Below are 230,686 nucleotides of genomic sequence, written 5' to 3'. Positions count from 1 at the left end.
TTGCGAGAAATTCATGACGCACTCCGGGGTAAAGGGCGCGCCTGACGCGCCCTGACGGAATCGAATGTTGTTTTTGCGGGCCCGCTGGCGCGGATTAGCGCGGCTCAGCTACTGGGGCGGCCCGTCACGGTGCGGTCGACGAGCTCCGTCTTGAACGCGGCCGTGATAGCGCGGTTCTGCTCTTTCAGTGCAGCGAGAGTGTCTGCATCCGCCATGGGCACGGTTTCCGGGGTTACCGGGCTGCCTGGGCGGACGCGCTGGAGCCCGTTCACGACGATGGTTTCGCCCTCGTCGAGGCCGTTGCGAACGATGCGCAGCCCTTCGAGCTTTGGCCCCAGTTCGACGGCGCGGTAGCTGACCTTGCCGTCCTCGCCCAACACCAGGACGAACTTCTTGCCGAGGTCAGTCCCCACCGCGACGTCCTTGATCAACACCGCCTCGTAGGTGGCGCTGCCGACCAGCTTCAGCCTCGCGTAGAGCCCCGGGGTGAAGCTGCCGTCACGGTTGTCGAACACGGCGCGCCCGCGGATGGTGCCGGTACGCGGGTCGACCTGATTGTCGATGAAGTCCATGTGGCCCAAATGAGGATGGCCGTCTTCGTCGGAAAGCCCCAGGTAGACCGGCGTTTCTTCACCACGTGAGCCGTTGCGCGCCAGTTCGCGATACTTCAGGTAGGTGCGCTCGTCCGCTTCGAAATAGGCGTAGACCTTGTCGGTCGAGACCAACGTGGTCAGCAGCGCCTCACCCGCGTTGACCAGGTTACCCGCGGTTATCATCGCGCGGCCGACGCGGCCATTGATTGGCGCGGTGACGCGGGTAAAACTGAGGTCCAGCTTGGCGGCGTCGAGTTGCGCCTGGATCGCGGCCGTGGCGGATTTGGCTTCGCTGGCGGCGCTCACGCGAGCATCGGCCAGTTCTGCCGAAATGGCGTTGTTAGCCCTCAGACGCTCGCCACGCTCCGCCTCGCTAGCGGTACGGCGCTGGGTGGCGAGGGCCTGTTGCAGCTCGGCCTGTAACCGTTTGACCTGCGCTTCGAACGGACGTGGATCGATCTGGAAGAGGAGGTCGCCCTTCTTGACCAGCTCACCTTCCTCGAAAGCGACCTTGTCGATGAAGCCGGATACCCGTGGCCGAATCTCGACGGACTCGGGTGCTTCGAGCCGCCCGGTCAATTCGTCCCATTCGGTGACCTGTTGTTCGATGACCTGGGCGACGCTGACGGCTGGCGGGGGCGCTGCTGCGGCCTCGGTCGCTTCCGGTGCTTTCCCGCACGCGGCCACGAGGGTTGCCGCAAGGGCAACCAGGGGATAACGCAACGCGTTGAGTGAACGTTCCATGCTTGGCTCCGCAATCGTTTTTTATCGATGGTGCGGAGTGTGCGTGGTGGGCTCGCAATGCAGAAATCGAACGAGCCGAAGGTGAATATCATTGGGGATGATGTTGCGGGCGTTTATATCGACCAGCGATGCGGTCGGTGCAGCTACGTCGGGCGCTACAAACTATCCGGATCACCCACGAACATCTGAATCCGCGACCGCAGCCACCGCTCGGCCGGGTCGTTGTCCTGGGCGCCGCGCCACGCCATGGACAGTTCGAAGTCCTGGCTGGTCTCGAAGGGCAGGGGTTCTGCGCGCACGCCGCCGCGCGCGGCCAAGGCTTCGGCCGCATAGTCCGGGACTGTTGCCACCAGGTCAGTTCCGGCGAGCAGGCTGGCCAGGCCGTTGAACTGCGGGACGGCCAGCACGACCTTACGCTTGCAACCGTGCAGGGCCAGTTCCTCATCGATATAACCGTTGAGGTCCCCGGCGAACGACACCATCGCATGCGGCCGTGAACAGTAGTCTTCCATGGTCATTCGCCCGGGAATGCTGTCGGCACGCAGCAGCATCGGTTTGGGCCGGCGCAGCACCTTGCGCTTCGCGTTGGCTGGCAACTCCTCGGTGTAGCAGACACCGACCGAGATTTCCCCCGAGGCCAGCAGCCCAGGCATCAGCAGGTAGTTAGCGCGCCTGACCACGAGCACCACGCCCGGCGCCTCGGCACGGATTCGGCGGAGCATTTGCGGCAGCAGGGCGAACTCCACCTCGTCGGTCAAACCGATGCGGAAAACCAGTTCGCTGGTAGCCGGATCGAAGCTCGCGGCACGGCTCACCGCCGTCGAGATGGAGTCGAGTGCCGGCGACAGCAGCCCGGCGATCTCCTGGGCACGGGCCGTCGGCTCCATGCTGCGCCCGGTCCGGACGAACAGTGGATCGTCGAACAACGTACGCAGGCGAGCCAGGGCTGCGCTGATCGCAGGTTGCCCAAGAAACAGTTTTTCAGCCGCCCGCGTCACGCTGCGCTCGTGCATCAGCGTTTCGAAGACGATCAACAAGTTCAGGTCGACGCGGCGCAGATCGTTGCGATTCATGCCATTCACTTCAAGCTGGGGTCAGAAAGGAATGCAGCTGACCTTTGGGGTGTGCGTCAGCATTCTAGACACAACCCTACGCGCCGGGCATGTCGATTTCCGCTTTGCAAATGCACAAAACTGCAGATCGAGTACGACATTACATACAGCGGATCATCATTCGTGGACATGGCGACTATCGAAAGGAATGCGGTATCGGCGGCTGGAGTTGTGCTGTCGGTGCAGATAGAGTCACTCCCACAGTTGTAATCGAGGGGTCTTTTTCATGTCCCGCATCATTCGTTTTCACCAGTTCGGTCCAGCCGAGGTGCTGCGCTACGAGCAGCGGGAGACCCCGCGGCCCGGGCCCGGTGAGGTACTGGTGGGCGTCAGGGCCATCGGCGTGAGCTGGAACGACGTGCTCTGGCGGCAGAATCTCGCGCCACGCAAGGCGCAGCTGCCGGCTGGGTTGGGTAGCGAGATCGCAGGGGAAGTGCTCGCGGTAGGCGAAGATGTGGACGGCTTTGCCGTCGGCGACCGGGTAGCCAGCTTTCCCGGCCACGATCTGAACCAGTATCCGCTCTATGCCGAGCAGGTCTTGCTGCCGCATACCTCGCTCGTCCACTACCCTGACATGCTCGGCGCAGCCGAGGCTTGCATTCACTACACCCCGGCACTGGTCGCTTATTTCGCGCTGGTCGAACTGGCGCAGCTCGAGCCAGGCCAGCACGTGCTGGTCACCCAGGCCCGGCACTGCACCGGACCGATTGCGGTACAGCTGGCCAAGGCCCTGGGCGGGCGGGTGATCGCAACGTGTGATACCAGCGATGACCGGGATTTCATGCGCGAGCTAGGAGCCGAGACGGTGATCGTCACCGAGGAAGAGGACCTGGTCGGCCGCCTGCAGAAAATTACTGGCGGCGCCGGCGTCGAGGTGGTGCTCGATGGCTGCGGCGGCTCCCAGATGAAGCTGCTGGGCGATGTCATCGCGCCGCGCGGCAAGCTGATCCTCTACGGGCTCAACGGCGGCAACGAAACGGCTTTCCCGGCGTGTGCGGCGTTCCAGAAGAACTTCAAGTTCTTCCTGCATTGCCTGTGTGATTTCACTGGACAGCCGGAACTCGGCATCGAGCAGAATTGCGAGGCGCTCGGCCGCGCGCTTCGGCATATCAACCAACTGACGGCCGACCGGCTGATCACGCCGCAGCTCGACCGTGAGTTCAGCTTCGACGAAGTGGTCGCCGCCCACGAATACGTCGAAAGCGGCGTCCCACGCGGGCGCGTCGCCTTGCGCGTGGAGTGAGCATCGCAGGCGGCTGGCCAAGCCTGCCGCCTGACGCACCCAGCCCCTATTCGTCACTCAACATCAGCTGTTGCCTTTGACCCAGCGAGCATGCCGCCGCGGGCCTCTCATCGCGCCATCGAAACTTTTACCGCAGCCGCTCAGTCCTCCGAAGACAGGTCTCACACCCGTTTCATGGAGGCGATGAATGTCCGATAACCAGACGCTACCCCCGCAGCAACAACCCGAGCCCGGCAAGGAAGGCGAAATGAACCCGCGCCCGCAGTATCGGGGCGAGGACTACAAGGCTGCCGGCAAACTGCAGGGCAAGGTCGCGGTGATCACCGGTGGCGACAGCGGCATCGGCCGCTCGGTGGCCGTACTGTTCGCGAGAGAAGGCGCGGACGTCGTCATCCTCTACCTCGATCAACACCAGGATGCCGAACAGACCCGCAAGGTCGTAGAAGAGCAGGGGCGCCAGTGCCTGACGTTTGCAGGTGACGTCGCCGATCGCGACACCTGCCGCAAAGTAGTCGACGAGACGATTGCCCGCTTCGGCAAGCTCGACATTCTCGTCAACAATGCCGCCGAGCAACACCCACAGAAGGCCTTCGAGGACATCCCTCCTGAGCAATGGGAAAAGACGTTCCGCACCAATGTCTTCGGTATGTTTCAGATGACCCAGGTCGCGCTGCCGCACTTGAAGCAAGGCGCTTCGATCATCAACACCAGCTCGGTTACCGCCTACAAGGGCAACCCGATGTTGATCGACTACAGCTCGACCAAGGGCGCCATCGTGGCCTTCACCCGGGCGTTGTCGATGAGCCTGGCCGAGCGCGGAATCCGGGTCAATTCAGTCGCGCCGGGTCCGATCTGGACGCCGCTTATCCCATCGACCTTCGACGCGGACAAGGTCGCCGAATTCGGCGCCAACGTCCCGCTCAAGCGCCCGGGCCAGCCCGACGAGGTGGCACCAGCGTATGTGTACCTGGCCAGCAGCGACGCCTCGTACGTCAGTGGGCAGGTCATTCACGTCAATGGCGGCACGGTCGTGAACGGCTGATCCAGCCCCCCTCAGGAGATAGCCCATGCCTCGTACGATCTGGAAAGGCGCAGTCAGCTTCGGACTGGTACATATTCCGGTGGCACTGGTGCCGGCCACTACGCGACAAGGCATCGACTTCGATTGGCTCGACAAGCGCAGCATGGACCGCGTTGGCTACAAACGTATCAACAAGACCACCGGCGAAGACATCGACAGCGAAAACATCGTCAAAGGCGTCGAGTATGAAAAGGGGCATTACGTCGTCATCAGCGATGATGAGATCAAGTCCGCTCACCCAAAGGCGACGCAGACCGTTGACATCATTGCCTTCGTCGATGCCAAGGATATTTCCTTCCTGTATATCGACACCCCCTACTACCTCACGCCCGATCGCCGAGGCGAGAAGGTCTACGCTCTGCTGCGCGAAACCCTGTTCCAGACCGGAAAAGTGGGCATCGCCAACGTCGTGCTACGCAACAAGCAGCACCTGGCCGTTGTGATGCCGCTCGGCAAGGCGCTGGTGATGAATACCTTGCGCTGGGCCGACGAGGTGCGCGGTGTCGAATACCTGGAGATGAAGGACGAAGCGCTCAACGCCGACCTCAATCCACGTGAGCTGGACATGGCCAAGCGTCTGGTCGAGGACATGAGCGAAAACTGGGACCCGGCCCAGTACAAAGACACCTTCCAGGACCAGATCATGGACCTGGTCGAAACCAAAGCGCGCGAAGGCAAGCTGGAAGCGGTCGGTGGGCCGGAAGAAGCCGTCGATCGGCGCAGCGCCGATGTCATCGACCTTACCGAGCTACTCAAGCGCAGCCTCGCCGGCAAGTCGGCGAAAAAGCCAGCACCGGAAGAGACCGCCGATGCCGATGAAGGCGATGAGGAAGAGGCCGCCCCGGCGCGGCGTCCGGCGAGCAAGTCGGGCACAGCCAAGAAGGCGCCAGCCAAGGCCACGGCGAGCAAGTCCAGCACCAGCAGCAAAGCGGCAACGAGTAAGGCAACCGGCACGCGCAAGCCCGCCGCGAGCAAATCCAGCAGCAAGAAGGCCAGTTGACGGATCAGGAGGCTGCATGCCCGCGAAGCCCGGCAAGGCCCGCCCCGAGGTGGGCGGCATTGGTATCAGCAACCCCCAGCGCGTCATCGATTCGCACAGCGGCGCCACCAAGCTGCAACTCGCCGAGTATTACCTGGCCGTTGGCGATCGGTTGATGCCGCATCTGGCCGGCCGCCCACTGTCCATCGTCCGCGCTCCGGATGGGGTGGACGGCGAAAGCTTTTTCCAGCGGCATTGCGGCCGGTTGAAGATGCCGCACATGAAGGTACTGCCCAAGTCGCTCGATCCGGAACATGCCCGCCTGATCCAGGCCGACAGCGTGACGGCCATTGTCGAGGCGTCACAAATGGGCACGGTCGAGTTTCACACCTGGAATGCCCATAGCGACCGCATCGATCGGCCGGATCGCCTGGTATTCGATCTCGATCCCGATCCCGAGCTGCCCTGGGCGCGAATGATCGAGGCGACGTGCCTGACGCTGGACTTGCTCGATAGCCTAGGGCTGCGCGCGTTCCTAAAGACCAGTGGTGGGCGTGGCATGCATGTGGTGGTGCCAATCGACCGGCGCAGCAGCTGGGAATGCGCCAGTGAATTCGCCCGCGCCGTGACCGTTCGGCTGACCAAGGAATCCCCCGAGCGGATCGTGGCCAAGATGGGGCCCAAGAACCGGGTCGGCAAGATCTTCGTCGACTACCTGCGCAACCAGCGCGGTGCCAGCACCGTCGCGGCGTATTCCGCGCGCGCGAGGGCTGGCCTGCCGGTGTCGATGCCCGTGCGCCGCGACGAGCTGGAAAGCCTGGGCGCGGCCAACCGCTGGACCATTCTCAACGTCCATGAGCGTTTAGACGCGCTCGAGCGGGACCCCTGGGCCGATTTCGGCTCGATCCGCCAATCACTCTCCAGCCGCCTGCTCGCATCGGTCACCGGTCGCGAGTAGCAGGAGAAAACTTTCCATCGCCAGATCATCGGCTAGCCTTGTGGTAGCGCAGCCGTATGCGCATGCCTTGTCGCGCTGGAGGAACCATCCCAGAGAGGCTGGAGTCGATTGATCCGATGAGGCAGACATAACAAGTAGCAGGAGATACCGATGACCGTGCGAGTATCCCGGCGACAGTTCCTGAAGTTCGGTGCGGCCGGTGTGGGCGCCTCGAGCATGGCAATGATGGGATTTGCGCCTGATGAAGCCGTCGCGTCGATACGTCACTTCAAACTGACCGGCGCCAAAATTACCCGCAACATCTGCACCTACTGCTCGGTGGGTTGCGGCATGTTGCTGTACGCACGTGGGGACGGTGCGGCCAATGTGGTCGACGAGATCTACCATGTCGAAGGCGACCCAGACCACCCGGTCAGCCGCGGCTCGCTCTGCCCACGGGGCGCGGGCGTGCTGGATTTCATCAAGAGCGAATCACGGGTGAAATACCCCGAAGTTCGCGAGCCTTACACCAACGAGTGGAAGCGCATCAGTTGGGAAGAGGCTTACAGCCGCATCGCCCGGCACATGAAGGATGACCGCGATCGTAATTTCGAGACGCACGACGAGCAGGGCAGGTTGGTCAACCGTTGGATGACGACCTCGATGGTGGCGGCCTCGGCCTGCACCAACGAAACGGCCTATCTGACGCAGAAGATCACCCGCGCGCTCGGCATCCTCAAACTGGACAACCAGGCGCGCGTCTGACACGGACCAACGGTGGCAGGTCTTGCCCCAACATTTGGTCGCGGTGCCATGACGAACCACTGGACCGACATTGCCAACGCCAATGTCATCCTGTCCATGGGCGGCAACTCCGCTGAAGCGCACCCTGTCGGTTTCCGCTGGGTAATCAAAGCCAAGGAACGCAGCAATGCGATCCTGATCTCCATCGACCCGCGGTTTAACCGCACCACGGCGGTGGCGGACTATCACGCCTGGCTACGGACAGGGACGGATATCGCCTTTCTCGGCGGTTTCATCAACTACCTGATCGAAACCGACCGCTACGCCCACGAGTACGTGCTCGAGTACACCGATGCGAGCCTCATCGTAGCCGAGGGCTTCGGCTTTCATGAAGGCTTGTTCACCGGCTACAACCCGGACAAGCACAACTACGACCGCAAGACATGGAACTTCGAGCTCGACGAAAACGGCTTCGCCCGTCGCGACGTGAGCTTGCAGAACCCACGCTGCGTCTTCCAGCTGCTACGCCAGCACTACAGCCGCTACACGGTCGACCAGGTCGAGAACATCTGTGGGATGCCGAAGGAGACGGTCCTGCAGCTATGGGACCTGATGGCGCAGACCTCGGCCCCCGACAAAACGATGACCATCCTGTACGCGCTTGGCTGGACGCAGCACACCATCGGGTCGCAGATCATCCGCTGCGGCGCCATGGTTCAGCTACTGCTCGGCAACATGGGTATGCCCGGCGGCGGCGTGAACGCGCTGCGTGGGCATTCCAACATCCAGGGCCTGACCGACATCGGTCTACTGTCGAACCTGTTGCCGGGCTACATGAACCTGCCGTCGGTGAATCTGCAGTCGTATCAGGACTACATGAAGACCCGCGTCAAGCTGCCGTTACTCGAAGGCGAGGTGTCGTACTGGAAGTTCTACGAGCGCTTCTTCGTCAGCCTGATGAAGGACTGGTATGGCGACGTCGCGACCCAGGAAAACAACTGGTGCTACGACTGGCTGCCCAAGCTCTCGGAACCGATCTACGACGTGCTGTATGCCGTAAACGACATGACGCTGGGCAAGATGACGGGCGCCTTCTGCCAAGGCTTCAACATCCTTGCGGCGTTCCCGAACAAGGCGAAGGTGTTCGATGGCCTGTCGAAGCTCAAGTACCTGGTGATCATGGATCCGCTGAAGGTCGAGACAGGCGAGTTCTGGAAGAACTTCGGCGAATACCACGATGTCGACCCGTCGCAGATCGCGACTGAAGTGTTCCGGCTGCCAACGACCTGTTTCGCCGAAGACGATGGCTCGATTACCAACAGCTCTCGTTGGCTTCAATGGCATGAGAAGGCAGCACCTGGGCCAGGCGAGGCGATGACCGACACGGAAATTCTCGCTGAGGTCTTCCTGCGCCTGAGGGAGATGTACAAAGAAGAGGGCGGAGCCTTCCCGGATCCGATCCTGAATCTCACCTGGAATTACAAGGATCCGGATTTCCCGAAAGCCCACGAGCTGGCCATGGAGTACAACGGCCGGGCGCTTGCGGACATTACGGACGACGCTGGCAATGTCATCCGGCGCGAGGGCGAGCAGCTGAAGGATTTCAGCGAGCTGCGCGCGGATGGTTCTACCGCCTGCGGCTGCTGGATCTACTCCGGCGCCTGGCCGCAGGAAGGCAACATGATGGCGCGGCGGGACAATGCCGACCCATACAACACCGGCAACACGCTCGGTTGGGCATGGGCCTGGCCGATGAACCGCCGGTTGCTCTACAACCGCGCCTCCGCTCGGCCCGATGGCACGCCTTGGGCGCCGAACAAGGCGTTCGTCTGGTGGAACGGTGAGCGCTGGACCGGTGCCGATGTGCCGGACTTCCCGATCAACTCGCCACCATCACAGGGCGTACGGCCGTTCATCGTGACGCAGACGGGCGGCGGTCATTTTTTCGCCTGTGAGTGGCTCAACGAAGGCCCGTTCCCTGAACACTACGAGCCGATGGAGAGCCCGATCGATCGCAATCCATTGAACCCGGACAACCCGCTGGCACTGCACAATCCGGCGGTGCGGGTGTTCGAGCAGGACCGTGACTCGTTCGGCAGCAACAAGGAGTTCCCGTACGCGGCGACTACCTACCGCCTCACTGAGCATTTCCATTACTGGACGACCCATGTGCGCCTCAACGCCATCGCCCAGCCGGAGAAATTCATTGAGATGAGCGAGGTGCTGGCTAGCGAGCTGGGCATCGTGGCAGGGGAGCGCGTGCGCGTCACATCCAAGCGCGGCTACATCACGGCGGTTGCCGTGGTGACGAAACGCATGGTGCCGTTGCAGATCGATGGTCGCACCGTGCATCAGATCGGCATTCCCATCCACTGGGGGTTCAAGGGCGTCGCGAAGAAGGCGCACTTGACCAACACCCTGACGCCTTTCGTGGGTGACGGGAATACCCAGACACCAGAGTTCAAGTCGTTCCTGGTGAACGTGGAGAAAATCGGAGGTGCCGTCTGATGCGAGGCGACCAGATCAACCTGCAGAACATCATCGCCCGATCGGCCACGACGACCCCCTCGCCGCAGGTGCGGCACGGGGGCGTCGAGAAGGTCACCAAACTAATCGACGTCTCCGTGTGCATCGGCTGCAAGGCCTGCCAGGTGGCATGTTCGGAATGGAATGACCTGCGTGACGACGTCGGTGAATGCGATGGCACCTACAACAACCCTCAGGACTTATCGCCGGAGTCGTTCGAGGTCATGCGCTTTTCCGAATACGAGGACGAGCAGGGCAACCTCGAGTGGCTGATCCGTAAGGACAACTGCATGCATTGCGCCGAGCCGGGTTGCCTCAAGGCCTGCCCTTCGCCTGGCGCCATCGTGCAGTACGCCAACGGCATCGTGGACTTCAACTCCGAGCACTGTATTGGTTGCGGTTACTGTGTGGCCGGCTGCCCGTTCGATATTCCCCGGATATCGAAAAAAGACAACAAGGCCTACAAATGCACGCTGTGCTCCGACCGCGTTTATCACGGGCTGGAGCCCGCATGCGTCAAGAGCTGCCCGACCTCGGCGATCATGTTCGGCACCAAGGAAGACATGCTCGACTACGGCGCGCACCGGGTCGAACACCTCAAGGGCCGGGGATACGAGAACGCCGGGATTTATGACCCAGCGGGCGTAGGCGGCACCCACGTGGTGTACGTGTTGCAGCACGCCGACAAGCCGGAGATCTACAGCGGCCTGCCGAAAGACCCGCACATCAGCCCGACGGTGGAGCTGTGGAAGGGTGTGACCAAGCCGATCATGTCCGTGGCGCTCGGCATGTCGGTGCTGGCCGGCTTCTTCCACTACGTCATGAAGGGGCCGAAGGAGGAGCCGGAGGATGATCCCGATCCCGAGCTCGCTGCGGCCGATCGCGACCTCGACCGGCGCGGGGAGGACAGGTTATGAGCCATTCGAACGTCAAGCACGGCATCCTGCGGTACGGCTGGTGGACGCGCGTCAACCACTGGCTGATCGCGATCAGCTTCGTGCTGCTCGTGCTCAGCGGGCTGGCTTTGTTCTACCCGGCGTTCTTCGGCCTGACAGCGCTGTTCGGCGGGCCGGAACCTACGCGCATCGTGCACCCCTACATCGGAGTGTTCATGTCGCTGTTCTTCGTCATCCAGGCGGTGCGCTTTTTTCGCGACAACCTAATCCGCCGGCATGATGTTCAGTGGGTAAAGCAGATCCGTGACGTGCTGGGCAACCGTGACGAGCGGCTGCCGCCGGTAGGCAAGAACAACGCCGGGCAGAAGCTCGTCTATTGGATCTTCCTCGCCACGGTACCGGTGCTGCTCGTGACCGGTTTCGTGCTGTGGCGGCCCTGGATCGCCGATGACATGCCGGTTTGGGCACTGCGTTGGGCGGTGACTATCCATGCCTACACGGCCTTCATCGCGATCATCACGCTGGTGATCCATATCTACTCGGCAATCTGGGTGAAGGGCTCGATCAGGGCCATGACGCAGGGTCGGGTAAGCCACGCCTGGGCGCGGCATCATCACGGCCTGTGGTATGACGAAGTGCGCCGCAAGGAAGGCTATGACGATCCGGGTGGTCTGTCGCCGAACCGCGACGTGCCGTCCAAACGAACCTGAGGAGCAGTAGTGAACCACACCTATGGAAGTGCGCCGTCCGGGATCATGGAGGCGCCGTATGTGGTACTTCCGGATGCCAAGTTGTTCAGCAAGCGTGCCACTCGCCTGCGCGAGCTGGTCGAACAGGTGCCACCGCTTGATGAGTTTCTGGCCTTCATGGCGCGTGTCGTACAGGCCCAGCACCAGGTGCTGACCGAGCATGAGCCAGCCTGGCGCCCCCAGGCGGATGCGTTCGACAGGGCGCTCGAACACGGCATGCCGCCGCTGGGCTTCACGGCTTTGCGGCGCGACGTTCGCTGGCAGGACGATCTCAATGCCATGCTCGATGCGATGGAGTTACACATTGGCGAACGCCAGCGGCCTTTTATCGACGCCCTGCGCCACAAAGACAGCGCCGCGCTGGATGCCCTGGCTGAAACGGTATTTGAGGCCAACTCTGGAGACGAGACCACGCGGCCCTTGTTGCCGCTGGTGGCCGCGGCTTTGCAGGTGAGCTGGGCTCGGCTGGCGATAAGCCTGCCACGCCCACCCGAGCGGCCGACGGGCGAAGCCCGCGCCTTGTGCCCGACCTGTGGCTCGGCACCGGTAGCCAGCGTGGTGCATAACGAACGGCATCGCAGCGGTGTGCGGTATCTGCACTGCTCCTTGTGCGCGACAGAATGGCATCTGGAACGCGTCAAGTGCAGTGTCTGCGACAGTGGCGGCAAGCTCCTTTATGTCGAACTGAAGGACGAGCACGGTAAGGCCGTGCTGCCAGTGCAGGCCGAGACCTGCGACGGCTGCCACAGCTACTTGAAGCTGATGCAGCGAGAGATTCATGGCCGCGCAGACCCCATCGCCGATGACTTGGCCAGTCTCGCCCTCGACATGCTCCTGGCCGAGCAGGGCACCTATGCCCGCACTGGCTACAACCCGCTGTTGATTCCTGGCGACTGAAGCAGCATCAGCGAGCGCTGCAGCCGCCCGCTCGCTGACAAGCCTGGCAGCGCCCACCTCTCTGACCATGGCTATTAACAGGCGAAACGGCTCTGCGTCAGGCGGTAGCGGTCGCCTGGGCTGAACTTTTGTCGCGTGTATTGGTTCGGAAGAACAGAGCCCGAGAAAGCCCGTCATCGCGGGTTTTCCCTTCGCACCGATCACGCGTCAGGAGCCCGTTCGATGAGCGATGCACAGCCCCAAGCCCCAATTCATCCCCGACTGGAACAAGCACTGCGCACCCCACGTATCGCCATCGAGGCGATCCAGCCAACGCTCGAAGGCGGGCGTTTTGCGGCCAAGGCAATCATTGGCCACCCAGTAACCGTCACCGCCAAGATTTTTGCCGACGGCCACGACCAGCTCGCCGCCAGCATCTGCTGGCGGATGAAGGGCGAGGACGGCTGGCGGCGCGCACGGCTCAAGCTGCTCGGCAACGACAGTTGGGAAGGGCAGTTCACGCCGACCCAGGTCGCCACGCATGAATTCATGATCGAAGCCTGGTGGGATGTCTACGAGACCTACCGTTACGAACTCTCGAAAAAGCACGCCGCCGGTGTACCCGTGCAGCTTGAACTTCAAGAGGGGCGTCTTCTTCTGGAGCAGGCGATATCGCGGGCGCAAGGCGAAACCCGCGCAACGCTAGAGGATTTGCTACACCGGTTGGACTCGGCACACCTCGACGACGAGCGGGTTTCGGTGATGCTCGCGGGCGAAACGGCTGCCGCCATGGTCGATGCCGACTCACGTTCGCACCTCAGCCAGACCCATAACTTCCCGCTGGAAGTGGAGCGGCCGTTGGCACAGTTCGCGAGCTGGTACGAGCTGTTCCCGCGTTCGGAGACCGACGATCCGAACCGCCACGGCACCTTTCGTGACGTCCACAAGCGGCTTCCCTCGATCCGCGACATGGGGTTCGACGTGCTCTACTTCCCGCCGATCCATCCTATCGGCCGCAAGCATCGCAAGGGACGTAACAACAGCCTGGAGGCCGGGCCGAACGATCCTGGCAGCCCTTACGCCATTGGTAGCGAAGCCGGCGGGCACGATGCGATTCATCCCGAGTTGGGCACGTTGGATGATTTCCGCGAACTGGTCCGTGCGTCGCGCGAACACGGGCTCGAAATCGCGCTCGATTTCGCCATCCAATGTTCGCAAGACCACCCCTGGCTGAACGAACACCCGGGCTGGTTCTCCTGGCGGCCGGACGGCACCATCAAGTACGCCGAGAACCCGCCCAAGAAGTACCAGGACATCGTCAACGTCGACTTCTACGCCGAAGACGCCATGCCCGGCCTCTGGATCGCCCTGCGCGACGTCGTCTGGCATTGGGTGGAGCAGGGCGTGAAGATCTTCCGCGTCGACAACCCGCACACCAAGCCGTTGCCGTTCTGGGAATGGCTGATCGCCGATATCCGCGAACGCGACCCGGACGTGATGTTCCTCTCTGAGGCCTTCACCAAGCCGGCGATGATGGCGCGGCTCGGCAAGGTCGGTTTCAACCAGAGCTACACCTACTTCACCTGGCGAAACAACAAGGCCGAGCTGAGCGAGTACTTCACGGAGCTGAACCAGCACCCGCTGCGCGACTGTTATCGGCCAAACTTCTTCGTCAATACCCCGGATATCAATCCCTTCTTCCTGCATGACTCCGGTCGGCCCGGCTTTCTGATCCGTGCGGCGTTGGCGACCATGGGCTCTGGCCTGTGGGGTATGTATTCCGGCTTTGAGCTGTGCGAGTCCGCGCCGATCCCAGGCAAGGAGGAATACCTCAACTCCGAGAAATACGAGATCCGTCCGCGCGATTATCACGCCCCGGGAAATATCGTCGCCGAGATCGCTCAGCTCAACCGCATCCGCCGCCAGAACCCGGCGCTGCAGACTCATCTCGGCTTCCAGGCCTACACGGCCTACAACGACAACATTCTTTACTTCGGCAAGCGCACCCCGGATCGCAAGAACTTCATCCTGGTCGCCATCAGCCTTGACCCGCACAACGCTCAGGAAGCGCATTTCGAACTTCCGCTCTGGGAGCTGGGCCTGCCAGATCATGCCGAAACTCGCGGCGAAGACCTCATGAACGGGCACCGCTGGACCTGGTACGGCAAGACTCAATGGATGCGCATCGAGCCGTGGCACCTGCCTTTCGGCATCTGGCGGATATCGTCAGATGCGATGAATCCCGACTTAAAGTGATTTATTAAGAAGGAAGAAGAACGCTAACAACTTCAGTGGCATGCGTGGCTTTCTTGATAGCGATTAGAGCCTGCCAGTCGCTGACTGCTTTTCGCCCTTGCAGCTGGCGGGGCGAAGCGGAACAGGGGAATGAGACATGGCGAGAGCACGTAAACCGGCGGCCTTCATCAAAGACCCCCTCTGGTACAAAGACGCGGTGGTGTATCAGGTCCACCTCAAGTCTTTCTTCGACTCCAACAACGATGGCGTCGGTGATTTCGAGGGCTTGATCGATAAGCTCGATTACATCGCTGATCTCGGCGTGAACACGATTTGGCTGTTGCCGTTCTACCCCTCGCCGCGCCGTGACGACGGCTACGACATCGCGGAATACCGTGGCGTGCATTCAGACTACGGCACCATGGCCGATGCCAAGCGTTTCATTGCCGAGGCACACAAGCGCGGGCTGCGCGTCATCACCGAACTGGTGATCAACCACACCTCGGACCAGCATCCCTGGTTCCAGCGCGCGCGCAAGGCCAAGAAGGGGTCGGCGGCACGCAACTTCTACGTCTGGTCCGATACGGACGACAAATACCAAGGCACCCGGATCATCTTCCTCGACACCGAGAAGTCCAACTGGACGTGGGATCCAGTCGCCAAGCAGTACTTCTGGCACCGCTTCTACTCGCATCAGCCGGACCTCAACTTCGACAACCCGCAAGTCATGAAGGCTGTGCTCAGCGTCATGCGCTACTGGCTGGATTTGGGGATCGATGGGCTTCGGCTGGACGCGATTCCGTATCTGGTCGAGCGCGACGGCACCAATAACGAGAACCTGCCCGAGACCCATGCGGTGCTCAAGCAGATCCGCGCCGAAATCGACGCCAACTACCCGGATCGGATGTTGCTCGCCGAGGCCAACCAGTGGCCGGAAGACACCCAACTGTACTTCGGCGGGGAAGACGGTGGGCTCGGCGACGAGTGCCACATGGCGTTCCATTTCCCGTTGATGCCGCGCATGTATATGGCGCTGGCCCAGGAGGACCGTTTTCCGATTACGGACATCCTTCGGCAGACGCCCGATATTCCCGAGAACTGTCAGTGGGCGATCTTCCTGCGCAACCACGATGAGCTGACGCTGGAAATGGTCACCGACCGCGAACGCGACTATCTCTGGAACTACTACGCCAGTGACAAGCGCGCACGCATTAACCTCGGTATCCGCAGGCGCCTGGCGCCGCTGCTCGAACGCGACCGCAGACGCATCGAACTGCTGAACAGCTTGCTGCTTTCGATGCCCGGTACGCCGGTGATCTATTACGGCGACGAGATCGGTATGGGGGACAACATCTTCCTCGGCGACCGCGACGGGGTGCGCACGCCCATGCAATGGTCGCTGGACCGAAACGGAGGCTTCTCCCGCGCGGACCCGCCGAGCCTCGTACTGCCACCGATCATGGACCCGCTGTACGGCTACCAGGCGATCAACGTCGAGGCGCAGCAGCGCGACCCGCATTCGCTGCTTAACTGGACGCGGCGCCTGCTCTCGATCCGCAAGCAGTTCAAGGCCTTCGGGCGCGGCACGCTGAAGATGCTGGCACCCAGCAACCGCAGAATTCTTGCTTACCTGCGCGAATTCACGGGGCCGACCGGCGAAACGGAAGTGATCTTCTGCGTCGCCAACGTTTCGCGTTCGGCCCAGGCGGCAGAACTCGAACTGTCGCATTACGCCGGAATGGTGCCTGTCGAGATGGTTGGGGGCAGCGCATTTCCGCCCATCGGCCAACTGCCGTACCTGCTCACGCTGCCTCCCTATGGCTTTTATTGGTTCCAGCTGGCGACCAGTCACCAAATGCCCAGCTGGCACCAGGAACCGGTGGAAACCATGCCCGACTTCCAGACGTTGGTACTCAAGCGCCTGGATGCGCTCAATACATCGAACAAGCGCATCCTGGAGACCGAGTCACTGCCGGCCTACCTGCCCAAGCGTCGCTGGTTCGCCAGCAAGGACGCGCCGATCGATTCGATCAAGATCTGCTACAGCGTGCCTTTTGGTGATCCGCAACGCCCGGTGCTGCTCAGCGAGATTTCTGTAGAGTCCGGCGGGCGCACCGATCTGTACCAGCTGCCGCTGGGTTTCCTCGACGAAGACGACTTCGACATCGCGCTGCCTCAACAACTGGCGATGGCGCGGGTGCGCCGTGGCCCCCAGGTCGGGTTGCTGACCGACGCCTTTGCGCTCAAACAGTTCGTGCTGGGCGTAATTCAGGCGCTGCGAGAGGAGCGGGTGCTCCCGTGCGGCGACGGCGAGATTCGCTTTCAGCCGATGCCGCAGCTGGCGGACATCGAACTGCCGGAGGACGCCGAAGTGCGCTACCTCACGGCCGAGCAGTCGAACAGTTCGGCCATCATCGACAGCAGCATGATGATCAAGGTGTTGCGCCGGGTTTCGGCGGGCATGCACCCTGAGTTGGAGATGGGCAGTTTCCTTACCGAGCAAGGCTTTACGCACATCTCGGCGATGCTCGGGCAGGTCAGCCGGTTCGACAAGAACGGCGAGCCGCACGCGCTGATGGTCGTGCAGCGTTTTCTCGATAACCAAGGCGACGCATGGGAGTGGACGCTCAATACGCTGGACCGGGCGGTACGTGACCAGATTGCTGGCGGCGTGTCCCTGCACGAAAACCAGTACAGCGCGCTGGAAGAACTGGAGGCCTTCAATCGCCTGCTTGGCCAGCGCCTCGGCGAGATGCACATGGCGCTCGCGGTCAAGACTGACAACCCGGCCTTCGCCGGTGAGCAAACCAAGGCCGCCGATGCGAAGGAATGGACGCAATCCATCTCGGCGCAAGTCGAGCGTGCACTGGACCTGTTGCAGGATCGGCGCGGCGATCTTGACCGCAAGGCCGCCGCTCAGGTTGACCAGCTGCTCGGCCAACGCAAAGCCTTGCTCGGCGAAGTAAAGCGCCTGGCCGACCGAACCCTGGGCGGGTTGCGCACGCGGGTGCACGGCGACCTGCACCTCGGGCAAATCCTTGTCGCGCAGGGCGATGCCTATTTCATCGACTTCGAAGGCGAGCCCGCCCGTTCGCTGGAAGAGCGGCGCGCCAAGCTGAGCCCCTTCAAGGATGTTTCTGGCGTGCTTCGGTCCTTCGAATATGCCACCGCCATGGCACTGCGAAACGCGCAGATAAGCGATAGCTCCGAAGAAGCCAACCAGGCGCGGCGCAACATATCCGACACCTACCGGCAGAGCGCGCGGCGGGTGTTCCTCGAGGCTTACCGCGAAGCGACGGCAAAAATGCCGCATGCCTGGAAGGACGCTGCCGGTGCCGATGCGGCCCTTGCCCTGTTCAGCATCGAAAAGACTGCATATGAAGTGGCGTACGAGGCAGAGAACCGTCCGGCCTGGCTGTCGGTTCCATTGCAGGGATTGGCCGAGCTGGCACAACAGATTTCCGATGGAGGTTCCCAATGAGTGATCGACCGGTCGTGACCATGCCCGGAGAAAACCTGCTGCCAACTGACGCTGACGTTGACGCGCTGGTGCGCGCGGAACATGGCGATCCGTTTTCCATTCTCGGGCCACACCCGGACGGAGACGGCATGATGGTACGGGCTTACTTGCCCAACGCGCTCGGCGCCGAAGTCCTGGACCGCAGCGGAACCCGTGTGCTCGCCGCCATGGAGCAAGGCCAGGCGCCGGGCTTCTTATTCACCCGGCTGGCCAACCAGCAGCCTTATCTGTTGCGGATTCGTTGGGCCGGGGGTGAGCAAGTCACCGAAGACCCGTTCAGCTTCGGCCCGCAGCTGGGCGAGATGGACATGTATCTGTTTTCCGAGGGCAACCACCGGGAGATCGGGCGTGTCTTCGGCGCTCAGCCGATGGAAGTCGACGGGGTGCAAGGCGTGCGGTTTGCCGTCTGGGCGCCAAATGCGCGGCGCGTCTCGGTAGTAGGCGATTTCAACGCCTGGGATGGTCGTCGCCACCCGATGCGCTTGCGCTTCCCGTCTGGCGTCTGGGAAATTTTCATACCTCGCCTACAGCCTGGCGATCGCTATAAGTACGAGATCCTGGGCCAGCACGGCATCCTGCCCTTGAAGGCGGACCCCATCGCGCTTGCGACCGAGATGCCACCGGGCACCGCCTCGGTGATCGCCAGCCCGCTGGATTACGTATGGAAGGACCAGGCCTGGCTGGAGCAACGCCAGGCGCGTCACGCTTACCAGGCGCCCATGAGCATCTACGAGCTGCACGCAGGGTCATGGCGCCGCGAGGGGGGCGACGATGGGCGCCTTTACGACTGGCACGAGCTCGCCGAACGGTTGATTCCCTATGTGGTGGACATGGGTTTCACTCATATCGAACTCATGCCGATCATGGAGCATCCCTTTGGGGGCTCGTGGGGCTACCAGCTGCTCTCGCAGTTTGCGCCGAGCGCGCGCTACGGCACCGCGCATGACTTCGCCGCGTTCGTCGATGCCTGCCACAACGCCGGTATCGGCGTGATCCTGGATTGGGTACCGGCGCATTTTCCAACCGACGCCCATGGCCTCGGCGAATTCGACGGCACCGCGCTGTACGAATACGCGCACCCCTTCGAAGGGTTCCACCAGGATTGGGATACCTACATCTACAACCTGGGACGCACCGAGGTGCACGGCTTCATGCTGGCCTCCGCGCTGCACTGGCTGCGTGAATTTCACGTCGATGCGCTGCGTGTCGATGCGGTTGCGTCGATGCTTTACCGCGACTATTCGCGCAAAGAAGGCGAGTGGATTCCCAACCGTCACGGTGGGCGCGAGAACCTGGAAGCGATCGACTTCCTGCGCCACCTGAACGACGTGGTTGCGACCGAGACGCCCGGCGCTCTGGTGATTGCCGAGGAATCGACGGCCTTTCCCGGCGTGAGCAAGCCTACATCCGAGGGCGGGCTTGGCTTTGCCTACAAGTGGAACATGGGCTGGATGCACGACACCTTGAAGTACATCGAGGAGGACCCGATCCACCGGCAGTACCACCACGACAAGCTGACGTTCGGCATGGTCTACGCCTACTCGGAGCACTTCGTGCTGCCGATTTCCCACGATGAAGTCGTGCACGGCAAGGGTTCGCTGATCGACAAGATGCCGGGTGACCGCTGGCAGAAGTTTGCCAATCTTCGCTCGTACCTGACCTTCATGTGGACTCACCCCGGTAAGAAACTGCTGTTCATGGGCGCGGAGTTCGGTCAGTGGCGCGAATGGAGCCATGATCGCGAGCTGGACTGGCATCTGCTCGACGAGGCCGATCACCGCGGCGCTCAGAACCTGGTGCGCGACCTCAACCGCTTGTACGTGGAAGAGCAGGCGCTCCATGAGCTCGATACCGACCCAGCGGGCTTTCAATGGCTGATCGGCGACGACCGCACCAATAGTGTGTTCGCCTGGTTGCGCAGAAACTCGGCAGGTGAACCGTTGCTGGTGGTCGGTAACTTCACGCCGGTGGTACGCGAGGGGTACCGTGTTGGCGTACCGGTCGACTGCCGTTGGCAGGAGATCTTCAACAGCGACGCCGAATGCTACGGTGGTTCCAATGTGGGTAACGGCGGCAGCATGGCCGCCGAGCCTGTGGAGGCGCACGGCGAGCAAGTCTCGCTGTCACTCACGTTGCCGCCGCTGGGCGTGATCATCCTTCGACCGCAGGGCTGATCCAAGCGGGGTAAAAAAGCCGGGCCATCTTTCGATGGTCCGGCTTTTTCATGCCTCGACCGTATGAATCGGTGAAGTCTGGCCTCAGGTGCGGCGCGGCTGAGGTTCTTCGCTGGGGCGGGATTGGTTCCCGGTGCGCAGCTTTTTAGCACGCGCTTCGAGGACGACGTACACCAGTGTCGCGAACACCAGCGGCACCAGGAAGTAGACGACGCGATAGCCGATCAGCCCGCCGACGATCGCACCCTGGCTCAGCTCGTCCGCCAGCATCGCGACGAACACCGCCTCGATTACGCCGAGGCCCGCTGGAATATGTGCCAGCACACCCGCCATGCTGCTGATCATCAGGATGCCCAGCACCTCGGGGTAGGGTGCTTGCTGCGACAGCATGAAATAGACCACCAGCGCCATTAGCGACCAGTTCGACGCGCCGAGCAGCATCTGGAAGGCGGCCAGCCGGAACGACGGTAGGTGGATCTCATGGTTACGGATCGTCCAGTGGCGACGCTTGGACAGCCCACACGCGAGTAGATACGCCAACGCCGCTAGCAGCAGGACGAAGCCCAGCACACGCAGCGCGGTCTGGCCGATTTCCCAGTCTGCCGGCGGGCTGATCCAGCCCATCGCGAAAATCAGCCCGGCCAGCCAGAGATAGCCCAGCCAGTTGGTCAGGATGCTCAGCGTGAACACGCTGGTGATTTGTGACGCGCGCAGGCCGAGCCGCGAGTACAACCTGTAGCGCAAGGCGATACCGCCGACCCAGGCGCTCAGGTTGAGATTGAAGGCATAGCAGACAAAGGTCACCGGGATAATCTGCCGTACCGGCAGGTCATGCCGGGCGTACCGCTTGCCGAGCACGTCATAGCAGCAATACACCGCATAGCTCGTCAGCGTAGCGGCGCCAGCCAGTAGCAGGGTGGTGCCACTGTAGTTGCGCAGCGTCGCCGCCACTTCGCTCCAGTCCAGGTTGCGCGCGAGGCTCACCAGCAGCCCCACAACGAGGATGAAGAAGGCGTAAGTCAGCAACTTCTTGATGACGGGCCAGGCTCGTTTCCAGCGACTGCGTGGCGGGTCGTGGCGGGCTTCGGTCATTGATGGTCTCGCTGCAGCGGCGCGGGGGCGGGCTCGACCGGTTCCGGGTCCAGCAGCTCGAGCTTCGGCCGGTGAGCCGGAAACAGCCCGACCAACTGCGGAAAGTGCCGCAGGAAGTGGAAAATGATGAAGATCAACGGCGCCCGCCACCAGTAACCCCGCACGATGCGCTCCAGCGGAATGCGCCGGCAATCTTCCTGCAGCAGGCGGTCGAGCTTCTCGTGCAACAGCCGGTTGAAGCTGTGGTCGCGGATAATCAGGTTGGCTTCCAGATTGAGCGATAGGCTCAGCGGGTCGAGGTTGCTCGAGCCGACCGTCGACCATTCGTAGTCAGCCAGCGCGACTTTGCCGTGCAGCGGACGGCGGCAGTATTCGTGGATCTCGACCCCGTCGCTCATCAGGTAGTTGTAGAGCATGCGCGCGCCGAACTTGGCGATCGGCATGTCCGGTTGCCCCTGTAAAATCAGCCGGACCCGCACGCCACGCCGCGCCGCGTTGCGAATTTCGCGGAGCACACGGTAGCCCGGGAAGAAATACGCGTTGGCGATCAGCAGCCGCGAGCGGGCGTCGCGGATGGCCTGTAGGTAGTGCTCTTCGATGTCGTTGCGGTGGCTGGCGTTGTCGCGCGTGACGAACAACGCGCGGGCTTCGCCGCGGCTGGCGCCGGCATAGCCGTTGCTATGGCTGCGATCGCGGCGGTGCCACCAGCGGCGTGGCGTCTGGCCGTGGGCGAGGGCGGCAAGAGAGAAGCGATGGATGTCGTGCACCACCGGTCCCTCGATATGCATGGCGTAGTCCTGCTTGGCAGCAGGGCCAAAATCACCGAGGTGATCGGCCGAGAAATTGATACCCCCAATAAAAGCGAGTTCGCCATCGATCACCACGATCTTGCGGTGCATGCGTCGGAACACGTTGATGCGCTTGCCGAGCAACCGCTTGCCGGGGTCGAACATGTGGATGCGCACGCCGGCACGGGTCATGGCTGCGGCGAACTCGCCATCCAGGTCTGCCGAGCCGTAGCCGTCAACGGTGACGTCGACGCTGACCCCACGCTGCGCCGCGTCGATCAGGACTTTTTGCAGCTCCGAGCCGACCTTGTCTTTAAAGAAAATGAAGGTTTCCAGCAGCACTTCGCTTTTCGCGGCCGCGATGGCCTCGAATACGGCGGGGAAAAATTCCTCTCCGTTTTCCAGCAACTGAAGACGATTCCCGTCTCTCCAGTGAAAATTCATAGGTGTATCTCCACCGCCAAGGGCAGATGATCGGACAAGTGCGTCCAGGGTTTGTTACCGAGAATCCTGGCCTGATGGCTGGTCGCGTTACGCACGTAGATGCGATCGAGCCTGAGCATTGGCCAGCGCGCCGGAAAGGTCTTGGCAACCTTGCCATGAGACACCGCGAACACCTCGTGCATGCCAGCGCAGCGGTCGAGCACCTGTGCACCCTTGAGGCGCCAGTCGTTGAAGTCGCCAGCCACCACGACGGGCGCATCCTTCGGCAGCGAGTCGAGTAGCTCGCACAACAGGCGCAACTGCTGCTGGCGGTGCGATTCGCGTAACCCCAGGTGCACGCAGATCGCATGGAACTCATCGTGCCCGGGCACTTGCAGCACGCTGTGCAACAGGCCGCGGCGCTCGGGGCCGGCAATTGAGATATCGAGATTTTCGTAGCGGGTGATGGGGAATTTCGACAGCAGCGCATTGCCATGGTCGCCGTCGGGGTAGACGGCGTTGCGTCCGTAGGCAAAGTCGGTCCAGATGCTGTCGGCAAGAAACTCGTACTGCGACATTTTCGGCCAATCATGGAAGCGCAAGGCGTGCTTCTCGTGCGTGCCGAGGACCTCCTGCAGAAACACCACGTCAGCCGAGACCGACCGGACGGCTTCGCGCAGCTCTGGCAGGATGAAACGTCTGTTCAGGGCAGTGAAGCCTTTATGCGTGTTGACGGTCAGCACGCGTACCGCGTTAACCGCCGTCGACATATGGGCGTCGAGGTCGCTGCTGTCCAGCGGATGGTTCTTGTCCAGATTCAAGCCGGTACTCCTTCCAATATCCCCGGGGTGGTCTGCAGGCCGTCTTCCAGCCCAAGCCGACGCAGCAGTTGGCGAGCGTCATAGGGCGCTCGGACTTTCACGTCGTTGTCGAAATAGCAGTACACCTCGCGCCGCTTGCGTGCGGGCGGCGGGCGGTCGCTGATCAGGTGTGCGTCGTCGGGCTGCTTGCCCTCGCTCCAGCGCTGGATACGCCGGCACCATGCGTCCAGCGCGTCGTCGGTGTAGCCGCTGGTGTAAAGCTCCTCGGCGCCATGTAGACGGATGTAGACGAAGTCGCTGCACAGGTCTTCGCGGTAGGGCCACTTACCGGCGGTATCGGCGATGACCAGCGCCACGTCATAGCGGCGCAGCAGTTCGATGAAGTGAGGGTCGACAAAGCTTTCGTTGCGTATCTCCACGGCATGGCGCAGCTTGCGCTTGCGGTCGATCTGCAAGTAGCTGCGGCCCTCCATGCGCGGCTCGCAGCCCTTGGCCATCTCCAGCGCCGCCTCGGTGTCATGCGGGAGCAAGGCGAGGAAGGCCTCGAAGCGTTCGGCGTCGAATTTGAATGAAGGCGGGAATTGCCAGAGCATCGGGCCGAGCTTGTCCTTTAGCGCAAGCACCCCCGACGCAAGAAAGTTGGCAATGGGTTTCTCGACCTCGCGCAGCCGCAGGATGTGGGTAATGTAGCGCGGCGCCTTGACGCTGAAGACGAAGCCGTCCGGCGTTTCGTCATACCAGGCGGCGTAGAGCTCCGGTCGCTGCAGCGAGTAGAACGAGCCGTTGATCTCGATGCTGCTGACCGCACGCGAGGCGAACTTCAACTCTTTTTTCTGGACCAGTCCCTTGGGGTAGAAGTCGCCTCGCCAGGGTGCGTAACGCCAGCCTGAAATGCCGATATGGATGGCTGCCATCGCGCGCTCCTTGGCCTATCGCGGGTTCTGCATGCTGGTCGGGTCGCTGGCCGGGAAGGTGTCGGCCACGGCCTTGTCGACCCTCGCCTGCGCCTCGGCCGTCTTGCTCGCCCCGCTGCGCTGCGGCTGCAGTTCAACCTTGATCCAGCCCCGTTCGCGGCGATCGAATGCTTCGAACGCGGCGATCGCATCGGGCATCGGTTCCGTCTGAGTGAGGATGGTTTCCGGCGCGATACGTTTGGCCTGGACCATCTCGATCAAGCGCGGGATGTACTTCCGGTGATGGCAGTTGCCCATGTTGATGGTGATGTTGCGGTTCATCGCCATGCCGATCGGGAAGGTCGTCGCATCCGGCGGGTAGACGCCGATGATCGACAGCGTGCCGGCCTTGGCGAGGCTCTGAACACCCCACTCCAGCGCCTGAGAAGGGGCATCGCCCGGGCGCCACTGGCCGTTTTCCTGGCTGCTGGCACCTTCTGCCGGTTTGCCGGAGCAGCAGCCGTGCTCGGCATCTACACCGACCGCGTCGATGACTCGATCAACACCGATGCCACGGGTGAGCCGCTTGATGGTTTCGACGGGATCTTCACGGTTAAAGTCGATGACTTCCGCGCCCTGGCGGCGGGCCATCTTGAGGCGGTCTTCATACTGGTCGATCGCAAACACACGGCCGGCGCCGAGCAGCTTGGCGCTGGCGATGGCGAACTGGCCAACCGGCCCGCAACCGTATACCGCTACCGTGTCGCCGGCCTCGATCTCGGCCATCTCGGCACCGAAATAGCCGGTCGGGAAGATGTCCGAAAGCAGGATCGCCTGGTCATCGGTGATCTCGGCTGGCAGCTTCACCAAGCCGATGTTGGCGAAGGGAATCCGCGCCTTCTCGGCTTGCAGGCCGTGGAAGGGGCCGGTCGCGGCGGGGCCGCCGAAGAAGGAGGTGCCGGCTTCCTTGCCATTCGGGTTGGCCACGTCGCACTGGGCGAAATAGCCGGCCCGGCAGTACGAGCAGTTCCCGCAAGCGATGGTCGAGGGCACGACGACACGGTCGCCAATCTCAAGGTTGCGCACGTCGTCACCCAGCGCTTCGACGATTCCCACGGCCTCGTGGCCGAGAATGGTACCGGGCTTCATACCGCTGAACGTGCCGCGCACGAAATGCAGATCCGTGCCGCAGATGGCCGAGGCGGTGATGCGCACGATGGCGTCGGTGGGTTCCTGGATGCGTGGCTCGTCGACGTCTTCGAGGCGAATGTCGCCGACACCGTGATAGACAACAGCTTTCATGGTTACTCCGTCTGGATCGGGTAGGCATGCTTGCCCGCGGATGATTGGACCTCCCTCGATGCGCCCGGCACCTGACAGCCGGGTCGCGATACTCCGAAGCGCCGCGCACGGGGCGCTCCAGCCGCATTCCTGCTGAATGGCTTGCTCTGTTCTTGGGACTGACCGCAGCTTTCACGGTTCATCTTTTTTTGCGGCGCAGCGCAACGGCCAGCCAGGAGGAGCGGGTGACCGATCAGTCAGCCTGCCGTTCCCAGGGCAGCACGCCGGAAAACGCCTCGACAAGATGATCGACCATCGCGCGCACCTTGGCAGGCGGGCGCCGGTCGGGTGGGTAGACGGCATACACACCGCCGAGCCGCATCGGCTCCTGGTCGAGTTGCAGGGCGATCAGCGTGCCCCGTGCCAGCGCCGCGGACACGATGAACGTCGGTTGGTAGATCAACCCCATGTCACCTTCGGCCGCGGCTACCAGTGCCGCTCCGTTATTGGCGATCAGGTTGCCGGAAATGGGCACGCGCACCTCGCCGGCGCGCCCGAATGCCCATTCCCTCGGGCCCATGCTGGAGAGGCTGTAACCCAAACAATTGTGCTGGGCCAGCTCACCCGTGCGCCGCGGGGTGCCGTGTTCGGCCAAGTAACCCGGGGACGCACACAGCAGCATCGGGCAGTCGGCGACCAGGCGGCGGGCCTGCAGGGGGCTGTCTTCGAGACGCCCAATACGCACGGCCATGTCCCAGTTGCCATCGATCAAGTCCACATGGCTGTCCGTGAAGCCGAGCTCGATGCTGACCTCCGGGTGCCGGCGACTGAAAGCCGGAAGGAGCGGGGCGATGTAGCGGGTACCGAAGGAAAGCGGCACGTTCATTCTGAGCAGCCCCTTCGCCTCGACCCGCTGGGAGGCTACGCTCGCCTCGGCTTCGTCGATCTCCGGCAGGATGCGCAGGCAGGCCTCCAGGTAGCTGGTGCCCGCTGCGGTCAGGTTGAGCCGGCGTGTACTGCGGTGGAACAGCTTCACACCCAGCCGGCTTTCGAGCGCATCCACGTGTTTGGTCGCCATCGCCGGAGACATGCCGACCAGCCGTGCTGCTGCCGACAGACTGCCGGCCTGGGCGGCGCGGACGAACACTCGCATTCCCGTCACTTGGTCGAGCATCGGATTTCCTACTTTCAGTGAGAACTGTAGTGGTGTTTTGGCGGTTTAACGCCTGCCGAAGTGTAATTCATACTTCCGCCTCATCGCTGACCACGCAGGCTTAACCATGAACGATCGACCGAGCCGTATGCCGACGCTGTTCGTCCCGCATGGCGCTGGCCCTTGCTTCTTCATGGATTGGAATCCGGCCGACGCTTGGGATCGGATGCGCGCCTACCTTGAGAACATCGCTGCCACGTTGCCCGAGCGACCACGCGCCATCGTGGTCGTCTCAGGACACTGGCTCGAGCCGCAGATCCGTGTCACGGCTCATCCGAACCCGGCACTCATCTTCGACTATTACGGTTTTCCCGAGCACACCTACCAGCTTGCCTACCCGGCACCGGGCAGCCCAGCGCTCGCCGACGCCATTGTGAAGCGGCTGTGCGACGCGCACATACCGGCGGCGAGCGATCCGCAGCGCGGCCTCGACCATGGTGTTTTCGTGCCGCTTAAGTTGATGTTTCCCGACGCGGACATTCCTGTCGTGCAGGTTTCCCTTCGCAGCGACCTCGATGCTGAGGCTCACCTGGCACTTGGCCGCGCGTTGGCACCGTTGCGCGACGAAGGCGTGCTGATCGTGGGCAGCGGCATGAGCTTTCACAACATGCGCGGCTATGGTGATCCCGCGTTTACGCCTATTTCAGAACAGTTCGACGACTGGCTGGTCCAGACCGTGTCAGCAACGGGTGCCGCACGCGAAGCTGCTCTTCGCGGCTGGACACAAGCGCCGGTTGCACGACTTTGCCACCCGCCCCGCGCCGAGGAACATCTGCTGCCGCTGCTGGTGGCCGCCGGCGCCGCGGGGGACAGCATCGGCCGCCAAAGCTTCTCCGACACCGTCATGCACACGGCGTTGTCGGGCTTCCAATTCGGCTAACACCTTCAGGAGAGACGACATGCTCGAATCCACCGTACAAATCACCACCGCCGACCCGAGCCGCCTGATCCGCCGGCTCTGTAAGCACTGGAGCCATAAGTTCGACGTCACCTATGACGACCAGCAGGGCAGCATCCCGCTAGGCAGTGGCCATTGCCAACTCACCGCTGGCGAGGGCAGTCTGACCGCCGGCGTCCGCGCCGAAGATGAAGCGCAGCTAGAAAAGCTTGAGCATGTCGTCGCCGATCACCTCCAACGGATGGCCGCGGAAGAGACCTTTACATTCCACTGGAAGCGGCACGGTTAAGACGCCTGCCGCTTTTGATCGCGGGTTGCGGCCCAATCCGCGTTCGAAGGAGCCTGCTTGCTGGCGATCCGAAGCAACGCCGTGACCTCGATCGCGAGCAAGCTCGCTCCTACACGGACCATGACTCATCACCCGTGGGAAGCATCTTCACGCCAATCCGCTTTAGTAGGAGCCAGCTTGCTGGCGATCCGGCGCCACGCCGAGACCTCGATCGCGAGCAAGCTCGCTCCTACACGGACCAGGACCCACCACCCGAGGGAAGCCATCTTCACGCCCAATCCCCTTGCTTTCGTAGGAGCCAGCTTGCTGGCGATCCGGTGCCACGCCGCGATTTAAATCGCGAGCAAGCGCGCGCCTACAGGCGCATTGGCTGAGCACCGATAGAAGCGGGCTGAGACCAGGCGGACTCAGTCATTGCGCGCGAAATTGGGAAGGGCGCTGACGGGGCGGTTGAAGCGGAAGGGGATGGAGACGAGGGAATCGCCGTAGGGCTTCTGCACCACGAAGTGCAAGTGCGGGCCGGTGCTTCGGCCGGTGTTGCCGGAGTGGCCGAGCAAGGTGCCGGTCTTGACCTTCTGCCCGCGGGTGACACTGACCGAGCCGCGTTTGAGGTGCAGGTAGGCGCTGTGGGTGCCGTCAGCATGTTCGACACGCACGTAGTTGCCCGCCGGATTGGGCAGGCGGCCACCCTGGCCGTCATGCACCTCGACCACGATGCCGTCGCGTGCTGCCACGATAGGCGTGCCGACCGGCATGGCGACATCCACGGCATAGCGCCCCTTCGGCGAGTTGTGGCTGAAATCTCCACCGGCGCCCTGGGATATGTGGAAGGGGCCACCTTTCCACGGCAGGGCGTAGGCGTGGCCACCGACCGAACCGGCTTTGCCGGGCTCCGGCGAATAGATCAGCGCATAGCTGAACGACTGCTGGTACATCATTGGGTAGCCGGCCTGGCGTTTGCGCAGGGTGGCGACGCGCAGCCGCGTGCGGGCCGGAACTGTCTTGCGAACCACACCCTTGCCAACGCCGGTGACGTTGACCAGTCGGGTCAGGCGCAGCACCACTTCCACCGGCACGTCGGTTTCATTGTTCACGTCCATCGCTTTGCCGCCGCGGATGGTGTTGACCATCAACCGGACATTGCCCGGTTTGCCGGCAGGCAGCGTGGCATTGGTAATGGCGCCACCCGCTAGCGCAGGTTGAAGGTCGAGCGCGCTGATGATCAGCAGAGCAAGGGCGAAGACGAGGCGGGATGCGGGCATTTGGGTGTGATCCATCACGGAGGGACAACCTGCCTGCGGCTGGCAGGACACATCCGTCGGGTTCATTGGTAGGGCCGCGTTAGGCGTGAGCCACGCAGGACACGCCCGGGTTGGGACTGGTCGCAATGGCCTGGGTTCACTACCGCACGTCGGCGAATGCACTGCGGTAGTGAACCGAGGCCGCCAGCGAAACCGCCGCTGGCGACGTGGCTCCTGGCTATTCTTCTTCCTTGATCAGTTCGAACAGCAACAGCGACCGGCCGGTGATCGCGTATTCATCATCGAAATCGAAGCGCGCCGTACGGGCGTTCGGATCGTTGGTGTCGATCAACCGGTTCCAGAAAATGCCCTGCGGCGACTCCGGTAGTTTGAAATTCACCACGTCGTGATGAGCATTGACCACCAGCAGCAAGGTGGCGTCAGAGCCGGCCTTGCGGATACCGGTCGCCTGAGCGCGGCCGTCGAGCAACATGCCCATGCAGCGGTTGTTGCCGTCTTCCCAGTGCTCGACGGTCATTTCCTCGCCGTGCGGCGCCAGCCAGGTGACGTCCTTGACGCCCAACTCTTCGTTGTACGCGCCTACCAGGAAGCGCCCGCGCCGCAGCATCGGATAACGTTGACGCAGCCGGATTAGCTTGCGCACGAAGCCTTGTAGCACGCGGCTCTGCTCCGGTATTTCCCAGTTGACCCAGCCGATCTCGCTGTCCTGGCAGTAGGCGTTGTTGTTGCCGTGCTGGGTACGGGCGAATTCGTCCCCAGCGACGATCATCGGTGTGCCTTGGGAGAAGAGCAGGGTGGCGAAGAAGTTACGCATCTGGCGGAAGCGCAGTTCGTTGATCTCCGGGTCGTCCGTCGGGCCTTCCACGCCATGGTTCCAGGAGATGTTGTTACTGCTGCCGTCGCGGTTGTCCTCGTCGTTCGCCTCGTTGTGCTTGTCGTTGTACGACACGAGGTCGTTCATGGTGAAACCATCATGCGCAGTGATGAAGTTCACCGAGCTGAACGGGCGCCGGCCACGTTGGTTGTACAAATCGCCGGAGCCGGTCAGGCGCGCGGCGAAGTCAGGAAGCTTGTCTCCATCACCCTTCCAGAACGCGCGGACGGTGTCGCGATACTGGTCGTTCCATTCCGCCCAGCCAGGCGGGAAGCCGCCGACCTGGTAGCCTCCCGGGCCGCAGTCCCAGGGCTCGGCGATGAGCTTGGTCTTGGCGAGTACCGGGTCCTGCCGGCAGGCGACGAGGAAGCCGTGACGTTCGTCGTAACCGTCATGTTCACGCCCGAGGATGGTTGCCAAGTCGAAACGGAAGCCATCGACGTGCATCTCCTCCGCCCAGTAGCGCAGCGAATCGGTGACCATCTGCACGACGCAGGGGTGACTCATGTCCAGCGTGTTGCCTGTGCCCGAGTCATTGATGTAGTAGCGCTTCTGGTCCGGCATCAAGCGGTAGTAGGAGGCGTTGTCGATACCGCGCATGGATAGCGTCGGGCCGAGCTCGTTGCCCTCGGCGGTGTGGTTGTAGACCACATCGAGAATGACCTCGAGATCGGCGTTGTGCAGGTGCGCGACCATTTCCTTGAACTCGCTGATCTTGCCGCTCGCCAGGTACTTTGGGTGCGGTGCGAAGAAGGCGATGCTGTTGTAGCCCCAGTAGTTGCTCATTCCTTTTTCGAGCAGGTGCTGATCCTGGACGAAACCGTGAATCGGCAAAAATTCGATGGACGAGACGCCGAGCTTGCGGACGTAGTCGATCACGTCCGGTGACTTGAAGCCGGCAAAGGTGCCGCGCATGTCTTCAGGAACAGACGGGTGGCGCATGGTGAAACCACGCACATGGGTCTCGTAGATGATCGTCCGATCCCACGGCACCTGCACGGGGCGGTCGTGCCCCCAGGTGAAGGCCGGGTCGATGATCTTGGATTTCGGCACGAAGGGCGCGCTGTCTCGCTCGTCGAAACTGAGGTCGGCATCCTTGTGACCGATGGTGTAACCGAACAGCGCCTCGGACCACTTCAGGCCGCCAACCAATTGTTTGGCGTAAGGGTCGATGAGCAATTTGTTCGGGTTGAAACGGTGGCCGGCGTCCGGCTCGTAGGGGCCGTATACGCGATAGCCGTAAATCTGGCCGGGATGAGCGTCCGGCAGGTAGCCATGCCAGATCTCATCGGTGTATTCGGGCAGTTCGATACGCTCGAGCTCGGTCTCGCCGTCGGTGTCGAACAAGCAAAGTTCGACCTTGGTGGCATTGGCGGAGAAGATCGCGAAGTTGACGCCCAGCCCGTCCCAGGTCGCGCCGAGGGGAAAGGGTAGCCCCTCACGAATCCGCGACGGAATCAGAACGTGGGGCGCAGCAGGTTTTTTCTTGCTCATGACATCTCCAGTGACTACGCGTGACAGAGGCTGCGCCGATCGAGCGGACGCACTGACCCGCCGGCTCCCACAGGAAGCCGGAACGGGTGCCGGACCTCGTGTCGTTCAGGTTTCTTTCTTGGTGCGCGGCGTACGCGCCTTCTTCACGCCTTCCGGGGTGCCTTCGGCGGCATCCGTGCTGGCTTTGGCCTTGGCTTTCTCCGGGCTCTTGGCTGCAGCGGGCGCCTTGGCGGGCTTGGCTTCCTTTGGCTCCTTCGGCTTGGCCGCGCGGGTGGTCTTGGCCGCTGGCGTCGCGTCGGTAGGCTTGGTTGCGGTCTTGCGGGCGCGTGCGGCTGGTTTAGCGCCGGGCTTCGCCTTTTCCGCCTCTACCAGCTTGCGAGCCATTTCCCAGTGACGCGCATCCTGGCCTTCTGGCCGACCCTCCGACACCCAGATGTCATATGCGAATTCGCGGATGCGCTGCTCGTCGTTCGTCATCGTTCTGATTCTCCTGTTGAACTGATTGATAGCTGTAAAACCGCCAGGGGGAGCTGCTGCAGAACCTCATCCAGATTCAGGACTGCTTGTTTGGGTCTGACTGTGTTTGCGTCGAAAAGTCGCTCGAGGGCATGACCGCTCAGCGCCTCGGGCAAGATCAGCCGCGTATCCGTCCAGCGCTCGGCCGGCACCTGAGGCGCCGTTGCATCTCCGAGCAGGGCGCTGGAGAGCCGCGTCGCGACAACGACCGCCCAGTGGCCTTGCCATTCACGGGCGAACGCAATCAGGTGCTCGGCCTGTTCGCCTTCGACTTTCAGCGGCAGATAACGGCCCTCGGTGAAGAGAAGCGGCAGGGTGCGGCGCAGTTTCAAGGTGCGTGCGATCAGCCATTGTTTGATGCGGCCGTCCTTCCAGTGCGCGAGCAGCTCGGCAGGATCGGCCTCAGGGTTGAGTTGCTGGCGGCGCGTGTCGTAATCGACAGGGCGGCGGTTGTCCGGGTCGACGAGGCTGAAGTCCCAACGATCCGCGCCCTGGTACAGGTCCGGGACGCCGGGCGTGGTCATGCGCAGCAGCGTCTGGACCAGGCTGTTGAGCGCGCCGGCGGGTGCCAACTCGGCAGCCGCTGCAGCGATGTCGTTGCGCAGAGTCCTGGCCTGGTCATCGAGCAGCAGTGCCCGGGTATAAGCCTGGCAGGCGCCTTCGTAGTCAGCGTTGGGGTCGGTCCAGGTGGTGCGCAGTTTCGCTTCGCGAAGCGCCTTCTCCTGCCACTTGACGATGCGCTCGCAGTAGCGTTCGAGGCCAGGTGCATCGTCCGGGCTCAGGTCGAGCGGCCAGCTGCCCAGCAGGATCTGGTACAGCAGCATCTCGTCGGCGGGCGAGGGAGGGTGCCGGGCCGTCCGGCAGGGCCTGGCGCAGCCCGTAGGCGAGCTGCCGCCAGTGGCGAACCTTCTCGGCGTACCAGTCGGCGCGCTCGCTGATGACGGTCATACGCGCACGGGTGTCTTCGCCGCGCTTGTGATCATGGGTCGCGGTGGTCAGCAGGTTGCGCGGAAAATGTTCAGCGCGCGCCAGGCATTCATCATGGAAGGCCTCGACCGAGGCGCTGAACGTTTGCGGGTCAAAGCCCACGTCGTTGCGTGACAGCAGTGCGCCGGAACGGTAGCAGGCGGTGTCCTCGACAGCTTTGGCGGCGGCGGGCGAGGTGAGCTGCTGGAAACGGGTGCAGGCGTAACGGCGCAGGCGGCGCGCGGGGCCAGGCGGTAGCGTGCGCAGATTCTGCCCACCAAGCCAGCGGTCGAGGTGATCGAGCAGCGGCCAGTCCGCTTCGCCCAAGGTGGTTCGAGCACCGGCCAGTGCCTGCTGGAAGAAGGGTTCGTCAGCTTCGCGACGGCCGCGTGCCGCGATATAGGTGCGGTACACCGGAAAATGCACGATCAATTCGAGCAATGCACGGCGAATCGCGCCCAGCGTAATGTCGCGGGTCATCACGTCATAACGCGCGACTTGCAGCAGGGCTTGCGCAACGGTCTCGAAATCGCCGGCCAGCGGCCCGGTCAGCACCAGTTGCCGGGCTGCCCGCACCTCCTCCATGAAGTCGGCGGGGCGTTCGGCGGTTTCGCTCCAGAGTTCGCACAGCACGGCTTTGCCGGCCGGATCGTGCTGCAGCAGCGACACCTGGTTCATGAATTCATAGCCGGTGGTGCCGTCCACGCCCCAATCGTCATGCAGGCGCTCGCCCTCGGCGAGGATCTTCTCCACATAGATGGGCACATGGTCCTGCGCGGCCTCATGTGGGCGCGCCGCGTTGAGCCGATCGACGCGGCGGCGCAACGTACGGCAATAACCGCGAGGGTTGGCCAGGCCGTCTACGTGGTCGATACGCAACCCGTCGACGAGCCCTTCGCTGATCAGCTCGAAAATCTTGGCGTGGGTCTCTTCGAATACAACCGGCCGCTCGACGCGCAAGCCGCCCAGTTCGTTGATGTCGAAAAACCGCCGCCAGTTGATGTCGTCACCGGCGGTGCGCCAGCTGGCGAGCCGGTAGTGCTGGCGTTCGAGAAGCCCATGCAGGCGCTTGAAGCCATCCTCGGTGGTGCCATCGTAATGAGCCAAGGCCGCTTCCAGCGTCTGGCGGATGCTGCTGTCCTCCAGCAGACGGGACAGGTCCGCGCGCAATTCGCGGGCGGTCTGGTAGGGTGCCGGAGCTGTCTTGAGCGCGTCGAAGTGTTGCGCCAGGCTGCGCAGCTCAGGCTGGTCCGTCTGCCGCAGGATCTCGCCGTAGCTGGGCGGCGTGATGGGAAACCGGTGCTCGTAGTGCTCGGCGTAGAAGGCGCCGTTGTCGATGTCCAGGCGTAGCACGACGGTGCCTTGCTGGAGCGCCTCGCCATAGTCGCTGCCGAGAAACGGGACCAGCAGTTGGCCTTCGAGCAATGGATCCGGCGAGTTCCACTGGATATCGAAGAACTGCGCGTAGGGGCTGCGACGCCCCCATTCCAGGACGTCCAGCCACCAGGCATTGCCCGAGCCGCCAACGGCCATATGGTTGGAAACGATATCCAGGATCAGCCCCATGTCCCGCCGGCGCAGCGCCTCGACGAAGCGCCGCAGGGCCGGCTCGCCGCCCAGTTCAGGATTGATGCGGGTCGGGTCGATCACATCGTAGCCGTGCATCGAGCCGGGGCGGGCGGTCAGCAGTGGTGAGGCATAAACGTGGCTGATGCCGAGGTCGGCGAAGTAGTCGACGAGCGCGGTCGCGTCGTCAAGCGTGAAGTCACGGTGAAACTGCAATCGCAGTGTGGCGCTGAGGTCTCTCATCGATGATTTCCAGTTGACTGCTTGCGCGCCTTGTCGAGAACGGCCAGGCGTCGCTGGCAGCCGGGTTGGTCGAGCAGCGATGCACTGTCGGTGGGGTAACGGCGGCGCCAGTTCGGGTGGGTGTCGACGATGCCGGGCAGGTTCGGCTGCTCGAGCAGGCAGAGCGCGTCTTCGACGGGGAACAGCACCAGTGGGGCTGGGGTGCGACCGAGGAAAGCCGCGCAGGCGTCGGCTAGCACCTCGGGGTCATCCAGGTCTCCGTCGATTTCCGGTGCGTGCTTGCGGAGCAGGTGCAACAAGCCGTTGCGCTCGCGCTGACGTTCCTCCTGCTGCTGCGGCCGCTCGTGCTCCTGGTTTTGACCGACGCGGATGCGCCAGTCGATGTCGTTTGCCTGCCACCAACCATTGATGGTCGGCAGGTCGTGGGTCGTCGACGTGGCTATCGCGCTGTCGGGCCACTCCTGCGGCTCCTTGAACGTGCCGTTGTGGTCGCGCTCGAAGAACAGAACACGCATGCCAAGCAGCCCTCGGGCAGCGAGCTTTTCGCGCAGGCCAGCGGGAACGGTGCCCAGATCCTCGCCGAGAATCACGGCGCCGCGCCGCCAGGCTTCCAGCGATAGCAGCCGCAGCAAGTCATCGAAGGGGTAGTTGAGGTAGGCGCCGTCCTTCGGGCCGGCACCGGCCGGCGTTACCCAGAGCCGCATCAGGCCCATCACATGGTCGATCCGCATGCCGCCGGCATGGGCGAGGTTGGCGCGGACCATCTCGATGAAGGCGCGGTAGCCGTGCGCCTTGAGGCCCCAGGGCGAAAATGCCGAGATGCCCCAGCTCTGGCCCTGGCGGTTGATGATGTCTGGCGGTGCACCGACGCTGACGGAGGCCAGCACCTCGTCCTGGCGGCTCCAGGCCTGGCTGCCGCCACCGTCGGCACCGACGGCGAGATCGCTGATCAGGCCAATCTTCATCCCAGCGCTGCGTGCGGCGGTTTGGGCACGTTCCAACCCACGGGCAATGAGCCACTGGCAGAAGGCGTAATAGCTGACCTCATGCGCATGCTCGGCGGCAAAACGTTCGATAGCGGGACTTTCCGGCGAACGATATTCCTCCGGCCAGTTGCGCCAGTGCTGCGGATAGCCCTCGGGACCAAGCAGTGCGGCATGTAAGGCTTCAAACCGGCAGTGGTTTTCCAAGGCTTCGCCACCGGCTTCGCGGAAGCTGTCGAAGTCAGCCTGTTGTGCGTTGCCGCCCTTGGAAAAGTCCTCGAACAGCGCCCGAAGCAGGCATTGCCGGGTGCGTGATACGGCGTCCCAATCGATCAGCTCCAACGACTCCAGCCGCTCGAGTTCATCAGCCAAACCGCAGGACTCGACCGCCATACGTAGCGCCTTTTCCCCGAGAATCGTCTCCGGCGAACTGTGCAGCACGTTGAAGAACAACCGGCTGGAAGGGGAGTAAGGGCTGTACTGGCCACTGTTACCTGGAAACATGGCGTGCAACGGGCTGATGCCCAATGCATCGGCACCATGGGCAGCGGCGTTACGGGCGACCGCTTCGAGTGCCTGGGTGTCACCCAGCCCGCCATCACCAGGGCGGCGCAGGCCGTAAACCTGCACCGCCAGCCCCCAGGCGTTCGGGCCGGCGACCTCTTCCACACGAGGGCAGGCCGGCGGCGCGACAGCGATCGCCAGGTGCTGGCCATTCACTTCGAGGCGGTGATAACCCGGCGTTTCGATGGCCGGCAGGCGTGCCTGATTGTCCAGCGTGCCGTCCTGTACCGGCCCGCCTTCGAGTTCGAGGCGGAATCGGGCACCGGGCTCGAAATAGCGGCGCAGGTCGAGCGCGGCGGCGTAATCGACGGTGAGCATGGGTGGCACACCGCTGCTGCCATCGATGGTCGCCAGCTTCTCCAGGCTCTGCTCGACATCGGCATCCGTGTCGGCGGCCAGGCCAAGACCCTTGAGCACGGCCCGCAGGGTATCGGGCGGTACGCGCTGGTCGCGCCCGTCGGCGTCAACCCAATCGATGGACAGGCCCGCCGCCTCGGCGAGGCGGTTCAGTCGTTCATCGCTCATACGGCATCTCCAGCGTCATGCAAGTACATCCGGGCGGTGTGCGCCGGTAGCGTGTGCGCATCGCCTCCATCACGGCTGCTGTGCAGCAATCGGCCTCCGGTAGCCAGCGTTCGCACGTCGCTCTTGCCGAGATTGAGCTCTAGACGCAGCACTGTGCCGTCGCCCATCTGCCAGCGGGCACGCGCAGCAGCCTCGCCAAGTATTTCGGCGCGCAGGAAGCGCGAGCCTTCAAGGCGTGGCACGACCTCCGCGTGGCGGAGCTGCAGGAGCTGCCGGTAGAGGGCGAGCCACGCGGCATGTTCGGCCGTGTCGCGCTTGGCGTAGTCAGGCCGGGACGCCTCGAACGTGCCGACCTCGTTCGGGTCGGGAATGCGCTCGCGGGTGTGTTCGTCAGCAAATTCAGCAAACTCGGCGAACTCACCCCGGCGGCCTTCGCGCACGGCCTCCGCCAGCTCGCCGTGATGGCTGGTGAAGAACAGAAAGGGCTCGCGTGCGCCCCATTCTTCGCCCATGAATAGCAGCGGAATCATTGGCGAGAGCAGCAGCACCGTAGTGGCGGCTTTCAGGGAATCAGGATCGGTGAGGCCAATCAAACGATCGCCGAAGGCTCGGTTGCCGGTCTGATCATGGTTTTGCAGAAACAGCACGAACGCCGTAGGCGAGAGATGCCCGCTGGGTTCTCCTCGGGATTCGCCACGCCGGTTTTGGTGGCCTTGATAGACGAAGCCTTGGCCGAGGAAGCGCACCAGTTTGTCGGTCGCATCGCTGTGATAGTCAGCGTAATAACCCTGGCGCTCATCAGTGAGCAATGTGTGCAGCACATTGTGGCCGTCGTCGTTCCACTGCGCGGTAAATCCCTGGGTGAGCAGGCTGGCGCGGTTATCTTCGTTTTCCAACACGAGGTGGACGTAACGGCCCGGCTCGGTCTCGGCGCGCACGCGCTCGGCCAGCTCCGTCAGAAAACTGCGGTCGGGGATCGCATGCACAGCGTCCATCCGCAGGCCATCGAACCGATACTCCATCAGCCACATCAACGCGTTGTCGATGAAGAAATCCCGCACTTCGCGGCGGCGAAAATCGATGGCATCGCCCCAGGGCGTCTGCTGGTCGTGCCGGAAAAAATGCTTGGCATAGCGGCCCAGATAATTGCCGTCCGGGCCGAAGTGGTTGTAGACCACATCGATGAACACCATCAGGCCCAGCCCGTGGGCCGTATCGATGAGGTGCTTGAGTTCGTCCGGGCTGCCATAGCTGGCCTCGGGCGCGTACAGCAGCACGCCGTCGTAGCCCCAGTTGCGGTCGCCCGGAAACTCGGCCAGCGGCATCAGCTCGATCGCGGTGACGCCGAGATCGACCAAGTCGCCAAGACGGCGCTCGATTTCCGCATACCCGCCGTAGGCGCCGACGTGCAGTTCGTAAAGCACGGTTTCGTGCCACGGCCGGCCTTGCCAGCCTTCGCTCTGCCAGCGGTAGCGCTTGGGGTCGACGACGAGGCTAGGACCGTGCACGTCGTCGGCCTGCGCGCGGGACGCCGGATCGGGCACCTTGAGTTCATCGTCAATGAGAAAGCGGTATGCGGTGCCGGCCGGCGCATCGGTATCGATGCCGTACCAGCCGTGTTCATCGCCTTGCATCGGTAGCGTATCGCCACCTTCGAGTACCAGGCTGACGCTTTGCGCGTCCGGGGCCCAAAGGCTGAACCGGGTACGGGAATTCTCAAGTAGCTCCGGTCCGTGTCGCCCAGTACGGGCAGGCCTGTTTTGCATTGATCGACCTCGTCAGATAGTTGCAGTGACCTCTCGCCGAGTGCCCAGCAATTGCTGATACAACCGGTCATAGGGTTCGATCGCGTGGCTCCAGAAAAATCCCCCACTCATCGCACGGCACCGCATCGCATTGAGCAGTTGCGGATTCCGGTGAACCGCCAGTGCGCGCTCGACCGCTTGGCGGTAGCTTTCGACCGTCGCCTCGCCGAACAGGAAGCCCGTTACGCCATCGTCGATGCTGTCCGCCAGCCCGCCGGTGCGGTGGGCGATAGGCAGCGAGGCAAAGCGCTGCGCGTACATCTGGCTCAAGCCGCAGGGCTCGTAGCGCGACGGCATCAGCAGGAAGTCGCTGCCGCCGAACAGGCGCCGGGCGTCGGTTTCGTTGAAGCCGATGTGCGCACCGACACGGCCCGGGAACCGTTCCGCCAGGCGCCGCACTTCGTCTTCGATATGGGGTTCGCCACGGCCGAGAATGGCCAGTTGGCCGCCGCGCTCGACGATGGTTTCGGCGACTGCGATGGTCAGATCGATGCCTTTCTGGTGCACCAGGCGGGACACGACCGAGAACAGCGGGCCGTCGCCCTGATCGAGCCCGAACAGCTCGCGGACGTGGGCCGCATTGGCGCGCTTGCCCTCCCAGTCATTCGGCCCGAACGCGCTGATCAGGTGCTGGCAGCTTTGGGGCTCCCAGGTTTCGTCGATGCCGTTGAGCAGGCCACTGAGCAGCCCCTGCCGCGCTTTCAGGCTGAGGAAGCCTTCCATGCCGCAACCAAAGGCGGGCGTGGTGATTTCCTCGGCGTAGGTGGCGCTGACGGTCGTCACGCGGTTGGCGTAGGCGATACCCGCCTTGAGCAGGGACAGCGCGCCGTAGAACTCCATCCGCTCCGGGCCGCAGGCTTCCATCGGAATGCCCAGTGCACGGCGCTGGCTCATGTCGATGTTGCCCTGGTAGGCGAGGTTGTGAATGGTGAACACGCTCGGTGTGCTCAGGCCGCGCCAGTGCATATAGGCGGGCGTGAGGCCGGTCGGCCAGTCGTGGGCATGCACGAGGTCGGGCGTCCAGCGGATGCCGGCGGTGCAGGCGGCGATGTCAGCCGCGACCATGCACAGGCGGGCGAAACGCACCGGGTTGTCCGGCCAGTCATTGCCGTGTTCGTCCCCGTAGGGCAGCCCGTCACGCTCGTATAACTCGGGGCAGATCACCACGTAGATGATCAGGCCGTCGGGCATGTCCAGTCGGCCGATTTTGCAGCTCGGTAGGTCGCCATGGGACATGACGCTGCCAACGATGCGAATCGGCTCGCCGCACTGCATTACCTGCGTGTAACCAGGGATCAATACGCGCACGTCATGCCGCGCGCCCAACGCGCGTGGCAGCGCGGCGGACACATCGGCGAGCCCGCCGGTCTTGACCAGGTCGGTCAGCTCGGAGGTGACGAAGAGGATTTTTTTCTTGTCGTCCTGCGTGCTGCGAAGCTGCAGGACGGGACGTTCAGCGAGCGCTCCCGGGTGTTGAAGTGCATTCGGGCGGGCGAGCCGGGTGTTGACAGCAGCGATACTCATAGCACTTCTCCCCAATGACCGGCCCCCTGGCCAGGTCAGTTACGAGCACATTTCTCCCACACAGCGTTCATCTGAGCGCTGCAAAACCATGAGCACGGCAAGGCATGAAAACGTTATTGGAGGCCGCGGGAACCGCGGCGTAGAGCTTCGTCGGCCCTACCTTGAAAGCAGACCGGGGGTCTGTGAATAAGTTCTCACTTTCCGCCGGAAGGGCCGGCGCGGGAACTTTGCAATTTGCGGCCGGTTCCCAAACCTGACCAGACAGATACTTTTTCAGGGCGCCAGCCGGAGCGAAACGAATGCAAGACCTTTCTGAAATCGTGCGGTTTCTGAGTGACAAGCAGATGAAATTGACCACTGCCGAATCCTGCACCTGTGGCCTGATGGCCTCCTTGTTGGGCGACATTCCAGGCTGCGGCCAGGTGCTCGACAGCGGGTTCGTCGTCTATTCGCCCAAGGCGAAGAACCGCCTGCTGCACGTCAGCTTCGAAACCATCGAAACCTTTGGCCTGACCAGCGAGGAAGTCGCCACCGAAATGGCCATCGGCGCACTGAACGCGAGCGTCGCTGACGTTGCCATCGCCAATACGGGTGTCGCCGACGACAGCGAAGAAGACGAGGGCGGCACCCAGTGCTATGCCTTTGCCCTGATGCAAGGTGAACGCCAGGTCAGCATCAGCGAGACCGTGCAGTTCGAAGGGGACCGGGTCGAGATCCGCAAGCAGGCGGCGAGGTACGGGCTAGAGCAGTTGCCGAGTAAATACGAGCTTCTGCTGCGCAAGCTGAACCACGAGAACTGATCGCCGCCGCGCCCAGCCACCGCACCGAAACCCCGCAGAGCGCAAAGCCGCTGCGCCATCTTGCGGCGCAGTCACACCGGCGGCTGACGCTCCGGCTCGACATGGTCGGGCGTCGAACGATCCACCGTCGGCTTCTGCCCGACGCTGAGGTCCGCGCGCAGTTGCGGCAGGCATTGCGGGTACTGGCGCTGGATGAAGCCGATCAGGTTTTCGCGCAGGTGGCAGCGCAGATCCCAATTGCGCGAGGAATCCGGCGAACTTACCAGCACGCGTAGCTGAATGGATTTTTCGCTGGTGTCGGTCACCTGCAGCACGATCACCCGGCCATCCCAGAGCTCGGGGACGTCCTGGCACAGGCGCCGCAACTCTTCACGAAGGGGCTCCAGCGGCAGGGAATAATCCACCCAGAAGAACACCGAGCCGATAATGCTGGAGTTGCGACGCGTCCAGTTCTGGAACGGCTTTTCGATGAAGTACTGCAACGGCACCACGAGGCGGCGATCGTCCCAGATCCGTACGATGACGTAGGTGCCGGTGATTTCTTCGATCCGTCCCCATTCGTTCTCGACGATGACGACATCATCCAGGCGGATGGGCTGGGTAATCGCGATCTGCATACCGGCGATGAGATTGCCCAGTACCGGGCGGGCCGCGAAACCCACCGCCAGACCTGCAAGGCCGGCCGAGGCGAGCAGACTGGCGCCGAATTGCCGCGCGCCGGGGAAGGTCATCAGCATGCCTGCAACGCCGATCAGCAGGATGAAGAAGCTGAGCGTGCGCAACAACACGCGCGATTGCGTCTGGATTTGCCGCGCGCGCAGGTTGTCGGTGACATCCACCGGGTTTTTCAGCCGTATGGCCTGCTCGACACCCCTCAGCAGGCGCATGGCCAACCAGGTGAAACAGCCGATGATCAGCAGCAGCGTCAAGCGCCGCGCAACCGGCACCAGGGCCAGGTCACCACTGGCCGCCGCCAGCACGCCCTGAAGGCCGAGTAGCGGCAGGAGCACCCGGACGGGTTTCTCAAGTTGTTCGGATACGGCCTTGGTGAAGAGGAACCCACGGCCCAGCCGCAGCATGATGGCGGTCAGTACGTGGCTGAACACGCTCAACAGCAGGACCATGACGGTCGCCGCGACCAGCACGCGCAGGCCGGGCCGGGTGATGTAGTTCTCCCACTCCATCAGAAACGCGAAGTGTTCGATAGGACAGCTCCCATCCAGTTTCTAGGTCAGGTCTAGTGCGCAAGTGCGCCGCTTGGCAGGGCAGGGCGGTGCCGTACCGCTTGCGCCAGGCCCTAGGTGATGACTGGACCCACCCTGCAAAGTTCATGGCGCAAACCCCCTGCATGCACTCAGTCGGCCCGTTGGAACTCCCCTCACTGCGCGTTTTCCACCTTACAAGGGGGCCGCGTGGCCCGATTGCTTCAACCACTGGGAGACGAACCATGCAAAGCGCACAAACCGGAAACGACGTCCGTATCGAACGCCTGATCGAATGGCTGCGTGATGCCCACGCAATGGAAGCCCAGGCCGAGACGATGCTCAACAAGCAGGCCAGCCGCATCGAGCACTATCCAGAGCTCAAAGCCCGTATCGAGCAGCATATTCAGGAAACCCAGAACCAGTCCAAGCTGATCGAAAGCTGCCTGCAGCGTTACGACAAGTCCTATTCAGGCTTCAAGGACTTGGGCGGCAAGATGATGGCGATGGGGCAGGCCATGGGCGGAATGATGGTCAACGACGAAATCGTCAAGGGCGCGCAGATGGGCTACGTGTTCGAGAATCTGGAAATCGCCTCGTACGAAATCCTGATCGCTGCGGCCGAAGCGGTGGGTGATACGGAGACCAAGGACATCTGCACCCGGATTCTTGGCGAAGAGGTCGCCATGGCGGAGTGGATGCGTAGCCACCTGGCGCAGCTGACGCAGGCCTACCTGACCCGCGCCGAGACGCCGCACACCGAGGCCAAACGCTGAGGAAAGACGGGGCTAGCCGCCGGCCACCTTCTCTGGCACGGCGGCAGTCATGGCGCTGCGCGTTGCGTGAAGCTCGAAGCGCAGCTCCTGCGCCAACCGGACGAGGTCATCGGCGTTCTGGCATTGCTCATCGGTGATGCCGAAGACGGTCAGTTGTTCGACGTCATCGTGTTCGTCATAGAGCCGGACGGTCACCCGGCTTTCGTCTTGGACCTGGCAATCACAACGGAAGGGATGCAGCTCATCGCGAAGGATGTTCTCGATTGTCAACAAAGGTAGACGTGATGACATGGCTTTTCCTCCCCTGGCTATGAGTGCCGCTGCGCTTGCCATTGCCGCGTTGCGTACCTGGCAAAGATGAACGCTAGCAGGCTCTGTCTCGTTGTAAATACCCCCGGAGTGGGTGTGGCCGGCATGTCTCCTGATGCCGAAGGGTCACCTGTCCGCCAAGTCTTTAGTTTTACAAACCAAATTTGTCCGTCACGCACAGGCCGATTCGATTCCGGCATGGAGAAAATCCAATGAAAAAAACGATCGCAGTCGTCGCGCTCATAGGCTTGTGCAGTTCAGCTTTCGCTCAATGGCCGGCCGGTACGCCTGAATCGGAGCGGGGCGCGCGCCCCAGCCCGATGGGCAATCCCACACCGCAGCAGGAAGTGGAAACACGCCAGGACAGCCAGGGGCGCACGGTGACCGAAGACGGCAAGCCGGTGAAGACGCTCAAGGGCAGCGACGCCGACGTCAATGAGTCCGCGGACGATCCTTCCGTCCAGCCCGGGCGCCATTCCAGCCATGGCGGCCCGACGGACAATGCGTCGGACCCGGGCGAGCTGGAATAGGCATTCGGAGCGCTGGCATGGCTCTCGACGAATACAACCGCAAGCGCGACTTCGCCGCCACACCTGAGCCCGGCGGTGAGGGGCAGCTGAAACGCCGCAAGCGGGGGGCGCTGCAGTACTGCATTCAGAAGCACGACGCTACGCGTCTGCACTATGACTTTCGCCTCGAACTCGACGGCACCTTGAAAAGCTGGGCGGTGCCCAAGGGCCCGTCACTCGACCCCAAGTCCCGGCGCCTGGCGGTGCACGTCGAAGACCACCCGCTGGAGTACGCAACCTTCGAAGGCACGATACCGGCCGGGCATTACGGCGCGGGTGATGTGATCGTCTGGGATCGCGGCGTCTGGACGCCCGAAGGCGATCCGGAGGAGGGCTATCGCAAGGGCAAGCTCAAGTTCAGCCTTGACGGTGAAAAGCTCAGCGGCAGTTGGAACCTGGTCCGCACCCGCATGGATGGGGGCAAGGAGCAGTGGTTCCTCATCAAGTCCAACGACGAGGCCGCGCGCCCTGAAGCCGAATACGACATCGTTCATGAACTACCCGACAGTGTACTCAGCGACCGAACGTTGATCCCGCGTAAGCGCGGCAAGGCCGTCCAACGCGAGGCGCCGAAAGCGGTCAAGAAGCCTGCGCCACGGCGCCGTCAGGAGAGCACTGAAACGGCACTCACCGGTGCCAAGCGGGCTGCATTGCCCGAGCAGCTCAAGCCGCAATTGGCGACGCTCGTCGAGACAGTGCCCGACGGCGACTGGCGCTACGAAATCAAGTTCGACGGCTACCGCATCATGGCTCGCATCGATTCGGGCAAGGTGCAGCTGTTCACCCGTAACGGCCATGACTGGACGGGCAAGATGCCCCAGCAAGCCGAGGCGCTGGCGGGGCTTGGGCTTGAATCGGCCTGGCTCGATGGGGAAGTGGTCGTGCTAGACGATGACGGCGCGCCCGATTTCCAGGCTTTGCAGAATGCGTTCGAGGCTGGCCGCAGCGGGCAAATCGTCTACTACCTGTTCGATGTTCCCTACCTCAACGGCCACGACCTGCGCGACGTACCGCTCGAGGAACGCCGGGCCGCACTTGCCGCACTACTGGAATCGGCTGAAAGCGACCTGCTGCGCTTTTCCGCCGACTTCAGCGAAGACCCGGAAAGCATGCTCGAAAGTGCGTGCCAGATGCGCCTGGAAGGACTGATCGCCAAGCGTGCCGGCAGCGGCTACGTGTCCCGCCGCAGCAGCAGCTGGATCAAGATCAAATGCAAGAATCGACAGGAGTTCGTCATCGTCGGCTATACCGACCCCAAGGGCACGCGCAGTGGGTTCGGTGCGCTGCTGCTCGGCCTGCATGATGATCAGGGCAAACTCCATTACGCCGGCAAGGTCGGCACTGGCTTCAATCAGGCGACGTTGAAAAGCCTGCATGCGAAGCTCGAGCCGCTTGAGATCGACAAGCATCCACTGCACAAGGCCCCGCCCGCCGCTGACGTGCGCGGCGCGCATTGGCTGAAGCCGGAGCTGATGTGCGAAGTGGCCTACGCGGAGATGACGCGCCAGGGCGTGGTCCGGCATTCGGTCTTTCATGGGCTACGCAGCGACAAACCCGCCAAGGCCATCACCCATGAAAAGGCCGCCAAGGCCCCACGCAAAAGCACGTCAGGCAAGACGGCCAATAAGACTACGGGAGCGCTCAGAATCTCGAACCCCGAGCGCGTGATCGACGCCTCGATCGGAGCGACCAAGATGGAGTTGGTGCGCTATTACGCCGAGGTCGCACCCTGGGCGCTGCCGCAGCTGCATCAGCGCCCCTTGGCCCTGGTACGCGCTCCAGAAGGGATCGCCGGTGAGCTGTTCTTCCAGAAGCATGCTGAGAAGCTCAGCATTCCGTACATCAATCAGCTGGACCCTTCGCTCTACCCGGAGCATGCCGCGCTGATGACCATCGAAAGTGCCGAAGCACTGGTAGGCGCAGCGCAGATGGGGACCATCGAACTGCACGTCTGGAACGCCGTGGCACCAGCCCTCGACCACCCGGATCGCTTCGTCCTCGACCTCGACCCGGACCCGTCGCTGCCCTGGAAACGCATGATCGAAGCGACGCAACTCACTCAAACACTGCTCGATGAAATCGGCCTGCAGTCGTTTCTGAAGACCAGCGGCGGCAAGGGGTTGCACGTCGTGGTGCCGCTCGAGCCCGTGCACGGCTGGAGCGAGGTGAAGGCGTTCAGCCAGGCGATTGCGCAATACATGGCCAAGCTCATGCCGCAGCATTTCTCAGCGGTTAGCGGGCCGAAGAACCGCGTCGGGCGCATCTTCATCGACTATCTGCGCAACGGCCAAGGCGCCAGCACGGTTGCGCCGTACTCGGTGCGAGCAAGGGAAGGGCTGGGCGTTTCGGTGCCGATACATCGGGACGAGTTGGCTGACTTAAAGGGTGCCAACCTCTGGACAATCCGCAACCTGATACCGCGCCTGGAAGAGCTGGGCGAGGACGACCCCTGGGCCGCGTTACCCGATGCTCGCCAGCGCATCACCGCGCAGATGCGCGAACAACTCGGGATGAAAAAAAACTAGGAGCTTAGTGATCGTGGCAATCCGGACCTTGGCGCAGGTAGCTGACCTTATGCACTTCGCCCTGAGAATCCAGGTACGTCATGGTAGCCGTCACGATTTCGCAGCCGCCGTGTGGCACATCCATGGAGACCAGCTTGGCGACGTCGAGCTTGTCGCCGTAGTGGTAGGGCTCGACCTGAGGTTCAGCCTGTGCCAGTTGGGCGAGCAGGGACAGTCCGGCAATCCAGAACAGATTTTTCATCGTTGACCTCGACAAGTGAACAAGCGGCACATCGGCGCGCTGGGGAATTAAAACGGGCTGCCGGCAGGCGGCAGCCGAAGGGGACAGGCGCCGTGCCGGAAGGAGCAACCGAGCACGACGATGCAAGTCACGATGTGCAGAGTAGGGGAGCCGCCAGGACGGAAAAACACGTCTCAGCGAGAGGAACCTTTACTTAACGCGCAACAATCATCACGCCCAATGCACGGGGTCTTCGATGGACTCGTGGAAGCCGCGAAGCGCCTTGGGCAATTCATCACGCAGGAAGCCCAGCCAGGTAGCCACCTTGGCATCGAGAAAACGCCGCGATGGGTAGAGCGCATGGATGCTCTTCTCCTGAACGCGGTAACCCGGCAGCAGGCGACGCAACGTGCCGCGTTGCAACGCCGGGGCGGCGACGTAGTCCGGTAGCAGGCAAATGCCCATCCCGGCCTCGGCAGCGCTGCTCATCGCCTCGGCCACATTGACCGTGAACGACTCGCCGGGATGAATGATCTGCTCGCCATCCCCCTGCATGAACGTCCAACTGTCGGCAAATACCGGGTCGGCCAGCCGCAGGCAGCGATGTCGGCCCAGCTCGGCCGGAGTGCGCGGCACCCCCTGTTGCTGCAGATAGCCAGGCGAGGCGCAAACGACATGGTGCACCGTGCCGAGGCGCTGGGCGACGAGATCGGAATCCGGCAACTGGCGTGACAGGGTGATGACGACGTCGAGATTGTCCTCCAGCAGGTCGGGCTGACGCTGGGACAGCATCAACTCGATATGCACATCCGGGTAGATCTGGTTGTAGCGCCCGGCGAAGGTCGCCAGCAGCTGGATTCCGAGGCCAATGGTCGAATGCACGCGCAAGCGGCCACGCGGAACTTTGTGCGCGCCGCTCGCTTCGACGCGCGCCTGCTCGACGTGCTCCAGAATGGCGCGGCAATGAGCCAGGTAGCTATCACCCGCCTGAGTGAGCGCCAGGCGACGTGTGGTCCGCTGAAGCAGCCGGGCCTGTAGTTCGTTCTCAAGCTCGGAGACGAGCCGCGATACCTGCGCCGTCGACGTCTCTGCCAGTCGGGCGGCAGCGGTAAAACTGCCGGCATCGACGACTCGAACGAACATCCGCATCGCATTCAACATGTCCATCGATTGTTACCTAAGCCGTAACCGGCGGACATGATGCGGCAGCCATCGTGGAGCGTCGAGGCGAAAGGCAACCCGAAATGCAGCGGCGAGTATGTCGGCTTATCGCCGCTGCACTGGCCTTCAGCTAGGGTTGGCCGTTGCCACCGGTTGCGCCATATACCTGGCCGGTGACATAGCTGGCTTCGGTCGAGGCAAGCAGTACGTACAAAGGAGCGATCTCGGCGGGCTGTCCGGGCCGGCCCAGAGGGGTGTCCTTACCAAAGGTTTTGAGATTCTCCATCGTCTGACCGCCGCTGACCTGCAGCGGTGTCCAGAACGGCCCTGGAGCGACAGCATTCACGCGAATCCCTTTCTCGATGAGTTGCTTCGCCAATCCTTTGCTGAAATTCACAATGGCTGCCTTGGTCATCGAGTAATCCAACAGGTTGACTGGCGGATCGTAAGTCGTCACCGATGAGGTGTTGATGATCGACGAGCCCGGTGGCATGTGCGGCACCGCAGCCTTGGTGATCCAGAACATGGCGTACAGGTTGGTTTTGACTGTCCAGTCGAATTGCTCGGTGGTGATGTCGAGTATCGACGGATGGCTCTGCTGGCGCGCAGCGTTATTGACGAGGATGTCCAGCCCGCCGAGTTGCTCCACTGCCTTTTCGACCAAGCTGCGGCAGAACGCTTCGTCGCGGATATCACCGGGCAGCGCCACGGCATTGCGGCCGGCTTTGCGAATCAGCTCAACGACGGCCTGCGCATCCGGTTCTTCATCGGGCAAATAGTTGATGGCCACATCCGCACCTTCGCGGGCGAAGGCGATGGCGGCAGCGCGACCAATCCCGGAGTCACCGCCTGTAATGAGCGCCTTGCGCCCGGCCAGACGGTTACTGCCCTGATAACTGTCCTCACCATGATCCGGCCGCGGCTCCATATCGCGAGCAAGCCCGGGCCATGGCTGCTTCTGCGCCTCGAACGGCGGCTGTTTGTAGCGTTCGGTCGGGTCGCGTAGCGGGGCAGGGGTATTCGGCGCGGGCGCTGCACTATTAGAAGACTGGGCGAAAATCGGCGCGGCGACGCCTGCCGCAAGGGTCGCTGCCGCGCCCTGAATGAGTAGTTTCCGGCGAGAGGGAAGATGATCGTCCGATTGCATGAAACCTCCGGTCTGATGATGGCGGTCCGCTCGCCGGAAGTGGTTGCTCCAATAAGTTGTACAGGGCTGACGCCGCTGTCGCACTGGTGTAGAGGTCCGCTGCGTCTCATCGTTCAGCCAGGGTGATGGCCGGGAAGGCGCACGGATCATCGGGTCGCCCGGAACGCTTGGGCCTGCCCAGGTTCGAACCTAGGCACCCCGATGAGAGCCATAGATTGACCAACCCTTATCGAATCGCCTCCTTAGCCGCCTGCGCCGTGTCGCAGCGCCGGGCTGTCTGTGTCTGCCGGTGGAGAGGGCGAGCATGAAACTGACGCGAATCCTGATTGTTTTGACGCTGATCGTCGCGGCGATCTGTTTCTTCTACTTCGACCTGAGCCAGTACCTCACGCTGGAAACAATCCAGTCACGGAGCGGGGCGCTTCGGGACCAAGTCCATGCGCATCCGCTGTGGGCGGCAGGCGTATTCTTCTTCGCCTACGTCGCGCTGACGGTGCTGTCGTTCCCGGGCACCGTGGTACTTACGATCCTCGCGGGCGCGCTGTTCGGGTTAGGCGAGGGCACGCTGCTGGTTTCCTTCGCCAGCAACCTCGGCGCACTGATCGCCATGCTGATCAGCCGTTTTCTCTTGCGTGATTGGGTGCAGCGACGATTCGCCAAGCAGGTCATGAGCATCAATCGCGGGCTTGAGCGCGACGGCGCCTTCTACCTGTTCTCGCTGCGCCTGATTCCGATCGTGCCATTCGTATTGCTCAACCCGGCGTTGGGTCTGACGCGAGTCGGCATCTGGACGTTTTGGTGGACGACGCAGGCCGGGATGCTGCCGGGCAACCTCGTCTACGTGAACGCCGGGCTGCAGTTGTCGCGCATCCGCGAGATCTCCGACATTCTTTCGCCAAGCATGATCGGCACCCTGGTGCTGCTTGCCGTGTTTCCGCTTGCTGCAACGCGCCTGCTCACGCTGTACAAGGCGCGCAAAGCGTTCCGTGGCTGGAGTAAGCCCAAGTCGTTCGACTACAACCTGTTGGTGATTGGCGGCGGCAGTGGCGGGCTGGCCGCGGCACGCAAAGCTGCGTCATTCAAAGCACGGGTGGCGCTGGTCGAGCGCGGCCAGCTCGGCGGCGCGGCGTTGCACAGCGGCAGCGTTCCAGCGCGAGCGCTGATGCGTGCAGCCAACATGACCCACGCGCTGCGCCGGGGCGACACCCTCGGCGCGGGCCAATGCCCGGAGGTGGACTTCGCTAAAGTGATGCAGCAAGTCCGGCAAACCCTTGCCGATGCCCAGGCGCGAGTGACGAAGGACGCTTACGAGAAGATGGGTGTCGAGGTCATCGAAGGCGACGCGCACCTGACCTCGCCCTGGACGGTGGACGTCGGTCAACGCAGCATCAGCGCGCGCGCCATGGTGCTCGCGACCGGCAGCCACGCGTTCCTGCCGCCCATACCGGGCATCGACGAGGTCGAGCCGCTGACATCAGAGAACCTCTGGAATCTGAACGAGCGCCCGGACCGCTTGCTGGTTCTGGGCAGCAACGCCAACGCCTGCGAACTGGCGCAGGCGATGCAGCGCCTGGGCTGCCAGGTGACGATGGTGTTCGATGATGAAGAAGTGCTGGGCAGTTACGAACCCGAGGCCCGCCGGGCCATCGGCGACGCGCTCAGCGCCGACGGCGTTCGCCTGCTGCCAAAACATCGGCCTGAGCGGTTCGAAAGAGCAGGGGAGGCGCACCGGCTCGTCTGCACTGCACCGGATGGCTACTCCGAATCGGCCGAGTTCGACCGCGTGTTGGTCGCGCTCGGGCGCCAGCCCGCCCTGGACCATCTAGGTCTCGAAGCACTCAAGCTCGGCACCCGAGACGATAAAAGCCTCGAGGTTGACGAATATCAGGCCACGCGTTTTCCCAACATCTTCGCGGTCGGAGCCGTCTCGGCGCCGGATACCTCGACGCACGAGGCCGCGCACCGCGCCGGTTACGCTACGACCAATGCCTTGTTTTCCGGGCTGCGTCGCGTGGCGGTCAGCGACAGAGTACTGCCTTGCGCCGCGTATACCTCTCCAGAAGTCGGCATGGTCGGCCTCACCGAGGCGCAAGCGCAAGCTGCCGAGCAGGAATACGAAGTCACGTTGATCCCACTCGAAAGCATGGCCACAGCCCATCTGACGGCGGGCAATCGCGGCTTCGTCAAGGTACTGACCGAACACGGGCGGGACCGCATCCTCGGCGCGACCTTCCTCGGCGATGGCGCCAATGAAGCACTGGCCGTGCTGGTCGTTGCGATGAAGCACAAGCTTGGGCTGAACAAGCTGCATCGGGTGGTCCACATCAACCCGACACTTGCCGAAGCCAGCGTCGCCGTAGCCGAGGCCTGGCGGCAAGCGCACGGAGCGAAGCGGCCGTTGGCCTGGTGCGAACGGCTACAACGCTGGAGACGCGGCGCAGCGCGTCGACAATCCCACACAGAATGCGAACCCGAGGCGAAACAGCCGAAAACGGCGGTCTAGCGCTGCCGAGCGTCACGTATGCTGTGTGACAGCGCGTGCCCACACGCATACCCATTCGCTCAAGAACCCACCGATGCTTGCCATACTCGCCATCACCACGCCCATTTTCATCCTCATCGCCATTGGGTTCCTGTCCAACCGGATGGGGCTGGTGTCCCGAGATCAGGTTGCCGGAATGGGGCGCTTCGTCATCACGCTGGCATTGCCGGCGCTGGTCATCCGAGCGCTGCTTGAGCGGCCACTGGCCGAGGTCATTCACTGGAACTACCTGATCGGCTATGGGCTCGGTTCCCTGGCGATATTCGCGCTGGGCTACGCGTTTGCACGGCTCGTGCGCAAGGATAGCCTCAGCGGCAGCGCACTGATGGGCCTGGGCATGTCCGTGTCGAACAGCGGTTTCGTCGGTTATCCGATCGTGGTGCTGGTGGTCGGGACGCCAGCAGCTGTGGCGTTGGCGCTGGGCATGATGATCGAGAATGCGGTGATGATCCCGCTGGCCTTGACGCTCGCCGAGCTCGGCCGGCAAAACGGCGCCAGCGTGGGCGTCGCCTTGTTGGGCACGTTACGCAATTTGGTTCGCCATCCCGTATTGATCGCAATCGTACTGGCGTTGTCGATGGCGACGCTGGAGGTCCAGCCGCCGCCATTCATCATGCGCGTCATCGAAATGCTGGCCCAGGCGTCGGCCCCAGTTGCGCTGTTCGTGATAGGCGCGAGCCTGAATGGCGTCAAACCCGGCGGCATGGTGCTCGACGTCGGGCAATTGCTGATCGGCAAGCTGATCCTGCATCCGTTGCTGGTCTTGCTGTGCTTCAGCTTGCTGCCCATATCGGACCCCGTGCTGAAGGTCGCCGGCGTCCTGATGGCCGCAGCGCCGATGATGAGCATCTATCCAATCTTCGGTGCACGCTACGGGCTGGAACAACGCTGCGCCGCAGGGCTGGTCGCCGCCACGGTGGTTTCGTTCCTGAGCATCAGTGTTTTCGTATGGTGGGTGGGTTGAACGGAAGTGAGGTTGAAACGGTGAAATCAATCAGATGTCGATTTTAGGTAATCTCAAGAAATCTTAAGCCTTTGTTTTTATTAAATAAATATTTTGCGTAAAGCTAAATTTCATCCAGCCTCTGGATATTTATTGCATTTAATGTGAGTTGTGCTTGATTTACTGTTGTTAACGTAAATCGGCAGAGAGCATTACTGTGTAGATTTTTATGAAAATTTTGAATAAAGGGCAAGGTGTCCTATGGGACGGAAAAATTTGTAAATATGAAGCGTCCTTAGGTCCGGACTTGGTGCAGGTCTACATAGAGGCTGAGAATAGGTATCTGTCCGTGCCTGTCGGTGAGTTAGCAGTGATTTCATCCGTGTCTTATCAAAATGAAAGTGTGCCTGCGGATATTTCTGAAGTTGATGAAAAAAAATGGCGCCTAGCAAAGTTTCGCTTTGAGGCAATAAGAGAGTATCTCAGCGGAGACAGAACGAGTGAGAATATTACTAGGCTGTCTAAAAAATTGAGAGTTAGCTCAAGCAGAGCATATGTATTGATTAGGAAATTCGATGAAAGCATGGGGGCTAGATGTTATTTAAGTGAAAAGTCAGGGAGGCCGGTTGGATGTCGACAGCTTGACCCCCGTGTCGAGTCGATTATCGATAACGTCATATGTGGTGAGTGGACTGGCCCTGGAACACGCGTGGCGAAAGTCTGGAAAGAAGTAAAAAGAGTATGCAGCGCTGCTGGGTATCCTATCCCAGCTTTTATGACCATTAAAGCGCGCGTGCAAGCCACTTCGTCAAACCGTTCGTGCCTTTTGTTTTCCCCGGAAAGCGTTGTATGGGGTTCAACTTCGATGGTGATCCGGGGAGATACGCCTCTGGGGTGGGGCGCTTCTTCGACTCTGCGAGCAAGGTCTACGCAAAGGAAATTGCCCGCCTATCCCATGAACTGATAGGTAAAAGCGACGGTGCTTTGATTCATCGTCTTGAGTGTTTGTACGACGAGATTCTGATCGACGAGGTGCAGGATTTGTCAGGGTACGACTGGAGCATCTTGGAGGCACTATTTGGTACGCGCATAGAGATCCGGCTCGTGGGGGACACACGCCAAGCGGTCTTTTCCACAAACCCACACAGCAGGATGAAGAAGGCTTTTGCCTACTCCAAATCACTTGGTTGGTTCAGAGGGCAGCAGGAGGCAGGTCGCCTAGAGATCACCTACAGCTCCATCACCTGGAGGTGCTGCCAGGCGATCGCCAGATTCTCCGACACTATTTTCGAGCCAACCTGGGAGTTCCCAGAAACAACCTCCGAGAATCACGAGGCCACGGCGCACGACGGGGTCTTTCTAGTGAGGAAGGAGCACGTCAGTCAGTACGTCGATACATTCCAACCTCAGTGCCTTCGCAACAGCATCAGGTCGGGCAGAGAATTCGATCTTGATTACATGAATTTTGGTGTGTCGAAGGGGCGAACCTTCAACCGAGTGCTTATCTATCCCACCGACCCAATTGGCAAATTCATCAGCAAGGGTGAGTACCTCGTACCACTGTCAGCAGCTGACTTCTATGTAGCGGTCACACGAGCCCAGCAGAGCGTGGCGATTATCCTTGATAAGCCTGGCGCGTCGCCGCTTCCCTATTGGTCACCCTCGGACGCTTGAACGTAGGCAGCTGCCTTGATCCGAAAGCAGCAGCATCATTGCCTAAGAGCAGCCTGCTCCGAGCAAGCTACGCAGCCCAAGAGAAAATAGCGCGACTGGCTCCTGGGAGCGCCTGGGGCTGCTGTGATACGCCTTGCCTAGTATCGACCTAGAGTAAAGCGCTGCGACAAGAGACCGACGGTTCGGGGTTTCTTTGCTGATACTCGGCACCGATACAAAGCCGCGATTTAGCGATTGTCTCCCGCCAGCTTCATCACCCGGTAGTCTTGCACAAGCACCAACTGCTCCATCATCTCGAAATCGGGATGTTCACCCATGTACTCTCGCAGTTCCTCGAAAGCATTGGTCGACAGGGCAATCGCGTATTTCCTCGCCTCGCCTTGCGCTAAGTGGGGGATATTGAGCGCAATTGCATCAAAAAGCCCCTGTGCAGCCTCGCGCTCAAGACTCTGTAGACGCTCATCACTTACCGGAGTGAGATCGAGCGTATTTCGAATCATCCCCATCGCCGTCTCATTCAATTCTCGGATCTGAAGCCTTGCCGACGCGGCGAAAGGAACTGCATCGTTCTGCGCGAGATCGGTCAGGCCGCAAACCCGGCTGATTTGCGCATGGATGTCGCCTCTCTCCGTCGAGCCACTTTCGTCCTCGATCAGATACTTAAGCTGATCCAGTTCTTCAGTGATGGCCGCGACGATGGATGCTTCCCAATCTGAAGCCTGCGGGATGAACATTATCTACCTCCAAGTGTGTGGGCGGGAGATAGTACCCGCTGCAGGGGCTTTCGGTGACTCAGGAGCGTCTAGCTTGGGCGCTAAATGGTGCCGCTTTCAAAAGACCGCTTTCGGCCAAAAGCGGCCGTTGGACTGAGGCTAATAAGCCTGTCGCTCAATAGCGTGGCAACTTGTGGCGCAGTGGCATGTCAGCCAGGGCTTCTCTGATCCGACCAAGACCCCGCTGGTCCGCCAGATTCTCAAGGGCATTCGGACACCGCATCCACGCCAACAAAAGCAGGCTGTACCGATACAGTTACGCCAGCTTGAGCAGTGCGTGTTGTCGTTAGAGCGAAACGGGGAGCAAGCCCGTGCCGAGGACGACTGGCCACGGTTTGGGCGCTGTTGGCGCGATCGTGCCCTGATGCTGATCGGCTTCTGGCGGGCGTTTCGCAGCGACGAGCTCCGCATTTCCTGGGCTGAGATGCCCCGTTCGCTGCAGCTCGATGCAGCGAGTGCGCGCACGCTTTGCCTGAACATGCTGGACGCCATGGCCGCTCTGCATCGGCTCGGAACCGGCGTCAGCAGGGCTGGCAAGCGTCGGCAAAGGTCCGGGCTATTGTCAGCGTCAGGTGGACGGCTGGGACCAGCGCTACGAGGCCGCGCGCACCTGGAATGTGCCCAGCTACGAAAGGTCCGTGAATGGCTCAAGCGCAATACCCCAGCCGACCGGGGCAGCTGTGTCATCCATAACGACTGGCGCTTCGACAACCTAATCCTGGATCCGCAGGATCCCACCCGCATCATCGGTGTGCTGGACTGGGAACTGGCGACCGTTAGCGATCCGCTGATGGATCTGGGGAGCATGCTCGCCTACTGGATACAAGCCGATCACAATCGGCTGATGCGTGCGTCACGCCGGCAGCCGAGAATATTCTTGGCATGCTCAGCCGTCAGGAAGCGGTGGCCTACTACCTCAAGCAGGTTGGCCTGTCATGCGACAACTGGGCGTTTACGAGATGTTCGGACTGTTCCGCCTGTCCTGCATTGCTCAGCAGATTTACTACCGCTACCACCACCGCCAAACCCACAATCCGGCGTTCAGGCATTACTGGCTGATGGTGAACTACCTTGACTGGCGATGCCGAGCGATCATCCGCCGTTCCGGCCTCTATTTCACGAGCCGAGTTTTCATCTGATCCGTTATTTGTAAGGCATCTGCAGGCATGAACAACAAGGGACCAGGCCGTAAAAGCATCCTTATCACAGGCGCCAGCTCTGGCCTTGGTGCAGGCATGGCTCGAGGCTTTGCAACACTCGGCTACGATCTTGCCTTGTGCGCGCGGCGTACCGAGCGGCTCGAAACGTTGAGAGACGAACTGGCCGGGCAGCACCGTGTCAGGGTTGAGCTGCGCGCCCTGGACGTGAACGACCATGACGAGGTCTTCTCGGTGTTTGGAGACTTCCAGCGGGTCTTCGGCCAGTTGGACCGAATCATCATCAACGCCGGCGTAGGTGAGGGACGCCGTATAGGGACCGGTCATTTCGAGACAAATCGCAAAACGGCCGAAACTAACTTCATCGCGGCGCTGGCGCAGTGTGAGGCTGCAGTGGAAATCTTCCGCCAGCAGAACGCCGGCCATTTGGTGACCATTTCCTCAATGAGTGCCATTCGCGGCCTGCCCAGGCACCTGACCACCTACGCTGCCAGCAAGGCGGCCCTGGCAAGCCTGACCGAAGGCATCCGTGCTGAATTGCTGGCAACGCCGATCCGCGTTACCACCATTTTCCCCGGCTATATCCGTACCGAACTGAACGCCGGCGCAAAGAAGCTGCCCTTCGAGGTGGATGAGGAAACAGGCTGTCTGGCAATGGTCTGCGCCATTGAGCGTGAGCCGGCGATCGCCTATGTTCCAAGGTGGCCGTGGCGCCTGATGGCGGTGTTGATGCGAATCATGCCGCTGAGTTGGATCGTTAAGCTGAACTGATTGATTTGGCTTTCGGCCAGGCGTCGGCTTGGCCTTGATCGTTGCTCCTGCCCGTAGCACCGGGGCGAGCGAATCGATTGAGAAATAACGTGTTTTTTACGTCGAGTGTGGCCAAGGGGGGCCTTGGTCCGTCCTTGGCGGGCGCACGCTCCGGCGTGCTGGCTAGCGGCCCTCAAGCTCGCCGAACAGCCAGTTCTGGAAGCTGCGAATCTTCGGCAGCTCCGCGCGCGATTTCAGCATGTTGAAGGTGTAACCCTGGATCTTCGGCCCTTTGAGTCCCAGCGGGGCGACCAGGCGCCCGGTATCGAGTTCGCGCTGGGCTAGTAGCAGGCTTTCCAGGCAGACACCGAGGCCATCCACCGCGGCGCTGATCGCCATGAAGGAGCGATCGAAGCGCGGCCCGCGGGAGATATCGAGCGGCACCTTGCGGTGCTGTCGCATCCAGTCGCGCCAACTGACGAGGCATACCTCGCTGTGGATCAGGGTGTGGTGGTGCAAATCCTCCGGCACGCGAATCGGATGCTCGCCGGTGGTCAGCGAGGGTGCACAGAGCGGCACGATGGTTTCGGGCGGGAAGGGGAGCACCATGGTCCCGGCCGGTTGCAGTCGTTTCATGCCGTAGCGGATGTCGATGTCCACCCCTTGAGTCAGCAGGTCGGCCGGCGCCGGGTAGGACGCGTTGAGCCGCACGTCGATATCCGGTTCCAGGGCGCTGAAGCGGGCCAGACGCGGCATCAGCCATTGGGTAGCGAAGCTCGGCGTCGAATGCACGGTGAGGATGTCGCTCTTGGCCGTGCGCCCCAACTCGCGCGTCGCCATCTCGATCTTCGCGAACGCTGCGGAGACCTCCTCCGCATAGAGGCGGCCGGCGTCGGTCAGCACCACCGCACGGTGTACCCGGTGAAACAGGCGCACCCCGAATTGTTCTTCCAGCAGTTTGATCTGGTGGCTCACGGCCGAAGGCGTGACGAAAAGTTCTTCCGCCGCCAGGGCGAACGAAGACAGCCGAGCAGCGGCTTCGAATGCCTGTACTGACTTCAGAGAAACGCGGGTTTGCATGGTGATTTCACATTAGCTCAGTTCATCTATTGGGCATAACTATTCGTTTGAGAAGAGGAAATCAAGGGCATAGGCTTTTTCCTACCCGCCGGACGCGTCGTTCAGAAGGCTACAAACGCCTTCGCCAACATGACCGATGCGCAGCCAGCAAGCCGCTAAGCCGGACCAATAACAAGGAGATATCCGTGCAAAACGATACGTCACCGGCCCTCGCGAGGGTCGCCGTAAGCGCCTACCGTATTCGCCGCTTCGCCCTCCAAATGGGCGAAGTGCAAGGCCAGGGGTATGTGGGCCAGGCACTGGGCTACGCCGAGGTACTGGCAACCGCCTACTGCCATGCCATGAACCTGCGTCCCGAAGACCCAAGCTGGGAAGGTCGCGACCGCTTCCTCCTGTCTCACGGGCATTACGCCATCGCCTTCTACGCCGCGCTGATCGAGGCGAAGATCATCCCCGAGGACGAACTCGACACCTACGGCAGCGATGACAGCCGCCTGCCCATGTCCGGCATGGCGACCTATACGCCAGGCATGGAAATGTCCGGCGGATCGCTCGGTCAAGGCTTGCCGATTGCAGTAGGGATGGCGCTGGGCCTGCGTCTGAAGGGCAACCCGGCGTTCGTCTACAACTCCATGTCCGACGGCGAGCTCGATGAAGGCTCGACCTGGGAAGCGGCAATGAGCGCGGCCCACCACGGGCTGGGTAACCTAATCTGCCTGGTGGACATCAACAACCAGCAGGCCGACGGCCCGTCGAGCAAGGTGATGGCCTTCGAGCCACTTGCCGACAAGTGGGCTGCCTTCGGCTGGCATGTGCAGCGTGTCGATGGCAACGACCTCGCCGCTGTCATCGCCGCCTTCGACACCGCGCGCAACCTCACCGAGGCCAAACCGCGCGTAATCCTCTGCGACACCCTGATGGGCAAGGGCGTGCCGTTCCTTGAGCAGCGCGAGAAGAACCACTTCATTCGCGTCGATCCGACCGAGTGGCAGCAAGCCCTCGACATCCTCGATCAAGCCCAGGGAGCCGCCAAATGAATACCACCGTCAAGAAGCCACGCCTGACCACTTCGGCGATGATCGCGTCAATTGCCTCCGAGGGGCAGCGCGTAACGGCTGCGCCCTTCGGCAAGGCGCTGGTCGAGCTGGCTGCTAATCGTCCCGAGATCGTCGGCCTCACCGCGGATCTCGCCAAGTACACCGATTTGCACCTCTTCGGTCAGGCTTACCCGGAGCGGTTTTTCCAGATGGGCATGGCTGAGCAGTTGCTGATGGCCTCGGCCGGCGGTATGGCGAAAGAAGGTTTCGTACCGTTCGCCACTACCTACGCGGTGTTCGGCACCCGTCGCGCCTTTGACTTCGTGCATCAGGTGATCGCCGAGGAAAACCTCAACGTCAAGATGTGCTGCGCGTTGCCCGGCCTCACGACTGGCTACGGCCCTAGCCACCAGGCCACCGAGGACATCGCGCTGATGCGTGGCATCCCCGGCATGACCATTGTCGACCCCTGCGACGCGCTCGACACCGAGCAGGCCGTACCGCAGATCGCCGCCCACAACGGCCCGGTGTACATGCGCCTGCTGCGCGGCAACGTGCCGCTGGTGCTGGACGAGTACGACTACAGCTTCGAACTGGGTAAAGCCAAGCTACTGCGTGATGGTCGCGACGTGCTGGTGATCTCGTCCGGAATCCTGACCATGCGCGCACTCGAAGTGGCCAAGGCGTTGGGGTCGGACAAGATCGACGTGGGCGTCTTGCACGTGCCGACCATCAAACCGCTCGACGTCGCGACTATTTTGCGCGAAGCGGGCCGCGGCGGCCGCCTGGTGGTTGTGGCGGAGAACCACACCACGGTTGGCGGGCTCGGCGAAGCCGTGGCGACCGCACTGCTGACCGCCGGCGTCACTCCGCAATTCCGCCAGATCGCGCTGCCCGATGCGTTCCTCGATGCCGGCGCGCTGCCAACCCTGCACGACCGCTACGGGATTTCTACCGAGGCGATGTCCGCCACCATCAAGGGTTGGCTCAGCTAAGCGCACTGCGCTCACTCTCAGAACACTGCATTCAGACGCGCCCGCTGGGGCGCCCTATGAAGGAATTACCGTTATGAGCAACGCGCTTCTTCTTGCCGGCAAGGTCGCCATGGTTTCTGGTGCAGCCTCGGCACGCGGCATCGGCCTCGCCACGGCCCGCCTATTCGCCAGCCACGGCGCCAAGGTGGCGATTCTCGACCTCGACGAGGCGGCGGCCGTCGAGGCGGCTGCATCCATCGGCCCCGAGCATCGCGGTTATGCCTGCAACGTGGCGGACAAGGACGCCTGCCTGAAGGCGGCCGAACGTGCGATCGCAGATTTCGGCCGCATCGACATCTTGATCAACAACGCCGGCATCACCCAGCCGGTGAAGACGTTGGAGATCGATCCGGCCAGCTGGGATCGCATCCTCGACGTCAACCTGCGCGGCGTGCTCTACCTGTCGCAGGCGGTCATTCCGCACATGAAAGCGCAGGGCGGCGGCTCGATCGCCTGCATGTCCTCGGTCTCGGCCCAGCGCGGCGGCGGCATCCTCGGTGGCCCGCACTATTCGGCCGCCAAGGCCGGAGTGCTGGGGCTGGCAAAGGCCATGGCGCGTGAATTCGGCCCTGACAACATCCGCGTCAACTGCGTGACCCCGGGCCTTATCCAGACTGACATCAGCTCCGGCAAACTAACCGACCAGCAGAAGGCCGACATCGCCGCCGGCATTCCGCTCAATCGTCTGGGCAAGGCGGAGGAAGTGGCGGGTACCTATCTGTTCCTGGCGTCCGACCTCTCGGCCTACATCACCGGTGCGGTCATCGACGTGAATGGAGGCATGCTCATCCACGGTTGATGAAAAACGGTGCGGGCGCGTGGAGAGCGCTCGCCCCCTTGATGCGCGGCACGTAGAAGTACCAAAAGAACTGCAAACAATATCAATAAGAACGCAAGGTGAAGCTCATGAAAAAGACACTGATCGCGGTCGCTGCGACCTTCGCACTGGCTACTGCTTCCACTGGTTGGGCTCAACAGGTATTGCGCCTTTCCCATAACGCCGCGCCGGGCAATCCGAAGGCGGTGGCGTCGGAAAAATTCGCCGAGCTGGTCGAAGCGAAGACCAACGGCCGGGTCAAGGTCGACGTGGGTGGCAGTGCCCAGTTCGGCGATGACGTCGAGTCGCTGACCAACATGCGCCTGGGCACGCTGGCCTTCAGCACCAACTCCCAGGGCAGCACCGCGGGCGTGGTGCCTGAGTTCAACGTGATCGGCCTGCCGTTCCTGTTTCGCGACCTCGAACACGCCTACCAGGTGGTCGACGGCCCGGTCGGTGCCAAGCTCGACGAGGCGGCCAATGCCAAGGGCCTCGTGCTGCTGGCCCTGTGGGACAACGGCATCCGCCACACGAGCAACAACAAGCGCCCAATCACCAAGCCTGAAGACCTGCAGGGCATCAAGGTGCGCACCCCGCCGGACACCATGACGCTGGACATCTTCAAGGCGCTTGGCGCCAATCCGGCTCCCTTGGCCTTCTCCGAACTGTATATCGCGCTGCAACAGGGCGTGTTCGACGGTCAGGAGAATCCGCTGATGAACATCTATTCCTCCAAGCTCCATGAGGTGCAGAAGTACATCTCCCTTACCGGGCACAAGTACGAGACGACGCCGCTGCTCGCCAGCAAGATGGTGTGGGCGGGCCTCTCCAAGGCGGACCAACAAGCCGTCAAAGAAGCCGCCATCGAAGCCGGCAAGCTCAACCGAGAGCTGTCGCTCGCGGCTGATACCGAGCTTCGTACCAAGCTCGCCGAGGCCGGCGTGCAGATTAACGAGATCGATCAGGTGGCTTTCGCAGCCAAGACTAAGCCGGTCTATGACAAGTGGTCCAAGCAATATCCCGAGCTGGTCGAGCTGATCGTCTCGGAGGCGGGCAAGCAATGATGGCCGCCCAACTCTCAACCAAGGAGACGGCCCGGCCGGGTGGCCTGACGCGGTTGGCGAAGTGGCTGGACAGCGCGATCGTAGCCCTCAGCGTGGTAGCGGCAATCGCGGCGCTGGTCGTCATGTTCGGCTCGCTGATGGCCGAAGTGGTGGTGCGCTACCTCACCAACCAGGGCATGGGCTGGCCGAGCGAGATGCCCAACATCCTGTTTCCCTGGCTGGTCATGGGCGGCATCGTATTAGCCGCTCAACGAGGCCAGCACATCGCGGTCACCGCTATTCAAGGGTGGATCGGCCACGGCGGGAACAGGGTGCTGCTGATCCTTCACCAGGTTCTGATTACCGCTACCTTCTTCTACCTCGCCTGGGTGGGCCTCGGCGTCATCGAGATTACCGGTAGCGAGGTCTATCCCGTCACCGGCATCTCGGCGAAATGGGCCTACATGTCCATGATTGTCGGCTTCGTCGGCCTCGGCCTCACCGCGCTGACGACACTTGTCTACCTACTGCACGCCGGCGACCCACTCGCCGTTCGCGCTCACGACATCGAGGACGACCTATGACCCTCATGATGCTGGCGGTCTTCGCCGTCCTGCTGATACTGGCATTGCCGGTCGGCTACGCGCTGCTGATCAGCTCAGGGCTGGCGGCTATCACGGTTGGCGGCATGCCCAGCGTGGCGGCGATCGTGAAGATCTTCCAACCTACGCAGAGCTTCCCGTTGCTGGCGATTCCGTTCTTCATGCTCTCGGGCAGCCTGATGATGGGCGGCACGCTAGGCAAGCGTCTGATTGCCTTCGCCACCATGCTCGTTGGCCGTTTTCATGGCGGCCTGGGCCAGGTTACGGTGGTCGGCTCGACCGTGTTCGGCGGCGTGTCCGGCTCGGCGGTTGCAGAGGCTTCGGCGCTCGGCTCGATGCTGATCCCGTGGCAAAAGCGAGAGGGCTACCCCGGCGCATTCGCCGCTGCGGCCACGGCTTCGTCGGCCACCATCGCGGGGCTGATTCCACCTTCGATCCCGCTGATCCTCTATGCCGCCGTATCCAACCAATCGATCGCCGCGCTGTTTCTCGCCGGATTGCTGCCGGGCTTGTTGCTGTGTGCCGGATTCATGCTGACCTGCTACCTGTCGGGCCGCCTGCGTGGTTTCAATCGCCTGGCCAGCGAGGTCACGCTCAAGGGTGTGCTGCGCGTGAGCCTTGCTGCGGCGCCCGCATTGGCGATGCCGGCGTTCATCGTCGTGCTGCTGCGCGCCGGAATCGCCACGCCAACCGAAGTCAGTGTGCTGGCGGTGTTCTATGGCCTGATGGTGAGCATGCTGATCTATCGCGACCTGACCTTGCGCCGGCTGTACGATGCGCTGGTGCACACAGCCATCACGACTGGCGTGGTGATGCTAGTGATCGCAGCCTCGAACCTGGTGGGCTACGTTCTGACGGTAGAGTCCGTGCCGACGGCAGTCGCGGAGTGGACGGCGCAAACCCTGCAGTCGCCGTGGATGGTCATCCTGATGTTGAACCTGATTATGGTGACAGTGGGCATGTTCCTTGACCTGCCTGCCGCAATCCTGCTCCTGGGGCCGACCTTTGTCGCCATCGGCAACGCCATCGGTCTCGACCTCACTCAGCTCGGCATCATGATGGTGGTGAACCTCAGCATCGGCCTGTTCACTCCACCGGTAGGCACCACGCTGTTCATCGCCTCGGCCATCTCACGCGAGAAGGTCGGCGCGGTGGTGCGTGAGCTGTGGCCTTTCTACCTGGTGGCGATCACGGTGCTGGGCCTGGTCTCCTTCGTACCTGCCTTCACGTTCTATTGATGGGCGACAGCCCCGCCCATGCGGGGTTGTCGCCAGAGGAACTGCTCATGAGCATCATTGCATTCGCCGGGCTTGGCTCGATGGGCCTGCCAATGGCGAAAAACCTTCTGGCCGCCGGCCACCATGTGCGTGGTATCGACCTCAACCCAACCGCGCTGACCTCGCTCGAAGCAGCCGGCGGCGAATCCGCAGTAAGCGCAGCTGATGCTGCCCGGGGCGCGCAGATACTGATCCTGATGGTGGTCAATGCTGCTCAGGCCGAGCAGGTGTTGTTCGACGAAGGCGCTGTGCAGGCGATGGACGAGGGCGGCATCGTCTGCCTGATGGCGACCTGCCCGCCGGCTGCGGTCGAACGCATCGCTGAGCGGGTGGGCGCAACGGGCCGACGTTTCGTCGATGCGCCGGTGTCAGGCGGAACCGCTGGGGCTCAGGCCGGTTCGCTGACCATCATGGCGGCATGCGAGCGTGCCACCTTCGAGGCGGTGAAGCCAGTGTTCGAGGGCCTTGGCCAGCGCATTTTCCATGTTGGCGAGCGTGCTGGTCAGGGGGCGACCGTCAAAGCGGTCAACCAGTTGCTGTGCGGCGTGCATATTGCGGTGGTCGCCGAAGCCTTCGCGCTCGCCGCCAAGGTCGGTGTCGATCTTGAGGTGCTGTTGGAGATCATGGGCGGCTCGGCGGCCTCGAGCTGGATGCTCAAGGATCGCGGCCCGCGCATGCTCGAGGCCGAGCCGGAAGTCAGCAGCGCAGTAGACATCTTCGTCAAGGATCTGGGCATCGTGCTCGAAGCCGGGCGCGACGCCAAGGCGGCGCTGCCCATCGCGGCGGTCGCGCACCAGCTGTTCCTCGCCACTTCGGGACGCGGCGATGGGCGCGCCGATGACAGTCAGGTCATCCGCAGCTACCACGCCTTGAACGGCCCGCCAGCGAACGGCTGACGCCAGGCAACCACCAAAAAAGGAACCCCCATGCTCGTCCAGATCGTGAGCATCGTTTTCCCTGTGTTCACGGTGATCGCGATCGGCTACCTGTACGGCCGCAAGCATCGTCCGGATATGTTCGCCACTAATCAGCTCAACATGAGCATTTTCGTGCCCGCACTGGTCTTTTCCGCGCTGGCGGGCAAGTCGGTGGATCTTGCCCATGTGCAGGCGATTGCGCTTGGCGGTCTAGTCGTCGTGCTCGGCTCGGGTCTGCTCGGCTGGCCGATCGCGCGACGGCTGGGCTACGACCCCAAAACGCTGCTGCCGCCGATGATGTTCAAGAACGCCGGCAACATGGGTCTGCCATTGCTCTTGTTCGCCTTTGGCGAGCAGGCGCTGCCGGCCGCGGTGGTGCTCTTTCTGGTCGAGAACATTCTGCACTTCGCTGTCGTCACCTGGTGGCTGGGGCACAACGCGAAGCTGTGGCGCTTGCTGCGTGAGCCGGTGATAATCGCCGGTATTGCCGGGGTGACGGTGAGCCTGTCGGGCGTCACGCTGTGGCCGCCGTTCCTCTCGGCAATCAAACTCATCGCGGACGTGTCCACGGGCCTGATGCTGTTCTCGCTTGGCGTGCGGCTGAACACCGCGCCGTTCGCGCAATGGCGCATCGGCGTGGTCGGCGCGGTGGCGACACCGCTCACCGGAATGCTGATCGCCTACCTGTTCTGCCTGGCTTTGGATTTGTCTGCACACGAGACGGACATCCTGCTCGTGTTCGGTGCGCTGCCCCCCGCCGTGCTCAATTTCATGTTTGCCGAACTCTACCGACAGGAGCCGGAAAAGGTGGCCTCGATCGTTATCCTCGGCAACCTGGTCGCGCTATTTTCCATCTCGCTGGCTTTGGCCTTGCGGTTGGCCTGACCGTCCTGATGTTTCGTTCACAGGAGCCTTCGATGTCCTCATCAAACCGTGCCAGCCATGGCAAGCACTTGCTCGACCCGGCCTACCACGCGTTGCTCGACGAGGCGCCACAGGTGTGGAGCCTCGAAACGCTTCCGGTCATCCGCGAACGGGTACATGCGGGCTTTGAACCGGTCAGGCCTTTGCGTTTCAGGGAATATTGTATTGACCGCGCTGAAAATGACGCGCCCCTGCGGCTGTGTGTCTATGCACCGCCTGGCTTGGAGCCTGGCTTGGCCAGGCCTTCTATCTATTACATCCATGGCGGCGGCTTCGTACTCGGCAAGCCGGAAATGGCCGATGACCAATTGGCAGATCTGGCCCAGGTTCTGGGGGCCTGGGTCGTTGCGGTCGATTACCGATTGGCTCCGGAGCATCCATTTCCGGCACCGCTGGAGGATTGCTTCGCAGGGCTTGAATGGCTGATCGAACAGGCTGAGTCGCTCGGTATCGATCCGCAGCGAGTCACGCTGATGGGCCATAGTGCCGGCGGCGGTCTCGCGGCGGCGCTGGCGCTGCTCGCCCGGGACAGCGGCTTGCCGGCCCTGGCCGGCCAGCTATTGGTCTACCCCATGCTCGACTGTCGCACAGGGACGCCAGCAGCTCCCCGTGATAACCCGACAACCGGCGGATTCGCCTGGACGGCTGAGGCCAATCGCTTTTGCTGGCGTTGCCTGCAAGGCCAGCAGGCGCTCGACGAATACACGCTCGGTTATCTATCACCGGCCCTGGCGACAAATCTGGCGGGACTGCCTCCCACTTTCATAGCCGTTGGCGCCCTGGATTTGTTTTTCGAAGAGAACCTCGACTACGCACGGCGCTTGTCAGGTTCTGGCGTTGCAATCGAACTGCACGTCTACCCAAACGTGACGCACATGTTTGACCTGTCGCCCAGCTCTCAAACGACGCGATGCAAGGAGGCGATAAACCAAGCGCTTGTCCGCTGGTGGATAACTGATCATTAAAACTAGTTAGCTGGCGCTCTAGGGTCGGGCCGGGACGCGCGCTTAAGGCGACTGATAATCAGGGAATCGCCATCATTGCGAACAGTCGGGCAGGGCGCCAGCGTTACATCGTCTATATGCGTCCTAAAAAGCAAAAGTTTCTTTCCCTCTTGCCGATACTCCGTGAGAACCGATTAGGTGCCATGTGGGCGCCTCGCGTGGTATCTGGGAGGAAGCAATATGTTGCTGCAGAGAAAAACAATCGCCGCGAAGCTGATTGCTGCATTCGGTTTGTGTGCATGTGTGCATGTGTGACGTTGGCGGTCGGCGGGTTGGGCAAGCTTGAAGTAGCCGGCACACACAAGGCGCTGGAGCAAGTACTGATTGACGATCTTCAATCGATCACTAAGGCAAATGATGTGCGCAGCAACGTCATTGCGCATATTCGTGATGCCTACCGTTTGATTGGGCTGGTCGCGATGCAGGCGAGTGTTGAAGAGCGGAATGATGCGCGGGCCTCGATGCTGGAGAACCAGGGACAGGTAGAAGCTCTATTTGTCGAGTATCAAGCGACGCCGCAATCATTCGACGAGCGCGAACAGGTCGCGGCTTTCGAGGCGGCATGGAAGGGCTATACCGCTGCCATTGCCCGTGCAACCGCTGAGCTGGACATGGGCGATGCGGCGGCGGCCAAGCTGGTGCTGGATCGTGATGCCTTCCCGTCATACCGGGGCGCGACCAATGCAATGAAGGCGATCATCAACGAAAATAAAGAACGCAGCCGCGTCGCGACCGAGGCCGCCGCTGCAGCAAGCGTTCGCTCGAGCTGGATTTTGGGTACGGGTATCGCCGCAGCCTTTCTGGTATCAGTGTTGTTGGGCGTCTGGATCACACGCCTGGTTACCCGGCCAATACGCGATGCAATGGCTGCAGCGGAACGCATAGCCAAGGGCGATCTCACACAGCAGCTTGTCGCGCGTGGCCATGATGAGTCGGCCCAGCTGCTGCGCAGCCTGGCGGCAATGCAGGCGAGCCTGAGGCAAACGGTCGGCGAGATCACCGATGCGTCGGGGCTATTGGCCTCCGCCGCTACACAGTTGCATGCGGTGGCGCTACAGAGTTCGGAGGATCTTCAGACGCAAAACGGCGAAATCCAGCAAGCTGCGACGGCTGTGACAGAGATGAGCGCGGCAGTAGATGAGGTGGCGCGCAACGCTGTAAGCACTTCTGAAGCGTCGAACCAGACCAGCGCTGACGCGGAACGTGGCCGAGAGCAGGTATGTCAGGCCATTGCCGGCATTACTGCGATGGTCAGCGAGATCACCGGCTCGACAGACAAGGTCAGCGTTTTGGCGGGCGAGATCAGCAATGTCGGCGATGTGCTCGAAGTGATCCGCGGTATTGCGGAGCAGACCAACTTGCTGGCACTGAACGCGGCCATCGAAGCAGCGCGCGCTGGTGAGCAGGGTCGCGGCTTCGCCGTGGTCGCTGACGAGGTGAGGGCGCTTGCGCACCGTACGCAAAATTCGACTGGTGAGATTGAAAAGTTGATCGCCGCGGTCCGCGGCCGCGCCGGTGAGGCGGTGGCAGCCATGAGTAAGACCCAGGCGCTTGCGGGAAGCTCACAGGCTCAGGCGCTCGATGCAGGTCAAGCGCTGGAGCGGATCGTTGAGGGGGTCAGCCAGATCAACGAGCGCAACCTGGTGATCGCCAGCGCCTCGGAGGAGCAAGCGCAGGTTGCGAGAGAAGTCGACCGCAATCTAACCACTATTCAAACGCTCTCCACCCGCACGTCCGACAGCGCGTTGCAGTTGACCCAAGCGAGCGAATCCCTGGCGGATTTGTCTGGGCGGCTCAAGAGCGCGGTTGGCGCGTTCCGCTGCTGAAGGGGAGAGCTATGCAGCCCTCCCGATGATGTGCGTCGGGGAGGCTCATTAAATGATTGCTCTATCAGCACATTGACACATTAAAAAGCAATGATATGGTGGCTCGGCCTGGCTGTATTTCTATAGCGCCAGGGCGAGATCGTCGGTTGCCGTGCTGTGTTCATGCAATCGCTAGCTGTCGCCCGGTATCGCGCCTGAAGCCCGGCAAAGCCCAGATAAGTCTAAGAATAAGGAAGCGATATGAAGATCATGCTCAAGGTGGCTACTGGCATCGCCACGACCGTCGCGTTGATATCCGCCGGTACCGCGTACAGCGAAACGCAGAAAGAATCGAAGGGTTTCATCGAAGATTCGAAGCTGTCGCTGCTCAACCGCAACTTCTATTTCAACCGTGATTTCCGCGATGCTGACCCGGATGACCAAAGTTACCGAGAGGAGTGGGCGCACGGCATCATGGCGTTCTACGAATCGGGCTTCACCCAGGGGCCGGTAGGCTTTGGGCTCGACGCCTACGGCCTTCTTGGTTTAAAACTGGACAGTGGGCGGGGGCGCTCCGGCACTGGTCTGCTGCCTATCGACGAGGATGATCGCGCACGCGATGACTATGGCCATGTCGGCGGATCACTCAAGCTGCGGATTGCCTCGACAGTGCTTAAGTACGGTGAGATGCAGACTACTGCTCCGGTTTTTGCTACAGCCGATTCTCGGCTGCTTCCGGAAACCGCAACCGGCGTATTGCTCACGTCCGGTGACATTCCGGGGGCAGTGATCGAGGCAGGCCATTTCACGGCTTATAACTACCGGAACTCGACCAACAGCGACGGCGACCTGCTCGTGGAGACCGGTGAGGCTGATCAACTAGGCGACAGCATCAGTTTCGTTGGCGGGCGATACGATTTTACCGACAGCCTGACCGGGAGCCTCTACGCATCTAGTTTCGAGGACACTTGGCGGCAGTACTATGCAAACCTGAACTACACCCTTGTACTCGGCGAAGATCAGGCGCTGAACCTGGACGCCAACTTCTACCGCACCCGAGACGCGGGCGACGCCCACTTTGGCGAGGTCGACAACCGCACCTATAGCCTGGCCACGGAGTATAGCTTGGGTGCCCACTCGTTCACCTTCGCCTACCAGAAAGCGAATGGTGACACGCCTTTTGACTACGTCGGCGGTGATTCGATCTTTCTGGCTAACGCAGCATCTATCTCTGATTTTGTCGGCGCCAACGAGACCTCGTACCAGCTGCGCTACGACATCAATTTCGCCGCCTATGGCGTACCCGGCCTGAAAATGTCGGCGCGCTACATTCGCGGCGACAACATCGACGGCACCGACGCGGATGCCAGCGGTGCCTATGCCGGCCTTCAGGGCGCCGCCGGCAAGCATTGGGAGCGTGGCTTCGATGTGCGTTACACCGTGCAATCCGGTCCGGCGAAAGACCTAAGCCTGCGCCTGCGCCAAGCCACCCACCGCGCCAACGATGACCAAGCCGAAGGTGACGTCGACGAAGTGCGTTTCATTGTCGAGTATCCGCTGGACCTGATCTGACTCTACGCACCGCTGGTGGTCGGCAGGTGCTGGCTAACCAGCGCAGCGTCGATCGGTCGCCGCCAATATCGCTCGACTGACGGGTCACGCTGCACCAAAAAGCGATTTCAGCCCTGTTGCGTCATGTTTCCGTTCGCAAAAAATAGCGCCACTTAGGCCTTGTTCTAGATTGGAAAATAAACGCTAAGTCTTTGAAAAGAATCATTTATCGGCAGCATTTGCCGCTTTGATTTTTACATCAAAGGAGTGTTTGACGGTTCGATTGAAAAGGGCTAGATTGCATTTTAACCAGCCAATATGCATGTAGGTTGGGCGGTACCGATTGCTCGCTTGAGAGCAAAAGCGATACAACGAAAATAAGGACAATAAGCATGAAACGAATGGCAACCCAGCTGCTTGCGGCCAGCTTTCTCCTCACGTCCACGTTGGCAATGGCAATTGAGCCACCCAAGCGGCCCGCATGCATCGCACCCGCCGGCCCAGGCGGCGGACTCGATTTCATCTGCCGTAGCATCAGCAAGGCCCTTAACCAGCAGGACATCATTCCCGGCAACATTGCCGTGACCAACATGCCAGGCGGTGGTCATGGGGTTGGTTTCGCCCATGTCGTGTCCAAGCGTCAGGGTGACTTCGGCGTCTTCGTCGCGACCAGCACCGGCACCGTGACGCGCCTGGCACAGAACGGTTATCCAAACCTCGATTCGACCATGGTCAATTGGGCTGCCTCGATGGGGGCTGAGCCGGGCGTAATCGCGGTGCGCAAGGATTCCCCCTATCAGTCGCTCACCGATCTCGTGGATGCCATGAAAAAGGCGCCTGGCAGTGTGACCTTTGCTGGCGCGAGTCCCCAAGGTGGTGACGACAATCTGCGGGTTCTGCTGACAGCCAAGCGTGCGGGCGTGTCCGGTCTCAAGGATCTGCGCTATCTCTCCTTTAATAACGGCGGTGACGCCCTAGTTCAGGTCGTCGGCGGGCATGTCGATGTGTTTACCGGCGACCTTTCCGAATCGCTGGGCTTCTTCGAGTCCGGTGACCTGCGCATCCTGGCGGTACTCGCCGATGAACGCGTGGAAGGTAAAGTAGCCGATGTGCCCACGGCTAAAGAGCAGGGCGTTGACGTGACTTGGCTGAACTTCCGCGGTGTGTACGTTGCCCCGGGCATCACCGACGAGCAGTACGACTGGTGGGTGGACTCGCTGCACAAGCTGTACGAGACGCCCGAATGGAAGCAAGTCATGAAGCAGAACGGGCTGATGCCGTTCCACAAGACAGGTGACGAGTTCAAGCAGTACGTAACCGAGCAGATCGCTGAAGTGAACGCTCTGTCGAAAGAACTGGGGATTATCAAATAATGAAAAACGATCGCGGACTCGGCCTGGCGGGCTTGATTCTGGCCATCGCCTACGGGTGGCAGGCTCAGCAACTCCAGGTTGCGTCGGCGGGTGCTGGGGCCATCGGCCCCGGTGCATTCCCGACGCTGCTGGCGATAGGCCTCGCAATTTCAAGCATCTACTTCATGGTCAGGCCAGATGCGGACCAACCCTGGCCATCGCTCAAGGTATTCATTGAGATTCTGGCGGTGTTCGGCGCGCTTGTCGTCTTCGTGCTGACCCTGGAAAGCGTCGGCTTCATCATCGCAGCAGGAGCGGCGATCGCCTTTCTCGCCTGGCGCATGGGTGCGTCGCTCAAACCGGCCGCACTGGTTGGTAGTTGTGCTTCGATCGGCATGTTCGCGCTCTTTAATTACGGACTTGAACTGTCCTTGCCCGCTGGCGCCTTCTGGGGGATGAACTGATGGAACTGTTTGACCACCTCATGCTGGGATTTAGCGTCGCGCTGCAGCCGGAAAACCTTATGTTCGCGCTTATCGGAGCTTTTCTCGGTACTCTGATTGGCTCGCTACCTGGCTTAGGGCCGGCAAATGGCATAGCCATTCTCATCCCGCTTGCGTTCAGCCTCAACCTTGGTGCGGATGCGGCGCTGATCCTGCTCACCTCCGTCTATGCGGGCTGTATGTACGGCGGCCGGATATCCTCGATCCTGCTCAATATTCCGGGTGATGAGCCGGCAATGATGACCTGCCTTGATGGCTACCCGATGGCCAAGAAAGGCCGGGCCGCCGATGCCTTGGCAATCTCCGCTGTCGCTTCCTTCGTTGGCAGCTTCTTAGCCGTGATCGGATTGGTGCTGCTGGCGCCACTGCTGGCCAAGTTCGCACTGCGCTTTGGCCCGGCCGAATATTTCGCTCTGTTCATCCTGGCGTTCGCGACACTGGGCGGCATCACCGGCAAAAACCCGATGAAAACTGTGTTCGCCACCTGTATCGGTCTTATGTTTTCGACCATCGGGATCGATATGACTACCGGTATTGAGCGCTTCACTTTCTCCAACATGCACCTTTATGAGGGCATCGATTTTATCGTGATCATTGTCGGCCTGTTCGCAGTGTCCGAGATGTTCATCTTCCTCGAGTCGCATGCCGGCGAAGGGCGGCCGATGATCAAGGTCGAGAAGATCACCCTGCGCGCGATGGACATCGTCCGGATTCTGCCAACCACCGTGCGTGGCAGCGTTCTTGGCTTCATCGCTGGTGTATTGCCGGGGGCGGGCGCCTCGTTGGGCAGCTTCATCAGCTATACGCTGGAAAAAAAGGTGATCGGCAGCAAGGGCACCTTCGGGGAAGGCGACATCCGCGGCGTCGCGGCGCCGGAATCGGGCAACAACGCAGCCTCCAGTGGTGCGCTTGTACCCATGCTGACCCTGGGCGTGCCTGGCAGCGGCACCACCGCGGTACTGCTGGCGATGCTGATTACGCTCAATATCACGCCAGGCCCGCTGATGTTCCAGCAGCATGCCGATGTGGTGTGGGGCGTCATCGCGGCGCTGTTCGTTGGCAACGTGATGCTGTTGTTCATGAACATCCCGCTCATCGGCGTATTCGTGAAGATCCTCTCGATACCACCGAAGTACTTGATGCCCATTGTCACGTTGATCGCTGTGGTTGGTATCTACTCAATCACAAACTCGACGCTTGATCTCTACATGATGATTGGCTTTGGTGTACTCGGTTACATCTTCCGCAAAGTCGAGATACCGCTTGTGCCTATCGTGCTGGGAACGTTGTTGGGACCGACCATGGAGGTCAACCTGCGTAACGCAATGAACCTGTCGGCCGGAGATACCTCGATCCTCTGGGCGAGCCCGATTGCCATCTCGATCTGGGCCTTCGCGATCATCGGGTTGTTGACGCCCGTGCTAATTGGTCCCTTCCTGCGCAAGCGGATGAAGAAGGCCGCCGAGAACATCGCCTAATGCTCACCGGGGCGGCTCATTGCCCCGGTTCGTTTAGCTCCTCTGCCACCCGTTTGGGTGGCCTTTTTATTGGTGCGGCTTATAGTTCCGAACCAGTCGGGTTGAGATTTTCGATGTTCAAAAAAACGATTTTGACTATAGTTGCCCGAGCGGCGAAAAACATCTAAATAGCCCCGATTTTCCCTGTGAAGTGAACGCAATATGCCTGCAAGCCCGTTAGTGCAACGGATCGTTTTCGATATTAAACGTAAGATCCAAGTCGGCGAATTAAAGATCGGTGCGCACCTGAGCGCGCAGAAGGTCGCGGACGAATTCCACGTCTCACGATCGCCTGCGCGTGAGGCGCTGATGGAGCTGGCCGATATGGGCTGCCTGGAGCAGTTTCCCAACCGCGGCTTCTTTGTTATCGCGCTGCCTCAGGACTCGGCCGAGAACCCGGACGAGGTCATCCCGCTGGAGGAGCCGTCCGAGTACTACAGGCTTTCCGAGGACTGGCTCAATGATGAGATCCCGGCGGAAGTCACCGAAAAGTTCCTACGCGACCGCTACGGCCTGACCAAATTCCAGGTGGTGGACATCCTAAATCGAGCGGCCAAGGTTGGCTGGGCCGAGCCTAAGCCAGGCTACGGCTGGCGCTTCCTCGATGTCGCTAAGACGCCCGAAACCCTTGAGCAGATTTACAAAGTCCGTGCACTCATCGAGCCGGCGGGCCTGCTGGAGCCGGGCTTTACCTGTGACCTTGGCGTTCTGCGCAGGCTGAGGAAAGAGCAACAGGAAATCCTCGCCGGCGGCATCGATACCATGCCGGCCGACGTACTGCTACGTGCGGGCATTCGTTTGCATGAAGAGCTGATCAAGCTATCCGGCAATGCTGTCTTTCACATGATGCTGGTGCAGATGAACAATATGCGCCGGCTGCTCGAGTACCGCTCGATGATCGACCGCAAGCGCCTGGTGCAGCAGTGTACCGAGCACCTTCAGATGATCGAGCTGGTTGAAGCTGGCAACAACCTCGAAGCCGCACACCTGATGAAGAAGCATCTCTCCGGCGCTTTCGCCAGAAAGTCGCCAATCCTTAGATTGCGCGCCTCTAGTAGCGCATCGGGCGCTGTGAGGACGCTGAGCGAGGCGGTGTAGCGGCTATTTCGCTTCCTGCCGTTCACGTCGGCCGGACCAGCGTCTGTACAGTGGCTCTGCCGCGAGCATGACCACCACCAGGCGAGTGATCTGCATCGCCGTGACCAGGCCAACGCCGAGATGCAGGGCTTCGGCAGTCAAGTACATCTCGGTGCTGCTGCCCGGCATCATCCCTAGCGACAGTGTCGGCGCCGGCAACGTGACGAGCCGCGCCACGACCCAGGCGAGGGCGGCGGTGCTGCCGATCATTGCGAGGGTGAACAGCAGCGCACGCAGCAGGAAGGCCGGCGCGCTGTGAAAGAAATTCCGGTCGAAATGCACGCCCAGTGCGCAGCCAATCATCAACTGGCCGTAGTGGCTGAGCGCCTCCGGCAAGGCGAGTTGCAGGTCGAAGCTTGCGGTCAGCGCGGCGCACAGGCCGATCGGCCCGAACATCCACGGATTCGGCAGGCCGATTCGCTTACCCAGCCAGGCCACCAGCACACCGCCGGCCAGCATCGGCGTCAGCCAGCGCCAGTCTATATCCGGCCGGACATGGTTGGTCATCGGCTCCACACCACCGAGCCAGAAGGCGAGCGCCGGCACACAGAGCACGATGACAGTCAAACGGACGCTATGCGCAGCCGCGACCCGGCTGACATCGGCGCCATTGTCTTCGGCCAGGCGCACCATCTCGGCGAAATTCGCCGGCATGAACGCGAAATAGGCGGTGCCCAGATCCATGCCCAGCCGGCGGATCAGGGCGATGCCGGCAACTGCCAGCAGGAAGGTGAGAACAGCGGCGCTCACGATCAGGACAAAGTGGGCGCTGACCTCGGCGAATATTGTCTGGGTGAAGTGCAGGCCGATGGCCGTGGCGATGATGAGCTGGCCTGACATCCGACCATGAGGTACTTCCTGCACCCGCCAGCCGATGCAGCGCACCACGGTAACCGCTAGCAACGAGCCGATGATCCAGGGCAGCGGCCAATGTGCAGCGCTCGCCAGCAATGCACCCAGGGTGCCCACCAGTGGTGTCGCCCACCACTGGTGAAGGCCGCTTGAACGCGCCGTCAAAGGCCACCCCGCATGGGTGGCTGTAGCGCAAGGGCAGCCGAGACGGCAATCAAGGGCATGCTTAGCCTTGGTTCCCGGTCCGTGAGATAGCCTTGCGTACCACGTAGGGCAGGATGCCACCCTGGCGCAGGTAGAGCAGTTCCTGCTGCGAATCGATCGGCAGCACGAGCTGGGCCTGGCGGGTGCGACCGTCGCGGCCGGTCAGCTGCAGCTCGATCGGGTTGCGGCCGACCTCAACCCGGTCGAGGCCGACCAGTGTCACGCGTTCCGAACCGTCGAGCGCCAATTGTTCGAGCGATTCGCCCGGCGCGAACTGAATCGGGAACACGCCCATGCCGATCAGGTTGCTGCGGTGGATGCGTTCAAAACTGCGCGCGATCACGGCTTTCACGCCTAGCGTCGCCTGCGCCTTGGCGGCCCAGTCTCGGCTGGAGCCAGCACCGTAATTGAAGCCGGCGAACACCACCAGCGGCGTGCCGGCGGCCACGTGGCTTAGCGCTGCGTCGTAGACGCGCTGGACCTGGCCGTCGTGGTTGTAGGCCCAGCCACCTTCGCCGGGTTGCGTCTCGAGCAGCAGGTTGCGCACCGCGCGGTTGACGAAGGCGCCGCGCATCATCACCTCGTGGTTGCTGCGGCGCGTCGAGTACTGGTTCAGGTCTTCAGGCGCTTCGCCGTGCTCGATCAGCCATTGCCCGGCCTGGCTGGCGAGCGGGATGGCGCTGGCCGGCGAGATGTGGTCAGTGGTGACGTTGTCGCCCAATGCCAGCAGCACGCGCGCGTTTTCGACGGCGAGTGATTGTGGTGCCTCGGCATTCACGCCTTGCAGGTAGACCGGCCGGCGCAGGTAGGTCGAAGTTGGCGACCAGGGGAAGCGCATGCTGCCGGAGGCGGAAAGCGCCTGCCAGTGGTGCGTGCCGTCCCAGAGTGTCGCGTTGCGCTCGCGGAAAAGCTCGGGGCGCACGGTCTCACCGACCAGTGCACGGATCTCATCTTCATCTGGCATCAGTTCGTGCAGGTAGATGTCGTGCCCATCGGCGTCCTTGCCCAGCGGTTGCTGTTGCAGATCGGTGTCGATAGTGCCGGCGATGGCATAAGCGACCACCAACGCGGGTGAGGCGAGGTAGCCGATCTGCACTTTCGGGTTCACCCGGCCCTCGAAGTTGCGGTTGCCGGACAGAACGACCACCGTCTGCAGCCCCTGGTCGGCGAAGGCTTCCATGTGGGATTCGAGCTGGCCGGAGTTGCCGATGCAGGTCATGCAACCGAAGCCGGCGAGGTCAAAGCCGAGCGCGGCAAACTCTTCGAGCAAGCCAGCTTTGCCTAGGTAGTCTGCGACCACCCGCGAGCCGGGCGAGAGCGAGGTTTTCACCCAAGGTTTGGGCAACAGCCCGCGGCGCCGCGCGTTGCGGGCGAAAAGACCGGCCTGAATCATCTGGCTCGGGTTGGCCGTGTTGGTGCAGCTGGTGATCGCCGCAATAGAGATGGCGCCATGCGTCAGCGGTTGGCCGAACGAGGGTTCCAGGTATTCGTCTGGTGCCTGCGGGGCGCTGGTGGCGATCAGACTGGCGCGCTTGTCGAGCACCTCTTCATGGAAGGATTTTGCCGCCTCGCCCAGTGGGCGCCACTGGTGCGGCTGGTGCGGGCCGGCCACGCTCGGCTCGATCTGCGCGAGGTCGATCGGGATCACTTCGGTGAAGACGGGCTCTGCGGCATCGTCGCGGCGCCACAGCTGTTGCACATCAAGATAGGCCCGCATGCGCGCCAGTTGCTCCTCGGTGCGGCCGGTCAGCTGCATGTATTCGTAGGTGACGTCATCGAAGGGGAAGAACACCACCGTTGCGCCGTATTCCGGCGCCATGTTCGACAGGGTGCCGCGCGCTGCCCAACTCAGCGCGGACAGACCGGGCCCGCAGAATTCGACGAACTTGCCGACCACGCCGCGTTCACGCAGAAGGCGGGTGACCCACAAGGCCAGGTCGGTGGCGGTCACGCCCGGGCGCAGCGCGTTAGTCAGGCGTAGGCCGATAACCTCGGGAAAACCGATCGGCACCGGCTCGCCCAGCATCGCTGCCTGGCCTTCGAGGCCGCCGACCCCCCAGCCGAGCACGCCAACGGCGTTGATCATCGGCGTGTGGCTGTCGGTCGCGACCATGTCGTCGGGATGCAGCAGCGCCCGGCCATCAGTCGTTTGGCTTTCCCAGACCACAGTGGCCAGAGATTCCATATTCACTTGGTGGATGATGCCGGTGCCTGGCGGAACCACCTTGAAATTGTCCAGGCTCTGCTGCGCCCATTTGATGAAGCGGTAGCGCTCGCTGTTGCGGCGGAAATCGATGTCCAGGTTGGCGTCGACTGCATCGGGGCTGGCGTAGCGCTCGACGATCACCGAATGGTCGATGGTCAGCACGGCCGGGATGGTCGGGTTGACCAGGCTCGGGTCGCCGCCCAGCTCGGCCACCATGTCGCGCATGCCGGCGAAGTCGGCCAACGCGGGCAAGCAGGTGGTGTCGTGGAACATCAGCCGGTTCGGGTAGAAGGGCACCTCGCAACCACTGCTGCGCCCGGCGGCGCAATCCAGCACCTCGGGCAGCGCCGACGGCGAGCAGCGTGCGACGTTCTCGATCAACAGGCGGATCGAGTAGGGCAGGCGCTGCAGATCGCTAACCGGCATTACTTTCAGTAGGTCGACATAGGCGTAACGGACTTGGCCGATCTGCAGGTGGTTTTCGAAGCGGGAATCGAGAGGCGTCTTCATCGGCTTGGCTACTTCTGGTTTGTTCAGCGTGCGCCGTTCGGAAACGGCTTGGATTGATTGCGAATGGTAGGCAGCCAGAGAACGGCTGAAAATTGAACAATTGGTAATGGTGCGTTCTCCATTCAAGAATGGTCGACGCTCAAGTGATCGACAAACGCGCGGGTGGTCGGGTCCAGCGCGGCGAAGCTGCGGGCGACCATAAACAGGCGCCGGTCGGCCCAGCTTTCATCCACCGTCAACGCCCGCAGGCGGAACTGACGCAAGTAGGGACGCAGTACGCCGCGCGGGATAAAGCCGATGCCGAGGTTGGTCGAGACCATTCGGCACAGGCTGTCGAAACTGCTGACGCGGATGCGCTGCTTGATCTCGCCGCCAAGCAGGCGCGCCTGTTCACTGAGCAGTCGATGTACCGAGCTTTCAGGGTGCGGGGCGATGAATTCGTAGGTCAGGGCTTCGGCGAAACTGATTGCATCGCGCGCAGCCAATGGGTGGTCTTCGGCGACCGCAATGACCATCTCGTCGATACGGTAGAGTGCCGTCTCAAGCCCGAGTGCTGGGGTGTGCTCCCCGACGATGCCAAGATCGGCGCGACCTTCGGATACAGCGCGCACCACTTTCGCACCGGAGCGCTCTTCAACGTCGAAGCGCACCTGCGGGTAGGCATCGAGGAAGCCAGCAATATCCAGCGTCAGTTGTTGGGCGAGCGCTGAGGTAATGGCGTGCAGGCGGATGTGGCCCTTGATTCCGGCGCCGTATTCCCCAAGCTCCAGCTCCATCCGTTTGAGGGTGTCGAGCATCTGCTGGGCGTAGTGGCGCAGTGACTGGCCGGCAGGGGTAAGCTGCATACCGCGCGCATTCCGAATGAACAGCGGCGAACCAACCTTTTCCTCCAGCTCGCTGACGCGCTTGCTGATCGCCGAGGTTGCCAGGTGACAGCGCGGGCCGGCGCGGGTGACGCTGCCGAGCTCGGCCACCGCGAGAAAGATCTCCAGGCTCAGCAGGTCATAGCGCATCGGCATCAGCGCTGGGGAAACCGGCGCTGCAGGTCAGCGATCTGTTCGGGCGTTAGTGTCCTGAACTTGTGCTGGAAGATCAGCAGGAACAGTTGCGCCGTCGCTTCCAGCTCCTCTGTGATATCCACCGCCGCGTGCAGGTCGGAGCCGGCGCACACCGGGCCGTGATGCGCAAGGAGCATCGCATGATGCTTGCCGGAAAATGCCCTGACCGCATTGGCCAGCTCCGGATCGCCCGGCGCGTAGTAGGGCACCAGTGGCAGCTTGCCGACGCGCATCGCGTAGTAGGCGGTGATGGCTGGCAGCAGGTCGTCGGGGTCGAGCCCGTCGAGTACCGAGACAGCTACCGAATGTGTCGAGTGCAGGTGCACTACGGCGCCGCTGGAGGGCCGCTCCTCGTACATGGCCAGATGCAGCAGCGCCTCTTTGGAGGGCTTGTCGCCGCTGATGTGGCGGCCGTCCCAGTCGAGTTTCGAAATCCGAGCCGGGTCCAGGCGGCCCAGCGACGAGCCGGTCGGGGTGACGAGCCAGCCGTTGTCCAGCCGCACGCTGATATTGCCGGTGCCGCCGTGCGTCAGCCCACGGTCGTACATCGACTTGCCGAGGAGGGCGATTTCGTCCCGCTGTTTGTTCTCGTTCATCGCACCTGCCCCAATGCTTTTTCGAAGAAGTCGAGGCTGCCGAAATTGCCGGACTTGAGCGCCAGGGCCACCGGCACCTCGCGCACGCCCAGCGTCCAGGGCACGCCCGGGTCGATCGGCGCACCGATGCGCAGGGCCTCGACGCCGAGCGCCTTGACCACTGCGCCGGACGTCTCGCCTCCGGCCACGACGAACTGGCGCACGCCCAGCTCGTCGAGCCCGACAGCAATGCGCGACAGCGCCTCTTCGACCAACAGGCCCGCCGCTTCAACGCCGAGGCGTTCTTGTGCGGCCTTCACCTGATCAGGACGGGCGCTGCCATAGATCAGCACCGGACCTTCTGCGACACGCTCGCGGGCCCAGGCCAGGGCTTCGCTGACCTGGTCGCAGCCTTCGGCGAGCCGCAGCGGATCGAGCGGGAAGCTCGGCCGGCTACGTTGCCAATGCTCGATCTGGTCGTTGGTGGCGACCGAACAGCTGCCGGACAGCACCGCGCTGTAGCCGCCTACCGGCGGCAGTTCGGCCGCGCTGTGGCTCGTCTGTAGCAGGCCGGCGCGCGCGAAGTTCTCCGGCAAGCCGATGGCCACACCGGAGCCGCCGGTGATCAGCAGGTGATCGGCCGCGGCCTCACCGATGACGTTGAGGTTGGCGTTGTCGATTGCATCGACGATGACGTAGCCCTTGCCCTCGCGTTTTGCGGATTCGAATTCGTCGCGAATGGCCGCTGCGCCTTGCGCCACGACCGGGTAGGGCACCAGGCCAACCTTTCGCTTGGTCTGGCTGCCCAGTACGTGGATCAGGTTGGCGTCAGTCATCGGCGTCAGCGGATGGTGGCGCATACCCGACTCGCTGAGCAGCACGTCGCCGACGAAGAGATGGCCCTGGTAGATGGTCCGTTTGTTTTCCGGGAAGGCGGGGCAGGCCAGGGCGAAGTCGATGCCCAGCGCATCCATCAGCGCGTCGGCCACCGGCCCGATGTTGCCTTCAGCGGTGGAATCGAAGGTCGAGCAGTATTTGAAGAAGAACTGCCGGCAGCCGGCGGCACGCAGCCACTCAAGCGCGGCGAGCGATTCCTGCACAGCCTGGTCTTTCGGTTGGGTGCGCGATTTCAGCGCGACGACGACGGCGTCGACATCTGCCGGAATCGGACCCTCGGGCACGCCGATCACCTGGATCGTGCGCATGCCGCCGCGCACCAGCATGCTGGCGAGATCGGTGCCGCCGGTGAAGTCGTCGGCGATGCAACCCAGCAATAGTTGGCTCACTGCTCTCTCCTTTACCTCGGATCGAGCGCGGGGCGCTGGATGAGGCATTGTTGTTCTTTGAGATTTGGTTCGCATGGGCGCCGTGGGGGCACGGCGCCCATCGGGTCAGCCGCGCAGGACGTCCGCGACAGCCTTTCCGAAGGCCTTGCAGCCGAGCTTGCCGCCAAGGTCGGCGGTGCGCTGCTCGGGGTTTTCCAGCACTGCATCGACGGCCTTGTCCATCGCCGCGGCGGCTTCGACCAGCGCCGGGTTGCTGTGGTGCTCACCCATCCACTGCAGCAGCATCGCTACCGAAAGGATCATCGAGACCGGGTTGGCCTTGTCCTGTCCGGCGATGTCCGGTGCCGAACCGTGCTGGGCCTGCGCGCAGCAATGGGTGTCGCTGGCCATCATGGAACCGGCGAGGCCCAGGCTCCCCGACAGCTCGCTGGCCAGGTCACTGATGATATCGCCGTAGAAGTTGGTCGCGACGAGCACGTCGAAACGCTCCGGCGAACGCACCAGGTGCGCCGTGGAGGCATCGACGAGCAGGTCGTCCAGCTGTACGTCCGGGAAGTCCTTGGCGACATGGCGCACGGCTTCGAGGAACAGGCCGTCGGTCATGTGGAAACTGTTGGCCTTGTGAATCGCGGTAACTTTCTTCTTGCGTTTGCTGGCCAGTTCAAAGGCGCGGCGGGCGATGCGCTCGCTGCAATGACGGGTGATTTTGCGGGTGGACAGCGCCATGTCCGGCGTGGGCATCACTTCGCCCCAGCCGCGGGTCATGTTGCGATCCGGGTAAAAGCCTTCAGTGGCTTCGCGCATGATCACCAGATCCATGCTCTTGCCTTCCTTCATGTTCGACGTCAGGAAGGGGCGGGTGCGGGCCGGGCGCACGTTGGCGTAGAGGTCCAGGCCGATGCGGAAGCCAGCGGAGACGTTGCGACCGCCTTGTTCCGGTGCCGGATAGTCGGCGTGCGACTGGGTGCCGAGGATGATGCCGTCGTAGGTCTTGGCCTTCTCGAGCGTTTCCTGGCGCAGCGTGGTGCCGTGTTTGTCCAGGCTGGCGAAGCCCACGTCGTCGTAGTCGAAGCTCAGGCCAAGTTTGTATTTTTCATCGGCTGCCTTCAGCACCGTCATCGAGGACTCGACGATCTCAGGGCCGATGCCGTCGCCGGGAAGTACCAGAATCCGCATTTGCGCTCTCCTAATCATTGTTGTTTGTAATCGAGAATAGCCGCTACGCTGCCTGGAGCTGCACGCAATCGTAGCGAAAAACCATCTGCCTGGGTTTCCGATCGACCGGGCAAGCTAACGGATCGCTTTAAGATTGAGCGACCTGACCAAGCGCAGGTATCGACCGTCCCCTCGACATATTGAATTTTATTGCACGAAAAACCAATTCATGCAAGTTTAGATCGTCATTTATAAGGCTGAGGTGGAACACCATGACGATCAAGACAACCGACCTGTGCGACGAGCATGGCGACAGGGTCCGTGTGTTGGCGCCGCTCTTTGCGGACCTTGGCGGGCGTAGCGAAATGACCGGTCCGGCCGTGACCGTTAAATGTTTCGAAGACAACTCACGTATTAAAGAGCTCAGCCTCGAGCCGGGCGAGGGGCGGATTCTCGTGGTTGACGGCGGTGGAAGTGATCGTTGCGCGCTGCTGGGCGATGTGATCGCGGTCGATCTGGTGAAAAATGGCTGGGCCGGCGCGCTTATCTATGGCTATGTGCGCGACAAGGCCGTGCTGCGCGACCTGCCGATCGCGATCAAGGCACTGGGTGCCTCGCCGCGCAAGTCGATCAAGCGCGACGAGGGGCAGGTAGGCGTGCCAGTGACCTTCGCCGGGCAGATGATTGTTCCCGGTGATCGTCTTTATGGCGATGACGACGGCGTGATCATCCTTGATGTTTGAGCCACGCTCGGGGTCTCGCCGTCCCGCAGCCTGATAACAACTGAACGGAGGTACTAGGCGTGGCCCAATCCAAACGCGTCTTCTTGATCCATGCGGTCTCGGTGGCAATGGAGCCGATCCACGGCGCCTTTCAGCGTCTTTGGCCTGAATCCACAACATTCAATTTGCTGGATGACTCGCTCTCACTGGACTTGGAAGCCGCCGGCGCGCTGACACCAGCCCTGTCCGGTCGGCTGCTCGACCTGGCCCGCTATGCCGAGTCGGCCGGCGCCGATGCCATCCTCTTCACCTGCTCGGCTTATGGTGATGCCATCGACGTCTGCCGCGAGCAGTTGTCGATCCCAGTGATGCGCCCGAGCGAGGCGATGGTTGCGGAGGCCCTAAAACAGGGCAGCCGAATAGCAGTGTTGGCCACGTTCGAGCCGGCGATCGCCGCGATGCGTGACGAGTTTCAGGCGATGGCCGCGGCGCAGGGTCGCAGCGTAGAGATTCAGCCCTACATCTGTGCCGAGGCGATGGTGGCGTTGCGCGCGGGTGAAGTGGCCAAGCATGACCAGCTGATCGCGACAATGGCGGCTCAGGTCTGCGACGCCGATGTGCTGTGCTTCGCCCAATTCTCCATGACCTCTGCAGCCGAGGCGGCGCGCGGTGCCACCCGGCAACCGGTGCTGACCACTCCAGACAGTGCCGTGCTCAAGCTGCGGCAGATGCTTGCGGGGCCGCCTGCTCAACAGGCGCTCGACACATTACGGTAATTACTCTCGCCGCCCACGAGCGGCAATCATCAAGGAAGCAAAACCATGCCGGAAATTGTCGTTTACGCCGTCGCAGGACGGACCCATGAGCAGAAAAAGATGCTGATGCAAAAGATCACCGAGGCGGTCATCGACAGCTTCGACGTGCCGCGTGAGCGAGTGGTGGTACAGATCGTCGAATCCGATCCGAACAACAAATCTCGTGGCGGCGTGCTGTATAGCGAGCGCTGAGCGAACCGGCCCGACGTCGAGGTACGCCGCTCTTTGCATGGAAGGCAGACCGGCGTGAAGGCCCCGCCCCGCATCGGCATACGACAAGAGCTGTCTCGTCGGTACAGGCGTCGGGCGCCACGATGCGATGACTTGTCGGCCGGCCCGACCCTGGAGCGATCCGAATGCGCTACGACCTCTTCACCCTGAACGTTTTTGTCGCTGTCGCCGAAGAACGCAACCTCACCCGCGCGGCCGAGCGCATGCATATTGCAGTGTCGGCCGTGAGCAAGCGCATTTCGGAACTTGAGCAGCAGGTTGGCTCGCCGCTGTTGCTGCGCTATGCGCGAGGTGTCGAGCTCACGCCGGCCGGGCAGTCGATCTTGCATTACACGCGTGAGCTGAGGATGGTGCTTGGGCAAATGGACGAGGAATTGGCCAGCTATGCCGCTGGGGTCAAGGGCCATATCCGCATCCACGCGATCACCTCCGTCCTGACGCAGTTCCTGCCCGCCGATCTGGAGCGGTTTCTCGGCAGCTATCCGCAGATCAACTTCGACATCGAGGAGCGCGTCGGCTCTGCTGTCGTGCGCGCCGTGACTGAAGGCCGAGCCGATCTCGGCATCTTTGCCGAGCACACCCAGGCGCCCGGGTTGGAAGTCAGGCCCTATCGGCAGGACCAATTGGTAGTGGTCAGCGCACAGGGGCACGAAGTGGCGGGGCTATCGAGCATTTCTTTCCGTGACGTGTTGGAGCATGAGTTCATTGGCCCGCACCTGGACAGCTCGCTCTATACGCTGTTCTCGAATCAGCAAGCCGAGCTCGGAATGACCATGCGAGTCAGGGTTCGGGTCAGCAGCTTCGAGTGCATGTGCCGCCTGGTGGCGGCGAACATAGGGGTCGCCATTTTGCCCAAGGCGGCGATCACTCAGTACCTGCGACCGTTCAAATTGAAGATGACCGTGCTCGACGAAGCCTGGGCGAAGCGGATGCTGGTGGTCGGGGTGCGGAGCATGGACCTGCTGACACCTACGGTGCGAACCTTGGTGGAGCATCTCGGCACTCGTTGAGCTGTCACTAAGCGTTCTCCGTCGGAGAACGCCCGTTGTCGAATCGCCAATTTTCCCCCTCTGACCATGGCTCTAGGATGAAAGCGAATCCGGGAGGCACGTCAGGCAGCGCTTTGAAGATGCCGGCGCTTGACCATCACGTTCCTTTGGCCGTTGGCGGCTCTGCGCCGCGCGCCTGACGCCTTCCAGATGGCCGTCGCAAGGTTTGCACCGAATGGTTCTGTCGGTCAGGCAGCTCTCATTATTCGTGAAGCCGGCCTTGCGATCTACACCCATGCCTGATCGGAAACTTCGATGTACGCATATGTTGGAAGCCGCACGACGCGTGAACGCAATGCACGTGGTGAAGGGCTGAGCGTTTTCCACTTCGATGACCAGCGCGGCGTGCTGACGCCTGTGCAGGTTGTCGAGGGACTGGTCAATCCGTCCTATCTGACGCTCAACGGCAAGGGCGACATGCTCTATTGCGTGCATGGTGATCGCTTCGAGGTCAGCGCTTTTCGTGTCGACAAGGCGACCGGACGGATCGTCTTTCTCAATCGCCAGGACACACAAGGCAAGAACCCGGTACACCTGGCGCTCGATCCGGACGAGCGTCACCTGATCGTCTCCAACCATATCGGTGCGAGCCTAGCGGTGCTGCCGATCGAGGAAGACGGCAGTCTGGGCTCGCTGAAGCAACTCGTGCAGCTGGATGGCGAGCCAGGACCTCATCGGATTGAGCAGCCGCATGCGAAGCCGCACTTCAATTTATTCGATCACTCGGGGCGCCATGTACTGGTGCCCGACAAAGGCCTGGATACGATTTTCTGCTTTCGCTATGAAGCCGGCGCTCTGTCCACGACGGCGGTTACCTCGGTAAAGGCCCGCGAGGCGGCGGGCCCGCGGCATATGGCGTTTCGCCCGCAAGGGGACATGGCGTACGTCATTAACGAGTTGGATAACACGGTAGCCGCCTATGGCTACGACACGCAGACAGGGGTGCTGAGCCCCAGGCAGGTGTTGTCCACCCTGCCTGACAGCTACACGGGCAACAGCCGTGCGTCGGGCATACAGGTCGATGCGCAAGGGCGCTTCCTTTACGCCTCGAACCGCGGTTTCGACAGCATCGCGGTGTTCGCCATCGATCTGCAAACAGGGCTGCTCAGTTTTGTCGCAGCCATACCCAGCCAAGGAAAAACGCCACGCTATTTCACACTCAGCCCCGATGGGCGCTACCTGTTTGCGCTCAACGAGGACAGCGATTCGATCGTCACCTTCGCTGTTGATCACCAACTCGGCCTGCTCGAGGCAACGGGCGAGCAGGTAACCACAGGTAGTCCCGTTTGCATGATCTTTTCAGCCTGAAATCAGATAACAACAAGACGGTCCGCGTTTAGGTGACCGGGTGAGGCTCACAATGACAACAGAAAGCAACAGCCTGGAAAAAACCGTGGTGCGCAAGGTCACCCTGCGCATCATTCCCTTCGTATTCCTGCTCTACATCGTGTCGTATCTGGATCGCGCGAACATCGGCTATGCCGCGCTGCAAATGAATGCCGAGCTGGCATTGACCAGCGAGGCATTCGGCTTCATCTCCGGCATCTTTTTTCTTGGTTATTTCCTGTTCGAGGTGCCGAGTAACGTCCTGCTCAACCGCTACGGTGCGCGGGTGTGGATTGCACGCATCCTGGTGACCTGGGGCATCATCGCGGCTGCCACTGCGTTCGCCGAGTCGGCTGCCCAGCTCTACGTGCTCCGGTTCCTGCTCGGCGTCGCGGAAGCCGGCTTCTTCCCTGGCATCATTGTTTATCTGACCTACTGGTTCCGCTCGAAAGAGCTGGCCACCACCGTTGCCTTGTTCACCGCGGCTATCCCGGTCTCCTACATTATCGGCGCGCCACTGAGCACCTGGATCATGGACAACATCAGCTGGGGCGGCTGGAGCGGCTGGCGCTGGATGCTTTTCCTGGAGGGAATCCCAGCCGTGTTCCTGGGCGTTGTATGCTACTTCTACCTGACCGACAAGCCGGAGCAGGCCAAGTGGCTCAAGCCGCAAGAGCGCGACTGGCTGTTGAACGAACTGGAAAACGACCGTAAAGCGAAAAAAAACGTCAAGCACTTTGGCGTCATGAAGGCCATGACCAACCCAAAGGTGCTGTACCTCTCGTTTATCTACTTCGTCTACCAGTGCGGAAGCCTGGGAATCGGCTACTGGATGCCGCAGATCATCAAGGGCTTCTCCGAGTCGCTGAGCCATACGCAGATCGGCCTGATCGCAATGGTGCCTTACATCGTCGCGACGTTCATGATGATTGGCTGGTCACGTAGCTCCGATCGCCACGGCGAGCGGCAGTTGCACTCAGCGATTCCGCTGGCGGTGGCCACCGCGGCCATGATCGGCGCCGGCATGTTTACAGACCCCATTATCGCCATCGCCATGATCAGCCTCGCGCTGGCCGGGTTGTACAGCTTCAAGTCGCCGTTCTGGGCGTTGCCAACGTTGTTTCTGAGCCGGACGACGGCTGCCGTTTCGATCGCCGTCATCAACTCAGTTGGCAACCTAGGCGGTTTCTTCGGGCCATCAATGATAGGGATGGTCAAGGAAAGCACCAACAGTACGGCCATCGGGCTGCTATTTCTCAGTGGCCTGCTGGCAGTCGCCTGCGTTATGACTTTGCTTATGCGCATCAACAAGCAAGACGACGAAGACGTCGTATCTACAGCCGTTCAGAATAAGGTGAACTCATGAAAGTCGACCAAGACATACTACAAGACCTTGCCCCGACGGGCGTACTGCGGGCCGCGATCAACTATGGCAATCCGGTGCTGGCGCAACGCGGGGCAGATGGCCAGCCTGGCGGCGTCTCCACCGCGCTGGCAAAGGCGCTGGCAGAGGCGCTCGGGGTAGACGTCGAGTTCGTGACCTTCGATGCAGCAGGCAAGGTTTTCGCGGCGTTGTCCGAGGCCCGCTGGGACCTGGCGTTCCTGGCCATCGAGCCTGTTCGGGCTGAGGAAATTGAGTTCAGCCACCCGTACGTGATCATCGAAGGCACCTACCTGGTCAAGGAAGATAGCCCGCTCCGTTCGGTCGCCGAGCTCGATCGGAAGGCGCTGCGCCTGGCGGTAGGGAAGGGCGCGGCCTATGACCTGTTCCTGACCCGTACCCTGTCCGAGGCGGAGCTGGTCCGTGCACCGACTTCTGCGGCTGCGGTGGACTGGTTCGTCGAACAGAAATTGGATGCCGCTGCCGGCGTCCGCCAGCCACTTGAAGATTTTGCCAAGGCTAACCCCGGCTATCGTGTGCTTGACGACAGTTTCACCGAGATTCGGCAGGCAATGGCTGTACCCAAGGGCCGCCTGGCCGGGGCTCGGTACATCCGAAATTTCCTCAACGAGAAGATCCGCAGCGGCTTTGTCGCGGAACAGTTGCGCCAAAGCGGCCAGCAGGATGTGCGGGTAGGGCCTGAGGTGGGCTGAGCAGGGGAGTCATTGTCCGGCGAGTCAGTTAGCCTTGCATTACCCTAGCGGTTCAGGCTCATCAACAGTCCAGTCCTGTCGTGGGCAGAGCAGAGGGGACGCTGTATCCGAGGCGACCGCCGACGCCTCTCCAGCGTCTTTGGTGCAGCCTTCGAATGGCTGAGGTGCGCGGGCCGGGCATTTATCTGCGCACTACCTTGCCTGGTTTCCGCGTCATGCTCTTCACCCCACAAAAACAACCGGAGGTGTCTGGTCTGTTCGGGGCTGAGTGGATTCTGGCTTAAGGTGGATGATGTCCGCCGCAAGGAGTGTTTCATGAGCCAGAACGAATGACGTTTTCAAGGCGGTAGATTAGATGCTTGCCGGCCCCCCGCTTCGCCATGTAGCCGAGACGATGGGCATCACTGAAAGCCTGCTGGGCAAATGAAGCGGCTCGCGCTTATTTGGCTTAGGTATCCTCACTACTCCCTCCACCCAAGGCCTTGAACAGGTCGATCCGGTTGCTCTGCTCGGTGAGCCGCAGCGCGATCAGCGTTTGCCGCGCGGCGTACAGCGTCCGCTGTGCATCCAGTGCGTCGAGGTAGCTGCTCGCCCCGTTGCGGTAAAGGGCGTCGGCCAACTGGTAGCTGCGCTCGGTGGCGTCGGTCAGCGCCTGCTGCGCGGCCAGGCGTTCCTGCAAGGTGCCCCGCACGGCCAGGGCGTCGGCGACTTCACTGAAGGCGGTCTGGAGGGTCTTTTCGTAAGTGGCGAGCTGGGCCTCGCGTTCGCTGCGGGCCGCTTCGAGCGAGGCACGGTTGGCGCCGGCATTGAAGATCGGCACGGTGATGCTGGGCGCGAAGCTCCAGGCACCGCTGCCAGCCTTGAACAGCCCGGCCAGCTCGGAACTGGTGGTCCCCGCCGTGCCGGTCAGGCTGATGCTGGGAAAGAACGCCGCCCGCGCCGCGCCGATGTCGGCGTTGGCTGCTTTAAGCGAATGTTCGGCGGCGAGCACGTCGGGGCGCTGCTGCAGCACGGTCGACGGCAGCCCGGCCGGCAGGTCGACGAGTTCGGTCGCGCGCGCTTCAAGGCCCTGCGGCAGCAGCGCTTCGTCCAACGGCGCGCCGACGAGCAGCGTCAGGGCGTTGAGGTCCTGCTGTACTTGGCTCTGGTAGGCGGCCACGTCGACCCGGGCCGACTCGACGGTGGTCTGGGCCTGTGCGAGCGCAAGGCCCGACGTGTTGCCCAGCGCATGGCTGCGTTGCAGCAGATCGTAGCTGGCCTGCTGGCTCTGCCAGGTATCCTCGGCCAAGGTCAGCAGTTGGCGGTCTGCGGCCAGGGTGAGCCAAGCCGTCGCCACCTCGGCGACCAGGCTGATCTGCGTGCTGCGCCGTGTTTCGTCGAGCGCCAGATACGCCTCCAGCGCGGCGTCGCTGAGGTTCTGCAAGCGCCCAAAGAGGTCTAGCTCGAAGCTCAGGCTCGGTCCGACGCTGTACTGGTGCTCGATGGCCGTCGTGCCCGCATTGGGCGTGCGGCTGTGGCTGCCACTGGCGTCGCCGTCCACCGCCGGGAACTGGTCGGCCCGCTGGATGCGGTACTGCGCCCGTGCGGTCTCGACGTTGAGCGCGGCGACGCGCAGGTCGCGGTTGTTGGCCAGGGCGAGCTGCACGACCTGGCGCAGCCGGGGTTCGAGAATGAACTGATCGAGCGACACCAGCGCCTCGGCCGGGGCGGTCGGCGCGACGACCTCCCGGTGCCACTGGTCAGGAATGGGTGCTTCTGGACGCTGGTAATCGGGGGCCAGGTTGACGCAACCGGTCAGCGCAATGGCGAGAAACAATGGGGTGAAACGGGCAGAGCGGATCATGCTTGAACTCCTGTGCCCATCGGGGCGGGCTCGCGGCGGGTGCCCAGGCGGCGCACCAGTACGAAGAACAGCGGAACGAAGAACAGGCCGAGCACGGTGGCGCTGAGCATGCCGCCCAGCACGCCGGTGCCGATGGCCTGGCGGCCTCCCGCTCCGGCGCCGGTGGCCAGGGCCAGCGGCAGCACGCCGAACATAAAGGCCAGCGAGGTCATGAGGATCGGACGCAGGCGCTGGCGGCAGGCCTCCAGCGTCGCCTGGAGCAGGTCCTGGCCCTGCTCGTGGAGCTGCTTGGCGAACTCGACGATAAGGATCGCGTTCTTCGCCGCCAGGCCGACCGTGGTAAGCAGCCCGACCTGAAAGTACACGTCGTTGCTCAGTCCGGTCAGGCTGGTGGCATAGACCGCCCCGACGATGCCCAGGGGGACAACCAGCATGACCGCGAACGGAATCGACCAGCTCTCGTAGAGTGCCGCCAAGCAGAGGAACACGAAGAGAATCGAGATGGCGTAGAGCATCGGTGCCTGCGAGCCGGACAACCGCTCCTGGTACGACTGGCCCGACCACTCGTAGCCGACGCCGGCCGGCAGTTGCGCGATCAGCGATTCGACCTCGGCCATGGCCTCGCCGGAACTCACCCCGGCAGCCGGATCGCCCACCAGTGCGACGGACGAGTTGCCGTTGTAACGCTCGAGCAGTGGCGAGCCGTAGGCCCAGTCGGCACTGGCAAAGCTGCTGAAGGGCACCATCTCGCCTGCATCGTTGCGCACGTACCAGCGCTTGATGTCATCGGTGCGCATCCGCGCATCCGCTTCGCCCTGGACGTAGACCTTCTTTACCCGGCCGTTGTGCACGAAGTCATTGACGTAGCTGCTGCCCATGGCGGTGGACAAGGTGTCGTTGATGTCGCTCGTCGACAGGCCAAAGGCGCCGGTCTTGCGGTCGTCAATGTTCAGGTGGAACTCGGGGGTATCGTCCAGCCCGTTGCTGCGCACGCCGACCAGCTTGTTGCTCTTGGCGGCGAGGGCCAGGAACTGGTCCCGCGCCGCAACCAGCGCTTCATGGCCGATGCCACCGACGTCCTTGAGCTGCAAGTCGAAGCCCGAGCTTTCGCCGAGCCCGCGGATCGCCGGCGGCTGCATGACGAAGATGCTGGCGTCGCGAAGGCCAGAGAGTTCGCCTGTGGCGCGGCGAGCGAGGGCGGCAGCGGTGTGCTCAGCACCTTCGCGCAGGCTCCAGTCCTTGAGCTTGATGAAGGCGCGGCCGGAATTTTGCGCATTGCCGCCCATGCCGAGGCCGGTCACAGTGATGAGCGAGTCGACCTCTGGCTGGGCAAGCAGGTAGTCGATGAATTCGGACGTGGCGGCCTGGGTCCGCTCGTCGGTGGCGCCCACCGGCAGCTGGATCATGGCCATCAACATGCCCTGATCCTCGTCCGGCAGAAACGCGCCGGGCAGACGCAAGTAGCCGACCGCCATGGCGACGATGACCAGCGCATAGACCAGCAGCATGCGCGAACCGCCACGCAACACCCGCGACACGCCACGTCCGTAGCGCTCGCTGTTGCGATTGAAGGAGCGATTGAACCAGCCGAAGAAGCCGCGCCGCTCGCCATGAGCGCCGGGGCGCAGGAGAGTGGCGCAGAGCGCCGGGCTGAGGGTCATGGCGACCAGTACCGAAAGCACCATGGCGCTGACGATGGTCACCGAGAACTGCCGGTAGATGGCGCCGGTGGAACCGCTGAAGAAGGCCATCGGTACGAATACGGCGGAGAGCACCAGGGCGATGCCGACCAGCGCGCCACCGAGCTCGCCCATCGATTTGCGTGTCGCCTCGCGCGGCGGCAGGCCTTCCTCGCTCATCACCCGCTCGACGTTTTCTACCACGACGATGGCGTCATCCACCAACAGGCCGATGGCGAGCACCATGGCGAACATGCTGAGCGTGTTGATCGAATAGCCGAACGTGGCGAGCACGCCAAAGGTGCCGAGCAGCACGACCGGAACGGTGATGGCGGGAATCAGCGTGGCGCGCCAGTTCTGCAGGAACAGGTACATGATCAGCACGACCAGGGCGATGGCTTCGAACAGCGCCTTGACCACCTCCTCGATCGACAGGCTGACGAAGGGCGTGGTGTCGTAGGGGATCGCCATCTCCAGCTGCAACTCGGCGGGGAAGTTCGGGGAGAGTTCGGCGAGTCGGGTTTTCACCGCTTCGGCAACATCCAGGGCATTGGCCCCGGTCGCCAGCTTGATCCCCATCGCCGCCGACGGCTGGCCGTCGAGCGAGGCGACGACATCATAGCTTTCGCTACCGAGCTCCACTCGCGCCACGTCGGAAAGCAGCACCAGCGAGCCGTCGTTCGAGCTCTTGACCACCAGGTCACGGAATTGCTCGACCGTCTGCAGCTTGCTCCGGGCGCTGATGGTGGCGTTCAGCTGCTGGCCCGGCTTGGCGGGCAGGGCGCCGAGCTGGCCGGCCGAGACTTCGGTGTTCTGCGACTCCAGTGCCGCGGTGACGTCCGACGGCATCAGGGCGTATTGCTCGAGCTTGGCAGGGTCCAGCCAGATGCGCATGGCGTAGGCCGAGCCGAGCGTCTGCACTTCGCCCACGCCATCGACGCGGGCGATCTGGTCGAGGAGCTGGCTGTCGATGAAGTCGCCGATGTCGGTGTGGGTGATCGCCGGATCCTTCGAGCGGAAGGCGACGATCATCAGGAAGTCGCCGCCGCCCTTGGTCACCGTAATGCCCTGGTTCTGCACCGCCTGCGGCAGGCGCGACTCGGCCTGCTGCAGCTTGTTCTGCACTTGCATCTGCGCAACGTCCGGATCGGTGCCGGCCTCAAAGGTCAGGCTGATCTTCGCACTGCCCGACGAGCTGCTGGTCGCGGACATATACATCAGGCCATCGAGGCCCTTCATCTGCTGCTCGATGACCTGGGTCACCGAATCCTCGATGGTCTTGGCCGATGCGCCGGTATAGGTGGCGGAGATGTTCACCGTCGGGGGTGCGATGTCGGGGTATTGCTCGAGCGGCAGGCGGCTGATGGACAGCGCGCCGCCGAGCATCACGACGATCGAGAGGACCCAGGCGAAGATCGGTCGGTCGATGAAAAAGCGTGCCATGGGCGTCTCCTCAGTGCGTGGCAGCGGCGACGGTGGCCGCGGCGCTCATTGGCTGGGCGCTGACCGTGTCGCCGGGACGCACCTTTTGCCCGCCTTCGATCACCAGCTGCTCGCCACCGGACAACCCGGCGGTAACCCACCACTGGTTCTCGACCTGCCGGCCGAGGGTGACCTGGCGCTGGACGAGTTTGCCGTCCTCGACCAGCAGCACGTAGGTCGCGCCCGTGGTGCTGCGTGTCACCGCGCGTTGCGGTATCAGGATCGCCTGTTCGTCGACCGCCTCTTCGAGCACGGCGCGTACATACATGCCCGGCAGCAACAGCCCGTCGGGGTTCGGCACCACGGCGCGCAAGGTCACGCTGCCGGTGCTCTGCGAAACGCTGGCGCCGCTGAATTGCAGGCGCCCGGCGTGCGCGTACTCGCTGCCGTCTTCCAGGCGCAGGCGGATACTTGCCTCGTCGTCACCGGCCTTGCGCAGCCGGCCTTCGGCCAGTTCACGCTTCAGGCGCAGCACTTCGGCGCTGGACTGGGTGACGTCGACATACAGCGGGTCGAGCTGCTGGACGGTGGTCAGCGCCGTTTCCTGGCTGGCGGTCACCAGGGCACCGGGTGTGACGCTGGAGGTTTCGACGCGCCCGGAAATCGGCGCGGTCAGCGTGGTGTAGGCAAGATCGATCCGGGCGCTCTGCTCGGCGGCCTTGGCAGCGGCGTAGGCTGCCTCGGCGCTCTGCAGGCTGGCCTGGGCATCTTCGTTGTCCTGCTGGCTGATGGCGTCGATCTTGACCAGCCCCTGATACCGCTTGGCTTTCAGCCGCGCCGAGTCGAGAGTGGACTTGGCCTGTGCAGTGCTGGCCTGCATCTGCTGATAAACCGCCTCGTATGGCGCCGGGTCTATCCGGTAGAGGACTTCGCCGGCCTTGACCTGTGCGCCTTCGGTGAACAGGCGCTCCTTGATGATGCCGCCGACCTGCGGCCGAATCTCGGCGGTCAGCCAGGCCTTGGTGCGGCCCGGCAATTCGCTGGTCAGCCGCTGGGCGTGCGGCTGGACGGTGATGACCCCGACTTCGGGAACGACGTTCTGTGGTGGCTCCGCCGGCTGCGAGCAACCGCTGAGCGCGACCGCCATCATGCAGCCGAGGACGCTGCGCTTAACTGTATGCATGTCTGTACTCCCACCGGGACGATCCCGGTCGTTCATTCATGCAAGCGATGCTGCGCGGCAAATGTGCAGAGAATTTGGAGATTGCCCTAGCCGCATTGAACCGACGGCCCGGGCCGGTCTTAATAGCGCGACCTATCAAACGTGTGATCGCCATGAAGCTGAGCCTGTCCCGCAAACTCTTCCTTGCTGTGCTCGGCACCGCGCTGCTCGGCATCCTGGCGATGGGCGCGGCGGACGGCTGGAGCTTCGCGCGCGGCTTTCTCGGCTATATCAACGGCCTGACCGAGGAGCGTGTCCAGGCGATGCTGCCACAGCTGCGCGCCTACTACCGCCAACAGGGCACCTGGGCGCCGTTGCGCGGTGCCCACTCCGAATGGTTCGAACTCACCCGCCCGCCCGGAGGCAGCGAGGCGCCTGACTGGGAGATGCCGGTGTCCGACCTGACCGGCGCCGGCCTGCGGATTGCCTTGCTGGACGCGGCCGGAGAGCCCGTGGTGCGCTTTGTCGAGCTGGGTCGCGACGCGCCTCGCTGGCCGATCGAAGTGGAGGGGCAAACCGTCGGCTGGCTGGCCATGGCGCCGTTCCAGAACGTGACCGAAGCCGGTGGTGCGCTGCTGATCAAGCGCCAGCTGTTGTCCAGCCTGGCGGTCGGCGTACTGGTGTCGTTGCTGGCCGCGCTCATCGCCCGGTGGGCGTCGCGACGGCTGGTCGCCCCGGTACAGCGCGTCGCGGCGGCGACGCACCGGCTGGCGGCAGGCGACTACAGCGAGCGGGTGAGGGTGCAGACCGATGATGAGGTGGGCCAGCTCGCCCGCGATTTCAACCAGCTCGCCTTTGCGCTCGAGCGTAATGAGCAGATGCGCCGCGAGTTCATGGCCGATATTTCCCATGAGCTGCGCACGCCCCTGGCGGTGCTTCGCGGCGAACTGGAGGCCCTGGAAGACGGCGTGCGCACCCTCGATGCGGCGTCCCTGCGCTCCCTGCAGCAGGAGGTCGCACTGCTGAGCAAGCTGGTCGCCGACCTGTCCGAGCTGTCGCTGGCCGACGTCGGGGCGCTGACCTATCGCAAGAGCCGGGTCGATCTGGTCGAACTGCTCGAGCTGTCGCTGGCCGGCGCCGCCAAACGCTGCCAGGAGCGCGACCTGACGCTCGACCTGCGTCTGCCGGCAGACGAGGCGCCGCTGCTGGCCGACGCAGGGCGTTTGCAGCAGCTGTTCGGCAACCTGCTGGAAAACAGCCTGCGCTACACCGATGCCGGCGGGCGTCTGCAGGTAGCGGTCACCCGGCGCGGTGCGCAGGTCGTGGTGGACTGGATGGATTCGACACCGGGCGTGCCGGACACCGACCTGCCACGCCTGGTCGAACGCTTCTACCGGGGCGAGGCCTCGCGCCGCCGCGCCACCGGCGGTTCGGGCCTGGGCCTGGCCATTTGTCGCAGCATCGTTGAAGCCCATGGCGGGACGCTCGAAGCCCGTCATTCGCCGCTCGGCGGGCTCTGGCTGCAACTCATACTTCCTGCGGAGAACGGCTGATGCGCGGCAATGAAGCGGTACAGGCGGCCGATGTCCTGGTCGTCGAAGACGAGCCCAAGCTTGCGGCCCTGCTACGCGATTACCTGCAAGCCGCCGGCCACCGGGTGACCTGCCTCGACGACGGGTTGGCCGTGGAACCCGCCGTGCGGGCGAAGATGCCGGATCTGATCCTGCTCGACATCATGTTGCCCGGCCGCGACGGACTGGACATCTGCCGGGCCCTGCGCCGCTTTTCGGATGTGCCGATCATGCTCATCACCGCGCGCGTCGAGGAAATCGACCGCCTGCTCGGACTCGACCTTGGCGCCGATGATTATGTCTGCAAGCCATTCAGCCCGCGCGAGGTGGTGGCTCGGGCGCGGGCCATCCTGCGGCGGCGAACACCGCCCGCCGAGCCGGGGCTGCTGCTGGACGCCGCTGCCTATCGCGCCACTTTCAACGGCACCGACCTTGGCCTTACGCCGGTGGAGTTTCGGCTGCTCGCCTGCCTGGCCGGGTCACCGGGACGCGTCTTTTCGCGCGACCAGTTGATGGACCGGCTGTACGACGATCACCGCATCGTGACCGATCGCACCGTCGACAGCCACGTCAAGAACCTGCGCCGCAAGCTGGAGCAGGCCAGCCCCGAGCGCGAACTGATCCACTCGATCTACGGGGTCGGCTACAAGCTGGAGGTCTGATGGAGGTTCCGCTCTAGGAACCGGCGATCGAGGCCGCGGCATCGCTGATCAGGCCCCGGAGCCACGTCAGCCCTGCATCGTGCTGCTGATACTTGTTCCACTGCATCGCGATGGTCAGGCGAGGCGCCGTCCACGGCAGCGGAAGGATTTTGAGCGGCAGGTAGGCTACCCAACGTTCCGCCAGTCGCCGGTGCATGGTTGCCAGCCGCCCGGTATCGATCAGATAGGACGGCACGCTGTTAAAGGTATTGGTGATGACATCGAAATGCCGCTCGATATCGAACTTCTGCAGGAACCATTCATCGACCGTCGGCACGCGCCGCTCACCCCAGCGCACCAGCACATGCTTCATCTGCTTGTAGCGGTCGAAGTCCAGGGTCTGCTCGGTCAGGGGGTTGTTTTTGCACATCACGCAAACGAACTCGTCCTGGAAGATTGCCTGCGACGGGTGGTCACTGGTGATCTGCAAATCAGGCAGAAGCAGCAGGTCGATTTCCCCGCGCTCGATCTGTTCGCCCGGTGCGTTGTGGGGGGGGAACATCTCGATCGAGCACAGCGGCGCCATTTCGTTGATGCGGCGGCTCACTTCGGGCATCAGCACTGTTCCAACGTAGTCGGACACGATCAGGCTGAACTTCCTGCTCGATTCCGCCGGCTTAAACAGCGCGCGGTTCTCCAGTGTGGCGCGCATCTGGATCAGCAGTTCACGGATCGGCAAGGTCAGCCCTTCGCCGATTGGTGTGCGGACCATCTTGCGGCCCACCTGTACCAGCAAGTCGTCCTGAAAGTATTCCCGTAGCCGGGCAAGCGCGGCACTAGTGGCCGGCTGGCTCAAGTGCAGGCGCTCGCCAGCGCGCGTGATGTTCTGTTCAGAAAGCAGGACGTCGAGGACGACCAGCAGATTCAAATCCAGTCCATGAAACCGCATTGCTTGGCTCCCCTTACCCGCGGCGAAACCGCCCGAGGCTGTTGTTGTGATCGTGAGCATCGCTTGGGCGAGCAATCCACCGCAGTTATGGGTTGTATGTCAAACAAAAATTTCTCGAATGCTTCGCCTTTGCGTAACGTCAAGGCCATTCCGATCCGGTTGCGGTAGGTCGGATGCGATTTGCGTGTATAGACAACAACAAGAGAACTGGAGACGACCATGCGTTATCCATGTGCTTCATCCGACCGCCTGCGCCCGCTACTGGCTGTCTATCCTGCTCGCCGAATCCCGGTTGATCGTTTTCCTTCTGATTTGGATGCGTTACGAGGCGCTCGCCGCTGCGGGCCGCATAGCCCGCTTTAACCGTCAAAGCCGCCGCCTCCGCCGCGACGCTGCGCGTCTCGGCACCTCCGCCAATCCGGTTTTGGAGCCGCCTATGCGGTTCTTGCAGCCGTGCGGCCGTTCGGTGGCCTTTCATCACAGCGGAACCAGAAGGAAAACTCATGACCAAGCACAACCCGTTGCGTGACTGGCAGGTAGATCGAGCAGACATTCAATTCATCGGGCACGACCTGCAACGCCCCGAATGCATCATCGCCCAGCCTGACGGCACCCTCTGGGCGGCCGATGCCCGCGGTGGCGTGATGCGCATCGATACCGACGGCAGCCAGCACCTGCTGGCGCCACAGCAGGCGGCCGGCGACGAGGTGTCGTTCGAGCAGCGCTATGTGCAGTCTCAGGGCGCATCACTGCCCAACGGGCTGGCCCTGACCGCCGAAGGTGATTTCATCATCTGCAACTGGGGGCTTGATCGCATCGAGCGCCTCGATCGGCAGGGCGTCGTTCATGTCCTGCATGACAACCTGGACGGTCGGCCGCTCGGCAAGACCAATTTCCCTTTGCTCGATTCCAAGGGCCGCATCTGGTTCACCGTCACCACGACGATGCAACCATGGACTGACTCGATCAATTCCGGCGTGCTCGACGGCTATATCGGCGTCATCGATGAGCGAGGCCTTCGTATCGTGGCCGAAGGGTTCGGCGGGACCAACGAGATCCGTTTCGACGACAACGAGGAGTGGTTGTATGTCGTCGAGAGCAATGCCAGACGCATTTCACGCCTGCGCCTGAACGCCGACGGTTCCCTGACCGACCGTGAGGTCTACGGGCCGAGCCAGTTGGAGGGATTCCCCGACGGCTTCGCCTTCGACAGCTTCGGCAACCTCTGGGTGACTCTGGTCATGAGCGACAAGCTGATCGCCATTACGCCCGAAGGCGACGTGCTGACTCTGCTTGACGACGGCAACCCCGAAGCCACGGCACGCCTCAACCAGCACTACGCGGACAAGACCCTCACGCCCGAGATCATGGCAGCAGCACGCGGAACCCTCGCGCCCTGGATGGCCAGCCTGACCTTTGGCGGGCCAGATCTGAAAACCGTTTACCTCGGCAGCCTCCAAGGCTCGCGCATTCCCTGGTTCCGAGCGCCGGTGGCAGGCCAGCCGCTGATCCACTGGCGTTAGCAAACCGCAGGCGGGGAACACCGCCGGCATTGTCCACAACAACAATAAGGACACGACGATGAAGTTGAACAAGCAGATGGAAGCGCTCGTCCGGAAAACGCCGCGCATTCGCCATCAGGCCCTTGCAGTGGCCATCGCGGCCGCCATTGGCAGCCCGGCCAGCCAGGCCTTCGTGATCGACACGGGTAATCCGGACCTCCGTGTGCTCTGGGATACTACCTTCAAGTATTCGGCGGCCTTCCGTGTCGAGGATCAGGATTCCAGGCTGATCACCGAGCCCCAGCCGAACTGGCCGAACACCGACGATGGCAATCGCAACTTCGACAAGGGGCTGATCTCGAACCGCCTCGACGTGCTGACCGAGTTCGATCTGCTCTACAAGCGCCGTTACGGTTTTCGCATGAGCGCCGCGGGTTGGTACGACAGCGAGTATCACGGCAAGAACGACAACGATTCACCGGCCACCGCCAACCCGCTGTCGGTGGATCACAACGAGTTCACCGCCGGGGCGCGCGACCTGCACGGCGGCGACGTGGAACTGCTGGATGCTTTCGTCTTTGGTCGTTTCGACCTGGGCTCCATGCCGCTGACCGCACGGCTCGGCCAGCACACCATCCTCTGGGGTGAAAGCCTGTTCCTCGGCGCCAACGGCATCGCCAATGCGCAGGCGCCGATCGATGTAGTCAAGGCGCAGTCAGTGCCCAATACTCAGTTCAAGGAACTGATGCGCCCGGTCAACCAGCTCTCGGCGCAACTGCAGATCACGCCGGACCTGGCCGTGGGTGCCTACTATCAGCTCGAATGGGAGGAGACCCGGTTGCCAGGCTCTGGCAGCTATTTCTCCGGCGTCGATTTCATGGCCGACGGGGCAGAGCGGATGCTGCTCGCCAGCGACGGCAGTGCCTATTTCCAACGCGCCAGCGATCTCGAGGCCAAGGACTCCGGGCAGGCCGGCCTGAAGCTGCGCTTTCGCAGCGGCGAGACCGACTACGGTCTGTATGCCGCGCGCTATCACGACAAGACGGCGCAAATCTATCTGTTGCCGGGCGTGGATGCCGGCCCGACCGACAGCGGGTTCAGGGCAGGGCGCTACCGCTGGGTCTATCCCGAAGACATCTTCACCTACGGCATCAGCGCATCGCGCACCTTTGGCATCGTCAACATCGCCGGCGAGGTTTCCGTCCGCCGCAACACGCCGCTCGCCAGCGACGCCCAGACGGACCTGACCGGCACCGGTGACGGAGACAGCAACCCGCTGTACGCCGTGGGGAACTCACTGCATGCGCAGATCAACTGGATGGCCAGCCTCGGCCCGAGCTTTATTTCCAGGGAAGCGTCGTTCCTCGGTGAAATCGCCTGGAACCGTCGCACCAGCATCACCAAGAACCCAGGGGCCATGAACCCCAACGCCACGCGCGACGCCACCAACATCCGCATGGTCTACGAACCGAGCTACCGGCAGGTCTTCCCCGGTGTGGACCTCTCGGTGCCGATCGGCGTGGGCTACGGGATCGACGGTAACTCGTCGGTAGTAGGCGGCTTCCTGGGCGAGCATGTTGGCGACCTCAGTGTCGGCCTCAACGCGACTTACCTGGATGTATGGCGCTTCGGCGCGAGCTACACGCATTACTTCGGCCCGGTCGATAACGCCATCGACGCCAACGGGCACGGCTCCTACAAGCAAAACCTGGCCGACCGCGATTTTGTCGCGATCACGCTGCGTCGCACCTTCTGATTCGCTGGGAGAACAACAATGAAAACGAACCTTCTGCCATTGCGCTCCGCCATTCTCGGCGCCCTGCTGGGCTTCGGCTCGCTGGCCATGGCCGCGGTCAGCCCCGAGCAGGCGGCGAAACTGAACACGGAACTGACGCCTTTCGGTGCTGAAAAGGCTGGTAACGCGGCCGGCACCATCCCCGCTTGGGACGGCGGTTACACCCAGCCGCTTGCCGGCTTCGAAAACGGCGGTCGTCGCCCGGATCCCTTCGCCAACGAAAAGCCGATCCTGAGCATCAACGCGAGCAACATGCAGGAGCATGCCGACAAGCTGTCGGAAGGGCTCAAGGCAATGCTCAAGAAGTACCCCGATACCTTCCGGGTAGACGTCTACCCCACCCACCGGACCGCTGCGGCACCCCAGTGGGTATATGAGAACACGTACCGTAATGCGACCTCGGCCCACCTTGACGGCGGCAAGCTGGAGGGTGCCTACGGCGGCATTCCCTTCCCGATTCCGCAAAGCGGCGAAGAGCTGATGTGGAACCATCTGCTGCGCTGGCGCGGCTCCGCCTGGCATATGGACGTCAGGGGCGTGCAGACCACGGCCAGCGGGGACCACGTGCCAAGCGTTCTGTCGTCGGTGGATTTCCAGATGCCGTACTACTTCAAGGAGGGATCGCTCGAAGAACTCAAGAACAAGTACGACGGCGTGTTCTGGATGATCCGAATGCTCAACTACGGCCCGGCGATTCGTGCAGGCGAGGCCATTACGGGACACGAGAATCTCGACCCGGACAAGAGCCAGACTTGGGTCTACCTGACCGGCCAGCGCCGGGTCCGCAAGTTGCCCAACGCCTGCTGTGATACGCCAACCCCTGCCAGCGCGGGCATCTCCATGTTCGACCAGACCGACGTGTTCAACGGGCGCCTGGACCGTTTCGACTGGAAGATCATCGGCAAGAAGGAGATGTACATCCCCTACAACGCCAACCGCCTGCTGCAGCGGCCATCCGAACAAGTCCTGTTGGATCACCACATCAATCCCGATGACATGCGCTTCGAACTGCACCGGGTATGGGTCGTCGAGGCGACCCTGGCGCCCGGCCAGCGGCACCTGGCGCCGAAGCGCCGGTATTACGTGGACGAGGACACCTGGATCGCTACCCTGGCCGACCACTGGGATGCCAATGGCCAGCTCTGGCAGATGGGCTTCTCCACGCCCATCGTGATGCCTGACATTCCGGCCACCGCATCGCCGCAGAGCTTCGGCTTCTATGACCTGCTCTCGGGCGCCTGGTACTTCGACGGGATGCTCAATGACTCGAAAGAGCAGTACAAGGTGATGCCACCCTATTCCGATACCACATTCACGCCAGAGGCGATGGCTGGCGAAGGCATCCGCTAAACGCCGCATCCAGACGGCAGGAAGAGCGGTCTCGCACAGCCATCGACCGCTCTTTTTCGATCCAAGGAGTAACAGATGAGCACGACCCCCTACGACATCGTTGCCATGGGTGCCGGCCATAACGGCCTGGTCGCGGCGGCCTACCTGGCCAAGGCCGGCAAGAAGGTACTGGTGCTGGAGCGTAAGAGCTACCCGGGCGGTGGCGTGACCACGCGCCAGCTCAACACGCCCGGCTACTGGCACGACGAGCACTCCAGCGTGCATATCATGATCCAGGGCAACCCCATGCTGCGCCAGGACGAACTCGGCCTGCTCAGCCAGCACGGGCTCAAATACAACTACTCACCGGTCCCGCACGCCACCATCTTTCCCGACCAGTCGGTGCTCTACACCTACAAGGACTTGGACAAGACCTGCGAATGCTTCGCCAAGGTGTCGCCGAAGGACGCCGAGACCTACCGCAACTTCGTCAAGCTGAGCCAGCAGATGCTGCAGATGTTCATGCCGGGCTTGTATTCGCCGCCGCCCCCGCTGGGCGAGCTGGTCGCCATGCTCGATCGCAGCGAAGAAGGCCGGCTGATGCTGGACTACATGAATCGCGATTGCCTCGACCTGGTCAACCAGCTGTACGAGAGTGACCGCATCAAGATCCATCTACTGCGCCTGGTCAGCGAAAACCTGCAGACGCCTAACGAGCTGGGCACCGGCATGGGCGTGCTGTTGATGCCGGGCATCATCCACACCTACGGGGTGTCGCAGCCAATCGGTGGCAGCGGCAAGCTGACCGAGGCGCTGGTGCGCTGCATTGAGTCGCATGGCGGGGAAGTCCGCTGCAACGCCGAGGTGGCCAAGATCCTCACCTCTGACGGTCGCGCAACTGGCGTGCAGTTGAGCGATGGCGAAACCATCCTGGCACGCGACGCGGTGATCGGTGCCATCCACCCCCATGTGGTGCGCAAGTTCGTCGACGGCGTGGCCGAGCCGGTTCTGCAGCGTGCCGAGCGCGCCACGCTGGCGCCGTTCTCGATCATGGTCAGCCACTATGACCTGAAGGAGAACGTCAAGTACCACGCCGGTGAGGAAGTGGGCTACGCCACCATGCTGGAATTCATGGCCACCGATTCGCTCGATGAAATGGTTGCGGACTTCGATGCCCTCAAGCGCGGCCTGATCACCGAGCGTCGCCTGTGCGCCGGTGGCGATGAAAGCATCGGCGACAAAACCCGCGTGCCCGCCGGTGCGGGTATGTTCCATGGCATCACCTTTGCGCCCTACAAGGTCACCGACCCGCGCTGGAAGGACCGTCACTGGGACGATTTCAAGGAAGAAATCGGCGACCTGTCGCTGGCCCACTACCGCCAGTTCATCAGCAACCTGACCAGCGACAACATCATTGCCCGCAGCATCGTCAGCCCGGTGGACCTGGAGCGCTCCAGCCCCAACAGCATGGTCCGCGGTGACCTGCATGGTGTCGCCCCGTACTTCTACCAGAGCGCAGGGCACCGGCCGACGCCCGATCTGGGGCAGTTCACCGTGCCGGGCGTCGACCGGCTGTTCCTCGCCGGTCCCTTCCAGCACCCGGGCGGTGGTGTCTACGGCGCCGGGCGTGCCACCGCCATCAAGATGTTCGAGCAGCTTGGCATGGACTTCGGCGCCGTCTCGGGTGGGGTTCGTGAGGACCTGCCGCCGCCGGTCGCCACTGCCAGCGCCGCCCGCGAGGGCATGGTGCTGCGCGGCCCGGCGAACGAGGAGCTGATGCACGTCGATTCAATTCGGCGGGTCGGCGACGAGCTGGTCATCAAGGGCAAGAGCTTCGGGACCATGCCGATGGAGGCGCGCCTGGACGCGGCTGCCACGCGCGCGGGCCTGAAGATGCTGAGCATCAAGGACATCGCCTTCGCCGCGACCCTGCCGTTCCGTAAATCCCGGCAGTCCGACTGACCGATCTTATAGAAGGAAGAGCCATGAACATCCTGGGCCTCGAATACCTCGTTTTTGGCGTCGACGACCTTGCCGGCGCGCACCAGTACCTCATCGATTATGGCCTGGACGTCGAAGACTACGACCCTGCCGTGGGCGGGACCTATGTCGCCCTGGATGGCACCGGCCTGATCGTCCGGCGTGGCGATGCCCCCGGCTTGCCGCCGCTGCCCCCGGGCGCCGTCACGCCCAGCCTGCGGGAAACCATTCATGGGGTCGCCGACGAAGAAACCCTCGCGGCCATTCGTGACCACCTTGAAGGCGAGCGGCCCGTCACCGTCGATGCCGACGGCACCGTTCACTGCATCGACGATGCCGGCTTCGCTGTCGCGTTCACGGTCACGAGGCGCAGAGAGATCAGGGCCCGTTACTTGGGCTTCAACGTGCCGGGCCAGGCGCCGGGCCGCGCTCCGAACGATTGCGCGGCCAATCCCGACGAGGTCATCAAGCCGCGCTCGCTGTCGCACGTCGTCTATTTCGTGGAGGACGCAGCCAAGGCCGAAGCCTTCTACACCCGGCTCGGCTTCGTCGTCACGGACCGCTTCAACAACCTCGGCCCGTTCCTGCGTCCGGCTGGCACTCTCGATCACCACACCCTGTTCATGATCGAGAGCCAGAACGATCACATGATCGGTTGCAACCACTTCACCTTTCACCTGGGCTCGGCCAACGAAGTGCTGCAGCAGGGCTGGAACTTCGTCAAGAAGGGCTATCGCAGTTTCTGGGGCCCGGGCCGCCACATCATGGGCAGCAACTTCTTCTGGTACTTCGTCAGCCCGTTCGGCGCCGTGATGGAAATGGACGCCGACATGGATCTGCACGACGAGCAGTGGGTTGCCCGCGAGATGGACCCCGGCGCGGACAACTCGCAGATCTTCCTTTTCGACGCCGTCGATAAATGGGCGCCAGGTGAGTAAGGAGCAGGCCGATGCCGGACGAGAAATGGCTGTGCCGTCTTGACGACATCCCCGACGGCGGCGCCCGTGGCCTGCTGCGCCAGGGGCGCGACGACCGGGTCTTCGCCGTACGCCAGGGGAACGCAGTGCAGGTCTGGCTCAACGACTGCCCGCACAACCACCGGCCACTGGACTACCGGCAGGACCAGTTCCTCTCCGGCGACGGCCAGCACATCGTCTGTTTCGCACACTCGGCGCACTTCGCGCTTCACGACGGCAGGTGTTTCGCTGGCCCCTGCGTCGGGCAGCACCTGACCGCCGTCCCCGTTCGGGTGGACGAGCAGGGTGGGGTCTGGCTGACCGAGCCCTTGCCGTCCGCCGACTCAACAATAAGAAGGTGAACCTATGTTTCAGTACTTCCCGACCAATTATGTCTGGAGCCTCTCGACGATGATCGCGATCACGCATGGGGGCAACGTGGGCGAAATCGACGCCATGTGCGCGCCCTTGCGTGAGGCGGCGCTCGCTGGAGACGACCCGGGCACGCAGGCCTTCTTCGAAGCCTGGAAGGGCGGTGGCGACAATCTGGTTGCGCTGGCCGAGGAAGACCTCGAGCGTGGCCATAAGCGTTCGGCCGGAGACAAGCTCGGCCGCGCAGCGCTCTACTACTGCATCGCCGAACGCATGCAGGCACATGGTTTCGAGCACCGGCTGGCCTTGTACAAACGCTCGCTCGAGTTGTTCCAGCAGAGCCGGGTACTGACGCGGGCAAACTGCACGCGGATGGAAATTCCCTACGGGGATGCCTGCATCAGCGGTCTCTACGTGCGCGCCGAGGGTCTGCCGGCCGGTGCCAGGGCGCCAATCGTGGTGGTCATGAACGGCCTGGACAGCACCAAGGAGATGCTGCAGAAAAGCGTGATGGGGACGCAGTTCCCGCAACGCGGGCTGTCGGCGCTGTTCATCGACCAGCCCGGCACCGGTGAGGCCCTGCGCCTGCATGGGATGCCGGCAGTGCACAACACCGAGGTGTGGGCATCGGTGGTGGTCGATTGGCTTGAGCAGCACCCCGAAGTCGATCCCGAGCGCATCGGTGCGTTGGGCGTCTCCCTGGGTGGCTATTACTGCCCGCGGGCGGTGGCCTTCGAGCCGCGGTTCGCCTGCGGCGCGGTGTGGGGCGCCAACCACGATTGGCGGGCGGTGCAGCAGGCGCGCCTCAAACGCGAGGGTGAAAACCCGGTGCCGCACTACTGGAAGCACGTGCAGTGGGTCTTCGGTGCCAGCGACATGAATGACTTCTTCGCCAAGGCCGAGCACATGCACCTGAACGGCGTGCTCGATCGTATTCGCGTGCCCTTCCTGGTCACCCACGGTGAGAACGACCGGCAGATACCGCTGCAATACGCCCATGAGACCTACGAGCAGTTGGTCAACAGCCCCGATAAAAAGCTGATCGTCTTTACCGCCCGGACGGGAGGGGTGGAGCACAGTTCCCTCGACAATCCCGATAACGCGGGTGCGCTGATCGCCGACTGGCTGGCAGAGCGGTTGGGCGGTACCACCGAATGACTTCCATGGCCGAGCGATAGGCAGGAGACCGATCATGGCTTTGATTAAGAATGCGCTGGTCGTGGGTGGGGGCATCGGCGGGATGTGCGTTGCCATCGAACTGGGGAAGCAGGGCATCGCTGTCGACCTGGTTGAAATCAATCCGAATTGGGCGCCCGATGGGGCTGGTATCACCATTAGCGGGCCAACGCTGCGCGCGTTGCGCCAGATCGGGGTCGTAGAGCAGGTGCTGCGCGAAGGCGGGCATTGGCGGGCGATCGATATCTGCGACGCCGACGGCAACCTGACCCGCACGGTCTCGGTGCCTCCCCCGGATGGGGCCGAAGACCTGCCTGCGGCGGCTGGCATCCTGCGGCCCCGCCTGGCGAAAATCCTCGGAAAGGCCACCGAACGGGCCGGCGCACGTATCCGCCTCGGGCTCAGCTTCGCTGACATGGAGCAGGACGAGGAGGGTGTAGACGTCACATTCACGGACGGCAGCCACGGCCGCTACGACCTTGTGATCGGAGCCGACGGCATCAATTCCGCGGTTCGCCGCCTGGTATTGCCTGACTTTTCGGGGCCTGTATTCACCGGCCAGGGTTCATGGCGTGCGGTGGTGCCGCGTCAGCGCGAGCACTCCGCGGTCTACATGGGGCGCACGACCAAAGCGGGCATGAACCCCATCAGCGCCGACCAATGCTATTTGTTCGTGCTCGACAAGCGCCCAGGCATGGATTTCATCCCATCGGAACAGTGGCCCGAGATGCTGGCGGAGCTGCTGACCGAATTCGGTGGGCATATCGGCGAGATACGTCAGGGTTTGCTCGACGGCACCCTGGACAACCCGCGTCTGCTCTACCGTCCGCTTGCGGGGCACATGATCAAGGGACCATGGCACAAGGGGAGGATTGTGTTGCTCGGCGACACGGTGCATGCCACCACGCCGCATCTGGCTTCGGGCGCAGGCATCGCTGTGGAGGGCGCCATCGTCCTGGCGCAGGAGCTCAAGCGGCGACATTCGCTGGAGGGCGCCTTGCTGGCGTACGCCGGTCGCCATTACGACCGCGCTAGCTTGGTAGTGCGCGCCTCAGGCCGGCTGGGCGAACTCGAACAGACGGGCGGTTCGCTCGAGGAACATGCCCGCATCATGATCGGCGCGCAGGAGGCGCTGCGCGCGCCCATATAGCGCTAGCACCTATCGCGCCTCGAAGCGCCCCTGAACCCTCCCATAGCTCTCCGTGCCGTGTTTTATGGCCAACCGCAACAACGCTGCCCGCCTCCTTTTTTAACCAAGGGCGGGCAGCGTTGTTTTTGAGGCGCAGCTGCTCGCAGATCGATCCGTTTCATGGATACCACGGATTTCAACAAACGATTTCTCGAATGGCTTTAACGCGACTATGGTCATTTTCAAGAACAGGGCGGCGTGCTAAGCGCCCCAGACAATAAAAACAAAAGAGGAACCTTGTTGTGCATAAAAGTCATCAAGACCGTATTGCCGTCCTTACCGGTGCCACCGGCGCCCTGGGTGGTTACTTCGCGCGTCGCCTGGCAGAGTCGGGATGCCACTTGGCCCTTGCCGGCCGCTCCCTTCCTACAGAGACGATGTCAGCGGTGGAGGCCCTAGGACGACAGGTCTACGCGGAGGCCTTCGATCTGGCTGATTCAGAGGCAGTGCAACGTTTCGCCTCCAATGTGCTCGACCGCTTTGGCCGTTGTGACATCCTGGTCAACAACGCTGCTTACATGCCGCTGATTCCCTTTGCCGAGCTGACCATCGAGACCTTTCGCCGCTTCGAAGCGGTAAACGTCGAGGCATCGCTACTGCTGGCTCAAGCCTTCGCGCCTGATATGGCTAGCCGGGGGTATGGGCGAATCGTGCAAATCTCTTCCAGCACCGTGGGCAATCCCATGCCCAACTTCACCGGCTACATCACGACGAAGATGGCTGGGCTCGGGTTGGTTCGCGCGCTTGCCGCAGAGCTCGGGCCACAGGGCATCACAGTCAATGCCATCGCGCCGGGGCTCATCCGGACACCTTCCTCAGAAGAGAACCTGCCGCCTGCGCTGTTCGATGCTGTGCGTGAACAACAACTGATCAAGCGCAACGGCGTGCCGGACGACCTGTGCGGGTTGCTGGCGTTCATCACCTCCGATGAAGCGGGCTTCATTACCGGCCAGGTACTCAACGCCGACGGCGGCACTGTCTTCTAAGACGGGCCCGGCGTACACCTCGAACAACCAGAAAGGTAATCCCATGAGCAAGTTCCTGGGTGGTGGCTCCGGCCGCCTGGCTCGCTGTCGCCCTGCGTTTTGCGCCGCGCTGACCGCCAGCACGTTGATCGTCCAATCCCTGGCTTGCGCCTGGGCGGCGCCGGTGGCCGATGCCGAGGGCAGGCCGGCCGCCGTGGTCGAAGCGCCTTCGAAGGCTGTGATCCAGGCCATCGAGCGCGCTGGCGACCGTCTGGTGGCGGTCGGTGAGCGTGGCTTGATTCTGCTGTCCGACGACAACGGTACGAGCTGGCGCCAGGCACCCGTTCCGGTCAGCATCGGACTGACCGCCGTGCAGTTCCCGACGCCGCGTGTGGGTTGGGCCGTAGGCCACTTCGGCACGGTGCTGCACAGCCGCGATGCCGGCGAAACATGGCAGGTCCAGCTGACCGGCGAGGAAGCGGCCGCGCGAGTATTGGCAGAGGCGCAGGCCCTCCCGGATGCAGCCGAAGGAAGTAAGGCCGCACGGGCTAACGCCGAGCGGCTGGTGGAGGAGGGGCCGGACAAGCCCTTTCTCGGCGTGCTGTTCAGCGATGAGCGCAACGGGCTGGTTGTGGGGGCGTTCAACCTGATCCTGCGCACCACCGATGGCGGCCAGACCTGGACCTCGCTGTCGGCCCAGCTGGACAACCCCGGCGCGCGCCACCTGTACGCCATCGCCGCGGGTGGCGACAGCCTCTATATCGTCGGTGAGGAGGGGCGGGTGTATCGCTCGGACGACAACGGCGCCCGCTTCACCCGCCTGCGCACACCCTACCAGGGCAGCTACTTCACGGTTTCGGCCAGCGACTCGGGTGCCGTCGTGGTGGCCGGCCTGCGCGGCAATGCCTTTCGCTCGACCGATCGGGGCGAGACCTGGGCCGCCATTGAGCTGCCCAGCGCGGCGTCGGTCGTCGCCAGCCGGCTCGACGAAAGTGGCCGCTTATGGCTGCTCAATCAGGCGGGACAACTGCTCGAAGGGCGCATGGCGGCTCCGCTTCGCGTACTGAACCGCAACCCGCTTCCTCCGCCTACCGGGCTCGCGCATACGGCTTCGGGAGACCTGCTGGTCAGCAGCCTGCAGGGCATCGTCTATCCGAACCTGCCGAGCCAACACTGAGGAGTTTCGTCTGCCATGCATACGCAGCCATCTAATTTCCCAACTCTCTCCAGTCGCGCGGATTTCGATGACACGTCCGGCAACCTGCTGGAGCGGTTGCTGTTCAATCATCGTTTGGTCGTGGTGGTTCTGTGTCTGCTGGTCACGCTCGTGCTCGGCTGGAAGGCTTCGGAGCTGCAGCTGAACGCCAACTTCGAGAAAACCATCCCCGCGGGGCATCCCTATATCGTCAACTACCTGGAGCACCAGGACGAGCTGCGAGGCTTGGGCAATGCCGTACGGATCGGCGTGGTAAGCGAGTCCGGCTCGATCTACGACCCGGCCTACATGGAGACGCTGCGCAAGCTCAACGATGAGGTATTCCTGTTGCCGGGCGTCGACCGCGCCGGGATGAAGTCGCTGTGGACACCAAGCACCCGCTGGGCCGGCGTGACCGAAGACGGCATGGAAGGCGGCCCGGTCATTCCCCAGGGCTACGACGGATCCTCCGCCAGCCTGCAGCAGCTGCGCGCCAACGTCGACCGCTCCGGCGAGGTCGGCCAGCTGGTCGCGCTCGACAGCAGCGCCAGCGTGATCTACGTGCCCCTGCTCAGCCAGCTGCCCGATGGGCGTCCGATCGATTATGCCGAGCTGTCCGCGAGCCTCGAAGAGCTTCGCAGCCGCTTTGAGCAGGAGGGCGTCAGCCTGCACATCACCGGCTTCGCCAAGATCGTCGGCGATCTCATCGATGGCCTGCGTGAAGTGTTGACCTTCTTCGCGGTCGCCGTGGCGATCGTCACCGCCATGGTGTTCTGGTACACCCGCTGCGTGCGCAGTACGGCGCTGGTGGTGTGCAGCTCGCTGATCGCCGTGGTCTGGCAGACCGGGCTGATCTCGGCGCTGGGCTACGACCTGGACCCCTATTCGATGCTGGTGCCCTTCCTGGTCTTCGCCATCGGCATGAGCCACGGCGCGCAGAAAATGAACGGCATCATGCAGGACATCGGCCGCGGCACGCACAAATACATCGCGGCGCGTTTCACCTTCCGCCGGCTGTTCCTTGCCGGGCTGACGGCGCTGCTGGCCGACGCGGTGGGTTTCGCGGTATTGCTGGTGATCGACATCCGCGTCATCCAGGAGCTGGCCATCGCCGCCAGCCTGGGCGTGGCCGTGCTGATCTTCACCAACCTGATCCTGCTGCCGATTCTGCTGTCGTTCACCGGTGTCAGCGCCCGCGCCGCCGAGCGCAGCCTGCGGGCGGAGCAAGTCACCACGCGCCATCCGTTCTGGGCCTTTCTCGACCTGTTCACCCGTCGCCGCGGCGCCGTGTTGGCGATCGCCGGTGGGCTTGTGCTCGGCGGCCTCGGCCTGGCGGGCAGCCAGCAGCTGAAGATCGGCGACCTAGACCCGGGCGCGCCGGAGCTGCGCGACGACTCGCGCTACAACCGGGACGTCGCCTTCATGAATGAACGCTTCGGTGCCAGCAGCGACGTGCTCGCCGTGATGGTGGAGACCGCGGGCAACGGCAGTTGCGCCAACTACGAGGCACTCCGGCGCGTCGATGCCCTCGAGTGGCAGCTGCGTCAGTTGCCGGGCGTGGACACCACCAATTCGCTCTCGCTGCTCAACCGCCAGGCACTGGTCGGGCTTAACGAGGGCAATCCGAAGTGGTTCGAACTGATCAAGAACCAGTCGATGCTCAACTTCGTCACTGCGGGTGCCCCGCGCGGCCTCTATAACGACGCCTGCGACCTGCTGACGCTGTATGTCTACCTGCACGACCACAAGGCCGAGACCCTCACCCGTGTGGTCGAGCAGGTGGAAGCCTTCGCGGCCGCCAACAACACCGACGACATTCGCTTCCTGCTGGCCGGTGGCAGCGCCGGTATTGCCGCCGCGACAAACATGGTGGTCGAGCAGGCCTGGCGGCAGATGCTGTTCCTGGTCTACGGCGCGGTCGCATTGCTTTGCCTGGTGACCTTCCGGTCCTGGCGCGCGGTAGTGGTTGCCATCCTGCCGCTGATGCTGACGTCCGTACTGGCCGAAGCCCTGATGGTTGCGCTCGGCATGGGGGTTAAGGTCGCGACCCTGCCGGTGATCGCGCTCGGCGTCGGCATCGGTGTGGATTACGCGCTGTACATCCTCTCGGTCACGCTGGCCCGGTTGCGGGCGGGCGATAGCCTGTCGCAGGCCTACTACGCCGCGCTCACCTTTACCGGCAAGGTGGTGGTTCTGACCGGCCTAACCCTGGCCGCAGGCGTCGCCACCTGGGTGTTCTCGGACATCAAGTTCCAGGCGGACATGGGCATCCTGCTGGCCTTCATGTTCCTGTGGAACATGCTGGGGGCGCTGATCCTGCTGCCCGCTCTCGCCTACTTCCTTCTGCCGCACCAGCAGGCGGCGCCCCAGCCGCTGAACACCCCCGCGTCACGTCGCACCGAACGGGCCGCGACCCGCCAGGCCCGCGTCGCGGCACCGGCAACCGATCTGAACTCTTGAACTCGGAGAGCGACATGCCCGTAGTGCCTTACAAACCGATCGATGCCGCTGGCCCGCCCGAGGTGGTCGCGCCGATCCTGGAGCGGCGTGGCGGCACACTGCTCAACCTCGACCGGATCATGCTTCACAGCGCGCCGTTCACCCAGGGCTGGGGCGCGTTGCTGGGCAAGGTCCGCAATGAGCTGAGCCTGCCGGACAAGCTGCGCGAGCTGGTCATCTGCGCCGTGTCCTGCCTGTGCGGCGCCGAATACGAGATGCACCACCACGGCCCCGTGTTTCTCAAGGCCGGCGGTACGCCAGCCCAGTTCAACGCGTTGCGCGATCTCAAGGGTGCCCTGGCGCACGACTATCTCTTCACGCCGATCGAGCGCGCCGTCCTGCGGCTGGCGCACGACATGACCCGCCAGGGCAGGGTGCCCTCGGCACTGCTGCACGACCTGCGCGAGGAACTGGGTGATACCCGGCTGGTAGAGCTGATCGGCGTGATTGCCACCTACAACATGGTTGCGCGCTTCATCGTCGCCCTGGGCGTCGAGGTGGAAAGCGTGCCAGCCAAGGCCTGATTCGACCATGCCTGCTCCGTCACCGGCGGGGCGGCAGCCATAACCAAGGAGTGAGCGATGATCCAGTACGTCAAGAAAGGCAAGCCGGCCGAAGCCAAGGCTGAACTCAACAACCAGGTCCGCACCACCGTCGAGCAGATCATCAAGGACATCGAGGCGCGTGGCGAAGCCGCGGTGCGCGAATATTCCGAGAAGTTCGACAAGTGGAATCCGCCGTCGCTGCGCCTGTCGCCGGAAGAGATCCAGGCCTGCATCGACTCGCTGAGCCCGCAGGCGATCGAAGACATCAAATTCGCCCAGGCGCAGATCCGCCGCTTCGCGCAGGTGCAGCTGATGTCCATGCGCGACGTCGAGATCGAAACGCTGCCGGGCGTGGTGCTTGGCCACAAGAATATTCCGGTCAACTCGGTCGGCTGCTACATCCCCGGCGGCAAGTACCCGCTGCTGGCTTCAGCGCACATGAGCGTGCTGACCGCCAAGGTCGCCGGCGTCAAGCGGGTGATCGCCTGCGCGCCACCGTTCGACGGCAAGCCCTCGCCTGAAATCATCGCTGCCATGGCGCTGGCCGGCGCCGATGAGATCTACGTGATGGGCGGCGTGCAGGGCGTGGCCGCCATGGCCCTGGGCACCGAGAACATCGCCCCGGTGGACATGATCGTCGGGCCCGGCAACGCCTATGTGGCCGAGGCCAAGCGCCAGTTGTTTGGCCGCGTCGGTATCGACCTGTTCGCCGGGCCGACCGAAACCATGGTCATCTGCGACGACAGCGTGGATGCCGAACTGGTCGCCGTGGACCTGCTGGGCCAGGCTGAACATGGCCCGACCTCGCCGGCGTATTGCGTCACCACCAGCACGAAGATTGCCGAAGAGCTGCCAGCGGCCATCGAAGCGGTCCTTGCCCGCCTCGACACCGCGCCGGTCGCCAGCGTTGCCTGGCGCGACTACGGCGAAATCATCCTGTGCGACACCGACGAAGAGATGCTGCAGGAGTCCGAACGCATTTGCTCCGAGCACGTGCAGGTGATGACCAGAGATCCGGACTGGTTCCTGGAGCGCATGACCGCCTATGGCGGCCTGTTCCTCGGCCACCGCACGAACGTGTCCTACGGCGACAAGGTCATCGGCACCAACCACACCCTGCCGACCATGGGCGCGGGGCGCTACACCGGTGGGCTATGGGTGGGCAAGTTCATCAAGACCCACACCTATCAGCGCGTGCTGACCGACGAAGCCTCGGTCATGATCGGCGAGTACTGCTCGCGGCTCTGCGCGCTGGAGCATTTCTCCGGGCATAAAGAGCAGGCCGACATCCGCGTCCGCCGCCTGAAGAAGACGGCCTGAGCCATGGTCGCCTCTCTGCAGGGCCGAGTGGCCGTGGTCACAGGCGGCGCCGGTGGGATCGGCGCCGTCATCTGCCAACAGCTGGCCGCGGCCGGTGCCACCGTCGTCATCGGTTACAACGCCTCGCGCGACGAGGCTGAGCGGCTCGCCGCGCAACTGCCCGCTGCCGGCGCTCCGCACCTGGCCTTACCGGCGCCGGTGACCGATAGCGCCGCTCTAACCGATCTGGCTGGTGCGATCGATCGTCAACTTGGGCGCTGCGACCTGCTGGTCAATTGTGCCGGAACGACCCAGTTCGTTCCGCACGACGATCTCGATGGCCTTGGCGATGCCCTGTTCGATCGGATCATGGCGACCAATGTCCGTGGCCCGTTCGCCGTTGTGCGGGCCTTGCGGCGACTGCTCGAACGAAACGGCCAAGGGTTGGTGGTGAACATCTCATCGATCGCGGCGGTGAGCGCCATGGGCAGCAACGTCGCCTACTGCGCGTCCAAGGCGGCGGTGGACAACATGACCCGCTCCCTGGCCCGCGCGCTGGCCCCGGCCATCCGTGTGGTGTCGGTGTCCCCAGGGCTGGCCGACACCGAGTTCGTCAAGCAGATGGACGCGAGCTGGCGCGACGAGCAGGCCGCACGCACGCCGCTGCGACGGCTGGCCGAACCGCAGGAAGTCGCGGCCGCGGTATTGGCCGTCGCGACGCATCTGACCTTCACCACGGGGGCCGTGATTCCCGTGGATGGCGGTCGCCCCCTTAGCTGACGGAGCCGCAGCGATGAATGATCTGGCCCCCGCAATCAAACCCCACCACGTCGGCATCAGCGTGCCGGACATGGACGCCGCGATCGCGTGGTACGCACGGATGCTCGGCTTCGAGCTGGAGATGCGGGCATTCATCGAGCTCATTCCGGCCCAGGTCGCCTTCATCCGGCGTGGCGATTTCCGCATCGAACTGTTCGAGGTGGAGGGCGCCGCGCCGCTGCCCGCGGATCGCCGTGAACCCAATCTGGATGTGCGCACCCATGGCAACAAGCATCTCTGCCTGGCTGTGTCGGCCGTCGAAACCACGGTGCAGGGCCTGCGTGAGAAGGGCGCCGACATCGTTTTCCAGAAGGTCGTGCAGGGTACGCCCATGGCCTTCATTCGCGACGTGGCCGGCAACCTGATCGAGCTGATCCAGTGCCCCGAGCTATGGCTCGATTCTTCTAGCGAATCCGAGGAGAAATTCCGATGAAATTGGCAACACTCAAGGACGGCAGTCGCGACGGGCGATTGCTGGTAGTTTCACGCGACTTGGCGCGCTGCCGCCCGGCGCGTGCGGCGTCGACCCTGCAGCAGGCCATCGAGAACTGGGCCGAGGTAGAAGCGGCGCTGGATGACGAATACCGCTATCTGAACGCCGGCGTGCTCGAAGACGCGGTCGCCTTCGACCCTCGCAAGGTGATGGCGCCCCTGCCGCGTGCCTATCAGTTCGTGGATGCGTCGGCCTTTCTCAACCACGGCAAAATCATGGAGAAAGCCTACGATCTGAACGTGAAGAAGCAGCCCGGCATCCCTGTCCTGGTGCAGCGTCAGGGTGACGACTTCCTGGGCGCCTGTGACGATTACCCCTTCCCGACCGAGCAGGACAACTGCGACTTCGAAGGCGAGATCGCCGTGGTACTCGATGATGTACCCATGGGCATCGATCCAGGGGCAGCGCTGGGGCATATCAAACTGTTCATGTTGCTCAACGACGTCTCGATGCGTGCTCATTTGTTCCGGGAATTGTCGATGGGCTTCGGGCTGATCAACGCCAAGCCGGCGACGGTCTTCGCACCGGTCGCGGTCACCCCGGACGAGCTTGGCGAGGCCTGGCAGTCGGGGCGCGTTCACCTGGATATGCAGGTCAGCCGCAACGGCGACTGGTTCGGCAACCCCAACGGCCGGGAGATGGATTTCAGTTTCGGCGAGCTGATCAGCCACCTGGCCTACAACCGCAACCTGCGCGCGGGCACCGTGCTGGCCTCCGGTACGTTCTCGAACGAGGGTTATCGCATGGTGGGGTCGGCCTGCTTGGCCGAACGGCGTGCAATCGAGAAGATCGACCACGGCGAATCGATTACCCCTTTCATGCGCTTCGGGGAAACGCTGCGCTTTGAAATGCACAGGGCTGATGGGCAGTCCGTTTTCGGTGCCATCGAGCATCGGATGGTGCCGGTGGAGGGTCGGGTATGAAGGTTCTGGTTACCGGCGGTAACGGCTTCGTTGGGCGCGAACTGGTCAAGCAGCTGCTGGCTGCCGAGGAGCTGCTTCCAGATCAGGGGCCGCTGACCCGTTTGACCGTGGCCGACATGAGTGGCGAGCACCTGCCGGTTGACCCGCGCATCGAGCGGGTAACCGGCAGCATCGCCGACCCGGCCGTGCTGGGCGCGGCGCTGGACATCAAGCCGGACGTGGTGTTCCACCTAGCCAGCATTCCGGGCGGCGCGGCCGAGCGCAATTATGAGCTGGGCTTGCAGGTCAATCTGCTCGCCACCCTCGATCTGTTCGAACGGCTACGCACCCAGGGCCACTGCCCTCGGGTCGTGTTCACCAGCACTATCGCGGTTTACGGCTCGCCGCTGCCCGCCCTGGTGGATGACCAGTCGCCTCTACGCCCGGGCCTTTCTTACGGCGCGCACAAACTGGCTGGCGAAATCCTGCTCGAAGACTACAGCCGTCGGGGCTGGCTGGACGGCCGTATCCTGCGCTTGCCCGGCATCGTCGCTCGGCCACCGGAGCCCTCGGGCCTGTTGTCGGCGTTCATGAGCGATCTGTTCTGGAAGCTGGCTGCCGGCGAGCGCTTCGAGTGCCCGGTTTCAGCCGAGGCAGTCGCCTGGTGGATGTCAGTCGGCTGCTGTGCTAGCAACCTTCTGCATGCCGCGGGCCTGAAGCCGGAGCAGGTACGGCCCCGGCGGGCCTATACGCTGCCCGTGCTGCGCCTGACCATCGCTGAGTTGGTCGAAGGGCTGGCCCGGCAGTTCGGCGATGACCGCCGCGAGTTGGTGAACTATCGGCCGGATGCGGACCTGGAGGCGGCTTTTGGCAACCTGCCGCCATTGGAAGCGAACGCGGCCGAGGCGATCGGCTTCCGGCATGACGGCAGCATCGAGGCCCTGATCCGCAACGCGATGGCTTGGCGCGGATGAGTTGACCGGCCCGGCAGGCGGCCGGGCCGAAAGCGGCATGCAATTCCTATAAGAACAAAGAGGGCATGAGGATGACATTCAGAAAACAGGCGGCCCTGTTCGCCTTGCTGGCCGCACTGGGCCAGCCGCTTGGGCTGCTGCCTGTAGCCCACGCCGAGGCGGTGGCGCGCGAAACCGCTACCGGGCGGGTCGTCGACCGCGAGAGTTTCCAGCACTACCTGGACCTGTTCAACCGCAAGGACCCGGCCGCCTTCGACACCTACTATGCGCCGGATGTACGCATGACCAACGGTGGCCTGGTATTCAACGGCATCCCTGAGGTCAGGGACCATTACCGACAGATCTGGGGCGCGATGGATGAGGAGGTGAAGGTCGAGCAGTTCCTGTTCGATGGCAAGACCCTGGCGGTCCAGCTGCACACCGTCTTCAGCGTACCCCGTGATGCGCAGCAAACCCCGTTCGGCCCCATTCGCCAGGGCGAACGCTTCGATTTCCACGGCGCGGTGTTTTACACCCTGAACGAGGCGGGCAAATTCACCGACATCCGAATCGGCTACTACAGCTTCAGCCGGACGACCAGTGGCGTGACCCATGCCATGGGTATGCCGCACTAGGGGCGTGACGCTGGCCGGAGACGGGCAGCCCACAGGTCCCACCCGAAATAACAACAAATCCGGAGCGTGCCATGAGTTCATCCTCTCTTTGCCAATCGCCTAAGGCGTCGGCCACCTACCTGCTGCTGCTGATCAACTGCCTGGCACCCATGGCGGCAATCGTCATTGCGCCGAGCCTGCCGCAGATTCAGGCGCACTTCGCCGACGTACCCAACGTCGAATTCCTGGTCCCCGTGGCGCTGACCATCCCGGGCCTGCTGGTCGCGTTGCTCAGTCCCGTGGTCGGCCTGCTCGCGGACCGCATCGGGCGCAAACGGCTGTTGGTCAGCGCGGTGTTCGCCTACGGCGTGCTTGGCACTCTGCCGCTGGTGCTCGAGTCGCTGTACGGCATCATCGCCAGCCGCGTAGCCCTCGGCTGCGCCGAGGCCGTCGTGGTGACGATCAGTACGATGCTGATCGGTGACTACTACAGCGGTGCCCAGCGACAGAAGTACCTCGCCCTGCAGACTACCTTCGCCTCGTCTTCGGCCATCGTCTTCTTCATGATCGGCGGCGCCCTGGGCGAGCTTGGCTGGCGCGTGCCGTTCGTGGTCTACCTCGTCCCGTTGCTGATGGCCCTGCTCAGCCAGCTCTTGCTCTGGGAGCCGACCGCGGGTGAATTGGCCCGCTCGCAGGAGCAGGACGAACACGGCGCGCAGGTCTTCCGGCCCTGGCTGCTGATGGCGATCTGTTCGATCACCTTCATCGGTGCCATCGCCTTCATGGTCTTGCAGGTTCAACTGGCCTTCCTGCTGGGGGATGTCGGTGAGCCCTCACCGAAGACAGCGGGCATGATTGCATCGGCCTGCAGCGTCATGATCGTGCTGGGTACGCTGTCCGTACACCTGCTCAAGCGGGTCGGGCTGCGGGTGCCGCACTGCCTGACCCTGGCCTTCGGCCTTATCGCAACCAGTTTTCTCATGATCCCGGGGGTCGAGAGCAGCCGCGGCATGTTGATGGTGGCGCTGATCAACGGCTTGGGCTGTGGATTGCTGCTACCGACGTTGGCGATCTGGAACATGAGCCAGCTGCCCTGGTTTCGCCGGGGATTGGGCACGGGCATGTGGTACGGCAGTTACTGCCTCGGCATGTTTCTCAGCCCGATTCTGGTCGTCACGCTGACCAAGACCAGCGGGAGCCTGGCGACCACGGTGGGCTGGCTGGGCTGGTGTCTGCTACCGGTGGCGGTGGCTGCTTTGTTGGCGGGTATGAAGCCGTCGCGCAAGCCCTGCCTGTTCCGCCTCGTCGCGCATAAAGTGGAGGACGCCTGATGCCCCGTCTGGCCGGGCAAGTGGCGGTGGTGACCGGCATCGGCAGCGGGATCGGGCAGGCCTGCGCGCTGATGTTCGCCCGTGAAGGCGCCAGCGTCGTCGGTTGCGACATCGACGCGGCGTCGGCGCAGAAGACCCTGGCGACAGCGGCCGCAGAAAGCCTCGAAATGACCAGCCTGCACCCCTGCGACCTGACCCAGCCTGAAGGCGCCCAGCGCCTCGTGCAGTTCGCCCTCGAACGTCACGGTGGCATCGACGTGCTGGTCAACGCCGCCGCATTTGGCGCCTTCGCCTGGATCGAGGATATGGACTATGAAAGCCAGTGGCGCAAGACGCTGACAGGCGAGCTGGACATCGTCTTCCTGCTTTGCCAGGCGGCCTGGCCCCACCTCAAGCAACGCGGCGGCGCCTCCATCATCAACTTCGCCTCGGCGAACGCCTGGATGGCCCTGGAGGGTTCACCGGCGCTCGCCCACTGTGCGGGTAAGGGCGGGGTGCTGGCGATGACCCGGCAATTGGCCATGGAAGGCGGCCCGTATCGCATCCGCGCCAACAGCATCTCGCCTGGGTTGGTGGAAACCGCCGCGACCCGTGCTCACTTGGCGCGTGATCCTGCGTTACTGGAAGCGGCGTTGGGCAAGCAGATCCTTCGCGAGCGTGTCGGTCGCCCGGAGGACATCGGTTGGGCCGCGATTTATCTCGCTTCAGATGAGGCCGCCTGGGTGACCGGGGCGGACTTGAACATTGATGGCGGCGCTACCGCCAGTTGAGCGAAACCTGTCGGGAGTTCTCATGAAGACATTCATCACCAAATGCCTGTACCTGATGTTGCCCGGCGTACAGCAGTTCGGCTCCGCCATGAGTGGCATGAGCCTGAGCACCCTCGGCCCTGGCGAAGCGGAAAAGGACCGCTGACCGGGCAGGGCCCCGCTTAAGGGCCCTGGTCAGCGGGCAGCACGGTTCAGGGTTGCAGGGCGTTCGCTCCGGCATTCGCAACCTGTGAATCGTTCGGCCCATGCGCACCGCTGACGCCAACGGCGCCGACGGTCGTACCGTCCATGACGAGCGGGACTCCGCCCTCCAGCGGCACTGCGCCGGGGGTGGCGAGGAAGCTGGGGCGGCCGCCGTTGACGTACGCTTCGAAATTCGCTGAAGGCTGGCGCAGCAGCGCCGCGGTGCGCGCCTTGCCGATGGCGACGCTGGGGCTGATACCGATGGCGCCATCGGCCTTACGGAACGCAACCAGCTCCCCGGCCGTATCGACCACGGCCACGCTGATCGTCCATCCATTGTGCGCTGCCTCGGCGAGCGCGGCGTCGATCACCCGCTCCGCGCCGGCCATGCCGATGTCCACACGGGACAATGTCAGGGGCGCCTTGTCGGCGGCCTGTACGGTTGCTCCCATGAACACGCCCAGTGCCAGTAGCGTGGCCTGCTTGCCGGTAAATGACCCGATGTTCATACGCATGCTCTTGTCACTCGGTCAGCGGGCTATAGGGTTTGAAGAAATCCTGGCCTCGCCATAGCACCGGCTCGGGTTCGATCAATGGCGCGGCGGGAATATAGCTGCCGGCCTGCTTCGGATCACCCTGGCCGGAGTAGCGGGCAACCTCTGGGTAGGGGAAGACAGGGCGGGTGCGCCCGGCGTTGGCCTTGGCCTGCGCGTCATCGAACAGTGCGGGCATGGGCATCGGGCCACGCGGGGGACGAGCGTTCTGCTCGGCACCGGCACCGGCACCGGCACCGGCACCGGCACGGTCGGCGGGCGGTGCGGTTGGTGCACCGAACCCGCTGGGGCCCCGGCCGGCCTCGGGTTGCCGCGCGACGATCGCATCAGGCGCAGTGCCGCTCTCCACCCAGGCCAGCATTGGCGTCAGCAGGTCAAGCTGGCTCGGGCCGTCGCCACCGGAGCAGTGGTAGACACCGGGCAGCAGGTACAGGCGGCTGAACGCATCGGCCCGCTCCTTGCCCATCTGAGCCTGCAGGGCCTCGTAGTAGGCGACGCTGTTGAGCGGCGAGATGTGCGGGTCGGACCAACCGTGCCAGATGATCAGCTTGCCGCCCGAGGCAGCGAAGCGGGACAGGTCCGGGTTGGTGGCGTCGAACAGTGCGTGGCGTGTACGCAGGCGGTCGAAGGTGGCCGTATCGAAGCGCATGTCGGAGAGGCTGAAGCCGGCCTCGGGCGGCTGTTCGAACACCAGGTTGGTCAGGGCGCCCAGCGCGATCTTCTCGCTGAACAGCGGCTGGTCTGCATCTCTGGGCACGAAGACCCCGGCCCACGCGAGTTCCGAGCCGGGCAGCGGCCCGCCGACAGTCAGGCGCTCGCCGCTGTCGGGATCACGCGGCCCATCGTAAAGACGCCGGGCGACTTCGACCTCGGCAGGCGTCAGGCAGTGTTCGGTGGCCTGACCCTCGACACAGCGCACGACGGTGGGATCGAAATCGCAGGCGCGGGGATCGGCCAACAGCGCGTCCTTCTGGCCATCAAGGGCGTCGCACTGCTCCAGCACGGCCCTGTGCAGTACCGGCAGGTGTTCGGCCAGCAGAATGGCCTTGCCATCGGCGCCGGTGTTCGCGCGGGCCTGCCAGGCGTGATACATGCCGTTCTGCACCTGGAAATTGAGCGCGGCCGCGCCAGCGATGATGCCATCGAAGTCGTCCGGATAGCGCTGCGCTTCCATCAGCGCCTCCCGGCCACCATCGGAACAGCCAGTGAAATAGCGATAAGCCGGCGCCTGCCCATAGAATGCCTGGATCAAGGCCTGCGCAGCCTGAGCGGTCAGGTGCACGCCACGGTGGGCGAAGTCGGCACGTTGTTGCGTGTCTCGACCAAAACGCCCGTCCTGGTCCTGATGGCCCATGTCGGTCGAGGCGAGCACGAATTCGCCAGCCTCCAGCGGCACGCAGCCATCCGCGGCGCCAACCTGCAGGCTGATGCGCCCGCACAGGCCGCCGCAGCCGACCTGCAGGTAGCGCTGGGTCCAGCCTTCCAGCGGCAGCAGCACCTGGAACCCGATGCTCGGCGCCAGCCGGCCTTCCACGGCGCAAACGTCGTGCTCGTTGTGTTGGGTGGTGGCAGCCGTCAGCACCTGGCTCCCGGCGCCACCAATGCCGCTCAGGTCGATGTCGCGCAGCGACTCGCAGCTGGTCTTCGGTGTTACCGCAGCAAGGGCGGCGGGTGCGGCATGGCTCGTCAGGCTGACGCCGGTTGTGCTCAGCAGCAAGCCGAGCAAAAGGGCAAGACGGTTCATCGATAACTCCTCTGGGTCACTGCGCTGCGTTGTCGTCTTGCTCGGTCAGTTCTTCATGGAACCCTTCGGCGCCGTGACGCCAGTAGGCCGCGACGCGCATGGCCTCCTTGGCCTGCCCGTGCGTGTTGACCAGCAGGCGACGGATGCCCTTCATCAGTGAGGCCTCGCCAGCGGCCCAGGCGAAGCCCTCGCCGGCAGGCAACTGCAACGCCGCGACAGCCGCGAGCAACTCATCGCCGGACTCGAACCACTGCGCGTCCAGGTCAGCGGCAGTCGGCAAGGCGCGGCGGTCTGCAGCGTTATGCGCGAGCAGCAGGGCCTGCACCCGGCAGCCTGCCGGCAGCTCTTCCAGTCGTCGGGAGATGGCGGGCAGTGCGGTGGCGTCGCCGATCAGCAGATGCCAGTCGTAGTCCATAGGAATGATCATCGAACCACGCGGGCCGCCGATGAGCGCGGGCAGGCCGATGGCGGCACGCTTGGCCCAGGTCGAGGCGGCACCGTCGCCGTGCAGTGCGAACTCGATGGTCAGCTCTCGCTTGGCCTGCTCGAACCGACGCGGGGTGTAGTCGCGGCGCACCGGATTGCCGTCGCCGTCCTCGAAGATAAATTTGATGTGATCGTCGAACGAGGCGGACAGGAAGTCGGCCAGGTCTTCGCCGTGGAAGGTAATGCTCATGAACGCATCGTCGAGCGGCTCGACACGGCTGACTCGCACCTCGCGGCGGCGCAGTTCATGGCGCACCCGCTGGACGCGACGTTGGAGGGAGGGGGATGTAGTCATCGCTGGGCCTCGAAGGCGCTGGTTGATAATATCAACGATCATAAAAACACATAGTTGATAAAGTCAACCTTATGACCGACCGATTAGCCGAAGCCGTATTCGAATCCATCCATACCATCATGCACCTGTACCGTGCCCGGCAGTACCGTGCGTTGCGCGGCGGCCCGCATGATCTGAGCCACATGGCGAACAAGGTGTTGGGCTTCTTCGCCGCTCATCCGGGCGCGACCCTGCGCGAGCTGGTACAGCGTTCCGGGCGCGACAAGGCGCAGCTGGCGCGTCTTATCAAGGAGTTGCGCGACAGGGAGCTACTGTTCGGCGAGGTCGACGAGACGGACCGCCGCAGCGTTCGCCTGCGCCTGACAGCGCAAGGAGAGGCCGTGCACAAGGCGCTGCGCCAGCAGGCGCAGCAGCTCAACAAGGTCGCCGTGCAGGACCTGTCCGAGGAGGAGCAGCAAGCCTTGATCGACCTGCTCGGGCGCGTGCGCAGCAGCCTGAGCGGCTGAGGTCGATCTCACGGCCGGTCGTGACGCCGCCCGCACGGCGGCGCACAGGTCCTGGGGGCTGTTGGCAAGGCCTATCGACAGAACGGCATCGTTTCGCCTGACAGGCCTTCGTCCATCCAAACCAAACCTGGCCTCACGGGCAGGCCAGGCCGTTGCCTAGTTGCCCTTGAGGAAGCCCAGCATCCGGGCGACGTTGTCTTCGGCTTCGAACGGTAGGCCGCCATGTCCTGCACCGTCGAGCAGGTGATAGGTCGCCGATACGCCAGCCTTTTCAAGGGCCTGCGCAAGAAGCTTGCCCTGTCCTGCCCCCACGTTGCAGTCGGCGCTGCCGCTCTCGATAAAAAAGGGCGGGTCCCCGGCGCTGGCGTAGGTAACCGGGTTGGCCTGCGCGACGAGGTCCGGCGAATGGGCCACCGCAGCCCCGAGGTACCGCGATTCAAAACTGCCGGCCTGCCCATGATTGATCGCGCTCGCCGGGCAACCTTGCTGCTTGAGCATGGCGTCGATCTGCCCCATGTCCACCGGCGGGTAGAGCGCAATAACCTTTTCTGGCCGCAGATCGACCGAGCCGTCCGCCAGGGTCTTGCGAAACAGCGGCGCGTCGTAGGCCGTGCCGACGAGCGAGGCGAGGTTCGCGCCTGCGGACTCTCCGAACATCACGAAGGCGTCGGGGTCGAGCGCATACTTGGCGGCATTGGCCTTGAGATAGGCGATGGCCTCGAAAACATCCTGCACGGCCGTCGGAAAGGTGGCTTCCCCCGAGAGGCGATAGTTGACCGGAACGACGGCATAGCCGGCCTTCAGAAACGCCTCGACGTAGGCGGCAGTCGCCATGTCCTTGGAGCCGAACCGGAACCCGCCTGGGTGCGCATAGACCACGAACGGGAAGGGGCCTGCGCCGCTCGTTGGGGTATAGATATCGAGGGTCTGTGTACTGGATGCGCTGGCGTACTTCTGATTGGCGAGCGCTGGCGTGAGGCCCGCTACTTGAACGGACGGTCCGCCCTTGGGAATGGCGACGGGTGCAGCTTGTGCAACGCTGCCTCCGACCAGCACAGGCGCCAGTGTGGCGAACGGCAAGGCGGCCATGATGACGAGTTTCCTTAGATTCATGAGTGTTGCCCTTTTTCCGATGTGAATGACCCAGGGTCATCGTGATTGAACTGCGTCAGATTGGGGTAGTGCGCCCTGACGTTCCGTCTGGAGCCACGTTTTTTGGCGCTTCGAAACGCTGCCTGCCTTTCGCCGGCTTCACCGCCTCATCGGCGGCGTCGGCAAGTTCGGCCAACCCGCGTGCCATGTCGCCCGCCGCGGCTGGCCAGGCATGTTCCATTGCAAGATGCAGCGGTTTCTCCGCTGTCTGTACCGCCAACATGGCGTGCTCTGCCAGCGCCCGGCCTTCTGCGGTGAGCGCGATCGGCCGCGATCGTCGGTCGTCGTCGCTGAAAGGTCGCGTGACGAGCCCGCGCCGCTCAAGAGTCTTCACCAGTTTGGTAAGTCCTCCGGAGGAGATCAGCATCGCCTCGTAAAGATCCGTCGGCGTCAGCTGGTGCGGCGCAGGCTGAACCCGCAGGGCGGCAAGGACTTCGAACGAAGCGGGGGTGAGGTCGAGCGGAGCAAGCGCCTCGGCAGCGATCCGCTCGAGTAGACGGGCCAAGCGCTGCACGGCGACGGTCGCAGTCATTTGTCGCAGAGACGCGTCGGGCCAGTTGATGGTCGCGCGTTCCAGTGAGGTAACAGTCTTTCGCGTGGTCTCTGGCATGGAACAATCCTAGCGCGGAGGATTCTACCTTTCCAGAAAGGTAAACTGCTCGCAGGCAACTTGGTTACTTATCCGAAAAGGTGCATAGAACGAATGAGCGAGACATCAGCTTCGCCTCAAGGGTCGAGCGCACTGAGAATCGTCTTGGTGTTGTCGGTTTTGTCGATTTTCCCGCCATTGGCCACAGACATGTATCTGTCAGCCTTCGGTGATATTCAGACCTATCTGAACGCTCCGGACGGGGCATTGGAAATGTCTCTGTCGGTTTTCTTCCTCGGGCTTTGCGTCGGTCAGTTGGTGTTTGGCCCGCTGATCGACCGATACGGACGTAAAGGACCGCTTTTGGCCGGTGCAGGACTGTTCTGCCTCGCCACGGTGCTATTACTTTTGACTGACTCAGCCACAGTGTTCATCAGCCTTCGTTTCGTCCAGGCGCTTGGTGCGTGTGGGGGCATGGTTGTCGGTCGGGCAGTCGTGTCCGATCTCTATCAAGGCACCGCGGCAGCACGAACCATGACCCTGTTGATTATGCTGATGACACTCGGGCCTGTTGTTTCTCCGCTTGTTGGCGGTGTGCTAGTTACACAGCTTGGCTGGAAGGCAGTCTTCGTCACGATGCTTGCAATCGGCGCGCTCGCACTTGTGCTGGCTTTTACGTTGCTTCCTGAAACCTTGCCCGCTTCTAAGCGGCTGAAGACCCCGCTCTATCGGGTGTTCGGCGATTACTGGACGTTGCTTTCTTCCCGCCAATTCCTTGTCCCGGCGCTCGTCAGCGCTCTCGTGCAGGCCGCAATGTTCTCTTTCATCACGGCCTCGTCGAGCGTATTCCAGGGGGTGTTTGGCCTCGGTGAAATCGAATACGGGATCGCCTTTGGTTTCGTCGCACTTGGTTTAGTCGTCGCATCCTTAGTTAACAATCGCCTGCTCGTCAGGCTGGCGGTCAAGACGATAATCAGCGTGGCGCTGCCGCTGTTTGTTGCGATTAGTATCGTGCTGTTGCTGGTTTCGGGGTCTCGGGAATTCTGGGTACAGATCATCCCGCTCTGGTTCTCGATCGCCATGGTAGGGCTGCTGAGTGCGAACGGAACCTCCATAGCCATGGAGGCTGCACGAGGGCAGTCCGGCGTAGGCTCCGCACTGGTCGGCGCCATGCAGTTTGGGGTCGCCTTCGTCTGCTCCGCCATGGTGGCTGCCGCCATTAGCGATAGCACCCTGCCCATGGCGCTCGGGATACTGCTTCCGGCTCTTATCGCGATGGTGGTTTGGTTTTTTGGCAAGTCCCTTGCCAGCCGCGAACGTCTTGCGAATCAGAGCGTTTCCGACTCTTGAGAGTACGCCTGAGAGGATGGCTTTACTTCTATCGGCGTATTTCTAGAGCCGCTAATCGATATGCTCGGTTTTTCTTTTTGCGGGTCGTCTGGCTCAAGTTCAAAGGCCTGCGGCAGATAAAATAGGAAAGCTCGGTATCGCCGTGCGTTCTTTTTTCGAGGCCATCATGCTGCGCACACTGAAGATCTCGCATCGCACGCTGCTGTTTTTTACTCTCGTCGCAATGCTGCTCACCCTGCTCGGGCTGTTCAGTCTGATGCAGATGGCGGCGATTCGTGCCGCCGGCAGCGAAATCGATTCCGACTGGATGCCGAGCCAGGTGGCCGCGGACGACATGGCGCTGAGCTTTGCACAGGTGCGCACCGAGTCGCTGCGCCAACTGGCATTCAGGGACGCCGAGACAAAGCGCAAGAGCGATGGGCTGATTGCCGCCGCGATTGCGGACATTCGCCAGCACGTGACCCGCTACGAGACGCTCATCTCTGGTGCCGAAGAGCGGCGCGTTTTCGAGGCCGCCAAGGCATTATTCGAGCAATACGCCTCGACCTTGGACGAACGGCAGCAGTTGATGGGCGGGCAGCCGGACGAGGCGCGAATGGCGCAAGTCAACGCACGGCTCGCCGCGCTGGGGCCGAAATTCGGCGAGGCGCTGCTGGAGCTCAGGGCGTTCAACGGGGAAGGGGCGCATCACGCCGTCCAGGCCGCGACTGCCGTTTATGAAAAAGCCCGGATCATCATCGTAGCGGTAATCATGCTGGCTCTGGTCGCGACGGTCGCACTGGCCCTGGTGCTGACAGCGAGCATCGTTCGGCCGATGCGCCAGGCAGTGGCCGTTGCCAACCAGATCGCGCATGGCGACCTGACCCACACGGTGCCGGTCGATGGCGACGACGAGGCCACGCAATTGCTCGCTTCGCTGCGCGACATGCAGGCTAACCTGCGCGCCATCATCGGGCAGATCAATGATTCGGCGAATGTGCTGAGCACCTCTGCCGAAGAGATGACCGCGGTCATGCTCGACAGTACCGAAGGGCTGCATCGGCAGAACGAGCAGATCGAACAGGCCGCGACGGCCGTCAACCAGATGACCTGCGCCGTCGAAGAAGTGGCGAGCAACGCGGTGTCCACCTCCGAGGCGTCGCAAGCGTCCAGTGAATCGGCACAAAAGGGACGTCGCCAGCTGGACGAGGCGATCGCCGCGATCCAGGCGCTGGCCGACGATGTTGTCGGTGCCTCTGCGCGTGCCGGCGATCTGGCTGAACAAACGCACAACATCACCCGCGTGCTGGACGTGATCCGCTCGGTCGCCGAACAGACCAACCTGCTCGCACTCAATGCAGCTATCGAAGCAGCCCGCGCCGGGGACGCCGGTCGCGGCTTCGCCGTGGTCGCCGATGAAGTCCGCGGCCTGGCCAAGCGAACGGGCGAATCCACGCGCGAAATCGAGTCGATGATCGGCAGCATCAAGCAGGGGACGGGCCTTACCGTTGATGCGTTGCAGCAAACGGCGTCGCGCGCCCAGGGTACGCTTGAGAAAGCCTACACCGCTGGGGTTGCACTGGCCGAGATCGCCGATGCGGTGGCCGGCATCAACGAGCGCAACTTAGTGATTGCCAGCGCCTCAGAAGAGCAGGCGCAGGTCGCGCGGGAGATCGACCGCAACCTGGTCAGCATCCGCGACCTCTCGCTTCAGACTTCTGCCGGCGCCCAGCAGACCAGCGTCGCAACGCAGGAACTGTCGCGCCTAGCGGTGAAGCTGAACGGGACGGTCAATCGCTTCCGGATGTAACCGAACCTTGCGCAACTGTGGCTGAGCATGTTTTCGCTCTGATTGACTCCAACAGCATCTACTGCGGTTTCGAGCGGTTGTTCCGCGCCAACTGATTCGCACGCCCATTGTGGCGCTGCTGTTCGCGCCCAGCCAGGCGGCCGCTTCGCAGCGCGTGATGGCCGTTCTGGATTCGATCAATGCCAAATGGGGGCGGGACCCGGTAGTGCCAGCAATGCACGCCTGGGGTATGCGTCGCGAACTTATGAGCCAGAGCTTCACGATGCGAGTCGATCAGTTGTGGAAGGTTTCTGCGCGGTGATTTGCGGCGTACGTAGGCCTGCTGAAAAACGTCTCTTGGATGGGGGAGACCAACCACAACCGATGACCGCTTGGACGGCTAAATACAGCCTTGAGCACGCTGGCGATTACATTGGTTGGTTGTATTTCCAGACACTGTATCGCCATGTTGCCGCTCAGCCAGATATGTCCGAGTAGACAACCCAGTGATTTAGGCTCGCGAAGGCTGCTCAAGTGTCTGCCGAAGTGGGCCAATTCAGCAGACACTTGGCGGATCTGCTAATGGTCGAGGCTGTGTAAAATGCAAACGTCTCCCTAGCGTTTCTGATCGTACGTCAAATCTGCCAACGCTTGGCTGTTCAGCAGACCGAGATTTTGCGTAGCGACATAAAATTTGAGCCAATTCTGGCGGCTGTGCCTGCGCGAAATTGTTTTGACGCACTTTCAGCCGAAAACAGCCTATCGTGAAAGCTGCTCGTAAAATAGCAGCTAGTCGCGACGTATGGTCAGGCCTATTCGACCAATGAGCTGATTACTTGTCGTCAGGGTTATATGAGTGAAGGGTCAGGAGCTTACCGACGCATCCAGGTATTAGCTCCTTTCGGATGTGCAGTATGGCTATTTTGAGGCGCTTGTTCCGGCGAATAGCGTGTTAGAGCTTCAGCGAGCAGGGTTTGGATACGCTCAATGGAGCGGCGAGCTGAATAAACTTCAGGAGAATTTGGAACAGCGCTTGCCAAACCATTCAGCATTTCCGTGACGCAAGGTACGACTATGCTGGCGACAAGGTTATTAGCGTCGTTAGGTTTATTGAATCTAGAGATTATGTCTACCAGCTGCCGCTGGTAGTGGGAGCGGATATCTGCGATGAGACTTCTCTGATCATTGCTTAGGCTGCGTAACTCCAGGCGTGCCAAAGCGGCGGTTTTGGGGTTATTCAGTTGGAAACGGACGTAAGCGTCAATGTAATCGGAAAGCATTGCAGAGGGAGCGCGGCGGCATCCCCTGCAATTACTTATGGTCGCTAACAGGCCTGCCTCATGTTCCTCAATCAGATCAAAAAGTAACGATTGTTTGCTTTCTATATGATTGTAAAGGGACCCGGCGTGGAGGTTGATCGCCGCGGCCAGATCACGAACGCTTACCCTTTCAAATCCTTGGTCAACAAACATATTCAAAGCTATCGCGCGAACTCGTTCGGCTGTCGACCTGGCAGATAATGGAAAGACAGTGCGTTTGGTTTCGTAGGCCACTGTAATCTCCGTTTGCATAGTTCCCGTCGTTACACTGCACTTCAATCTCTATCTCAGGAACTCGGACCGCTGACGCGCTTCACAGAAACACCTCTATCATTTAAGCGCTTGCTGTTCGCACTAGTGCCGGGATTCGGGGAGACCGCGGACTAGATAGCTATCAATTGAGGCTGCCCGACGTGCCGTTGCGGGACTGTGCGACGCGTGAGCCATTTCGTCTTCCCAGCAAACGGCTGATGTTGTGCCCGGCTTCGATGACGGCGTCTAGACTGACATCCGTGGCGATGCCCAATCCGTTCAGCATGTACAAAACATCCTCGCTGGCGACGTTGCCGCTGGCCCCCTTGGCATAGGGGCAACCACCTAATCCCGCAACCGAGCTGTCGAAGACGCTGATGCCCTCAAGCAGACTGGCATAAATGTTCGCCATCGCCTGGCCGTATGTGTCGTGGAAGTGTCCGGCGAGTTTGTCGCGTGGCACCTCGCGGGCGACGACATCAATCAGTTGGCGGGTCTTGCCGGGCGTACCGGTACCAATGGTGTCGCCGAGCGAGACCTCGTAGCAGCCCATCGCGACCAATTCGCGCGCCACCTTGGAGACGTGCTTGAGGTCGATATCGCCTTCGTACGGGCATCCCAGCACGCACGACACATAGCCACGCACCCGGATGCCGTTTGCGCGAGCGCTTTCCATCAGCGGAACGAAGCGCGCCAGGCTTTCGTCGATGGAGCAGTTGATGTTTTTTTGCGAAAACGCCTCGGACGCGGCTCCGAATACCGCAACCTCGCGGACCCCAGCTTCGATGGCTGCCTCGAGCCCTTTAAGGTTGGGCGTCAGGGCCGCATAGGTGACGCCGGGTTTGCGCTGGATCTGAGCAAAAACCTCGGCGGACCCAGCCATCTGCGGGACCCATTTGGGCGACACGAAACTGCCCACCTCAATGTACTGAAGGCCCGCGGCGCTGAGGTCGTTTACTAGCTGGACCTTGTCGGCGACGCTGATTGGCTGCTTCTCGTTCTGCAAACCATCGCGGGGGCCAACTTCGACTAATCGGACGTGTTTGGGCAGGGGCATAGCGTTCTCCGAGAGGGGCAAAGTGCGGCGTAAACGGGGTCATATACGTCGGGCCTATACGCCAGTTTGTTTTTTCTAGCGACCCAACATTTACGTGACCGGACGCTGGGTGCACTTTTCCGTATATGAAGTTGGTGCGGCGCTCACTCGTAGGGTGCCTTGAGCCCACCTATGTTGCTGGCGGGCAAGAGCGGAACCACACCCAGCACCCTCTACGGTTGCCTCGCCTTCAGCCTTCGTCGATCTCCAGCAACACTGCGCCGTCGTTAACCATGTCGCCTTCGGCGCAAAACAGGCTTTTCACCACGCCGGCTTGCTGTGCACGAATGCTGTGCTCCATTTTCATTGCTTCTAGTACGATCAGCACGGTGCCAGCCTCGACGTTCTGCCCGGGCTCGACCAGCACCCGCACGATGCTTCCGTTCATGGGCGCGGTTAGGCCGCCGTGGTGCTGGTGGCTGGCTTCGACCTCGGCGATCGCGTCGAACGCCGTTACGGTCTGCAGTTCGCCGTCCCACTCTAGGTAGAGCGTCCGGTCCTGCCGAATCGCCTTGGGTTTGCGTAGTGTTGTTGCCTGGAGTTGCGCATCGATGCGCAACAGCCGGTTCTCGCCGCCGCAAACGAGATGCACGCCCACCTGAGAGGGCATGCCGAAACGCAGACCAGCCCGGCTCGCCCAGGGAGAATGGGCGTCGTCGTCCCGAACATCCGCCGGCTCGGTCTGGACATAAAGCGCTGCCGCCAGCTGCCAGAATGCGTCGGGCAACTCGCCCGGTTTGCGCAGCAGCTCGGCTTCATGGCGCGGAATGAAGCCGGTGTCCAGTTCGGCCGCGGCGAAGGCCGGATGACCGACCACTCGGCGCAGGAAGGCAAGGTTGGTGCGCACACCACCGACCGAGGTTTCGTCCAGCATGGCCAGCAGACGCAGGCGTGCTTCCTCGCGATTCTCGCCCCAGGCGATCAGCTTGCCGAGCATCGGGTCGTAAAAGGGGGAAACCGTGTCGCCTTCGGCTACGCCGCTGTCGACGCGACGACCGGGGCCTGAGGTGGCCTCGTGGTACAGGTCCAGGGTGCCGGTGGCGGGAAGGAAATCGTTGTCCGGGTCCTCCGCATACAGCCGCACCTCGATGGCGTGACCGATCAGCGGTACCTGCTCTTGGGTGATCGGCAGCGGCTCGCCCCGGGCGACGCGGATCTGCCAGGCCACCAGATCGAGACCAGTAATAGCTTCGGTGACCGGGTGCTCGACCTGCAGGCGAGTGTTCATCTCCATGAAGAAGAACTCTCCACGCGCATCGAGCAGAAACTCCACGGTGCCTGCACCGACGTATCCAATGGCCTGCGCCGCCTTGACTGCCGCTTCGCCCATGGCTCGGCGCAGTTCGGAGGAGAGGCCCGGCGCGGGCGCTTCCTCGACGACCTTCTGATGGCGTCGCTGGATCGAACAGTCGCGCTCGTTCAGATACAGGCACTTGCCGCATCCGTCAGCGAATACCTGAATTTCGACGTGACGCGGCTGGAGCACGTATTTTTCCACCAGCATGCGCGAGTCGCCAAATGACGACTGCGCCTCGCGCTGTGCAGATTGCAACGCCTCGGCCAGATCCGCTTCGCGCTCGACAACCTTCATTCCTTTGCCGCCACCGCCGGCGGTGGCCTTGAGCAGTACCGGATAGCCGATCCGTTCCGCCGCGACGCGGAAGGTTTCCACATCCTGCGCTTCACCGTGGTAGCCCGGCACCAGCGGCACGCCGGCTTCCTCCATCAGCGCCTTGGCGGCTGACTTGCTGCCCATTGCGTCGATGGCGGAAGCGGGCGGGCCGAGGAAGAGAAGTCCGGCGTCTTCAATGGCGCGGGCAAAATCCGCGTTTTCGGAGAGGAAGCCGTAGCCGGGATGAATCGCCTGGGCACCGCTGGCCTTGGCGGCAGCGATCAGCTTGTCGATCACCAGATAGCTTTCGGCAGGCTTGGCGCCACCGAGATCGATACGAATATCGGCTTCACGGGCATGGCGCGCATCACGGTCGACGGCGCTGTGCACGGCCACGGTGGTCAGGCCCATGGCCTTGGCGGTGCGCATCACACGGCAGGCGATCTCGCCGCGGTTGGCTACCAGCAAAGTGTTGATCGTTTTCTGCATCATGGCTGCTGCTCCTGCCAGGCTGGCTTACGCTTTTCCAAGAAAGCTCCTAAGCCTTCTTGTCCCTCTTGGCTGACCCGAATGCTGGCGATCGCATGCTCGGTGCGCTCGCGCAGGGCCTCGCTAAGGGCGCCGGTTCCTACATCTGCAAGCAGTGCCTTGGTAATACGCATGGCCTGAGGACTGTTTTGCAGCAGTTTGCCGACCCATTCCACCGCAGCGCCATCGAGCGCCTCGGCTGGATAACATTCAGAAAGCAGACCCATGGCCTGGGCACGCTTGCCGCTGAATCGCTCTGCTGTGAGTGCATAGCGTCGTGTCGCACGCGCACCGATAGATTGAACTACGAAGGGGCTTATCACCGCCGGGGCCAGGCCAATCCGTACCTCTGACAGGCTAAACTGGGCGTCTTCGGTTCCGATAGCCATGTCGCAACAAGCGATCAAGCCCAATGCGCCGCCGAACGCGGCTCCTTGCACCACAGCTAAGGTCGGTACGGGGAATTGATGCAAGCAGTGCATCAGCTCTCCCAATTCGTGAGCGTCCCTCAGGTTGGACGCGTAATCCAACCCAGCGGATTCCCGCATCCAGGAAAGGTCTGCTCCGGCGGAAAAGTGTTGACCACGTCCGCGAAGCAACAGAAAGCGCAGGTGTTCATCTGCGCAGAGCTGGCGCAGCGACTGGATCAGCTCGGCAATCATTTCGGCATTGAACGCGTTGTTTTTTTGCGGGCGGTTCAGCCATAGAGTGGCGACACCACCTGCACTGCGCTCGATTTCAATGGTATGGAAGTCGGTCATGGCATTACATCCTGAACACGCCGAAACGGGTCGGCTGAATGGGCGCGTTGAGCGAAGCGGAAAGGGCGAGGCCCAATACATCACGGGTTTCACGTGGATCAATCACACCATCGTCCCAAAGCCTTGCGCTGGAATAGAACGCATGCGCCTGGCGTTCATACTGTTCAACGATGGGTTGCTTGAGCTGTTGCTCGTCTTCGGCAGAAAAGGTCTCTCCAGATCGTTCGGCCTGCTCGCGCTTGACCTGTACCAGCACTCCGGCAGCCTGTTGTGCTCCCATGACGCCAATTTTGGCGTTGGGCCACATCCATAGGAAACGCGGGTCATAAGCGCGACCGCACATGCCGTAGTTGCCTGCGCCAAAGCTGCCACCGATGACCACAGTGAATTTCGGCACTTGGGCACAGGCGACCGCAGTGACGAGCTTAGCGCCGTGCTTCGCGATGCCGCCGGTTTCGTACTTCTGTCCAACCATGAAGCCGGTGATGTTTTGGAGAAACAGAAGTGGAATGCCGCGCTGGCAAGCCAGTTCGATAAAGTGCGCGCCTTTCTGCGCAGCTTCGGCGAAGAGGATGCCGTTGTTCGCAAGGATCGCGACCGGGTAGCCATGCACGGTGGCAAAGCCACAGACGAGCGTGGTGCCGAACAGGGCCTTGAATTCATCAAACTCGCTGCCGTCGACCAACCGGGCAATAACTTCACGGACATCGAATGGCTGCTTGGGGTCGGCCGGAATGATCCCGTACAAGTCATCAGCGGTATATCGCGGCGCGCGGGGAGCGCTGACCTCTAGCTGACCCAGCTTTCGCCAATTGAGGTTAGCGACGCAGCGGCGTGCGATGGCTAATGCATGCTCATCGTTCTCGGCGTAATGATCGGCAACACCAGATGTTTTGCAGTGCACGTCCGCACCGCCCAGGTCCTCAGCGGTTACCACCTCGCCGGTGGCGGCTTTTACCAGAGGCGGGCCGGCGAGGAAGATGGTCGCCTGGTTGCGGACCATGATGGTTTCATCGGCCATCGCCGGCACATAAGCGCCGCCAGCGGTGCAGGAGCCCATCACCACGGCCAGTTGCGGAATGCCCATGGCGCTCATGTTGGCCTGGTTGAAGAAGATACGACCGAAGTGCTCGCGGTCCGGGAACACTTCGTCCTGGCGCGGCAGATTGGCGCCGCCGGAGTCGACCAGGTAGATGCATGGCAGGCGGTTCTGTTGAGCGATCGCTTGTGCGCGCAGATGTTTCTTCACGGTGAGCGGGTAGTAGCTTCCGCCTTTTACTGTGGCATCGTTGGCGATGATCATGCACTCGACGCCTTCCACTCGACCAATGCCAGCAATCACGCCCGCAGCGGGTACGTCCTCACCGTAGACCCCGTAGGCAGCTAACGGCGAAATCTCAAGAAACGGGGAGCCCATATCCAGCAGCATGTTGACTCGAGACCTCGGCAACAACTTGCCGCGTGAGGTATGGCGCAGCTGTGCCTTTTCGCCGCCGCCCTCATGAATACGTCCGAGCACGTTGCGCAACTGCTCCGCTTGCTCGCCCATCACCGCAGAGTTGGCAGCGAATTCAGGGGAGCGGGAATTTACTTGGGTTTGCAAGATGGCCATATCTAGCCCTCGAAAAAATGCGCTTTGGCTGTGCGAGTCGGGAGGCTGTCTTCTTTCCAGCCTTCTTTGTTTCGCCGCTAGCGTCGTTTGTTATTTGGTCTCGTTGAAAAGCTCGCGGCCGATCAGCATTCGGCGGATCTCGCTTGTACCTGCGCCGATCTCGTAAAGTTTGGCGTCGCGCCAAAGTCGGCCGGTGGGGTATTCGTTGACGTAACCGTTGCCGCCAAGTATCTGGATCGCCTCGCCAGCGAGCCAGGTGGCTTTCTCTGCGGCATAGAGGATGACGCCTGCGCAGTCCTTGCGGACCTGGCGAACGTGACCGGTACCCAGGTCGTCGAGGTGCTTGCCCACCGCGTATAGGTAGGCGCGGCAGGCTTGCAGGGTGGTGTACATGTCCGCCACCTTGCCCTGAATCAACTGAAATTCACCGATCGACTGGCCAAACTGCTTGCGCTCGTGAATGTAGGGAACGACCACGTCCATGGCTGCCTGCATCAAGCCCAGCGGCCCACCGCTGAGGACGGCACGCTCGTAGTCCAAGCCGCTCATCAGCACCTTGACCCCTTCGCCTACCTGCCCGAGCACGTTTTCCTCGGGTACTTCCACATCCTCAAACACCAGCTCTCCGGTGTGCGAGCCCCGCATGCCGAGCTTGTCCAGCTTCTGTGCAACCGAGAAGCCGGGGGTGTTGGTATCCACGATGAACGCAGTCATGCCTTTTGCGCCGGCAGTGATATCGGTCTTGGCGTAAACCACCAGCGTGTGGCAGTCGGGACCGTTGGTGATCCACATCTTGTTGCCGTTGAGTACGTAGCTACTGCCTCGCTTTTCGGCACGCAGCTTCATCGAAACCACGTCGGAGCCGGCATTTGGCTCGCTCATGGCGAGGGCGCCGATGTGCTCGCCAGAAACCAGCTTGGGCAGGAAACGGCTTTTCTGTTCCTCGCTACCGTTGCGGTTGATCTGATTGACGCACAGATTCGAATGCGCACCGTAGGAAAGACCGATGCCACCGGCAGCACGTGATATCTCTTCCATGGCCACCATGTGCGCCAGATAACCCATACCCGAGCCGCCGTATTCCTCCGCTACGGTCAGGCCGAGCAGGCCCATGTCGCCAAACTTCCGCCAAAGGTCCATCGGGAATTGGTCGGTGCGGTCGGCCTCCTCGGCGCGAGGCGCGATCTCCTTGGCCGCGAAGCCAGCAACGGAGTCGCGGAGCATGTCTATTTCCTCGCCGAGAAAGAAGTTAAGTCCGGGTAAGCCATTCATGATCCGATATCCCTTGTTATTGGTTTCATGGTGTTTGCCGACCTTGCAGCGCTGCTCGGCAGCGATGCTCAGCCATGTCCAGCTCCCACTGGATTCGTTCGATGTCCAACAGCTGCTGTTTCAACTGGTGTCGGCGGTAAACGATTCTTTCCAGCAGGCAGTTCAATTGCTTCGTGTTACCACTCGATGGGTCATACAGCTCGATCAACTCCCTGCACTCGGATAATGAAAATCCGAGCCGCTTGCCGCGCACGATCAGCTCCAGGCGAACACGGTCCTGCGGCGAATACATGCGTTGAGTGCCGCTGCGCTCAGGGAAGAGCAAACCTTTTTGCTCGTAGAACCGGATGGCCCGAGTCGTAAGCTTCAGTTCGCGGGCCAGGACCGAAATCTTGCAACTGTTCACCTCGGCCATGCCCCTTTTCCTTGACGTTAACGTGACTGTGCGGTTGTTGTCGGTTGGATCAGCGCGTACAGCCTAGCGGGCGCTGAAGGCGAACCCACGTTACAGCTGGACCGCCTTGATTCGCTCGACCGTTACAGGTTGGGAGGCGTCATGGGCCTGTACCCCCGTGCGTAGCTGCACCAAAAGGCGCGCTTTCCTTTTTTCCGCATTGCCGAGGTAGCGCTCCTTAACCGGGCCATAACCGCGCACGGCGTCTGGCAGTTGGGCCAGCTCGGTCGCAACGGCGAGGTTTGATGAGTCGAGCTCTGAAAGGACCTCGTCGAGTATTTGCTCGTACTCTCGAAGCCAGGCCAGTTCCGCCTTGCGCTCCTGGGTACGGGCAAAGGGGTCGACCCATGTGTTGCGGATGAATTTCATCTTGGCCAGCAGCCTGAACGCGCCAAGCATCCACGGGCCAAAGCTGCGCTTGGTGGGTTCGCCACCATGTTTGGCGTTGTTCATTACTGGCGGCGCCAAATGGAAGTTCAGCTTGTAGTCGCCCTCGAACGTGGTTTCGATCTTCTTCAGGAAGTCCCCGTTCGTGTATAGCCGCGCCACTTCGTACTCGTCCTTGATCGCTAGTACCTTGAAGTAGTTGTGCACAACCGCGGCGGTAAGCGGGCCGGTTTCGCCTGCGATGGCCTGTTCCGCCTCGCTGAAGCGATGCACGAGACCGCGATACCGCTCGGCATAGGCACTGTTCTGGTAGTTGGTAAGAAATGCCACGCGACGCGTGATGGCCTCGCCCAGGCTCTCGGATAACTGATGATCGGGCGCGACTACCTGGTTTTCCTTCAGCTTGGCTTCAACACGCGCCAAGTCGGTGGCGGCACGACGCCCCCAGGTGAAGGCGGCCTTATTGAAGGCCACGGCCGTGCCGTTCAGTTCGATGGCCTGCATCAGTGCCGCTTCGCCAACCGGTAGCCAACCTTTCTGCCAGGCGTAACCGAGCATGAAGGTGTTGGTGGCGATTGAATCACCCATCAGCTGAGTGGCGATGTCGCTCGCGTTGACGAATTCGGTGAGCTCTCCGGTCGCGTCGCGTATCTGCCTGATCATTTCCATGCTGCGGAACTGCGGGTCAGGGTGCTGCTCCAGATTGCCGGTCTGCGCCTGTTCGGAGAACGCCCGAATGAAGCTGCTCGTAATGCTTTCTTCGCAATTGACCAAGGCATTAGTCACGCCCTGGCGAACCTTGGACAGCGTTTCGGTAGTCGCGCTCACGACCAGATCACAGCCGATCAACAGATCCGCTTCGCCCTCGGCGATCCGCGGTGCATAGAGCATGTCCTGACTGGCAGCGATACGGATATGTGACCACACCGCGCCGCCTTTCTGGGCCATGCCGGCCATATCCAGGTTCAAGGCGCCCTTGCCCTCAAGAAAGGCCGCCGTTCCGATCAGCGCGCCGATGGTGACCACGCCAGTACCACCGACGCCGGTCAACAAGATGCTGTAGGGCTGATCCAGCGACGCCAGCGCAGGGCTTGGCAGGTTCCAGCTGTCGGAGGCGTCTTCGGCTAACGCTTGTGGCTTGCGCAGCTGACCACCTTCGACAGTGACGAAGCTGGGGCAGAAGCCACTCAGGCAACTGAAATCCTTATTGCAGGAGGACTGATCGATCTCGCGCTTGCGGCCGAACTCGGTTTCTACCGGCACCACTGACATACAGTTGGATTTGTTGCTGCAGTCGCCACAGCCTTCGCATACGGCTTCGTTGATCACCACGCGGCGAGCCGGGTCGGCGAACTTTCCGCGCTTACGGCGGCGGCGCTTCTCGGCGGCGCAGGTCTGGTCATAAATAATCGCCGACACACCTGGGATTTCGCGCAGTTCCTTCTGAACGTCTTCCATCAGCTCGCGGCCCTTCACCGCAACGCCGGGAGCCAGGTCGGTCACATCGCGGTATTTGTCAGCGTCCTCCGCCACAACTACGATTCGCTTCACACCCTCGGCAGCCAGCTGGCGAGAGATCTGCGGCACGCTCAGCCCCCCGTCGACGGGCTGGCCACCGGTCATGGCGACGGCATCGTTGTACAGAATCTTGTAGGTGATCGGCACGTTCGCAGCTATGGCCGCGCGAATTGCCAGGAGGCCCGAGTGGAAGTAGGTGCCGTCACCGAGGTTGGCAAACACGTGCTTGGTCGTCGTGAAGGGTGCCTGTCCAACCCAGGCCACGCCTTCGCCACCCATCTGGCTAAAGGTTTCGGTGCGCGGGTAGATCCAGGCGGCCATGTAATGGCAGCCGATGCCGGCCAGCGCACGGCTGCCTTCCGGCACTTTGGTGGACGTGTTATGCGGACAGCCCGAACAGTAATGCGGGACGCGCTCCATCAGGTTGGTCAAGTGCTGCTTGCCGGTCAGCTGGGCTTCCAGCACCGCCAGGCGTACCTGCAGCTCACCGCCTTGGTAACGCTTGAGAATACGGCGGGCGAGGGCGCGCGCAATTTGAGCGGGGGTAAGGTCCTTGGTGGCTGGCAACAGCCATTCCTTGTGCGGCATGGCCCATTCGCCCTTGTCGTCGAACTTGCCGACGACGCGCGGCCGTACGTCCTCGCGCCAGTTGTATAGTTCTTCCTTGAGCTGGTACTCGATCATGTGGCGCTTTTCTTCCACCACGATGATTTCTTCCAGCCCTTCGGCAAATTGCCGAACGCCCTCCGCTTCGAGCGGCCAGACCATGCCCACCTTGTAGACGCGCAGACCGATCTGATCGGCCATGGCTTCGTCGATGCCAAGGATTTTGAGCGCTTGGCATACATCTAGATAGGACTTGCCGGAAGTGATGATGCCGATCCGGGCGTTGCGCGCATCCAGCGTTACGCGATTGATCCCATTGACCCGCGCATAGGCGAGGGCGGCGTACAACTTATACTCCAGCAGGCGCTTCTCCTGCGCCAGCGGTGGGTCAGGCCAGCGGATGTTTACACCATCGTCGGGTAACTCGAAATCGGGAAGAATTGGCTGTACGCGGTTGATATCAAGATCAACGACCGCACCGCTTTCCACCGTGTCGGCGACAGCTTTCAGCGCCACCCAGCAACCCGAGTAACGCGACATAGCGAAGCCGTGCATGCCGTAATCGAGGTATTCCTGTACGCCAGAAGGTGCCAGCACCGGCATCATCACGGCTTTGAAGATGTGCTCGGTCTGATGCGGCAGTGAGGACGAGCTCGCGCTATGGTCGTCGCCAGCGATGGCCAGTACACCACCGAACCGGGACGTTCCTGCGGCATTGGCGTGGCGGAACACATCTCCGCAACGGTCGACTCCTGGACCCTTTCCGTACCAAATGCCGAACACGCCGTCGTATTTGGCGCCTTCAAACATGTTGACCTGCTGGGTGCCCCACAGCGACGTGGCAGCCAGATCCTCGTTGATGCCAGGCTGAAAGTGAACACCTTGAGCTTTCAGATGGTCACGAGCCTTCCACAATGCCTGATCGTAGGCGCCCAATGGCGAGCCGCGGTAGCCGGAGATAAAACCTGCAGTGTTCAGACCGCTGGCGCGATCGCGCTCTCGCTGCATCAGGGGCAAGCGTACTAGCGCCTGGACCCCTGTCATCAGGGATTTGCCACTGTGCTCGACGTACTTGTCGTCGAGGGACGGGGACGCGCTCATGCCTAACCTCCAGTCTTATTTAGCTCCAAGCTTGCGCGGAGTGGCGAAGCTGGTATTTGCGCTGGAGTTTAGGAATGGCAATAGGTATCGTAAATTTATAAAAACAGCATTCAGGTATCTGAAAATCAAATGTCTTCAATTGCAGACGTTTCAATGCGGCAGCTCCGCTACTTCGCAGCGGCCGCCGAAGCGGGTCAGTTTTCGCAGGCCGCTCTAAATGTCCATGTTTCGCAGTCGGCTATAACCACGGCGGTCTCCCAGCTGGAAAGTCAACTTAAGGTGAGGCTGTTTGATCGCCACCCCTACGGAGTCGACCTCACGGCCGAAGGGCATAAGTTCTACCAACACGTGCGGCATGTGCTCGACACGCTTCAAGACGCCTTGAGCGAGCCTGCTTTCCTTAGCCAGAACGTCGAGGGCTGTGTCCGAGTTGGCGCAACCTATACGGTACTTGGGTACTTTTTGCCGAATCTCTTGGCTCGCTTCAAACGCAGCTATCCCCAGGTCGAAATCGACCTTGTAGATATGCCGCGAGATAGCATCGAAGAGGGCGTCGAAAGCGGTGAGCTGGATCTTGGGCTTAGTATTCTTTCAAACTCTGATGGCACACGGCGTTTTGAGCGCCATGTTCTGATCCGCTCGCGCAGGCAGCTTTGGCTTTCGAGCGATCATCCCCTTTTAACGGTTGAAAGCGTCAGCCTGCAAGACATCGCTTCGCACGCATACATCATGCCTACCGTCGATGAGGGCGAGGCCTCATCCATGCGCTATTGGCAGAACGTTGGACTGACACCAAAGGTGGAGTTCAAGACTTCATCCATGGAAGCGCTGCGTGGCCTTGTAGCCCACGGATTTGGTGTGACCATTCTCTCGGACATGCTTTACAGGCCGTGGTCGCTGGAAGGGCGCAAGATTGAGATCCGCGCTATCTCCGATATCGTGCCGGTAATGGAGCTGGGGCTGATTTGGCCGCCCGATGCTCCGATCGAGCCAGCTGCCGAGGCGTTCCGCCAGTTTTTGATCTACACGAGCAGTACCTAATCCAGCAAGAAAACTGGCGATACATTTTGCTCGGTTGGTTTTCAAAGCAAGATCTTCTGAAAGTCCGAACCACCCTGATGCCATCAGCAGGCTTTTGAACGCGTGGTTAGAAATTCGATGAAACTAAGGCTGATGGCAGTCAAAAACTCTTCTGGCCTACTAACAATATTGAATTGACGGCTAGCCCAACCATCCAATAGTGGAATCCCTACCAGTCCGTGAGCTTCGTTGACAATAGTGTGGCTGATGGCATTCGCAGGAATCACAGCTACGCCCAAGTCAGCTTCCACCATGCGGCAGACAGCGTCAAAACTGGTTACGTGAACCCTGTAGTTGATCGGCTGGCGTGCGGCAAGCGCGGCTTGCTCCAGTGTTCGATAAAGAGGGCTGTCGCGGTGCAGCGCGATATGCCCGTATGCGAGTGTATCGGTAAATCGGATAGCCCGACGGTTTGCTAATGCGTGCCCCTGAGGGGCAAGCAGAACCAGATGGTCTTTGTGATAAGGATGCACAAGCAAACCTTTGTCGTGTGCTGACCCAAGCTCAGCGCCTATCCCAATGTCTGCTTGGCCAGTGAGCACTGCATCAATGGCCTCTTCGCTAGTCTTCTCTTGCAAGTCAATCGCTATTTCGGGGTGGTCCTGCCTGTATCCACTAAGGTCCTGCGGAAGGAATTGGATGATGCTCGAGCGGTTCGCGCTGATGCGCAGATGGCCGCGCTGACCGTTCGTGTAGCCCGACAACTCAGCGGCCATGATCGCAAGCTCATCCAAGACATGCCGGGCATGATTCAGCAGGGTGTTGCCGGCAGGCGTAGGCTCAATTCCTTTCTGGTGACGATAGAGAAGGGGCACGCCAACGGCATCTTCCAGTTCCGCTATACGCTTGCTGACGGCCGAGGGAACCATATTTTCCCGCTCCGCCGCGCGGGCGATGCTGCCTTCCTCACAGGCGGCAATGAACAGCTTGAGCGACGTCGGATCGAAGCGCCAAATGGTATTTGGTAGAAGGCTCATTTTTCGTCACGCCACCCTTGAATATTGGTCACTTCCATAGTCTGTCTCTCGTTTCCTACCATCGGCGGAGAAAGGAGATATCTCTATGAGTACAACAAAAATTAACTTTAATGGCCGCATTCTTTTTTTATCAAGCAGGCTGGACGCTCTGAAAGCGCAGCTTGACGGGAAGGACATCGAGCTCACCAATGCGTTGCCGTTGCGAGACAGCATTTCCACCGATGAGATCACACCCGTCGTCACGATGATGACGTATGACGCGCGCATGGGTGAGTTCCCCTATGTGGGCTTCGAGATCGAGGGGGCTCGCCCCATCGGCAACAACGCCGTGAAGAATGGAGGCTTTCAGGTCACGGTCGCTGGCAAGCGCTATGGAAAAGGCTCGTCTCGTGAGTCCAGTCCTCTCGCGGAGAAGTCCGCAGGAATCCGTCTGATCATTGCAGAGAGTTTCGAAAGAATATATCGGCAAAATTGCGACAACATTGGCATCTATACCTCGACAGATTTTTCTCTGATTGAGCGAATTCGCGCAGGCGAGTCGATCGAGTTAGAAGAGTTTCTGGTTGGTCGTGATGATGTAACGCAAGGCGTCATCCGGGCCGGCGGCCTGCTGGCATATAGCAAGCAGAGCCTGCCGCGTCAGCCGCAGAAAATATTCAATCCGCTGCAGCGCAAACGTCCGCAGACTCTCGTCGAAAAGATCATAGAGCGCCGCCGTGTGGCAGGCCCCGATACGGGCCCCGGCGGCGGTGGACTATTCCTCTCAGCCGACTGGCGCTTCAGTCATGATTACTTCACGGGCATGTGCGCCCACTTCATGCACGAAGCCTTTGGCCCGAGCGTCGAGCTTGCCCGGCCTCACGAGATTATCGCTTTTCAGGATCACCTGATTCTTGCCGAACAGAGCTATCCGCACGTCCGTGACAACCTGCTTGCAGCTGTGGGGGGGCTTGCATCAGCGCACGATGATTTCGTCAGACGGTATCCGGTCCTGTCTCATGGCGCTCTCAAAGGCCAGAGCGGATCAGAAGGCATCTGCCATGCTCTGATAACCGAGCAGTACGCGCTACCTGGACAAGTCGTTGTGGGTACGGATTCGCATACACCACATTCCGGCGCCTTGGGCTGTTTGGCTTTTGGCGCGGGCGCAACTGACATAGCAAACAGCTGGGCGACTGGCTTCATACGCTGCCGGATGCCAGAGACTATCAGGGTTGAGCTGGAGGGCCATCTACCGTTCGGGGTCACCGCGAAGGACATTGTTCTTGAGCTGCTTCGCACCGAACCGATTCGCCAGGGGCATGCGCTTGGTGCGGTTTTCGAGTACGCCGGACAAGCTGTGCGAGAGATGTCCATCGATGAGCGGGCCACGCTTACCAACATGGTAGCTGAGCTCGGCGGATTTACCGGGATCGTCGAACCCGATCAAAAGACCGTAGATTTCCTGCGGGAGCGACGCGGTGTCACCGTCGCGCTGGAGGGCTGGATGTACAGCGATGCGGAGGCCGATTACAAAGAACGCATCGTTATCGACTGCAACCGGCTCTCGCCAATGGTGGCTGCGCCCGGTGATCCCGGCAACGGCATAGCCCTGAGCGAGCTGAGCGAGAAGGTGCCAGTGGATATCGCTTACGGCGGCTCTTGTACTGCGGGCAAGCGTGAGGATTTCGACTGTTACCATGAGGTGCTCGCCTGGGGGCTGCGGAACGGTTTGCGACTAGCCGGCAATACCCGCCTTTATCTGCAGTTCGGAACGCTTGCAGTTCGTGATTACTGCGTTGATCGTGGCTACCTAGAGACTTTCGAAAGGTTGGGTGTGGAGCTAATCATGCCAGGATGTGGCGCTTGCGCGAATTGTGGTCCCGGTTCGTCGACACGCGCCGATGAGGTCACCGTCAGCGCCATTAATCGCAACTTCCCGGGGCGATCCGGACCGGGTCAGGTCTGGCTCGCAAGCCCATATACTGTAGCTTCGAGCGCGTTGCTTGGCAGATTGGCCAGTTTCGATGACTTGCGCGCGAGCGTTGGCACGGAGGCGCTCTGATGGTGGTTCGTACTGCAGATATTTGCGACAGCCATGAAACGCATCTATCCGAGGGCACGCTCCGAGTTTTGCCAGGCTGCTGGCTGAGTTTCGGAGGCCCAGAGTGTTTCTCTGGTCCTTTGGCCACTCTCCGCGCACATGGGTGCAATGGTGAGATTCGAGAAATGCTTGCTGAACCGGGGCGCGGCCGAGTGCTGCTTATCGACTCTGACGGTCACCCTGAGGCCCTGCTAGGAGGAAATCTTGCCCAGTTGGCGCAGCGTAACGGTTGGATGGGTGTCGTAGTTCACGGCAACGTTCGCGATGTGCATGAATTAGGGACCGTATCCATTGGCCTTAGAGCAGGCGGAACTTGGCCGGTACGCTCGCGAAACGATAGAGGTGGCGCTTCTAATATTGAGTTGAATATCAACGGCTGTTCTGCTCAGCCAGGCGAATGGCTCTATGCCGATGCTGATGGGGTCCTAATCAGCCAGTCCGAACTCGAGGCCTAAGTTCGGCCGAAACCTAATGTCCGGCGGCTGACGCTTGAGTCGACCGGCCGACCATTGAGGTCAATTTTGACGATGGCAAGGGTCAAATATCCTCACTTTTCCCAGCCTGAAGACGTTTTTTACTATGGAGCTGTACCTGAGGCCGCACGGCCGTTGTGTCCGGTACCAGCTAAGCCTGATTCCAAATATAAAAATGGTGACGACATGAATGCGATTCTGCGGACTCTCAAGCCCCGCCTTTCCCTGCATACTGCGCTCTCGGCGGCCGTCTTACTGGTGGCGGCGCAAGCTTCCTATGCCATCGAAAAGCAAACGCTACAGCTTGCTACGATCGAATCAACCAATACCCTTTGGTACAAGGTAGCCGATAAATTTGCCAAAACGGTAAATGAGCGAACTGAAGGGAAAGTGCGCATTGTCATTTCGCATTCCGGTACCACCGGCAGTGTTCGAGAAAGTCTCGAGGCCCTGCAGTTCGGCACAAACGACATTGTCCAGACGGTAATTGCCTCACTGGACCCATATTCACCGCTGGCCGCAATCGAATCCTATCCTTACTTGTTCAAGGATGCTGGGCATTTTCAGCGGGTCATGAACGGGCCGGTCGGCGAAGATTTGTACTCGGACCTCCGCTCGGCGACAGGCTTTCAACTGGTCGGCGCGGGATTTCGTGGAGCGCGAGAGCTGGCTTCCAAGCGTCCTATCGAATCGGTTGATGATCTGTCGGGCCTGAAGATTCGTGTGCCAGAAATCGAAATTTATCGCAAGACCTGGAGCATGTTAGGTGCCAGTCCGGTACCGATGGGCTCCAGCGAAGTTTATACAGGACTTCAGCAAGGCATTATCGACGCCGTAGAGAACCCGCTTGAAGCGCATATACGCTCGCGTTATTACGAAGCGGCGGACTATCTGGTGATGACCGGGCACGTTTATAGCGCTTATACCTTCATATTCGATAGCAAGCGTTTCGAAACTTTTTCGCCCGAGCTGCAGAAGATCCTGACCGAGGAAGGGGAGAAAGCTATGTCTTGGGGCAGCGAGGAAGCACTGCGTGAAGCCGACTCTTATGAAAAGACGTTGGTTGAGAAGGGTGTGAAAGTTATTCGTCCAAACCTCGCCGCTTTCCGGGCCAAGTTGGAACCTCTAAAGAATCAATTTCCTGATCTTGCACCATGGGTCGAACGAATCTCCGCAGCTGAGTGAGGCATTCAACCACGGCGGTGCGAAGTATGCCCTGCCGTTCCTCCATCGTTCCGGAGAAGAACAATGAATAAGGTAAATTCGTTCGCGGACCGGCTGGTCGGCCTGCTGGATTATTTATGTATGGCATTACTGCTTGTGATGCTCGTCGCGACAGGCTACCAAGTCTTCGCTCGGTACATATTGAATGCTCCCAACTTCTGGTCTGCTGAACTGTCCCGCTATCTCTTAGTTTGGCTAACGATGCTCGGTTCTGCTTCCCTGATGAAGGAGAAAGGAGGGCACATTACCGTTGACTATGTGATAGATCGTTTGCCACCACGTCTTTTGTCGGTGTGCCTTTTTGTACGGGACATGTTCACGTTATTGATGTGCGCATTGCTGGGCTATCACGGAGCGACCCTCGTGGAAATTGGTGGAAGAACAAGCTCTTCTGGACTAGGCGTTCCCATGAGCTATCCATATTTAGCTATTCCTGCAGGCGCCGTGATCATAGCGATAGTGCTGCTATTAGCGCGAAACGAGGAGTGCGTTAAACATCGTGTGACTGTGAAGGGGCCACGGTATGGACATTGAAATTATTCTCCTTCTTCTGACGCTGGCGTTGGTAGTGCTGGTTGCCATAGGTTTGCCTGTCGCTTACGCAATCATTTTAAGTTGCTCTGCTGTTGTCCTTTTCGAAGGCATCAATCCCGTGATTATCCCTCAGCGAATCTTTGCCGGTATGGACAGTTTTTCGCTTATGGCCATCCCGTTCTTTTTGCTGGCCGGTTCGCTTATGGTGGCGGGCGGTATAAGCCAACGTCTGATAGATCTGGCGAATGCTCTCGTGGGCCGTTTTACCGGAGGGCTTGCGATCAGTAACGTTTTTTCTTCGCTTCTGTTCGGTGGCGTATCTGGTTCAGCCGTGGCTGATACAAGCGCAATGGGACGGACATACATTCCGGCGATGGTCAAATCCGGTTATGACCTGAAATTCTCGATAGGTATTACAGCTGCTTCTTCGCCTATTTCCCCACTCATCCCCCCCTCGATCGCTTGGATTGTGTACGCATATATTACTGACCAATCCGTGGTTCGGATGTTTGTGGCCGGCGTGGTTCCCGGGCTTTTGTGGGCGCTGGCGTTGATGATCACAGCATATGTTATAGCTAGGCGGCGATGCTATCCGACGGCTTCAGCTGTTCCTATGCGCCAAGTATTTAATTACCTGATCAAAGCACTTCCAGCATTGATGATGCCTGTCTTGATTCTTGCAGGCATCCGTCTCGGCATATTTACGGTTACCGAGGCTTCCGTACTGGCGGTGCTCTATGCGCTATTGGTAAGTACGTTGATATACCGTGAGTTAACATTTTCATCATTAGTTGCGGCGGTACGCAGCAGCGTAAGAATGACCGCATCGGTGATGGTAATTTTGGCGGCGGCCTCGCTGTTCGCCTGGCTCCTTTCTTACAGCCAGGCGCCAACGCTAATGGCCGACTGGATCGGAAGAACCATTCATTCACCGTTGCTGTTCCTCTTGGTGCTGAATGTGATCCTCCTGTTTGTTGGCACATTTATGGAGGTTAATGCGGCGAAGGTTATGTTGTTGCCCGTACTGTTCCCGGTCGCCATGACGCTGGGAATCGATCCGGTGCACTTCGGCGTGATTGTTACGGTCAACCTCTGTCTGGGTTTGATTACGCCCCCGATTGGAATAGTTTTAGCGCTGGCCTCAAAAATTGGTGGCGTCAGTATTGAAGAAGGCACCCGCGGGGTATTTGTTTTCTTTCTGACAGGTTTGGTAGTCCTTGGCTTACTTACTTTCATTCCAGTTCTTTCCACCGGTCTGCCCGACCTGGTTTTAGGAGTATCTAACTAACCAGTTAACTGGTGGCATGGTTTTCTGCATATGGGTCGATGTTATCGACCGTCAGCTCCAGCTGTTTGATTGCAATAGCTGAGGCAGACCTAGCTTCCTTTCAATCCGTTGCAGTTGTGAGCGCAGTGTCCGAATAAGACTGGGTTCGACAGCTCGTTTGTTTGGCTTCTCAGATATATACGCCTGCTTTCGGGACTATGAAGGCGGGCAGCCGCGTCCCCGAGTGGGCTACCAACAATAAAAAAGGGTTGCATGACAATGACAACAAAAGCGTTTTTACCAATTACTGGTATTTTGCTGGCCTCATCCGTGGTGTTCATGCCGCCTGCCTTTGCCGACTTCGTCGGTGATGCGAAGGGCAGCCTGTCCACCCAGAACTACTATTTCAGTCGAGATTTTCGCGACGGCGTGGGCCAGAGCAAGCGTGAGGAATGGGCTCAGGGTTTCATTCTCAACCTCCAATCCGGCTATACCGAGGGCACAGTCGGCTTCGGCGTCGATGCCATGGGCATGCTCGGCGTCAAGCTCGATTCGAGCCCCGACCGCACCGGTACTGGTCTTCTGCCGAGAGGCGGCGACGGCCGTGCCGAAGACGAATACTCCAAACTGTCGCTGACCGCCAAGGCACGCATTGGGGAGACTGAGCTGTTTGTTGGCGGTCTTAGCCCCTCGCTTCCGTTGCTAGCTTCCAATAGCAGCCGGTTGTTCCCGCAAATCTGGACAGGCGCGCAGCTGACGTCGCGCGATCTGGACAAATTCACCTTCCATCTGGGTCAGGTAGGCGAGGTAAAACAGCGCGACTCGACCAATTCCGAAGACCTCACGACCATGTCGCAGATCGGGGCCTATTCCGGCTCTGCTACCAGCGACAGCTACACTTATGGCGGCGTCGACTTTGAACCGATGGCCAAGATGCAGCTCAGCCTGCATGCCAGTGAGCTGGAAGACTTCTACCAGCGCACGTTTATGGGCTTCAAGTATGCGGTACCGCTTAGCGAGGACTCGGCCGTCTTTACCGAGCTCCGTTACTTCACAGCCGAAGAAGCCGGAGCCGAACGGATCGGCGAAGTAGATAACCGGGTGATCAGCAGCCTGGTGGGCTATTCGCTTGGCGGGCACCGCATCAGCGGTGGCTACCAGAAAGTCTCAGGGGATACCGCCTATGCCTACGTTGGTGGAAGCGATACCTACCTGTTTAGTGAACAACAAGTCAGTACCTTCGCCCTGCAAAACGAGCGCGCCTGGCACGCCCGTTACGACTACAACTTCGCGGCGGTTGGCATTCCTGGTCTTACGTTCACGCTGCGTTACGTCAAGGGCGATAACGTCGACCCCGAAAATATCGCGACACCTGAGGCCGCTGCCCTGCGTGCAGCCGGTGAGGAAGGTCGTGAATGGGAGCGCACCACAGACATTACATATGTAGTCCAGAGCGGACCGCTAAAGGATGTCAGCATGCGCTGGAGAAACGCGACTAACCGTTCGACCTACGCGCGGGGAGCAGATGAAAATCGCGTGATGCTGAGTTACGCCATTAAATTTTGAGAGTGTTTACGGAGCGCCGTGATCCGGCGCTCCTCGACTGCTTCAGCCAACCGTTGTGATGATGTTATACGTACGAACACGAGCTAGGATAAAGTTCGAGAATCTGAAGTTCTTATTCTGCCGCCTGGCCTCTCGAATGGGCATCAGCGTGCCAGCGGTAAGCGTATGCAGCGCCAGCTGCAGGTGAGCCAATTCTTCCATCCTATGAAGCCTCACAGTTACTGAAATTACTGGCCGATGCGCACTTGTGGTTGTTTGCATCGGTGGGCGCTCGTTTTCCATATCACGTGCTACTTCCAATGCCCACTCGGTTCAAAGAAGGCTTCGCGTGAGCAGGTTTGGCTAGATCAACAAGGGTATGACAGGCAGCTCCTGGCCGAAAGCTGAACTCCACAGAGGCAGCTTCCGGCCCAGGCTGTGTAAAAACCTCAGCTGAAATTCAACGTGCGCGTTGCTTGGCGAAATCCCAGGAGCATGGCCGGGCTGGAGTGCTCAGAATTCGTTAGGAGACGCCGAGGTTGATCATAAAATGATCGGTGATCGGTGATCGGTGATCGGTGATCGGTGATCGGTGATCGGTGATCGGTGATCGGTGATCAAAATATCTGTCGCCAGCCGCTTATGATCATTGATTCTTACAGCCCTACCCTGCGGCTCGCAATGTAGCGATTTCGCTATTTCGCTTCCAACGCCGTGCGCATCCATTTCGGCAGTTTGCGGGCCAGCAATTTGACTAAGTCTTCACGTCTGAGTCCTTTTTTGATCGCTGTAATGCATTCCGGAGTTGAGCCGCCTTTACCGAGATAATACAGAGCACTTATAGCCACCCCCACCTCAGTCCCTGAATGCTGCATGACCATAGGGGCCGCATGTATCAGCCGGATCTCCGCTTTCCCTATGAATATTGAACGGCTGGCTCCGTTGGTGTAATAGATTGGGATGAGCGGCATCTGGGTGCTGAGCCCAAACTTCCTGACTGCATTGGCGCCATGGATTTGAAGAGACAAGCGCTTCTGCCTGGTAATCAGGCTAAGCAATTTCCAGGGATTGGGACGAGCCCTGGCAACGTAACGTCCAGGTTTCGGGCGCATATAAATCCCGCGATACACCCGTTCGAGCTCGCCTCGGTTGACCAGTCGAGCTATTGCTTTGGATACGGCGTTTTTCGTTCCAAACCCTCTGAAACGGCTGATGCTGAAAGGCTGCCCTTTAGGTAGGCGCTTGACCCGTTGCGCAATACGGACGGATACCGACTGGGCTTGATCAGTGCTGAGCATCGCAGCGTTCACGCCTAGAGCGTGAAGTCAAACGACGAGCTGAAGAGCGGCTGATGGAACGCAATCACCCTTCGCCAATATTCATCATCTTTCGCATCATTTACCAGGCACTCTTCGAGGCGCCCCAGCGAGAAAATCTGATCGGCGGACGGGTAGTGCCTAAGTAAGCTTTTCGCATAGCTACGAATGTCATCAGGTAGCTCGGTGTTACGAGAGAGCTCGCGAAGAAAGGCTTCGGTCTTGATGACACTCCGGGTTCTTTCATGTGGCAGGGTCAATGTGGCTACCTCCTCCTGATTCAGTTATTCCAGTCTACGAGACCAGTCGGGCAAGCCGCGCGCTTACCCCTAACCGGTCCGCGATTCGACGTGGTGGCTGGTGGATTTTCAACCCAACAATGGGTTCTTTCCCCAGTAGTTGTCTTTGCTGACCAGACCAAAATCTTCAGAAGCAAATGGCTGCTCATCATCGAACATGCCATTGACCATACGCTCCCGACGCAATCCACTCAGTACCCCGAAGAAGCAGGGCTCGCAGAGATGCACCCGATAGTGCTCTCCGTCATGCTGTGATCCATATCCCCATTGGGCTTCAAGCTTGCCGTATTGGAGGCCATAGCCGGGGGTAAGCGTTCCAGATAGGCACACGTCGCAGATCACATCCTCAACGACATCAACCAATGCCTGCGACTTAATCTCCATACGCACCTCATGATTACGTTCCACGCGGCACCGGCAGGTGATGGAGTCACGCAACCGGTATCATTTGATCAGCCTCGACTGGCTGAGCATCAAAAACAAGCCAGTAGCTGTTGCCGGTAATGCTGGGAAAAGCTGACCTGGTAAGCGGGCTCAATTGCAAAGCCACCCAGCGAAACGATGTTCGAAGCCTGCGACCCAATGCTCGGTTCCGCGCTACCCAACCCAGCACTGTCGATATCTTCGACATGCCCTAAAGCCCCCATTGGTTCAGGCCTAGAGTCTGGAGTGAAACTAGGTATCTGCACATCCCTCAAAACAGCCAAGTCATCCGGCAGGTCATCCGCAATCCGCTCCGCAAATCCCTGAAGCGTCGGCTCCGCCAGCATAAATAGCCATGCTTGGCCATCCAACTTACCTGTGCGTCGCAGTACCCGCCCCAGCACTTGCCGGTAATGCAGCTCGGTGCGGATACGGCTGAGATAGCAGCACACTTGCAGGCGGGGAATGTCAGTGCCTTCGCTGATCATTCCGACGGCTACAATCCAGCGGCAGGCGCTGCTCCGGAATGCATTGATAACCTGCTGCGCATCCGGGGTTTTGTTGGTCACGATGCGGCACTCTTCACCCATAGTTTCCAGAGCCAGTGCAACTTGCTGGGCGTGTTCGATGTCTGTGGCCACCACCAAACCAGCGGCATCAGGTTTAATCTGGCGTAGCTCGTTCAGCTTGCTGCAGCCAAGATCGAGGATTGGATTGATCACCTCGTCATGACGCAGCAGTTCCTCATAGGTGACAGGTGACTCCCCCAAAAGCTTGGCGATGCTGGGAAACAGCCTGACAGAGCTATCCGCACCAAGCTCTTCCGTAAGTTTCACCTTCTGATTGTCGAGCAACACAATGCGAGGTGATCGGCACACGCCGTCGGCAACGGCATCTTTCAAGCCATAACGGTAATCACAGATCAAATGCCCCTCGGGCGAAGAGTAGCGAGCCAATGCGATGGCCTTGTCGTCCGAACGCCAGGGCGTGCCAGACAGGGCCAACGTGAAGGCAGCCCGATCCTGTATCCGATGCAGTATCTGCTGCCCCCAGGCATTGCTGAGCAGCGGATCGTGGCCGGCGCAATGGTGGATCTCATCGAAGACCACGAACACCCGGTAGTCATCAAGAAGCTGCCAGAATCCCTCATCACGGTATTCCATAGCCTGATAGGTATAAGCCGCGCCCACGGCACCTATCTGGCCGTCGAGACGCCTGCCTAGCACAGCCGCAAAGGTCGAACGAAAACCCTCCACGACCTGGCAGGACGGCGCAAAGCACAGCACCAAATCGATTCTGTCCTGCTCAAGCAGTCGGCTGGCCAGTTCTGCAGCCATGCGCGTCTTTCCGGCTCCCGGCGTTGCCTGGCAGAAGAAGTGCGGCGTGACGGTGAAGTGCTCCAACGCCCTGGTGATGCAGCTGTTCTGCCAGCTCCGTAGCGAGCTGCTCATCGTGGTGCAGCGAGCGTTTTGAGGGTCTTTTCGATGGCGCGCAGATGCCCCAAGAGGCGAGAACTGCGATCCCTTGCTTCAAGGTAATCACCTTGTAGTGGTCTACTGATCCCGGACACCGATTTAGGCGAAAATCCTCGCCCTTAAGAGGTGTTCGATGAGCAAGCAACGACGTACGTTTTCCGCCGAGTTCAAACGAGGGGCAGCTGCCTTGGTGATAGATCAGGGCTACAGCCATATTGAGGCCTGCCGTTCGCTGGGCGTCGTGGACTCGGCATTACGCCGCTGGGTGAAACAACTCCAAGACGAGCGCCAGGGCGTTACCCCAAAGAGCAAAGCGCTGACACCCGAGCAACAGAAGATCCAGGAGCTAGAGGCCAGGATCAATCGGCTGGAGCGGGAGAAAGCGATATTAAAAAAGGCTACCGCTCTCTTGATGTCGGACGAACTCGATCGTACGCGCTGATAGACCAGTTGAGTGAGCAGGAGCCGGTAGAAGTGGTCTGTTCAGCCTTCGATGTGGCGCGGTCTTGCTACTACGCCCATCGCCTTCGACGTCGCCGTGTCGATGTTCGTCGCGTCGCGCTACGTAGTCGGGTCAACGAGTTGTTTAGCCAAAGCCGAGGCTCGGCTGGCAGCCGAAGCATCCTGGGTATGCTGCGCGGGGACGGCGTGACGATTGGCCGTTTCCGTGTGCGTCGACTGATGCGTGAGTTGGGGCTGGTCAGCAAGCAGCCGGGCTCGCACGCCTACAAGCAGGCCACGGTTGAGCGCCCGGATATCCCGAATCGACTGAACCGCGATTTCGCTGTCCAGAACCCGAACCAAGTGTGGTGCGGCGACATCACCTACGTCTGGGCGCAAGGTCGTTGGCATTACCTGGCCACAGTGCTGGATCTGCACACGCGTCGGGTGGTTGGCTGGGCGTTCTCCGCCAAACCGGATGCCGAGCTGGTAATCAAAGCCCTCGATATGGCCTACGAGCAGCGCGGCAGGCCACAGCAGGTGCTGTTCCATTCGGATCAGGGCAGCCAGTACGCCAGCCGCTTGTTCCGGCAGCGGCTATGGCGCTACCGGATGCAGCAGAGCATGAGCCGCCGAGGAAACTGCTGGGACAATTCGCCGATGGAGCGCCTGTTTCGCAGCTTGAAGTCAGAATGGATTCCGGCAACTGGCTACCTGACAGCACAGGAAGCTCAGCGGGACATCAGCCACTACCTGATGCACCGCTACAACTGGATCAGACCGCATCAATTCAACGGTGGACTACCACCTGCGGTGGCCGAAGAGAAACTTAACCCACTGTCCGGGATGGGTTGACCACTACACCTTCAACCTTGTCCCGTAAATGCGCCATCTCGTCCAGAAGCAGTTTGAATCGCTCTGCCTCGCCCATTGAAGTGAGAAAGTCCAAGCGGATTTCCTTGTGGAGCGCCTCCAACTGCAAATCCGTATTGGCTGACGACTTAAGCGGCAAAGCTTCCACGTCGTGTACTGCCGTGCCTGGTGCGGGCACTCCGGCAGCCATAAGGCTGTCCTCAAAACCGTTGTCGATCAGCTCAAGTTGCAGATGCGTCGGAATCGGCTGCAGGTGGTAGACCTGCCCTCGAATACGACGATCCTCGTCCGGCAGAACCCAGCCCGCGCGCACTAATCGACGAATCTGCTCATACACATAGCGACGCACATCGGCGATACGGAAATGTGTGCCACTCAGGCGAGCGGCATAGGCATCGCGCAATTCACGGGTCGTAAACGTTGTACGCCCTGGCTCCTGAAGCAGCTCATACAGACGCCTGTCGAAGATAAACGATGCCGATTTCATTGAGGCACCAGAAGAGTTAGCGCGAGAAATGCGGATTATAATCCGTGGTCTGTGCATCCGCAAACGCACGATAGTGCCGCCTCAAGTTGAATTGAGACGGTCATGGATAAGTTGGCGAAAGCGTTAGGGGAACGCATCCGGGTGCAGAGGAAGGCCTGCCGGATATCCCAGGATGCATTGGCGCTGGCGTGCAGCATTGACCGCAGCTACGTAGGACGGATCGAGCGCGGCGAAGTCAACATCACCGTCGAGAAGCTCTACAGCATCGCAGGCGAACTCGCCTGCGACCCTCCAAGCCTTCTGCCAAAGCCGTCTGAAATCTAACCCGAGCACGTAATGCGGTCAGACAGCCGCACCGCTATTACCTTGTCCCAGCCCAGCCTGCTGCGTCAGCATCTTCAAAATCACCAGGGCAAACGCGCGGCTCTTGGTCTCGTTATCCAGCACTTCCAGCGACATCTTTTCATTGTCGGTCATGGCATCGAGCACGGTGTCGAGAACCCGCTTGGGAAACAGACCATGCATCACCTGTTCGACCGAGTGGTTGTTCACCTGGGCCATCACATCTTCCTGACGGCTGATGCGATTGGCGATGCCGGTGAGGAACTGCAGCTGATCTTTATCGCTCACCTCAGCACCGAAAATATCGTTCAGCGCCTCGATGATTTCCGTTAGCCGCTAAGAGGAACTTTATTTGCTGTCTCATGAGAAGAAATCTGCTGGCGATACCTGGCAGGAGCGATCACAGGAACACTTCGAAAAAGTTAAGTTTTGGAGCCTAAATTTGACCCAAAATCAGCAAAAGCTAACTAAAAGTTCTGCTCTGACACAGGATTGAGAAGAAAAATCATGCTGAACAGGCTGGAAAGCCAGTAACTGCAAGGGCTCGACTGCAAATCGAAAAACGTGACTAAAAGCTAATAGGGCAGATAGATATTCTGGGTGGTACTCATACTGTTGTGACGAAGGTCGGCCTGGAGATCCTTCATGTCACGGTGCGGTGCGTCGAAAGTGGCGGATGTATGGCGCAACCAATGCAACGACGCCGAGCGCAGCTGATCAATCTCGTCATCGCTCCAGCCTTCTTCAGACATGCGCGCCAACGAACCATCAAACAGTTCCTGTAGCAACAATCGAATATGGCGGTCAGAAAGCCCAGCTCGACCTTTAAGTGAACCAATTAGCGGAGTGCTCTCATGAGCGGAGGGCAGGGGAGGAAGCCCGAGGTGCACACGGTAGCGCACCAGATAGGCGTGGATGTAATCATCCCGGACGCTAATTTTCGCAGCTTTGTTGCCTTTGCCCACCACATGAAACCACCAGTTCCCCATGCTGTCGCGACGAATATCGCCCATCGTTGGCGTCCAGTTATCGCGTCCGACTAGATCGGAGACCCGCAGGTACATAGAAAACAAGGTGGCAACAATAAACAATGTTCGCTCATACAACGCATCCTCCGCAGCCATTAGCTCAGCGGTTTCGATCACGTAGCTCCATTGCAGCTGGGTCAACGAGCGAGAAGCGATATCCACCGTATTGCGTTGCTTGTAGATCGACTTTTGCTTCACTGCGCGAAACGGGTTGACCTCAGTCAGTCCCTCATCGATGGCGTGTTGGAAAAAACTGCCACACACAGCAAACACCTGACCGACGGAACCCTGCGACATCCGATAGACTCGTGAGGGAAGGGGGGCCGCGGATTCCGCCGCGATTTTGCGCTCCCGCTTAGCGACTGTATAGGTGAACGGACGCCAGTCTTGGTTGATCGTAAAACTGTCCGTTTCCAGCGGCTTCCTGCCGCCAGTACGTAAAAACCTCGATTTAACTACCGGCCCCACCCAGTCAGCAGGTGGGTTTAGACAGAAGTCCATGAAGGCCTCGGCATCGCGGCGCCTCAACGCCAGAAGAGGCTTACCAGCCAACAAAAGTGACCACAATAGAAGCCGCTCGGCGTGCGTTCGATAGGAGTTGAACGTGGCTTCGTTGCCTACGTAGGACTTCAGAAAGCCTCTGACTGCCATATATCCCTCAGTGGCCTGAAGCTCCCCAGGAAAACCCAAAAGGAAGTCGCGCACCAGAGGCAGTTCGCCACGCAGGTGTAGAAAGTTGAGTCCTTGGAAGCGCTCAAAGGTCTCAAAAAGTGGCTGTGGGCGCTGCGACATACTGGTTAATGATCCGGACGGAGTTAACTGGGGGTGTATAAGCTGACGCTTTCAGCGCATCTCTGCAATATCCGGGTCTGGTGATTATCGGATATTGCGTCTGGATGACGCTATGCTGGTTGACTTTCGCGGTCTTAACCAAGATGCCATAGGCCCGTGCGAACATTCGGTAAGCGACTCCTTGGCTGTTCCCGGCATTTGAGCCTAAGCAAGGCATTCAGGCCGAGCAGGTGTGTGAACGGGCGACCTTAAGCCCGTCTAGATGCAGCTACAAACCCCTGAACGCGACGACAGGCAAAGCCCTAACCGAAGCATTGCCAAGCTAGGTGGGTGTGAGCTTATCCAGCCTATGGCAATTGGCACCGGTGTATCGCAAGAAATCCGAGGGGCCAACAAACAACTATTCGGCATGCACTGCTTGAAGGCCTGGATCAGCGTATCCACATCTGCCGCGCTTATCGCTCCCGAGCAGGAGCGATTAACGCCACGCTAGCTGAAAGTCAGACTGACGGTTCACCTGTGCTTTCTCTCTCGTTTAGTGACTTTATTTATAAAACCTCAAAGAAATCAAAGGGAAAAAGGACGCCGCTGTAATTTTCTATGACTTTTCAGATGGCAATGCGTTTCTTTTTATAAGCACGTTGCCATTCAGGGCACAAATCAACGTCCCTGTTAGCCACCTGAACGTTCTAGCGATGCAAAAAATCGCTATGGCAGCGTGACGCAAAGTCCGTCCTAGGCTGGATTCTGTGCAGAAAAAGGCTTGTAACCACAGCGGTACGGCGTTCTCCGATTTATTGACTAAAATTGGCGCCAATGGTGACTGACCGCACTAAAGCTTCTCGAAAGCCCTCAGCCGATTTTTCATGTTAATTGCAGGAATTACTGCAGATGACATGAGAAGAAATGGCGCCAAGTGCTTGAGCCAAAAGCATTCCTGTCGTTAATGTGAAAATTCCAGCCATTTAGTTAAACCGACATCAGAGGAACGGCCAGTACCGCCAATGCATAATTTCGCATAATCTATATTATGTTAAATAGAATATATGGATGGCAGTCCCTTGATTCCCAGGTACCGCCCGTTACTGGCCTGCTCTATGCCTCGTATCGCTGCAGCTGGCTGCTAACGTCATGTGTAAACGGTGCGTGACTCGATCCGCCACGCACCGACTCCTCCTTCGGCTCAGGCAACGCGATGCTGCATCACCACGTCGCGAATGTCGCCTGCAAGCTGGCGGACGCGCTCTTCGCTGGTATCCCACGAGCACATGAAGCGCGCACCGCCAACACCAATGAACGTGTAGAACATCCAGCCGCGGCTCTTGAGTGCTTCGAGAGCCAGCGGCGGCATGTTCACGAATACGCCGTTGGCCTGCACTGGGAACATCAACTCTACGTACGGGATGTCCTGGATCAACGAGGCCAGGAGCTGCGCGCATTGGTTAGCGTGCTCGGCGTATTTCATCCAGGCGTTGCCTTCGAGCAGCCCGACCCAAGGCGCCGACAGAAAGCGCATTTTCGAAGCCAGCTGGCCCGCCTGTTTGCAGCGGTACTCGAAATCCTCTGCGAGGTCGCGGTTGAAGAACAGGATGGCTTCGCCAACCGCCATGCCGTTCTTGGTGCCGCCAAAACAGAGAACGTCGACGCCCGCTTTCCAGCTCAGTTCTGCTGGCGACAGGCTCAGGTGTGCGCAGGCATTGGCGAAGCGCGCGCCATCCATATGTAGATGTAGCCCCAATTCACGACAGGTTTCGCTGATTGCCTTGAGCTCATCAGGTTGGTAGACGGTGCCGATCTCGGTTGCCTGGGTGATGCTCACCACGCGAGGTTTGGGATAGTGGATGTCCTTGCGCTTGAGCGCGACTTCGCGGATCGATGTCGGCGTCAGCTTGCCTTGCTCGGAGCGCGCAACGAGCAGTTTCGAGCCGTTGGAAAAAAACTCCGGCGCGCCGCATTCGTCGGTTTCGATGTGGGCGATGTCAGCGCAAATGACGCTGTGATAGCTCTGGCAAAGCGATGACAAGGCCAGCGAGTTGGCCGCCGTGCCGTTGAATGCGAAAAAGACTTCACAGTCGGTCTCGAACAGTTGGCGGAAATGGTCGGCTGCGCGTACAGTCCATTGATCATCGCCATAGGCCCGGTCATGCCCCTGATTGGCACGAGCCATGGCCTCCCAGGCTTCCGGGCAGATGCCTGAATAGTTGTCGCTGGCGAATTGCTGGTTGGCTGTGGTCATTCAAAACCTCTGTGGAAAATCGGTTGCCATCAAGATGCGATAGGCAGAAACAGTACGGTATAGAGCCCGAGGACGCTCAATGCTACAACGGCAACGCCCAGCCAGATGACGGACACCAGGTCCGCCTGGATGCGGCCGCTCTTGAGGCCGCTGGCACTGCGGTTATAGCGCCGCTGCTGGGTGAGCCAGATGCCCAGCGCCGTCAGCAGCGAGAGCGCCACGAGCGAACCGACGAACGCCCCGTGGTACGGCATCCAGCGCAGGAACAGTGCGCTGACGGTAATCAGCGTCAAAAGCGTCCTCCCCCAGGCCAATGACGTGCGCTCGGGCTGCAGGCCGGGGTCCTCGTGTAAGGGTGGTGGCGCGGGTTTCGGCTGCAGCCGTCGGCGAAACGAGATGTGCATGATCAGCTTCGCAGCACGATGTAGGCGATCAGGATCAACGTTACCAGCGTGCCGCCGATCGAAAGAATCGGGATCAGCAATGGGAACGGCAATGGCCCCTGGTGGCGGATAGCACGCTCGATGGCCAGCCAGCGAACACAGGCCGTCGAGCTGATGAACATCGCCAGCAGCAGCAACGAGATCGAAAGCACCTTGCGAATTTCCAGCACGAAGATTCCGCCAGCGAACGCTTCGACCGCAACGCCGCCGGCCAGCAACGCGAGGGATGTCCGGATCCAGGCGAGAAAGGTTCGTTCATTGGCGAGGGTGAACCGCGGATCGGGCTCGTTTCCGCCTGATAGCAATCGGCGGCTCCAACGACTGCGTTCCATTTTGGCGATGCATCTCCGGTGGGTTCTATGGGCCTCATTCAAACAGAAACGCGTCAGCCGTGCAGGTTCCATCGCTCAGGGCCGCGGGTCATAGTGGCAATCGCCCGTGCTATCGTTCCGGCCTTGTCTACCGCTACCGGAGATCTACATGTTGTCGCGCCTGGCTACCACCCTTTTGCTCGCAACCGTCTGGCTGAACGCATCGGCCGACGATCATCAGCACGCCCACTCCTCGATGCACCTCGAGGCCAGTCAGGCCTGGTCCCGTGCGATGCCGCCCACTGCCCCGACAGGTGCGGTCTATTTCACACTGCACAATCCCGGCGATGCCGAAGACCGGCTGATCGGCGTAAAAACGCCGCGCGCTGAAAAGGCCGAGCTGCATGCGCATATTCATGAGGGCGACTTGATGCGCATGGAGCGGATCGACGGTGTAACCGTTCCGCCCGGCGGCGACGTGCAGTTCAAGCCCGGCGGCAATCATGTGATGTTGTTCAACCTGAACGCACCGCTGGTGGCCGGCGAGCAGTTTCCGCTGACGTTAATCTTCCGTGACGCGGGCGAAATCGAGACGGAAGTGACCATCCGCGACCAGGCGCCGGACACCGGCGGCTCGACGCACGCACATCATTGACAACCGGGGCGGCATTACCGCCCCACTCCCCTGCCCCTGGTCAGAACCCGGTCGGCGTGCGCATGGTGACGAACTCTTCGGCGGCGGTTGGGTGAATACCCATGGTTTCGTCAAAAACACGCTTGGTCGCGCCGGCCTTCATCGCGACAGCCAAGCCCTGCATGATCTCGCCAGCGTCGGGCCCGGCCATGTGGCACCCGAGTACCCGATCGGTCTCCGCATCCACGACCAGCTTCATCAAGCTGCGCTCCAGGCTGCCTGTCATGGTGAGCTTCATCGGGCGGAACCGGCTCTCGAACAGCTTGATCTTGTGCCCTTGCAAGCGCGCCTGCTCTTCAGTAAGCCCGACGGTTGCCATGTTGGGCAGGCTGAACACCGCCGTGGCGATGCAGTTGTAATCCACCGGGCGATACTCCTCCGGGCGGAACAGTCGGCGCGCGACCGCCATGCCTTCGGCCAGCGCCACAGGCGTCAACTGTACGCGGCCAATCACGTCACCGATGGCGAGGACCGATGGGATCGACGTCTGGAACTGCTCATCCACGGCGATGAAACCGCGTGAATCCAGCGTAACGCCCAGCGCGTCCAGGCCCAGCCCATCGAGCATCGGCCGGCGCCCGGTGGCATACAGGATGCAGTCCGCTTCGAGCGTGCGGCCGTCCTCAAGGGTGGCAAGCAGGCTGCCATCGGCCTGCTTGTCGATGCGGGCGATGTCGCTGTTGAACTGCAGATCGACACCCTTCTTGATCATCTCGTCCTTCAGGTGTTCGCGCAGAGAACCATCGAAACCACGCAGGAACAGCTCGCCGCGGTACAGGAGGGTCGTATCAGCGTCGCAACCATGGAAGATCGACGCGAATTCGACCGCGATATAGCCGCCACCCACGACCAGTACCCGGCGCGGCAACGACTCCAGATAGAAGGCCTCGTTCGAGGTGATGGCATGTTCACGCCCCGGAAACTCCGGCACGAAGGGCCAGCCACCCGTGGCGACGAGAATGTGCTCGGCGGTATAGGTCTGACCGTCGACTTCCACGCTATTTGGGCCGGTTACCCGAGCGTGTGCCTGCAGCAGGGTCACGCCGCTATCGACCAGCAGGTTCTTGTAGATGCCGTTGAGGCGCTGGATTTCCCGGTCCTTGTTGGCGATCAGCGTGTTCCAGTCGAACGATACGCCATCGATACTCCAGCCGTAGCCCTGCGCCTGGCTCAGGTCCTCGGCGTAGTGCGCGCCGTAGACCAGCAGCTTTTTCGGCACGCAGCCGACATTGACACAGGTGCCGCCCAGGTAACGGCTTTCGGCTACCGCGACGCGCGCTCCGTAGCCGGCGGCGAAGCGCGCCGCACGGACGCCACCGGAGCCCGCACCGATGACGAATAGATCGAAGTCGTAAGCCATGTACAGTTGTCTCCCTTGAAGAACGCACAGCATAACCCAGGCCCCTGGGTCGATCATGAAGGAGTGCCGCATGCGCCCTACCCTCACCCATCTTGCCCTGCACGTACCTGATCTGGACGCCTGTATCGATTTTTACGAGCGATTCTGCGGCATGCATGTCTTTCACGAGCGGGCCGGCAAAGGCTCACGCATCGTCTGGATGGCGGAGCCGGGCAAGGAGCGCGAGTTCATTTTCGTGATCATGCCCGGTGGCACGGACCGTCAACTGGCGGCCAATGACTACAGTCACTTCGGGTTCGCCATGGCCAGCCGCGAGGCGGTCGATGCCATCGCCGAACAGGCGCGGCAGGCGGGCTGCCTGATTTGGGAGCCTCGCGATGAGCCCTACCCAGTGGGCTACTACTGCGGCGTTCGCGATCCGGCAGGCCACTATGTCGAGTTCAGCTACGGCCAACCGTTGGGGCCTGGCGCCGAAGATTTGCCTACGCCATAAACGAACAGGGCCACCAGAAGGTGGCCCTGCGCTCACATGCGACTGCTTCGATCAGAATGCCTTACCGGTCTGGTAGAAGTTCTCGTAGCAGAAGTTGGTGGCCGCGATGTAACCCTCGGCGCTACCACAGTCGAAGCGCTGACCCTTGAACTTGTAGGCCAATACGCAGCCATCTTGCGCCTGGCGCATCAAGGCATCGGTAATCTGGATTTCGCCGCCCTTGCCCGGTTCGGTTTGCTCGATCAGGTCGAAAATGTCCGGGGTCAGGATGTAGCGACCGATGATTGCCAAGTTCGAGGGTGCATCTTCCGGCTTCGGCTTCTCGACCATGTGGCTGACGCGGAAGATGTCGTCGCGGATCATTTCGCCTGCGATCACACCGTATTTGCTGGTTTCTTCCGGCGGCACTTCCTGGATCGCAACGATGGAGCAGCGGAACTGGTTATATAGCTTGACCATCTGCGCCAGGACTGGGTCGCCATTGAGGTTGATGCAAAGATCGTCCGCGAGAACTACCGCGAAGGGCTCGTCGCCGATCAGCGGGCGGCCGCTGAGGATCGCATGGCCCAGGCCCTTCATCTCGACCTGACGGGTGTAGGAAAAGCTGCACTCGTCGATCAAGCGGCGGATGCCGACCAGGTATTTTTCCTTGTCGGTATTGCGAATCTGATGCTCAAGCTCGTAGCTGATGTCGAAGTGATCTTCCAGCGAGCGCTTGCCACGCCCGGTGACGATCGAGATCTGGCTCAGGCCGGCGGACAGTGCCTCTTCAACCCCGTACTGGATCAGGGGCTTGTTTACCACCGGCAACATTTCCTTGGGCATGGCCTTGGTCGCAGGAAGGAAGCGCGTGCCGTACCCGGCCGCAGGAAAAAGGCATTTCTTGATCATGTGAGTCCTTGAAGAGGAAGGTTCCAGTTGATGCACTGCGCCTGGATCGGCCAGCAGTCGTATCCTGCACGTCCCGCCGACAGCGGCTGACTAGAGCCTACGACCACCGAAACGATGAGGGGTTCGCCCGCTTTCACGGTGAATTCCGCACCGACTCGGCCCGACCGGTGGTGGTTGACATAACAGCCTCACATAGCGTGATCCCGCGCGCGTCGCTTGCCAAGAGCCCAAGCGAAAAAGATCGCCGCTAATGACCATGATCCCGATCCATTGAGTTGGCTGGTTGGGTGGCATTTCCCCCGACTACGAAGGCGCTCTTTACTGATTCAGATCAAGGAAAGACGAGATTGAGTGCTCCTCGTCGCGCATCGAGCCGCCTGGTCGTTCGACCAGGTCTAGGATATGGCCGCCCTGAGATGATGGCCCGAAGCCATCTGGTGATTGATTGCTGTCCAGTTCCGCAATCGATCTGAAAGCCAGGCGGACGCGACACAGCGTCTCTGGGTATCACCTATAGGCAGCAGCAGTTCTTGAGGGTCACGATGAACAGTAGCGCTCCGGCGCGGCAGATGTCCGTGCAGTCGAAAATCAACCTGGCCCTGCTGCTTGTGTTTTCGCTCGTGCTCGGGGCTTCGCTGATCTATTCGGCAACTGCCGAGAAGCAGCTGGTTCTCAAGGTCGTCGAACAGCAGACACGAGACACCGCCGATTCCTATTTCGACAGCATCAACACCATGATGCTGACCGGCACGATGGCTCAACGCGAGGTGCTGCGGGACAAGATACTGGCGCGCCCCGGCATCATCGATGCGCGCATCGTACGCGGCGAGCCGGTAACCAAAACGTTCGGCGCTGGTTTCACCCATCAGGTGCCCAGGGACAAGCTCGACACGCGTGCGCTGGCAGGCGAATCCATCGTCGAGGTGGCGCCGGGCAAGAACGGTCGGGTGCTCACCGTGATCAACCCGATCCATGCGCAGCAGGACTACCGCAGCACCAATTGCCTGACCTGCCACCAGGTTGCGCCTGACACTGTCATGGGCGCGGTGCGCATCAGCTATGACCTCGCCGCGCTCGATGGCGAGGTGCATGGCAACCTCCTCGCTTCCGCTGCGATCCAAGCATTGTTGATGGTGATCGGCCTGTTGTTGGTGGGGTACATCATTCGCCGGGTGGTACTGACCCGCATCCTTGATCTACACCACACCATGGACGCCATGGCCGTTGACGAAGACCTGAGCCGCACGGTTGCTGTGCAGACGCTTGATGAAATCGGCGCCATGGCCCAGGCCTTCAACCGAATGATCCTGAAGTTTCGCGGTAGCCTGGACGCAGTCGCGGGTGTAACGCGCCAACTCACTGAGGTCGCCGGGCGGGTGTCGAGCGTTGCCGAGAAAACCCATGGCGCCGTGGTCGCGCAGCGCAGCGAGACGGACATGGTGGCCTCGGCGATGACCGAGATGAGCGCGACCGTGCAGGAGGTCGCCCGTCACGCCAGCGAGACGGCCGCAGCTTCACGTGGTGCGGATGGCGAATCGCGCGCGGGCGTAACCCGGGCCAGCGAGGCGCTAGAAGGCATCGACGTGCTGATGCGTGACATCGAGACCGCCGCGCAGGTGATCCGCCAGGTAGAGACCGAAAGCGTGAGCATTGGCATGGTGCTGAACGTCATCAATGGCATCGCCGAGCAGACCAACCTCCTCGCCCTCAACGCCGCCATCGAGGCTGCGCGGGCCGGTGAACAGGGCCGCGGCTTCGCTGTGGTAGCCGACGAGGTGCGCACCCTCGCCTCGCGCACACAGAAATCCACCGAGGATGTGCAGCGCACCATCGAGCAATTGCAGAAAGGCGTACGCAACGCCGTGCACGCTATGGAAGGCGCCCAGGCACGCGCAACTTCTGGCGCCGACTGCGTCACCCGGACGGCACGAAGCCTCGACCGCATCGCCGAAGACGTTGACACCATCAACGGCATGAACACCCAGATCGCCACTGCCGCCGAAGAGCAAAGTGCAGTCGCCGAGGAGATCAACCGCAACATCACCACCATCCGTTCAATCGCTGATACGACCCTGGCTGACGCCACGCAGACCGCCGAAATCAGTGACGAACTGGTGCGGCTGGCCGCCGAATTGAACCGGCTGGTCGGGCAGTTCCGGCTCTGAGACCACTCGCAGCCAAGGCTGCATGCCCGGCAGTCTTGACCTACCCTCAAGGCAAACCGACCGCCCAGCGCCTGACCGCACCCTCTGCCGCGTTCTTGATCTGGGACAGGCCCGGCCCCCATCGGAAAGCGTGATAATTCGCGCCAAGTTGTCGCAGGCACGCAGCCAGCCATTCATACACGCAATCAAGGTGAACCCGTACATGGACCAAACGCCGAGCTTTAACCGCGCCCTGGTCGAGAAGTATGACCGTCCCGGTCCTCGCTATACCTCCTACCCCACCGCGCCGCAGTTCCATCAGGCATTCGCCATGGACGACTACCGCAGCGCGGCGAAGTCCACCAACGAGGCCGCGAACCCCAAGCCGCTGTCGGTGTACATCCACATCCCGTTCTGCAAAAGCCTCTGCTACTACTGCGCCTGCAACAAGATCATCACCCATAAGACCGACCGCGCTGCTGAATACCTGGACTACCTCAAGCGTGAGATTCAGATGCAGGCTGCACTGTTCGACCGGTCCCGCAAGCTGACCCAGCTGCACCTCGGCGGCGGCACGCCGACCTACCTCACCAGCGCGCAACTGGCCGACCTGATGGCCGCGCTGCATGAGGCATTCAACATGGACGACAGCGACGAGCACGAGTTTTCGCTCGAGGTCGACCCGCGCACTGTCACGCCGGCGCAAATCCATGAATTGCGCGCGCTGGGCTTCAACCGCCTGAGCTTTGGCGTGCAGGATTTCGACGAGCAGGTGCAAATCGCCGTCAACCGGATCCAGACCGAGGAGCAGACACGCGAACTGGTGCAGGCCGCTCGCGACGCGCACTTCAAGTCGATCAGCGTCGACCTGATCTATGGCCTGCCGCTGCAGACGGTAGAGAGCTTCAACACGACGCTCGACAAGATCATCGACATCCGACCCAACCGCATCGCCGCCTACAGCTATGCGCACCTGCCAGAGCTGGTCCGCGCACAGAAATTGATCCGCCCCGAGGACATGCCGCCGCCCGAGCGCAAGCTGGAGTTGCTGGAACTGACGATCCGCCGCCTAACCGAAGCCGGCTACGTCTATATAGGGATGGATCACTTTGCGCTGCCGGACGACGAACTCGCCCTTGCACGCGCCAACGGCACGCTGCAGCGCAACTTCCAGGGTTACTCCACCCATGCCGATTGCGACCTGATCGGGCTGGGCATTTCCTCGATCGGCAAGGTGGGTGACAGCTACAGCCAAAACGTAAAGGAGCTGTCGCAGTATTATGCGCGCCTTAATGAAGGGCTGCTGCCGGTACACCGCGGGTACAAGCTCAGCGAGGATGACCGCTTGCGCCGCGACGTCATCATCTCGCTCATGTGCCACGGTCGCATCGCGTTCGCCGAAATCGAGCAGCGCTACGGCATCGTCTTTCGCGACTATTTCGCCGATGCAATCGCCAAGCTAGGGGAGCACGTTGCTGACGGCCTGGTTGAGATTCGCGACGACGCGCTGTTGCTGCTGCCACAAGGCCACCTGATGATGCGTAACGTCGCCATGGCGTTCGATGCCTACCTCGGCGGCGAGCAGCGCGGGCGCTTCTCCCGTACGGTCTGACGGCCCTGCCTCCCCGGTCGCGGGGAGGCACTTCCTCCGTGTCATTGCATAACGCCACCCATCGCCTGAACGTTGCCAATTGACGCTTCACCTGTATAAATAGCCAGCCCTACGGGCGCATGGCCCGTGCAAGACCGAACCGGACGTTCGATGCGCCAGGCCCTGGAAAATCCCTTCTATTACCTCGACAACTTCCACCAGGTATTGACCTGGGTGGGCGAGCGCCACGGCGATCTGCTGGACGATGACGAGCGCGCCTTTCTCGACCGATTTCACCAGGTGCCGCAGCCATCCCAGGCGCTGCTGGTGCGTATGGTCATGCGCAAGGGCACGCTGTTCCGGGCTTCCAAGTTGCGCTATGGCGAAATCGGGTGCCCGTTGGAGGCCGCGGTGGCGCTGCTAGACCAGGGCTGGATCGAGGCCAATCCCACGCTGGATTTGGTGCAGCTGTTCGCTCTGTTGAAGAAGGACGAACTGCAATGCCTGTTCGGCCACGGCGCGCTGCGAAAGAGTGACCTGTTCAGTGTCCTGCAAGCCGAACACAGCGACCCAAGGCCGTTCGCGAGTTGGTTAGAACGATCCACTGGCGGCGCCCTGGAGGAAGAGGTGTTTGCCTTGGCCATCGGCGATCTCTGCGACCGGCTCCGCCTGATGTTCTTCGGCAACATCCATCAGGACTGGTCCGAATTCGTGCTCGCCGACCTGGGCATCTTTCGCTACGAACAAGTGCAGTTCTCCGCGGCGTCTCGCGCCTTCCACGCACGTGCCGAAGTAGACGCCTATCTTCATCTGCATCGTTGCCGGGAGCGGTTCGAGGCCGGCGAGCCGGTGGCGGCCGTGCTGGCTGACGTACCCGCAGCACCCTATGCCAACGAATGGCTGGAAAACCGCCGCGGCAAGCTGCTGCTGAGCCTCGCCCGGCAATGCGAGCGCGACGGCGATCTACCCCTTGCGTTGCGCCTGCATGCCGCCAACCGCTATCCAACGGCACGCGAACGTGCAATCAGGGTACTGGAACGCTGCGATCAGCCCGAGGCTGCGCTGGATCTGGCCCTCCAAGCCCAGGCCGCCCCGGAAAGCGAACACGAAGCCCAGCAACTGCAGCGCATCCTGCCGCGCATCAGGCGCAGCCTTGGCGAGCCGGGCACCCGCCGCGGCCCGGCGGCCCAAGCCCTGCGCATCGACCTCTGCCTGCCCCGGCCGGATACCAGCGTCGAACAAGCGGTGCGCGCGCATCTGACGGACGAAAACGCGCCGGTGTATTACGTCGAGAATGCGTTGATTAACTCGTTGCTCGGGCTGCTCTGCTGGCAGGCGATCTTCGCGCCCCTGCCAGGCGCCTTCTTTCACCCCTTCCATGCCGGCCCGGCCGACCTCTCACGTCCGGATTTCTTCGCTCGCCGGGCCGGCCTGTTCGATCAATGCCTCGACACCCTCGGCACGGGCGAATACCGCGACTGCATCCGCCGAGCGTTTCGCGAGAAGTTCGGCCTGCAGTCGCACTTCGTCAGCTGGGGCCTGTTCGATGATCACCTGTTGGACGTCGCGCTGGAATGCATACCGGCTGAGCACCTGCGGGCCTTTTTCCAGCGCATTCTGTTGGATGTTCCCAGCCACCGTAACGGCCTGCCGGATCTGATCCAGTTCTGGCCCGCTGAGCGCCGCTATCGGCTGATCGAGGTCAAGGGGCCTGGCGATCGGCTGCAGGACAACCAGAAGCGCTGGATCGACTTCGCTCTGCAGCATCAGGTGCCCATCGCCGTCTGTTACGTGCAGTGGGCAGAGGCTGACGCTTGAGCTACCGCATCGCCGTTCGCGCGTTGTGCGAGTTCACCGCCAAGCAGGGTGATCTGGACCTGCGCTTCACCCCATCGCCCACCGCGCTGGAAGGCATGGCCGGGCACCTCACGGTGACCGCACGACGCGGCGCGGGCTACGAGCGCGAGGTATCGCTCGAGGGCCAGCATGGCGATCTAATGGTGCGAGGCCGGGCGGACGGCTACGACCCAGCCCGCAACCGCCTCGAGGAAATCAAGACCTACCGCGGCGACCTGGAGCGCCAGCCGGCAAACCACCGTGCGCTGCACTGGGCCCAGGCCAAGGTCTACGGCTGGCTGCTCATTGAAGCCCGTGCGTTGCCGAGCCTCGAGATTGCGCTGGTCTATTTCGATGTGGTGAGTCAGAAGGAGACGTTGCTGGTCGAGTCATTCAGTGCAAGCGAATTGAAGGCATTCTTCGAGGCCCAATGCCGGCAATTCCTCGCCTGGGCCGAAAGGGAGCTGGCCCATCGCGCCGCGCGGGACCAGGGCCTACGGACCCTGACCTTTCCCTACGGCGAGTTTCGCAACGGCCAACGCCAACTGGCCGAAGCGGTGTACAAGGCCGCCTGCACCGGTACGCATCTGATGGCGCAAGCCCCGACGGGCATCGGCAAGACGCTGGCGACCTTGTTCCCGCAACTCAAGGCATGCCCGAGCCAGCAATGGGACAAGCTCTTCTTCCTGGCGGCGAAAACCTCCGGCCGCAAGCTGGGGCTCGACGCGCTGGTAAGCCTTGAGCCTGGAACCCTGCCCTTACGCGTCCTGGAGTTGATCGCTCGGGACAAGGCTTGCGAGCATCCCGACAAGGCTTGCCACGGTGAATCCTGCCCATTGGCGCGCGGCTTCTACGACCGTTTACCGGCCGCTCGCGCCGCCGCGGTCGGCATACCGGTACTGGACCAAGCGGCCCTGCGCGACGTCGCGCTGGCGCATCAGGTGTGCCCTGCCCTTATTACCTCAGCCAGGAAATGGCACGCTGGGCAGATGTGATCGTCGGCGACTATAACTATTACTTCGACATTAGCGCCCTATTGCACGGCCTCGCGCAGCTCAACCAGTGGCGCGTCGGGGTGCTCGTCGACGAGGCGCACAATCTGCTTGAACGCGGCCGCGCGATGTACAGCGCAGAGATCGATCTGGGTCACTTCAAGGGGTTACGGAACAGTCTTCCCACCGCGCTGAAAAAGCCTGTGGAGCGTGTGGTGCGCTGCTGGAGCGAGACGCATCGTCTGCAGGGCGAGCCATACCGGGTGCTGCCTGAACTGCCAACCAAGCTCATCAATGCGCTGCATCAAATGGTCAGCGCTGTGACCGACTACCTGGGCGAGCAACCGGCAGGGCTCGATCCGGCCCTGCAGCGTGCTTATTTCGACGCAATGCAGTTTTGCGGGCTGGCCGAATCGTTCGGCGATCATTCGTTGATCGACAGCACCTTACTGCCCGCCCCGGACCGCAACAGCGGCCAGGCATCGGTGCTGTGCATCCGCAATGTCATTCCGGCCCCCTTCCTGGCGCCGCGGTTTGAGGAGGCGCGATCCTGCGTGCTGTTCTCGGCAACCCTCGCCCCTCAGCGATTCTATGCCGACACGCTCGGGCTGCCGGCCAAGCGGGTCTGGCTCGACGTGGACTCGCCCTTCCGCTCCGAGCAACTGCAAGTGCATCTGGCTCGGCATATCTCCACCCGCTATCGTGATCGCCATGCCTCGCTGCAGCCGATCGTCGACCTGATCGCCGCGCAATACCAGGCGCGCCCAGGCAACTACCTTGCGTTCTTTAGCAGTTTCGAATACTTGCAGCAGGTTGCCGCGCGACTCGGCACGCAACATCCGGGACTGCCTTACTGGGAACAGACCCGCAGCATGCATGAGACGGCGCGCGCGGCGTTTCTCTCACGGTTTACCGAGGACGGCTGCGGTATCGGCTTCGCCGTACTCGGCGGTGCCTTTTCAGAAGGGATCGACCTGCCCGGCGACCGCCTCATTGGCGCGTTCGTCGCAACCTTGGGCCTTCCTCAGGTAAACCCCGTCAACGAACAGATGAAGGCTCGGTTGGACCACCTTTTCGGTTCCGGTTATGACTACACCTATCTTTACCCAGGCCTGCAAAAGGTGGTGCAGGCGGCCGGTCGGGTGATTCGCACTACACAGGATTCGGGCGTGGTGCATCTAATTGACGACCGCTTCACTCGCCGAGAGGTCATACGACTTTTGCCGACGTGGTGGCATTGCCCCACCTGATATAGCCGTGCACGCTTCATGCTTCGGTCAGCGGTTTACGCTTGCGTGAAGCTGACTAGACGAAGGTCTGAGAGCTCATATTTCTTTACAAATGACGTTGACAAGCGATCCGCTCCGGCCATAATCCGTTACGTCGTCTGACAACTGATGTCACGACTGTGCCGTGACTACGGCCGCGCTACACCCGCCCCACTCGGCAATGCCGCGGGTGCGGATAACTCAAAAAAGGGAGCACAACAACAATGACCCTACGCAACCCCCTGTCCGTCGCTGTCATGGCGGGCACCCTCTCGCTTGCGCTCGGTGTCCCCGTCGCAGCGAACGCGGCCGAAGGCTTTGTCGACGGCACGAAGGCAAGCGTCAACGCGCGCAATTTCTATCACAACCGCAACTTCGTGAACGGCAACAGCCGCAGCAAAGCCGAGGAATGGACGCAGAGCTTCATCCTCAACGTACAGTCTGGCTACACCCCGGGCCCGGTTGGCTTCGGTGTTGATGTACTTGCAGGCGTCGCGGTCAAGCTCGACGGCGGCCGTGGCACCTTTGGTACCGGCCTTCTGCCACGCCACACCGATGGACGCCCAGCCGATGACTTTGGCCGTATCGGCGTTGCAGCCAAAGCCAAGTTTTCCAACACCGAACTGAAGATCGGCGAGTTCATGCCTGTTCTGCCGATTCTGCGTGCGGACGATGGCCGCTCGCTGCCGCAGACCTTCGAAGGCGGCATGATCACCTCGAAGGAAATCGCTGGCTTGAGCCTCTATGGCGGTCAGTTCCGTCAAAACAGCCCGCGCGACGACGCGAGCATGGAGGACATGACCTATAACGGCGGCGCCTCTGATCGCTTCAACTTCCTCGGCGGCGAATACGCGTTCAATGAAAACCGTACGACGATTGGTCTCTGGACTGCTGAGCTGAAAGACGTTTACGAACAGCAGTATGCCCAGTTCCTACATACCCAACCGCTCGGTGCCGACCTGGCCCTGACTGCCAACCTCGGCTATTTCCAAGGCGAAGACGACGGCAGCGCTCTGGCTGGCGAGCTGGACAACAAGACCTATTCCGGTCTGTTCGGCCTCAAGGCTGGTGGCAACACCTTCTATGTCGGCCTGCAGAAAGTCAGTGGCGATACTGGTTGGATGCGCGTCAACGGCACCAGCGGCGGCTCACTCGCGAACGACAGCTTCAACAACAGCTACGACGCCGCCGGCGAGCGTTCCTGGCAGCTGCGCCATGACTACAACTTCGCAGCGATGGGCATCCCGGGTCTGACCCTGATGAACCGCTATATCAAGGGCGACAACATCGACCTCGCCGGCGACGAAGAAGGCAAGGAATGGGGTCGCGAAAGCGAACTGGCCTACACCGTTCAAAGCGGCCCGGCGAAGAACCTCAACATCAAATGGCGTAACTCCAGCCTGCGTCGCGACTTTGGAAGCGGCAACGATTGGGACGAGAACCGCCTGATCATCAACTACCCGCTGTCAATTCTGTAAGCCAGCTCCACCACGCTGGACGCAACTCTCCTCACTCCTGTTGCGGAAAACTTCGCCCGTCCTTGTGACGGGCTTTTTTTGTCGATGGCTAAATGTCAGCCAAGTGCCCTTGCCACGGTGGGGCAAACGCACTGCCCACCGGCCAGGCTGCCGCGTGCCGAGTTACTGTGCGCCTCCAGTGCGCACAATGGTGGCCCTAGATTCGCCGCACGCCGAGCCGACAGCTCACTGCTAGTTCTTCCCCCGGCGCGAGGATGCGGATGCCGTTGGCGCCCGGGTCGGCCATACACAGTGCGTTGTTGGCGTGGGTCACCGGCTCCACGGCAAAGAAGCCCAACTCGCAGGCCGGCGTGAAGACGACCAGGTGCCCAAGCGCGGCGTCTGGCGTGATGGTTAGCTCGACGCCCTTTTCCGGCCAGCGGACCTCCACAGGGCCGTTGCGGCCTACGAAACAGTTGTCCAGCCCCGGCTCACCCAGCGGCTTCGTCGTCGAGAAATCCCATCGCTCTGGCACTGGTATCTGCCGCGCCGGCAAGTTGCGCCCGTCGTTTTCCCAGACAGCCTGGGCTGTGAACGACAGGTCACAGCCATCGTGACGCAGAAAGTACGGATGCCAGCCCAATCCAGCCGGCATTGAACGGGTGTCGGTGTTACGCAGCGACAGCTGCAGCGTGACGCCCTGCTCATCCAACCGTATCCGGTGCTCGACCTCGAAATGAAATGGCCAGTCATGCGCTGCGTCGCCTTCGGCGCGGTGGTGGTATCGAAGCACCAGCGCATCGTCAGCCTGCTCGAACACCCGCCACGCACGTTTCCAGGCGACACCATGGATGGGTAAAGGATGCTCGGCGGATAGGCTGCGCAACGCATAGCGATACCCTTCATGCTGGAAGCCGGCATCGCCCACGCGGTTGGAGAACGGCGCCAGTACAAAGCAGCCTGTGCGGCGGACACTGTCGGAACCATCCCACGGGCGCAGCAGGTCGATGCCACCAACGCTTAACCGGGTGATTGCGCCTCCCAGTGACGGGCAAACCGCGAGGCGCAGCGGCCCCTTTTGTAATCCGATCTCGGTCAGGTTTGGCTGGGCATCGGTCATGGTCGGCTCCGGTGTAATGAATAAAAAGCGCCATCAGCCACCGCCGCTCGTGGCAGCGGCGCGATGGCGCCAGGGTCAAAGGCCGCCAGCCGGGCTTGTGGTCCGGCAGCGGTACCGCATGCACCGTGGGTGCAATCAGACAGCCGTCAGCACTGCGCCGCGCTCTAGAAAGGCGCGCAAGTTGGCGAACAACAATTCTTCCATGGCGAGCCGGGTTTCCTCGGTGGCGCTGCCGATGTGCGGCAACAGCACGACATTGGGAAGCCCGAGCAATGCCGCCGGCACGTCCGGTTCGCGGGCGTAGACATCCAGCGCCGCACCGCCGAGTCGGCCTTCGAGCAGCTCTTGAACGAGCGCAGGCTCGTCGACTACCGAGCCGCGCGCCACGTTGATGAGTATGCCGCTCGGTCCCAACGCCTCGAGCACCGGGGTATCGATAAGGTTGCGCGTGCTCTCCCCGCCCGGGCAGGTCAGCACCAGGAAATCACTCCAGCGCGCCAGTTCGACCAGGTCACCCTCGTAGCCATAGGGCGAATCCTTGACTGGGCGGCGGTTGTGATAACGCACTTGCATGTCGAAGCCGCTGGATCGTTTGGCAACCGCTTCGCCGATGCGCCCCAGGCCGACGATCCCGAGCCGCTTGCCGCTCACACGCGTCGCCAAGGGCAAGCCACCAGACGGCCATTCGCCGGCACGCACGAAACGATCGGCCCGTGACATTTGCCGCGCACAGTCGATGATCATCCCGAACGCCAAGTCGGCTACGCATTCATTGAGCACATCGGGCGTGTTACTGACCACGACGCCCCGCGCATGCGCGGCGGTCACGTCGATGGCGTCATAACCAACGCCGAAGCTGATGATGGCCCTGAGGTTGGGCAGGCGATCCATCAGCGCCGTCGTGCAGCCGAAGCGCGCCGAGGTGACGATGATGTCGATGCGCTCCGCCTGCTTTTCGAGCATGGCGTTGGTGTCTGTGTCCCAATAACGCAAGACTTCGTGCTCGGCGGCGAGTGCGCGGTTGAAGCGATCAGTCAGGGGGCCGAGCTGGAGAATGCAGGTCACGGAATACCTCGAGTCTATGCGGTTCGATTGTGTGGACCTCGCGACGGCCCTAGCGTGCGCATCAGAGCACCTTGCCAGGGTTCATCAGGCCCTGCGGATCGAGCGTGTGCTTGAGCGTGCGCATCAAATCCAGCTCCACGGGGTCCTTGTAGCGCATTGCCGCCTCGCGCTTGGCCTGGCCGAGACCATGCTCGGCGCTGATGCTGCCGTTGTAGGCTGCCGTCGCGTCATAGATGACGTCTGTGATTGCCGCCTGCCTTGCCTTGAAGGTGGCGTCATCGCTGGCCAGTGGTTTGCTGATGTTGTAGTGCAAATTCCCGTCGCCGACATGGCCGTAGGTGACAATTCGCACCCCGGGAAATCGCTCGAGCAGTGCCTGATCGGTCCGTTCGATGAATTCAGGAATGCAGCTGACCGGCACGCTGATGTCATGTTTCAGGCTGGGGCCTTCGTGGTTCTGCGCCTCTGAAATGCCCTCGCGCATCGCCCACAAACTGGCGACCTGAGCCTCGCTGCCGGCCAGCACGGCATCGCGTATCCGGCCGCGCTCGAGCGCGTCGCCAAGGCCGGCTTCGAGCAGGTCGTTGAGTGGCGCACGCGGCTGGGCGTCACTCAGCTCGATCAAGGCGTACCACGGATGCGCCTCGGCGAAAGGATCGCTGCAACCGTCAACGTGCCGAAGGACGAAATCGACGCTCTGTCGCGACATCAGCTCGAAGCCAGTCAGGCGGTCGCCGCAGAGGCCACGGATCGCTCCGATCAGCTCGATGGCCGAGCCCACATCCGGCAGGGCAACCCAGGCCGTGGTGATGCTGCGCACCGCCGGATAAAGCTTGAGCACCGCCGCGGTGATGATGCCCATGCTGCCCTCGGAACCGATGAATAGGTGTTTGAGGTCGTAGCCCGTGTTGTCTTTGCGCAGCCCGCGCAGACCGTTCCAGATACGCCCGTCGGGCAGCACCACTTCCAGCCCCAGCGTCATGTCGCGCATGTTGCCGTAACGCAAGACGGCGGTGCCGCCAGCGTTGGTTGCGAGATTGCCGCCCACGGTGCAACTACCTTGCGCACCGAGGGACAGCGGAAACAACCGGTCCACCTCCGCTGCCGCCTCTTGCAGGTGCTGCAACACCACGCCGGCCTCGACGGTGATGGTTTCGTTCGCGAGATCGATCTGGCGGATCCGCGTCATGCGTGTCAAAGACAGCACGACCTGGGTGCCGCTCGCATCGGGAATCGACCCGCCGCACAGGCCTGTATTGCCGCCTTGCGGAACGAGCCCGACGCGGTGCTCGTGGCACAGCCGCACTACCGCCGCCACCTCCTCCGTCGTGGCCGGTCGCACGACTAGCGCCGCGAGACCGCTGTACGCATTGCGCCAATCGCTAAGGTAGCTGGCCATTCGCGCTGGGTCACAGACGATCCCGGCAGGTCCGACTATGGCTTCGAGGGCGTGCAGCAACGTGTGCGCGTTCATGGCAACTCCGGCTGGCGGGTTTTAATGCGTCTAGTCCAAGGTAAGCGCTGCTATCTATGCCGAACCGCTCAGTTGGGTCGCGGGCAGAGCCTGCTCCTACAAAAGCGCTGGCACACCTGTAGGAGCGGGCTCTGCCCGCGACCAGCCACAACACCGTCGCCTCAGTCCTGCGTATCAGGTGATCGGGGCCGGGTTGAACAGCACAATGTCGTTGTGCAGTTTGTGTTGCTCGGCCCAGGTTTGCTTGCGGCCGCTGGCGACGTCCAGGTAGTAGTGAAACAACTCCCAGCCCAGATCCTCGATGGTCGCGCGGCCGCTGGCGATGCGCCCGGCGTCGATGTCGATCAGGTCCGGCCAGCGCTCGGCCAGTTCGGTTCGGGTCGCGACCTTGACGACCGGCGCCATGGCCAAGCCATACGGGGTGCCGCGCCCTGTGGTGAACACGTGCAGGTTCATGCCAGCGGCGAGCTGTAGCGTGCCGCAGACAAAGTCCGATGCCGGCGTCGCGCAGAAGATCAGACCCTTGCGCTCGACCCGCTCACCGGGCCCGACTACGCCGTTGATGGCACCGCTACCGGACTTGACGATCGAGCCCAGCGACTTTTCGACGATGTTCGACAGCCCGCCCTTTTTGTTTCCCGGTGTCGTGTTGGCGCTGCGGTCGGCGGCGCCGCGCTCAAGGTATTGGTCGTACCAGTCCATCTCGGCGATCAGCGCATCGGCGACCTCTGGTGACTCGGCACGGGCGGTCAGCATGTACACCGCATCACGAACTTCGGTGTTTTCAGAAAACATTACCGTCGCGCCAGCCCGGACCAGCAGATCCGCAGCGTAACCCAGCGCCGGATTGGCGGTAATGCCGGAAAAGGCATCGCTGCCACCGCATTGCATACCGAGGACCAGCTCGCTCGCTGGCACCGTCTCGCGGCGGCGCTGGTCAAGCTTCTTCAGACGGGTCTCGGCCAGAGCCATGATTTGCTCGATCATTTCACCGAAGCCGGTGTTCGACTCCTGTAGCCGATACAACCATGGATCACGCAGATCAACCGAGGGATCGCCCTCGTGCATCACTTGCTCGGCCTGCAGCTTCTCGCAACCGAGGCTGATGACCAGCGCTTCGCCACCCAGATTGGGGTTGCGCGCCAGGTTGCGCACGGTGCGGATCGGGATATAGGCGTCGCGTGCGTTGATCGCCACGCCGCAGCCGTAGCTGTGGGTCAACGCCACCACGTCATCGACGTTCGGGTACTTGGGCAGCAGTTCGTCTCTGATGCGTTTGACCGCGTGTTCCAGCACGCCCGTAACGCATTGCACGGTGGTACTGATGCCAAGAATGTTGCGCGTACCAACGGTGCCGTCAGCGTTGCGGTAGCCCTCGAACGTGTAGCCTTCGAGCGGGTCGAGCCGGTCCGGTACCGCGGTGGCGCGTGGCAGGCTGTCCAGCGGTGGTGCGCTCGGCATCCTCAACTGGGTTTCCTTGACCCAACTCCCTCGGGGCAGCAGCGCTAGCGCGTAGCCAATGACCTGCCCGTAGCGGCGCACCGGCTCCCCCTCGGCGATATCGACCAGGGCGACCTTGTGGCTCTGCGGCACGGCTTCGACCGTGACCAAGCCATCCTCGAACTGCGCGCCGGCCGGCACGCCGCCGTCGTTCACGACCACCGCGACGTTGTCCGCCTCATTCAGGCGAATGCAGCGCGCGGAATCCTGGTGTTGTATCAGTTCCACGGTTTCGTTCATGTCGATCTCCGGTTGGCCCGGTTGGAGTTGTTATCGTTTGGAGCGAACGGTCGCCGTAGGCGCGCCAAATCTGTCTCTTCCTGCGGCATCAGCGCAGCCTTCTCTTCGCGAGCGCGCCCGTGGGTCGGGCTCGCTCACGATTCGAGCCGCTCAGCGCACCATGCAGGGCTGCTTGTTATTGAACGTCCAGTTCGGAATCAAGTACTGCATGGCGATGGAATCGTCACGAGCGCCTAACCCCTTCGACAGGTACAGCTCGTGCGCCTGCTGAAGCGCATCGCGGTCCAGCTCGACACCCAGCCCAGGCTTGGCCGGCACAGCGACCTTGCCGCCAACGATCTTCAGCGGATCGCGCGTCAGATGCTGGCCATCCTGCCAGATCCAATGCGTGTCGATCGCCGTAATGGTGCCGGGCGCGGCGGCCGCCACGTGGGTGAACATCGCCAGCGAAATGTCGAAGTGGTTGTTGGAATGCGAGCCCCAGGTCAGCCCCCAGTCATTGCACATCTGCGCGACGCGTACCGAGCCGCTCATGGTCCAGAAGTGCGGGTCGGCGAGCGGAATGTCGACCGATTGCAGCTGAATGGTATGGCCCATTTGGCGCCAGTCGGTGGCGATCATGTTGGTTGCGGTTGGCAAGCCCGTGGCGCGGCGGAACTCGGCCATGACTTCACGGCCGGAGTAGCCGTTCTCGGCACCGCAAGGGTCTTCAGCGTAGGCCAACACGCCGTGAAGGTCTTTGCAAAGTTCAATCGCTTCGGCCAGTGACCAACCGCCATTGGGGTCGAGGGTGATGCGTGCATCAGGGAAACGCTCAGCCAACGCACGTATGGCCTTGACCTCTTCACGGCCCGGCAGCACACCGCCCTTGAGCTTGAAGTCCTTGAAGCCGTAGCGCTCATAGGCAGCTTCGGCCTGGCGCACGATGGTTTCTGGCGTTAGCGCCTCTTCATTGCGCACGCGGAACCAGGCATCGCTGGCGTCGGTTTCGGCGCGGTAGCCGAGATCCGTCTTGTTGCGGTCACCTATATAGAAGAGGTAACCAAGCATCTCCACCGCGTCGCGCTGCTGGCCATCGCCTAGCAACGCGGCGACCGGAACCTGCAAGTGCTGGCCGAGAAGGTCGAGCAGCGCTGACTCGATGGCGGTAATGGCGTGGATGGCAATGCGCAGGTCGAAGGTCTGCAGGCCGCGGCCCGCGACGTCGCGATCGGCGAACGCCTTGCGCGCCTGGTTCAGCAACGCATTGAAATTGCCGACCGACTGGCCGAGCAGGATGGGTTTGGCGTCTTCGAGCGTCTTGCGGATCGCTTCGCCACCCGGGACTTCGCCGACACCGGTGTTGCCGGCGCTGTCCGTGAGAATGAGGATGTTGCGCGTGAAATACGGACCATGGGCGCCGCTCAGGTTGAGCAGCATGCTGTCCTGGCCGGCGACCGGAACCACTACGAGCTCGGTGATGACCGGCGCACCCTGATTTGCGTTGTTCATAGACGTCTCTCTTTTGTTCTTATGGTCCGCGTTGCGGGTCAATCGATTGGCCACCGGGCAGCCTGCCAAATCATGCAGATGCCCGGCTGGCCGCGGTCGATTAGCCGATGTAGGTGGTTTTCACCGTGGTGTAGAACTCCTGGGCATAGCGACCTTGCTCACGTGAGCCATAGGACGACCCTTTGCGGCCACCGAACGGCACGTGGTAGTCCACGCCCGCAGTTGGCAGGTTGACCATCACCATCCCAGCCTGGGAATGCCGCTTGAAGTGGTTGGCATACTTCAGCGAGGTGGTGCAGATGCCAGCGGATAGGCCGAACTCGGTGTCGTTGGCCATGGCCAGTGCTTCGTCGTAATCCTTGACCTTCACCACGTTGGCCACGGGGCCGAAGATCTCTTCGCGGCTGATGCGCATGTCGGCGGTGCTGTCGACGAACAGCGTCGGTGCGAGGAAGTAACCCTCTGTGCCGCAGCTGATGCGTTCACCGCCGCAAGCCAGGCGAGCGCCCTCCTCCTTACCGACCTCGATGTATTTCAGATCCTGCTCAAGCTGGGCCTGCGATACCACCGGGCCAACATCCACGCCCTGCTCGAGCGCCGAACCGACCTTGATCTTCTTGACGCGCTCGATCATTGCCTCGACGAAGCGATCGTAGATGCCCTCGGTCACGATGATGCGGCTGGAGGCCGTGCAGCGTTGGCCGGTCGAATAGAACGCGCTCTGGGTGCAGAGTTCGACGGCGACGTTGAGGTCGGCATCGTCCAGCACGATCTGCGGATTCTTGCCGCCCATCTCAAGCTGGACCTTGGCCTGGCGCGCTGCGCAGGTCGCCGCGATGCCACGGCCGACGCCCACCGAACCGGTAAAGCTGACCGCTTCGACGCGTTTGTCATTGACGATGGCCTCGCCAACTTCACGCCCCTTGCCCATCACCAGGTTGAACACGCCCGCAGGGAAACCCGCGCGCGAAATGATTTCGGCAAGTGCCCAGGCGCAGCCCGGCACTAGATCCGCCGGCTTGATGACCACGCAGTTACCGTAGGCCAGTGCCGGTGCGATCTTCCAAGCGGGAATGGCGATCGGGAAGTTCCATGGCGTGATCAGGCCGACCACGCCCAGCGGCTCCCGAGTGACCTCAACGCTCACGCCCGGGCGAACCGACTGCAGCGTCTCACCGGCCTGGCGCAGGCATTCGCCAGCAAAGAACTTGAAGATATTGCCGGCACGGGCGACTTCGCCGATGGCTTCCGGCAGTGTCTTGCCCTCTTCGCGAGCCAGCAAGGCGCCGAGTTCTTCACGACGCGCGAGGATTTCCAATCCGACCTTTTCCAGCGCATCGGCGCGTGCCTGAATGCCGGAGGTGGACCAGGCCGGGAATGCCTTGCGGGCGGCGGCGATGGCTGCGTCGACTTGGGCCGCGTCGGCCTGAGCGTATTCGCCGATGACATCCGACAGGTCGGAGGGGTTGATGTTGGCCTGGTAGTTCTTGCCGGCTACCCATTGGCCATCGATGTAGTTGTCGTAACGCTTTGCGTCTGCCACGTAATTCTCTCCTTCGTGTTGTCCGCCGGTGAGCAAGCCGCTGGCCCGCGCACCTAGCAGATGGGGCGAGTGATTTTCCGGGCGGGCGGTTATTGAGCGCCCTGCTTGGCCATCAGCGCAGCCAACGCCTCGTACTCGTCGGGGAGCAGGTCAGTCAACGGAGCACGAACCGGGCCCGCGTCATAGCCAGCGATCTTGGCGCCCGCCTTGACGATGCTGACGGCATAGCCCTTGCAGCGGTTGCGGATGTCCAGGTACGGCAGGAAGAAATCGTCGATCAGCTTGCCTACGGTTTCGTGGTCGTCGCGCGAGATGGCCTTGTAGAAGTCCATTGCCGTCTTGGGAACGAAGTTGAACACCGCGGACGAATAGACCGGCACGCCCAGCGCCTTGTACGCAGCGGCATAGACTTCCGCGGTCGGCAGGCCACCAAGGTAGGTCAGGCGATCGCCCAGGCGACGGCGGATGGAGACCATCAGCTCGATATCGCCCAGTCCGTCCTTGTAACCGATGAGGTTCGGGCAGCGCTCAGCCAATTGCTCAAGCAGCGGCGCGGTCAGGCGGCACACGTTGCGGTTGTAGACGACTACACCGATGTCCACGGATTTGCAGACCTCTTCAACGTGTTTCGCTACGCCTTCCTGGCTCGCTTCGGTCAGATAATGCGGCAACAGCAGCAGCCCCTTCGCTCCCAGACGCTCAGCTTCCTGGGCCATCTGAACAGCTACGCGGGTCGGGCCACCAACGCCAGCAAGGATCGGGACCTGACCGGCGCAGGTATCGACGGCCGTCTTGATGATCTCCGGATACTCCTGAGGCGTCAGCGAAAAGAACTCGCCCGTGCCACCGGCGGCGAAGAGCGCCGTTGCGCCGTAAGGCGCCAGCCATTCCAGGCGCTTCACATAGCCGGCACGGTGGAAGTTGCCCTGCTGGTCAAAATCGGTGACCGGAAATGACAGCAGACCAGACGAGAGGATGGCCTTCAGTTCTTGTGGGTTCATTGTTTGAGCATCCTATGAAGCTATCGGTGTTATGAGGTAAGGGGCCGCAGCCTTGAGATACGTTATCGTACAACTTTAGAGGATGCTACCGCTTTGTGTGTTTTTCTCTTGAACGGCTCTGGCGCGGGCTTGCGTGGATCGAGTCTACGCGACTGACGTCTTCTCGAGCTCATATCGATCGACCGTCAACCTTGTTTATAGCGAGTCAACGAACCAAACGTAGACCGGCCGGTCACAGCGGCCGATGAAAGTGTTTCGGTGATTTGACATCGCCAAATTGCGCTGTTAAAAATCTCAGCAAGTCATACGACGACGTATGACAAAAACAACCAGAGCCCGAAAAGCCATGACTTATTCCGCACGCCAAAGCGTTGCACTGCCTGTCTTGATCAGACAGCGCCCGCACCGCTCCACCGCCTGCATCGTGCAGCGCGCTTTCGGTGTCTCTTCACCTCTTTCCTTTACCTATCAAGCCGCCCCCGAACTCCAAGTCTGGCAGTCGCCGGGCTAGTGCAGCACCGCCAGTCGAAACGCTCACAATAATAATCAGGAGCCCGTAACTCGATGTCAGACGCCCACCACGCCACGCCCGTCGTTACCCGGATGCAGGTCATTCCGGTTGCCGGCTACGACAGCATGCTTCTCAACCTGTGCGGCGCACATGCCCCCTACTTCACCCGCAACCTTGTGATTCTGGAAGACAGCGCCGGCCGTAGTGGAATCGGCGAAGTCCCGGGCGGCGAAGGCATTCGCCGAGCACTTGAGCGCACCCGCGGCCTCGTCGAGGGCCAGCAAGTAGGCCGTTACAACCGCATCCTCAACACGTTGCGCCAAGCGATTGCCGGTGGCACGGCCGCAGGGCCCCAGACCACCCAGCACCAGGTCACCTCGGATGCCGAAGCCGCCGTACTCAAACAGCCGCACGAGATCAACCTCCGGCTGGACAATGTCATCACGGCAGTCGAGGCAGCGTTGTTGGATTTGCTCGGGCAACATCTGCAGGTACCGGTCGCCGAATTGCTCGGCAACGGGCAACAGCGCGACAGCGTGCCCATGCTGGCCTATCTCTTCTATGTCGGTGACCGCACCCGGACCGACCTGCCCTATCTGGCTGGAACCGGTTCGGCCGACGACTGGTATCACCTGCGCCACCAAGAAGCGGTGACGCCCGAAGCTGTAGTCCGCCTAGCCGAGGCTGCCCGTGCGCGCTACGGTTTCAAGGATTTCAAACTCAAGGGCGGCGTTATGCGTGGGGAAGAGGAAATGCAGGCAGTCGCCGGCATCAAGGCTCGCTTCCCCGACGCCCGCGTCACGCTGGACCCGAACGGCGCCTGGTCGCTGGCCGAAGCTGTGGCGCTGTGCAAGGGCAAGGATCATATCCTTGCCTACGCCGAAGATCCGTGCGGGCCGGAAAACGGTTACTCCGGGCGTGAAATCATGGCGGAGTTCAAGCGCGCCACCGGCATCCCCACCGCCACCAACATGGTCGCTACCGACTGGCGCCAGATGGGCCACTCGTTGCGCCTCGAGTCGGTCGACATCCCGCTCGCCGATCCGCATTTCTGGACGATGCAGGGCTCGGTCCGGTTGGCGCAGATGTGCGAACAGTTCGGCCTGACCTGGGGTTCGCACTCGAACAACCACTTCGATGTGTCACTGGCCATGTTCACCCATGCCGCTGCGGCTGCGCCGGGCACCATTACCGCGATCGATACCCACTGGATCTGGCAGGAAGGCCAAGAACGTCTGACCCGTGAACCGCTGCAGATCGTGGGTGGCGAGGTCCAGGTCCCTGACCGCCCGGGCCTCGGCATCGAGCCGGACATGGATAGGATCATGGCCGCCCACACGCTCTATAACAAAGTCGCCACCGGCGCTCGTGACGACGCCATGGCCATGCAGTACCTGGTGCCTGGCTGGAAGTACGACCCCAAGCAACCGAGCCTGGGCCGCCCATAAGAAGAAACACCCTTTTTTACGACGCAACCGCAAACCACCGGAGAGACAACAATGAAAAAAACCATCAGCGCCTCCCTTATTTCCGCTGTTCTGGCCACCGCCGTCAGCGGCGCCTTCGCTGCCGAAACCGACTGGCCCAGCCGCCCGGTACAGGTCGTGGTGATCGCCAACGCTGGCGGCGACACCGACTTCAATGCCCGCACCATGGCCAAGTACTTCACCAAGATCACCGGCGAAGCGATGGTCATCACCAATGTCGCCGGCGGCGGTGGCACGTTGGCGGCCGAGCAGGTCAAGCAGGCCGACCCGGACGGCAACACCATTCTCTTCACCCATACCGGCCAGCTGATCGTCAATGAGGTCGCCGGCCTCACCGAAGACAGCCTCGATGCGTTCGACATCTGCTGCATCGCCGGCGTCGACAAGGGCGCTATCTTTGTCGCGTCCAAGGACTCCGGGATCAAATCGCTTGAAGACTTGATCGCCAAGTCGAAGGCCGAACCCAGCAGCGTGACCTACGGCACCGAGATGGGCAGCTACTCCCACCTGCAGGGCTTGATGTTCGAAGGCCTGACCGACACCAAACTGAAAATGGTCGACGCCGGGACAGTTTCCGAGAAGGTCGTTGCCATGCTCGGTGGCCGTATCGACCTGGCCGCGATCAGCTACGGCTCGGTTCAGGACTACGTGACCAGCGGTGAAATGGTCGCCCTTGGCCAGCCCAACGCGGAACGTAACGAGCTGCTCGGCAAGATTCCAACGTTCAAGGAACAAGGCGTCGACTTCGTCATGGACAAGCCGTACGTGGTCGCCTTCCCCGACGGCACCGACCCGGCAATCATCGAGAAGATGGCCGGCATCATGAAGCAGATCACCGAGATGCCGGAGTACGCGGAAGAGCTGCGCAAGACCTTCAAGCAGCCGGTGAGCTACTACGGCACCGAGCAGTCGCTCGAGCGCCTGAAGGAAACCCGCGAAGACTTCATGCAGTACAAGGACGAGCTGCGTCAGGGCAAGTAAGCCTCGCAACCGGTACCGGGCGCACGTGCGCCCGGCCACTCCCTTCCGATACGAGACCCGCCCATGGATACCTACAAGAGAAAGGAGTTACTGGTCGGCGTGCTGATGCTCGCCGCCGGCCTGTTCTACCTGTTCCTGACCATCAATCTTCCGCGCAAAGGTTTCATCGACGCCTCCACGGTGCCCTACATCCTCGCCATCGGGCTGTGCCTGCTGGGCGTTCTGCAGTTGCTGGCGGCCCGCGCCGCGACCCCGCCCGCCGCCGATCCTGACGACGAAGCCACCGGGGAGGAAAAGACGCCACCGGACTATCCAACCGTTTTCAAGACATTGGCGCTGATCGCGATCTACGTCGCGCTCCTTCAAAAGGTCGGTTTCTTGATCATGACGGCGCTTTATCTCTATGTGCAGTTCATCGTCATCACGCCGCGCGAGCAGAAGATCAACCACCTCACCTACGCCATCATCGCGGTCGTAGCATCCGCCGCCATCTTCTTTATCTTCCGGCAGGGCTTCGATCTGATGCTCCCGACCGGCTTTCTGAAATTCTAGGAGGCGGCCATGTTCGAACTACTGCAGGCCGGTTTTGGCGCGGTGTTTTCACCGTACATTTTCATCCTTATCACCCTCGGCGTCGCAGTCGGCATCGTGTTCGGCGCTGTGCCTGGCCTTTCGGCGACCATGGCGATCGCGCTTTGCCTCCCCTTGACCTACACCATGGGCCCCGCCGCCGGCCTGTCGTTGCTCGTTGCGCTGTTCATTGGGGCGACCTCCGGGGGCCTCATTTCGGCCATCCTGCTAAAAATCCCCGGCACGCCCGCCTCCATCGCCACGACCTTCGACGGCGCGCCGATGATGGAAAAAGGCCAGGGCATCAAGGCGCTCGGCGTCGGCGTGGTGTTTTCCTTCATCGGTACCGTGTTCAGTATCGTCGCGCTCATGTCCATTGCGCCGTCGCTGGCCAAGGTCGCGTTGCGCTTCGGCCCGCATGAGTACTTTGCTATCGCGATCTTCTCGCTGACGCTGATCGCCACGCTGTCCACCGGTTCGCTGCTCAAAGGCATCTACGCCGGTACGCTCGGCTTTGCCTTTTCCACGGTGGGTATCGCCCCGGTCGATGCCATTCGCCGGTTCACCTTCGACTCACCGAACCTCAACGGCGGCTTTGCGATGCTGACGGTGATGATCGGAATGTTCGCGGTCGCCGAAGTCATCAAGATCGCTGAAACCGGTCGCTCCATGCACAAGACCAAGGTCAGCTCGGTGAGCATGAAAGGCGTCAAGGGCTTCGGTTTCTCGCTCAAGGAGTTTTTCGGCCAGATTCCCAACGCGTTTCGTTCTTCGCTGATCGGCATCGGTATCGGCATTCTGCCGGGCATCGGTGCAGGTACGTCGAACATCGTGTCCTACATCATCGCCAAGAAGCGTTCCAAGCACCCCGAGCAGTTCGGCAAGGGCGCGGTCGAGGGCGTCGTCGCGAGCGAGACCGCTAACAACGCCGGTATCGGCAGCGCCATGATCCCGCTGATGACCTTGGGTATCCCGGGCGATACTGTTACGGCGATCCTGCTGGGCGGTTTCATGATCCACGGTATCCAACCCGGTCCGCTGCTGTTCATCAGCCAGGGCGCGCTCGTCTACACCATCTTCGCCGCGCTGATTTTGGCGTCGGTGATGATGCTGGTGCTGGAGTTCTACGGGCTGCGTATCTTCATCAAGCTGCTGGCAATCCCCAAACACATCCTGCTGCCCATCATCTTGGTGCTCTGCGTGGTGGGCGCCTTCGGCCTCAGCAGCCGCGTGTTCGATGTCTGGACGATCCTGCTGTTCGGCCTGATCGGTTACGGCTTCGTCAAAGGTGGCATGCCGGCCGCACCGTTCATCATTGGGTTCATCCTCGGGCCCATGGCCGAAACCAACTTCCGTCGTGGCCTGATGTTGTCGGACGGCAACTTCATGGGCTTCCTGAGCAACCCGATAGCAGCGACCTTCCTGATGCTGGCGCTCGCCTCGGTGCTCTGGCACCTAGTGAGTGCGTTCCGTGGTCGCAAGGGCGCGGTGGGCAAGCTTCAGGGCACCTGAACCCTGCCTGGTTGCATGCAGGGGCTCCGGCCCCTGTTCGCATTTCTCGTTTCATCTCCGCTGGCGTGAGCTGGGCTGATGAAGGCGAGGTGCCTGGCGCGACGTAGCACCGCGTCTCTGTCAGGTAACGCTGGTTCAGCCCAGCTGCGTGCTGGCGCCGCGTGGCGGCGCCACGCCCGTTATCCCCGACGGCCGATTTCAGCCTGCTGTACCGTCCAGCCCGCAACCCGCTCACTCAGGGTCAACCCAAGCCCTGGGCGGCTGGGCACTAGCATGCGACCGTCGCGGATTTCCAGGCGCTCGTCGAATAGCGGCTCCAGCCATTCGAAGTGCTCGACCCAGGGTTCCCGCACGTGGGTCGCGGCCAGATGCACGTGCAGCTCCATGGCGAAATGGGGCGCCAATGTCATGCCGGCCTGTTCGGCCAGCGTCTGGACCCGCAGGTATGGCGTTATTCCGCCGACGCGAGGTGCATCCGGCATCAGATAGTCCGCCCCGTGAAGGCGTATGAACTCCCAATGCTCGGCCGGGCTGGTGAGCATCTCGCCGGTCGCGATTGGTGTATCGAATTGGCGCACTAGATCGGCATGGCCCTCGGCGTCGTGGCAGTCCAATGGCTCCTCGATCCACACCAGATCGAAGGGTTCCAGACGCCGACACATGCGCCGCGCCATAGCACGATCCCATTGCTGGTTGGCATCGACCATCAGTGGAAAGGCATCGCCCAAGTGCTGGCGCACCGTCGCCACGCGATGCAGATCCAGCGCCCAGTCCGGCTGGCCGACCTTGAGCTTGATCCCGCCGATCCCCTTCTCACGTGACACATCGGTATTGCGCAAGAGCTGATCCAGCGGCGTGTGCAAAAATCCGCCCGAGGTGTTGTAGCAACGCACCGAGTCGCGATGGGCACCGAGCAACCGTGCAAGCGAAAGCCCGGCGCGACGGGCCTTGAGGTCCCAAAGGGCTACGTCGAAGGCGCCAATGGCCTGTGTCGCCAAGCCGCTGCGCCCAACCGATGCACCTGCCCAGCAGAGCTTGTCCCAAAGCTTGGCGATGTCGCTGGGGTTCTCGCCCAGCAAGTTAGGCGCGACGTCCAACGCGTGTGCAAACTGGCCGGCCCCTCCGGCGCGCTTGGAATAGCTGAAGCCGAGCCCGCGGTGGCCGTCCTGAGTTTCAATCTCGGCAAGGAGGATCGCGATTTCCGTCATCGGCTTTTGCCGGCCCGTAAGCACTTTGGCGTCGCTGATCGGGTTAGCCAAGGGCAGTGCTACGGAGCGCAGATGAATCCACCGAATGCGATCGTCATCGGCGCGGGTTGGGGACGTGTCGTTCATGGACGCTCCTGGGTGGTTGTATTAAGTGCTGCGCCCTTGGCCGAAAACCCAGCCTAGACGGGCACGCCGCGGAGTGATCAAGGTGCTAACACCAAGTCATCATACAACCATAGCTTGTGTTTCCCGGTTTGCCCTGCCAATCAAGGCCGCCACGCCTACCCGACTTTAGTCCTAGGCACTCGCTTGGCTCAAGAGAAGCGCCACCCAGCCAAGGCGCCCGATAACGCCCTTGCAACAGCCGTTATTGCTGCATTTAGCGCCGTTTCACCGCACCGTATCGAAAGCTTTCTGCCCACGCCTCCTCTCGTTTGGCCTATAAATCCGGCTTGACAAGATACAACCAGCTACAAATAATCGAGCCAAGTCATCCGACAACAGATGACGTAAAAACAATAAGCGACGGGCAGATAACAATGACCAGTACGACAACCGCACCCACACCCTTCAACCGCCTCCTGCTGACAGGCGCCGCAGGAGGGCTGGGCAAGGTATTACGCGAATCGCTGCGCCCCTACGCCAACATCATTCGCCTCTCCGACATCGCCCCCATGGAGCCAGCCGCTGGCGACCACGAAGAGGTGATGCCATGCAACCTGGCCGATAAGGCTGCCGTGCACGCGCTGTGCGAAGGCGTGGACGCAATCGCTCACTTCGGCGGTGTCTCGGTTGAACGTCCCTTCGAAGAAATCCTGGAAGCCAACATCAAGGGTGTCTTCCACATCTACGAAGCCGCACGCCGCCACGGCATCAAGCGCGTAGTGTTCGCCAGCTCTAACCACGTTATCGGCTTCTACAAGCAGACCGAGACGATCGACGCCGGCGTCGCGCGCCGGCCGGACAGCTACTATGGCTTGTCCAAGTCTTACGGCGAGGACATGGCCAGCTTCTACTTCGATCGCTACGGCATCGAGACCGTCAGCATCCGCATCGGCTCGTCGTTCCCCGAACCGCTGAATCGCCGAATGATGGCAACGTACCTCAGCTATCGCGACCTGACGGACCTCATCGGCCAGTCGCTCTTCACGCCCGACGTCCGCCATACGGTGGTCTATGGCGCCTCGGCGAACCGTGACGTCTGGTGGGACAACCACATGGCTGCGCACTTGGGCTTCGAGCCCAAGGACACCTCCGAGGTCTTCCGCGAGAAAATCGAACAGCAGCCGCCCTACGCGCCCAACGATCCGGCGCTGATCTACCAGGGCGGCGCCTTCTGCGAAGCCGGTCCCTTCGAGGATTGATCCCGCCACGCCGCGAATAACGACAAGAGAATCGCAAATGGCTACCCAAGCAGAACTGATCGTCGACGCGCGCAACGCTACCGGGGAGAGCCCTGTCTGGGTCGCTGCCGAGCAGGCGCTCTACTGGGTCGATATCCCCAATCGCCAGCTCCAGCGCTGGACGGCGGCAGATAGCACAGTGACCCGCTGGACGGGCGAACAGATGTTGGCTTGCATCGCCCGTCGAGCGGCTGGGCGCTGGGTCGCGGGCATGGAAGATGGCCTTTTCGAAATCGCGCCCCAGGATGACGGCAGCCTGACGACCACTCGGCTGGCTGACGTCCGCCACGGACATGACGCCATGCGCTTCAACGATGGCCGCTGCGACCGTCAGGGCCGTTTCTGGGCTGGCACCATGGTCATGGACATGGCAGCAGGCGTTCCGGCGGGCGCCCTGTATCGGTTCACCGCTGGTTCCGACAGCCAACCGCTGGAGGCCCAGCTTTCGGATTTCGTCGTTCCAAATGGGCTGGCATTCAGCCCTGACGGACGCACGATGTACCTTTCCGATTCGCATCCCAGCGTCCAGTGCATCTGGGCATTCGACTACGACATCGATACCGGTACACCGAGCAACCGACGCGTCTTCGTCGACATGAACCAGTACCCCGGTCGACCGGACGGTGCGGCAGTCGATAGCGATGGCTGCTACTGGATCTGCGGTAACGACGCCGGGCTCATCCATCGATTCACGCCGGACGGCCGCCTCGACCGTTCGCTTGAGGTTCCGGTCAAGAAGCCGGCCATGTGCGCCTTTGGCGGTCCCGGCCTGGACACCCTGTTCGTGACATCCATTCGTCCCGGTGGTGATCTCTCCGACCAGCCGCTGGCTGGCGGCGTATTCGCCCTGAACGCCGGCTGCACCGGCCTGGAGGAACCTCACTTCGGCTAACGCTCCACCCTGGGGCCTGGGTGGCAAATCCAGGCTCCGACGCTAGCAACACTGCACACCAACAAAAACAAGACGGAGATTCACATGGACTTCAAACGCAAGTTGCTCATCGCTGCACTTCCCCTCGCCTTTTGCCTGTCGAGCGCTGCCCAGGCGGCCATGACGCTGAAGATTGCTGAGATCCATCCTGCTGGTTACCCGACCGTCGTCGCTCAGGAACATATGGGCGAAAACATCGAAAAAGCCACAGACGGTGAACTCAAGTTCCGCATGTTCTCCGGCGGTGTCCTGGGTTCGGAAAAAGAAGTCGTCGAACAGGTGCAGATTGGCGCCGTGCAGATGACTCGAGTCAGCCTCGGCACGCTCGGACCGGTAGTCCCGGACGTGAACGTGTTCAATATGCCGTTCGTGTTCCGCGATCATGAACACATGCGCAAGGTTATCGATGGCGAAATCGGCCAGGAGATCCTCGACAAGATCACCAACTCCGAATTCAACATGGTCGGCCTGGCGTGGATGGACGGCGGCGTTCGCAACCTCTACACCAAAGAGCCGGTACGCAGCCTCGAAGATCTCAAGGGTAAGAAGATCCGTGTGATCGGCAACCCGATGTTCATCGAGACCTTCAACGCATTGGGTGCCAACGGCATCGCCATGGACACCGGTGAGATTTTCAGTGCGCTGCAAACCGGTGTGGTCGATGGCGCGGAGAACAATCCGCCGACCATGCTCGAGCACAACCACTTCCGTAGCGCCAAGTACTACACGCTGACCGGCCACCTGATCCTCCCCGAGCCGATCGTGATCTCCAAGGCCACCTGGAACAAGCTCACGCCCGAGCAGCAGGAGATCGTCAAGAAGTACGCCAAGGAAGCGCAGTTCGAAGAGCGCAAGCTGTGGGACGAAAAGACCGCTAGCAGCGAAGCCAAGCTCAAGGAAGCCGGCGTCGAGTTCATCGAGGTGGACAAGAAGCCCTTCTTCGATGCTACCGCTCCGATTCGCGAGAAGTACGGCGCGCCGTATGCCGACCTGATCAAGCGTATCGAAGCGATCCAGTGATTCGTTCTCTTTGAAAAACTCGCGGCGGCGGGCCTGCACCGCCGCCGCGCTTGTGGTGAACCTGATGAAAAACACGCTGCTGCGCGTCAACGACGCGATCTACATGACCTGCGTATGGGTCGCTGGCCTGGCCATCGTGGTCATGTCCATGATCATCCCCTGGGGGATCTTCGCGCGCTACGTGCTGGGCACTGGGGCCGGTTGGCCAGAACCCGTAGCCATCCTGCTGATGGTGATCTTTACCTTTCTTGGCGCTGCCGCCAGTTACAGAGCCGGCGCGCACATGGCGGTGAGCATGTTCACCGATCGCCTCCCGCCGTTTCTGCACCGCCACGTCGAGCTATTGGTGCAGATTCTGATGGGCATCATTTGTCTGTTCATGACCATCTGGGGCGCGAAGCTGTGCATCGCTACCTGGAACCAGTTCATGAGCACGCTGCCGACCTTGCGCGTCGGGATTACCTACTCGCCGATTCCCATTGGCGGCGCAATCACCTTGCTGTTCGTGCTCGAACGGCTGTTATTCGGCGACCAGAGCAAGCGTCGCGTCGTTGATTACGAGTTTGTTGAGAACAGCAAGGAGGCCACGTAAATGGATGCTCTGGTTTTGCTTGGCAGCTTTGCCGTCCTGTTTCTACTGCGTATGCCCGTCGCCTACGCCCTAGGTTTGTCCGCGCTGATTGGCGCCTGGTGGATCGATATCCCGTTCGACGCAGTGATGATTCAGGTCGCCGGCGGGGTCAACAAGTTCTCGCTGCTGGCCATCCCCTTCTTCGTGCTGGCGGGCGCAATCATGGCCGAAGGCGGCATGTCGCGCCGGCTGGTGGCCTTCGCCGGTGTGCTGGTCGGTTTTGTTCGCGGCGGGCTGTCGCTGGTCAACATCATGGCCTCGACCTTCTTTGGTGCTATCTCGGGATCGTCCCTGGCGGACACCGCCTCGGTGGGCTCCGTGCTTATTCCTGAGATGGAAAAGAAAGGCTACCCACGCGAGTTCTCCACCGCCGTCACGGTCAGTGGCTCGGTGCAGGCGCTGCTCACCCCACCCAGCCACAACTCGGTGCTCTACTCGCTGGCAGCTGGCGGAACGGTATCGATTTCCTCGTTGTTCATCGCCGGCATCGGTCCTGGGCTGCTGCTGAGCGCGGTGATGATGAGCATGTGCCTGCTGTTCGCTCGGGCGCGCAACTATCCCAAGGGAGAGGTCATTCCGCTGCGCCAGGCATTGAAGATCTGCGCCGAAGCGCTCTGGGGCCTGATGACCATGGTCATCATCCTCGGCGGCATCCTCTCGGGCGTCTTCACCGCGACCGAGTCCGCGTCGATCGCTGTGGTCTGGGCGTTCTTCGTGACCATGTTCATCTACCGTGACTACAAGTGGCACGAGCTGCCAAAACTGCTGCACCGCACCGTGCGCACCCTGTCGGTGGTGATGATCCTAATCGCCTTCGCCGCCAGCTTCGGCTACATCATGACCCTGATGCAGATCCCGTCGAAGATCACCACGCTGTTCCTGACGCTGTCGGACAACCGCTACGTGATCCTGATGTGCATCAACCTAATGCTGCTGGTGCTGGGCACGCTGATGGACATGGCGCCGCTGATCCTGATCCTCACGCCGATCCTGATGCCAGTCATCACCGGCATTGGAGTCGACCCGGTGCACTTCGGCATGATCATGCTGGTCAACCTCGGTATCGGCCTGATCACGCCACCGGTCGGTGCGGTACTCTTCGTCGGCGCAGCGATTGGCAAAGTGACCATCGAGAATACCGTGAAGGCACTGCTGCCCTTCTATATCGCGCTGTTCATGGTGCTTCTCGCTGTCACATACATTCCGGCGATTTCCCTCTGGCTGCCGAGCATGGTGCTCTGACAGTCCTCCGCGCAGGAATGAGGACGCCGCCCACCGGGCGGCGTTTTGCTTTGCAGCCCGCCCTTTCGAACAACGACGCACTCCGCCACTGAACATTGGCGGTCAGATGAAATGCCCAGGACAGGACCAATCCCGATGCAGACCGCTGCACCCTTCCCACGCCACATTGCCGTACTGGTGCTGATGACCCTGGCTTGCTCCTTTGCCGGCAATCATATTGCTGCGCGGATTGCCTTCGATCATGACACTGGCCTATTGCTCGCCATGCTCTGCCGTGCCGGCGTGACGCTGCTGGTACTGATCGCGCTCGTGCTATGGCGTCGCGAATCGCTGCGCCTGAGCCGCGCCACCTGGGGCTGGCAGTTGGCGCTCGGCCTGCTGATTGCCATCCAGAGCTTCTGCATTTACTCGGCGGTGGCGCGCATTCCCGTCGCACTGGCGTTGCTGGTGGTCAACCTGTCGCCCATCCTGCTCGCACTGCTCACCTGGCTACTCGGCGGCCCGCGACCGACGCGCCATGCGGTTGCGATCATGGGCATGATCCTGATCGGCCTGATACTGGTGCTGGATGTCCCCGCGCGTTTGATGAGCAATGACGCCCCGGATGGGCAGTGGGCATCCGGTGTCCTGTTCAGTCTGACCGCCGCCGCGGTTTTCGCGCTGGCGCTGTGGATCACGGAGCACAAGCTGTCGAACATGGCCGGATCAGTGCGCAGCATGCTGACGCTCACCGTGGTACTCGGCGCTTCCGCCATGCTTGGGGCCAGTGGCTTGATTCCCGGAGGGTTGAGCTTGCCTAGCGCAAGCGTTGGTTGGATCGCACTGGCCTGCCTTGTGCTGCTCTACGGTGCAGCCTTCTCCACGCTATTCATCTGCATGCCCCGATTGAACATTGCCCGCAACGCTCCGGTGATGAACGTGGAGCCGGTCGCCGGCATGCTGTTGGGATGGCTGATACTCGACCAACTGCTCGGGGCACTGCAGGTCGTGGGTGGCTTAATCGTCGTCGGCGGTATCGTGCTGCTCGCCTACCGCAAGCAGTGAAGATCGCTAACGCGGCCAAAGCAGTCCGCTAGAAACAAGACTGCCCCACCGGCAGCTTAACGCTGTGGTGAGGCAGTTAGGCGTAGCCTGATTCGATCAGTCGGCCTTGTCCGTTTCCGCTTCCTCGTGCGCCTGACGCAGCCGCTCGCGGCTGTTTGTAAGGTGCAGGCGCATGGCCGCGCGGGCGGACTCCGCATCCTGGCGCGCAATGGCATCGTAGATCTGCTCATGCTCACGACCGAGGCGCTGCTGATAGTGCGGCTGGTCATCGTGCGCCAGCCGCGCTGAGTTGAGGCGGCTACGCGGAATGATCGCCGTACCCAGGTGGTTCATGATGTCAGTGAAATACCGGTTGCCGGTCGCTTCGGCGATTTGCAGGTGAAACTGAAAGTCAGACACAGCCGCCTCGCTGGACAACGCGGCGCTGCGCTGAAGCGAATCGAGAAATGCCCGCATGGCGGCCAGCTGCTCAGGTGTGCGCCGGGTCGCCGCGAGGCCGGCCGACTCCACTTCCAGGCTGATCCGCAATTCGAGAATCGACAGAACGTCACGCAAGGTGCCGATGGTCGCCGGGTCGATTCGCAAGCCGGTGGTGCTCGGCGTATCCAGCACGAACGTGCCGATGCCATGGCGTGTCTCGACCAGGCCAGACGCCTGCAGCCGCGATATTGCCTCGCGCACCACCGTACGGCTCACGCCCTGCGCCTGCATGATCGCTGACTCGGTGGGCAACTTGTCGCCACGCTTGATCAGGCCATCACGTATCTGCTGTGACAGCTCGGTCACCAACTCCTGAGCAAGGCTGCGGTGTTTCCGACGGACACGGGGCTGGGCGCTCTGGTTTTCCATGGGCACTTCGATCTCTGAGAAACGAACTGACGCTTATCATAGCTCAGCAGTTGTACGATAACTATCCAAAACGCCCGGTTCGTATGGATCGTACCTTGCGTCCGAAATCCGAACGGCGGCTGCACGCCTTCTATACTCAGCGGACGTTAACTGCCTGGAGATCGAATCATGCGAAGACTATGGGTACTCGCCATTGCGGCCTTGATGAGCGCACCAACGTGGGCGATGCACTGCCCGCAAGACATGGCAGAAATCGATCAGCAATTGCAGTCGGATCCACCGGCCGATCCCGCCATCCTGGCGCGTGTCCAGGCGCTGCGTGAGGAAGGGGAAAAACTCCACAAGGCCGGCGACCACGAAGGATCACTCAAAGCCTTGGGAGAAGCCAAGGAGCTGCTCGACAGCTAGCACCGATGCCGGCGGTAAGCGTTAGTTCTCGCTGCCGCCGGTTCTGCAACGCACCCTCAACTCCTTGCGCTCGAAACCCTGCTCGCTACGCAAGGTTTCGTACCCTGCTGGGCATGCCGCTTCGGCGCGAGCGTCGCAACTCGGCTGGCCAGCCTCCTGTGCGCAAGCGAACACATATTCATCATCGCCCTTGGGCGGTGGAACGTGCTCGACGGCCACGCAACCACCAACCAGTGCGGCAAGCAACACGGGAAGCGCGGATCGCAACGGCTTGATCATGAATATCGACGCCTCTGTAAGCCATGACTGACGTGCGCCGACGGGTTTCGCCTATTTCCCACCAGCGCCGACCTGCCTAATCTACCCACCAGTAGCGCAGGACGCGCATCGAGGCAGGACGCCCGAGAACGGACCCCGCCGTTGGATTGCGGCATCAAGGACAATGGAACGACACGAATACCTCTACAGCCCCGCCTCGCGCGGGGCTTTTTATTGCCTGCCTCACCGAGGATTTGGCGCGTCAGTGCGCTCGGCGTTGTCAGGGTCAATGTCCGGTACGCGGCTCCTGATACGCTGCGCTTCTTCGGTCGATGCTGGCGTCTGACCATCGTTGCCCGGCAGTTCGTCAACGCCTGCCTCATGGCCGGGGTTTACATCCGTGCGCTCACTGCCCAACGGTGGCGGTGAGCCCGGGACGCGGATGCCATCATCGTCGGTATTGGCCCGGCTGGTCGGACGAGCGGAGTGGTCAAGCGGATCGCGCGTAGCCATGCCTCATTCTCCAAAACGGTTGCTGTTTCCGTTTGAGGTTACCCAACGACCGACGTTCAGACGCAGAGCGACCGCTGATCATGAAGTCTGCGATGCAAAGTGCACCAAGGCAGAGGATGGCCGGTTGCGCCGGGTGCTGTGGCTGGTTATAGTCCTGCGCCGCGATCGCAGGTCGCGCATTTCCCTCAGTAGCACACTCTGCCCGAGTGGTGAAATCGGTAGACACAGGGGACTTAAACAATTTGAGCCTTCGGAGGGAAACGTCCGAAGTGAAGCCCGTCAAATTCGGCGAAAGCCCTGGATACTTGGTATCCGAGCCAACGCCGAGCCAAGCCCAGGTCTTCTTGGGAAGGTGTAGAGAGCAGACGGCGGGCACCTACGGCCGCAAGGCTACGGTGAAGGCGTGCTCCAGCCCACGAACGTTCTTTGGTTGAACGGCGGCGAAAGCCGAAGTGGGACGAAAATCCCCCGCCGCAAGGCGTGCCGGTTCGAGTCCGGCCTCGGGCACCATTCGAACTATTCTTGAGACCCACGAGGATAGGGCTTACCAGTCAGACTAAGCGTCATTAGGTTGGGGTGCGTAGTCCACGCGCCAATGGGGTTACCCCATTTTTACGGACGGCTTGAAGAGCTAACTTCAGATCTGCCGGCGACTCTATGACGCAAGGGTGGGTTATGAATCGCTCGATGAAGTCGAAGAGATCCCACACCGGCTAGACCAACCCTCAGTACCGCCAGACGGGGAAACGCCGACTTCGACGTCCCCGGCTTAGCCACGAGCGGCTTCACGCATCAGACGCCGTATTCGGGTGCGCTCCGTTTGCACTTTTGAACATAACGGGTCATATCCTCCCGCATTCTACCGTTACGTAAATTTGGCTGTAGGCACCGCGGTATCGCGGCGCTCGCGAAACGCGAACAGGAACGCCAGGAAAACCCCAAGCGAGAACACTGCCGGAAACAGCCAGATACCCTGCCAGTCGTGGCCGGTACTCGTCGAGAAGTGGTCGGTGATTCGGCCGGCCACCCAAAAGCCTATGAGCATGCCCACGCCGTAGGTGGCAAGGGTAATCAAGCCTTGGGCTGAGCTCTTGAAATGCTCGCCCGCTTTGGCATCGGTGTAGATCTGCCCAGACACGAAGAAGAAGTCGTAGCAGATGCCATGCAGCGCGATACCGGTGATCAGCATGAACATCAGTTCGCTGCTGTTACCGTAAGCAAACAGCCCATAGCGTACAGCCCACGCCAGCATGCCGAACAGCAACGTCGTTTTGATTCCGAAGCGCTGGATGAACAGCGGCAACAACAGCATGAACAGCACTTCGGAAACCTGACCGAGGGTCATTTTGCCTGTAGGGTTGGCGACGCCGATTTCCGCAAGAAAGGGATTGGCGTTCTGGTAGTAGAACGCCAGCGGAATGCAGATCAGCACGGAGGACGCGAAGAAGATCGCGAAGCTGCGGTCCTTGAGTAACTTCAAGGCATCAAACCCCAGCATTTGCCCAAGTCCGCTCTTTTGACCCCGCTGGGCCAAAGGTGGCGTTCCTGGCAAGCTGAAACTGTAGAGACCTAGCAGCAGCGAAGCGATAGCGCACATCAGAAAGGTGTTGCGCAGAGCCCCGGCCGCAATCGCTTCCTGCGAGTCCCAGGCAAACACGAAGCTGATAACCAGACCGGCGACAATCCATCCTACGGTGCCCCATACACGAATCCGCGAAAACTCCAGCGCGGGGTCGCGCATCTGCCTGAAGGCTACCGAGTTCACCAACGCCAGGGTGGGCATATAGAGAATCATGTACGCAAGGACGTAGGGGTAGAAGGCGCTGAAATCCTCACTTCGGTAAAGCAGGTACAGCAGCACAGCGCCAGCGAGATGCAGGATGGCCAGGATGCGCTCGGCGTTGAAGTATCGATCCGCGATCAAACCAATGATGAAGGGCGCGAGAATCGCTCCCCAGGATTGCGTCGCAAACGCCATTCCGATCTGCCCTCCGCTGGCGCTGAGCGTACTGCCGAGAAAGGTGCCGAGGGTGACAAACCAGCCGCCCCAGATAAAGAACTGGAGAAACATCATCAGGCTCAGGCGTGCATTGAGAGTGCTCATGGTTTTGTCCTTGTTGTAGTGCACATCGGGTCAATGGGAGGCGTCCAGACCAAGCAACTTACGATTGCGTGCGTCGCTTGCAGCAACACCCGCAAAGTCATCGAAGGCCCGGGTTGCACGCGTGATCAGGTGTTTTTGAATGAATTGCGCGCCTTCTGCGGCGCCTTGCGCGGCGTCCTTCAAGCAGCACTCCCACTCCAGCACCGCCCAACCTTCATAGCTGTACTGGGTCAGCTTGCTGAATATCTGCTTGAAATCGACCTGGCCATCCCCGAGTGATCGAAAGCGCCCAGGCCGTTCGATCCAATCCTGATAGCCGCCGTATACGCCAGAGCGAGCATCCGGGCGGTACTCGGCATCCTTAACGTGAAACATGCCGATCCGCTCGTGATAGCGATCGATGAAGCCGAGGTAGTCCATCTGCTGCAGCAGCAGATGGCTGGGGTCATAGAGGATAAGCGCACGGCGATGGTTGCCGACGTGGTCGAGGAAACGCTCGAAGGTGGCGCCGTCGTGTAGGTCTTCGCCAGGGTGGATCTCGTAGCAAAGGTCGACACCAGCATCCTCGAACGCGTCCAGAATCGGCCGCCAGCGCCTGGCAAGCTCTTTGAACCCCTCCTCCACGAGGCCCGCCGGCCGCTGTGGCCATGGGTACAGAAAAGGCCAGAGCAGCGCGCCAGAAAAGGTTGCATGCGCGTTCAGCCCGAGGCGCTGGCTGGCACGTGCCGCCAGCTTCAACTGCTCGATTGCCCACTCGGTGCGAGCGGTAGGATTGCCCCGGAGCTCCTTCGGGGCGAAATCATCGAACAAGTCATCGAGCGAGGGGTGTACTGCCACAAGCTGTCCCTGCAGGTGTGTCGACAACTCGCTGATCTCGACACCCGCCGCGGCACAGATACCCTTGAGCTCGTCGCAGTAGGTCTGACTTTCCGCTGCAAGTCGCAGGTCCAGGCACTCGGTGCCCGAGGTTGGCAACTGAACACCGCGATAACCCAGCGACGCGGCCCATTGCACCATGCTGTTCAGGCTGTTGAACGGCGGGTCGGCAGAGATGAACTGTGCGAGAAAAATACCTGGGCCTTTTATGGCGGTTGTTTTCTGCTGCATGTCTGGAACTCCTACTCCACACCCGCCAAGGGTGTCCATTTGCCGTCGCTACGATGGTTGGCCACGACAGCCTCAACGAATGCCATGCCACGAATAGCGACCTCAATCCCCGGAAAGCTGGGAAGTCCCGGGGTACGGATCGCATCAGCGAAGTCGCCGTAAAGGTTGGCCATAGCTTCGAGATAGCCCTCGGGGTGCCCAGCGGGTAAACGCATGCGTCGGCGGGCTTCGTCACACAACCAGACTTGATCGACACCCGCGCGCAATACGCGGACAGGCTCGCCGATCGTCCGTTGCACCAGGCTGTTGGGCTCTTCCTGGCGCCATTCGAGCCCCCCTTTTTCGCCATAAACGCGCAGCCTCAGCGCGTTCTCTTCGCCAGCGCAGACTTGGCTGGCCACCAGCACGCCAGACGCCCCTTCGGCCATTTGGAACAGCGCGGCGCCGTCGTCGTCCAGCCGTCGGCCCTCTACATGCGTACCAAGCGCGGCACATATGCGGACGATCCTTTGCCCACTAACGAACTCGGCGAGGTTGAACGCGTGCGTACCGATGTCGGCCATGCATCCACTAAGGCCCGCCTGCTCAGGCTCGCCGCGCCAAATGGCTTGCTTGCTGCCTTGTGCGGCCTGATCCTCGCTCAGCCAACCCTGTGGGTATTCAACAAAAACCTTGCGTAGCTGCCCGATCGCCCCGGAGCTCACCAGCTCACGTGCCTGCCATACCATCGGGTAACCCAGATAGGTGTGCGCCAAGCCGTACAGGCAATCGCTTGTCGACTGCGTTCGCGCCAAGCGTTTCACCTCATCAAGTGAAAGTGCCGCAGGCTTTTCGGAAAAGACGTGAAATCCCGCTCGCAGAGCAGTCTCTGCAACAGGCGCATGCAAATGGTTGGGCGTGACTATCGAGATGAACTGCGCGCGCTCTTCGAGCGGTAACTCTGCTTCGGCTTCGAGTAGCTTCTGCCACGATTGATAACAGCGCTCGGGCGATAGCCCCAGGTTGTCACCGGTGCGCCGATTGTTGCCCGCATCGCGGCTGAATGCGCCGCACACCAGCTCGATGCGTCCATCAAGGCTCGCAGCTTGGCGATGTACCTGCCCGATGAACGCCCCTTCGCCCCCACCGACCATGCCCATGCGAACCTTTTTCCTATTGGGCGAAACCATCATCGCTCTCCTCCACGCAGCGCTAGTGCCAACCAATGTAACCGGTTACATCAGCACTTAATCTAGCTGGGCTAATCAGCTTGTCAAATGGCGCACCGAGGCTGTCGGTACCGGTTCCCAACGCCCATTGCAGAGCAACCGCGCGACGATTTCCGCGCTACATTAGGCACCGCCGGGTGACAGAATCTGGCGCGACGGTCTCCACCGCATCATCGGACGGTGACGAAAAAGGCGCGCTGTGGTTGAGTGAGCACCGCCTAGGCAGTCCACTTTCACACTGAACTTTGCGGCTAACCGAACGAGCAAACTGAGGATTTATGTCCAACATTCGCAGGGTCGCCGAACTAGCCGGCGTCTCCGTTGCAACGGTGTCACGTGCGCTTAAAACTCCAGAGGTCGTTTCACCCGAAACCCGTGAGAAAGTGCTCAAAGCGGTCGAGCGAGCGGGCTATCGTCCCAATTTGATGGCTGTACAGTTTCGCTCGCGCAAGACGCGAAACCTGGTGGTTCTGGTGCCTGCGATTTCCAACGTGTTCTTTGCTCGCGTCATCAGCGGTATCCAGGAAAGAGCTCAGGCGTATGGGTACCGCGTATTGCTATGCAACACCTATGGCCGTGAGGATCTCGAGAGCGAGTACGCCGAACTCGTCCATGCGCATCAGGCAGACGGGGTCATCCAACTGCGTGCGTTCAATCCCTTTGCTGCCTCGGGTAAGCGCGGGGCTACGCTGCCGCCGATGGTCAATGCTTGCGAAGTGCTAGACGACGCGCCGTGCCCCACCGTTAGCCTCGACAATCGTGCCGCCGCACGTGCCATGACTGAGTATCTGCTCGATTTAGGCCATCGCCGCATCGGCCTGATCAAGGGGCCGCAGGCGAGCCCTTTGACCCGCGAACGCATCGCGGGCTATGAGGACGCGCTACGTGAGGTGGGCATAGAACCAGACCCTACCCTGCTGTGTCGCGGTAACTTCACCCTGCAGGCGGGGTATGACGCGGCGCACCTCTTGCTAGCGCACGCGGATCGGCCAACCGCCATCTTCTGTGAGAACGACGAGATGGCAATCGGCGCCATGAGGTGCATTCGACAGGCTGGACTGCGCGTTCCGGAAGACATCTCGGTTGCCGGCTTCGACGACATAACATTCTCAGCGTTTTGCGACCCCCCGCTTACGACGATCTACCAGCCCGCTGAAGCCTTTGGTGAACACGCAGTAGAGATGTTGATCGCCCTGTCCGAGAATCGGCCGCTCGGCACTGATAGACACCTGGTCTTGCCGTTCAAGCTGATGAAGCGCGCCAGTACCGCGCCTGCAGCCCACTAGTTCGATGAACACAAGTTCATTAAGCCCCGGTCCCTGGTCGAGGTAGCCGACGAAGCGGCCGGTTATCTGCAACGCATGGCTGACACTGCAAGCGTGGCCGTCGTAATAACCGGCGATCCGGCACAGCCGTACTGGTCGGCCGACCGAGGCGCGCTGTTCACCCTGCTCAAGAACCTGCTGGAAAATGCCATCCAACACGCCCCCCGCAATACCAAGGTTCACCTCGATATCGCCACCGATACGCTTTCGCTGCGTGACTGGGGCCCAGGCGTGGACGATGCGCAACTGCCCCATCTGTTCAAACGCTTCTGGCGTGGCGCACACAGACGCGATCACGGTGCGGGCCTCGGGCTTGCAATCTGCCAGGAGATAGCGACCGCGCACAACTGGGCGCTCGCCGCCTACCGGGCTGAGCCCGGCCTGTTGTTCCAGCTCTCCCGACCGAAGTGAGTCGCCACGCCCACATCTTTTTCAGGCTGAGGTCAGTCTGACTGCGACTTCCCATCAAGCCGAGACGAAAACAGAGGGCGAAAAAAAACCGCAAGCTTTCGCCTGCGGTTTTCTTTTTTAATGGAGGCCGATGTCGGAATCGAACCGGCGTACACGGATTTGCAATCCGCTGCATAACCACTCTGCCAACCGGCCTCAAAACGAAGACGCCGCATTCAGCGGCGCCATCGTCAACAAACTGGAGCGGGAAACGAGACTCGAACTCGCGACCCCGACCTTGGCAAGGTCGTGCTCTACCAACTGAGCTATTCCCGCGTCGTCTTGGTGACGGGCGCCATTTTATAGTTTCGTGACGCCCCGTCAAGCCTTTGATTAAAAAAGTTTTTATTTCGTTTCGGTTGGACTGAGATGCGGCCAGGCGGCGACCAGGTAATTGACCATCGACCACAGTGTCAGGCCCGCTGCGACGATCAGCAAGGCATACCCTAACCCGACCCAGAATGTCGCCAGCGGAGGATTGGCGAGCAGGATAATCAGTGCCGTCATCTGGGCCGCAGTTTTCCATTTGCCGAGGTTGGACACCGCGACCTGCGCTCTCGCCCCTAGCTCAGCCATCCACTCCCGCAACGCCGATACGACGATCTCACGACCGATGATGATGGCGGCTGGCAACGTCAACCAAAGGTTGGCGTGCTCCTCGACCAGCAAGACCAGCGCCACCGCGACCATCAACTTGTCGGCAACCGGATCCAGAAAGGCGCCGAACGGCGTGCTCTGCTGTAGCCGGCGAGCCAGGTAGCCATCGAGCCAATCCGTTGCGGCGGCGATGGCGAAAACCAAGCTGCAGGCCAGGTAACTCCACTTAAAGGGCAGGTAGAACAGCAGAATGATGATGGGGATCAGCAGTACGCGCAGTACGGTGAGAATGTTTGGGATGTTCATCGATACCACGGTCCGCAAGTTTGGATGAGGATTCTACTCACTGTGCAGAGTGGCATAAATCGACTCGGCAAGCTTTTTACTGATGCCGGGCGCTTTGGCGATTTCGTCAAGGCTGGCGCGACACAACTCTTGCAGACCGCCGAAATGCTTGAGCAGTTCGCGACGGCGTTTAGGGCCGATCCCCGGAACGTTCTCGAGCGTCGAGGTCGTGCGCGCCTTGCCGCGCCGTGCCCGATGCCCGGTGATGGCGAAACGGTGGGCCTCGTCGCGAACTTGCTGGATCAAGTGCAAGGCGGGGGAGTCGCCCGGCAAGGTGAACTCGTGCGCGGCATCGTTCAGGTAGAGCGTTTCGAAACCGGGCTTGCGAGTGACACCCTTGGCTACCCCGAGCAGGATCAGATCGGGCACCGCGAGCTCCTGCAGTACGTCACGCGCCATGTTCAGTTGGCCCTTGCCGCCGTCGACAAGCAGGATATCGGGCAGCTTCCCCTCCCCCTCGGCCGCCTTGCGGAAGCGGCGTGACAAGGCCTGGTGCATTGCAGCGTAATCGTCACCCGCGGTGACGCCTTCGATGTTGTAGCGACGGTAATCGGATTTCAGCGCCCCTTCCGGGCCGAATACCACGCATGAGGCAACCGTCGCCTCGCCACTCGAATGGCTGATATCGAAGCACTCGAGCCGCGTGGGAGGCTCGTCGAGTTCCAACGCATCGGCAAGAGACTGGAAACGGGCCGACAAATGCTGGCGGCTGGCAAGCCTGGCGCCAAGCGCCTGTTCGGCGTTGGTCAAGGCCAGCTGCTGCCAGCGCGCACGAGTCCCGCGGACGCGATGCGTGATGACCATTTCGACGCTGCGCAGCTCACGCAATGCATCGATGAGCGTGTCGAAATCCTCGTGAACCGTGTTAACGATCAGCTCGGCCGGGAGGTCGCGCTCCATCGAGCCCAGGTAGTACTGCTCAAGGAATGCTTGGAGCACCTCCGCCACGCTTTCCTCGATGGCAACCTGGGGGAAGAAATTCTTGCTGCCCAGCACCCGCCCACCGCGCACGCTGATCAGATGGACGCACGCGCCTCCGGGGCTGACCACCGCCGAGACGATATCCACGTTGCCGCTGCCGCCTTCCATGCTTTGCTGATCCTGGACGCGGCGGAGGATGCCGATCTGGTCGCGGATTTCCGCAGCACGCTCGAAATCCAGAGCCATGGCAGCCTTTTCCATGTTCTTGGAAAGCTCTTCGGCCAGTGCATTGCTGCGCCCCTCCAGAAACATCACGGAATGGCGTACGTCTTCCGCATATTCCTCCGGCTCGACCAGGCTCACGCACGGCGCTTTGCAGCGCTTGATCTGGTATTGCAGGCAAGGCCGCGTCCGGTTGCGGTAATAGCTGTCCTCGCACTGGCGAACGAAGAAAGCCTTTTGCAACAGGCTGAGGCTCTCACGAATCGCACCGGCGCTCGGGTACGGGCCGAAGTAGCGCCCCGGTTCCTTCTTAGCGCCGCGATGGATGCTCAGGCGCGGAAAGTCGCCGCTCGACAGGAACACGTAGGGATAGGATTTGTCGTCGCGCAGCAGGATGTTGTACGGCGGCCGCCACTGCTTGATCAGCGTCTGCTCAAGCAGCAGTGCTTCAGTCTCGTTCGCCGTGATGGTCGTTTCGACCTGGGCGATCTTGGCGACCAAGGCTGCGGTCTTGGGCGCCTGTCCGGTCTTGCGGAAGTAGCTGGACAGCCGCTTCTTGAGGTTTTTGGCCTTGCCGACGTAGAGCAGCTTGGCGTCGGCGTCGAACATCCGGTAGACGCCGGGGCGCCCGCTGCATGACGCCAGGAATGCAGAAGAATCGAAGTCGCTCATCAATTGACGGTATCGACCATACCGTGGCGGACCGCGAGCAATGCCAGCTCGACGTCACTGGATACCGACAGCTTTTCGTAGATGCGATAGCGATAGCGATAGGTGTTGACCGTTTTCGGTGACAGGCAAAGCTTGTCGGAGATCGTCTGCACCTTCTGGCAGTTGGCAATCATCAGTGCGATCTGAATTTCGCGCTCGGACAGCAAGTCGAACGGCGAGCCGTTAACCTTCGGCTGAAACGACTTCAACGCCAATTGCTGGGCGATCTGCGGACTGATGTAGCGCTGACCGGCGAACACCATGCGGATCGCCTGCACCATCTCCTCGAGGGCGGCGCCCTTGGTCAGGTACCCCGCCGCTCCGGCCTGCAACAGGCGCGTCGGAAACGGGTCCTCTTCACATATGGTGACCGCGATGACCTTGATGTCCGGATGGCTGCGCAGCAGTTTACGCGTGGCCTCCAGGCCGCCAATTCCAGGCATCTTGACGTCCATCAGCACAACATCGGGCTTGAGTTCGCGCGATTTCTTGATGGCCGCTTCGCCGGACTCGGCCTGACCGATCACCTGCAGGCCGTCGATGTCGGCCAGCATGCGGGATATGCCTGTGCGTACCAGATCGTGGTCATCGACCACCAGCACCCTAATCAAGCAGACACCTCTTCAGTACGATTTAAAAGCTGGCTGGCTGCTCGCTTCATAAGCGGCGAACTCTATCAAATCCTTCGCGGCTTACCCAGACCGCACGTCACATGGCCAAATGATGTCACCGCCTGCTAGGTAACACCTCTTCCACAGTGAACGCCGCTCGGTGGCCATGCGTCATAACCAGAACATCCCAATAGCCAGCGAGGCGACTACGTGCTTGAAAGCTTTATCGCGGCCAGTCTGTTGGCGGCCGTGCACCTGACCGCTGGCGGTTTACGCATGCTGAATCGCGTCCCTCGCAGCCGTTGGCTATCTGCAGCGGGTGGGGTCGCAGTGGCCTATGTCTTCGTGCACCTGTTGCCGGATCTCGCCCGCGGACAACGGGTGATGGACGGTATCGACATCGCCTTGTTGAGCTATCTGGAACACCACGCCTACCTGCTTGCCCTCCTCGGCCTCGTGGTGTTCTACGGCCTCGAACGCATGATCAAGCAGCATCGCCAGGGCAAGCCCGACCATCACGACACGCATCCGGCGATGTTCTGGCTGCATATCGGGGCGTTCGGCCTGTACAACGGGTTGATCGGGTACTTACTCGTCCACGGAGAGAGCGAAAACATGACCGACCTGGCCCTTTATTGCTTTGCGATGGGGCTGCACTTTCTCGTCAACGACTTCGCCCTACAGGATGCCCACAAGGATCTCTTCAGCCACCGCGGGCGCTGGCTGCTCGCGGTAATGCCGTTGGCCGGTTGGGTCGTGGGCAGCTTGACGGAGGTGTCTGCCCTGGCCGTGTCGGCCTTAGCCGCCTTTCTCGGCGGTTCGATCATCCTCAACGTCCTTAAGGAAGAACTGCCGGAGGAGCGCAACAGCCGGCTTGGCGCATTCCTGCTGGGATCGATGGGCTATGCGGCGCTACTGCTCGCGGTCACGGGTGGTTAGGTGAACATTGGACATCACATACGGATATCCATATATTCGCTGACCCATATGCGAATTTCCCATGCCGCATGAGCGACTCGATGACACCGCCCGACCTATTCAAGTGCCTGGCAGATGAGACCCGCACGCGAATCGCCTTGCTTATCGCGCGTCAGGGCGAGCTCTGTGTATGTGAATTGACCTGTGCGCTGGAGCAGAGCCAGCCGAAGATCTCACGCCATCTGGCCGTGCTAAGAAGCAGCGCCTTGCTCGAAGATCGCCGCAAAGGCCAATGGGTCTACTACCGGCTCCATCCTGACCTCCCGAAGTGGGTCCTGACACTGCTCATGCACACAGCCGAGGCCAACGCCGATTGGACGGCTGGCGATAACGAGCGTCTGAACGCGATGCGCAACCGTCCCGGTGCGTGCAACTGACGAGCGCCGGGCCAGACCCCTCCCGCGCCAACCCGAGGAGCAACACGTGACTGAGCCGCAAGACCTCGATCTGCCGAACGTCGATGACGCCCTGTTTGCCCTGCCGGACCTCGCACGTCTCGGCCAGCAGACGCCACCGCCCCACCCACCGCGCATTCTGCTGCTCTACGGCTCGAACCGGAGCCAGTCGTACAGTCGACTGCTGGTCCAGGAAGCCGCACGGCTGTTGCAGCGTCTCGGCGCTGACACTCGCCTATTCGACCCGTCCGGCCTGCCTTTGCCGGACGATGCGCCCGATACGCATCCGAAGGTCCAGGAACTCCGTGAGCTGATGCAGTGGTCCGAAGGGCAAGTCTGGTGTTCTCCGGAACGTCACGGTTCGATGAGTGCGGTGTTCAAAGCGCAGATCGACTGGGTGCCACTTGCCATGGGCGCCATTCGCCCCACCCAGGGCAAGACGCTCGCCGTGATGCAGGTCTGTGGCGGGTCTCAGTCCTTCAACGTCGTGAACCAGCTACGCGTGCTCGGCCGCTGGATGCGCATGGTCACCATTCCTAACCAGTCGTCGGTGCCCAAGGCATTCCTGGAGTTCGATGCCAACGGCCGGATGAAACCGTCTGCCTACTATGACCGGCTGGTTGACGTTATGGAGGAGCTGATGAAGTTCACCTTGCTGCTGCGTGGCCGCGAGGCGTATCTGGTCGATCGCTATTCCGAACGCAAGGAATCGGCAGCCGCGCTCTCCCAGCGCGTCAACCAGCGATCGATATAAGCAGACCGTTACGGACCCTGACGTGATCAAGACATTCGCGCTGTTCGCACTGACCGCCCTGGCGGAAATCGTCGGTTGCTACCTGCCCTACCTCTGGTTGCGCCAAGGCAAAAGCGCCTGGCTGCTCATTCCGGCGGCGGCCTCGCTAGGTCTGTTCGCCTGGCTCTTGACGCTGCACCCGACTGCGGCGGGCCGGGTCTATGCGGCCTATGGGGGCGTCTACATAGGGGCTGCAATTCTCTGGCTGTGGCTGGTGGACAAGATCCGGCCCACCGGCTGGGATCTGCTCGGCTCGGCCGTCGCTCTCGTCGGTATGGCCATCATCATGTTCGCGCCCCGTCACGGCTGATCTATCACCACTTGAGGAGCAATGGTTATGGCATTGAAAGTCGGTATCAACGGGTTTGGCCGTATCGGGCGGCTAGTATTGCGTGCTGCCTGGGATTGGCCGGAGCTTGAGTTCATCCACGTCAACGACCCTGCTGGAGATGCGAAGACCCACGCGCACCTGCTGAACTTCGATTCGGTGCATGGTCGCTGGAACCACGAGGCGGGGCATGACGGTGACGAGCTGGTCATCGGTAGGCAACGGATCACGGTCACCGCCAACAAGGCAATCGGCGATACGGATTGGTCGGGCTGCGACCTGGTGATCGAGTGCAGCGGCAAGATGAAGACGGTGTCCGTGCTGCAGGCCTACCTTGACCAAGGCGTCAAACGCGTCGTGGTCAGCGCACCAGTGAAAGAGCCAGGCGCGCTGAACGTCGTCATGGGTGTCAACGATGCGCTTTTCGACCCCGCTCAGCATCGCATCGTGACCGCAGCGTCCTGCACCACGAATTGCCTGGCCCCTGTGGTCAAGGTGATTCACGAGCATCTCGGCATCCGTCACGGCTCGATCACCACGATCCATGATCTGACCAATACACAAAGCATCCTCGATCAGCCGCACAAGGATTTACGCCGCGCACGCGCCTCGGGCATGAGCCTGATCCCGACCACCACCGGGTCGGCCACCGCTATCGCCGAAATTTTTCCGGCGTTGCGCGGCAAGCTCAACGGACATGCCGTGCGGGTTCCGCTGGCCAACGCTTCGCTGACCGACTGCGTGTTCGAGCTCGACCGGGCCACCACGGTCGAAGAGGTCAATGGCTTGCTACGCAGCGCCGCCGAAGCCGGCCCACTGCACGGCATCCTCGGCTACGAAGAGCGCCCGCTGGTCTCGATCGACTACCGCACCGACCCGCGGTCATCGGTCATCGACGCGCTGTCGACCATGATCGTCAACGGCACGCAGCTCAAGCTTTACGCCTGGTATGACAACGAATGGGGCTACGCCAACCGCACCGCCGAGCTTGCACGCAAGGTCGGCATGGCCTGAGCCGCCCGGGCCGACGCTGATGCCGGCCCTCGATCCTTTTCGAGATGACCATGACCGCCCTCTCCCCCGCCGTCCGCCAATACCTGATCGTGACGGGCAATTACTGGTTGTTCACGCTCACCGATGGTGCGCTGCGAATGCTGGTGGTGCTGCACTTCCACGCGCTTGGCTACAGCCCGCTGGAAATCGCCGCACTCTTTCTCTTCTACGAAATCTTCGGGGTGGTGACCAACCTGGTCGGCGGTTACCTCGGCGCGCGGCTCGGGCTCAACCGCACCATGAACATGGGCCTGGGTTTGCAGGTGCTGGCGCTGCTGATACTCACGGTGCCAGCGGCCTGGCTGACGGTGCCATGGGTGATGGCGGCGCAGGCGATGTCCGGTATTGCCAAGGACCTGAACAAGATGAGCGCCAAGAGCAGCATCAAGATGCTCGTGCCGGACGACCAGCAGGGGCAACTCTATAAATGGGTGGCGATCCTGACCGGCTCGAAGAACGCGCTCAAGGGCGTCGGTTTTTTCCTGGGCGGTGCCCTGCTCGCCTGGCTCGGCTTTCGCGGGGCGCTGTTAAGCCTGGCCGGCATGCTTGCGATGGTCTGGATCGCCAGCCTGGTGCTGCTGGAGCAGGACCTTGGCAAGGCCAAAGCAAAGCCGAAGTTTCGCGACCTGCTGTCCAAAAGTCGCGCGATCAACGTGCTGTCCGCCGCGCGTCTGTTCCTATTCGGCGCGCGGGACGTCTGGTTTGTGGTCGCGCTGCCGGTCTATCTGTCAGCGGTGTTGGGCTGGGATTTCTGGCAAACGGGCGGTTTTCTCGCCGCTTGGGTGATCGGCTACGGGGCGGTCCAGTCACTGGCCCCTGCGGTGACCGGCAAGCGCCGCGGGCATATCCCGGACGGCCGTGCCGCGCTGGGCTGGGCGCTGCTGCTGGCCTGGCTGCCAGGCGCCATTGCGTTAGGACTGGCAGCAAATCTTCCACCAGAGCCCGTTCTAATCGGCGGATTGCTGCTGTTTGGCGCGCTCTTCGCCATTAACTCATCGCTGCACAGCTACCTGATCGTGTCCTATGCCAAGCAGGACGGCGTCTCGCTCGATGTCGGCTTCTATTACATGTCGAACGCCATGGGGCGGTTGATCGGCACCTTGTTGTCGGGGTGGGTGTATCAAAGTCACGGCCTGGCAGCCTGCCTGTGGGTATCCACCGCGTTTCTGCTACTCGCCGCAGCGATTTCGTTCGGGCTGCCACGGCATGCGCAACCGGCCGGCTTAACCTGATCAGGGGAGCTAATCACCCGCGCCGCTGAGCAGATGGCTCAGCACCGAGCGCAGTTTTCCCGCTTTCACCGGTTTGTTGAGAACCGGCACGCCATAGCCATGCAAGGCTTTGCGGCATTCGTCGCTGCGGTCTGCGGTGATCATCACCACCGGAATCGTCTGGCTGAAACGCGTGCGCAGCGACTGCGCGACGTCCCAGCCGGTCACCCCCTGGTCCAAGTGGTAGTCGGCGAGTATCAATTCCGGCGCGATGCCGGTCAGCGCCTCGATGGCGCCGGCCTCATTCTCGGCAGTCAGTACTTCGCACCCCCACTGCCCGAGCAACGCGGCCATGCTGTGCAGGATGCTCAGCTCATTATCGATGACCAACAGGCGGCGCCCTGGCAGCGGGTCGCCCGGCAGCGCTTGCTTGGCCGGCTGATCAGTGGCGGGCTGATTCGGCATCTCCGCCAGCGGCACCTCGATACTGAACACCGAGCCTCGCCCAGGCTGGGAACGCACCTGGATGCGGTAGTCGAGCATGCTGGCGATGCGATCAACGATCGCCAGCCCCAGCCCGACGCCAGCCCGTTCCGCCGCGCGCTGTACGCCAAGCTGGTTGAATTCTAGAAAGATCGACGGCAGCTGGTCGGCCTCGATCCCGCGGCCGGTATCCCAGACTTCTACCCGCAGCTTGTCGCCCCGCCGGCGCGCACCAAGGAAAACCCGGCCGCAGTCGGTGTAGCGGCAGGCATTGCTGAGGAAGTTACGCAGGATGCGGGTCAACAGCCGAAAATCGCTGCGCAGTGCATAGCCTGGAATGAAGTGATCGAAACCAAGCCCCTCCGCTTCGGCGACGGACTGGAACTCCGAAACCAGCGGCAGGAGCACCTCATCGAGCCGGTACACCTCGATGTCCGGCTTGATGGCCTGCTGGTCCAGTTTGGAGATGTCGAGCAGGTCGGTAAGCAAGTCCTCCGCGCCTTCCAGTGCCTGATGCGCGCGCTCCACGAGGGTGTGCTCGCCTGCTGGCAACGCGCGCTCGCGTAGCGTGGAGATCAGCAAACGGGCGGCATTGAGCGGCTGCAGCAGATCATGGCTCGCGGCGGCCAGATACTTGTCCTTGCTGCGGTTGGCCGCCTCGGCGGCGTCACGTGCCTTGCGCAGCTCCAGTGTTCGCTCGGCGACGCGCTGCTCGAGCTGCTCGTTGAGTTGCACCAGGTGCATCTGGGCGAGCTTGCGCTCGGTGATGTCCGCGACGAACCCCTCGACGAGGCCGTCTTCGTCCGGCTTGAGCAGCAGGTTCATCATGACGTCGATCGCGCTACCGTCCTTGCGCCTGAGCCGCGTCTCGTAGCCGAACAGGCCCAGTTGCGTGCTGAGCGTGTGGCGAATTCGCTTGAGCTCTTCTTCACCGCCGATAAACAGGTGGTGCGACAGATCGGTCAGCGCCCACAGCGCCTCGGTCGGGTTCTGGTAGCCGAGCATGCGCGCCAGTGCCGGGTTGGCGGCTCGGATGCCTTCCTGGAGGCTGGCCTGGAAGATCCCGTGCACGGCGTGTTCGAAGAGCCATTTGTAGCGGTTGCGCTCGGCCTCCAGCTCTTCGAGCCGTGCGACCAGTTCCGGGTAGTGGCTCTTGCGCGCCGAATGAGTGCCGAGACCGAGCAAGCCGGCCAGCGCATCATCCTGCTCAGAGTGCTTCGGCATACACCACTTCGACATCGCGCTGGGTGGATGAGCGCGGGTTGGTCAGGATGCAGGGGTCCTGCATTGCGTGCTGTGAGAGGAACGGAATGTCCGACAGATTGACCCCATGCAGGCGGAGCGTTTCATGGAAGCCGATGGCCTGCTTGAGACTGATCAGATGCTGCACGAGCCGTTCGCGAATCTGCCGGTGGTTCAGGCCGCGGCTGTCGATGCCGAGGGTCTCGGCCACCTTCTTGAAGCGGTCCGGCGCGGCGTCGTAGTTGAAGGCGACTACATGTTCGACCAGCACCGCATTGCACAGGCCGTGTGGCAGGTCCAGGTAACCGCCGAGGCTGTGCGACATGGCGTGCACGGCGCCAAGGATGGCATTGGAGAAGGCCAGCCCGGCCTGCATGCTGCCGAGCATGATCTTCTCGCGCAGGTCGATATCCGCGGGGTTGGCGATCATCTCCACCAGATGGCCATTGATCAGCCGCATGGCCTCCAAGGCGTGAGGATCGGTCAGTGGGCCATGGCCGGTGGACACGAAGGCCTCAATGGCATGCACCAGCGCGTCGATGCCGGTGCAGGCGGAGAGGAACGGATCCATGCTGAGCGTGGTTTCCGGGTCGATCAGCGACACATCCGGCACGGCACCCTTGCTGACGATCGAAAACTTCATCCGCTCGGCCTGGTTGGAGATGATCACAAACTGCGAGACATCGGCCGAGGTACCGGCTGTAGTCGGGATCAGGATCAGTGGTGGGCTCGGTACGCGCAGGGTGTCGACGCCTTCGAACTCGACGATGTCGCGGCCATGCGCGACGGCGATACCGATACCCTTGGCGCAATCCATGGGGCTGCCACCGCCAACGGCGACGATCACGTTGCAGCCTTCGTCGCGATAGACCTCGGCTCCCAGCATGACCTCTTCGGAACGCGGGTTAGCTGAAACCTGGGTGAACAGGTGAAAATCGATCTCCTGGCGCGCCAGGCTGGCCTGTACGTCGGCCACCCAGCCAGCCGTGACGACTCCGGGGTCAGACACCAACAGCACCTTGCGGGCGCCGAAGTTCTTCGCATAGTTGCCGGCGCTGTGCCGACAGCCCGCGCCGAAAACAATTTCTGGTGAGACGAATTTGCGCTGCAGGCTCAGGTTGGGGCTCATACAACAGCCTATCGTTATTGTTCTGGATGTCCGGCAAGCCTACTGCTTTCGGCTACCAAAGCAATCGGCAAATAGGCGCATGAGTCGCCAGGCTCAGCCGTCCAGTAAGCCTTGGTAGAAGGTGCATTCCCGCTCCAGCGCATCAGCCAGGTTGGCGGCCTGGCGGAAGCCGTGCCGCTCCTCTGGATAGAGGTGGTATTCGACCGGAACGCCCTGAGCGCGCAATGCCTCGACCATCGATGCGGTTTGCTCTGGCAGCACCACCGCATCCAGCCCGCCCTGGAAGAAGATCACCGGCACCTGGATCTGCGCTGCATTCTTTAACGGTGTGCGCTGCCGATAGCGGCGCGCGTCGAGATGGGGATCGCCTATCAGCCAATCCAGGTAATCCGCTTCAAACTTATGCGTGACCCGCCGCAACGCGAGCGGATCGCTGACGCCGTAGAGGCTCGCACCACCCGCAAATCCGGTATCTGCGGCCAGGGCGCACAAGGCGCTGTAGCCGCCGGCGCTGGACCCGCGAATGAAGGTGCGCGCCGGGTCGATTTCGCCGCGCTGCGCCAGGCACGCAACAGCGGCACAGGCGTCCTCCACATCGACCAGGCCCCACTGCTGATGCAGGCGTTGCCGGTAGGCTCGCCCGAAGCCGCTGCTGCCGCGATAGTTGATGTCCGCCACGGCGAAGCCGCGCTGCGTCCAGTACTGGATCCGCGCGTCGAAGACCGGATAGCTGGCGGACGTCGGGCCGCCGTGCATGAACACGACCAGTGGAGGTTTTTCGCCGGCAGCGCCTCGATGGCGGGCGTTGACCGGCGGGTAGAAAAACGCATGCGCGACCTCATCGACGCCCGTCGCGAAGCTAACGGCTTGTGGCTCGGACAGATTTTCGGACGGCAAAGGCTGCTCGCCGCCAGCGATGATTTCGATACGCCCATGTTGGCGGTCGATCGCCAGTATCGCCGGAGTCCGGCTGGGCGAACCGGCGATGCAGTAGTAGCGCTGGCCGTCCGCGGCGAGTTGCCGGCAGCGGCTAAAGCCCTCCGCCATCGGCCGCTCGCTGCCCGTATCGTCCAGTTCTGCGAGCAACGCATAGCCATCGACCATAGGTGTCAGCAGCAAACGGCCGCCCTCTAACGGCAGGTAGCTGTGGGTGCCGAGCTGCCAGGGCGCAGGCGCGTAATCGAACCGCCTGGCACAGCTGCGCTGCTCCGGCACTAGCTCGTTGGCCTGGATGTGCCAGGGTTGCCACCAGCCATCGCGATCGGTAAGGCAATACAGGGTGCCATCCGGGGCAAAGCGCGGTTGCTGCAGTGATTCATTGCCGTTGCCGGCCAGGCGATTGGCTTGCGCCAGTCGACCGTCCGCCATGAAGGATGCGGACCACAGCTGCGTGGCCGTCCAGGGCTGCTCTGGACGTTGCCATTGAATCCAGGCGAGGTGCTGGCCGGTTGGATCAAGGCAGGGCGAGGCGTAGAAATCGGCCCCTTCGAGCAGCACCCTTCGCGAACCTTCTCGTATAAAAAGGCTGACAATTCGGTGCGTTACGATGCCTTCTTCATGCGATTCCTCGACCGCAATGATCGCCTGGCGCTGCGCATCGAATTGCAGATCGCCGTAGCGTGTGCCCTCTCGCTGCCTCAGCGCGATAGGCATGCTGCCCTCACCCAGCGATTGCAGGTAGACGCATTGATCCGCTTCGTTGACGAAGGCGACGCCCTGCTCCGTGACGCATAGCGCGCCACCGCCGTATTCATACATACGGCTGCGTAGCGAAAACCCCGGTGGCGTCAGGCACCTGCAATTGCCGCCCTGCCAGAACCAGAGCGTGCAGCGCCCGTCCGCTGGGTCGTACTGCACCCAGAACAGGCCCCCATGACCCGCACGCAGCTCAGCGAAATCGCGACTAGCTGAAGCGGCGTCCGCAGCGGTCCAGGCGCTCTGCCAGAAGCCATACGGCGTTTCGGTCTTGGTCATCTGCCCACTCGCTTCCTGTTAGGCCTTTACGATCAGCCGAGAGGCCTGCTCGTTGCGGAAGGTCAGCTCGTCAAGCCCGCGCGGTGCCTGCTCAGCTTGGGCTCGCGCAGCGAGAATCGCGCCGTGATGGGCTGATTTGCTGCACACCGGGTCCGCGTTGGCCGCGTCTCCGGTGAGCATGAATGCCTGGCAGCGGCAGCCGCCGAAGTCTTTTTCCTTCTCGTCGCAGGACTGGCACGGTTCGGGCATCCAGTCGAAACCGCGGAATTTGTTGAAGCCCAGCGAGTGCTTCCAGATCTGCTCAATGCTCTGCTCGCGCACGTTCGGAAACGTGATCGGCAGCTGGCGGGCGCTGTGGCACGGCAGCGCAGTGCCATCGGGCGTGATGTCGAGAAATAGATTGCCCCACCCGTTCATGCAGCCCTTGGGTCGCTCTTCGTAATAATCGGGCGTGACGAAAATCAGCTTGCAGGGGTGGTTCTCGGCAGCCAGCTTCTCGCGCCATTCGTTGGTGATGCGCTCGGCGCGAACCAGTTGGGCCTTGCTCGGCAGCAGCCCGGCGCGGTTGAGCTCGGCCCAGCCGTAGAACTGGCAGGTCGCGAGCTCGACGAAATCTGCCTCCAACTCCAGGCACAGCTGGATGATGCGGTCGATGTTATCGATGTTGTGCCGATGGGTGACGAAGTTGAGCACCATCGGATAGCCGTGTGCCTTGACCGCGCGGGCCATGGCGAGCTTCTGCGCGAACGCCTTTTTCGATCCGGCGAGCAGGTTGTTCACCTCTTCGTCCGCGGCCTGGAAGCTGATCTGGATATGGTCGAGCCCGGCATCGGCGAACGCGGCGATCTTGCTTTCGGTCAGACCGATACCGGAGGTGATCAGATTGGTGTAGTAGCCGAGTCCGCGGGCCGCCGCGATCAGTTCGGCCAGGTCCTGGCGCACCAGCGGCTCGCCACCGGAAAACCCGAGCTGCGCCGCGCCCAGCTCACGCGCCTGGCGGAACACATCGATCCATTCGGCCGTGCTCAGCTCGTCATGGCTACGGGCGAAATCCAGCGGATTGGAGCAATAGGGGCACTGCAAAGGGCAGCGATAGGTCAGTTCCGCCAGCAGCCAAAGCGGCGGGCCCGGCTCGAAGCCCGGCTTAGCGAAGCTCGATCCAGAACCGTTCAACGGCGACCTCCAGGAACGCGACGATGTCCTCCTCGATGCCCTCGGCATCCGGGTAGCGGGCCTGCAGGTCGGCAACGATGGCGCCCACAGTGCGTGTGCCATCGACCTCACCGAGCACGGCCGAAGCGCTCTCGTTGAGCTTGATCATGCCCTCCGGGTAGAGCAGCACGTGGCAGTCCTGCGCGGGTTCCCACTGGAAGCGAAAGCCACGGCGAAACGCCGGGACGCGGGTCAGCATGTCGGTCATTGCCTGCTCCTCGGTCAGGGCCTGGCTCATGGCTTGATGCCGGTGTGCCAGACGCGCTGGCGCGTGACGGTGTGGTACGGCGGGCGATCCAGCTCGTAGGCCATGCTCATGGCGTCGAGCATGCTCCAAAGCACGTCGAGTTTGAACTGCAGGATGTTGAGCATCCGCTCCTGGCCTTCCCTCGTCGTGTAATGCTCGAGCGTGATGCGCAGGCCGTGCTCGACATCCCGCCGCGCCTCCTTCAGCCGCTTGCGGAAGTAGTCATAACCGGACGGATCGATCCAGCCATAGTGCTGCGGCCAGGCGTCGAGCCGCGACTGGTGGATGGTCGGCGCGAAGAGTTCGGTCAGCGAACTGCTGGCCGCCTCCTGCCAGACGGCGCGGCGGGCGAAATTGACATAGGCGTCTACCGCGAAGCGCACGCCGGGCAGCACGAGTTCCTGAGACAACACCTGTTCGCGGTCCAGCCCCACGGCTTCGGCCAGCCGTAGCCAGGCTTCGATTCCCCCTTCCTCACCCGGCCGACCGTCGTGATCGATGATGCGCTGGACCCACTCGCGGCGGGCATCGCGGTCCGTGCAGTTGGCCATGATCGCCGCGTCCTTCACCGGGATGCAGACCTGGTAGTAGAAACGGTTGGCGACCCAGCCCTGGATCTGCTCGGGCGTGGCGCGGCCTTCGTACATTGCCCGATGGAAAGGATGGTGGATGTGGTAGTAGTCGCCCTTGGCGCGCAGCGCCTGCTCGAATTCGGCGGGGGTCATGGCTGGCAGGGTCATGAAGGCTTCCTTGGTCCGGCCCGACTGCGCTGGCGGCGCGACGGGCTTCGATGAGGTCGTGTCTGGTGTGCTGTTGCCATGCTAAAGCTCGATGCTCATGCCATCGAACGCCACCTCGATGCCATGCTCGCCGAGGATTTCCCGCTCGGCCGAGTCCTCGTCGAGGATGGGGTTGGTGTTGTTGATGTGGATGAGGATCTTGCGTGCGGCAGGCATGCCGTCGAGCACCTCGATCATGCCGCCGGGACCGCTCTGCTGCAGATGGCCCATCTCCGAGCCGAGCTTGGTGCCCACCTCACGGACGCGCATCTCGTCGTCGCGCCAGAGCGTGCCGTCCACCAGCAGGCAGTCGGCGCCGCGCATCAAATCGAGCAACTGCGGGCTGACCTTGCCCAGGCCCGGCGCGTAGAACAGGGTCCCGCCGGTCGTCCGGTCCTCGATCAGCAGGCCAATGTTGTCACCGGGGTGCGGGTCGTTGCGGTGCGGCGAGTAAGGCGGAGCGGCGCTGCGCAGCGGGATCGGCGTGAACTTCAGACCCGGGCAGGCCGGAATGGAGAAATCGCCATCCAGCGCAATGGGGTTCCAGCGCAGGCCGCCGTTCCAGTGTTCGAGCATCTTGAACACGGGGAAACCAGTGGTGAGGTCCTGATGGACCATCTCGGTGCACCAGACATCATGCGGGCAGCCCTCGCGCAGGGTCAGCAGGCCAGTGGTGTGGTCGATCTGGCTGTCGAGCAGGATGATCGCGCCGATAGCAGTGTCCCGCGGGCCACGCGCGGGTTGCAGCTTGGGAAAGGATTCGAGCTGCGCGCGGATGTCCGGTGAGGCGTTGCACAGGATCCAGTCTTCGCCGTTGGCGCTGATGGCGATCGAGGACTGGGTGCGAGGCCGAGCGCGCAGCGTGCCGTTGCGCAGCCCTGCGCAATTGGCGCAATTGCAATTCCATTGGGGGAAGCCGCCGCCAGCAGCCGAACCGAGAATCTGGATATGCATGGGCAGCTCCCTGAAAAGCGGAGCCCCGGCCGGGGCCGGGGCAGATCGATCAGCGGTTGGCGAAGTACATGGTGACTTCGAAACCAATACGCAGGTCGGTAAAAGCAGGCTTAGTCCACATTGCAGGTTCCTCTCTGGTCTGGTGCCGGACGTATTCCGACGCCGCATTAAGCACCCAGGTCTGCGAAAAGCAGAATGGTACTTTGGAAGGAGACCGCGCCCTGCGTTGGTAGTGCCATGCGCCCTGCCCTCGCCAGGCCCGGCGCCAGAGCCGTGCAGACCGTTCGTCAGCCGTTGCGCGTCGCCGGGCGTCCATGCGTGCCGCGCCAGCCCAATTCATTGCTCAGGGTCGCCATCGGCGAAAACATGTCGTAATCGAATTCGGTCAGCCTGATGCCCTCGCGGACGCGGATCGGCCAGTCGTGGTTAGCCAGCGCGGCCTTGCCGATGGCCAGCAGGTCGGCCTCGCCGCGCTCGAGCAAGCCTTCGGCCTGTGCGCCGGTCGCGATGCCGCCGTTGGCCACGACAGGGATCGACACGCATGCCTTGGCGATCGCCGCGAGGCTCGGCCCGTCCTCGAAGGCCGGTGCGCTGGCGTCATACTCGGTCACGTGCAGGTAGTCGAGGCCCGCGCCAGCGAGCGTCACGAAACGATCGCGCGCCGCCTCGACGCCGCCGTCCCACTTCAGGCGGCTGTTGGTCACCATGCCCTGCGACAAGCGCATGCCGACGACGAAGTCCGCCCCGACGGCGTCGCGAACGGCTCGAATGACCTCCAGCGGCAACGCCAGCCGCGCCTTGTGGTCGCCACCCCAGCGGTCGGTCCGCTGGTTGAATTCCGCACTGATGAATTCGTGGAGCAGGTAACCGTTGGCGCCATGCAGCTCGACGCCATCGAACCCCGCCGCTCGCGCATGGCGGGCAGCCTGAACGAAGCCTTCAATCGCGTCCTGGATCTCCGTTTCAGTCATTTCGGCCGGCGTGGCGTAAGGTCCCTCACCGCCATAGAAGCTCAACTGCCGCCCGTCCGGCTGCACGGCGGAGGGCGCGACGTGGCGGGCATGGTGGATATTGCCCTGGGTCTGAGCACCGCCGTGCATCAGCTGCGCCACGATCGCCGCGCCTGCCTGGTGAACCGCGGTCACGACCGGTACCCAGCTGTCGCGATGCGCCTCGGTCGCCAGCCCTGGCTGATTGAAATAGCCCTGGCTGTAAGCGGTGTCGGTGTAGATGCCTTCGGTGATGAGCATGCCGAAACCACCCTCGGCGAAGGCCTGGTAGTAGTCACGCATCATCTCGTTGGCCATGCCTTCCGGCTCGGCACTGACACGCGTCATCGGGGCCAGGACGGCACGGTTGGGAAGTGTCAGGGCGTTCAGCTTGAGGGGGTCGAACAAGCGGGGCATGGGTGGCTCCTCATCAGTGGGGTCTGCTGAATCTGAGAGGGGCATGGGCATGAGCGTTGGAGTTCGGTTCGGTACGCCGTCGTCCTCGCCGGCATCGAACAATCGAAGGCGAACCAGCCGATGGGGAGTTGGTTGAGCGCTTGGTTTCGCCCAACGCGAAGATCGCCGAATTTCCGCGAATACGTCCCCTTTTGCCACCACTCCAGTGCCACACCGAAAACCACCAGCCAAAAAAAACGCGACCCATGGGGTCGCGTCGCGTTGATGAACCGATCAGGCACCGCCTGCGCCCAACCGATCCCCGCACCGCAGTGCGAGCCAGTCAAACCGGCGCGCTGGAGCGAACGCGCCGGATCCTCCGAGTTGAAACCTGCTGGCTAGAAGAAGCCCAGCGGGTTGATGTCGTAGCTGATCAAGAGGTTCTTGGTCTGCTGGTAGTGGTCGAGCATCATCTTGTGGGTTTCGCGACCGACACCGGACTTCTTGTAACCACCGAACGCCGCGTGCGCCGGATACAGGTGGTAGCAGTTGGTCCAGACACGGCCGGCCTTGATTCCGCGGCCCATGCGGTAGGCGCGGTTGATGTCGCGGGTCCAGACGCCGGCGCCCAGGCCGAACTCGGTGTCATTGGCGATTGCCAGCGCCTCGGCTTCATCCTTGAAAGTCGCGACGCCCACTACCGGCCCGAAGATCTCTTCCTGGAACACGCGCATCTTGTTGTGGCCCTTGATCAGGGTCGGCTGCACGTAGTAACCCGTCGACAGGTTGCCCTCGAGCTTCTCCGCGGCACCGCCGGTGAGGATCTGCGCGCCCTCCTGCTGGGCAATTTCCATGTAGGAGAGGATCTTGTCGAACTGCTGCTCGGACGCCTGGGCACCGACCATGGTGTCGGTATCCAGCGGATTGCCACGCTTGATCGCCTTGATCTTCTTCATCACCACTTCCATGAAGGGCTCGAAGATCGATTCGTGAATCAGTGCGCGCGACGGGCAGGTGCAGACTTCGCCCTGGTTGAAGAACGCCAGCACCAGACCCTCGGCCGCTTTTTCGATAAAGGCCGGCTCGGCGTTCATGATGTCTTCGAAGAAGATGTTCGGGCTCTTGCCGCCCAGTTCCACGGTGCTCGGGATGATGTTCTCAGCAGCGCAACGCATGATGTGCGAGCCGACCGGAGTCGAGCCGGTGAAGGCGATCTTGGCGATACGGGTGTTGGTGGCGAGTGCCTGACCCGCTTCCTTGCCGAAGCCCTGGACGATGTTCAGCACGCCGGCCGGCAGCAGGTCGCCAATGATTTCAGCCAGGACCATGATCGACAGCGGGGTCTGCTCGGCGGGCTTGAGCACCACGCAGTTGCCGGCGGCCAGCGCCGGCGCCAGCTTCCACGCGGCCATCAGCAGCGGGAAGTTCCACGGGATGATCTGCCCGACCACGCCCAGCGGCTCGTGGAAGTGATAGGCCGCGGTGTGCTCGTTGATCTCGGCAGCGCTGCCTTCCTGGGCGCGGATGCAGCCAGCGAAGTAACGGAAGTGATCGGCGGCCAGCGGCACGTCGGCGTTCAGGGTTTCACGCACGGCCTTGCCGTTGTCCCAGGTCTCGGCAATGGCGAGTTTTTCCAGGTTGGCTTCGATGCGGTCGGCGATCTTCAGCAGGATCAGGGCGCGGTCCTGGACGGCAGTCTTGCCCCAGGCATCAGCGGCGGCGTGAGCGGCATCCAGCGCCTTCTCCACGTCTTCGGCGCCCGAACGAGGGAATTCAGCGATGACTTCACCATTGACCGGCGAGGTGTTGACGAAGTACTCGCCCTTGACCGGCGGGACGAATTCACCGCCGATGAAGTTGCCATAGCGTGGCTTGAAGGAAATGACGGAGCCTTCCGTACCGGGTTGGGCGTAGATCATGAGCGGCCTCTCTGTTTTTCTGCTTGTAGGAGCCTGGCCGGGAAAAGGTCAGGGCATGGAACGATCTTAGGCAGCCCACACTCGCCTCCGAAATGCACCCAACGGCGCGATGAGTTCGTTATTTGGTAGTAGGCGCAAGGCGTTAGCACGGTGGTCCGGCGGGGTGCCGTCTGGCACCTCGGTATGGCCCCGTACTCCGCTGGCCGAATAAATTCGGCCCTACAGGTTCTGCCAACCGATCGGCCCCGCACGCGCCGTAGGGGCGAATTTATTCGCCCGACGGGGTTCCGCCTGGCACTTCGGTGAAGCCCCAGACTCCGCTGGCCGAATAAATTCGGCCCTACAGGTGCCACCAACCGGTCGGGCCTGCACGCACCGTAGGGGCGAATTTATTCGCCCGACGGGGTTCCGTCTGGCACTTCGGTGAAACCCCGTATTCCGCTGGCCGAATAAATTCGGCCCTACAGGATTTGCCAACCGATCGGTCCCGCACGCACCGTAGGGGCGAATTATTCGCCGGCGGGGTGCCGTCTGGCACTTCGGTGAAGCCCCGTACTCCGCTGGCCGAATAAATTCGGCCCTACAGGTTCTGCCAACCGATCGGGCCCGCACGCACCGTAGGGGCGAATTTATTCGCCCGGGCAAATAAAAACCCCGCCAGGCGGCGGGGTTTCGGGTGCATGGCGGATCAGCGCTGGGCGACCGCCCGGTCCTTCGGCAGCTTGAAGGTCCAGACCATGCCGCCCTGGTTGAAGTCCTTCACGCGCTTGGCGACTTCGCCGCCCCACAGCGGAACAGCGCCGCCCCAGCCAGAGAGGACGGAGACATACTGCTCGCCATCCATCTCCCAGGTGACGGGCGAGCCGACGATGCCCGAACCGGTGTTGAACTCGTACACCTTCTTGCCCGTCTTGGCGTCGAACGCCATCAGGAAGCCTTCAGGGTTACCCGTGAATACCAGGTTGCCCTTGGTCGCCAGCACACCGCCCCACAGCGGCGCGTAATTCTCGTAGCGCCAGACTTCCTTGCCGGTCTTCGGGTCGATGGCGCGCAGCACGCCGATGTATTCCTCGTTCAGCGGATGGATGGTGAAGCCCGCACCCAGGTAGGCCGCGCCCTTCTTGTAGGCGACGCCTTCGTTCCAGATGTCCATGCCCCACTCGTTGGAGGGTACGTAGAACAGGCCGGTGTCCTGGCTGTAGGCCATGGGCATCCAGTTCTTGCCGCCGAGGAAGGACGGTGCGACGAACACCGAAGAGCCCTTGTCCGCGTCGCCCGGCTTGCCGGGGCGGTTGGCATCGTCGTAGATCGGGCGCCCGTCCTTGTCCAGGCCCTTGGCCCAGGTGATCTTGTCGACGAACGGGAAGCCGCGGATGAACTTGCCGTTGGTGCGGTCGAGCACGTAGAAGAAGCCGTTGCGGTCCGCGGTACCGGCCGCCTTGATGGTCTTGCCGCCGTCCTGGTAATCGAAGGAGATCAGCTCGTTCACACCGTCGAAGTCCCAGCCATCATGCGGCGTGGACTGGAAATGCCACTTGATCGAGCCATCGTCCGGGTCCAGCGCCAGGCGCGATGATGAGTACAGGTTGTCGCCAGGGCGCAGGTGGGAGTTCCACGGCGAGGGGTTACCGGTGCCGAACAGCAGCGAGTCGGTATCCGGGTCGTAATAGCCGCCGAGCCAGGGTGCAGCACCGCCGGTCTTCCACAAGTCGCCCGGCCAGGTCTTGCCGGCTTCGCCGCCGGAAATGCCGTTCTCGACCTTTTTACCGTCCTTCATGACATAGCCCATGTGCCCTTCGACGGTCGGGCGGCTCCAGAGCAGTTCGCCGTTCTTCGGGTTGTAGGCTTCGATCTTGCCGACCACGCCGAACTCGCCACCGGCCACACCGGTAATGAGTTTCCCTTTGACGACCATCGGCGCGGCAGATATCGAGTACCCGGCTTTATAGTCGGCTACCTCCTTCTTCCAGACGACCTTGCCGGTGTCCTTGTTCAGCGCGACCAGTTTGGCGTCCAGGGTGCCGAAGATAACCAGATCGTCATAAAGCGCCACACCGCGGTTGATGACGTCGCAACACGGCATGATCCCGTCGGGCAGGCGCGCGTCGTACTGCCACAGTTCCTTGCCGGTGCGGGCATCGACTGCAAACACGCGGGAATAGGACCCGGTGATGTACATGACGCCGTCCTTGATCAGCGGCTGGGCTTCCTGGCCACGTTGTTTCTCGCCGCCGAATGAGAAGCCCCACACCGGACGCAGCTCGGTGACGTTATCGACGTTCAGCGTGTCCAGGGTGCTGTAGCGCTGGCCTTGCAAACCCAGCCCATTGGTAACGATCTGATCGGTGGATTTAGCGTCATCGAGGATTTCCTGGTCGGTGACTGCCCATGCCGACACGCTGGACAACGCCACGGCGGCGCAAAGCGCTTTCAGGACGAAGGGCTTGCGAAGACCGGTGTGCTTCATTGCGGCTACCTCTACGGGTTCATTGTTATCGTCGCCGGGAAAGATTCCCGGTATGGCCAGATTCTTCGGTGAAGGCCCTTTGCCAACAATTGAACGCAGTACCGATTTCCGTAGTTCCTTGGTAGCAATACCCTGCTGCAGCGTGCGCCGCGTGCCGCCTGACGAGACTAGAAGCACGCGCAGAACCTGCCACGGCATGAGCAGCACCAGCACAGATCATTGGCCCCGTTGATAGCGATAACCTGGCGCTGAGCCAGACAAGCGATCCAGGCGGGCACGACCCGTCGCGAGCCGATACGATAGCCACCTTGACCCCAGCTCCATGGCGAACACGCCCGTCGAGCTGCTCCTTCCTGTAATGGACGTCTGAATGAAAGCCAACTGGCCCCCGTTTCCCTGGGTTTGTTTCGCCATGTGCGTGGGTGTGATGGGCACCGCGCTGATCTCGCCTTTGTATCCGTTGTACAAGGCCGAATGGGCGCTGCGCACGAGCGATGTCTCGTTGATCTACGTGGTGTACATGGTGGGCGCCCTGTCCGGGCTGCTGTTCATGGGGCGCCTGTCGGATACGCTCGGCTTCCGGCGAGTCATGATGGCCGGGCTGCTGCTTGGCTGGCTTGGCACCCTGGTCACCATGCTCGCGTGGGATCTCCTGAGTTTGAATGTTGGTCGCTTCGCCGTCGGGCTGTCCTCCAGCCTGATCGTTACCAGCGCCTCCGTGGGCCTGGTGCAAATATCTCGCGAAGGGGCCTCGCAGCGGATCTCGACGATTACCAGTTTTCTACTGGCCTTTGGCTTCGGCCTCGGGCCGATCACCGGTGGAATCATCGGGCAATGGTTCAGCCATCCGTTGTTCGCGACCTATGTGCCGACGTTGGTGCTTGGTGTGCTGGCGATCTATGCGCTGATGCGTGTCGAACTCAAGGGCACCAGCGCCCCAGCCCCGCAGGCGCCAAGCTGGCGCGCCTTCGTGCCGCGGCTGGCCTGGGCGGACCGCGCCGACTCACTCGCCTTCGCTTTGACCTGCGCGTGCCCCTTCTTCGCCTTCGGCGTGTTTGGCGTCTACGCGTCGATGGCGCCGCTGTTTCTGGACCAGATGGTGCCCTGGCATGGGCCAATCGTTAGCGGCACTGCAATCGGGGTGATCTTGCTGGCGTCGGCGACCGTGCAGCTAATCTCGGCGCGGATGAGCCTGCGCTGGTGCGGGTTCCTCGGCCTGCTGGCCGTGGTATTGAGCAACGCAATGCTGGTGCTCAATTTCAGGATCGGCTCGCCAGTGATCTTCGCCGTCGGCGTCAGCAGCGCGGCTATCGGGCACGGCCTCTGCCTGCTAGCCGGCATCAGCATGGTGAACCGCATCGCCTCGCCCACTCAGCGCTCTGGCCTGATATCGACTTACCTGGTGTGCGGCTACGTTGGTAGCATCGTGCCGCTGATCGCCGCCGGCTGGATCGCGGACCATTTCGGTCTGCCCATGGCGATCACCATCCTGAGCCTGTCCGTCATCGCTATCGCCACGCCGGCAGCCATCGGCTACTTCCAGCACCCTCGCATGCGGGCGGCATGAAGCGCCACCGAAAGAACATAGCCGCGCGCACTCGGCTGAGCGGAGCTTCGCCAGCCCTTAACGTCTCGCGGCGCTGGGTTGCGGGCTCGCCCTACTGTGCCTCGTACAGCTCTGGCAGTTCGTAGCGCAGGCCGTAACGCCCGTACAGCCGCTCGACGTCACCGTCCCGAATCAGGCTTTCCAATTCGCCTTCAAGTGCGTAGGCCAGTTGGCGATTGGATTGATGGACGGCCATGCCCAGATCCCAAGCCTGCCTGCCCATGTTGGGGTAGGCGTTTTCGCCAAGCTTGAGGTGGCTGTCGCGCGCCTCGTGCAACATCCAGTCGATCTCGCCACGCATGGCCATGGTTGCATCGACCTCGCCCGTTTGCATGGCGACGAAAGCGGCCTGGGCGGTCGGGTAATGGTGGAGCATCTTCGAGATGCTGCCGTTGAATACTGAAGACAGGTAGAACGACGGCACGCTTTCGACTTCCACACCCACCGGGTGATACCGCAGGATTCCAACGCTGGACAGGTCCGTCACGCGTCGATCGTCATAGGCTGACTGCCAGCGCTCACGCTGGTAGGGGCCGAACATCACCACCAGCTCGTTGATCAACTCGCCCATCTCGTTCTGCTTGTAGGCAAATTCGCGGTCGTACGGGACGCGCATCATCACGTCGGCCAGCACGTTCGGCCGCAGGTAATGGCCCTTCCAGATGAAGTTGCGCAAGTCGTCGTCGAGGGTTTCGTCGGGCGTGATCCAGAGGACCTCCACCTTCAATTGCAGGCGCTTGGCAAGCTCGTTCGCCAGCTCGACGTCAACTCCGCGCGGCTCCCCATCGGCGATGAAACTGTACGGTGGAAAGTTCTCGTACATCGCGACCTTGAGCACGCCCGAGTCGATGATGTCGTCATACGCACGAACCTTCACGATATCCGCCTGGGCTACCGCGCAAGTCAGTAGCAGGCACAGACCTGCGAACAACTGGCGCATTGCGATCACCGCTTGGCCGCTTCGCTTTCGATATAGGTACGGATAGCCCAGAGCGCTTCCTGGCTGAGGTAATCAGCCATGCGCGGCATGTACACCGCGCCGTCGCGCACTGCACCGTTGATCACGCGTTCCTTGTACCACTCGTCACCGTCGTAGCTGGCTTCGAGCTCGCGCAGGTCAGGCGCAATCCCGCCGGAAATGGCCTCGAGGCCATGGCAGCGTGCGCAGTTCTGGTTGTAGGCCGAGGAGCCGATTGCGACCGCTTTGTCATGATCCTCACTGGGCGCCCGATAAGGATTTTCATCGACCCACTCCTCGCCCAGCGGCGTCAGGCCCTTGGTTTCGACCTTCTGTGGCGTAACGTCCCCGTGGGCCAGGGCCAGGCCGGCAAAGCCCAGCAGACCTGCAGCGAAGAACGTGCGCAGTGCGATTTTATTGTTCATGACGACCACCATTGTTTTTGAGTACTGAGCAAGGCAGCCCCAGTCGGAGCGCATGGTGGGCATCTTGTAGCCGACGCCGGGCCGGCAGAATCCTGCTTTGGTTGTCGGAATCTCGTTCCTTGGTAGTAGGGCCGGTTGGCGCGTCGCGCGGCACTCAGGAAGCAAAGCGGCGGCCTGCAGTGATTCGCAAGTGCCCGCCAGGGCAGCTGCCCTGTCCAGCGCGACCGACCGTACGACTGCCGATGGCGAGAGGTAGATAGCCGCGCGATGGCGCGCCGAACCTGCCTCGGCCCGGCGCGCTCGCCCGGTCAGTGCCGGCCGGGTTTGTCGAGCGATAACACCGGGCCGACCCGGCGCTTGAGCAGCCCTGGAATCGCCTGAGCCGGATGCACCCGCGTACGCAGCGTCGGCTGCCAAGACGTGTCGGTGACCAGTTGCGCCTCTTCGGCAGCATTGGCGTTGTAGAGCGCCAGCAGGTCCACCTTGCGCCGATTGATGATGTTGTCTCGCGTGGTAATCGCCTGGCCCTTCCAGTACTTGATGATCCGCTCAGGCTTGGCCGCAGGGCTCAACGTGAAGGCATTAGCCTCGGCCCAGATGTGCGATTCGTAGCCCACCCCAAAGACATAGCCGAATGACACCCGAGCATTATCGTTACGAATGAAATGATTGTTGTAGACATCCGCTTGGCCCCAGCGCAGCCGAGGCGCACGTTGACCGATATTGACGAATTCGTTGTGGTGAATAGTGACGCGCAGCTTGCCGGGGTCGCCTGCCGCCGTAGAGTCGGTGGAGCCGATCAGCATCAGTTTGTCGCGGTTCTCGAAGCGGTTGTAGGAGACCGTCACCAGATCCGAGCCATAGGTGATATCCACCGAGCCGTCGTGCTGTTGGAACGGCCTGCCGAAGTAGGACGGGGCCATATCGTCGTAATCCGGTGCGTCGGTGTAGTAGTTGTGATCGATCCAGACATGGGTCGATCCGTTGATGATCTGCACCATGTCGTATTCGCTGTTCCAATTGCCGGCCGAACCATCGGTCGGGTCCCACTGCGGAAAACAGTCGCTGACGGCCTTGTGATTCAAATTTCGCACGATCACGTTGTGCGCCCCGTCTATGCGCAACGAAAGGCCAATCAAGCTGGCCTCGGGATTCGCACCGATGATGGTGGTATTGCTGGGTACCTGCAGCAGCATCACATTTCGCTGATTCAACGCCGCTTGCCGACGGGCCTCTTCCAGCGGGCCGGTAGGTTCGGTGTCCCAGCCCCAGACGGCCGGGTCGTATGTGGCGAGGTATTGGTCAAGGCTGTAGCCGGTGCCTCGCGCATAGTCGTCACACGACAACGGATTGCCGGCCTCGTCGGCGTTACCCAAGAGCGTGCCGTGTACGCGGATGATCTTGGGCTGATCGC

193 protein-coding genes, 2 tRNA genes and 8 pseudogenes (2 of these 203 cut by a window edge) are annotated in these 230,686 nt (G+C 61.7%); 111 read left to right on the top strand and 92 right to left on the bottom strand.

The window, feature by feature from the left end; all coding sequences use genetic code 11:
• The 3 genes from M1D78_RS11095 to M1D78_RS11085 form a co-directional block, all read right to left on the bottom strand.
• Positions 1-15 carry the 5' end (the start) of an efflux RND transporter permease subunit gene (locus M1D78_RS11095; RefSeq protein ID WP_437419210.1) on the bottom strand. Its footprint begins 3,156 nt before the window's first position, so the window shows 15 of its 3,171 coding nt (coding positions 1-15); it begins with the start codon at positions 13-15; its stop codon lies beyond the left edge, outside the window.
• A gap of 89 nt (positions 16-104) precedes the next feature.
• The gene (locus M1D78_RS11090) at positions 105-1,337 is read right to left on the bottom strand and encodes an efflux RND transporter periplasmic adaptor subunit (protein ID WP_437419211.1); all 1,233 of its coding nucleotides are present in this window, start codon (positions 1,335-1,337) and stop codon (positions 105-107) included.
• Between the two features lie 155 nt (positions 1,338-1,492).
• Positions 1,493-2,410, bottom strand: coding sequence for a LysR family transcriptional regulator (locus tag M1D78_RS11085; protein WP_437419212.1), 918 nt, complete (start codon positions 2,408-2,410; stop codon positions 1,493-1,495).
• Between the two features lie 265 nt (positions 2,411-2,675).
• Between M1D78_RS11085 and M1D78_RS11080 the strand changes: the two genes are divergently transcribed.
• The 11 genes from M1D78_RS11080 to glgB all read left to right on the top strand — a co-directional run bounded on the left by M1D78_RS11080 (position 2,676) and on the right by glgB (position 20,409).
• Complete coding sequence (locus M1D78_RS11080; protein WP_437419213.1) at positions 2,676-3,692, top strand: zinc-dependent alcohol dehydrogenase family protein; 1,017 nt, start codon at positions 2,676-2,678, stop codon at positions 3,690-3,692.
• Between the two features lie 187 nt (positions 3,693-3,879).
• Positions 3,880-4,734, top strand: coding sequence for an SDR family oxidoreductase (locus tag M1D78_RS11075; protein WP_437419214.1), 855 nt, complete (start codon positions 3,880-3,882; stop codon positions 4,732-4,734).
• 25 nt (positions 4,735-4,759) lie between these two features.
• Positions 4,760-5,773, top strand: a complete 1,014-nt coding sequence (gene ku / locus M1D78_RS11070; RefSeq protein WP_437419215.1) for a non-homologous end joining protein Ku — start codon at positions 4,760-4,762, stop codon at positions 5,771-5,773.
• A 16-nt stretch (positions 5,774-5,789) separates the two neighbouring features.
• A complete protein-coding gene (gene ligD, locus M1D78_RS11065; RefSeq protein WP_437419216.1) occupies positions 5,790-6,710 on the top strand; it encodes a non-homologous end-joining DNA ligase in 921 nt (306 codons plus the stop codon).
• A gap of 156 nt (positions 6,711-6,866) precedes the next feature.
• Positions 6,867-9,941: a formate dehydrogenase-N subunit alpha gene (gene fdnG / locus M1D78_RS11060; RefSeq protein WP_437420345.1), complete on the top strand. Its 3,075-nt coding sequence runs from the start codon at positions 6,867-6,869 to the stop codon at positions 9,939-9,941.
• On the top strand, positions 9,941-10,876 hold the full coding sequence (gene fdxH / locus M1D78_RS11055; RefSeq protein WP_437419217.1) for a formate dehydrogenase subunit beta: 936 nt from the start codon (positions 9,941-9,943) through the stop codon (positions 10,874-10,876). The genes fdnG and fdxH overlap by 1 nt, the downstream gene beginning before the upstream one ends.
• Entirely contained in the window at positions 10,873-11,565 is a 693-nt protein-coding gene (locus M1D78_RS11050) for a formate dehydrogenase subunit gamma (RefSeq protein WP_437419218.1), read from the top strand. Before fdxH ends, M1D78_RS11050 begins: the two co-directional genes overlap by 4 nt.
• 45 nt (positions 11,566-11,610) lie before the next feature.
• Positions 11,611-12,501 (top strand): formate dehydrogenase accessory protein FdhE, encoded by an 891-nt coding sequence (fdhE, locus tag M1D78_RS11045; RefSeq protein ID WP_437420346.1) that lies wholly within the window; start codon positions 11,611-11,613, stop codon positions 12,499-12,501.
• Positions 12,502-12,723: 222 nt separating this feature from the next.
• Positions 12,724-14,736 (top strand): alpha-1,4-glucan--maltose-1-phosphate maltosyltransferase, encoded by a 2,013-nt coding sequence (locus tag M1D78_RS11040; protein WP_437419219.1) that lies wholly within the window; start codon positions 12,724-12,726, stop codon positions 14,734-14,736.
• Positions 14,737-14,872: 136 nt separating this feature from the next.
• The gene (gene treS, locus M1D78_RS11035) at positions 14,873-18,196 is read left to right on the top strand and encodes a maltose alpha-D-glucosyltransferase (RefSeq protein ID WP_437419220.1); all 3,324 of its coding nucleotides are present in this window, start codon (positions 14,873-14,875) and stop codon (positions 18,194-18,196) included.
• Complete coding sequence (gene glgB / locus M1D78_RS11030; protein ID WP_437419221.1) at positions 18,193-20,409, top strand: 1,4-alpha-glucan branching protein GlgB; 2,217 nt, start codon at positions 18,193-18,195, stop codon at positions 20,407-20,409. The genes treS and glgB overlap by 4 nt, the downstream gene beginning before the upstream one ends.
• A gap of 84 nt (positions 20,410-20,493) precedes the next feature.
• On the opposite strand, the gene M1D78_RS11025 is transcribed toward glgB, so the two are convergent.
• The 6 genes from M1D78_RS11025 to M1D78_RS11000 form a co-directional block, all read right to left on the bottom strand.
• Positions 20,494-21,501 (bottom strand): lysylphosphatidylglycerol synthase domain-containing protein, encoded by a 1,008-nt coding sequence (locus M1D78_RS11025; protein WP_437419222.1) that lies wholly within the window; start codon positions 21,499-21,501, stop codon positions 20,494-20,496.
• A complete protein-coding gene (gene clsB, locus M1D78_RS11020) occupies positions 21,498-22,733 on the bottom strand; it encodes a cardiolipin synthase ClsB (protein WP_437419223.1) in 1,236 nt (411 codons plus the stop codon). Before clsB ends, M1D78_RS11025 begins: the two co-directional genes overlap by 4 nt.
• Positions 22,730-23,533 carry an endonuclease/exonuclease/phosphatase family protein gene (locus tag M1D78_RS11015; protein WP_437419224.1) on the bottom strand — a complete coding sequence of 268 codons (804 nt, stop codon included), beginning with the start codon at positions 23,531-23,533 and terminating at the stop codon, positions 22,730-22,732. The genes clsB and M1D78_RS11015 overlap by 4 nt, the downstream gene beginning before the upstream one ends.
• Positions 23,530-24,447, bottom strand: coding sequence for a DUF72 domain-containing protein (locus tag M1D78_RS11010; RefSeq protein WP_437419225.1), 918 nt, complete (start codon positions 24,445-24,447; stop codon positions 23,530-23,532). The genes M1D78_RS11015 and M1D78_RS11010 overlap by 4 nt, the downstream gene beginning before the upstream one ends.
• Positions 24,448-24,462: 15 nt before the next feature.
• Positions 24,463-25,728, bottom strand: a complete 1,266-nt coding sequence (locus tag M1D78_RS11005; protein ID WP_437419226.1) for a zinc-dependent alcohol dehydrogenase — start codon at positions 25,726-25,728, stop codon at positions 24,463-24,465.
• A 232-nt stretch (positions 25,729-25,960) separates the two neighbouring features.
• Positions 25,961-26,881 (bottom strand): LysR family transcriptional regulator, encoded by a 921-nt coding sequence (locus M1D78_RS11000; RefSeq protein WP_437419227.1) that lies wholly within the window; start codon positions 26,879-26,881, stop codon positions 25,961-25,963.
• A 127-nt stretch (positions 26,882-27,008) separates the two neighbouring features.
• On the opposite strand from M1D78_RS11000, the gene M1D78_RS10995 reads away from it, so the two are divergent.
• Both M1D78_RS10995 and M1D78_RS10990 read left to right on the top strand, forming a co-directional pair.
• Positions 27,009-27,800, top strand: a complete 792-nt coding sequence (locus tag M1D78_RS10995; protein WP_437419228.1) for a DODA-type extradiol aromatic ring-opening family dioxygenase — start codon at positions 27,009-27,011, stop codon at positions 27,798-27,800.
• 19 nt (positions 27,801-27,819) lie between these two features.
• Positions 27,820-28,107: a DUF2218 domain-containing protein gene (locus M1D78_RS10990; protein WP_437419229.1), complete on the top strand. Its 288-nt coding sequence runs from the start codon at positions 27,820-27,822 to the stop codon at positions 28,105-28,107.
• Positions 28,108-28,514: 407 nt separating this feature from the next.
• On the opposite strand, the gene M1D78_RS10985 is transcribed toward M1D78_RS10990, so the two are convergent.
• The 7 genes and pseudogenes from M1D78_RS10985 to glgA all read right to left on the bottom strand — a co-directional run bounded on the left by M1D78_RS10985 (position 28,515) and on the right by glgA (position 40,429).
• Positions 28,515-29,369 (bottom strand): M23 family metallopeptidase, encoded by an 855-nt coding sequence (locus tag M1D78_RS10985; RefSeq protein WP_437419230.1) that lies wholly within the window; start codon positions 29,367-29,369, stop codon positions 28,515-28,517.
• A 217-nt stretch (positions 29,370-29,586) separates the two neighbouring features.
• On the bottom strand, positions 29,587-31,737 hold the full coding sequence (glgX, locus tag M1D78_RS10980; protein ID WP_437419231.1) for a glycogen debranching protein GlgX: 2,151 nt from the start codon (positions 31,735-31,737) through the stop codon (positions 29,587-29,589).
• A 105-nt stretch (positions 31,738-31,842) separates the two neighbouring features.
• Positions 31,843-32,214 (bottom strand): DUF2934 domain-containing protein, encoded by a 372-nt coding sequence (locus M1D78_RS10975; RefSeq protein ID WP_437419232.1) that lies wholly within the window; start codon positions 32,212-32,214, stop codon positions 31,843-31,845.
• A pseudogene (locus M1D78_RS10970) lies at positions 32,211-35,028 on the bottom strand (malto-oligosyltrehalose synthase). Before M1D78_RS10970 ends, M1D78_RS10975 begins: the two are co-directional and overlap by 4 nt.
• Entirely contained in the window at positions 35,025-37,100 is a 2,076-nt protein-coding gene (gene malQ / locus M1D78_RS10965) for a 4-alpha-glucanotransferase (RefSeq protein ID WP_437419234.1), read from the bottom strand. Before malQ ends, M1D78_RS10970 begins: the two are co-directional and overlap by 4 nt.
• On the bottom strand, positions 37,097-38,866 hold the full coding sequence (gene treZ, locus M1D78_RS10960; protein WP_437419235.1) for a malto-oligosyltrehalose trehalohydrolase: 1,770 nt from the start codon (positions 38,864-38,866) through the stop codon (positions 37,097-37,099). The genes malQ and treZ overlap by 4 nt, the downstream gene beginning before the upstream one ends.
• Positions 38,867-38,878: 12 nt before the next feature.
• The gene (glgA, locus tag M1D78_RS10955) at positions 38,879-40,429 is read right to left on the bottom strand and encodes a glycogen synthase GlgA (protein WP_437419236.1); all 1,551 of its coding nucleotides are present in this window, start codon (positions 40,427-40,429) and stop codon (positions 38,879-38,881) included.
• 299 nt (positions 40,430-40,728) lie between these two features.
• Here glgA and M1D78_RS10950 point away from each other — a divergent pair, with 299 nt between their 5' ends.
• Positions 40,729-41,229 (top strand): CinA family protein, encoded by a 501-nt coding sequence (locus M1D78_RS10950; protein WP_437419237.1) that lies wholly within the window; start codon positions 40,729-40,731, stop codon positions 41,227-41,229.
• 71 nt (positions 41,230-41,300) lie between these two features.
• On the opposite strand, the gene M1D78_RS10945 is transcribed toward M1D78_RS10950, so the two are convergent.
• Positions 41,301-42,413, bottom strand: coding sequence for a mechanosensitive ion channel family protein (locus tag M1D78_RS10945; protein ID WP_437419238.1), 1,113 nt, complete (start codon positions 42,411-42,413; stop codon positions 41,301-41,303).
• Between the two features lie 263 nt (positions 42,414-42,676).
• Between M1D78_RS10945 and M1D78_RS10940 the strand changes: the two genes are divergently transcribed.
• Positions 42,677-43,207: a ferritin-like domain-containing protein gene (locus M1D78_RS10940; protein WP_437419239.1), complete on the top strand. Its 531-nt coding sequence runs from the start codon at positions 42,677-42,679 to the stop codon at positions 43,205-43,207.
• Between the two features lie 12 nt (positions 43,208-43,219).
• On the opposite strand, the gene M1D78_RS10935 is transcribed toward M1D78_RS10940, so the two are convergent.
• Entirely contained in the window at positions 43,220-43,498 is a 279-nt protein-coding gene (locus M1D78_RS10935; RefSeq protein ID WP_437419240.1) for a DUF1652 domain-containing protein, read from the bottom strand.
• 230 nt (positions 43,499-43,728) lie between these two features.
• On the opposite strand from M1D78_RS10935, the gene M1D78_RS10930 reads away from it, so the two are divergent.
• Positions 43,729-44,046 carry a hypothetical protein gene (locus M1D78_RS10930; RefSeq protein WP_437419241.1) on the top strand — a complete coding sequence of 106 codons (318 nt, stop codon included), beginning with the start codon at positions 43,729-43,731 and terminating at the stop codon, positions 44,044-44,046.
• Between the two features lie 17 nt (positions 44,047-44,063).
• Positions 44,064-46,610, top strand: coding sequence for a DNA ligase D (ligD, locus tag M1D78_RS10925; RefSeq protein WP_437419242.1), 2,547 nt, complete (start codon positions 44,064-44,066; stop codon positions 46,608-46,610).
• A gap of 4 nt (positions 46,611-46,614) precedes the next feature.
• Here the strand turns inward: ligD (M1D78_RS10925) and M1D78_RS10920 are convergent, their stop codons facing one another.
• The 3 genes from M1D78_RS10920 to M1D78_RS10910 all read right to left on the bottom strand — a co-directional run bounded on the left by M1D78_RS10920 (position 46,615) and on the right by M1D78_RS10910 (position 49,138).
• A complete protein-coding gene (locus M1D78_RS10920; RefSeq protein WP_437419243.1) occupies positions 46,615-46,851 on the bottom strand; it encodes a DUF2790 domain-containing protein in 237 nt (78 codons plus the stop codon).
• A gap of 210 nt (positions 46,852-47,061) precedes the next feature.
• Positions 47,062-47,997, bottom strand: coding sequence for a LysR family transcriptional regulator (locus M1D78_RS10915; protein WP_437419244.1), 936 nt, complete (start codon positions 47,995-47,997; stop codon positions 47,062-47,064).
• 124 nt (positions 47,998-48,121) lie between these two features.
• Positions 48,122-49,138, bottom strand: a complete 1,017-nt coding sequence (locus M1D78_RS10910) for an SDR family oxidoreductase (protein WP_437419245.1) — start codon at positions 49,136-49,138, stop codon at positions 48,122-48,124.
• 304 nt (positions 49,139-49,442) lie between these two features.
• Between M1D78_RS10910 and M1D78_RS10905 the strand changes: the two genes are divergently transcribed.
• The 3 genes from M1D78_RS10905 (at position 49,443) to M1D78_RS10895 (ending at position 54,297) form a co-directional block, all read left to right on the top strand.
• Positions 49,443-51,641, top strand: a complete 2,199-nt coding sequence (locus M1D78_RS10905) for an FAD-dependent oxidoreductase (RefSeq protein WP_437419246.1) — start codon at positions 49,443-49,445, stop codon at positions 51,639-51,641.
• A 73-nt stretch (positions 51,642-51,714) separates the two neighbouring features.
• Entirely contained in the window at positions 51,715-52,644 is a 930-nt protein-coding gene (locus M1D78_RS10900) for an AEC family transporter (protein ID WP_437419247.1), read from the top strand.
• 828 nt (positions 52,645-53,472) lie between these two features.
• On the top strand, positions 53,473-54,297 hold the full coding sequence (locus M1D78_RS10895; protein WP_437419248.1) for a UvrD-helicase domain-containing protein: 825 nt from the start codon (positions 53,473-53,475) through the stop codon (positions 54,295-54,297).
• A 227-nt stretch (positions 54,298-54,524) separates the two neighbouring features.
• On the opposite strand, the gene M1D78_RS10890 is transcribed toward M1D78_RS10895, so the two are convergent.
• Entirely contained in the window at positions 54,525-55,031 is a 507-nt protein-coding gene (locus M1D78_RS10890) for a hypothetical protein (protein WP_437419249.1), read from the bottom strand.
• A gap of 403 nt (positions 55,032-55,434) precedes the next feature.
• On the opposite strand from M1D78_RS10890, the pseudogene M1D78_RS10885 reads away from it, so the two are divergent.
• The 3 genes and pseudogenes from M1D78_RS10885 to M1D78_RS10875 all read left to right on the top strand — a co-directional run.
• Positions 55,435-55,857 (top strand): annotated as a pseudogene (locus M1D78_RS10885) (phosphotransferase); the annotation flags it as partial.
• A 148-nt stretch (positions 55,858-56,005) separates the two neighbouring features.
• Complete coding sequence (locus M1D78_RS10880; RefSeq protein WP_437420394.1) at positions 56,006-56,209, top strand: hypothetical protein; 204 nt, start codon at positions 56,006-56,008, stop codon at positions 56,207-56,209.
• A gap of 27 nt (positions 56,210-56,236) precedes the next feature.
• A complete protein-coding gene (locus M1D78_RS10875) occupies positions 56,237-56,998 on the top strand; it encodes an SDR family oxidoreductase (protein WP_437419250.1) in 762 nt (253 codons plus the stop codon).
• A gap of 162 nt (positions 56,999-57,160) precedes the next feature.
• Here M1D78_RS10875 and gcvA read toward each other — a convergent pair whose 3' ends face one another.
• On the bottom strand, positions 57,161-58,057 hold the full coding sequence (gene gcvA / locus M1D78_RS10870; RefSeq protein WP_437419251.1) for a transcriptional regulator GcvA: 897 nt from the start codon (positions 58,055-58,057) through the stop codon (positions 57,161-57,163).
• Between the two features lie 185 nt (positions 58,058-58,242).
• On the opposite strand from gcvA, the gene M1D78_RS10865 reads away from it, so the two are divergent.
• From M1D78_RS10865 to M1D78_RS10790, 16 genes and pseudogenes are all read left to right on the top strand, one after another.
• Positions 58,243-59,094 carry a transketolase gene (locus M1D78_RS10865; protein ID WP_437419252.1) on the top strand — a complete coding sequence of 284 codons (852 nt, stop codon included), beginning with the start codon at positions 58,243-58,245 and terminating at the stop codon, positions 59,092-59,094.
• Positions 59,091-60,089 (top strand): transketolase family protein, encoded by a 999-nt coding sequence (locus M1D78_RS10860; RefSeq protein ID WP_437419253.1) that lies wholly within the window; start codon positions 59,091-59,093, stop codon positions 60,087-60,089. Before M1D78_RS10865 ends, M1D78_RS10860 begins: the two co-directional genes overlap by 4 nt.
• 73 nt (positions 60,090-60,162) lie before the next feature.
• The gene (locus M1D78_RS10855) at positions 60,163-60,927 is read left to right on the top strand and encodes an SDR family NAD(P)-dependent oxidoreductase (RefSeq protein WP_437419254.1); all 765 of its coding nucleotides are present in this window, start codon (positions 60,163-60,165) and stop codon (positions 60,925-60,927) included.
• A 107-nt stretch (positions 60,928-61,034) separates the two neighbouring features.
• A complete protein-coding gene (locus M1D78_RS10850) occupies positions 61,035-62,009 on the top strand; it encodes a TRAP transporter substrate-binding protein (protein WP_437419255.1) in 975 nt (324 codons plus the stop codon).
• Positions 62,006-62,572, top strand: coding sequence for a TRAP transporter small permease (locus tag M1D78_RS10845; RefSeq protein WP_437419256.1), 567 nt, complete (start codon positions 62,006-62,008; stop codon positions 62,570-62,572). The genes M1D78_RS10850 and M1D78_RS10845 overlap by 4 nt, the downstream gene beginning before the upstream one ends.
• Positions 62,569-63,828 (top strand): TRAP transporter large permease, encoded by a 1,260-nt coding sequence (locus tag M1D78_RS10840; protein ID WP_437419257.1) that lies wholly within the window; start codon positions 62,569-62,571, stop codon positions 63,826-63,828. Before M1D78_RS10845 ends, M1D78_RS10840 begins: the two co-directional genes overlap by 4 nt.
• A gap of 47 nt (positions 63,829-63,875) precedes the next feature.
• A complete protein-coding gene (locus M1D78_RS10835; RefSeq protein WP_437419258.1) occupies positions 63,876-64,763 on the top strand; it encodes an NAD(P)-dependent oxidoreductase in 888 nt (295 codons plus the stop codon).
• Between the two features lie 30 nt (positions 64,764-64,793).
• The gene (locus tag M1D78_RS10830) at positions 64,794-65,669 is read left to right on the top strand and encodes an AEC family transporter (RefSeq protein ID WP_437419259.1); all 876 of its coding nucleotides are present in this window, start codon (positions 64,794-64,796) and stop codon (positions 65,667-65,669) included.
• Between the two features lie 68 nt (positions 65,670-65,737).
• The gene (locus M1D78_RS10825) at positions 65,738-66,673 is read left to right on the top strand and encodes an alpha/beta hydrolase (RefSeq protein ID WP_437419260.1); all 936 of its coding nucleotides are present in this window, start codon (positions 65,738-65,740) and stop codon (positions 66,671-66,673) included.
• A gap of 116 nt (positions 66,674-66,789) precedes the next feature.
• Positions 66,790-67,635: pseudogene (locus M1D78_RS10820) on the top strand (MCP four helix bundle domain-containing protein); the annotation flags it as partial.
• 39 nt (positions 67,636-67,674) lie between these two features.
• A pseudogene (locus M1D78_RS10815) lies at positions 67,675-68,449 on the top strand (methyl-accepting chemotaxis protein); the annotation flags it as partial.
• A gap of 329 nt (positions 68,450-68,778) precedes the next feature.
• On the top strand, positions 68,779-70,089 hold the full coding sequence (locus M1D78_RS10810) for an OprD family porin (RefSeq protein WP_437419261.1): 1,311 nt from the start codon (positions 68,779-68,781) through the stop codon (positions 70,087-70,089).
• Between the two features lie 371 nt (positions 70,090-70,460).
• Complete coding sequence (locus M1D78_RS10805) at positions 70,461-71,441, top strand: Bug family tripartite tricarboxylate transporter substrate binding protein (RefSeq protein WP_437419262.1); 981 nt, start codon at positions 70,461-70,463, stop codon at positions 71,439-71,441.
• Positions 71,441-71,884: a tripartite tricarboxylate transporter TctB family protein gene (locus M1D78_RS10800; protein ID WP_437419263.1), complete on the top strand. Its 444-nt coding sequence runs from the start codon at positions 71,441-71,443 to the stop codon at positions 71,882-71,884. The genes M1D78_RS10805 and M1D78_RS10800 overlap by 1 nt, the downstream gene beginning before the upstream one ends.
• A complete protein-coding gene (locus M1D78_RS10795; protein WP_437419264.1) occupies positions 71,884-73,401 on the top strand; it encodes a tripartite tricarboxylate transporter permease in 1,518 nt (505 codons plus the stop codon). The genes M1D78_RS10800 and M1D78_RS10795 overlap by 1 nt, the downstream gene beginning before the upstream one ends.
• Positions 73,402-73,620: 219 nt before the next feature.
• Positions 73,621-74,538 carry a GntR family transcriptional regulator gene (locus tag M1D78_RS10790; protein ID WP_437419265.1) on the top strand — a complete coding sequence of 306 codons (918 nt, stop codon included), beginning with the start codon at positions 73,621-73,623 and terminating at the stop codon, positions 74,536-74,538.
• Between the two features lie 3 nt (positions 74,539-74,541).
• Here M1D78_RS10790 and M1D78_RS10785 read toward each other — a convergent pair whose 3' ends face one another.
• The 6 genes from M1D78_RS10785 to M1D78_RS10760 form a co-directional block, all read right to left on the bottom strand.
• Entirely contained in the window at positions 74,542-75,594 is a 1,053-nt protein-coding gene (locus M1D78_RS10785; RefSeq protein WP_437419266.1) for an AbrB family transcriptional regulator, read from the bottom strand.
• A gap of 61 nt (positions 75,595-75,655) precedes the next feature.
• A complete protein-coding gene (acnA, locus tag M1D78_RS10780; RefSeq protein ID WP_437419267.1) occupies positions 75,656-78,349 on the bottom strand; it encodes an aconitate hydratase AcnA in 2,694 nt (897 codons plus the stop codon).
• A gap of 122 nt (positions 78,350-78,471) precedes the next feature.
• Positions 78,472-79,368, bottom strand: a complete 897-nt coding sequence (locus tag M1D78_RS10775) for a LysR family transcriptional regulator (RefSeq protein WP_437419268.1) — start codon at positions 79,366-79,368, stop codon at positions 78,472-78,474.
• On the bottom strand, positions 79,368-80,003 hold the full coding sequence (gene otnC, locus M1D78_RS10770) for a 3-oxo-tetronate 4-phosphate decarboxylase (protein WP_437419269.1): 636 nt from the start codon (positions 80,001-80,003) through the stop codon (positions 79,368-79,370). The genes M1D78_RS10775 and otnC overlap by 1 nt, the downstream gene beginning before the upstream one ends.
• Positions 80,000-81,268: a 3-oxo-tetronate kinase gene (gene otnK / locus M1D78_RS10765; RefSeq protein ID WP_437419270.1), complete on the bottom strand. Its 1,269-nt coding sequence runs from the start codon at positions 81,266-81,268 to the stop codon at positions 80,000-80,002. The genes otnC and otnK overlap by 4 nt, the downstream gene beginning before the upstream one ends.
• 105 nt (positions 81,269-81,373) lie before the next feature.
• On the bottom strand, positions 81,374-82,444 hold the full coding sequence (locus M1D78_RS10760) for an isocitrate/isopropylmalate dehydrogenase family protein (protein ID WP_437419271.1): 1,071 nt from the start codon (positions 82,442-82,444) through the stop codon (positions 81,374-81,376).
• A 251-nt stretch (positions 82,445-82,695) separates the two neighbouring features.
• Here M1D78_RS10760 and rraA (M1D78_RS10755) point away from each other — a divergent pair, with 251 nt between their 5' ends.
• From rraA (M1D78_RS10755) to M1D78_RS10720, 8 genes are all read left to right on the top strand, one after another.
• Entirely contained in the window at positions 82,696-83,166 is a 471-nt protein-coding gene (rraA, locus tag M1D78_RS10755) for a ribonuclease E activity regulator RraA (RefSeq protein ID WP_437419272.1), read from the top strand.
• Positions 83,167-83,225: 59 nt separating this feature from the next.
• Positions 83,226-83,921 (top strand): aspartate/glutamate racemase family protein, encoded by a 696-nt coding sequence (locus M1D78_RS10750; protein WP_437419273.1) that lies wholly within the window; start codon positions 83,226-83,228, stop codon positions 83,919-83,921.
• 45 nt (positions 83,922-83,966) lie between these two features.
• On the top strand, positions 83,967-84,152 hold the full coding sequence (locus M1D78_RS10745; RefSeq protein ID WP_457932740.1) for a tautomerase family protein: 186 nt from the start codon (positions 83,967-83,969) through the stop codon (positions 84,150-84,152).
• A 164-nt stretch (positions 84,153-84,316) separates the two neighbouring features.
• Positions 84,317-85,201 carry a LysR family transcriptional regulator gene (locus M1D78_RS10740; RefSeq protein ID WP_437419274.1) on the top strand — a complete coding sequence of 295 codons (885 nt, stop codon included), beginning with the start codon at positions 84,317-84,319 and terminating at the stop codon, positions 85,199-85,201.
• A 129-nt stretch (positions 85,202-85,330) separates the two neighbouring features.
• Positions 85,331-85,483 (top strand): hypothetical protein, encoded by a 153-nt coding sequence (locus tag M1D78_RS10735; RefSeq protein ID WP_437419275.1) that lies wholly within the window; start codon positions 85,331-85,333, stop codon positions 85,481-85,483.
• A gap of 12 nt (positions 85,484-85,495) precedes the next feature.
• Positions 85,496-86,548, top strand: a complete 1,053-nt coding sequence (locus M1D78_RS10730; RefSeq protein ID WP_437419276.1) for a lactonase family protein — start codon at positions 85,496-85,498, stop codon at positions 86,546-86,548.
• Positions 86,549-86,600: 52 nt separating this feature from the next.
• Positions 86,601-87,932, top strand: coding sequence for an MFS transporter (locus M1D78_RS10725; protein WP_437419277.1), 1,332 nt, complete (start codon positions 86,601-86,603; stop codon positions 87,930-87,932).
• On the top strand, positions 87,929-88,660 hold the full coding sequence (locus M1D78_RS10720) for an ABC transporter substrate-binding protein (RefSeq protein WP_437419278.1): 732 nt from the start codon (positions 87,929-87,931) through the stop codon (positions 88,658-88,660). Before M1D78_RS10725 ends, M1D78_RS10720 begins: the two co-directional genes overlap by 4 nt.
• Positions 88,661-89,108: 448 nt before the next feature.
• Here the strand turns inward: M1D78_RS10720 and M1D78_RS10715 are convergent, their stop codons facing one another.
• The 3 genes from M1D78_RS10715 to M1D78_RS10705 are packed head-to-tail and all read right to left on the bottom strand — an operon-like array spanning position 89,109 to position 94,787.
• A complete protein-coding gene (locus M1D78_RS10715; RefSeq protein ID WP_437419279.1) occupies positions 89,109-90,503 on the bottom strand; it encodes an efflux transporter outer membrane subunit in 1,395 nt (464 codons plus the stop codon).
• Entirely contained in the window at positions 90,500-93,625 is a 3,126-nt protein-coding gene (locus M1D78_RS10710; protein WP_437419280.1) for an efflux RND transporter permease subunit, read from the bottom strand. The genes M1D78_RS10715 and M1D78_RS10710 overlap by 4 nt, the downstream gene beginning before the upstream one ends.
• A 10-nt stretch (positions 93,626-93,635) precedes the next feature.
• Positions 93,636-94,787 (bottom strand): efflux RND transporter periplasmic adaptor subunit, encoded by a 1,152-nt coding sequence (locus M1D78_RS10705; protein WP_437419281.1) that lies wholly within the window; start codon positions 94,785-94,787, stop codon positions 93,636-93,638.
• Between the two features lie 152 nt (positions 94,788-94,939).
• On the opposite strand from M1D78_RS10705, the gene M1D78_RS10700 reads away from it, so the two are divergent.
• Positions 94,940-96,319, top strand: a complete 1,380-nt coding sequence (locus M1D78_RS10700) for an ATP-binding protein (protein WP_437419282.1) — start codon at positions 94,940-94,942, stop codon at positions 96,317-96,319.
• A complete protein-coding gene (locus tag M1D78_RS10695; RefSeq protein ID WP_437419283.1) occupies positions 96,319-96,999 on the top strand; it encodes a response regulator in 681 nt (226 codons plus the stop codon). The genes M1D78_RS10700 and M1D78_RS10695 overlap by 1 nt, the downstream gene beginning before the upstream one ends.
• Before the next feature lie 13 nt (positions 97,000-97,012).
• Here M1D78_RS10695 and M1D78_RS10690 read toward each other — a convergent pair whose 3' ends face one another.
• Positions 97,013-97,906 carry a LysR family transcriptional regulator gene (locus tag M1D78_RS10690; protein ID WP_437419284.1) on the bottom strand — a complete coding sequence of 298 codons (894 nt, stop codon included), beginning with the start codon at positions 97,904-97,906 and terminating at the stop codon, positions 97,013-97,015.
• A gap of 524 nt (positions 97,907-98,430) precedes the next feature.
• On the opposite strand from M1D78_RS10690, the gene M1D78_RS10685 reads away from it, so the two are divergent.
• The 21 genes from M1D78_RS10685 to M1D78_RS10585 all read left to right on the top strand — a co-directional run bounded on the left by M1D78_RS10685 (position 98,431) and on the right by M1D78_RS10585 (position 120,756).
• Positions 98,431-99,450, top strand: coding sequence for an SMP-30/gluconolactonase/LRE family protein (locus tag M1D78_RS10685; protein WP_437419285.1), 1,020 nt, complete (start codon positions 98,431-98,433; stop codon positions 99,448-99,450).
• 58 nt (positions 99,451-99,508) lie between these two features.
• Entirely contained in the window at positions 99,509-101,185 is a 1,677-nt protein-coding gene (locus tag M1D78_RS10680; protein ID WP_437419286.1) for a DUF1302 domain-containing protein, read from the top strand.
• An 18-nt stretch (positions 101,186-101,203) separates the two neighbouring features.
• Entirely contained in the window at positions 101,204-102,574 is a 1,371-nt protein-coding gene (locus tag M1D78_RS10675) for a DUF1329 domain-containing protein (RefSeq protein ID WP_437419287.1), read from the top strand.
• A 75-nt stretch (positions 102,575-102,649) separates the two neighbouring features.
• On the top strand, positions 102,650-104,515 hold the full coding sequence (locus M1D78_RS10670) for a phytoene desaturase family protein (RefSeq protein ID WP_437419288.1): 1,866 nt from the start codon (positions 102,650-102,652) through the stop codon (positions 104,513-104,515).
• A gap of 23 nt (positions 104,516-104,538) precedes the next feature.
• Positions 104,539-105,471 (top strand): VOC family protein, encoded by a 933-nt coding sequence (locus tag M1D78_RS10665; protein WP_437419289.1) that lies wholly within the window; start codon positions 104,539-104,541, stop codon positions 105,469-105,471.
• Between the two features lie 11 nt (positions 105,472-105,482).
• Positions 105,483-105,851 (top strand): Rieske (2Fe-2S) protein, encoded by a 369-nt coding sequence (locus tag M1D78_RS10660; RefSeq protein WP_437419290.1) that lies wholly within the window; start codon positions 105,483-105,485, stop codon positions 105,849-105,851.
• Positions 105,852-105,855: 4 nt separating this feature from the next.
• Entirely contained in the window at positions 105,856-107,019 is a 1,164-nt protein-coding gene (locus M1D78_RS10655) for an alpha/beta hydrolase family protein (RefSeq protein ID WP_437419291.1), read from the top strand.
• Positions 107,020-107,053: 34 nt separating this feature from the next.
• Complete coding sequence (locus tag M1D78_RS10650) at positions 107,054-108,187, top strand: FAD-dependent oxidoreductase (protein WP_437419292.1); 1,134 nt, start codon at positions 107,054-107,056, stop codon at positions 108,185-108,187.
• 281 nt (positions 108,188-108,468) lie between these two features.
• Positions 108,469-109,212 carry an SDR family NAD(P)-dependent oxidoreductase gene (locus M1D78_RS10645; protein WP_437419293.1) on the top strand — a complete coding sequence of 248 codons (744 nt, stop codon included), beginning with the start codon at positions 108,469-108,471 and terminating at the stop codon, positions 109,210-109,212.
• Positions 109,213-109,255: 43 nt separating this feature from the next.
• Positions 109,256-110,368, top strand: coding sequence for a WD40/YVTN/BNR-like repeat-containing protein (locus M1D78_RS10640; protein WP_437419294.1), 1,113 nt, complete (start codon positions 109,256-109,258; stop codon positions 110,366-110,368).
• A gap of 15 nt (positions 110,369-110,383) precedes the next feature.
• Entirely contained in the window at positions 110,384-112,846 is a 2,463-nt protein-coding gene (locus M1D78_RS10635) for an efflux RND transporter permease subunit (RefSeq protein WP_437419295.1), read from the top strand.
• Positions 112,847-112,860: 14 nt separating this feature from the next.
• Positions 112,861-113,409, top strand: a complete 549-nt coding sequence (locus tag M1D78_RS10630) for a carboxymuconolactone decarboxylase family protein (protein ID WP_437419296.1) — start codon at positions 112,861-112,863, stop codon at positions 113,407-113,409.
• A 57-nt stretch (positions 113,410-113,466) separates the two neighbouring features.
• Positions 113,467-114,750, top strand: coding sequence for a histidinol dehydrogenase (gene hisD / locus M1D78_RS10625; RefSeq protein WP_437419297.1), 1,284 nt, complete (start codon positions 113,467-113,469; stop codon positions 114,748-114,750).
• A gap of 3 nt (positions 114,751-114,753) precedes the next feature.
• Complete coding sequence (locus M1D78_RS10620; RefSeq protein ID WP_437419298.1) at positions 114,754-115,509, top strand: SDR family NAD(P)-dependent oxidoreductase; 756 nt, start codon at positions 114,754-114,756, stop codon at positions 115,507-115,509.
• 13 nt (positions 115,510-115,522) lie between these two features.
• Positions 115,523-115,981, top strand: a complete 459-nt coding sequence (locus M1D78_RS10615; RefSeq protein WP_437419299.1) for a VOC family protein — start codon at positions 115,523-115,525, stop codon at positions 115,979-115,981.
• On the top strand, positions 115,978-116,964 hold the full coding sequence (locus M1D78_RS10610; protein WP_437419300.1) for a fumarylacetoacetate hydrolase family protein: 987 nt from the start codon (positions 115,978-115,980) through the stop codon (positions 116,962-116,964). The genes M1D78_RS10615 and M1D78_RS10610 overlap by 4 nt, the downstream gene beginning before the upstream one ends.
• A complete protein-coding gene (locus M1D78_RS10605) occupies positions 116,961-117,917 on the top strand; it encodes an NAD-dependent epimerase/dehydratase family protein (RefSeq protein WP_437419301.1) in 957 nt (318 codons plus the stop codon). Before M1D78_RS10610 ends, M1D78_RS10605 begins: the two co-directional genes overlap by 4 nt.
• Positions 117,918-117,988: 71 nt before the next feature.
• Complete coding sequence (locus M1D78_RS10600) at positions 117,989-118,531, top strand: nuclear transport factor 2 family protein (protein ID WP_437419302.1); 543 nt, start codon at positions 117,989-117,991, stop codon at positions 118,529-118,531.
• Positions 118,532-118,602: 71 nt separating this feature from the next.
• Complete coding sequence (locus M1D78_RS10595) at positions 118,603-119,841, top strand: MFS transporter (protein ID WP_437419303.1); 1,239 nt, start codon at positions 118,603-118,605, stop codon at positions 119,839-119,841.
• The gene (locus M1D78_RS10590; RefSeq protein ID WP_437419304.1) at positions 119,841-120,611 is read left to right on the top strand and encodes an SDR family NAD(P)-dependent oxidoreductase; all 771 of its coding nucleotides are present in this window, start codon (positions 119,841-119,843) and stop codon (positions 120,609-120,611) included. Before M1D78_RS10595 ends, M1D78_RS10590 begins: the two co-directional genes overlap by 1 nt.
• Before the next feature lie 22 nt (positions 120,612-120,633).
• On the top strand, positions 120,634-120,756 hold the full coding sequence (locus M1D78_RS10585; RefSeq protein ID WP_437419305.1) for a hypothetical protein: 123 nt from the start codon (positions 120,634-120,636) through the stop codon (positions 120,754-120,756).
• A 46-nt stretch (positions 120,757-120,802) separates the two neighbouring features.
• Here the strand turns inward: M1D78_RS10585 and M1D78_RS10580 are convergent, their stop codons facing one another.
• Genes M1D78_RS10580 through M1D78_RS10570 form a run of 3 tightly spaced genes read right to left on the bottom strand, consistent with a single transcriptional unit; the run spans position 120,803 to position 123,873 of the window.
• Entirely contained in the window at positions 120,803-121,303 is a 501-nt protein-coding gene (locus tag M1D78_RS10580; RefSeq protein WP_437419306.1) for a GlcG/HbpS family heme-binding protein, read from the bottom strand.
• A gap of 13 nt (positions 121,304-121,316) precedes the next feature.
• Positions 121,317-123,092 (bottom strand): tannase/feruloyl esterase family alpha/beta hydrolase, encoded by a 1,776-nt coding sequence (locus M1D78_RS10575; protein WP_437419307.1) that lies wholly within the window; start codon positions 123,090-123,092, stop codon positions 121,317-121,319.
• A gap of 16 nt (positions 123,093-123,108) precedes the next feature.
• Positions 123,109-123,873 carry a siderophore-interacting protein gene (locus M1D78_RS10570; protein WP_437419308.1) on the bottom strand — a complete coding sequence of 255 codons (765 nt, stop codon included), beginning with the start codon at positions 123,871-123,873 and terminating at the stop codon, positions 123,109-123,111.
• Between the two features lie 71 nt (positions 123,874-123,944).
• On the opposite strand from M1D78_RS10570, the gene M1D78_RS10565 reads away from it, so the two are divergent.
• Positions 123,945-124,379, top strand: a complete 435-nt coding sequence (locus M1D78_RS10565) for a MarR family winged helix-turn-helix transcriptional regulator (protein WP_437419309.1) — start codon at positions 123,945-123,947, stop codon at positions 124,377-124,379.
• A 156-nt stretch (positions 124,380-124,535) separates the two neighbouring features.
• Here M1D78_RS10565 and M1D78_RS10560 read toward each other — a convergent pair whose 3' ends face one another.
• Positions 124,536-125,468, bottom strand: a complete 933-nt coding sequence (locus M1D78_RS10560; protein ID WP_437419310.1) for an alpha/beta hydrolase fold domain-containing protein — start codon at positions 125,466-125,468, stop codon at positions 124,536-124,538.
• Positions 125,469-125,547: 79 nt separating this feature from the next.
• A complete protein-coding gene (locus M1D78_RS10555; protein WP_437419311.1) occupies positions 125,548-126,045 on the bottom strand; it encodes a MarR family winged helix-turn-helix transcriptional regulator in 498 nt (165 codons plus the stop codon).
• A gap of 189 nt (positions 126,046-126,234) precedes the next feature.
• Here M1D78_RS10555 and M1D78_RS10550 point away from each other — a divergent pair, with 189 nt between their 5' ends.
• The 3 genes and pseudogenes from M1D78_RS10550 to M1D78_RS10540 form a co-directional block, all read left to right on the top strand.
• A complete protein-coding gene (locus M1D78_RS10550) occupies positions 126,235-127,470 on the top strand; it encodes a multidrug effflux MFS transporter (RefSeq protein WP_437419312.1) in 1,236 nt (411 codons plus the stop codon).
• A 166-nt stretch (positions 127,471-127,636) separates the two neighbouring features.
• Entirely contained in the window at positions 127,637-129,259 is a 1,623-nt protein-coding gene (locus tag M1D78_RS10545) for a methyl-accepting chemotaxis protein (protein WP_437419313.1), read from the top strand.
• Positions 129,260-129,377: 118 nt separating this feature from the next.
• Positions 129,378-129,560 (top strand): annotated as a pseudogene (locus M1D78_RS10540) (DUF4113 domain-containing protein); the annotation flags it as partial.
• 550 nt (positions 129,561-130,110) lie between these two features.
• Here the strand turns inward: M1D78_RS10540 and M1D78_RS10535 are convergent.
• The 8 genes from M1D78_RS10535 to M1D78_RS10500 all read right to left on the bottom strand — a co-directional run bounded on the left by M1D78_RS10535 (position 130,111) and on the right by M1D78_RS10500 (position 141,756).
• A complete protein-coding gene (locus M1D78_RS10535) occupies positions 130,111-130,791 on the bottom strand; it encodes a TetR/AcrR family transcriptional regulator (RefSeq protein WP_437419314.1) in 681 nt (226 codons plus the stop codon).
• 160 nt (positions 130,792-130,951) lie between these two features.
• Positions 130,952-131,866, bottom strand: coding sequence for a hydroxymethylglutaryl-CoA lyase (locus M1D78_RS10530; protein WP_437419315.1), 915 nt, complete (start codon positions 131,864-131,866; stop codon positions 130,952-130,954).
• 229 nt (positions 131,867-132,095) lie between these two features.
• Positions 132,096-134,006 (bottom strand): acetyl/propionyl/methylcrotonyl-CoA carboxylase subunit alpha, encoded by a 1,911-nt coding sequence (locus M1D78_RS10525; RefSeq protein ID WP_437420348.1) that lies wholly within the window; start codon positions 134,004-134,006, stop codon positions 132,096-132,098.
• Positions 134,006-134,806, bottom strand: coding sequence for a gamma-carboxygeranoyl-CoA hydratase (locus tag M1D78_RS10520; protein WP_437419316.1), 801 nt, complete (start codon positions 134,804-134,806; stop codon positions 134,006-134,008). The genes M1D78_RS10525 and M1D78_RS10520 overlap by 1 nt, the downstream gene beginning before the upstream one ends.
• A gap of 4 nt (positions 134,807-134,810) precedes the next feature.
• Positions 134,811-136,418 carry a carboxyl transferase domain-containing protein gene (locus M1D78_RS10515; RefSeq protein ID WP_437419317.1) on the bottom strand — a complete coding sequence of 536 codons (1,608 nt, stop codon included), beginning with the start codon at positions 136,416-136,418 and terminating at the stop codon, positions 134,811-134,813.
• Between the two features lie 90 nt (positions 136,419-136,508).
• Positions 136,509-137,690 carry an isovaleryl-CoA dehydrogenase gene (locus M1D78_RS10510; RefSeq protein WP_437419318.1) on the bottom strand — a complete coding sequence of 394 codons (1,182 nt, stop codon included), beginning with the start codon at positions 137,688-137,690 and terminating at the stop codon, positions 136,509-136,511.
• A gap of 25 nt (positions 137,691-137,715) precedes the next feature.
• Positions 137,716-138,105, bottom strand: a complete 390-nt coding sequence (locus M1D78_RS10505) for a MerR family transcriptional regulator (RefSeq protein ID WP_437419319.1) — start codon at positions 138,103-138,105, stop codon at positions 137,716-137,718.
• A 90-nt stretch (positions 138,106-138,195) separates the two neighbouring features.
• Positions 138,196-141,756, bottom strand: a complete 3,561-nt coding sequence (locus tag M1D78_RS10500; protein WP_437419320.1) for an indolepyruvate ferredoxin oxidoreductase family protein — start codon at positions 141,754-141,756, stop codon at positions 138,196-138,198.
• 129 nt (positions 141,757-141,885) lie between these two features.
• On the opposite strand from M1D78_RS10500, the gene M1D78_RS10495 reads away from it, so the two are divergent.
• Positions 141,886-142,797: a LysR family transcriptional regulator gene (locus M1D78_RS10495; RefSeq protein ID WP_437419321.1), complete on the top strand. Its 912-nt coding sequence runs from the start codon at positions 141,886-141,888 to the stop codon at positions 142,795-142,797.
• 83 nt (positions 142,798-142,880) lie between these two features.
• On the opposite strand, the gene M1D78_RS10490 is transcribed toward M1D78_RS10495, so the two are convergent.
• Positions 142,881-143,813 (bottom strand): LysR family transcriptional regulator, encoded by a 933-nt coding sequence (locus M1D78_RS10490; protein ID WP_437419322.1) that lies wholly within the window; start codon positions 143,811-143,813, stop codon positions 142,881-142,883.
• An 85-nt stretch (positions 143,814-143,898) separates the two neighbouring features.
• Between M1D78_RS10490 and M1D78_RS10485 the strand changes: the two genes are divergently transcribed.
• The 6 genes from M1D78_RS10485 to M1D78_RS10460 all read left to right on the top strand — a co-directional run bounded on the left by M1D78_RS10485 (position 143,899) and on the right by M1D78_RS10460 (position 150,960).
• Positions 143,899-145,857: an aconitase family protein gene (locus tag M1D78_RS10485; RefSeq protein WP_437419323.1), complete on the top strand. Its 1,959-nt coding sequence runs from the start codon at positions 143,899-143,901 to the stop codon at positions 145,855-145,857.
• Entirely contained in the window at positions 145,857-146,351 is a 495-nt protein-coding gene (gene rraA / locus M1D78_RS10480; protein WP_437419324.1) for a ribonuclease E activity regulator RraA, read from the top strand. The genes M1D78_RS10485 and rraA (M1D78_RS10480) overlap by 1 nt, the downstream gene beginning before the upstream one ends.
• 204 nt (positions 146,352-146,555) lie before the next feature.
• Entirely contained in the window at positions 146,556-147,554 is a 999-nt protein-coding gene (locus M1D78_RS10475; protein WP_437419325.1) for a TRAP transporter substrate-binding protein, read from the top strand.
• Positions 147,555-147,617: 63 nt separating this feature from the next.
• Positions 147,618-148,127, top strand: a complete 510-nt coding sequence (locus M1D78_RS10470) for a TRAP transporter small permease (protein ID WP_437419326.1) — start codon at positions 147,618-147,620, stop codon at positions 148,125-148,127.
• Positions 148,117-149,415 (top strand): TRAP transporter large permease, encoded by a 1,299-nt coding sequence (locus M1D78_RS10465; RefSeq protein ID WP_437419327.1) that lies wholly within the window; start codon positions 148,117-148,119, stop codon positions 149,413-149,415. The genes M1D78_RS10470 and M1D78_RS10465 overlap by 11 nt, the downstream gene beginning before the upstream one ends.
• Positions 149,416-149,673: 258 nt before the next feature.
• Entirely contained in the window at positions 149,674-150,960 is a 1,287-nt protein-coding gene (locus M1D78_RS10460) for an OprD family porin (RefSeq protein ID WP_437420349.1), read from the top strand.
• Positions 150,961-151,634: 674 nt separating this feature from the next.
• Here the strand turns inward: M1D78_RS10460 and M1D78_RS10455 are convergent.
• The 4 genes from M1D78_RS10455 to M1D78_RS10440 form a co-directional block, all read right to left on the bottom strand.
• A complete protein-coding gene (locus M1D78_RS10455; protein ID WP_437419328.1) occupies positions 151,635-152,237 on the bottom strand; it encodes a DUF6088 family protein in 603 nt (200 codons plus the stop codon).
• 14 nt (positions 152,238-152,251) lie between these two features.
• Positions 152,252-152,515, bottom strand: a complete 264-nt coding sequence (locus tag M1D78_RS10450; protein ID WP_437419329.1) for a BPSL0761 family protein — start codon at positions 152,513-152,515, stop codon at positions 152,252-152,254.
• Positions 152,516-152,623: 108 nt separating this feature from the next.
• Positions 152,624-152,938 (bottom strand): hypothetical protein, encoded by a 315-nt coding sequence (locus M1D78_RS10445; RefSeq protein ID WP_437419330.1) that lies wholly within the window; start codon positions 152,936-152,938, stop codon positions 152,624-152,626.
• A gap of 89 nt (positions 152,939-153,027) precedes the next feature.
• Positions 153,028-154,428: a DEAD/DEAH box helicase gene (locus M1D78_RS10440; RefSeq protein WP_437419331.1), complete on the bottom strand. Its 1,401-nt coding sequence runs from the start codon at positions 154,426-154,428 to the stop codon at positions 153,028-153,030.
• A 157-nt stretch (positions 154,429-154,585) separates the two neighbouring features.
• Here M1D78_RS10440 and M1D78_RS10435 point away from each other — a divergent pair.
• Positions 154,586-155,748 (top strand): IS3 family transposase gene (locus M1D78_RS10435; protein ID WP_437419332.1). Its coding sequence is split into 2 segments (ribosomal slippage): positions 154,586-154,841 and positions 154,841-155,748, totalling 1,164 coding nucleotides; the frame shifts between segments, so codons are not numbered across the junction.
• Here M1D78_RS10435 and M1D78_RS10430 read toward each other — a convergent pair.
• On the bottom strand, positions 155,723-156,253 hold the full coding sequence (locus M1D78_RS10430; protein ID WP_437419333.1) for a hypothetical protein: 531 nt from the start codon (positions 156,251-156,253) through the stop codon (positions 155,723-155,725). The two genes, M1D78_RS10435 and M1D78_RS10430, sit on opposite strands and share 26 nt — an antisense overlap.
• A gap of 102 nt (positions 156,254-156,355) precedes the next feature.
• Here M1D78_RS10430 and M1D78_RS10425 point away from each other — a divergent pair, with 102 nt between their 5' ends.
• On the top strand, positions 156,356-156,577 hold the full coding sequence (locus M1D78_RS10425; RefSeq protein WP_437419334.1) for a helix-turn-helix domain-containing protein: 222 nt from the start codon (positions 156,356-156,358) through the stop codon (positions 156,575-156,577).
• 18 nt (positions 156,578-156,595) lie between these two features.
• Here the strand turns inward: M1D78_RS10425 and M1D78_RS10420 are convergent.
• The 5 genes and pseudogenes from M1D78_RS10420 to M1D78_RS10400 form a co-directional block, all read right to left on the bottom strand.
• Positions 156,596-156,931 (bottom strand): annotated as a pseudogene (locus M1D78_RS10420) (type I restriction endonuclease subunit R); the annotation flags it as partial.
• 239 nt (positions 156,932-157,170) lie between these two features.
• Complete coding sequence (locus M1D78_RS10415) at positions 157,171-158,415, bottom strand: tyrosine-type recombinase/integrase (RefSeq protein WP_437419335.1); 1,245 nt, start codon at positions 158,413-158,415, stop codon at positions 157,171-157,173.
• Between the two features lie 1,183 nt (positions 158,416-159,598).
• Entirely contained in the window at positions 159,599-160,651 is a 1,053-nt protein-coding gene (locus M1D78_RS10410) for a threonine aldolase family protein (RefSeq protein ID WP_437419336.1), read from the bottom strand.
• Between the two features lie 29 nt (positions 160,652-160,680).
• Positions 160,681-160,944, bottom strand: coding sequence for a DUF202 domain-containing protein (locus tag M1D78_RS10405; protein ID WP_457933564.1), 264 nt, complete (start codon positions 160,942-160,944; stop codon positions 160,681-160,683).
• Between the two features lie 113 nt (positions 160,945-161,057).
• Complete coding sequence (locus tag M1D78_RS10400) at positions 161,058-161,426, bottom strand: YidH family protein (protein ID WP_437419338.1); 369 nt, start codon at positions 161,424-161,426, stop codon at positions 161,058-161,060.
• A 148-nt stretch (positions 161,427-161,574) separates the two neighbouring features.
• Here M1D78_RS10400 and M1D78_RS10395 point away from each other — a divergent pair, with 148 nt between their 5' ends.
• Positions 161,575-162,060 carry a copper chaperone PCu(A)C gene (locus tag M1D78_RS10395; protein WP_437419339.1) on the top strand — a complete coding sequence of 162 codons (486 nt, stop codon included), beginning with the start codon at positions 161,575-161,577 and terminating at the stop codon, positions 162,058-162,060.
• Between the two features lie 40 nt (positions 162,061-162,100).
• On the opposite strand, the gene gorA is transcribed toward M1D78_RS10395, so the two are convergent.
• Positions 162,101-163,459, bottom strand: a complete 1,359-nt coding sequence (gene gorA, locus M1D78_RS10390) for a glutathione-disulfide reductase (protein WP_437419340.1) — start codon at positions 163,457-163,459, stop codon at positions 162,101-162,103.
• 70 nt (positions 163,460-163,529) lie between these two features.
• On the opposite strand from gorA, the gene M1D78_RS10385 reads away from it, so the two are divergent.
• On the top strand, positions 163,530-163,952 hold the full coding sequence (locus M1D78_RS10385; protein WP_437419341.1) for a VOC family protein: 423 nt from the start codon (positions 163,530-163,532) through the stop codon (positions 163,950-163,952).
• Positions 163,953-164,003: 51 nt separating this feature from the next.
• Here the strand turns inward: M1D78_RS10385 and galU are convergent, their stop codons facing one another.
• Entirely contained in the window at positions 164,004-164,843 is an 840-nt protein-coding gene (gene galU, locus M1D78_RS10380; RefSeq protein WP_437419342.1) for a UTP--glucose-1-phosphate uridylyltransferase GalU, read from the bottom strand.
• 542 nt (positions 164,844-165,385) lie between these two features.
• On the opposite strand from galU, the pseudogene M1D78_RS10375 reads away from it, so the two are divergent.
• From M1D78_RS10375 to M1D78_RS10350, 6 genes and pseudogenes are all read left to right on the top strand, one after another.
• Positions 165,386-166,090: pseudogene (locus M1D78_RS10375) on the top strand (methyl-accepting chemotaxis protein); the annotation flags it as partial.
• A 33-nt stretch (positions 166,091-166,123) separates the two neighbouring features.
• Positions 166,124-167,008: a methyl-accepting chemotaxis protein gene (locus M1D78_RS10370; protein ID WP_457933589.1), complete on the top strand. Its 885-nt coding sequence runs from the start codon at positions 166,124-166,126 to the stop codon at positions 167,006-167,008.
• 202 nt (positions 167,009-167,210) lie between these two features.
• Entirely contained in the window at positions 167,211-168,599 is a 1,389-nt protein-coding gene (gene hemN, locus M1D78_RS10365; protein ID WP_437419344.1) for an oxygen-independent coproporphyrinogen III oxidase, read from the top strand.
• Positions 168,600-168,749: 150 nt separating this feature from the next.
• On the top strand, positions 168,750-170,396 hold the full coding sequence (locus M1D78_RS10360; RefSeq protein ID WP_437419345.1) for a VRR-NUC domain-containing protein: 1,647 nt from the start codon (positions 168,750-168,752) through the stop codon (positions 170,394-170,396).
• Positions 170,393-172,656, top strand: a pseudogene (locus tag M1D78_RS10355) (helicase C-terminal domain-containing protein). Before M1D78_RS10360 ends, M1D78_RS10355 begins: the two are co-directional and overlap by 4 nt.
• Positions 172,657-172,898: 242 nt before the next feature.
• The gene (locus M1D78_RS10350) at positions 172,899-174,152 is read left to right on the top strand and encodes an OprD family porin (protein WP_437419347.1); all 1,254 of its coding nucleotides are present in this window, start codon (positions 172,899-172,901) and stop codon (positions 174,150-174,152) included.
• Between the two features lie 196 nt (positions 174,153-174,348).
• Here M1D78_RS10350 and M1D78_RS10345 read toward each other — a convergent pair whose 3' ends face one another.
• The 7 genes from M1D78_RS10345 to kdgD form a co-directional block, all read right to left on the bottom strand.
• Positions 174,349-175,251 (bottom strand): aldose 1-epimerase, encoded by a 903-nt coding sequence (locus tag M1D78_RS10345; protein ID WP_437419348.1) that lies wholly within the window; start codon positions 175,249-175,251, stop codon positions 174,349-174,351.
• 135 nt (positions 175,252-175,386) lie between these two features.
• Positions 175,387-176,316 (bottom strand): 2-hydroxyacid dehydrogenase, encoded by a 930-nt coding sequence (locus tag M1D78_RS10340; protein WP_437419349.1) that lies wholly within the window; start codon positions 176,314-176,316, stop codon positions 175,387-175,389.
• A 61-nt stretch (positions 176,317-176,377) separates the two neighbouring features.
• Entirely contained in the window at positions 176,378-177,790 is a 1,413-nt protein-coding gene (locus tag M1D78_RS10335) for an FAD-binding oxidoreductase (protein ID WP_437419350.1), read from the bottom strand.
• 174 nt (positions 177,791-177,964) lie between these two features.
• A complete protein-coding gene (gene garD / locus M1D78_RS10330) occupies positions 177,965-179,518 on the bottom strand; it encodes a galactarate dehydratase (protein WP_437420350.1) in 1,554 nt (517 codons plus the stop codon).
• Between the two features lie 162 nt (positions 179,519-179,680).
• Positions 179,681-181,021, bottom strand: a complete 1,341-nt coding sequence (gene gudD, locus M1D78_RS10325) for a glucarate dehydratase (protein ID WP_437419351.1) — start codon at positions 181,019-181,021, stop codon at positions 179,681-179,683.
• Between the two features lie 100 nt (positions 181,022-181,121).
• Entirely contained in the window at positions 181,122-182,564 is a 1,443-nt protein-coding gene (locus M1D78_RS10320; RefSeq protein WP_437419352.1) for an aldehyde dehydrogenase family protein, read from the bottom strand.
• A gap of 89 nt (positions 182,565-182,653) precedes the next feature.
• On the bottom strand, positions 182,654-183,565 hold the full coding sequence (gene kdgD / locus M1D78_RS10315) for a 5-dehydro-4-deoxyglucarate dehydratase (RefSeq protein WP_437419353.1): 912 nt from the start codon (positions 183,563-183,565) through the stop codon (positions 182,654-182,656).
• A gap of 564 nt (positions 183,566-184,129) precedes the next feature.
• On the opposite strand from kdgD, the gene M1D78_RS10310 reads away from it, so the two are divergent.
• The 4 genes from M1D78_RS10310 (at position 184,130) to M1D78_RS10295 (ending at position 188,626) form a co-directional block, all read left to right on the top strand.
• Positions 184,130-185,524 carry an enolase C-terminal domain-like protein gene (locus tag M1D78_RS10310; protein ID WP_437419354.1) on the top strand — a complete coding sequence of 465 codons (1,395 nt, stop codon included), beginning with the start codon at positions 184,130-184,132 and terminating at the stop codon, positions 185,522-185,524.
• A 51-nt stretch (positions 185,525-185,575) separates the two neighbouring features.
• Positions 185,576-186,544, top strand: coding sequence for a tripartite tricarboxylate transporter substrate binding protein (locus tag M1D78_RS10305; RefSeq protein ID WP_437419355.1), 969 nt, complete (start codon positions 185,576-185,578; stop codon positions 186,542-186,544).
• A 63-nt stretch (positions 186,545-186,607) separates the two neighbouring features.
• A complete protein-coding gene (locus M1D78_RS10300) occupies positions 186,608-187,096 on the top strand; it encodes a tripartite tricarboxylate transporter TctB family protein (RefSeq protein ID WP_437419356.1) in 489 nt (162 codons plus the stop codon).
• A 9-nt stretch (positions 187,097-187,105) separates the two neighbouring features.
• Positions 187,106-188,626 carry a tripartite tricarboxylate transporter permease gene (locus M1D78_RS10295; RefSeq protein ID WP_437419357.1) on the top strand — a complete coding sequence of 507 codons (1,521 nt, stop codon included), beginning with the start codon at positions 187,106-187,108 and terminating at the stop codon, positions 188,624-188,626.
• Between the two features lie 179 nt (positions 188,627-188,805).
• On the opposite strand, the gene M1D78_RS10290 is transcribed toward M1D78_RS10295, so the two are convergent.
• Complete coding sequence (locus M1D78_RS10290; RefSeq protein ID WP_437419358.1) at positions 188,806-189,960, bottom strand: L-talarate/galactarate dehydratase; 1,155 nt, start codon at positions 189,958-189,960, stop codon at positions 188,806-188,808.
• Positions 189,961-190,373: 413 nt separating this feature from the next.
• Here M1D78_RS10290 and M1D78_RS10285 point away from each other — a divergent pair, with 413 nt between their 5' ends.
• The 6 genes from M1D78_RS10285 to M1D78_RS10260 all read left to right on the top strand — a co-directional run bounded on the left by M1D78_RS10285 (position 190,374) and on the right by M1D78_RS10260 (position 196,105).
• Positions 190,374-191,198, top strand: coding sequence for an NAD-dependent epimerase/dehydratase family protein (locus tag M1D78_RS10285; protein ID WP_437419359.1), 825 nt, complete (start codon positions 190,374-190,376; stop codon positions 191,196-191,198).
• 37 nt (positions 191,199-191,235) lie between these two features.
• Positions 191,236-192,129, top strand: a complete 894-nt coding sequence (locus tag M1D78_RS10280) for an SMP-30/gluconolactonase/LRE family protein (RefSeq protein ID WP_437419360.1) — start codon at positions 191,236-191,238, stop codon at positions 192,127-192,129.
• An 84-nt stretch (positions 192,130-192,213) separates the two neighbouring features.
• Positions 192,214-193,188: a TRAP transporter substrate-binding protein gene (locus tag M1D78_RS10275; protein ID WP_437419361.1), complete on the top strand. Its 975-nt coding sequence runs from the start codon at positions 192,214-192,216 to the stop codon at positions 193,186-193,188.
• 64 nt (positions 193,189-193,252) lie between these two features.
• Positions 193,253-193,780 carry a TRAP transporter small permease gene (locus tag M1D78_RS10270; RefSeq protein ID WP_437419362.1) on the top strand — a complete coding sequence of 176 codons (528 nt, stop codon included), beginning with the start codon at positions 193,253-193,255 and terminating at the stop codon, positions 193,778-193,780.
• Positions 193,781-195,061 (top strand): TRAP transporter large permease, encoded by a 1,281-nt coding sequence (locus tag M1D78_RS10265; protein ID WP_437419363.1) that lies wholly within the window; start codon positions 193,781-193,783, stop codon positions 195,059-195,061.
• Between the two features lie 135 nt (positions 195,062-195,196).
• Positions 195,197-196,105, top strand: a complete 909-nt coding sequence (locus M1D78_RS10260) for an EamA family transporter (RefSeq protein WP_437419364.1) — start codon at positions 195,197-195,199, stop codon at positions 196,103-196,105.
• Positions 196,106-196,201: 96 nt separating this feature from the next.
• Here the strand turns inward: M1D78_RS10260 and M1D78_RS10255 are convergent, their stop codons facing one another.
• Entirely contained in the window at positions 196,202-196,954 is a 753-nt protein-coding gene (locus tag M1D78_RS10255) for a FadR/GntR family transcriptional regulator (RefSeq protein WP_437419365.1), read from the bottom strand.
• A 168-nt stretch (positions 196,955-197,122) separates the two neighbouring features.
• Between M1D78_RS10255 and M1D78_RS10250 the strand changes: the two genes are divergently transcribed.
• Positions 197,123-197,362 carry a hypothetical protein gene (locus M1D78_RS10250; RefSeq protein WP_437419366.1) on the top strand — a complete coding sequence of 80 codons (240 nt, stop codon included), beginning with the start codon at positions 197,123-197,125 and terminating at the stop codon, positions 197,360-197,362.
• Positions 197,363-197,383: 21 nt separating this feature from the next.
• On the opposite strand, the gene M1D78_RS10245 is transcribed toward M1D78_RS10250, so the two are convergent.
• The 5 genes from M1D78_RS10245 to M1D78_RS10225 form a co-directional block, all read right to left on the bottom strand.
• On the bottom strand, positions 197,384-197,641 hold the full coding sequence (locus M1D78_RS10245; RefSeq protein WP_437419367.1) for a hypothetical protein: 258 nt from the start codon (positions 197,639-197,641) through the stop codon (positions 197,384-197,386).
• 222 nt (positions 197,642-197,863) lie between these two features.
• Positions 197,864-198,133 (bottom strand): hypothetical protein, encoded by a 270-nt coding sequence (locus tag M1D78_RS10240; RefSeq protein WP_437419368.1) that lies wholly within the window; start codon positions 198,131-198,133, stop codon positions 197,864-197,866.
• Between the two features lie 865 nt (positions 198,134-198,998).
• Complete coding sequence (locus tag M1D78_RS10235) at positions 198,999-200,237, bottom strand: nucleoside permease (protein ID WP_437419369.1); 1,239 nt, start codon at positions 200,235-200,237, stop codon at positions 198,999-199,001.
• A gap of 30 nt (positions 200,238-200,267) precedes the next feature.
• A complete protein-coding gene (locus tag M1D78_RS10230; RefSeq protein WP_437419370.1) occupies positions 200,268-201,344 on the bottom strand; it encodes a sugar phosphate isomerase/epimerase family protein in 1,077 nt (358 codons plus the stop codon).
• 11 nt (positions 201,345-201,355) lie between these two features.
• Entirely contained in the window at positions 201,356-202,516 is a 1,161-nt protein-coding gene (locus tag M1D78_RS10225) for a Gfo/Idh/MocA family protein (protein WP_437419371.1), read from the bottom strand.
• A 314-nt stretch (positions 202,517-202,830) separates the two neighbouring features.
• On the opposite strand from M1D78_RS10225, the gene M1D78_RS10220 reads away from it, so the two are divergent.
• Together M1D78_RS10220 and M1D78_RS10215 are read left to right on the top strand one after the other, a co-directional pair.
• Positions 202,831-203,838 carry a LacI family DNA-binding transcriptional regulator gene (locus M1D78_RS10220; protein WP_437419372.1) on the top strand — a complete coding sequence of 336 codons (1,008 nt, stop codon included), beginning with the start codon at positions 202,831-202,833 and terminating at the stop codon, positions 203,836-203,838.
• Positions 203,839-203,913: 75 nt separating this feature from the next.
• On the top strand, positions 203,914-204,288 hold the full coding sequence (locus M1D78_RS10215; RefSeq protein ID WP_437419373.1) for a sensor histidine kinase: 375 nt from the start codon (positions 203,914-203,916) through the stop codon (positions 204,286-204,288).
• A gap of 121 nt (positions 204,289-204,409) precedes the next feature.
• On the opposite strand, the gene M1D78_RS10210 is transcribed toward M1D78_RS10215, so the two are convergent.
• From M1D78_RS10210 to gacA, 5 genes are all read right to left on the bottom strand, one after another.
• Positions 204,410-204,483, bottom strand: a tRNA-Cys gene (locus tag M1D78_RS10210).
• Positions 204,484-204,527: 44 nt separating this feature from the next.
• A tRNA-Gly gene (locus tag M1D78_RS10205) sits at positions 204,528-204,603 on the bottom strand.
• Between the two features lie 69 nt (positions 204,604-204,672).
• Positions 204,673-205,230: a CDP-diacylglycerol--glycerol-3-phosphate 3-phosphatidyltransferase gene (gene pgsA, locus M1D78_RS10200; protein ID WP_437419374.1), complete on the bottom strand. Its 558-nt coding sequence runs from the start codon at positions 205,228-205,230 to the stop codon at positions 204,673-204,675.
• 33 nt (positions 205,231-205,263) lie between these two features.
• Positions 205,264-207,084: an excinuclease ABC subunit UvrC gene (gene uvrC, locus M1D78_RS10195; protein ID WP_457933563.1), complete on the bottom strand. Its 1,821-nt coding sequence runs from the start codon at positions 207,082-207,084 to the stop codon at positions 205,264-205,266.
• On the bottom strand, positions 207,084-207,734 hold the full coding sequence (gene gacA, locus M1D78_RS10190; protein WP_457933562.1) for a response regulator transcription factor GacA: 651 nt from the start codon (positions 207,732-207,734) through the stop codon (positions 207,084-207,086). The genes uvrC and gacA overlap by 1 nt, the downstream gene beginning before the upstream one ends.
• A 210-nt stretch (positions 207,735-207,944) precedes the next feature.
• On the opposite strand from gacA, the gene M1D78_RS10185 reads away from it, so the two are divergent.
• From M1D78_RS10185 to arsJ, 6 genes are all read left to right on the top strand, one after another.
• Entirely contained in the window at positions 207,945-208,673 is a 729-nt protein-coding gene (locus M1D78_RS10185; protein WP_437419377.1) for a hypothetical protein, read from the top strand.
• Between the two features lie 68 nt (positions 208,674-208,741).
• On the top strand, positions 208,742-209,089 hold the full coding sequence (locus tag M1D78_RS10180; RefSeq protein ID WP_437419378.1) for a metalloregulator ArsR/SmtB family transcription factor: 348 nt from the start codon (positions 208,742-208,744) through the stop codon (positions 209,087-209,089).
• A gap of 70 nt (positions 209,090-209,159) precedes the next feature.
• The gene (gene arsH / locus M1D78_RS10175) at positions 209,160-209,861 is read left to right on the top strand and encodes an arsenical resistance protein ArsH (RefSeq protein WP_437420351.1); all 702 of its coding nucleotides are present in this window, start codon (positions 209,160-209,162) and stop codon (positions 209,859-209,861) included.
• A gap of 22 nt (positions 209,862-209,883) precedes the next feature.
• Complete coding sequence (locus tag M1D78_RS10170; protein ID WP_437419379.1) at positions 209,884-210,210, top strand: YnfA family protein; 327 nt, start codon at positions 209,884-209,886, stop codon at positions 210,208-210,210.
• Positions 210,211-210,237: 27 nt separating this feature from the next.
• Entirely contained in the window at positions 210,238-211,242 is a 1,005-nt protein-coding gene (locus tag M1D78_RS10165) for an ArsJ-associated glyceraldehyde-3-phosphate dehydrogenase (protein ID WP_437419380.1), read from the top strand.
• A gap of 50 nt (positions 211,243-211,292) precedes the next feature.
• On the top strand, positions 211,293-212,513 hold the full coding sequence (gene arsJ / locus M1D78_RS10160) for an organoarsenical effux MFS transporter ArsJ (protein WP_437419381.1): 1,221 nt from the start codon (positions 211,293-211,295) through the stop codon (positions 212,511-212,513).
• Positions 212,514-212,522: 9 nt separating this feature from the next.
• Here arsJ and M1D78_RS10155 read toward each other — a convergent pair whose 3' ends face one another.
• The 11 genes from M1D78_RS10155 to M1D78_RS10105 all read right to left on the bottom strand — a co-directional run bounded on the left by M1D78_RS10155 (position 212,523) and on the right by M1D78_RS10105 (position 226,283).
• Positions 212,523-214,199 (bottom strand): PAS domain-containing hybrid sensor histidine kinase/response regulator, encoded by a 1,677-nt coding sequence (locus M1D78_RS10155; protein ID WP_437419382.1) that lies wholly within the window; start codon positions 214,197-214,199, stop codon positions 212,523-212,525.
• Positions 214,183-215,346: an alcohol dehydrogenase-like regulatory protein ErcA gene (gene ercA / locus M1D78_RS10150; protein ID WP_437419383.1), complete on the bottom strand. Its 1,164-nt coding sequence runs from the start codon at positions 215,344-215,346 to the stop codon at positions 214,183-214,185. The genes M1D78_RS10155 and ercA overlap by 17 nt, the downstream gene beginning before the upstream one ends.
• Before the next feature lie 93 nt (positions 215,347-215,439).
• Positions 215,440-217,320 carry an alpha/beta hydrolase family protein gene (locus M1D78_RS10145; RefSeq protein WP_437419384.1) on the bottom strand — a complete coding sequence of 627 codons (1,881 nt, stop codon included), beginning with the start codon at positions 217,318-217,320 and terminating at the stop codon, positions 215,440-215,442.
• Positions 217,321-217,338: 18 nt separating this feature from the next.
• Positions 217,339-218,493, bottom strand: coding sequence for a pyrroloquinoline quinone biosynthesis protein PqqE (pqqE, locus tag M1D78_RS10140; protein ID WP_437419385.1), 1,155 nt, complete (start codon positions 218,491-218,493; stop codon positions 217,339-217,341).
• Complete coding sequence (gene pqqD / locus M1D78_RS10135; RefSeq protein ID WP_437420352.1) at positions 218,465-218,740, bottom strand: pyrroloquinoline quinone biosynthesis peptide chaperone PqqD; 276 nt, start codon at positions 218,738-218,740, stop codon at positions 218,465-218,467. The genes pqqE and pqqD overlap by 29 nt, the downstream gene beginning before the upstream one ends.
• Before the next feature lie 26 nt (positions 218,741-218,766).
• The gene (gene pqqC / locus M1D78_RS10130; RefSeq protein WP_437419386.1) at positions 218,767-219,519 is read right to left on the bottom strand and encodes a pyrroloquinoline-quinone synthase PqqC; all 753 of its coding nucleotides are present in this window, start codon (positions 219,517-219,519) and stop codon (positions 218,767-218,769) included.
• A gap of 81 nt (positions 219,520-219,600) precedes the next feature.
• Positions 219,601-220,512: a pyrroloquinoline quinone biosynthesis protein PqqB gene (pqqB, locus tag M1D78_RS10125; RefSeq protein WP_437419387.1), complete on the bottom strand. Its 912-nt coding sequence runs from the start codon at positions 220,510-220,512 to the stop codon at positions 219,601-219,603.
• Between the two features lie 49 nt (positions 220,513-220,561).
• Entirely contained in the window at positions 220,562-220,633 is a 72-nt protein-coding gene (gene pqqA / locus M1D78_RS10120) for a pyrroloquinoline quinone precursor peptide PqqA (protein ID WP_003253598.1), read from the bottom strand.
• A gap of 166 nt (positions 220,634-220,799) precedes the next feature.
• Complete coding sequence (locus M1D78_RS10115) at positions 220,800-221,918, bottom strand: oxidoreductase (protein ID WP_437419388.1); 1,119 nt, start codon at positions 221,916-221,918, stop codon at positions 220,800-220,802.
• Between the two features lie 377 nt (positions 221,919-222,295).
• Positions 222,296-223,816 carry an acetaldehyde dehydrogenase ExaC gene (gene exaC, locus M1D78_RS10110; protein ID WP_437419389.1) on the bottom strand — a complete coding sequence of 507 codons (1,521 nt, stop codon included), beginning with the start codon at positions 223,814-223,816 and terminating at the stop codon, positions 222,296-222,298.
• 688 nt (positions 223,817-224,504) lie between these two features.
• Positions 224,505-226,283 carry a PQQ-dependent methanol/ethanol family dehydrogenase gene (locus M1D78_RS10105; protein ID WP_437419390.1) on the bottom strand — a complete coding sequence of 593 codons (1,779 nt, stop codon included), beginning with the start codon at positions 226,281-226,283 and terminating at the stop codon, positions 224,505-224,507.
• Between the two features lie 370 nt (positions 226,284-226,653).
• On the opposite strand from M1D78_RS10105, the gene M1D78_RS10100 reads away from it, so the two are divergent.
• Entirely contained in the window at positions 226,654-227,850 is a 1,197-nt protein-coding gene (locus M1D78_RS10100; RefSeq protein WP_437419391.1) for an MFS transporter, read from the top strand.
• Between the two features lie 91 nt (positions 227,851-227,941).
• Here the strand turns inward: M1D78_RS10100 and M1D78_RS10095 are convergent, their stop codons facing one another.
• The 3 genes from M1D78_RS10095 to M1D78_RS10085 all read right to left on the bottom strand — a co-directional run.
• Positions 227,942-228,829, bottom strand: coding sequence for a substrate-binding periplasmic protein (locus tag M1D78_RS10095; protein WP_437419392.1), 888 nt, complete (start codon positions 228,827-228,829; stop codon positions 227,942-227,944).
• 5 nt (positions 228,830-228,834) lie between these two features.
• Positions 228,835-229,272, bottom strand: a complete 438-nt coding sequence (gene pedF, locus M1D78_RS10090; protein WP_437419393.1) for a cytochrome c-550 PedF — start codon at positions 229,270-229,272, stop codon at positions 228,835-228,837.
• Positions 229,273-229,580: 308 nt separating this feature from the next.
• On the bottom strand, positions 229,581-230,686 hold the 3' portion of the coding sequence (locus tag M1D78_RS10085; RefSeq protein WP_437419394.1) for a pectate lyase family protein. The gene runs 250 nt beyond the window's last position; 1,106 of the gene's 1,356 nt are visible here — the last part of the coding sequence; its start codon lies beyond the right edge, outside the window; the stop codon is at positions 229,581-229,583.

The organism is Pseudomonas sp. SA195 (assembly GCF_054131565.1).
The sequence above is the reverse complement of the archived record's forward strand: the minus strand, read 5'-3'. Positions and strand labels throughout refer to the sequence as shown.

Coding starts and splice junctions, on each gene's coding strand:
- M1D78_RS10475 (WP_437419325.1), top strand. CDS start 146,556: ATGAATGCGATTCTGCGGACTCTCAAGCCCCGCCTTTCCCTGCATACT.
- M1D78_RS10260 (WP_437419364.1), top strand. CDS start 195,197: ATGCAGACCGCTGCACCCTTCCCACGCCACATTGCCGTACTGGTGCTG.
- M1D78_RS10440 (WP_437419331.1), bottom strand. CDS start 154,428: ATGAGCAGCTCGCTACGGAGCTGGCAGAACAGCTGCATCACCAGGGCG.
- gudD (WP_437419351.1), bottom strand. CDS start 181,021: ATGAACAACGCAAATCAGGGTGCGCCGGTCATCACCGAGCTCGTAGTG.
- kdgD (WP_437419353.1), bottom strand. CDS start 183,565: ATGAACCCACAAGAACTGAAGGCCATCCTCTCGTCTGGTCTGCTGTCA.
- M1D78_RS10225 (WP_437419371.1), bottom strand. CDS start 202,516: ATGATGGTTTCGCCCAATAGGAAAAAGGTTCGCATGGGCATGGTCGGT.
- M1D78_RS10715 (WP_437419279.1), bottom strand. CDS start 90,503: ATGATCCGCTCTGCCCGTTTCACCCCATTGTTTCTCGCCATTGCGCTG.
- M1D78_RS10700 (WP_437419282.1), top strand. CDS start 94,940: ATGAAGCTGAGCCTGTCCCGCAAACTCTTCCTTGCTGTGCTCGGCACC.
- glgX (WP_437419231.1), bottom strand. CDS start 31,737: ATGAGCAAGAAAAAACCTGCTGCGCCCCACGTTCTGATTCCGTCGCGG.
- M1D78_RS10215 (WP_437419373.1), top strand. CDS start 203,914: ATGGCTGACACTGCAAGCGTGGCCGTCGTAATAACCGGCGATCCGGCA.
- M1D78_RS10705 (WP_437419281.1), bottom strand. CDS start 94,787: ATGCATACAGTTAAGCGCAGCGTCCTCGGCTGCATGATGGCGGTCGCG.
- rraA (WP_437419324.1), top strand. CDS start 145,857: ATGGTGGTTCGTACTGCAGATATTTGCGACAGCCATGAAACGCATCTA.
- M1D78_RS10280 (WP_437419360.1), top strand. CDS start 191,236: ATGGCTACCCAAGCAGAACTGATCGTCGACGCGCGCAACGCTACCGGG.
- M1D78_RS10995 (WP_437419228.1), top strand. CDS start 27,009: ATGCCGACGCTGTTCGTCCCGCATGGCGCTGGCCCTTGCTTCTTCATG.
- pqqD (WP_437420352.1), bottom strand. CDS start 218,740: ATGACCGACATGCTGACCCGCGTCCCGGCGTTTCGCCGTGGCTTTCGC.
- malQ (WP_437419234.1), bottom strand. CDS start 37,100: ATGAGCGATGAACGACTGAACCGCCTCGCCGAGGCGGCGGGCCTGTCC.
- M1D78_RS11075 (WP_437419214.1), top strand. CDS start 3,880: ATGTCCGATAACCAGACGCTACCCCCGCAGCAACAACCCGAGCCCGGC.
- M1D78_RS10595 (WP_437419303.1), top strand. CDS start 118,603: ATGAGTTCATCCTCTCTTTGCCAATCGCCTAAGGCGTCGGCCACCTAC.
- M1D78_RS10660 (WP_437419290.1), top strand. CDS start 105,483: ATGCCGGACGAGAAATGGCTGTGCCGTCTTGACGACATCCCCGACGGC.
- M1D78_RS10880 (WP_437420394.1), top strand. CDS start 56,006: ATGCGACAACTGGGCGTTTACGAGATGTTCGGACTGTTCCGCCTGTCC.
- gorA (WP_437419340.1), bottom strand. CDS start 163,459: ATGGCTTACGACTTCGATCTATTCGTCATCGGTGCGGGCTCCGGTGGC.
- treS (WP_437419220.1), top strand. CDS start 14,873: ATGGCGAGAGCACGTAAACCGGCGGCCTTCATCAAAGACCCCCTCTGG.
- M1D78_RS10235 (WP_437419369.1), bottom strand. CDS start 200,237: ATGAGCACTCTCAATGCACGCCTGAGCCTGATGATGTTTCTCCAGTTC.
- M1D78_RS10855 (WP_437419254.1), top strand. CDS start 60,163: ATGAGCAACGCGCTTCTTCTTGCCGGCAAGGTCGCCATGGTTTCTGGT.
- M1D78_RS10410 (WP_437419336.1), bottom strand. CDS start 160,651: ATGACCACAGCCAACCAGCAATTCGCCAGCGACAACTATTCAGGCATC.
- M1D78_RS10465 (WP_437419327.1), top strand. CDS start 148,117: ATGGACATTGAAATTATTCTCCTTCTTCTGACGCTGGCGTTGGTAGTG.
- M1D78_RS10795 (WP_437419264.1), top strand. CDS start 71,884: ATGGAACTGTTTGACCACCTCATGCTGGGATTTAGCGTCGCGCTGCAG.
- M1D78_RS10665 (WP_437419289.1), top strand. CDS start 104,539: ATGAACATCCTGGGCCTCGAATACCTCGTTTTTGGCGTCGACGACCTT.
- M1D78_RS10905 (WP_437419246.1), top strand. CDS start 49,443: ATGAAACTGACGCGAATCCTGATTGTTTTGACGCTGATCGTCGCGGCG.
- ercA (WP_437419383.1), bottom strand. CDS start 215,346: ATGAGCCCCAACCTGAGCCTGCAGCGCAAATTCGTCTCACCAGAAATT.
- galU (WP_437419342.1), bottom strand. CDS start 164,843: ATGATCAAGAAATGCCTTTTTCCTGCGGCCGGGTACGGCACGCGCTTC.
- M1D78_RS10550 (WP_437419312.1), top strand. CDS start 126,235: ATGAGCGAGACATCAGCTTCGCCTCAAGGGTCGAGCGCACTGAGAATC.
- M1D78_RS10290 (WP_437419358.1), bottom strand. CDS start 189,960: ATGAACGACACGTCCCCAACCCGCGCCGATGACGATCGCATTCGGTGG.
- M1D78_RS10240 (WP_437419368.1), bottom strand. CDS start 198,133: ATGGCTACGCGCGATCCGCTTGACCACTCCGCTCGTCCGACCAGCCGG.
- M1D78_RS10685 (WP_437419285.1), top strand. CDS start 98,431: ATGACCAAGCACAACCCGTTGCGTGACTGGCAGGTAGATCGAGCAGAC.
- M1D78_RS10155 (WP_437419382.1), bottom strand. CDS start 214,199: ATGCCGAAGCACTCTGAGCAGGATGATGCGCTGGCCGGCTTGCTCGGT.
- M1D78_RS10460 (WP_437420349.1), top strand. CDS start 149,674: ATGACAACAAAAGCGTTTTTACCAATTACTGGTATTTTGCTGGCCTCA.
- M1D78_RS10285 (WP_437419359.1), top strand. CDS start 190,374: ATGACCAGTACGACAACCGCACCCACACCCTTCAACCGCCTCCTGCTG.
- M1D78_RS10445 (WP_437419330.1), bottom strand. CDS start 152,938: ATGGAGATTAAGTCGCAGGCATTGGTTGATGTCGTTGAGGATGTGATC.
- gcvA (WP_437419251.1), bottom strand. CDS start 58,057: ATGCAAACCCGCGTTTCTCTGAAGTCAGTACAGGCATTCGAAGCCGCT.
- M1D78_RS10775 (WP_437419268.1), bottom strand. CDS start 79,368: ATGCCGATGCGCTATGACCTGCTGAGCCTGGAGATCTTTCTCGCGGTG.
- fdhE (WP_437420346.1), top strand. CDS start 11,611: ATGGAGGCGCCGTATGTGGTACTTCCGGATGCCAAGTTGTTCAGCAAG.
- exaC (WP_437419389.1), bottom strand. CDS start 223,816: ATGATCTACGCCCAACCCGGTACGGAAGGCTCCGTCATTTCCTTCAAG.
- M1D78_RS10345 (WP_437419348.1), bottom strand. CDS start 175,251: ATGACCGATGCCCAGCCAAACCTGACCGAGATCGGATTACAAAAGGGG.
- M1D78_RS10265 (WP_437419363.1), top strand. CDS start 193,781: ATGGATGCTCTGGTTTTGCTTGGCAGCTTTGCCGTCCTGTTTCTACTG.
- M1D78_RS10890 (WP_437419249.1), bottom strand. CDS start 55,031: ATGTTCATCCCGCAGGCTTCAGATTGGGAAGCATCCATCGTCGCGGCC.
- M1D78_RS10115 (WP_437419388.1), bottom strand. CDS start 221,918: ATGCCCCGCTTGTTCGACCCCCTCAAGCTGAACGCCCTGACACTTCCC.
- M1D78_RS10580 (WP_437419306.1), bottom strand. CDS start 121,303: ATGAACATCGGGTCATTTACCGGCAAGCAGGCCACGCTACTGGCACTG.
- M1D78_RS10525 (WP_437420348.1), bottom strand. CDS start 134,006: ATGCAGAAAACGATCAACACTTTGCTGGTAGCCAACCGCGGCGAGATC.
- hisD (WP_437419297.1), top strand. CDS start 113,467: ATGATCCAGTACGTCAAGAAAGGCAAGCCGGCCGAAGCCAAGGCTGAA.
- M1D78_RS10720 (WP_437419278.1), top strand. CDS start 87,929: ATGAAAGTCGACCAAGACATACTACAAGACCTTGCCCCGACGGGCGTA.
- M1D78_RS10635 (WP_437419295.1), top strand. CDS start 110,384: ATGCATACGCAGCCATCTAATTTCCCAACTCTCTCCAGTCGCGCGGAT.
- M1D78_RS10940 (WP_437419239.1), top strand. CDS start 42,677: ATGCAAAGCGCACAAACCGGAAACGACGTCCGTATCGAACGCCTGATC.
- M1D78_RS10830 (WP_437419259.1), top strand. CDS start 64,794: ATGCTCGTCCAGATCGTGAGCATCGTTTTCCCTGTGTTCACGGTGATC.
- uvrC (WP_457933563.1), bottom strand. CDS start 207,084: ATGAGCGACTTCGATTCTTCTGCATTCCTGGCGTCATGCAGCGGGCGC.
- M1D78_RS10730 (WP_437419276.1), top strand. CDS start 85,496: ATGTACGCATATGTTGGAAGCCGCACGACGCGTGAACGCAATGCACGT.
- treZ (WP_437419235.1), bottom strand. CDS start 38,866: ATGCAAAACAGGCCTGCCCGTACTGGGCGACACGGACCGGAGCTACTT.
- M1D78_RS11080 (WP_437419213.1), top strand. CDS start 2,676: ATGTCCCGCATCATTCGTTTTCACCAGTTCGGTCCAGCCGAGGTGCTG.
- M1D78_RS10370 (WP_457933589.1), top strand. CDS start 166,124: ATGGCCCAGGCCTTCAACCGAATGATCCTGAAGTTTCGCGGTAGCCTG.
- M1D78_RS11005 (WP_437419226.1), bottom strand. CDS start 25,728: ATGAAAGCTGTTGTCTATCACGGTGTCGGCGACATTCGCCTCGAAGAC.
- M1D78_RS10895 (WP_437419248.1), top strand. CDS start 53,473: ATGGGGTTCAACTTCGATGGTGATCCGGGGAGATACGCCTCTGGGGTG.
- M1D78_RS10875 (WP_437419250.1), top strand. CDS start 56,237: ATGAACAACAAGGGACCAGGCCGTAAAAGCATCCTTATCACAGGCGCC.
- M1D78_RS10505 (WP_437419319.1), bottom strand. CDS start 138,105: ATGGCCGAGGTGAACAGTTGCAAGATTTCGGTCCTGGCCCGCGAACTG.
- M1D78_RS10100 (WP_437419391.1), top strand. CDS start 226,654: ATGAAAGCCAACTGGCCCCCGTTTCCCTGGGTTTGTTTCGCCATGTGC.
- M1D78_RS10800 (WP_437419263.1), top strand. CDS start 71,441: ATGAAAAACGATCGCGGACTCGGCCTGGCGGGCTTGATTCTGGCCATC.
- fdxH (WP_437419217.1), top strand. CDS start 9,941: ATGCGAGGCGACCAGATCAACCTGCAGAACATCATCGCCCGATCGGCC.
- M1D78_RS10145 (WP_437419384.1), bottom strand. CDS start 217,320: ATGACCAAGACCGAAACGCCGTATGGCTTCTGGCAGAGCGCCTGGACC.
- M1D78_RS10165 (WP_437419380.1), top strand. CDS start 210,238: ATGGCATTGAAAGTCGGTATCAACGGGTTTGGCCGTATCGGGCGGCTA.
- M1D78_RS10910 (WP_437419245.1), bottom strand. CDS start 49,138: ATGCAATCGGACGATCATCTTCCCTCTCGCCGGAAACTACTCATTCAG.
- M1D78_RS10805 (WP_437419262.1), top strand. CDS start 70,461: ATGAAACGAATGGCAACCCAGCTGCTTGCGGCCAGCTTTCTCCTCACG.
- otnC (WP_437419269.1), bottom strand. CDS start 80,003: ATGAACGAGAACAAACAGCGGGACGAAATCGCCCTCCTCGGCAAGTCG.
- M1D78_RS10360 (WP_437419345.1), top strand. CDS start 168,750: ATGCGCCAGGCCCTGGAAAATCCCTTCTATTACCTCGACAACTTCCAC.
- pgsA (WP_437419374.1), bottom strand. CDS start 205,230: ATGAACATCCCAAACATTCTCACCGTACTGCGCGTACTGCTGATCCCC.
- M1D78_RS10565 (WP_437419309.1), top strand. CDS start 123,945: ATGACCGACCGATTAGCCGAAGCCGTATTCGAATCCATCCATACCATC.
- M1D78_RS10590 (WP_437419304.1), top strand. CDS start 119,841: ATGCCCCGTCTGGCCGGGCAAGTGGCGGTGGTGACCGGCATCGGCAGC.
- M1D78_RS10680 (WP_437419286.1), top strand. CDS start 99,509: ATGAAGTTGAACAAGCAGATGGAAGCGCTCGTCCGGAAAACGCCGCGC.
- M1D78_RS10920 (WP_437419243.1), bottom strand. CDS start 46,851: ATGAAAAATCTGTTCTGGATTGCCGGACTGTCCCTGCTCGCCCAACTG.
- M1D78_RS10930 (WP_437419241.1), top strand. CDS start 43,729: ATGAAAAAAACGATCGCAGTCGTCGCGCTCATAGGCTTGTGCAGTTCA.
- M1D78_RS10915 (WP_437419244.1), bottom strand. CDS start 47,997: ATGGACATGTTGAATGCGATGCGGATGTTCGTTCGAGTCGTCGATGCC.
- M1D78_RS10105 (WP_437419390.1), bottom strand. CDS start 226,283: ATGAAGCACACCGGTCTTCGCAAGCCCTTCGTCCTGAAAGCGCTTTGC.
- M1D78_RS10520 (WP_437419316.1), bottom strand. CDS start 134,806: ATGACCGACTTCCATACCATTGAAATCGAGCGCAGTGCAGGTGGTGTC.
- M1D78_RS10760 (WP_437419271.1), bottom strand. CDS start 82,444: ATGCGGATTCTGGTACTTCCCGGCGACGGCATCGGCCCTGAGATCGTC.
- M1D78_RS11050 (WP_437419218.1), top strand. CDS start 10,873: ATGAGCCATTCGAACGTCAAGCACGGCATCCTGCGGTACGGCTGGTGG.
- M1D78_RS10250 (WP_437419366.1), top strand. CDS start 197,123: ATGCGAAGACTATGGGTACTCGCCATTGCGGCCTTGATGAGCGCACCA.
- M1D78_RS10615 (WP_437419299.1), top strand. CDS start 115,523: ATGAATGATCTGGCCCCCGCAATCAAACCCCACCACGTCGGCATCAGC.
- pqqC (WP_437419386.1), bottom strand. CDS start 219,519: ATGACCCTGCCAGCCATGACCCCCGCCGAATTCGAGCAGGCGCTGCGC.
- M1D78_RS11090 (WP_437419211.1), bottom strand. CDS start 1,337: ATGGAACGTTCACTCAACGCGTTGCGTTATCCCCTGGTTGCCCTTGCG.
- M1D78_RS10245 (WP_437419367.1), bottom strand. CDS start 197,641: ATGATCAAGCCGTTGCGATCCGCGCTTCCCGTGTTGCTTGCCGCACTG.
- M1D78_RS10620 (WP_437419298.1), top strand. CDS start 114,754: ATGGTCGCCTCTCTGCAGGGCCGAGTGGCCGTGGTCACAGGCGGCGCC.
- M1D78_RS10640 (WP_437419294.1), top strand. CDS start 109,256: ATGAGCAAGTTCCTGGGTGGTGGCTCCGGCCGCCTGGCTCGCTGTCGC.
- M1D78_RS10295 (WP_437419357.1), top strand. CDS start 187,106: ATGTTCGAACTACTGCAGGCCGGTTTTGGCGCGGTGTTTTCACCGTAC.
- M1D78_RS10275 (WP_437419361.1), top strand. CDS start 192,214: ATGGACTTCAAACGCAAGTTGCTCATCGCTGCACTTCCCCTCGCCTTT.
- M1D78_RS10310 (WP_437419354.1), top strand. CDS start 184,130: ATGTCAGACGCCCACCACGCCACGCCCGTCGTTACCCGGATGCAGGTC.
- M1D78_RS10810 (WP_437419261.1), top strand. CDS start 68,779: ATGAAGATCATGCTCAAGGTGGCTACTGGCATCGCCACGACCGTCGCG.
- M1D78_RS10655 (WP_437419291.1), top strand. CDS start 105,856: ATGTTTCAGTACTTCCCGACCAATTATGTCTGGAGCCTCTCGACGATG.
- M1D78_RS10835 (WP_437419258.1), top strand. CDS start 63,876: ATGAGCATCATTGCATTCGCCGGGCTTGGCTCGATGGGCCTGCCAATG.
- M1D78_RS10470 (WP_437419326.1), top strand. CDS start 147,618: ATGAATAAGGTAAATTCGTTCGCGGACCGGCTGGTCGGCCTGCTGGAT.
- pedF (WP_437419393.1), bottom strand. CDS start 229,272: ATGAACAATAAAATCGCACTGCGCACGTTCTTCGCTGCAGGTCTGCTG.
- M1D78_RS10675 (WP_437419287.1), top strand. CDS start 101,204: ATGAAAACGAACCTTCTGCCATTGCGCTCCGCCATTCTCGGCGCCCTG.
- M1D78_RS11010 (WP_437419225.1), bottom strand. CDS start 24,447: ATGGCAGCCATCCATATCGGCATTTCAGGCTGGCGTTACGCACCCTGG.
- glgB (WP_437419221.1), top strand. CDS start 18,193: ATGAGTGATCGACCGGTCGTGACCATGCCCGGAGAAAACCTGCTGCCA.
- M1D78_RS10220 (WP_437419372.1), top strand. CDS start 202,831: ATGTCCAACATTCGCAGGGTCGCCGAACTAGCCGGCGTCTCCGTTGCA.
- M1D78_RS10490 (WP_437419322.1), bottom strand. CDS start 143,813: ATGAGCCTTCTACCAAATACCATTTGGCGCTTCGATCCGACGTCGCTC.
- pqqB (WP_437419387.1), bottom strand. CDS start 220,512: ATGCATATCCAGATTCTCGGTTCGGCTGCTGGCGGCGGCTTCCCCCAA.
- M1D78_RS10495 (WP_437419321.1), top strand. CDS start 141,886: ATGTCTTCAATTGCAGACGTTTCAATGCGGCAGCTCCGCTACTTCGCA.
- M1D78_RS10455 (WP_437419328.1), bottom strand. CDS start 152,237: ATGCTCAGCACTGATCAAGCCCAGTCGGTATCCGTCCGTATTGCGCAA.
- clsB (WP_437419223.1), bottom strand. CDS start 22,733: ATGAATTTTCACTGGAGAGACGGGAATCGTCTTCAGTTGCTGGAAAAC.
- M1D78_RS10985 (WP_437419230.1), bottom strand. CDS start 29,369: ATGCCCGCATCCCGCCTCGTCTTCGCCCTTGCTCTGCTGATCATCAGC.
- M1D78_RS10945 (WP_437419238.1), bottom strand. CDS start 42,413: ATGGAGTGGGAGAACTACATCACCCGGCCCGGCCTGCGCGTGCTGGTC.
- glgA (WP_437419236.1), bottom strand. CDS start 40,429: ATGAGTATCGCTGCTGTCAACACCCGGCTCGCCCGCCCGAATGCACTT.
- M1D78_RS10610 (WP_437419300.1), top strand. CDS start 115,978: ATGAAATTGGCAACACTCAAGGACGGCAGTCGCGACGGGCGATTGCTG.
- M1D78_RS10975 (WP_437419232.1), bottom strand. CDS start 32,214: ATGACGAACGACGAGCAGCGCATCCGCGAATTCGCATATGACATCTGG.
- M1D78_RS10095 (WP_437419392.1), bottom strand. CDS start 228,829: ATGCGCCAGTTGTTCGCAGGTCTGTGCCTGCTACTGACTTGCGCGGTA.
- M1D78_RS10695 (WP_437419283.1), top strand. CDS start 96,319: ATGCGCGGCAATGAAGCGGTACAGGCGGCCGATGTCCTGGTCGTCGAA.
- M1D78_RS10860 (WP_437419253.1), top strand. CDS start 59,091: ATGAATACCACCGTCAAGAAGCCACGCCTGACCACTTCGGCGATGATC.
- M1D78_RS10850 (WP_437419255.1), top strand. CDS start 61,035: ATGAAAAAGACACTGATCGCGGTCGCTGCGACCTTCGCACTGGCTACT.
- ku (WP_437419215.1), top strand. CDS start 4,760: ATGCCTCGTACGATCTGGAAAGGCGCAGTCAGCTTCGGACTGGTACAT.
- M1D78_RS10845 (WP_437419256.1), top strand. CDS start 62,006: ATGATGGCCGCCCAACTCTCAACCAAGGAGACGGCCCGGCCGGGTGGC.
- M1D78_RS10350 (WP_437419347.1), top strand. CDS start 172,899: ATGACCCTACGCAACCCCCTGTCCGTCGCTGTCATGGCGGGCACCCTC.
- M1D78_RS10710 (WP_437419280.1), bottom strand. CDS start 93,625: ATGGCACGCTTTTTCATCGACCGACCGATCTTCGCCTGGGTCCTCTCG.
- M1D78_RS10575 (WP_437419307.1), bottom strand. CDS start 123,092: ATGAACCGTCTTGCCCTTTTGCTCGGCTTGCTGCTGAGCACAACCGGC.
- M1D78_RS10545 (WP_437419313.1), top strand. CDS start 127,637: ATGCTGCGCACACTGAAGATCTCGCATCGCACGCTGCTGTTTTTTACT.
- M1D78_RS10335 (WP_437419350.1), bottom strand. CDS start 177,790: ATGAACGCGCACACGTTGCTGCACGCCCTCGAAGCCATAGTCGGACCT.
- M1D78_RS10740 (WP_437419274.1), top strand. CDS start 84,317: ATGCGCTACGACCTCTTCACCCTGAACGTTTTTGTCGCTGTCGCCGAA.
- rraA (WP_437419272.1), top strand. CDS start 82,696: ATGACGATCAAGACAACCGACCTGTGCGACGAGCATGGCGACAGGGTC.
- M1D78_RS10650 (WP_437419292.1), top strand. CDS start 107,054: ATGGCTTTGATTAAGAATGCGCTGGTCGTGGGTGGGGGCATCGGCGGG.
- M1D78_RS10840 (WP_437419257.1), top strand. CDS start 62,569: ATGACCCTCATGATGCTGGCGGTCTTCGCCGTCCTGCTGATACTGGCA.
- M1D78_RS10270 (WP_437419362.1), top strand. CDS start 193,253: ATGAAAAACACGCTGCTGCGCGTCAACGACGCGATCTACATGACCTGC.
- M1D78_RS10485 (WP_437419323.1), top strand. CDS start 143,899: ATGAGTACAACAAAAATTAACTTTAATGGCCGCATTCTTTTTTTATCA.
- M1D78_RS10570 (WP_437419308.1), bottom strand. CDS start 123,873: ATGACTACATCCCCCTCCCTCCAACGTCGCGTCCAGCGGGTGCGCCAT.
- hemN (WP_437419344.1), top strand. CDS start 167,211: ATGGACCAAACGCCGAGCTTTAACCGCGCCCTGGTCGAGAAGTATGAC.
- M1D78_RS10415 (WP_437419335.1), bottom strand. CDS start 158,415: ATGTCGCAGCGCCCACAGCCACTTTTTGAGACCTTTGAGCGCTTCCAA.
- M1D78_RS10425 (WP_437419334.1), top strand. CDS start 156,356: ATGGATAAGTTGGCGAAAGCGTTAGGGGAACGCATCCGGGTGCAGAGG.
- M1D78_RS10500 (WP_437419320.1), bottom strand. CDS start 141,756: ATGAGCGCGTCCCCGTCCCTCGACGACAAGTACGTCGAGCACAGTGGC.
- M1D78_RS10605 (WP_437419301.1), top strand. CDS start 116,961: ATGAAGGTTCTGGTTACCGGCGGTAACGGCTTCGTTGGGCGCGAACTG.
- M1D78_RS10600 (WP_437419302.1), top strand. CDS start 117,989: ATGACATTCAGAAAACAGGCGGCCCTGTTCGCCTTGCTGGCCGCACTG.
- M1D78_RS10395 (WP_437419339.1), top strand. CDS start 161,575: ATGTTGTCGCGCCTGGCTACCACCCTTTTGCTCGCAACCGTCTGGCTG.
- M1D78_RS10385 (WP_437419341.1), top strand. CDS start 163,530: ATGCGCCCTACCCTCACCCATCTTGCCCTGCACGTACCTGATCTGGAC.
- M1D78_RS10300 (WP_437419356.1), top strand. CDS start 186,608: ATGGATACCTACAAGAGAAAGGAGTTACTGGTCGGCGTGCTGATGCTC.
- M1D78_RS10745 (WP_457932740.1), top strand. CDS start 83,967: ATGCCGGAAATTGTCGTTTACGCCGTCGCAGGACGGACCCATGAGCAG.
- M1D78_RS10630 (WP_437419296.1), top strand. CDS start 112,861: ATGCCCGTAGTGCCTTACAAACCGATCGATGCCGCTGGCCCGCCCGAG.
- M1D78_RS10530 (WP_437419315.1), bottom strand. CDS start 131,866: ATGCCCCTGCCCAAACACGTCCGATTAGTCGAAGTTGGCCCCCGCGAT.
- ligD (WP_437419242.1), top strand. CDS start 44,064: ATGGCTCTCGACGAATACAACCGCAAGCGCGACTTCGCCGCCACACCT.
- M1D78_RS11085 (WP_437419212.1), bottom strand. CDS start 2,410: ATGAATCGCAACGATCTGCGCCGCGTCGACCTGAACTTGTTGATCGTC.
- M1D78_RS10670 (WP_437419288.1), top strand. CDS start 102,650: ATGAGCACGACCCCCTACGACATCGTTGCCATGGGTGCCGGCCATAAC.
- ligD (WP_437419216.1), top strand. CDS start 5,790: ATGCCCGCGAAGCCCGGCAAGGCCCGCCCCGAGGTGGGCGGCATTGGT.
- M1D78_RS10935 (WP_437419240.1), bottom strand. CDS start 43,498: ATGTCATCACGTCTACCTTTGTTGACAATCGAGAACATCCTTCGCGAT.
- M1D78_RS10900 (WP_437419247.1), top strand. CDS start 51,715: ATGCTTGCCATACTCGCCATCACCACGCCCATTTTCATCCTCATCGCC.
- M1D78_RS10990 (WP_437419229.1), top strand. CDS start 27,820: ATGCTCGAATCCACCGTACAAATCACCACCGCCGACCCGAGCCGCCTG.
- M1D78_RS10510 (WP_437419318.1), bottom strand. CDS start 137,690: ATGAATGGCTTACCCGGACTTAACTTCTTTCTCGGCGAGGAAATAGAC.
- M1D78_RS10560 (WP_437419310.1), bottom strand. CDS start 125,468: ATGGCCGCCTTGCCGTTCGCCACACTGGCGCCTGTGCTGGTCGGAGGC.
- M1D78_RS10950 (WP_437419237.1), top strand. CDS start 40,729: ATGCAAGACCTTTCTGAAATCGTGCGGTTTCTGAGTGACAAGCAGATG.
- M1D78_RS11040 (WP_437419219.1), top strand. CDS start 12,724: ATGAGCGATGCACAGCCCCAAGCCCCAATTCATCCCCGACTGGAACAA.
- arsJ (WP_437419381.1), top strand. CDS start 211,293: ATGACCGCCCTCTCCCCCGCCGTCCGCCAATACCTGATCGTGACGGGC.
- M1D78_RS10400 (WP_437419338.1), bottom strand. CDS start 161,426: ATGGAACGCAGTCGTTGGAGCCGCCGATTGCTATCAGGCGGAAACGAG.
- M1D78_RS10180 (WP_437419378.1), top strand. CDS start 208,742: ATGAGCGACTCGATGACACCGCCCGACCTATTCAAGTGCCTGGCAGAT.
- M1D78_RS11025 (WP_437419222.1), bottom strand. CDS start 21,501: ATGACCGAAGCCCGCCACGACCCGCCACGCAGTCGCTGGAAACGAGCC.
- M1D78_RS10725 (WP_437419277.1), top strand. CDS start 86,601: ATGACAACAGAAAGCAACAGCCTGGAAAAAACCGTGGTGCGCAAGGTC.
- M1D78_RS10305 (WP_437419355.1), top strand. CDS start 185,576: ATGAAAAAAACCATCAGCGCCTCCCTTATTTCCGCTGTTCTGGCCACC.
- M1D78_RS10585 (WP_437419305.1), top strand. CDS start 120,634: ATGAAGACATTCATCACCAAATGCCTGTACCTGATGTTGCCCGGCGTA.
- M1D78_RS10230 (WP_437419370.1), bottom strand. CDS start 201,344: ATGCAGCAGAAAACAACCGCCATAAAAGGCCCAGGTATTTTTCTCGCA.
- M1D78_RS10430 (WP_437419333.1), bottom strand. CDS start 156,253: ATGAAATCGGCATCGTTTATCTTCGACAGGCGTCTGTATGAGCTGCTT.
- M1D78_RS10255 (WP_437419365.1), bottom strand. CDS start 196,954: ATGGAAAACCAGAGCGCCCAGCCCCGTGTCCGTCGGAAACACCGCAGC.
- M1D78_RS10515 (WP_437419317.1), bottom strand. CDS start 136,418: ATGGCCATCTTGCAAACCCAAGTAAATTCCCGCTCCCCTGAATTCGCT.
- M1D78_RS11000 (WP_437419227.1), bottom strand. CDS start 26,881: ATGCTCGACCAAGTGACGGGAATGCGAGTGTTCGTCCGCGCCGCCCAG.
- acnA (WP_437419267.1), bottom strand. CDS start 78,349: ATGAAGACGCCTCTCGATTCCCGCTTCGAAAACCACCTGCAGATCGGC.